A 228,312-nucleotide genomic window follows, 5' to 3' on the forward strand; every position below is an offset into this window, starting at 1 on the left:
GCATCGCACTCATAATGCGGGGGTCACAGGTTCGAATCCCGTCATAGCCACCATTACTCCTGCGGAAGTGGCGAAATTGGTAGACGCACCAGATTTAGGTTCTGGCGCCCTAGGCGTGAGAGTTCGAGTCTCTCCTTCCGCACCATCAAAAGCAGTACCAAACAGACCAGCTCAGGCTGGTTTTTTTGTATCCGGCGTTTACCGCTCTCCCTCCCCTATCCATGCCATCGTACGCCGGCAATCCCTCCCATGTATCAACGGCTGGGCCTTGTGCTCGCCTCTACGACGGCGCTGATACCCGGCCTTTCGCTTCACACCACCCTTTGCATGTCACAGAGCACAGCGGGCAATAAAAAGGCGACCCGCCGGCCGCCATGTCGTTTGCTGTCGTCAGAACGGGAAGAACCAGGGAATGGCGATAACGCTCACCACCATCACCAGCAGGGTGAAGGGCACGCCGATGCGCACGAAATCCACGAACCGGTAGTTGCCGGGCCCCAGCACCAGGGTGTTGACCGGCGAGGAGACCGGCGTCATGAAGGCCGCCGAGGCGGCGATGGCGATGGTCATGGCGAACGGATAAGGGGAGATCCCCATCTGCTGCGCCGTACCCAGCGCAATCGGTGCCATCAGCACCGCCGTCGCGGTGTTGGAGATGAACAGCCCTATGATGGCGCACAGGGCGAACAGACTGGCCAGCATCACCCGTGGCCCCATCTCCCCTACCGCCGAGATCAGCGCGCCGACGATGAGGTCCACCCCGCCGGTCTTTTGCAGCGCCAGTGCGAAGGGCAGCATGCCGACGATGAGGATCAGGGTCGGCCAGTGGATGGACTTGTAGGCGCTCTCCATGTCGATGCAGCGGAATTTGCCCATCAGCAGGCAGGCGATCAGCGCCGCGATCACGTTGGGCACCGGATCGGTCACCATCAGGGCGATCATCACCCCGAGGCAGATGAGGGCGTGAATGGCCTGGCTGCGGGCCGGCGCCATCTCGTCCACCTCGGCCGGCAACCCCAGCAGCAGGAAGTCGCGGCTGTGGGTCTGCAGCAGGCGGATCAGGCTCCAGTTGCCCACCACCAGCAGGGTGTCCCCCAACTGCAGCGCCTCGTCCACCAGCTTGCCGCCAAGCGCCTCACCGGCGCGGCGGATCCCCACCACGTTGAGGCCATAGTGGGAGCGAAACGCCACCTCGCGGAGGCTCTTGCCGAGCAGGCGGGATTCGGGGATGAGCGAGACCTCCGCCATGCCCACCTCCCGCGCCTGATCGGAGAAGTATTCGCCGCGCAGGATCATGGGCTCGAGCCGCGCCTCGCTGCAGAACTCGCGCACGTCCACCTCGGGGTCGGACATGTCGATGAGCAGCACATCCTTGGCCTGGAACTCGGTCACCCCGGAAACGGTGACCATCACCCGCCGGAACTTGCGCCAGCGCTCCACCCCGATGACGTTGGCACCGTAGCGGGCACGCAGTTGCAGCTCGTCCAGGGTCTGGCCGATCAGCGGTGAATCGGGCCGGATCGCCAGCCGGCGCGCCCGGCCGGCCAGCCGGTAGTCGCGAATGAGATCGCGCATGGTGCTGCGCCCGATCTGCTTGCTCTTGCCCTCCTCCCCTTCACGCACCAGGGAGGTGCGCATCAGCAGCATGTAGAGGATCCCCATCCCCAGGATGATGACCCCCATGGGGGTGAAGCCGAAGAAGCCGAAGCCATGGATGTTGTGGCGCATCAGCTCGCTGTTGACCACCATGTTGGGCGGCGTCGCCACCAGCGTCATCATGCCGCTGATGAGGCCGGCAAAGCCGAGCGGCATCATCAGCCGGCCAGCCGGGATCCCCATCCGGTTCGCCACGCTCAGCACCACCGGGATGAAGATGGCCACCACCCCGGTGCTGCTCATCACGGCCCCGAGCAGGGCGACCGCCACCATCAGCAGCACCAGCAGGCGAGTCTCGCTGCTGCCGGCCACCTTCACCAGCGCATCCCCCACCTGATAGGCGATGCCGGTGCGCACCAGCCCCTCTCCCACCACGAACAGGGCGGCAATCAGGATGACGTTGGGATCGCTGAACCCCGCCAGCGCCTCCTGCAGGGTCAGGGTGCCGCTCAGCACGAACAATATGATGATCAGCAAGGCAACCACGTCCATACGGACCTTGTTGCTCACAAACAGATAAATGGCGCCCACCAGCATGCAGAGGACCCAGACCAACTCGGAATTCACACTTGCTCCTTTTGTTCAGCTCCACCCCGGCCGGAGCGGATTCCATCAGACCACAGCTCATTTCTCCCCGATTTGTTACATATCAATAAAGGGGCAGGGCATCATCGCATATCAGGGCGCCATCGGGGCCTAAAGTTGCCCCTGCTGTTTCTCCATTCTTTGAGGTGGCTCGGCCCGGGTCGGACAAAAGTCCTGCCAGCCTCCCCCCGTCGCCCCTAGAATAGGCCCGGTTCACGCCCCCAATTTTCAAAGGAAACGAAAATGAGCATATTCGAGTGGTTCAGCATCAATCACACCCTGGTGACCATACCGCTGGGCGGTGGTTACGCCATGTCGTGGATTGAAGCCGTCGGCACCCTGTTCGGGCTGGCCTGCATCTGGTGCGCCAGCCAGGAGAAGACCATCAACTACCTGTTCGGGCTCATCAACGTCAGCCTGTTCGCCATCATCTTCTTCCAGATCCAGCTCTACGGCCTGTTGCTGCTGCAGCTGTTCTTCTTCTGCGCCAACCTCTATGGCTGGTACGCCTGGACCCGGCCGGCCAACGCCCAGGGGGATACCCTGCAGATCCGCTGGCTCAGCAAGTCCAAACTCATCGCCACCGCCGCCGTGAGCGCGCTGGCCATCGCCCTGCTGACCCTCTACATCGACCCGGTGTTCGCCACCCTGGCGCGCACCTCGGTCGCCCTGCTCAACCTGTTTGGCGCCAATCTCGCCACCCCTGAGCCCTCCCCCGATGCCTTCCCCTTCTGGGATGCCAGCATGACGGTGCTCTCCGTGGTGGCCCAGATCCTGATGACCCGCAAGTACGTGGAGAACTGGATCCTCTGGGTGGTCATCAACATCATCAGCATCGGCGTCTATGCCGCCCAGGGGGTCTATGCCATGTCCCTTGAGTACCTGATCCTGCTGTTTATCGCCGCCAACGGCACTCGCCTGTGGATGGTCAGCGCCAAGCGCCCGCAACAGGAAGCGATCGCATGAGCCTGCTGCCCCATCTGCAATGCCGCCCGGACCAGATCGCCGAACGGGTGGTGCTGTGCGGCGACCCGGCCCGGGTCGACCGCATCGCCGGCCAGCTCGACGAGTGTGACGTGCTGGGCCAGCACCGGGAGTTTCGCCTGATCAACGGCCGCTACCGGGGGCTGCCCGTCACTGTGTGCAGCACCGGCATCGGCGGCGCCTCCGCCGTCATCGCGCTGGAAGAGCTGGTGCAGGCGGGTGCCAGCTCGCTCATCCGGGTCGGCTCCGCCGGCGCCCTGCAGCATGAGATAGCGCTGGGGGATCTCATCGTGGTGGAGGGAGCGGTGCGCAGCGAAGGCGCCTCGCAGGCCTACCTGCCCCCCGAGTACCCCGCCTGCGCCGATATCCGCCTGCAGGCCGCCCTGCTCGCCCATCTCGGCGCCAGCGGCCAGCCTCACTGGCACGGGCTGGTGCGCTCCCACGACAGCTTCTACCGGGATGACGAGCAGGACGTCTGTCGCTACTGGCACCAGCGCGGGGTGCTCGGGGCGGACATGGAGACCGCCTCCCTGCTCGCCGTGGGGCGCCTGCGCAAGGTGCGGGTGGCCGCCGTGCTCTGCAACGTGGTGGCCTTCGAGCAGGACGTGCAAGCGGGGGTGAGCGACTACGCAGCCAGCGAAGCCGCCATGATGACCGGCGAGCGGCTGGCCATCGCCGCCGCCCTCCACGCCCTGACGCAATAGACCGGGTCTGCCGGAGCCGCAGCGGCCCCGGCAAAACGTTAAGCCCGGCACATTCAGAGGCGCCGGGGCTGGCATCCCGCCTGCGCTCTTGCTAGCCTCATGGCCCTCGTCAAGCCGGGCCTTCACCATGCAGCAACAACCCTATCCGCTCGGTCGCTTTCACGCCGAGCTTGCCGCACTCGAACCGCGCTTTGCCGTGGCGCTGGCTGACTGCACCCTGTTTTCGCGCCGTTACCTGCCCGGTGAACCCATCATGCGCCAAGGGGAGCGGTGCGAGCAGCTCTATCTGGTGGCCCAGGGCCGGATTTCCCTCAACAGCGCGGTGCACTCAGGGCGGTTGTTTCAACTCGGTGAGATTGAGTGCCATAGCCAGATCTTCGGCGAGATGGAGTTCTTCAGCGCCACCCCGGTGCAGTGGAGTGTGGTGGCCGAGACCGAGCTGGACGCCGCCGTCATCTGCGCCGACAAGCTGGCCAAACGGCTGCTGGCCGAGCCCGAGCTGACCCTCTTCTTCGCCGCGGCGCTCGCCAGCGACTATCTGGATACCCTGGACATCACCACCAGCCGGTTGCTGCACCCCATCGCCTACAACATCGCCTTCGAGCTGTGGCGCGAGCGCCAGCGCACCCCCATGCTCGGCTCGCGCAAGCGGGCCCACGAGGCGGCGCGCTTCGGTACCACCGAGCGGGTCTATCGGCGCGCCCTCAAGGAGCTGATCGAACAGGGCATCGTCGCCGATGGCAGCGACGGCCCCGTCATCGCCGATCTGGCCAGGCTGCGCGCCTACCTCGACCTTTGATTTCCATTCACCCCATTTCGATTCACCCTGTCAGGAGAGTGCCATGTCTACCTATCCCGAGTTCACCTTCTTCAGCCGCTTCGTCGCCGACATCCAGGCCGGCCGCAAGACCATCACCATCCGCGACGAGAGCGAGGCCAACTGGCAACCCGGCCAGCGGCTGGCCCTGTTCACCAACCCGGAGCACCAGCCCTTTGGCACCATAGAGGTGCTCTCGGTCAAGGCGGTCGCCTTCGATGAGCTCAATGACGAGCACGCCCACCAGGAGAACATGACCCTCCCCGAGCTCAAACAGGTGATCCGCGACATCTACCCCGCCCTGCCGCCGCTCTATGTCATTGAATTCAAACTGCTTGATTGAGCCGGATTTGGTCTTTGCCGAGCGATGTGTTAATAGTGTCCTCTTTTGAATCAGGGAGGTGACCCGAGTGTTTGAGATAGCGAGCCTGCGAGAGGGCATGATGCACGGGGTCGAGCTGTTCCAGCTGCTGCTGGAGATCATCTCCATTGCCTGCGTGGTGATAGGGCTGGGCAAGACCCTCTGGCTGGCGGCGCGGGTGCGGGATCACGAGCCCGGCTTTCCCCATATCCGGCTCTGTTTCGGCAGCTGGCTCATTCTGGCGCTGGAGTTCCAGCTCGCCGCCGACATCCTGGCCACCACGGTGGCACCGAGCAAGGAGGAGCTGATCCGCCTCGCCATCATCGCGGTGATCCGCACCTTCCTGAACTACTTCCTCGGCAAGGAGCTGGAAGCCCAAGCGGAACGCCAGCAAGACAAGGCAGAGCGCCAGCAGGAACAGCGCAGCGAGCAGGCCAAGGCGGCTCAATAGCCCGTTTCCTTGCAGCAGCATCATCGCTGAGTGCCGTGCCATCCCGACCACAGCCGTGGCTCGGGATGGCCCAGTTGTGACCCTCCCCTCACTTTTGGCAATCAGCCAACTATGGAACCCTTTTCAAACCTTCCCCCGCCCTGTCGAGGGCCCGAGCATCTGCGTAAGATAAACCATCGCTTCCCCCAACCGGCCCAGCTGATGAACCCGCGACCTCTCCACACACCCGACATCGACCTCGATAGTTGCGTTATCTACCAGATCTATCCCATGAGCTTTCAGGACAGCGATGGCGACGGCATGGGCGACATCAACGGCATTCGTCAACGCCTCGGTTATCTGGCCACCCTGGGGGTCGACATGCTGTGGTTCACCCCTCTCTATCGCTCCCCCAAGCGGGACAACGGTTATGACGTGGCGGACTACCGCGCCATCGACCCCGCCTTCGGCACCCTGGCCGAGATGGAGCAGCTGATAGCCGAGGCGGCGGCTCACAGCATCGGCATCATGATGGATATCGTCGCCAACCACACCTCCACCGAGCATGAGTGGTTTGTGCAGGCGCTGGCCGGCGATCCCCGCTATCAGGGCTATTACGTATTCCGGGATCAAGCCTTCGTCGATGCCCACCCGGTCACCTCCATCTTTGGCGGCAGTGGCTGGCAGTACGTGCCGGCGCTTGATCGCTACTACCTGCACAACTTCGATGCGAGTCAGGTCGATCTGGACTGGGACAACCCGGCGGTGCGCGCCGAAATGGTAGAGGTGATCAACTTCTGGCTGGGCAAGGGAATCAAGGGGTTTCGCTTCGATGTGATCGACATGGTGAGCAAGGATTGGGGAAGACTTGCCATGAGCAACGGCCCGCGCCTGCACGACTATATCCGCGAGCTCAATGTCGAGAGCTTCGGCGGCCAGGGGATCATCACGGTGGGGGAAACCTGGGGAGCGGATCTCGCCCATATGCAGAACTATTCGAGCCCCGATGGCAGCGAGTTCAGCATGGTGTTCAACTTCGAGCATCTGGGGCTCGGCAGTGACAAGTGGACCTCCCGCTTCGACCCCCTCTCCTTCAAACGGGCCATGGCCCGCCACCAGCAGGGGCTGCACGGGCGAGGCTGGAACAGCCTGTTTCTCGGCAACCACGACCTGCCCCGCGCCGTCTCCCGCTTTGGCGACGACAGACCCGAGTGGCGTGAAACCAGCGCCAAACTGTGGGCCATGGTGCTGCACCTGATGCAGGGCACCCCCTTCATCTATCAGGGGGAGGAGCTCGCCATGACCAACCGCCACTGGCAGCCGGACGAGCTGCGCGACGTGGAGGCGATCAACTACAGTACCAGCCAGGCGGGACTGGAGCCTGCCGAGCTGAGTCGGCGGCTCGATGCCATCGGCCGCGACAACGCCCGCACCCCGATGCAGTGGGATGCCGGCCCCCACGCCGGTTTCAGCACCACCACGCCCTGGATTGCCCTCAACGCCAATCACGTCGAGATAAATGCCGCCGAGCAGCTGGCCCGCCCCGACTCGCCGTTTCACTGCTATCGCCAGCTCATCGCCCTGCGCAAGGCCCATCCCGTCATTCGCCACGGCGATTTCGAACTGCTGGATGGGGACGACCCGGATCGCATCGGCTATCGCCGCCGCTGGCAAGATCCGGCAAGCGCAGAGCGGCACACCCTGCTGCTGCTCGCCAACCTTACAGCGCGCCCTTTGGTCATGCCGCACTTTGACCAGGCGAAGGCCGGTGCCACCCTGCTGATGAGCAACTACCCGGGGCAGCCCACCGCCACCTTTGCCCCCTATCAGGCGGCCGCCTGGCTGCTGCCAGCAAGGGAGTAACGGGCAGCTCTATCCCCGTGCCATCCTCCGCCATGGAGGGTGGCCCCTGCCCACTGATGATTTCCCTCCCCTCGGCGGTCGATACGCCCCGGCGATTTACCCACTTAAAAACTTCGCATTTTCAGGCCCGCACCGCCTTGCCAGGCAATATCCAACCACAGCTCGCTATCGACAATTGAAATAGTTCAACACCCTGTTTTTATTGGCAATAATCGCCATCAAAAACGATGTTTTTATCATCAAGCGGCGATATTGAACGCTGTTTAGTCAGGGTTAAAAGTCAATTCAGATTTGTGCCCTTGTGGTTCTTCGCCGGCTCCTTATGGTTTCCATCCGAAGCGTGCGGCACGGCGCCGCACGCCGAGGTTCAGGCTCGCGGGCACTCTCCCGCCATAACAACAGGAAATCATCATGCGCAAAACCGGCGTGGCACTCGCCCTCTCCACCCTCTTCTGGTTCCACTCGGCCATGGCGGCCCCTCTGATCTTCCCGGATGACCCCACCCTCACCGACGGCCAGCACTCCCCTGCCCTCGATCGCAGTTTCCAGCTGGCCCAGGACGATCTGGGCAACCGGATCCACCAGCTTCACCTGCCCCTCCAGACCGAATCGGAACTGGTGGCGGAGCTGGAGCAGATCGGCAGGGAGCAGGGCTTTTCGGTCAGCACCCACGCTGACATGTACACCTGGACCGAGGACAACATGTGGCTGTCGCGCGATGGCGCCCTCATCTTCCGCCCCCAGGCGCCGCTGGCCGACAAGGATAGCTACCACGCCTTCGTCACCGCCCTGACCGAACAGAGCCCGGAGGCCGAGCAGGAGGGGCACCACAGCCTCGGCAGCCAGGATTCCCAGGGGCTGGATGATTACATGCTCTCCCAGGCCAACACCTTCGCCGAGGCGCAGGGGCGCGAGCTCATCCCCACCTTCTCCATCATCGATGGCGGCAACATGCTGACCGGCCAGCGAGCCGACGGTACGCCCTATGCCCTGATCGGCCGCGATGCCCTGCTGCAGACCACCCTGCACCACAGCCGGCTGGACAGTGAGCGTATTGCCGCTCTGCAGGAGAAGATGGAGCGCGACGGCGAGTTTCGGCTGCAACTCAGCGAAGAGGAGTGGCTGGGCAGACCCAATACCTTCCAAAAGGGCCATGACACCGAGGTGGACCTCATCCTGCTGGAGGCGGCCAACCTGCTGCCGCAAGGGCTGGATGAGCCGCAGCGCCACGCCTTTGCCAAGACCGCGCGCGCCAAGGCCGAGCTCGCCAAATTCGAAGTGGACGGGTCAACCCGGGAAGCGGCGGAGCAGCGGATGTTTCTGAGCCCGCAGCAAGGGGAGCGGATTGCCGAGCGCTATCGCGCCATCCATGGCCAACCGCTGCCGGCCTCCTTCGATCTGCTGACCCGCCTCAAGCAGGAGTACGCCAGCCTGGTGGTAACCGCCGAGCTTAACTCCGAGTTCAATGATGAGCAGATAGCCCAGGCACTGCCGACTCTGGCGGCCGATGCCGCCACCCTGGCCCGGCTGGGCCGCATGTTGCAGGCCGGTGGCTACCAGCGAACCGGGCTGACTGGCGCCGAGCAAGATCATCAGACCCGCCGCTTCCTCGCCATGATGGCCATCAGCCAGCGCCTGATGGCGCAGGAGCTCAAGGTGGCCGAGCGGGATCTGGTGATCCTGGCCCAGCCCGGTTTCCACCTCGACATGGCCATGCGCCCGCTGACCGACGATCGCATTTTGCTGAACGATCATGCAGCCAGCGCAGCGCTGATCGAGCAGGTGCTGGCTAGCAATGCCACCCTGAGCGACAGCGAGCGGCAGGAACTTGGCCAGAGCGTGACCAACCTGCGCCAGCAGAGCGAGCGCTGGCACAAGATCCACACTCTCATCCGCCAGCAGTTGAGCGATGCCGGCCTGATCCCCATCGCCACCCCGGGCGCGTTCACCGTGGGCAAGCGGCCGGTGAACTGGATGAACGGCATCATGGGCACCCGCCAGCAGCCCTTCTACATCACCAATGCCGCCAGCATCGCCCCCCTCAATCAGGCATTCGCCGCCTGGCTGCAACGCGAGGTGGCCGGGCTCACCCCCTATTTCGTGGGTCAGGCTGCCAGCAACAATCGGGAGGAGTTCAACCAGGCGGAAGCCCTGCTGCGCGGCAGCGGTGGGCTGGATTGCATCACCCTGCACCATGAGTAGCACCCCTCTCACGGGCTGGCATCGCATCAGACGGGTCCATTCCCCGACGCCAGGTGCAAGGGAAATGATGGTGGCAGAGAGCCGCCAAGATAATTAAAAAGGGCTCCTTAAGGAGCCCTTTTTATGACTGATGTGAAAGGCCCTCCCGCACCATGACCCTGTCATCTCGGCCATGAAACACTCTCGCGTCGCCCGACAGCGCAAATTTATTTGCTGCTTGATTATTTATTGACGGGGCCGGATCGACCCATTTTGCGCCCGATTCAGTTAATCGAATTACCCTCAACAACCATCCCGCCCGACCCTCTGCCGACTTGCCCCCATCACCGGCGATAGGCCGCCATCGCGCGCCGCCGCTGCCTTCGGCCTGATTATTTATCCCGTTTGTTCCGCGTTAATTTCCACTCTTACTATGGCGACGACCTATCCATGGCCGGCTGATCGCAGCCGCCATTCAAACTGGCATAGCAAGTGGGCAATTCATGATCACCACAGACGGAAACAACGCGGTCGCCTCGGTGGCCTACCGCACCAGCGAAGTCATCGCCATCTATCCCATCACCCCCAGCTCCAGCATGGCGGAACAGGCGTCAGCCTGGTCGAGCGATCGAGGCCTGAACCTGTGGGGCGACGTGCCGCGCGTGATGGAGATGCAGTCGGAGGGGGGCGCCATCGCCGCCGTCCACGGCGCCCTGCAGACCGGCGCACTGGCGACTTCGTTTACCTCGTCCCAAGGCCTGCTGCTGATGATCCCCAACCTCTACAAGTTGGCGGGCCAGCTCATCCCCTTCGTGCTGCACGTGGCGGCGCGCACCGTGGCGACCCATGCCCTGTCGATTTTCGGCGATCACTCGGACGTGATGGCGGTACGCCAGACCGGTTGCGCCCTGCTCTGCGCCAGCAATGTGCAGGAGGCCCAGGACTTCGCCCTGATCGCTCAGGTAGCCAGCCTCAACAGCCGACTGCCCTTCATCCACTTCTTCGACGGCTTTCGCACCTCCCATGAGATCACCAAGATAGTGCCGCTCGATGACGACACCCTGCGCGCCCTGCTGCCCGCCGAGGCGATCCGTGCCCATCGGGAGCGGGCGCTGACCCCCGACAAGCCGGTCATTCGCGGCACCGCCGCCAACCCGGACACCTATTTCCAGTGCCGGGAGGCCACCAACCCCTGGTATGACGATGGCTACCGCCATGTGAGCGAAGCGATGAACGCCTTCGGTGAGCGTACCGGGCGCCACTACCGGCCGTTCGAATATCTGGGTCACCCACAGGCCGAGCGGGTGCTGGTGCTGATGGGGTCCGCCATCGGCACCTGCGAGGAGGTGATCGCGCGGCTGATTGAACAGGGCGAGAAGGTGGGGCTGGTGAAGGTACGGCTCTACCGCCCCTTCTCGGCCGCACACCTGCTGGCGGTCATTCCAGAGAGCGCCCGCAAGATAGCGGTGCTGGATCGCACCAAGGAGCCGGGCGCCCTGGCCGAGCCCCTCTATCTGGACGTGATGAGTGCGCTGGCCGAGGCGGTCAGCCGGGGAGAAAGAACCAGCCTGCCGCGGGTCATCGGCGGGCGCTACGGCCTCTCCTCCAAGGAGTTCAACCCGGCCTGCGTGCAGGCCATCTTCGATGAGCTGGCGCTGGATAACCCACGGCCGCGCTTCACCGTCGGCATCTTCGACGACGTCACCGGCCTCTCCCTGCCGCTGCCGGCCCTCGATTATTCGAGCCCCAGCCTTGGCAACCAGCACAAGCTGGAGGCACTGTTCTACGGCCTTGGCAGCGACGGTACAGTATCGGCGGCCAAGAACAGCATCAAGATCCTCGGCAACCACACCGACCTCTACCCCCAGGGCTACTTCGTCTACGACTCCAAGAAGGCGGGCGGCCTCACCGTCTCCCACCTGCGGGTCGGCGAGCGGCCGCTGCAGTCGGCCTACCTGGTGGACGAGGCGGACTTCATCGGCTGCCACCAGTGGCAGTTCATCGACATGTACCAGATGGCGGAGCGGCTGAGGCCCGACGGCATCTTCCTGCTCAACAGTCCCTACGACGCCGAGCAAATCTGGCAGCGGCTGCCCCAGGAGGTGCAACAGGCCCTGCTCCAGAAGCGTGCGCGCCTCCATACCATCAACGCCGCCAAGATTGCCCGCGAGTGCCAGCTCGGCAACCGCATCAATACCGTGATGCAGATGGCCTTCTTCCAGCTCACCGCCATCATACCGCCGGCAGAAGCGACCGAGCTGCTGCGCCAGACCATCGCATCGAGCTATGGCAGCAAGGGGCAGGCGCTGGTGGAGCGCAACTGGCAGGCCCTGGCCGCCACCTGCGAGGCGCTGACTCAGGTGCCGCTGCAGGCGCTTGACCCCACCAGCCACCAGCGCCCGCCCGTGGTATCGGCCAAGGCGCCAGACTTCGTTCAGACCGTCACCGCCGCCATGCTGGCGGGGCTGGGTGACAGCCTGCCGGTCTCCGCCTTCCCGCCGGACGGCACCTGGCCGGTGGGCACCACCCGCTGGGAGAAGCGCAACATCGCCAAAGAGGTGCCCATCTGGCAGGCAGACCTCTGCACCCAGTGCAACTACTGCGTGGCGGCCTGCCCCCACTCCGCCATCCGCGCCAAGGTGGTGGACAAAGCGTCGCTGGCTGGTGCACCCGCTACCCTGGATGCACTGGATGTGAAGGCCCGCGACATGCGCGGCCAGCAATACGTGCTGCAGGTGGCACCGGAGGATTGCACCGGCTGCAACCTCTGCGTCGAGGTGTGCCCGGCCAAGGATCGCACCGAACCTAGCCGCAAGGCGATCAACATGGAGTCCAGGCTGGATCATCTCGAGGCCCAGAAGGCCAACTACGACTTCTTCCTGGACTTGCCCGAGCGCACCGCCGAGCAGCTGGAGCGCATCGACATCCGCACCTCCCAGCTCATCTCGCCGCTGTTTGAATACTCGGGTGCCTGCTCTGGCTGCGGCGAGACCCCCTACATCAAGCTGCTGACCCAGCTCTACGGGGACAGATTGCTCATCGCCAACGCCACCGGTTGCTCCTCCATCTATGGCGGCAACCTGCCCAGCACCCCCTACACCACCAACGCCGACGGGCGCGGGCCGGCCTGGGCCAACTCCTTGTTCGAGGACAACGCCGAATTTGGCTTGGGCTTCCGGCTCACCGTGGATCAGCATCGCGAGCGGGTACGCCGCCTGCTGGCAAGCCTGGGGGACGCCGTCCCGGCCGAACTGCAACAGGGGCTGCAAGACACCAGCCAGCCGATCTCCGAGCAACGGGCCCACATCGCGCAGCTGCGCGCACTGCTGCAGGGGCGCACCGACGCCCCGGCCCAGGAGCTGGCCCGAGATGCGGACTACCTGGTGGAGAAATCGGTCTGGCTCATCGGCGGCGACGGCTGGGCCTACGACATCGGCTACGGCGGGCTGGATCACGTGCTGAGCCTGGGGGAGAACATCAACGTGCTGGTGCTCGACACCCAGTGCTACTCCAACACCGGCGGCCAGCAGTCCAAGGCTACCCCGCTCGGCGCCATCACCAAGTTTGGCGAGCAGGGCAAGCGCAAGGGGCGCAAGGATCTTGGCGCCAACGTGATGATGTACGGTCACGTCTACGTGGCGCAGATCTCCCTCGGCGCCCAGATGAACCAGACGGTGAAGGCCATTCAGGAGGCCGAAGCCTACCCGGGTCCGTCGCTCATCATCGCCTACAGCCCCTGCGAGGAGCACGGCTACGATCTGGCCCAGAGCCACGAGCAGATGAAGCAGCTGACCGCCACCGGCTTCTGGCCGCTCTACCGCTACGATCCACGTCGCAAGGAGGAGGGCAAGGCGCCGCTGGCACTGGACTCCCGGGCCCCCAGCGCATCGCTGGCCGAGACCCTGCAGCAGGAGCCCCGCTTCAAGCGGCTGGAACGCCAGTTGCCGGAAATCGCCAGCCAGCTCTATCGGGAAGCGGAGCTGGACGCCAACCGCCGCTTCGCCTGGCTGAGCCAGCTGGCCGGCAAGGAGGCGCCAGCCCAGGAGTAGAAACGCAGACCCACCAACAAACAGGGCTCCCCATGGGGAGCCCTGTTGCCATGTCGCGGTGACGCCATCAGGCGTGGATGCTGGCCAGCTCGTGGCGTTTCAACGCCAGCAGGGTGATGAGCAGCGCGGCGGTGGCGATCAGCGCCATACCGATATAGGTGGCGCTGAAACCGGGTGCCAGCTCGGCCGGGCTCAGGCTGGCCAGGTTGTGGCTGCTGCCCGCCGGCAGAGCGGAGTGAAACAGCACGGAGCAGATGGCCACCCCGACCGCGCCCCCCAGCTCGCGGCCGAAGTTGAACAGCGACATGCCGATGCCGCGATCTTCACGTGGCAGGGCGTTTTGCACCACCACCGACAGCGCCGGCAGCACCAGGCCCAGCCCCAATCCGGCAAACCCCAGTCCCAGTCTGGCCCAGACGTCGAAATGAATTTGCCACAGCGCCAGCGCCGACAGGGCGAACCCCAACACCACGAAGCGCCGGTAGTAACCGGTGCGGCCGATCAGCTTGCCGCCGACGAAGGCCCCCGCCGTGATGCAGACCATGAAGATCACCATGTAGAGCCCGCTCTCGCTGGCCCCCATTCCCTTCTGCCACTGCATCTGCAGCGGCAGATAGACCAGCACCGCGAACATCAACAGCTGCGAGGCCAGCGCCAGCAGCACGCTCACCAGATAACCGGGCAGCCGGGCCAGATGGGCCGGCAGTATGGGATCGTGAGCCCGCCGCTCCACCAGGATCAGCAGCAGCAGGGCCAGCGCCAGTCCCGCCGCCAGCCAGATGGCGGGCAGGGCGGTCTCCGGCGAGAGCAGCAGCAGGCTCAGGGTGGTGACGGTGATCAGCAGCGCCGCCCCCTTCCAGTCGAAGCGACTGTGACGGCGCACATTGAGGTGACCCAGGTTGCGGTTCACCAGCCAGAGCGCGAGCGCCCCGAGCGGCAGGTTGATCCAGAAGATCCAGCGCCAGCTGAGCTGCTCGGTGAAGTAACCGCCGAGCAGGGGGCCGGCGATGCTGGAAACCGCATAGACCGCCGAGATGTAGCCCTGATACTTGCCCACCTCCCGCGGCGGTATGCTGTCGGCGATGACGGTGAAGGCGAGCGCGATCAGGCCGCCTCCCCCCAGCCCCTGCAGCACGCGGGCAGCCAGCAGGGTCGGCAGATCCTGGGCCAGGCCGCAGGCCACGGAGCCGGCCAGAAACAGGCCGATGCCGATGTTGAGCATGCGCACCCGGCCGAACATGTCGCTCAGCTTGCCGTAGATGGGCAGGGCGGCAGTGGCCGCCAGCAGGTAGGCGGTGACCACCCAGGTGAGGGCGGCGCCGGCGTTCAGCTCGGCCCCTATGATGGGCAAGGGGGTGGTGACTATGCTCTTTTCCAGTGAACCCAGGGCGATCACCAGGGCCACGCTCGAGAAGATGGTTTTTGGGGACATATGACGGGCTCGCTCATTTGAAAATGCCGGGATCTGCAACGCAGAACTTATTATTGTCTCATAAATCATCAGCCGATGGCCAAAACCGCTCCTGAGCGGCAAGCATGACCCCGCTCGCGGCATTGCCTCCTGCATTCTGGTAGGCTGGCTGTTCACCCCCCAAGAGGAAGCAGCCCCATGTCCGAGCAGTTCCGGTTTGAGCAATACGATGCCCTGATTTTCGATATGGACGGCACCCTGGTCGACTCCATGCCCCTGCATCTGGATGCCTGGGAGGAGACCAGCGCCGAGTTCGGTCTGCCCTTCGATCGCGCCCAGCTCAATGAATTCGGCGGCATTCCCACCCGCAAGATAGTCGCCATCCTGGCCGAGCAGCATGGGCTGGATATCGATGTGGACGCCTTCACCCGGCGCAAGGTGGCGCTCTATCTTGAGCATATCGACAAGGTCAGCGTGTTTCCCGCCATGTGGGAACTGGTCAAGCGCTGCCACGGCAAGGTTCCGATGGGCATAGGCACGGGTTCATCGCGCGAGCACGCCCTGCACATCCTGAAAAACACCGGTCTGGATGCCTATATACCCGTGCTGGTCAGTGCCGATGACATCGACAACCACAAGCCTCACCCCGACACCTTCCTGAAAGTGGCCGAGCTGCTCGGCGCCAACCCCGCCAACTGCCTGGTGTTCGAAGATACCCAGATCGGCCTGCAGGCGGGCCGCGCCGCCGGGATGGAGACGGTGCTGGCACTGGAAGGAGAGCTCTACCAGCGCTAGGCCACACTGCCCCTGCCACCAATGAAAACGCCTCCGCAAGGGAGGCGTTTTGCATGCAGCAGTGGCGGGATGACCCGGCCCCGCTTTACATGGCGTTGGTGGATTCGAAGATCTTGTCGGCCGAGGCTTCGACGAAACCCGGGTAGAGCACACCGTCGGCCTGCGGGTAACGCAGGGCGAATTCGTAGAAACAACTCGGGATGGTGCGCACGCCGTCGGTGAAGGCCACGTCCGCCTTGTCGGCCATGGTGGACGACTGCTCCAGCATCACCTGAGGATCCCCTTTCACCTCGCCACCCACGCCATTGAGCACGAAGCCCGCGGCCTTGAGGGCGGCGTTGACCTGCTGGATGGTGTCGAAGTCCTTCAGGCGGTTGATGTTGACGGTGAAGTGGTTGGCACGATAACCCCAGGCCGCCATCCAGGCCGCATACTCGCTCTCCGCCAGCAGGGTCTGGTAATCGGCCCAGGAGACCTGCCAGGGGGCGCCGGCATAGAGGAAGGCCTGGGTGTCGGTCAGGTGATCGGGCACCTGAGCCGCCAGCTTGTGGATGATGGCCTGGGCCGCGTCGGAGAGCTCTTCCACCTTCAGCTCGCTGATGAACACCTTGGGCGCGTCCGGGTCTTTATGCTCGAAGTGCTTGGCGTAGAGCTTCTTGGCCTTGAACACATACTCACCCTTCTGCTCGTAGCCGAGCGCCAGGAAGTGGGCGGCCAGCTTCTCCAGCCCCAGCTTGGGCAGGTTGTAGGTGCGAAACGCCACGTGGTCGTTGACGATGGGCTCGCCGCCGCCCAGCAGTTGATGAACCTTGTGGGCACTCGGGGTGACTTGAATGTAGTTATCCCACAAATGACCGAACAGGGTGTCGATATCCTTTTGCATCTCTCTTTCCTTTGATTGCGGGTACAGACAAGGGCACCAGTTCAGTGCCCCTTTTATTGTCGTGGTCAGGCGCTGGCGCCAACACAGAGAGCGCCCGCCTTTGCCTTGCTTAGAATGTCAGGCCGGGAGACAGCTGATCCGGCATGGCGGCCTTGCTGTCTTCGACGGAAGCCACCGGATACGCACAGTAATCGGCGGCGTAGTAGGCGCTCGCCCTGTGGTTGCCGGAGGCGCCGATGCCACCGAACGGTGCGGCACTGGAGGCGCCGGTGATGGGCTTGTTCCAGTTGACGATGCCGGCGCGAATGCGCTTGAAGAAGTGCTGCCAGTCCGCCTCGCTGTCGCCGAGCAGGCCGGCCGAGAGGCCGAAGCTGGTGGCATTCGCCTTCTCGATAGCGGCATCGAAGTCGTCGTAGCGAATGAGCTGCAGCAGCGGGCCGAAGTACTCTTCGTCCGGCAGCGCGCTGACCGCGGTCACGTCAATGATGCCCGGGGAGACGAAGCCGGTGCCCGCTTCCAGGTGCGTGAGGGTGAGCAGGCTCTCGCCACCGAGGCGCTGCAGGTTGGCTTGCGCCTCGACCATGCCGAGCGCTGCTCGCTCACTTATCATGGCGCCCATGAACGGCTGCTCGGCGGCGTCATAAAGGCCGACCTTGATCTGGCCAACCACCTCTACCAGGCGCTTGACCAGGGCATCGCCCCGCTCGCCGCGCTCGACAAACAGGCGGCGCGAGCAGGTGCAGCGCTGGCCCGAGGTGATGAAGGCGGACTGCACGATGGCATGGACGGCGCCGTCGATGTCGCTCACGTCTTTCACGATCAGCGGGTTGTTGCCACCCATCTCCAGGGCCAGGATCTTGCCCGGCTGGCCGGCAAACTGCTGGTGCAGGAAGTGGCCGGTACGGGACGAACCGGTGAAGAAGAGGCCGTCGATGTCCGGATTGCCGGCCAGCGCCTTGCCGGTGTCGACCTCGCCCTGCACCAGGTTGAGCACGCCCTTGGGCAGCCCCGCCTCCTGCCAGATCTTCAGCATGGCCTCGGCCACCATGGGGGTCAGCTCGGAAGGCTTGAACACCACGGTATTGCCGGCGATCAGCGCCGGCACGATATGGCCGTTGGGCAGGTGGCCCGGGAAGTTGTAGGGGCCGAACACGGCCACGACGCCGTGGGGCTTGTGGCGCACGAACGCCTTGGCGCCGGGCATGGGGTTCTCCACGGTGCCGGTGCGCTCGTCATGGGCGCGGATGGAGATGGCGATCTTGCCCTGCATGGCGGCCACTTCGGTGCGGGTCTCCCACAGCGGTTTGCCGGTTTCGCGGGCGATGGTCAGCGCCAGCGCCTCCTTGTGCTCGCCAAGCAGGTCGGCATAGCGGCGCACGATGGCCAGACGATCGTCGAGGGCCAGATCGGACCAATGATAGAAGGCATGGCGGGCAGCCTTGACGGCGGCCTCCACCTGGGCGGCGCTGGCGGCCTCCCCTTGCCAGATCACCTGATTCTTGGCCGGGTCCTTTGACTCGAACGGCTTGCCTGCACCGGCCAGCCACTGACCGTCAATAAACTGAACTAACTGGCTCATCCTTCACTCCCTGTGGTTCGCAGGCAGCCTTGGCTGCCTGTTTCATATGCGGTTTTACTGCTGATATGACTCAATCGAGATCGACGGCGCGCACCATGTCGCCATCCTGCACCTTGAGTGCGGCCGCCATCTTGGGCGGGATGATGGCTTCGTGCTTGTCCAGATCGACCCGGATGTTGCCGTAGCAGGCGCGGTAGTGCTCGTAGCGGGTATTGCAGACCAGATGGGTCTTGCCGCCGATGGGCTCACCCACCAGCACCCGCAGCTTCTGGCTGCGGCGCACGCTGCGAATGTTCTTCACGTCGCACTCGACGGTGGGGCCGGCATCGAAGATGTCGACATAGCCGCGATTCACGAATCCTTCGTCCTGCAGCATCTTGATGGCCGGGCGGGTCTTCTCGTGGGTCTGACCGATGACGGCGCGCGCCTCGTTGCTCAGCAGATTGACGTAGATGGGGTACTTGGGCATCAGCTCGGCGATGAAGCGCTTCTTGCCGATGCCGGTGAGATAGTCGACGGTGGGAAAATCCATCGAGAAGAAATGCTTTTGCAGCCACTCGTAGAAGGGGCTGTGACCATCGGCATCGGAGACGCCACGCATCTCGGCGAAGACGGTCTCGTCAAACAGCTCGGGGTGTTCGGCCATGAACAGAAAGCGGTGCTTGGAGAGCAGACGGCCGTTGAGCCCCTCGCGGGCGCATTCGCGCAGAAACAGGGTGCAGAGCTCGGAATTGCCGGTGTAGTCGTTGGAGAGGGTGAGGGTTTCCACGACGTTGTAGATGCCGAGCTTGGGGGAAGAGTGCACCACCTTGCCGATGTGATAGTTGTAGAACGGCTGGGACAGGCCCACGGCCGCATCGATGGCACAGGTACCGACCATTTCGCCGGTCTCCAGATCCTCGGCGACGAAGAAATAGAGGCAGTCACCCTTGCCCGCAGGCTTGTCCGAAAAGGTCTGGGTGGAAGCGTCTATCTTGCGCTGCAGCAGTTCATCGTTGACGGGCAACGAAGTCATGCCGGTGCCGGATTCGATGGCACAGGTCTTGAGACCGGCAAAATCTTTTTGCTCGATGGGACGGATAACCAACATAAATGACAACTCCCTTTCATTGACGACAGGTGGGGTCCCGGCTCCTGCCGGGAGGGTTCCCCACCTCAATTTGGATCAGGCGTTAACCACCTGGGCAACCGCTTTCTCGAACCGTACCAGCCCTTCCTTGATGTCCGCTTCCGGAATAACCAGGGACGGCGCGAAACGCACCACGTTGGTGCCGGCTACCAGCGCCATCAGACCCTGATCGATGGAGGCCAGCAGGAAGTCGCGGGAGCGGCCCTTGTAGTCGTCGTTCAGCACGGCGCCCAGCAGCAGCCCCTTGCCGCGCACTTCGCTGAAGCAGTGGTACTTGGCGTTGATGGCCTCGATCCCTTCGCGGAACAGCTGTTCACGCTGCTTGATGCCGCTGAGCACTTCCGGGGTGTTGACCACGTCGATCACCGCTTCGGCCACCGCGCAGGCCAGCGGGTTGCCACCGTAGGTGGAACCGTGAGTGCCCACTTTCAGGTGGGAGGCGATCTCGGTGGTGGTCAGCATGGCGCCGATGGGGAAGCCGCCGCCCAGTGCCTTGGCGCTGGTGAGAATGTCCGGCGTGACACCCAGACCCATGTAGGCAAACAGATCGCCGGTACGACCGACGCCGGATTGCACTTCGTCATAGATCAGCAGGGCGTTGTGCTTGTCGCACAGCTCGCGCACCCCTTTGGCAAACTCGTCGGTGGGACGAATGATGCCGCCCTCGCCCTGCAGCGGCTCCATCACCACGGCGCAGGTATTGTCGGAGATGACGGCAGCCAGCTCCGCCAGATCGTTGTAGGCCACGTGGGTGATGTCCGCGGGCTTGGGACCGAAACCATCGGAGTAGGCAGCCTGGCCACCGACACTGACGGTAAAGAAGGTACGACCATGGAAACCCTGGTGGAAGGCGATGATCTGGGTCTTGTGGGCACCGAATTTCTCGATGGCGTAGCGACGGGCCAGCTTGAGAGCGGCTTCGTTGGCTTCGGCACCGGAGTTGCAGAAATAGACCTTGTCGGCAAAGGTAGCGGCGACCAGCTTCTTGGCCAGGCGCAGGGCCGGCTCGTTGGTCATCACGTTGGAGAGGTGCCACAGCTTCTCGCCCTGGGTTTTCAGGGCCTCGACCAGCTTGGGATGGCAATGGCCCAGGCCATTGACGGCGATCCCGCCGGCGAAATCCACATACTCACGGCCTTCCTGATCCCAGACACGTGACCCTTCACCACGCACCGGGATGATCTTGGCGGGCGCATAGTTGGGAACCATCACTTCATCAAACACTTCACGTGTCACTGCCAACAACTCTGACATATTGCTCTCCTTCGATCTGGCGACAGAATAATCCACCGCCCAAAAGTTAAATCCATGTAAACACATCGGCATTGTCACAGAAAAAAAGCTAAAAGTCTGCAACAAAGCGCGTTACAGGGAACAATGTTCGACTGCCCGTGAGATTTTAGGCAACCGCATTGCATAACGGCTCAGGGGGTGTTGGCAAGAGATAATTTGGACAGGGAGGGAGGTGAATAAAGTGTCAGGGAAAATATTTTTGGCCTCCTTTCAATTCTGGGAGGCCGATCACAACTATTCAGGGATTGGCCAAAAAATTGGCCAGCAACTGATGACCCTGCTCGCTCAGAATGCTCTCCGGATGGAACTGAACACCCTCTATATTCAACTGCTTATGGCGCAGCCCCATGATCTCGTCCGGGCTGCCATCGGCATGTTCGCTCCAGGCGGTGATCTCGAGACAATCGGGCAAGGTGTCGCGCTCCACGATGAGCGAATGGTAACGAGTGACCCGCAGCGGATCGTTGAGCCCCTTGAATACTCCCTCACCACGGTGGCGAATGAGCGAGGTCTTGCCGTGCATCATCTGGCGCGCACGTACAACCTGAGCGCCGAAGGCCTGCGCCAGCGACTGGTGGCCGAGACAGACGCCGAGAATGGGGAGCTGGCCGGCAAAACGGGAGATGGCCGCCAGCGAGATACCCGCCTCATTGGGGGTGCAGGGACCGGGAGAGATCACCAGATAACGGGGAGAGAGCCGGGCAATGGCGTCCAGCGTCAGCTCGTCATTGCGCTTCACCACTACCTCCTGTCCCAGGGCGCCAAAATATTGCACCAGATTCCAGGTAAAGGAGTCGTAGTTATCGATCAACAACAGCATGGGTCAACCAGGGCAGAGAATTAACGATCCAGATAGCGACCCTGTTCCATTTCACGCTCGCGCTGGCACTCGGCCAGGTAGATGGCGGCGGCGATGGCAGGGGTTTTGTGGTGCTTGTCGATGGCATTGGAGACCATCAGTTGCAGGGTATTGAGGTTTTTGGCCTTGCGAAACTTGCGCAGCCAGTGACCCTTGTCACCCAACTCTTCAATCGTGGTATTTGATTCGACAGACATGCTAACTCTTGGGGCAGACGCCCGCGTTTGAAATTGGAAGATGAAATAACGAATAGCAGGTCGGGTAAAACAAAGAAAGCCAGGCAAATACCCAGCTCTCTTCTACTACACCTTCCCAGTATGTCAGGCTCGAGGAACGAAGCCGACTACATCATATACGCTGGCCAGGGTTTTTTCAGCCCTTTCCCGCGCCTTTTGTGCACCGGCCGCCAAAATGGCCTGCAGATGAGCCTCATCCTGACGCAGCTCGTGGAAGCGGGCCTGAATCGGCTCCAGCAGGGCGACCACGGCCTCGGCAGTTTCGGTCTTGAGATGACCGTACATCTTGCCTTCGAAATGCTGCTCCAGCTCGGGGATGGAACGGCCGGTCACCCCGGACATCAGGGTCAGCAGGTTGGAGACCCCCGGCTTGTTTTCCGGATCGAAACGCACCACCGCCGGCTCGTCGGAGTCGGTCACCGCGCGCTTGATCTTCTTGACGATCTGCTTGGGATCTTCCAGCAGGCCGATGAAGTTGGCCTCGTTGTCGTCCGACTTGGACATCTTCTTGGTCGGATCCTGCAGGCTCATCACCCGGGCGCCTTCGGTCGGAATGAAAGGCTCCGGCAGGGTGAACACCTCGCCGTAGAGGTTGTTGAAGCGGGTGCAGATGTCGCGGGTCAGCTCCAGGTGCTGCTTCTGATCGTTGCCCACCGGCACCTGATTGGCCTGATAGAGCAGGATGTCGGCCGCCATCAGCACCGGATAACCGAACAGGCCGACGTTGACGTTGTTCTCGAAACGGGCGGACTTGTCCTTGAACTGGGTCATGCGCGACAGCTCGCCCATCTGGGTGTAGCAGTTCAGGATCCAGCCAAGCTCGGCATGCTGCGGCACGTGGGACTGGATGAACACGGTGCTCTTGGCCGGGTCGATGCCGACCGCCAGATAGAGGGCGGCGGCGTCCAGGCAGGCCTTGCGCAGGGCGGCCGGATCCTGGCGGGTGGTGATGGCGTGCAGATCGACGATGCAGTAGAGGCAGTCGAAGTCATCCTGCATGTTGACCCACTGACGCAGGGCCCCCATGTAGTTGCCGATGGTCAGCTGGCCCGACGGTTGGGCCCCGCTCAATACGATAGGTTTAGTCATCAGAGTGTTGATCCTTGTTATTCGGCCTGCCTGGCCAGCTTATTCGGCCAGCAGCGCGTCGAGCTGGGCAAACTGTTCACATACCCAGTCCGGGCGGGAATCTGCGATGGGACGGCCGTAGTTGTAGCCATAGGTCAGTCCCACCACCTTCATGCCGGCAGCCTGGGCGGCCAGCACGTCATTTTCGGAGTCGCCCACCATCAGGGTGCGCGACGGCCTGACGCCCAGCTCGTGGCAGGCCAGCAGCAGCGGCTCCGGACTCGGTTTCTTGACGGGCACGCAGTTGCCCCCCAGCCAGAGTGCGAAACAGTCGCCGATGCCGAGGGCATCGAGGATCGGCTGCACGAAGTGGCTCGGCTTGTTGGTCACGATCGCCTGCTGGTAACCCAGCGCCTGCAGGCGGCGCAGGCTCTGCTCGACCCCGTCATACATGGCCAACCCTTCCAGCAGGCAGGCCTGATAGTGGCGGTCAAACAGCGGACGGGCGCTGGCAAACAGCTCGGGCACCGCGCGATAGTCCAGCGCGCGCTGGATCAGCTTGTCGGCACCGTTGCCGACCCAGGTCCGCACTACGGCCTCGTCGGCCTCGGCCAGCCCGAGTTCGGTCAGCGTACGGTTGACCGCCAGCGCCAGTTGCGGGGCGCTGTCGATCAGTGTGCCGTCCAGATCGAACAGCACCAGGTCAAAATCACGTTCAGCGTTTGACATGAGAGAGCTCCGCCCGCATCTCGTCGATCACCGCCTTGTAGTCCGGACGACTGAAGATGGCCGAGCCGGCCACGAACATGTCGGCACCAGCCTGGGCAATCTCACGAATGTTGTCGACCTTGACCCCGCCGTCGATCTCGAGGCGAATGTCGCGGCCGCTCTCGTCGATGAGGCGACGCACCTGGCGCAGCTTGTCGAGGGTGCCGGGGATGAAGCTCTGGCCACCAAAGCCCGGGTTGACCGACATCAGCAGGATCACGTCCAGCTTGTCCATCACGTACTCCAGGCAGGTGAGCGGCGTGGCCGGGTTCAGCACCAGACCGGCCTGGCAGCCCTGCTCCTTGATGAGGCCCAGGGAGCGGTCGACGTGGTCGGACGCTTCCGGATGGAAGGTGATGAGGGAAGCACCCGCCTTGGCAAAGTCGGGAATGATGCGATCCACCGGCTTGACCATCAGGTGCACGTCGATGGGGGCTTCGATACCGTAGTCACGCAGGGCCTGACAGACCATGGGGCCTATGGTCAGGTTGGGCACATAATGGTTGTCCATCACGTCGAAATGGACCACATCGGCACCGGCGGCCAGCACCTTGGCGACATCGTCCCCCAGACGGGCAAAGTCGGCGGAGAGGATCGAGGGGGCAATCAGAAAGTCTTTCATCAGCGTCATCCATTGGCAGCGTGGCAGAAAAAACGGCGCAATTTTACCGCAAATGGACGCCGAAAACGACCCGCACACGGTACGGAAAAAGCGAACGCCATCATCACCGCAAACGGACACTGAAAACGACCCACACGCAGTACGGAAAAAGCGGACGCCATCATCACCGCAAGCGGACGCTGAAAAAGGGCCTCAATGCTATCAATAAACCGTGTTTACCCAGCCCCACCATCATCGACTGCGGCAGACATAAAAAAACGGCACCCCCAGGTGCCGTCTGTGTCAGCCGAGTGGCGCCAGTTCGGCGTCGCTCGGGTAGTAGCCCTGCTCCGGCTCGATGCCGGGCGGATAGAGCGCCAGCAACTCGGCCACCTTGTTGCGGGTGCCGCCGTTGCGGCTGATGGTGCGCTTGACCAGGATTTCGTCGAGGCGGGCGCCGCGATAAAGCTCGCGGGTCAGCTCGATATCGTGGTTGCTGATGAGCACGGGCACCCCTTTGCGCGCCGCGGTGTGGCGAGCCAGTCTGGCCAGCACGGCCTGATCGTCCAGGGTGAAACCGCCGGCCGAATAAGTGGTGAAGCTCGCGGTAGTGGAGAGCGGCGCATAAGGGGGATCGCAATAGATCACCCAATCCTCTTCGGCGCGCTGGATGGCATCGGCATAGCTTTCACAGATGAAGGTCGCCTTCTGCGCCTTCTCGGCGAAGGCCCACAGCTCTTTTTCCGGGAAATAGGGTTTCTTGTAGGAACCGAACGGGACGTTGAAGCCCCCCTTCTTGTTGTATCGGCACAGGCCGTTGAAACCGTGTCGATTAAGAAACAGGAACAGCAGGGCGCGCTCGAAGCTGGTGTCGGTCTGATTGAACTGGGTGCGCAGCCGGTAGTAGGCCGCCTTGTGGTTGTGCTCGGTCACGAACAGCTTGCGCGACTCAGCGATGAACCGATCCGGCGTCAACTTGAGATGATTGTAAAGACCGATCAGATCCGGATTGATGTCGTTGAGCACATAGGCGTCGTAGTCGGTGTTGAGAAACACGGACCCGGCCCCGACGAAGGGCTCCAGCAACACACGCCCGGCCGGCAAACGCTCGGCAATCTCTTCAACCAGGGAGTATTTTCCCCCGGCCCATTTTAAAAAAGCGCGTGTTTTTTTCATGGAAATCCGGTGTTAAGAAGGCATCGACCAAAAAAGGGGGACGATTCTACCCCCTTCCCGGCCAAAATGGCTATTGCTTCAACTCTTTTTGTACCTGCGCAAACGACTTGGGCCAGGGTTGACCCTTCAGCAAGGCGGGCGACAGCTTGCGAATGGCGGCCTTGGCCTGGTTGCTGCTGGCGTAGTCCCCCTGCAGCACCACGTACCAGGGGCTGCCGCGGAACTTGGTCTGATAGACCCAGATCTTGCCGGCCAGACCATTTTCGGCCACGAACTTGTCGACCGCCTTGGTGTTGCTCGCCCCCATCAGCTGGATGCTGTAGTGGTTTCTGGGCTTCTTGTTCAGAGTGGCAGCGGGGGTCAGCGCCACCTTGGGAGCAGGTGCCGCCACCGGTTCAACCGCAACTGGCTTGGCCACCGGCTTGCTGGCCGCTGGCGTGGGTTGGGCCTTGGCGGTGTTTGCCGGCTGGGCAATCTGAGCAGTGGCATTGGGTGTAACAGCCTGCTCGGCAGGAGCAACCTGAGTGGCCGCCGCTTGCGAATCGGCGCCGGTCAGCTCATCCACCACCGCAGTGGGCAGGGCGCCGCTGACGTTGGGCTGCTTCATCAGCTTCTCGACCACCTCGTCGGAGATCACCACCCGGCGTCCTTCGTAGTTGGTCGATTCGGTCGTCACGGTGTCGCTCTCCACCGCCTTGGGCAATACCTTGGCATCCGGCTGCCAGTCGCGGACCACACCGCCGGGATTGCTGGCGGCACCATCACTGGCCGTACTCTGGCTACCGTTCTGGCTGGTATTGCTGCCGCCGATGGTCAGCGGATCGCCACCCGAAACGGGGATGGGCAACGCCGTGGTTTGGGTGGGCTCGGGGGCAGAACTCTTGCTGTCGCCGCCAAACAGGGCCGGCAGCAGATAACTCAGCGCCAGCAGACCGCCGGCCAACAGGGCCAGCAGGGTCGCAATCTTCTTGACGGGCAACTCGGCCTGACGTTTCTTGGGCCTTCTGTCGGTCATGATATCCTCCAGTAACTGCATGATGGTGGACGGATGTCCATTTGCCACTTTCAGGATCTCTTCCACTTTCGGCTTGGGCAAGAGGGCTGTCGGGATCTTGAGCTCTTTGGCCTTCTCATACAAGAAGATGCGTTGTTCGGGCGCGCCAAGCGGCGCGACTTCCAGCTCCAGCGCGGGCATCGCCCGCCCTTTCAGCGGCGCCTTCTGATTGCGACACCAGACGTCACTGCCGGATAGCACGATGGCCAACTGATGGGGGATCTTCAGGGTATCGTTGTGACGACACAGGCTCCACAACTCGCCGACCAGCTCGGCAGGCAGCTCGTCGGCCCGCTCAATGAGCAGCAACAGGGTGGCGGGTTTGCCTTCCAGCATGCGGAAAAAGCTGTCTGCCAGCGCATCCTGCGGGTTGAACAACGGCCGGGCTACCACCTGGGGCAGCAACAGCTGGCGCACGTCCACCATCTTCATGGCGGGACTGCCGATCAGGCTGACCACCCGCACTTTTTCCGGCAACGCTCCCAGCAGGGATTCGCACAAAGTGCCGCGGCCACTGCCGGGTTTGCCGGAGAGAAAGATAAAAGGGTGATTGAATTCAATCAGATGCAGCAGCCGGTCAACCAGCTGCCGCTGGGAAGGAAATTTCAGCAGTTTATTCGTCACGACCAGACTCGATCACCGCCAGCAGTTCAGCATCGGAGACATCGGCCACCACCTGGGCATGACCTATGCCGACCGGCAGCACCAGACGCAGTTTGCCTTCCAGCACCTTCTTGTCGCGGCGCATGTGACGAATGAAGGCAGCAAAATCCATCTCTGGCGGCGCCTGCACCGGCAGATTGGCTGCCAGCAGCAAGGCTCGGATACGGTCTACCTGTTGCTCGGTCACGTCACCACGGGCCAAGGCGGTATTGGCGGCCAGCATGGTGCCTGCCGCCACGGCTTCGCCGTGCAGCCAGTTGCCATAGCCCTTCTCGGCTTCAATGGCATGGCCAAAGGTGTGACCCAGATTAAGCAGGGCACGTACACCGTGTTCGGTCTCGTCCTGGCCAACCACATCGGCCTTGATTTCGCAGCAGCGGCGGATGGCATAGGCCAGCGCGGCCGGCTCCTGCGCCTGCAGACGGGACATGTTGGCTTCGAGCCAGCAGAAGAATTCGACATCCCAGATGATGCCGTATTTGATCACCTCGGCCATGCCGGCGGCAAATTCGCGGGCAGGCAGGGTCTGGAGGCATTCGGTATCGATCACGACGTGTCTGGGCTGATAGAAGGCCCCGATCATGTTCTTGCCGAGGGGATGGTTGACGGCAGTCTTGCCACCAACGGAGGAATCAACCTGGGAGAGCAGTGTGGTAGGCACTTGAATGAACGGAATGCCACGTTGATAGCTTGCAGCAGCGAAGCCGACAACGTCCCCTATCACACCGCCACCCAAGGCAATCAGAGTGGTATCACGACCATGGTTGGTTTCCAGCAGAGCGGACATGATCCGCTCAAAGGTCGCCAGGGTTTTGTAGGCCTCGCCATCCGGCAGGATCAGGTGTTCAACCTGATAGCCCGACAGCAACTGGACAATCCGCTCAAGATACAAGGGCGCAACCACTGTGTTGGTCACAATCATGACCCGCTTGCCCTTGATGGTTTGCGTCAGCACCTCTGCGTGCTGCAACAGACCTGCGGCTATCTCGATGGGATAGCTGCGTTCACCCAGTTCGACCTTCAACCTTTCCATGGACGTCCTCTATATTACATGCCGATCAACTTAACAATTTGATTGGCAACAACTTTAGCGCTCTGGTCATCAGTCTGGATGACAAAGTCAGCCACTTCTTCATACAGGGCGTTGCGTTCTTGTGCCAGACGCTCGAGTACTTCGCGCGGCGGCTCTTCGGTTTGCAGCAAGGGGCGACGCTTGTCTCTTTGCGTACGTGCCAGTTGCTTCTCAATGGTGGTTTCGAGGTACACCACGATGCCGCGAGCAGAGAGCTTGTTGCGTGTTTCACGGCTCTTGATGGCACCGCCACCCGTCGCCAGCACGATACCCTGCTGTTCGGAAAGGTCACCGATGACCTTCTCTTCGCGGATCCGGAAACCCTCTTCGCCTTCAACATCGAACACCCAGCCGATATCGGCACCACTGCGGCGCTCAATCTCATGATCTGAGTCGAAAAACTCCATATGCAGTTGTTCTGCCAGATGTCTACCTATGGTGCTCTTGCCCGCACCCATGGGACCTATCAGGAAAATATTGCGTTTCTCAGCCATGTCTTTTCGTTAGTAATTACAAACTGTACGACCCCGACAAACTCTCGATCGGGGTACCTATGAACCTTATCTTGCGATGGATCAGGAGGGGGATTATCTCAATAGAAATCAGGACTGGCAACCGCAGCCCTTACGCCCCAGCCTCATTGGGGCGTAAGGTTATATGTGTTTTACCTTCACATGTAAAGTCTTCAGAAGGCGTCGGTGACTATCTTCGGCGTCACGAAAATCAGCAGCTCGCGCTTTTTGTTCTCGCTGGTTGTCTTGCGAAACAACACCCCCAGACCCGGGATGTCACCCAGCAGGGGCACCTTGCTGACGTCGCTCTTGATGGTCTGTTGATAGATGCCACCAAGCACCAGCGTCTCGCCATTGTTGACCAGCACCTGGGTGGTGATGGACTGGGCGTTGATGGAGACGGCATCACCGGTACCGGTCGGCACGGTTTCACCCTTGGTATCCTGGGTCACGGTCAAGTCCAGGATCACCCTGTTGTCGGGGGTGATCTGCGGCGTCACCTTGAGGCTCAGCACCGCCTTCTTGAAGGTGACCGAAGTTGCCCCGCTGGACGAGGACTCCACATAGGGGATCTCGGTACCCTGCTCGATCAGCGCCGGTTTCTGGTTGGCCGTGGTGACCCGGGGACTGGCGATGATCTCGGCTTTGCTCTCTTTCTCCAATGCCGACAGCTCGAGATCCAGCAAGGTACCATCCGCCAGCCGCGCCACCTGGAAGGCCAGGGTGCCGGCCGCATTGGTTACCGGCAGATTGACGTTCAGCCGATCGTCCACCCCCGGTCGGGTGATGGTCGAGCCGCCATTGTTGTTGCCGGAACCGTCATTGCCCTCGATGGTGCCCGAGGTACTGTTGCCGTGACCGTCGTTCTTGGTTACCCCCCAACGCACCCCTAGCGCCTCGTCAAAGCCGTCATCAATGGTCACCATGCGCGCCTCGATCACCACCTGCTTGACCGGAATATCCAAGATATCCAGCATGCGCTTGATGTTGCTGATGACGTCGGCAGTGTCCTTGACCACCAGCACGTTGGTTCGCTCATCGACGCTCACCGCCCCCTTGGAAGAGAGCAGCTTGGTGCTCTCGGACGAGAGCAGCGCCGCCACTTCGGATGCCTTGGCATAGTTGATCTGCAGATACTCGGTATAAAGCGGGGCCAGATCGGCGACCTGGTTGCGGCTCTCCAGCTGCTGTTTCTCGCGAGCGGCAATCTCTTCGGCCGGTGCGACCAGCAGGATGTTGTTGTCCAGCCGCTTGTCTAGTCCCCGCACCTTCAAGATGATGTCGAGTGCCTGCTCCCAGGGCACCCCGTCCAGCCGCAGGGTGATGTTGCCCGACACCGAATCCGTGGTCACCAGATTGAGGTTGTTGAAATCCGCGATGAGCTGCAGCACGGTTCTCACCGGAATATCCTGGAAATTGAGAGAGATGGGTTTGCCCTGATACTGCTTGCCGGCAGTCGCCGCGGTGCGCTTTTTCACCTCGACGATGAACATCTTGTCCGCCTGATCGTAACGGTAGTCAAACTGACCGTTGACCGAGAGTTCAAACAGGGTGTCGTTACCCTGGCGGAACACCTCAACCTGAGAGACAGGGGTAGCAAAATCCTGCACGTTGATCAGGTTCAGCAAATCGTCCGGTACCCGGGTGCCGTGAAACTTGGCAAGCACCGTCTGACCACGGCTGCTGACGTCAACGGCGGCGGAGCTGTTATCCAGCGTCACCAGAAATTCCCCCTGCCCGTCCTTGCCACGCCTGAAATCGACCCCCTTCACGGAATTGAAGTAGGCACCACTGGCCGCAGTCTGTGGTGATGGCAAAACCGGCTTGCTGGCCACGGGCGCTGCCACTGGAGCGCTCTGGCGAGCAAGCTGCTGACTGTTGATCAGGGCGGACGAGGCTGCCGGCTGGGTATTGATAAGTGCAGACGAGGTCGGCTGGGGGGCCACCAGCCCGGAGGATGCAGTGGTGGTTGGCAGCGGCATGGCTGCTTTTTCTCCCAGTGCCACCAACAACTTGTTGCCCTGCTGATGCACCTGATAGGGGGTCAGTTGATCGAGAGCGATCTTGATATCGAGACCTGCCCCCTTGCCCTCTACCTTGAGGTTATCCACCCCTTGCTGCTTGATGGGCAAGGGGTTCACGTTGAGCGCTCCCACCGCCCCCGGCACATGCAGCAGCAGCTGATTGGGTTCATAGGAGAGACGATCGGTAAATCCGCTGACCGGTTCACTGAAACTCAGCTCCAGCAACAGCTGGTCCGCCATCAGCGGATTGACCTTGACCTCCTGCAGGGTTGCCACGGCCCAGGCCTGGCTCCATGCTCCGGCGCAAAACAGCAGGGCAACTCGGGCTACCATACCTATTGTTGTTTTCATCGCATCATCCCTGATTATCGTTTTGCTTCAAGATTGGCCATGCCCAGCTGAGTTTCTCGGGTCACCCAGCATCCTTTGCCATCCGGTATAGTCTCAATCAAATCCACATAAGTGTCAGTGATCCTGATCACCCGTCCCTGATCCAGTCCCATATGTTGATTGAGACCCACCCGGATGGATTGACCATCAGGAGTCCTGATCAAGGCCCACAACTGTCCCTGCTTGCCAAGTGAGCCCTGCATGCTCAGGCTGGCCAATGAATAGCGCTCCAGTACTTCTTTCTCTCTGTTGGCTACGATCTGGGCGCAATCCAGCTTCACCTTGGCATCCACCTTGGCACTGCTGGTTTCAGGCTGGGGGGCGATGAAGGGGCTGCGCTGATCGCTGAGGTGATAAGCCATGGGGGAAAAGGGTTTGATTTCGGGAAGAGGCTCGATGGGTACTGGTTTTCTGGCCTTGGTTGCGGCCACATAGTTGTCCATGTCGTCCTGCCCACCGCAGGCGGTCAACAACAGGGCAGGCAACAGTACGCAGAGTAGCTTCATTTGGTCTGCCCCACGGTTTTGCCATTATATTTGTAGGTTTTGGCCAGCATCGACATGGCAATCATGTCACCCTGCTCCTTGCCCTGTCCCAGCGTGAACGATTCCAGGATGACGATACGCGGCAGGGCCGCCATGTCGGCCGTGAACTTGCCTATCTCATGATAAGTACCCACCACTTCGATTCGCATGGGCAGCTCGGTGGAGAACTCGTGTTTGATCTCGGGTTCCCAATTGATGCGATTCAATTTGAGCCCATTGTCGGTGGCAATGAAACTGATGTCATCCAGCAATCCGGCCACTTCGTGAGTATTCGGCAACTGCTTGAGCTGGGTATCCACCAGCTGTTCGAGCTGCACCATCTGCGTCTTGTAGGCACCGAGGTTGGCAGCCAGCATCGCCTTGCTCTCGAACTGCGCCTTGAGTTCGGCCTCCTTGTTGGTCTCCTGGGTCAACAGGGTCAGTGAGTTGGCAATCACGTAGTAATAGATGGCTCCCCCCAACAAGGCACAGAAGAACAGGATGAAAATCCCCTTGGCCAGCTTGGGCCAACTGGCAATGTTGTTGAGATCCAGTTCGTTGAGCTGTTGTAGATTCATTGCTGCCCCTTAGCCACATCGACCGTGGTACCTGCCACACCCGCGACCTGGAACATCATGGAGAACTGGCTGAGCGAAACGGGCGCCACATCGGCCGCAAAAATCGTGCTGATCTGCGACTGCCCCAGCCAGCCGGAGCCATCGATACGACGCATCATGCTGGCTACCCTGCCATAGGCCTCGGTCTTGCCATTCACATCTATTTGGTTGTTCTGCAAGGCAAGCGTATTGAGGTAAACCCCGTTGGGAACCAGCGAAGGCAACTGGTTGAACAGGCGAACCGGCAGATTGCGGCGCATCTGCAGGTGCTCGATCAATTGCATGCGATCGATCAACTCCTTGCGCCGCTCCTTGAGCAGGCGGATCTCGCCAAGCTGGGCATCGAGGATGGTCATCTCCTGCTGCAAACGCTGGTTGCGTTGCTGCTGATGGCCTATCTGCTGCTCCACCAGCCAGTCGGCGGCAAAGCCGAGGGAAGCCGTGATGGCCATGAAGATGCCCAGCATGACCCCGAATTGCTTCTTCTGCCGCTGGGCCCTGGCCTCACGCCAGGGCAGGAGGTTTATATTTGACATGGCGTGAAGCTCCTCAATGCCAGACCCAGCGCCGTCATGAACTTGGCACCGTGGACCGCCCCCTCCCCTTTCGGCTTGCCGAACAGGGCAAAGGGATCAGGATGCAATACCTCACAGTTCAGCTCGCTGCCAACCTGGGCCGCCAGCCCGGGCAGCAGACTGCCACCGCCGGTGAGCACCAGTCTGGAAAGCTCCCTGTGTCCGGAAGAGCTGCAAAACAGCTGCACGTTCCGCCTGACTTGCTGCAGCAGAGCATTCATATGGGGCAGCAACACATCCAGTTCGTGATCAACTGGCAGCTTGCCTTGCAACTTGGCCTGCTCGGCATCATCCAGCGACAGGTTGTAAAAAGAGGCCAGCGCCTGACTATATTGATCGCCACCGAAGTTTTGCAGGCGTGAATAGATAACTTCTCCCTTTACCAGTGCGGCAAAGGTCATGGCGCTCGCTCCGATATCGATCACACCAACCGGTTTCTCCCACTCCTGCAGCTCCGGCAGGCAGGCAAGCACGGCGCGGCCCAGTGCGTGGGCGCCCACATCCACCACCTTGGTGGTCATGTCGGCTTCCGCCAGCGCGGTCACCCGCCCGCTCACGCTCTCGGTGCGGGCCGCACTCAGCAACACTTCGCGGCGGTCCTGATCATTGACCTTGCCCAGAATCTCAAAATCCAGGCTCACTTCATCTAGGGGAAAAGGGATGAGTTGCTCAGCCTCGAGCTGAACCTGATTCTCCAGCTCCTTCTCACCCAAAGCGGCATCCACCTGAATGACTTTGGTGATCACGTTGGAACCGGTGACGGCAGTCGCAACGTACTGGCTGCTGCCCGAGATGAGGCGCTTGAGGGCCTTGAGAGACTGGCTGACCCGTTCGATATCCTGCAGCTGATAATCGACCAGAGTGCCTTTGGGAGTGGCAACTTCGGCCACCGATTCGAGATGCAGCTTGCCGGGACGACCGGTAATGGTCACGGCCTTGATGGTCTGGCTGCCAAAATCAATACCCGCCAGAGGAAGCAGAGAACCTTTGTTGAATAGCCCAAACATATACACATCCATGCGTTATTGGGTTTTAGGATTGATTGTAGGACAGCTAATCAGAAGATGATGACTTAACTCATCCTAAATGCTCTATCTATCAATGTCATAAAGTTTATGCCGAAAAGTGATACAACTCGCTTTCCGGCCGCCCCTCGCCTCCCCTTGGTTATTGAGCCGCAGAATGCTAACCTCCCGCCTCTTCTCGAGGAGCCGGGCTGCCGTCAGGAAAACCTCGAATTTCCGGAGGCAAAAGGGCTATACTCTGCGCCCGTTGGCTAATTTTAAGACGATTGGTAGTTCTTCCATGCTGAAATGGCTCGTACGCCTGTTTATTGTCATGATGCTGGGTGCTGTGCTGGGTGTTGCCAGCCTCATCGGTATCTACTTCTACATCAAGCCCCAGTTGCCGGATGTGACCGCGCTGCGCGACGTCAAGCTGGCCACCCCGATGAAGGTGTACAGCCGGGATGGGGAATTGATCTCCCAATTTGGCGAAATTCGTCGCATCCCGCTGCATCTGGATGAAATCCCCCAGTCCATGATCGATGCGGTACTGGCGACCGAAGATGCCCGTTTCTATGAGCACCCGGGGATCGACCCCATCGGCATCATTCGCGCAGCCACCGTCTGGGCCGTCTCCGGTCAGGCCCGCCAGGGCGCCAGCACCATCACCCAGCAGGTTGCCCGCAACTTCTTCCTGAGCAATGAAAAGACGCTGGTGCGCAAGATAAAAGAGGTCTTCCTGGCCTGGCGCATCGAGCAGAATCTCTCCAAGGATGAGATCCTGCAGCTCTATCTCAACAAGATCCCGCTCGGCTACCGGGCATTCGGGGTCGGTGCCGCCGCCCAGGTTTACTTTGGCAAGGAGGTCAAGGACCTGACACTGGACGAGATCGCCATCATTGCCGGTCTGCCCAAGGCGCCGTCCATGCTGAACCCGATCCGCTCGCCGGAACGTGCCTTTGCCCGTCGCAATGTGGTACTTGGCCGCATGCTGGAAACCGGCAAGATCACCCAGGCCCAGTTCGACGAAGCGTCCAAGATGCCGGTCAAGGCCCGCTATCACGGTGCCGAGATCACCTTGAATGCCCCTTACCTGGGGGAGATGGTGCGCCAGAAGATGGTGGAGCAGTTTGGTGAAGATGCCTACACCATGGGTCTGCACGTCTACACCACCGTCACAGCCAAGCGCCAGCGCGCCGCCCGTCTGGCATTGCTCGACGGCGTATTCGACTATGACACCCGCCATGGCTACAAGGGCGTGACCGCCCAGCTGTGGAAAGCGGGCGAAGCCGATTGGGATTATGACAAGATCATGGCCCATCTGGCCAAGCAGCCCACCTATGAGCCGCTGATGGCCGCCGTCGTCACCAAACTGGCTGACAAGAGTGCGACCATAGTGCTGAAGAACGGCAAGCAGGCTGAGCTCGGCTGGAACGGCATCAAGTGGGCGCGCGCCTTCATCACCGACGATCGTCAGGGCTTTGCGCCCCGCTCGGCCCGCGACATGCTGAAAGTGGGCGCCCAGATCTGGGTACGGGAAAAGGGTGAAGAGCTGCTGCTCTCCCAGATCCCCGAGGTCAACGCCGCCCTGGTGGCCATGAACCCGCAGGATGGTGCCATCGAGGCGCTGGTAGGCGGCTTCAGCTTCGAGCTCTCCAAGTTCAACCGGGTCGATCAGGCACGCCGCCAGATAGGCTCCAACATCAAGCCGTTCCTCTATGCCACCGCGCTGGAACAGGGCTACACCCTGGCCTCCCTCATCAACGATGCGCCGATCAACCAGTGGGATCCCTCCAAGGGCCCCATGTGGCAGCCCAAAAACTCCCCGGCCATCTATGAAGGCCCCACCTCCCTGCGCCTCGGCCTCGCCAAGTCGAAGAACGTGATGTCGGTGCGCCTGATGCGCGCCATCGGGCTGGATACCTACATCGACGGCCTGACCCGCTTCGGCTTTGCGCGCGATACCATCTCGCCCAACGAATCGCTGGCCCTGGGTGCCGCCGAGTTCACCCCGCTGGAAGTGGTGCGCGGCTACTCGGTCATGGCCAACGGCGGCTTCCAGGTCACCCCCTACTTCATCACCGAAGTCACCGACAGCTTCGGCGCGCCTCTCTATCAGGCCAACCCGGCAGCCGCCTGCCGTGACTGTGGCGTGCTGGCCGCTGCCGGTCTCGACAGTGCGGATGCCTATGCCAATACGGCGCCGGACTGGAAAGCCCAGTGCCCCATCGATCCGGTCGTTCCCGGCAACATGGCACCGCAGACCATCAGTGCCCAGAGCACCTTCCTGGTGACCGACACCCTGACCACCGCCATCTGGGGTGGCAATGGCTGGCGCGGTACCGGCTGGCGGGCGGCACGTGACCTCAAGCGCCACGATATCTCCGGCAAGACCGGGACCACCAACGAATCCCGTGATGCCTGGTTCTCCGGCTATACCCCGAATCTGGTCGCCACCTCCTGGATCGGTTTTGACAACCACCAGCGTGGTCTGGGCCGGGCCGAATTTGGCGGCGGTGCCGCGCAGCCCATCTGGATCGACTTCATGAAGACGGCGCTCAAGCAGGTGCCTGAGCGCAAGATGCCGGTACCGGAAGGGATCATCACGGTGCGGATCGATCGTGAGACCGGCCTGCTGACCAATCGGACCGACGGCAGCAGCACGGAAGAGTTCTTCAAGGAAGGCACCGAGCCGACCCGCTACGCGACACAGAGCTCGGATGGCAATCAGGTGTACGGCGGTGAGGGTTCGCCCACCGATGGTCCCGTCTCCACCGACGATATCTTCTAAACCACCGCAGAAGATAAAAAAACCGGCGCAATGCGCCGGTTTTCTTTTTTGTGGCCCTGAATTGAAGATGCGCAGTTAGCCAAGCAGGCTCTGCATCAAGCGCGAGATACGAGCGGCCAACTCGTTGAAGCAGGGCCGGCGCACCGAGTAGTGGCGATAGAGCAGCGCTATGGTACGCCCAGGCACGGGGTCTATCACTGGTCGATAGCTGACGCCGCCCTCTTCGGCATTGGCGGGCACGGCGAGCCTGGGTACCAGCGTCATGCCGCTGCCGGCGGCCACCATGTTGCGCAGCGTCTCCAAACTGGTGCCCTTGAAGCGCTGATCCTCGCCGATACCGGCGGCGAAGCAGAATCCCATCGCCTGATCCCGCAGACAGTGACCATCGGCCAGCATCAGCAACTTCTTGCCCTTGAGATTGCTGAGCGGCACCGCCTTGGCCTTGGCCTCCGGGTGCTGCTGGGGCACCGCCAGCCACATGGGCTCCTGATAGAGCGGGATCGAACCAAACCCGTCCATGCCCTCCAGTTCGGCCAGGATCAGGCAATCCAGCTCTCCCTCTTCCAACCGCTTGAGCAACACCTGGGTCTGCTCTTCATAGAGGTAGAACTCCAGCTTGGGAAAGTGCTCGCGCAGATCCTGAATGATGTGAGGCAGCAGATAGGGGCCGACGGTAGGAATGAAGCCGATGTGGATTTCACCGGACATGGGCTCGGCAAAATGCTGGCCGATGCTCTTGAGCTCGCGCACCTCTTTGAGCACCTTGCGGGCCTGCTGGGCCATGGCATCGCCAGCCGGGGTAAACAGCACCTTGCGCGAGGTACGCTCGATCAGGATCACCCCGAGTTCATCCTCCAGCTTGCGCAGCTGGCCGCTCAGGGTGGGCTGACTGACGAAGCAGCGCTCCGCCGCTTTGCGAAAGTGCTTCTCCTCTTCCAGCGCCACCAAATACTCGAGATCGCGAAGGTTCATACATCCAGAATCCTGCCAACCAATGGGGCCATTAGCATGCCCAAGAACGGCGGAGCGAACAAGGGATGGTGCAAGAGGGAAAGTCGACAGGCCGATAAAACAAGGCGGGCCCGGATCCAGGATCCGGGCCCGCAGCAGCGAGCATCCAACCCGCCTTACACCCGGAAGCGGCGTACCATCTCCTGCAACTGGGTCGCTAGGTGATTGAGGTCGTTACAGGCCTGTGCCATCTGGGTTGCACCGGCAGCCACTTCCTCGGAGGCATGGCTGATATTGACCACGTTGCGGTTGAGCTCTTCACTCACCGCCCCTTGCTCTTCGGTGGCGGTCGCGATCTGGATATTCATGTGGGAGATGCTCTCCACCGAGCCGCTGATCTCGGAGATGGATGCCCCCGCCTCCCGCGCCGTGCTCACGGTGGAATTCATCATGTCCTGGCTTTGCTGCATGGTGGTGCCGGCCTGCTCGGCCCGCTGCTGCAGTTCGGCGATGATGGTGTTGATCTGGGAGGTGGAATCCTGAGTCCGCTTCGCCAGGGTGCGCACCTCGTCGGCCACCACCGCAAAGCCGCGGCCCTGCTCGCCGGCCCGGGCAGCTTCAATAGCGGCGTTGAGCGCCAGCAGGTTGGTCTGCTCGGCGATCCCGCGGATCACTTCCAGCACCATGCCGATGTTGCGGCTGTCGTCGCCAAGCTGGCGGATCACCACGGCGGTGCTCTCGATGGCGCCGGCAACCTGCTCAATACGCTTGATGGAGTCGTTGACGGTGCGAGCCCCCAGTTCGGCGGTGCTGCTGGCGGCACTGGCTGCGCTGGCGGCGTCGCTGGTGTTGCGGGACACTTCCTGCACCGTGGCTTGCATCTCGTTCATCGCGGTGGCCAGCTGATTCAGCTCGTGCTGCTGGCTGTTCATGTTGTTGGCGGACTGGCGCGCCACCGCACTGATCTCTTCGGCTGCCGAGCTCAGTTGCACCACGGAGCCGGAGACTTCGCTGACCAGGGTACGCAGGTTCTTTTGCATCTCGCCAAAGCCCTTGGCCAACTGTCCCAGCTCGTCGTTGTTGAATTGGCTGGCGTCAAGGTGGGCCGCCAGATCGCCTGCCGCTACTTTGCGAGTCTGCTCCAGCATCGCCATGACCGGATTACGGATCTGGCCGGTCAGCAGCCAGGCCACCACCACCACGAACAAGACGGTGATGAGGCTGACGATGATGCTCATGTTCCGCGAGTTGCTGTAAAGGTCGGCCACCGACTTCACCATGCTATCGGCCAGCTCGTTGTTGATCTCGCGCAGACGGTAGGATTTGGCCCCCGCCTCTTCCAGTGCGGCGCGAGTCTCGTTCTTGCGCAGGCTCTTCACTTTTTCCAGATCGCCGCTGGCAAAAGCCGCAATCAGCTGCTCGTGTACCGAGAAGTACTTGGCACCAGCGGCCAACAACGCCTCGTAAGTCTGCTTCTCCTCATCGGTGCTGAAGGGCAAGGAGCCATACTTCTGCGCCGCCGCGTCAAACTCCTGTTTGGCCTTGTTGAAGGTGACGGTGCGTTCGCTCACCTCCTGGGCATCCTTGTTGAGGCCACCAATCACCTGCGCCAGCTCGGAACGACGGGCATCGAGAATGGCCACATGCATCTGGCTGGCATAACGGGTCGATGGCAACAGGTTGCCCGAGATGGTGGCTGTATCGGCATAAAGACGGGACAGCTGAGTGATGGAGAACCACGCCAGCCCCACCACTAGCAGGGCCAATACGGCAAAACCGGCGCTCAACTTCTGACCTATAGACATATTTTTGAACATGATTGGTATCCTTGGCGGCTAGACGCAAGCCCATGGCCTCAAACGCCCGGGCTATCCCCATAGAGCATAGCGCGATGATCGCAAGCGGATGATTTTCAAACTGTCCGCTACTGAATATATCGTCTCGCAAGGGGATAGCATGAGTGCCGAACAGGTAGGAAAAATCTGCAACGAGCACATCGGACGCTGTACATCCGCCACCGGATACAACCTGCTGTTCGCTCAACGATTCATCATGAGCTGGATCTGGCGAGCAAACGCCTCTGGCTCACCCAGGAAGGAGGAGGCGGACAAGGGGGTGACTTTGTCGCCCTGCACCAATCCCAGAGTCGGGTAGCCCTGCCCGCCGAGGCGGCGCATCCAGCGCTGGCTGTCGGCCAGATGACTCGCCAGGTCGGCCTGCTGATAGGCCTTCACAAAATCATCCGCGCCAATGTTCTGCTCCGCCACCAGGCTGGTCAGATGCTCGAGCGAACCGATCCAGATGCCATCGCGATAGTGAGATTGCTGGATGCGGTACAGCAGGCTCAGACCGTTACCACCCAGAGCCGTCACCGCCAGGATGGCGCGGATGGGCTGCTCCGAATCGAGCAGCAGACCATCGCGCAGCAGCAGCTCGTTGAAATAGCGCTCGCCAAAAGGCTGGCCGGTCAGCGCCTGGATCCGCTCGTCATGGGGACGGACGTAATCGCGCAGGGCCTCGCCCATCGCCTGCCTGCGCCCGCCAAGCCAGAGACCACCGGCGTGCAGCTCGATGCGCAGTTCCGGGATGGCAGCCGCAGCCTTCAACAGCGGAGCGGCGCCGTAGCACCAGCCGCAGAGGGGGTCGTATACATAATGCAGAGTCGTTTCGTTCATGTGATTCACTCGTTCATTCGGCTAAAAAAACCGGGCCCTCGGGCCCGGTAAAAAAACACAGGGATGTAGGCGTCAGGCAATTACCACTTCATCTCGCCGGTGTTGACCTTGGCACCGATGGCCAGACCGTCGTCGACCGGCAGGGACGGGTAAGCCTTCTTCAGTGCTTCAATCAGCTGGCCGGAGTTCTTGGCGTTGGCCAGCTCCTGCTCAAAGCGCTCTACGTAGTCACGGGTGAAGGTCACGGCTTCGGTACCCTTGGGCGCAGTCCCCAGGAAGTGACCCGGCACTACGCGCTCGGGCTTCAGCGCCAGCAAATTGTTCAGCGCCTTGACCCAGTTGCTGCGAGCGGCTCTGGTCTGGCTGTCAGCCATCCATACGTGCACGCCGCTATAGACCGGTACGCCACCAAACGCCGTCTTGATGGACGGTGCCCACAGGTAGGCATTCGGGGTGTTCATCTCTTTGATCTCGATCTTCTCGCCATCCAGTGTCAGATGGCTGGCCGTCATCACTTGCGGCACGGTCAGGCTTTTCGGTGCACCCTTACCGAGGATGGGGCTCCAGTAGCTCAGCTTGGCGTCCTTGGTCTGGTTGATATGGTCGACCACATGCTGGTCTGCCAGTACCTTGACGTCCGGGAAAGCTGCCTTGATGGGCTCCAGACCGAAGTAGAAGTCGGGGTCACCGGCACTGATATAGACGGTGGTCAGCTTCTTGCCGCTCTTCTTGATCATGTCCACCAGTGCCTGGCCGTTTTGCACGTCGAACTGGGCATCGATCAGGATCGCTTCTTTGTCACCGGTCACCAGGGAAGAGGAGACCGGGAAGATTGCCTTCTCGCCCGGGTTGTAGACGGTCACGGTGAGCGGGGCGGCCATGGCGGCACCGCTCAGCAGGGTGGTGGCCAGGGTCAGGTTGCGGATCAGGGTATTGTTCATCGGGTATTCCTCATCAAGTCATCAGGGGTTCATCAGATGGACACAGTTTATTGGATCAATTCCGGTACAAATACAGCATAATAAGCGCATCACTGTTGCATTAATCGAGCATATAGAGAGCCTGAGATGGATCGACTGACCGCATTGCGGGTCTTTGTCAGCGTAGTCGAACAGGGCAGCCTGAGCGGCGCCGGGGAGAAACTGGAGATGTCGCGCGCCATGGTGACGCGCTACCTGGCGGAGCTGGAGCAGTGGATGGGGGCACGGCTGCTGCACCGCACCACTCGCCGGCTGAGCCTGACCGGCCCTGGGGAAGAGGCGCTGAACCGGGCCCGCGCCATGCTGGCACTGGGGGAAGAGATGGAGCAGATCGCCGTGCGCGGCGACGAGGCCCCCAAGGGGCAACTGCGCATCACCAGCAGCTATTCACTCTCGGAAGCCCTGCTGGTGGGCGCCGCCAATGACTACCTGGCACGCTATGCGGGCACCGCCATCGATATCCTGCTGCTGGACCGCACCGTCAATCTGGTGGAGGAGCGGATCGATCTCGCCGTGCGCATCACCAATGACCTCGACCCCAACCTGGTGGCCCGCCGGCTCGGCACCTGCCACTCCGTGGTCTGCGCCAGTCCCGCCTATCTGGCCAGACACCCGACCCCGCACAAGGTGCAGGATCTCGCCCTGCACAACTGCCTCACCTACACCTATTTCGGCAAGAGCCTGTGGGAGTTTCAGGGACCGGACGGGCCCGAATCGGTACCGGTGAGCGGCAACCTCAGCGCCAACATCTCCAACCTGCTGCTGGAGGCGACCCTGGAGGGGGCCGGCATCAGCCTGCAGCCCCGCTACTCGGTCCAACCCCATATCGACACCGGCACCCTGGTGCCGCTGCTGGAGCTGTGGCAACCCAAGCGACTCGGCGTCTACGCCGTCTACGGCACCCGCAAGCAGATGTCACCGCTGCTGCGCAGCTTCCTCGACTTTCTGGTGGAACGCATGGCCGTCGACCCCATGTGGCGAGAGTAGTGGCGGAAACAAGAGACAACGCAAACATGCGAAAGGGGCCAACAGGCCCCTTTCGCGCATATGTCACACCAATCCGTTGGCGTCAGGCTTCGAAGCCGGTCAGCGGGGCTTCGGCAGGCGTCTCCTGCGTCACGTCCAGATAGATATCCCGGTAGGCCACATAGATGGAGTAGTTGAGCGCCGGGATCACCACCAGCAGACCCACCAGCATCAGCGCCGCGCCAAACAGCATCAGGATGGCGGCGATCAACCCCCACCAGAGGAAGGGCCACATGTTGGTCAGGCAGCCTTTGAAACTCAGTTTGGCGGCCTGCAGGATCCCCACATCGTGGAAAAAGATGAGGGCGGGGGCGAAGGTGATGGCCATCAGCACCGGGATCAGCAGTGCCAGCCCCAGCAGCAGACAGAGCAGCAGGCCCTGGGCCTGGGCCGCCGTCACCACCAGAGATTCGGGGTCCTGGGTCAGCAGGGAGGTGAGCCCCCACATGGAGAGCAGGCCCAGGCAGATGAGGCCGATCAGGCTGAACAGGGCCAGCACCAGCAGGCCCCCCAGCATCAGCGGAGTCAGCTTGTGGCGAAAACCGGAGAAGAAATCGGCGAAGCGCAGCGGATTGCCTTCATAACCGTGACGGGCCACCGCCACCCAGCCGGCACCCCAGACCATGTAAAGCAGCTGGGAGATGAGGCTGCCCGCCGGCAGACGCTCCAGCAGCAGACCGACCGCAAACCAGATGAGGACCATGGCAACACTGACCCCCATCCCCTTGTTGAAGACATCGAAACCGGATCGCACCCAGACCCAGCCACGCCCGATGGGGTGACGAGCAGGTTCTGCGCGCAGGGGGGACAATCCATTCATAACATTTCCTCGGTTCAAAACGGCTGGTTGCCGATTCTAGAGCCATGGGCCGACCGACTCAATGGCGGGTCACCGCCGAGGCCGGTTTTGCACGTCATGGCTGCTTGTATCAGACGTTACGGTTATCATAAGAGACCCCTTTGCAAGGGGCATTCACTTATTCAAGAGAATCCAAGATGCGTACATCTCACCTGGCGCCAATTCTGCTGGCCTCCCTGTTGTTCAACCTCTGGCAGTGGCAGGCCGACCCTGTCAAACCTCAGTCGGGATCCGACACCGCCAGCCCCGCCAACAGCCCGTCGCAATGCGATTCGGCCACCAGCCAGAACAGCGGCCAGAGCACCGGGCAGAGCCTGCTGGCCAAGCTGCCCGGCAAGGGCAGCCAGAGCGAGCCCGCCCCCGCCCAGGAGGTGCTGCCTCCCAATCCCGAGCTGGAGGCCGCCATCAGCCAGTGGAGCCAGTCGAGCGAAGGATCCGTGCTGATCGAGCGGCTCTATGACGCCGAACAGGGCAGCCAGCTCACCACCGTCTTCGACCGGCTCGACATAGTGGAAGACGTGCGCGGCCAGGTTCAGGAGCAACTGCGCGAGCTCTATCGCCTCGGCTTCGACCATCCCGATGCCTACGAGCAGGAGAGCCAGCGCATCTGGGGCAACCTCAGCAACCTGCTGGGGGAGGATACCCGCACCCGGCTCGAACAGGAGATCTACTCGGGCGATACCAACCGCCTGCTGGAGATCCAGGGTCGCCTGGCGGAGCACGGCGAGCTGCTGGCACCGGCCCAGCGCCAATCCCTGACGCGTCTGCTGAGCGAGGCGAACCAGCAGCTGGCCCAGCAGGAGAGCGGCGATGCCGGCACCTATCTGGAGAACCAGCGCGCCTATACCCAGCGGGTGCTGGAGAGCAGCCGCAGCTTCCTCAATCCGGATCAGCTCAAGGTGGTACAAGACATGCTGGAGCTGGACCTGGTGCGCCAGGAGGTGTCGGTCCAGATGGAGGCCATCTACCAGCGCTTCCAGCCAGCGTCCTGATTTCGTTACCGTTTCGTTTTAGTCAACCCAGCCTGGAATCATCATGAGAGTCGTTTGTTGTCTATTGTTGCTGCTGGCCAGCCAGTCCGCCCTCGCCGAGGGCTTCATCAGTCGTCTGCTCGACCACCCGGTGCCGGGGGGCATCGCCGTGGTGGCGCTGGGCAGCGAGGCGCAGGCCCCGACCGCCCGCTATCAGGGCAAGCCGGTGCTGGTGGTGCGTGAAGAGGGCAAGCGCTGGATTGCCATCGTTGGCATTCCCCTCAAGAGCCAGCCCGGCCCCCACCAGTTGCAGGTGAGCGATGGCCGCACCCTCGGTTTCACGGTCGGCACCAAGCACTACCGGGAGCAGCACATCAAGCTCAAGAACAGCCGCCAGGTCAATCCGCTGGCCGAAGACATGACCCGCATCAACCGCGAACTGGCGGAACAGACCCGCGCCTACCAGACCTTCAGCCCGACCCAGCCGAGCAACCTGCTGTTCGACAAACCGGTGGAGGGCCCGCTCTCCAGCCCGTTCGGGCTGCGCCGCTTCTTCAACGGCGAGGAGCGCAACCCCCACTCCGGCCTCGACTTCGCGGTCGGTGCCGGCACCCCCATCAAGTCGCCGGCGGCGGGCAAGGTGCTCCTGATCGGCAACTACTTCTTCAACGGCAATACGGTGTTCGTCGATCACGGTCAGGGCCTCATCAGCATGTTCTGCCACATGTCGAAGGTCGACGTGAAGCTGGGCCAGAGCCTGCCCCGCGGCGGCATCGTCGGCCGGGTCGGCGCTACCGGCCGTGCTACCGGTCCCCACATGCACTGGAATGTCAGTCTCAACGACGCCCGTGTCGACCCCGCCATCTTCATCGGCGCCTTCAAGCCATGAGCTGGTGACCTGTCAGGGGCGCTCAAAACGAAAAAGGCAGCCTAGGCTGCCTTTTTGATGGCCGACTGACCACATGTCAGGCGGCGTGCAGGCCGGCCTCCTTGCCCATGGCCCGCCACATCACCAGCACCAGCAGGGTGCTGCAGGTGGGCAATGCCAACCAGACGCCGGATACCCCCCACAGGGAGGAGAAGCCCCACAGGAAACCACCGATCAGCACCAGCTTGCCGCCGGTGAGCAGTGAGGCGATGCGAGCCCGGTTGATCGCCTGGAAGTAGGTGGCCCCCACCAGCAGCAGCCCTTCCATCGGCAAGCCCCAGAAGTAGAGCCAGATGCCGAGGCTGGCCACCGGCAAGAGGGCCGCGTTGTCCCCGGCAAACAGGTAGACCACCCCCTCCGGCCACAGATAGAGCGGCAGCATGCCGCACAGGGCCACCAGCAGGGTCACCCCCAGCGCCAGGTTGCGTACCCGCAGCACCCGCGCCCAGTTGCCCGCCCCGGCGTTGAAGCTGGCGATGGGCTGGATGCCCATGGCGATCCCCTCGAAGATGAGATAGAAGAAGGCCTCGCTGTAGCTGATGACGCCGTAGGCCGCCACGTGCAGCGAGGTCCCCACCGCCAGCAGCGCCTTGTTGTGCAGCGCCAGCACCACCGACAGGTAGAGGTACATCAGAAAGCTCGACACCCCGAGTCGCAGCGTCTCCCCCATCAACCGCCAGTCGGGTCGCAGGGTGTCCCAGCCAATGCGCAGCTGACTGCGCGGGGTGAAGAAGTGCCACAGACAGAGGCCACCGGTCACCGCCTGGGAGAGCATGGTCGCAATGGCGGCACCCGCCAGTCCCCAGGGGATCACCGCCATCAGCAGGTAATCGAGCAGCACGTTGAGCACGCCGCCCCCCACCAGGATCCAGGTGGTGAGGCCGGGTCGCCCGTCGTTGCGCAGCAGGGCGGTAAACGCCATGGAGAGCACCGCAAACACTCCGAGCCAGGCATACCACTGCAGATAGGCGAAGCCGGCGTCAAAGATGACCCCCTCCGCCCCCATCCAGATCAGCATGGCCTCGCCGTAACGAATGCCGATGAAGGCGAGCAGCCCAGAGGCGATGAGCACCATCACCAGCGCGTTGCCGACGATGTGGCGTGCCCTCGCCTGCTCCCCCTTGCCCAGATAAAACGAGGCGAGCGCCGAGGAGCCCATGCCGATCAGCGCCCCCACCGCATAGAGCACGGCGCAGATGGGGTACGCCAGCATCATGCCGGCCAACCCGTCCTGACCCAGAATATGGCCGACGAAGATGCCGTCTATGGTGACATAGATGCCGGTGACCAGCATGGCGGCCACGGTCGGGGTGACGTAGCGCCAGAACAGGCGGGAAAGAGGGGCCGTGCCCAGATCGACTGCGGACATAAAACGCTCAACGGAGGGAAAAACGGCCAGAATGATAGCCAAAGCGGGCCGGGAACGCCCGTTATTTATGTTACAAATCATTAATATGGAAAACTTTACCCGCCCCGGCCCCTGCTTTAGGCTAGGGCGACCTCACCTGAACGGAAACGTGCGCCATGTTGCAACGCCTGCTCTGCCTGCTGCTCTCTCTCACTCTCCTCACTCCCCTTGCCCAGGCCGATGACGCCATCACCCAGGTGGAAGAGCTGCTGCAGAGCGTGCCCAAGACGGACACCCCGGAAAACCAGAAGTTGCGGGAAAGTTACCAGCAGGCGCTGCAATTTGCCCGGGAGGCCCAGCGTTATCGCGAGCAGGGCAAGGCCTATCAGCAGATCCTCATCGACTATCCCAAGGAGTCGGCCCGCCTCAAGGAGAGCCTGCACAACTACCAGCCCCAGCCTCGCCCGGCCCTCTCCTCCCTGAAAGAGGAGGCGCTGCGCCAGGCCATCGGCCTGAGCAGCAACCGCCAGCTCAACCTGCGCAAGGAGCGCCAGGGGGTGATGGACAGCCTCAACCAGCTGGAGAGCACCGGCCAGGAGTATCACCTGCGGGTCGACGAGCTGCGCAAGCAGTTGCAGCAGACCCGCGCCCTGCTCGACCGGCTCAGCTTCAGCAGCGAATCGGATCGCCAGCAGGATGCCCAGCAGCTGGTCACCCGCCTCAAGGAACAGAGCCTCTCCGACCGGATCCAGATGCTGGAGCTGGAGCAACTCTCCGCCCAGCAGCGCAACGATCTCGGCAAACTCAGACTGCAGGAGCTCAACCTCGCCATCACCGACGAGGATGAGTGGCAGACCAGCCTGCTCAACCAGCAGAACCAGCTGCGCCGCGACAAGACCGAGCAGGCGCTGGCAGAGAGCGAGCGGCTGCGCAAACAGCTCACCTCCGACATGCCGCTGCTGCTGGAGCAGCAACAGCAGAACCAGGCGCTCTCCATCCAGCTCGGCGCGCTGGAGGATCAGATAGAGCGGGTACAGGATGAGCAGCGGGTGATCGACAAGAACCTGTCGAGCCTGAACGATCTGGTCAACTCGGTGCGCGAGCAACTGGAGTGGCTGCAGATCAGCAACGCCTACGGCGAGAACCTGCGCAGCAAACTCTCGGATCTGCCCGCCTACTTCCCTCTCGACAAGCTGGAGTCGGCCATCGTCAACGCCCGCATGGCCAAGTACCAGTACGAGACCGAGCAGGACGCACTCAAGGACCCGCGCCAGATGCGCGATCAGCTGCTGGCCGCCGACGAAGTCGCCCTCGATCGCGCCCAGCAGGCGGTGCTCGACAATCTGCTCAAGGCCCGTCGCCAGCTGCTGACCCGGCTCAACGACGCCTCCGACAGCCTCATTCAGGAGCAGACCCGGCTCAAGCTGCTCTACAGCCGCCAGAACAGCAAGATCGACGAGATCCGCGAGCTCAGCGCCAGCCACCTGTTCTGGATGCCGGACGTGCGCCCGCTCACCCCGGCCGTGCTGCTCGGGGTGCCGGCGGCTCTCGGCCTCGCCCTCAACCCGGTCAACTGGCTGCAACTGCCCCAGGCCATCGCCGAGAACAACCCTATCACCCTCACCTTCGCCGGCATCGGCATCCTGGTGCTGGCCTGGTGCTGGTTCAAACTGGCTCGCCACCTGACCCACTACAGCCAGCACATAGCGCCCCGCATCGGCAAGGTGACCCAGGACAAGTTCAGCCTCACCAGCCGGCTGCTGATGCGCTCCCTGCTGGCCTCCCTGCCGCTACCCGCCATGGTGCTGATGGTGCGCGGCCTGCTCGACGGCGCCTGGCAATATCCGTTTGCGGTGGCGGTGGCCCGCGGCCTCGGCGAGATCTGGTTCCTGCTGTTGGCGCTCTTGATGGCCCGTCACCTGACGCTGGAGAAGGGGATCCTGATCCTCCATTTCCGCTGGCAGAAGGAGCGGGTGCAGAAGGTGTGGAGCCAGTTTCGCACCCTCTTGCTGGTGATCATCCCGAGCTTCTTCGTGCAGGGCATGGCCAACAGCTATCAAGAGCACGCCTTCTACGACTCCCTCGGCCGGCTGGCCTTCATCGTCGGCGCCCTCTGGCTGCTGCTGTTCTTCGCCCGCCTCAACCGGGAGCGGCTGCCGCTCACCTGGGGCCAGGCCGACATGACCAAGCCGCACCTGCTGCACCACTTCATCTGGAACAGCCTGATGCTGGCCCCCTTGCTGGCGGTGATCGGCTCCCTGCTCGGCTACTTCTATACCTCCCGCATCCTGCTGCGCCAGCTGGAGCTGAGCCTGCTGATGGGGCTGGGCTGCCTGCTCGTCTATTACCTGGCGCACCGCTGGATGCTGATCCAGCGCCGCCGCCTCGCCTTCGAGCGGGCCAAGAGCAAACGGGCCGAGATCCTGGCCCAGCGCGGCCGGGAAGAGGGGCATGACGAACTCAGCTCCGAGATCCCGGACGTGGTGGAAGACACCGAGCTGGATCTGGATACCATCAGCGCCCAGTCGCTCGGGCTGGTGCGCACCCTGCTGATGCTGGGCTTCACCATGCTGGTGGTGGTGCAGTGGTCCGAACTCAACTCGGCGTTCAGCTTCCTGCGCAGCATCGAGGTGTGGCAGGTGAGCAGCAAGATTGGCGGCATTGAACAGCTCTCCGCCATCACCTTGCAGGATCTGATGCTGACGGTGTTTACCTTCATCCTGACCGTGGTCACCGCCCGCAACCTGCCGGGCCTGATGGAGCTGACCCTGCTCCAGCACCTGAGCCTCTCCCCCGGCACCGGCTTTGCCATCACCACGGTGACCAAGTACATAGTGCTGGTAGTGGGGGCGCTGACCGGCTTCTCCATCCTCGGCATCGACTGGTCCAAGGCGCAGTGGATGGTGGCGGCCCTTTCCCTGGGCCTGGGTTTCGGGCTGCAGGAGATCTTCGCCAACTTCGTGTCCGGTCTCATCATCCTGTTCGAGAAACCGATCCGGCTCGGCGACACCGTCACCATTCGCGAGCTGACCGGCACCGTCACCAAGATCAAGACCCGCGCCACCACCATAGTGGACTGGGACAGGAAGGAGATCATCGTCCCCAACAAGGCCTTCATCACCGAACAGTTCATCAACTGGTCGCTGTCAGACGCCATCACTCGGGTGCGCCTGCGCATCCGCATCGGCCTGACCCAGGAGCCCAGAAAGATACAGACCATTCTGGAAGAGTCGATCCGAGCCTCCACCCTGGTGCTGGAGACCCCCTCCCCCGAGGTGTTCCTGATCGAATTCACCGACTCGGCGCTGATCTACGAGATCCGGCTCTATGTGAACAGCATGGATCACCGCATGCCCATCACCCACGAGGTCCACTCGCTGGTGCTGGAGAAATTGCAGCAACAGGGGCTGGGGCTGCCGCACCAGCAGATCGACATTCGTCTGAGCCGGGCCTGAGCAGGCACCACAGGAGTACATCATGCAGATCATTGCCCATCGCGGCGCCAGCGGGCTGGCACCGGAAAATACCCTCAAGGCCATCCGGCTGGCTCTGGCGCTGGGCGCCGGGGCCATCGAGATCGATGTGCAGCTGGCCGACGGCGAGCTGTGGGTGTTCCACGACCGGCGGCTGGAGCGCTGCACCGACGGCAGCGGCGTGTTGACGGCCCAGTCGCACGCCTATCTGGCGAGCCTGGATGCCGGTGAGGGAGAAGGGATCCCGACCCTGTGGCAGGTGATGGAGGCGATTGCCGGCCAGGCCGAGCTGCATATCGAGCTGAAGGGAGCACAAACAGCCGACGAGGTGGCCCGACTGACCCGGCTTGCCGAGGCCGAGCTTGGTTTCGGGCCCACGCAGTGGGTCGTCTCCTCCTTCCATCACCCGGAGCTAGCACGCTTTGCCGCCCTGCGCCCCGACATCCGGCTGGGGGCACTGACGTCCACCATTCCCCTCACCCTCGCCAAGTTTGCAGCCGAGCTGGGGGCCTGGTCGCTCAACTGCGACGTGGATTTTGTCGATCAGGCTCTGGTGCAGGATGCCCATAAGCGCGGGCTCAAGGTGCTGGTCTATACGGTCGATGAACCCGCAGATCAGGCGATGCTGGCTGCCATCGGCGTCGATGGCATCTTTACCAACCGGCCGGACCGCTTCCTGCCGTCGACCAAAAACGGACTCATTGTGCCAGGTGGAGTTCGATAACCGCTGATTTAAGCTATAAATTTAAAGGCGCACCGGGATACAAAAAGTTCTACTTTGGCCGATACAGTGTTGGCCCATAACAATAAAACCACACATCGCAGACTGACGCTCACAAGGATGTAAACATGAACTTATCCATCAAGAACAAGCTTGTCCTCGCCATCGGGGTCATTATCCTGGTCATCACCGGCCTGCAGGTCTGGTACAACACCACCCAGCTGAGAAGCGAAACCCAGCGCCTGATCTGGAGCTTCATCGACGACAGCTCGGCTGCCAATGTGAAAGGCATCTCCCGCTGGCTGGACGCCCGCATCAGCATGGTTACTTCCACCAAGGAGGCCTTCGCCAAGGAAGACGAACCCATCAGCCATCTGGCCCAATCCATGAATGCCGGCAACTTTGACCTGGTCTACGTGGGTACCAAGGATGGCAAGATGATCCAGAGCAAGCCGACCGATCTGCCGGCCGGCTATGACCCTCGTCAGCGCCCCTGGTACAAGGACGCCATGGCCGCCGGCAAGCTGGCCATCACGGCCCCCTACGCCGACATCACCACCGGCCAGCTGATCATCACCATCGCCGAGCCCTTCACCCGGGGCAATACCCAAGGGGTCATCGCCGGTGACGTCTCCATCGACGCCCTGGTACGCGATGTACTGGCCATCAACTCGGAAGGGACCTACGCCATCCTGGTGGACAGCAACGGCACCATCATTGCCCACCCGGACAAAGATCTGACCCTCAAGCAGGCCACCGCCATCTCCCCCGAGCTGACCGCCGCCAAGGTCAACGAGCTGGCCCATGACAACACCATCTCCGAGATGGATATCAGCGGCAAACCCAGCGTGTTCGACCTGACCGAGATCCCCAACACCAACTGGTATTTCGGCATAGTGGTGGATGAAGCGGTCGCCTATCAGTCCGTCTCCCGCATGGTGACCTCCGCCCTGCTGCAAGGTCTGCTCACCATCCTCATCGTCGCCGGCTTCTCCTATGTCGCCATCAACGGCTCGCTGGCCCCGCTGAAAACCCTGGGCGAAGCGATTGCCGATCTCTCCCGCGGCAACGGCGATCTGACCCGCCGCGTCAAGATCGAGCGTGAAGACGAAGTGGGTATCGTCGCCAAGCACGTCAACACCTTCATCGACCGGATCCACGTGATGGTGCAGGACATCTCCAACTCCTCCGGACAGCTGAACCAGCAAGCCAAGTCGTCCCACAACATGGCGGAAAAATCGAGCCAGGGTCTGGCTCGCCAGCAAAACGAGATCTCCCAGATCGCCACCGCAGTACACGAGATGTCAGCCACTGCAGTGGAAGTGGCCAGCAACGCCGAGCAGACCGCCGATGCGGCCCGCAGCTCTTCCAGCAGCTGCGAACACGGCAAGCAGGTGATCGCCCGCAACCAGCGCTCCATCACGGATCTGGCTACCCAGGTCAAGCAGGCCTCTGGCATCATTCAGGAACTGGAAAAGAATGCCCAGGAGATCAACACCATCCTCTCCACCATTCAGGGCATCGCCGAGCAAACCAACCTGCTGGCGCTGAACGCCGCCATCGAAGCGGCCCGGGCCGGTGAACAGGGTCGCGGCTTTGCGGTGGTGGCCGACGAGGTGCGGGTGCTGTCCCAGCGTACCCACAGCTCCACCGTCGAGATCCGCAGCATGATCGAAACCCTGCAGCGCAACACCCAGGGCGCCGTCAGCACCATGCACGAGGGTCAGTTGCTGGCCCAGAACAGCGTGGAAGATGCCAACGATGCCACCCAGGCACTGGAGCAGATCACCGCCTCCATCAACCAGATCTCCGACATGGCCACCCAGATCTCCAGCGCAGCCGAAGAGCAACGGGCGGTAACCGACGAGGTCAGCCGCAACATCCAGGCGGTCAAGGATGTCTCGGACGAGCTGGCGGTCGATGCCGACAGTTCGCGCCATCTGTCTGAACAACTTAAAAATATTTCAGGTGAACTGAGCAATCAGGTCGGCATGTTCCGGATCTGATCAACCGAAATCAAAGGGGCCACACAGGCCCCTTTTTTTATGAAAAAATGCTTTTGTTTCAATAGTTATTACCACATCAACCATCGGGACTATGGGGATGGAAATCCCCATACGAAGCGGTATCTCGTCATAAAGCAACGCATCAAGGCCGACATTCGGATTAGTTTTTTGAACCCAAGCACAGTATTGTTCTATCCGTGAATAATTCTTATTAAATATTTTTGATAAAAAACTTAAAAACTTTATGGGTAATACCTAAAAAGAGAGGTATTTCTCATTTTTTTGAAAGAAAACTACGTATAATCCTGAGCTTAAAATAACCATAGCAATGACAGCGGCTGATACCGATAACTGAAGGATGGCGATAATTACGGCGTTTTCATCCAAGGAATGGGGTGATTTTGATAAAAGTCACCATTGCCAAGCACTAAAACAAACCAGTTTGACTTGCATCAAGCCTGAATTTTTTTCATAGAGCAAAATCGTGCCCAGCAAATCTATCCCTAAGGAGGCAGATGTGGATATTATCAAGACCGATGTCGCCATCATCGGTGCTGGTGGCGGTGGCCTGCGTGCCGCAATCGCCATAGCAGAAGCCCACCCGGAGCTGGAGATCGCCCTGATCTCCAAGGTCTACCCGATGCGCAGCCACACCGTGGCCGCAGAAGGCGGTGCCGCCGGTGTCGTCCGTGATGATGACTCCCTCGAAAACCACTTCAACGACACCGTATCCGGTGGCGACTGGTTGTGTGAGCAGGACGTGGTCGATTACTTCGTCAACAATGCCACCAACGAGATGATCCAGCTGGAGCACTGGGGTTGCCCCTGGAGCCGCAAGCCGGACGGCAAGGCCAACGTGCGTCGTTTCGGCGGCATGAAGATCCCCCGCACCTGGTTCGCGGCAGACAAATCCGGTTTCCACATTCTGCACACCCTGTTCCAGACCTCCATCAAGTACCCGACCATCAAGCGCTTTGACGAGCACTTCTGCATGGATCTCATCGTGGAAGATGGCCGCGTCCAGGGCGTATTGACCTTCGACATCCAGAACGGCATCACCCGCTTCATCCAGGCCAAATCCGTCATTCTGGCCACCGGTGGCGCCGGCCGTGTCTACCGCTACAACACCAACGGCGGCATCGTCACCGGTGACGGCATGGCGCTGGCCTACCGCCACGGCGTGCCGCTGCGCGACATGGAATTCGTGCAGTACCACCCGACCGGTCTGCCGGGCACCGGCATCCTGATGACCGAAGGTTGCCGTGGTGAAGGCGGCATCCTGCTCAACAAGGATGGCTACCGCTACCTGCAAGACTACGGTCTGGGCCCGGAAACTCCGGTCGGCCAGCCGAAGAACAAGCACATGGAGCTGGGCCCGCGCGACCGTCTCTCCCAGGCCTTCTGGCAGGAACAGCAAAAAGGCCGCGTGATCCAGGGCCCGATGGGCGATGTGGTTCACCTCGACCTGCGCCACCTCGGCGAGAAGTACCTCAAAGAGCGTCTGCCCTTCATCTGCGAACTGGCCAAGGCCTACGTGGGTGTGGATCCGGTGAAAGAGCCGATCCCGGTCCGTCCGACTGCCCACTACACCATGGGCGGCATCGAGACCAACGGTCAGTGCGCAACCCGCATGCCGGGTCTGTACGCCCTGGGCGAGTGTGCCTCCGTCGGTCTGCACGGCGCCAACCGTCTGGGTTCCAACTCCCTGTCCGAGATCGTGGTATTCGGCAAGGTCGCCGGTGAGCACGCCGGTGAGTTTGCCAAGACCCAGCAACACGGCAACACCCAGGCGCTGGCCGCCAAGGCCGAGGCGCTGATCAAGCAGCACCTCTCCCTGCTCGATATCGACGGTACCGAAAACCCGGCCGATATCCGCAACGAGTTGGGCATGTCCATGGAAGCCGGGGTCGGTATCTACCGTACCGAAGAGCTGATGCAGGGCACCATCGACAAGATCAACGAGCTGAAAGCCCGTTACAAGAAGATCAAGATCAACGACAAGTCCTCGGTCTTCAACACCGACCTGCTGTACGCCATCGAACTGGGCTACATGCTGGACGTGGCCGAAGCCATGGCACACTCCGCCCTCAACCGGAAAGAGTCCCGCGGTTCCCACCAGCGTCTGGACGGTTACGAAGAGCGTGATGACGTGAACTTCCTCAAGCACACTCTCTCCTTCTACAACGGCGAAGGGGCCCCGACCATCGATTACTCCGATGTGAAGATCACTAAATCCCAACCGGCGAAACGCGTATACGGTTCCGAGGGTGAGAAACAAGACGAGGCTAAGAAGAATGGCTGAGATGATCGAAATTGAAATCCTGCGCTACCGTCCCGAGCAGGATAACGAGCCCTGGATGCAGACCTTCCAGGTGCCCTACCTCAAAGAGATGTCCCTGCTGGATGCGCTGCAATACATCAAGGATCATCTGGACTCTACCCTGAGCTTCCGCTGGTCCTGCCGGATGGCGATCTGTGGCTCCTGCGGCATGATGGTCAACGGTATTCCCAAGCTGGGTTGCAAGACCTTCCTGCGCGACTACCTGCCGGGCAAGATGACCATAGAGCCGCTCAACAACTTCCCGATCGAGCGCGATCTGGTGGTCGACATGTCCGACTTCATCGAGAAGCTGGAGAGCATCAAGCCGTACATCATCCCGGCCGAGCCGCGCAGCCTGTGCGACGGCGAGTACACCCAGACCCCGGCTGACATGGCGAAATATCACCAGTTCTCCATGTGCATCAACTGCGGTCTGTGCTATGCGGCCTGCCCGCAATATGGCATCAACAAGAAGTTCACCGGTCCGGCAGCACTGGCGCTGGCCTATCGCTACAACGCCGACAACCGCGACAGCGCGTCCAGAGAGCGGATGAAGATCATCAGCCAGGACGAGGGCGTCTGGGGTTGTACCTTCGTGGGCTACTGCTCCGAAGTGTGCCCGAAAGGCGTGGATCCGGCGGCGGCCATCCAGCTTGGCAAGGTCGAGAGCGCCAAGGACTACATGATCGCCATGTTCAAGCCAGATTGAGATCAGGAATGAGACCATGAACAACACCAATAGCAAACGTAAGCCTTACGTCCGCGAAATGAAGAAAGACTGGTGGCTGAAGAATGCCTTCTACACCGGTTACATGATCCGCGAAGGCACCAGCATCTTCGTCTCCATCTACGCCGTCGTGCTGATGTGGGGTCTGTTGCGGCTGGTACAGGGTCAGGAGGCGTTCAACGGCTGGCTGGAATCCCTGCAAAGCCCGATCGCCATCCTGTTCCATGTCATCGCCCTGGCAGCCTGCCTGTTCCACGCCAAGACCTGGTTCGCACTGGCCCCGAAAGCCATGCGCATCTTCCGTGGCGAAGACCTGGTACCGGAGAAGCCGATCGTCATCGCCCAGTATGTGGCGCTGGCGGTGGTATCCCTGCTGATCCTGATCATCGTGGCTTGAGGAGATTAATGATGAGACGTTCTGACGAACCCATTTACTGGGGACTGTTTGGTGCCGGTGGCATGGTGGTTGCTATGCTGCTGCCAGTGATTGTCCTCATTACCGGTCTGCTGGTGCCCATGGGCATCATGGACGTGGAGACCATGAGCTACGAACGCGCACTCGAGTTCGCCAGCTCTTGGTGGGGTGCCTGCATCCTGCTGGTGATCATCGCCCTGCCCATCTGGCACGGCATGCACCGCATCTACCACGGCCTGCATGATCTGGGGATCCACACCACCAAGCTGCACCACTATGTGTTCTATGGCTTCGCCTTCCTGGTGTCCGCCATCACTCTGGGTCTGCTGATGGTACTGGTATTCCAGTAAGCGCATCCTGACGCAACGACAAACCGGGCCAAGTGCCCGGTTTTTTTATAGCGTCTCTCGGCAACTCACACTGCAGTCAGATAGCGGGCCTGATCCCTTTATGGGACAAGGCACTCAGCAACTTTCCGCGTCCCGTCACCAGAGCTTCGGCGCCGGTTCACGGCCATTTTCTGCGTAGTAGAGCGACGGCAGAAACTGCGCCAGATAGCTGAACTCGCTGTAGCAGTGGCGCATCAGATTGAAGCCGATCTCGTCCGGCACCTCATCAAGTGGATTGGCGCAGGCCTTGCCCAGCAGGAAGCGGCTGCGCAGCACGCAGCCATAAGGGGTATCGCGCGCCAGGTGCAGCATCTCGCCATCCAGCGGTGCGCCCTGCTCATCCAGCGCCACCTCATCGCCAAAGCCGATGCGGGCGCAGATGGCGGCGGACAATGCCTGCGTCTCCCGGGCCTCGTGCAGCGGCTGCGGGGCGAACACCTCTTCGGCGGCGTGAAACCTGAGGCGGGCCGCCACTGGCGGCAGCTCGGCAAGCCACTCCACCGCATCTATGCTGGCCCCCACGTAGCGCTCTCCTCTTTTCCAGTGATGGTCCCAGCCCCGGTGCTCGACGTGGTCGTGCGGGTGCCACCACCTGATGTGCTGGGTCGTCTCGAAGAAGGTGAACCACCAATCCAGCATGCGCCCCTTGCAGCCGTGCAGATCGGTGCGGATGGCGACCGTCAGCAGGCCGTCGGTGCTGCGGGTCAGGCCCATTTCCAGGCACAGCGGCTGCGGCCTGAGCAACTCGTTGATGTCACTGACGCCCCAGGGGGCAAACAATGGGGAAGTATCCATGATGAGACTCCAAAAAATTAGGAAACGATGTTCGTTTCCCAATTTACGCTATGCCTGTATGCTGTGTCTGTCAATGCTTGTCAGGAGCCAATCATGTCGAACCAAACCGATGACGCAGTACCTTCACGCGGCCGGCCGGCCACCCCGGAATCCGACCTGCGTGCCGCCCTGACCGAGGCGACGCTGACCTTGTTGCTGAAGGGTGGGTACGGCGCCGCGACCGTGGATGCGGTGGCCAAACAGGCGGGGGTTGCCAAGAAGACCCTCTACCGCTTTGCCGCCAACCGCGACGAGCTGGTGGCGCAGGCGGTGCGCAGCTGGACCGATGCCTTTCAACCGGCCTTCGAGCAGGATGCCGCTCACCCAGGTGCGCTGGAGGAGATGCTGGAGCAGGGTCTGCAAGCCATTGCCAGTCAGGTGTTGAGCGCGCAGGCGGTCGGTATGTTCCGGCTGCTGCAGCATGAGTTCGCGGGGCGCGATGCCCTGCTGGCGGCCTATCAGGAGAACGGCATTGCACGCGGCAGAGCGACCCTGGCGGTGTGGTTGCAGCGCCAGCAACAACTGGGCTGGCTGCGCGAGCTGGACACCGCCCAGACCAGCGATCTGCTGCTGGCAATGACCATGGCGGAGCCGCTGCGCCAAATGGCGCTCGGCTTGCTGGCACCGGGCAGCGACATTCGCACGCGTATCGCCGCCGCCGTTGCCCTAGTTCTGCCCGGCCTGGTACGAGAATAAAGCACCCTCGGCAAGGAAGCTGCGCCAGGGCAACGGGGGAGATGACATCCGAGCACGGAACCTGCCCAAAAGCCGCCAGCCCCCCCCCATCACCGCCATAAAAAAACCGGGCGCCAGGCCCGGTTGTTGATGGTCGTCACTCTGTCGGCGGCAAAAAGCGGCGCATCACCTCGTCGCTGTAACCGCTGTCCTGAAACTCGATGAACACCTGATTGAGGCGGGTCACCAGCTCATAGGCCCGTGGCGACCCCTTGCTCACCAGCAGATAGAAGCCCTTGCGGCTGGGCAGGGCCAGGTTGAGCAGGCCGCTCTCGCTCTGGTAGATGCCAAGGCCGATGCCGCTCATCAGCGGCTCAATCTCGCTGGGCAGGAAGTCGCAGCGATCGCGCCCCAGCATGTCGAGCGCCTGCTGCAGCTGCTTGACCCGGCGCGGCTCCAGCGCCAGTCCGTAAGGGGCATAGTTGTAGCCGATCACCCCGCACACCCGCGAGCGATTGACCGTCTGCAGATCGGGCGCCTCGGGAAAGCGCCGCTTGAGGTAGAAAAATCCGAGGTGGGTGTAGTAGAGCGGCACGCTGTAGAAGGCATATTCCGCCCGCTCCGGCTTGTAGCTGGCATCCCAGGTCAGCTCGCACAAGCGGTTCTGGCGATAATCGGCCAGCTCCTGCTGCACCCGCGCCCAGGGCAGATAACGGATTTTGTAGGGCAACCCGAGCTTTTTCAGGGCCTCGAGCACCTGGGTCGTGGCGGAGCCGGTGAGACGGCGGGTGTCGGGCACACCATCCTTGCGCTCCCAGTAGGTGAAGGGAGCCCACTCGTTGCCCTCCCCCAGACAGATCTGCACCTCGGGCTGGGCCGCCTCCACCAGCCCGGCCAAGCCCCATCCCAGCAGCAACAACATGGATCGCGTCATCGTCTCCCTCCTTCGCTTCCCTTGCAGCTTAGTTCAGGTGGGGGTAACGCTCCCCGTCAGGGTGCCCTCTCCTGCCACAGGGCCAGCAGGGGGGCGGGGATGGCGCCGTAGCGCAAGGTCGGGGTCTGGTGCCAGTCGGCCAGCCGCTGCAGCGCTTTGGCCAGATCCTGCGCCAGGGTCCGGGTCACCCTGGCCCCCGCCTCCAGATAGAGGCTCTTTATCTCGAAGATCCCCTGCTGGCGATGGGCCTTGGCATCCATCCTGCCCACCAGCTTGCCGCGATGCAGCAGCGGCAGCACGAAGTAGCCGTACTGGCGCTTGGGCGCCGGGGTGTAGCACTCGATGCGATAGTCGAACTGGAACAGCTCGCTGGCCCGTTTGCGATCCCAAACGAGCGGGTCAAACGGCGACAGCACCGTGGTGTGGCTGGCCTTGAGGGTGCCGGACTGGGCCTGGGCCAGCTCGTCTGCCAGCGAGGCGTGCACGAAGGCGCCATGCTGCCACCCCTCCACCCGCACCGGCAGCAACTCTCCCTCGTCCGCCAGCTGGTGGAGCAGGGCGTCATATTTGCCGCGCCGCAGCCGATAGTAGTCGGCCACCCAGCCGGTCTTGACCAGTCCCAGCGCCCGGCAGCTGGCCCGCACCATGTCCCTTTGCGCCTGTTCCTGGCTCGGCAGATCCCGCTCGTCGCGCCACTCGGGCATCACCCGCTCGGCCAGATCGTAAACCCGCTGAAAATTGCGCCGCTCGCGCACCATCAGCTGGCCTGCAGTAAACAGCACCTCCAGGTGGCGCTTCTCCGGCTTCCAGTCCCACCAGCCGTTGCCCTTCCCCTCCTTGCGTTCAAAATCCGCCGCCCGCACCGGGCCGTGCTGGCGAATGCGCTCGATGATCTCGCCAATCTCCTGCTGATGGGTGGTGAGCCAGTTGGCCGAAAACTTCCAGCCCATGGCGGCGGGATCCAGCATGCGGTGGCGCAGCAGGCGGTAATCCTCCCGCGGCACGAAGCAGGCCTCGTGCGCCCAGTATTCGAAGATCTCGCCATCGGCCAGCATCTGCTCCAGCCAGCGCGGATCGTACTGTCCCAGCCGGCTGAACAGCACCAGATAGGGGCTGCGGGCCACCACCGAGATGGTGTCTATCTGCAGCAGCGCCATGCGGCGAATGGTGGCCAGCAGGTCGGCCGCTCGCGCCTTGCCACGCCGCGGCGTCAGCAGGCCCTGGGCCGCCAGTTGCAGATGACGGGCATCCTGCAGTGAAAGATGGGGAATCGACATGAAGAACCACTCCTTGGTATCGGGGGACGGGCGGCTGGCGGCGCCTGGGGCTCAATGCAGGGGAAACAGGCAAGCGGGCCACGCCAATCAGGCCATCAGCATGCCCAAGCCGCCGCCAAATGAAAATGCCTCGTTCAGGGTTTGGTGATGACCGCCACATCCGCGTGGGGAAACTCGACCTGCGCCTGCCAGCGGGCTGCCAGGGCGCGAAAGGAGGCTTCGGCGAAGAAGACGATGTGGGTCGGATCGTGGCGGTAGCGCCACTGCCGGAAGCGCTCATCCCCCAGCACCCGCTGGGTCTGCAGCACCAGCAGGCCGCCGGGCTTGAGGCAACCCCACAGCCCGTCCAGCACGGCGCGCGGGGTGGCGATGTGCTCAATCACCTCGGTACTGGTGATGAAGTCATACTGCTGCGCCAGCAGCTCGGGCTCATCGGCATAGAACTTGTCGTAACCCACCATCTGGTAGCCCGCCTCGCGCCCCATGGCGATGAGCGCCGGGCCCGGGCCGCAGCCAAAATCGAGGCCGCTGGCTGGCGGGGGCAGGCGGCTCAGCACCTCGCCGAAGGCCCGCTGTAGAAACTGGCGATAGCGAGGGTCATCAACCTGGTTGTCGTGGCCGTCATAGACCGCCTTCTCGCGCGCGGGATCCAGGTGCTCGGCCGCATCCAGCCAGACCAGCTCGCAGGCCCGGCAGCGATGGTACAGCTTGCCGGCCACCGGCAGCTCATAGGCATCGGCGGCGCAGCAGAGCGGGCAGGATAAGGGGGTCATGGCATCTCCTCTCGAAAGCGGGGCGGGCAGAAGTGGCCGCAGCTTGCCTGCCCGTCTGGCGGCTGACAAGGTTTTTGTCCGGCTGCCCCGTGTTCGGATCGCAGCTTTACCTCTCTTTTCAACCAGTTGCCTCTGTGTGAAACAGATTTTTTACCTCTTAAGGGTTTCTTAAGTTTGCCCCTTTAGTCTGATGACAATCGACAAGAAGGAGCCATCCATGACCACCGACATTCAAGCCCCCTATCGGCTGACGCTGGCCGATACCCCGCAACAGGTCATGGCACTGCAGGGCTACATCCAGGCCGCCTACAGCCAGGAGTTCAACGCCCGTATTCCCCATTTTCTGCCCTGCCTGCTCGGCCTCTACCGGGCTGACGGCCTGCTGGTCGGCGCCTGCGGTCTCAAGCTGGCCGGCAGCGAGCGCCTCTATCTGGAGCAGTATCTGGAGCAGCCCATCGAGGCCGCCATCGAAACCCGGCTCGGCACCCCCGCCCGGCGTGATCGCATCGTCGAGGTGGGCAACCTCGCCTGCAGCGAGCCCGGCAACGCCCGCCTGATGTTTGCGGCGCTCTGCCGCCTGCTGTGCGACAACGACCTCGACTACGTGGTGTTCACCGGCACCGCCAAGCTACGCAACAGCTTTCACCGCCTCCACCTCACCCCGGTCGAGCTGGCCCCCGCCCAGGCCGACAAGGTGGGGGACGACGCCAGCGCCTGGGGCGCCTATTACCACTGCCAGCCCAAGGTGATGGTCGGCGATCTCGGCCTCGGACGGCAGGCGCTGGCCCAGGGCAGCCTGCTGCTCTCCCTGCTGGCGCCCATGCCGTCCCTGTTCAACTGCCCGCACCGGAGCGCCTTATGATGCTGTTTGACCAAATCGCCTACTTCGCCCGCCAGACGCCCCACAGCCCGGCTCTTGCCAGCAGCCAGCACAGCCTCAGCTACGAGGCGCTGTGGCAGCAGCTGCCGCCGCTGGCCGACCGCCTGCAGATGGCCGGGATCAGCCGGCTGGCGCTGCAGCTCGACAACGGCCTGCCCTGGGCGCTAATCGATCTCGCCTGCACCATGGCCGGCATCGTGGTGATCCCGATCCCCCACTTCTTCAGCCTGGAGCAGCAGGAGTGGCTGCTGGAGAGCAGCGGCGCCGACGCCCTGATCGGTCCCTACCATCCTGGTTGGCAGGCCAGCGATCCGTTGCAACTGGCGGTCGGCGAGCTGCCGTTATGGCGCCGCACTCCTGCCCGGTTGCCGCCTCTGCCGGCCGGCACCGCCAAGATCACCTATACCTCCGGCACCACGGGTCAGCCCAAAGGCGTCTGCCTGTCGCTGGCCCAGATGATGGCGGTCTGCGCCTCGCTGGCCGAACGGGTCGCCCCGGCCAACGTCGAGAAGCACCTGACCCTGCTGCCGCTCACCACCCTGCTGGAAAACCTGACCGGCCTCTACGTGCCGCTGCTCACCGGCGCCTGCAGCCGCATCCCTTCGCTGGCGGAGCTCGGCTTTGCCGGCTCCAGCAAGCTGGACCCGGCCACCCTGGCCCAGGCCCTGCTGCGCTGGCCCACCCACAGTCTGGTGCTGGTGCCCGAGCTGCTGCGCCTGCTGCTGGCCCTGTGCAGCGCCAACCCGGCGCTGGCCGAGCAACTGGCCGGCCTGCGCTTCGTCGCGGTGGGCGGCGGCAAGGTCTCGCCCGAGCTCATCAGCCGGGCCCGCAAGCTGGGGCTGCCGGTCTACGAGGGATACGGCCTATCGGAATGCGGCTCCGTCGTGGCCCTCAACGGCCCCGACGGCCACAGCCTGGGCAGCGTCGGCCAGCCACTGCCCCACTGCCGGGTATCGATCGCCGCCGACGGCGAGATCCTGGTGGAAGGGGCCGCCATGCTCGGCTATCTGGGCAGCGACGAACCGACGCCAGCACGGGTCGCAACCGGCGATCTGGGCCATCTGGATGATGAGGGCTATCTGCACATCACCGGGCGCAAGAAGAACGTTCAGATCACCGCCTTTGGCCGCAACTTCTCCCCCGAGTGGATCGAGGCGGAAGCCCAGCTCTGTCCGGCCATCGCCCGCATCGTGATCTTCGGCGACGGCCAGCCGGCCAACGTCGCCCTGATCCAGCCACTGCCCGGCGCCGACGCCCAGCTGGCCCAGCAGATCGAGCAGCTCAATCACCGCCTGCCCGACTATGCCCGCATCCATCACTGGCTGCCGGTGGCGCTGGATCAGCATCCGGAGCTGCTGACCGCCAACGGTCGCCCCTGTCGCGAACGGATTTATCACCACTTTTCCCGGCAGATCAGCCAATGCCTTACAGGAGAGACCTCATGAGCTTCTATCAAGTGCTGCAACAAGCCACCGCCCCGGCCCGGGAGCATCTGTTCAACGCCCCCATCATAGAGGCGTGCCGCAAGGGGGAGATCTCCCGCGACATCTACCTGCGCTTCCTCTCCCAGGCTTTCTATCACGTGCGCCACACGGTGCCGCTCTTGATGGCCACCGGCGGCAAGCTGGGTCAGGAGTATGAGTGGGTGCGCGGCGCCATCGCCGAGTACATCGACGAGGAGTACGGCCATCAGGAGTGGATCCTGAGCGACATCCGCGCCTGTGGCGGCGATGCCGAGGCGGTGCGCCACGGCCAGCCCGAGCTGCCCATCGAGCTGATGGTGGCCTTTCTCTACGACCAGGTACAGCGCGGCAACCCCATGGGCTTCTTCGGCATGGTCCAGGTGCTGGAAGGTACCAGCGTCGCCATCGCCCTGACCGTGGCCGATCAGCTCAAGGCGGGTCTCGGCCTGCCGCCCCAGGCCATGAGCTACCTGAGCTCCCACGGCGCGCTGGATCAGGAGCACCTCAAGTTCTTCGAGTCCCTGATGAACCGGGTGGAAGCCCCGGCCGATCAGGCAGCCATCATTCACTCGGCCAAGGTGGTCTACCGCCTCTACGCCGACATGCTCTATCAACTGACGGAAAACCAGACATCATGAAGCTTGAAGGAAAACTCGTGCTGCTCACGGGCGCCAGCGGCGGGATCGGCGAAGCGCTGGCCCAGGAGCTGGCAGCCCAGGGGGCGCGCCTGTTGCTGCACGGACGCAGGGCCAGTGCACTGGAGCGGCTTCGCAAGGAGCTGCCGCACCCGGAGCGTCACCAGACGGTGATCGCCGATCTGGGCTCGCCCCAGGAGCGGGCCAAACTGCTGCAGCACCCGGCGCTGGACGAGGGGCTGGACGTGCTGATCAACAACGCCGGCTGCAACCAGTTTGCCTGGCTGGAGGATCAGAGCAGCGAGCAGGTGGAGCGCCAGCTGCTGCTCAACGTCGAGGCGCCGATCCAGCTCACCCGCATGCTGCTGCCCCGCCTGCGCAAGCCGGCGGTGATCATGAACGTCGGCTCCAGCTTCGGCGCCATCGGCTACGCCGGCTACAGCGTCTATTGCGCCAGCAAGTTCGCCCTGCGCGGCTTCAGCGAGGCGCTCGGCCGCGAGCTGGAGGGCACCGGCATCCAGGTGCTGCACTTTGCTCCCCGCGCTACCCGTACCCGCCTCAACTCGGAGGCGGCCTACGAGATGAATGCCGAGCTCGGCACCCACACCGACAGCCCGCAGGACGTGGCCGAGGAGGCCGTCATCGCCCTGTGCAACGAAACCCGCCGCAGCTGGCTCGGCTGGCCGGAGAAGCTGTTCGTGCGGCTCAACGGCCTGCTGCCCGGCCTGGTCGACCGGGCGCTGGCCAAGCAAAAACCCATCATAGAGCGCTATGCCCGCCACGCGGCGCCCGCAGCCAGCAATGCGGGACACACCACTTCCGTCATGACAGAGAAGGAACGTTAAGATGAAGCACGCCACTTTCCGCCCCCGTTTCACCCACGGCGCCCTCCTGCTGCTCATGCTGGGCTCGGGGATGGCCCAGGCCGCCGACGCCCTGCCCGTCATTCAGCAGCAGTGGGCCGTCTGTCAGTATCAGCAAACCGGCAAGGCCAAGGAGAGCTGCCTCGAACAATTGAGCAGCCAGGCCGATCAGGCCAGCGCCAAGGAGGCCTTTCGCACCGACCTGCTGATCTGGTCGGCCATCGTCAAGAGCACCTGGGCCGGTGCCAAGGGCGGGCTGGGGGCGCTCGGTCTGGTCAAGGAGGCCAAGGCCAAGCTGGAGATCGCCCTCAAGCAGGATCCCAAGGCACTGGACGGCTCCGCCTACACCAGCCTGGGCTCGCTCTACTATCAGGTGCCGGGCTGGCCGGTGGGTTTTGGCGATGACGAGAAGGCCGAGCAGCTGCTCAAGCAGGCGCTGGCCATCAACCCGACCGGCATCGATCCCAACTTCTTCTACGGCGACTTCCTGCTGGATCAGGGCCGCAAGGCCGAGGCCAAGGGCTATCTGGAGAAGGCGCTGAGCGCCCCGCCCCGGCCGGGCCGCGAGCTGGCGGATCAGGGTCGACGCATCGAGATCCGCGATCGCCTCGACAAGCTATAAACCCAAGTCGGCTCAGAGCGCTATTTAAACTCTGCCCACCAGCTTGCATACTGGTGGGCAGCGTCTTTTGAGGGGAATAACAATGCGGATCCTGTTGGTGGAAGATGATGTGATGCTGGGTGACGGCATGGTGGATGCCCTGCGCAGCAGCGGCTACACGGTGGACTGGCTGCAGCAGGGGCTGCCCGCCCTGTCGGTGCTCAAGAGCGAGGAGTTTGCCGCGCTCATTCTGGATCTCAACCTGCCGGACATCGACGGCATCAGCCTGCTGCGCAAACTGCGCCGGGAAGGCCAGACGCTGCCGGTGCTGATCCTCACCGCCCGCGACGCCCTGGACGACCGGGTGCTGGGGCTGGATGCGGGCTCCGACGACTACATGGTCAAGCCGTTCGCCCTGCAGGAGCTCAACGCCCGCCTGCGCGCCCTGGTGCGGCGCAGCAAGGGCCAGGCCCAGGCGGTACTGGAATACGGCGAGCTGCAGCTCTATCCCGAGTCCCAGCAGGTCACCTATCGCGGCGAGCCGGTCAAGCTCACCCCCCACGAATACAAGCTGCTGCAGGAGCTCATCACCCAGAGCGGCCGGGTGCTGAGCAAGGATCAGCTGCAGCAGAGCCTCTACGGCTGGGACGAGGGGGCCGAGAGCAACGCGGTGGAGGTGCACATTCACCACCTGCGCAAGAAGTTCTACAACGACCTCATCCGCAATATCCGCGGGGTCGGCTATATCATTCCCCAGCTTGAACAGGCCCAGCGCCGGGACCACCGGGCATGACGCGTCCCCGCTCCATCCGCCGCTTCCTGCTCTCCGGCATCCTGGCGCTGGTCAGCGCCAGCCTGGCCATCAGCGCCCTCATCGGTTATCTGGAGGCCAACCACGAGATGGAGGAGCTGTTCGATGCCCGTCTCGCCCAGTCCTCCCGCATCACCAACCAGCTGCTCAGCCGCTATCTGGAGCAAAATGGCGAACTGCCCGCCAACGGCACCGTCTATCAGGACTGGGAGCAGCACAACCCGGATCAGTGGCAGAAGGACACCAGCTTCAACCTGCGGGGGGAGGACAGGGAGCTCACCCCCTTCGGCCACGAATTCGAGCGCAACCTCTACTTCCAGCTGCTGAGCGAGCAGGGCCACATACTGCTGCGCTCCCCCAGCGCCCCCAGCCAACCCCTCGGCGCCCTGGCCCCCGGCTTCAACAACGTCACCAAGGACAACCACGAGTGGCGCACTTTCACCCTCTACAACCAGGACGAGCACACCTGGCTCATCGTGGCGGAGCGGGATGACGAGCGCAGCGAGCTGGCCAGCAAGATGGCCACCCTGGCCATGCTGCCGCTGCTCATCACCCTGCCCTTCCTGCTCGGCCTGCTGTGGTGGCTCATCTCCCGCGGGCTGGCGCCGTTGCGGCTGCTGGCCCAGGCCATCGGTGAACGCCACCCGGCCAACCTGAGCCCGCTCACCCTGAAGATCCGGGCCCAGGAGCTGACCCCGCTCACCAACGAGATCAACCGCTTGATGCACGCGCTGGCCGACACCATAGAGCGGGAGAAGCAGTTCACCAACGAGGCGGCCCACGAACTGCGTACCCCGCTGGCGGTGCTGCGCATCCACAGCGAGAACGCGCTGGCCGCCGAGGATGCCGAGAGCCGTCAGCACTCCCTGCAAAAGATGCTGCTGGCGCTCGATCGCAGCGATCGGCTGCTGCGCCAGCTGCTGACCCAGGCCCGCATCGATAACCAGCAGGGGCTGGAGCTGACCGAGCTCAACCTGAACCAGCTGCTGCAGGGCACCCTGGCCACCCTGGCCCCCATCGCCCTGAAAAAGGATCAGCAGCTGTCGCTGGAAGGCACCGAACAGCTGACGGTAATGGGGCAGGCCACCCTGCTGGAGCTGATGTTCAGTAACCTCATCGACAACGCGCTGCGCTACACCCAGGCGCAGGGCGAGATCGCGGTCGAGGCGCGCCAGGAGGGGCACAGGGTCAGGGTCGACATTCGCGACAACGGCCCCGGCATCCCCACCGCCGCCCTGTCGCGCCTGTGCGAGCGCTTCTTTCGGGTCAATCCCCAGCAGGGGGACGGGGTCGGCCTCGGCATGGCCATCGTCTCGCGCATTGCCCAGTTGCACGGAGCCGATCTCGACATCCACAACCGGCCGGAAGGGGGACTGGAGGTGAGCGTGCTGCTGCCCGCCCCCTCCCGCCCTGCCTGATCATCACCATAAAAAACGGGGGCCTGGCCCCCGTTTTTTTATATCGTTCGCTTCCCTCAGCGACAGCTCGGCTGCACCGTGAAGGTGCGGCTCGAATCCACTGCGCCGAGATCCGCCAGCAGGCGGCGCCCCAGCAGCACCGGATAGATCATCTTGCTGCGATCGCGCAGGGTGAACCACTCCTCATACACCTTGTCGCCCAGGCAGATGGACATGGTGACCGTGGGGCGCTGCTCCATGCCGCCGGCGCCACGCACCGTCACCATGTGCTCCACCGGTCGCTCCAGGGTCTGGCTCACCTGCCGGTCGGTGTTGGCATCGGTCACCTGCAGGGTAAAGCGCACCCAGGACTTGCCGTCACGCTTGAAGTGGCGCAGATCCCGCGCATCGAGCGAGGAGGTGAGCGCCCCGGTATCGAGCTTCATCTTCACCGCCACCCCGCTCGGCATGATGAGCCCCTTCTCAATCCAGCCGTAGACGGCGGGATCGGCAGCAGCCCGCGCCGCTCCCGGCAGGGCGAGACTGACCAGCAACAGCAGCGGCATCATTCGCAATCCGAACATCTTCACTCCTTGTCAGGGCAGGGCCGACGCTGGCCCGAGCAGCCCAGAGTGGGGATGGAAAAGGCGGCTGTCAACTGGTGAACGTGGCCGCCTCGCCGCCACCAGCGCGGCCATGGCGCGTAACGTCAGGATCACGCAGCAGCTTGCCAAACAGGATTCAATCAGGATCTTTCAAGTAGACGAACGGGGAGACATGAGCGGGGCTGGATGAAACCCAAGGCTGCGCTCAGGTTGTGACGCCAAAGGCTACCACAAGGCTTCGTGAATTATCAGTCTTGTTCCGACGGGATTTTTGCCTACACTGTTGTAAACCGGAGGGCCTGAAAACCACCGGTTTTTTTGCGCCTGCCGAAAAGTTGCCACTGCAAAGTGACCTATCAAACAAGGCTCAATAAGGAATTCGTAATGCGTATCGAAGAAGACTTGAAGCTCGGTTTCAAGGATGTCCTGTTCCGCCCCAAGCGCTCTACTCTCAAGAGCCGTTCCCAAGTCAGCCTGACCCGTCAGTTCACCTTCAAGCACACCCAGACCCAATGGCAAGGGGTGCCCGTCATCGCCGCCAACATGGATACCGTCGGCAGCTTCGCCATGGCGCGTACCCTGGCCAGCTTCGAGATGATGACCGCAGTTCACAAGCACTACAGCCTTGCGCAGTGGCAAGCCTTCGTCAATGAGACCGACCCGGCGCTGCTGGGTCACGTGATGGTCTCTACCGGCACCTCTGAGGATGACTTCACCAAGACCCGCCAGATCCTGGCCATGTCCAGCGCCCTGCGCTTCATCTGCGTCGACGTGGCCAACGGCTACTCCCAGCACTTCGTCGAGTTTCTGCGCAAGATCCGCGAGGCCTGCCCGAACCACGTCATCCTGGCGGGCAACGTGGTCACCGGCGAGATGGTGGAGGAGCTGATCCTCTCCGGCGCCGACATCGTCAAAGTGGGCATAGGCCCGGGCTCGGTCTGCACCACCCGGGTCAAGACCGGGGTCGGCTACCCGCAGCTCTCCGCCATCATCGAGTGTGCCGATGCGGCCCATGGTCTGGGCGGTCAGATCGTCGGTGACGGCGGCTGCACCTGCCCGGGGGATGTGGCCAAGGCGTTTGGCGGCGGCGCCGACTTCGTGATGCTGGGCGGCATGCTTGCGGCCCACGAGGAGTGCGGCGGCGAAATCGTCGACGTGGATGGCGAACCCTTCATGAAGTTCTACGGCATGAGCTCCTCAAGTGCCATGGACAAGCACGCTGGCGGCGTCGCCGAGTACCGCGCCTCCGAGGGCAAAACCGTGCTGTTGCCCTATCGCGGCCCGGTCGAAAACACGGTGCGTGACATTCTGGGCGGGGTGCGCTCCACCTGCACCTACGTCGGTGCCAGCCAGCTGAAAGAACTCACCAAGCGCACCACCTTTATCCGGGTGCGCGAGCAAGAGAACAACGTCTACGGCAAGGAGTAAACCCGGTCCATCTGCTTTTACCGCCTGCTAAAAGAACTGCACAAAGCACACACCACCTTTATCCGGGTGCGTGAGCAAGAGAACAACGTCTACGGCAAGGAGTAACCTGCCGCAGCCGCCGTCACGCGCTGACGGTTAGAAGCCAGTCAACCGGTGTGCTACCCTGCGCACCGGTTTTTTTGTATCTGGATGCCCTGACATGACCAGCCCCCTCCCCCAATTTGACTGGGATATCTTCTGCTGCGTAGTGGACAACTTCGGCGACATCGGCGTCACCTGGCGACTGGCCCGCCAGCTGAAACAGGAAGGTGCTCTCCCGACCCACGGCGATGAGGTCCAGGTGCGGCTCTGGGTGGACGATCTGGCAAGCTTCGCCCGTATCTGTCCGGGGCTCGACCCCGCGCAGGATAGCCAGTGGGTCGATGGCATCCATATCCAGCACTGGCACGACACCCTGCCGGCCGACACCCTCCCGGCCAAAGTGGTGATCGAGGCCTTTGCCTGCCAGCTGCCCGCCCCCTTCATTGAACGAATGGCCGAGCAGATGGCGAGCCAGCCCAAGCCCCCTTGCTGGATCAACCTCGAATACCTCTCGGCCGAATCCTGGGTCGAGGATTGCCATGCCCTTGCCTCGCCCCAGCGGGTCGGCAACCAGAGCCTCAACAAATACTTCTTCTTCCCGGGCTTCACGGCCAGAACCGGAGGCCTCCTGTGCGAGCGCGGCCTCATCGCCGAGCGTGAGCGCTGGCAACAGGATGAAGCCGGGCTTGCCGCCTACTGGGCCAGCCTCGGCCTGCCGCCCAAGCAAGAGCACGAGCTGCGGGTCAGTCTCTTCACCTACGAGAGCCCCGCCCTGACCAGCCTGGTCGAGAGCTGGTGCCAGAGCGCCACGCCCGTCACCCTGCTGCTGCCGCTCGGGCGCTCCCTCAACGACGTGCTCACCGGCGCCGGGCTGGCAGCGGCCATTCCGACGGCCAAGGCAGGCGCGCTGCTGCAGGCGGGCAACCTCACCATCAAGCTGCTGCCGATGACCGATCAGGCCGGTTACGATCGGCTGCTGTGGAGCTGCGATCTCAATCTGGTGCGCGGGGAGGACTCCTTCGTGCGGGCCCAGTGGGCCGCCCGCCCCTTCCTGTGGCACATCTATCCGCAGGAAGAGCAGGCTCACATGGTCAAGCTGGACGGCTTTCTCGACCACTATCTGGCAAAGCTGCCCACCGCCACCGGCCAGTGGCTGCGCGGTTTCAGCCACGCCCTCAATCAGGGGGAAAACTGTCGCGATTGGTGGGCGCAATGGCCGGAACACGCCGCGATATGGCGGCAACATGGGCGACCTTGGTCACAGAAGCAGCTCAGGGATGGGGATCTCGTCACTCGGCTGGTGAAATTTTTAGAAAGCCGTATATAATCTGGCAGTTTTTATCTGCCCGTATACGAACAGGAATTTTTACATGAAAACCGCACAGGAAATCCGCGCTGGTAACGTCGTCATGATCGGTACCGAGCCGATGGTGGTCCAGAAAGCCGAATTCAACAAATCCGGCCGTAACTCCGCCGTGGTCAAGATGAAGCTGAAAGGCCTGCTGAACGGCAGCGCCACCGAGACCGTATTCAAGGCCGACGACAAGCTGGAAGTTGTTCAGCTGGAACGTAAAGAGTGCACCTACTCCTACTTCTCCGACCCCCTGTATGTCTTCATGGACACCGAGTACAACCAGTACGACGTCGAGAAAGACAACCTGGGTGATGCCCTGAACTACATGGTTGACGGCATGGAAGACATCTGCGAAGTGACTTTCTACAACGAGAAAGCCATCTCCGTAGAACTGCCGACCACCATCGTTCGCGAAGTCGAGTACACCGAGCCGGCCGCCCGTGGCGACACCTCCGGTAAAGTGACCAAGCCGGCCCGTCTGAAGGGCACTACCTACGAGCTGGCCGTTGCCGCCTTCGTAGAGATCGGCGACAAGATCGAAATCGATACCCGCACCGGTGAGTTCAAGCGTCGCGTCAACTAAGTTGACCCCTTGAATCCATGGTGAAAAAGCGAGCCTTCGGCTCGCTTTTTTTATGGGTGCACGACGCCACCCGGCTGTATTCGAAGCGCAAACATGGCTAAATGGGCAAGCTGGTTTGTGCCATCCCCCGGAGCGCCCCATGACATCTCTGCATAAAGGTCTGTTGCTGCTGTTGACCCTAGTACTGCTGATCCTCTCCGGCTGGCAACCCTATGACCGGGCGACCTGGCTGATGGAGGTCGCCCCCGTACTCATCGCCATGCCGCTGCTTGCCCTGACACACCGCCATTTTCCGCTCACCAGCCTGCTCTATCTGTGCATCACCCTGCACGCCATGGTGCTGATGCTGGGCGGCGCCTATACCTACGCCCGCGTCCCGCTGGGATTCGAGCTGCAGCAGTGGCTCGAGCTCGGCCGCAACCCCTATGACAAGATTGGCCACTTCTTTCAGGGCTTCGTGCCCGCCCTGGTGTGCCGGGAGATCCTGCTGCGCGGAGGCTATGTGCAGGGCCGGCGCATGCTGGCGTTTCTGGTGGTCTGTGTGGTGCTCGCCATCAGCGCCACCTACGAGTTCATCGAGTGGGGGGCCGCCCTCGCGCTCGGTCAGGGGGCGGATGAGTTTCTCGGCACCCAGGGCGACCCCTGGGATACCCAGTCCGACATGTTCTTCGCCCTGATTGGCGCCGTCACTGCTCTGCTGCTGCTCTCGCCCCTGCACGACCGCCAGCTGGCCAGGCTCGCCAGCACCGAGCGGCCGTGACTCTAGCACTGCCACTTCCCCCTTCAGAAAACCGGCCTGGTGCCGCTAACCCGAATAACCGGGGGAGCGCACTATGGCCAGATTGTTCTTATCACTGCTGTTACTGACCCTGCTGGCAAGCAACCCCTTGCAGGCCAGCGAGGGCACACCGCTGACGCCGCTCGATTACTGGCAGAACAACGACTGGCAGGGGCTGCCCAACAGCACCCAGATCGACAAGCAGACAGTGCTGTTCGCCAAGCACGATAGCGACAGCTATGTGGGGCTGGCCATCCTCTTGCCCGACTGGCAGCGCAGCGGCCAGCTGTGGCAGCTGACCCGGGCCCTCGGTCGACTCGGCTTCGATACCCTGCTGCTGCTCCCCTCGCCCCAGCAGACCGAACTGGACCCCGCCGCCGAGAAAAAGCAGCAGGCCATCGACGACTTTCGCAAGCAGTTTGCCACCCGCATCAGCAAGCTGGGGGATGCCAAGCTGCAGGAGGGGGGCTTCAAGCTGATACTGGCGCAAGGCACCGGCGCCGCCTGGGCCACCAACCTCATCGCCAGCGAACAGTTGCCCGCCCCCGACGCGCTGGTGCTGCTCGACGGTTTCTTCCCCGACCAGCAGAGCAACCAGATCTTCGCCAAGGAGATCGCCCAGGCCACCATGCCGACCCTCGACCTCTATCAGGAGGATGGCGGACACTGGCCGCTGCTGGCCGCCGAGGCGCGCAGAAGCGAAAGCCGCCGCAGCCACAAGCTCAACTACCGCCCCTACGCCCTGCTGGAACTGGATGAAACGCCGACCCGGATCCAGGGCTGGCTCACCCACCTCGGCTGGCTCTGACCCGAAAAATGCCACCTGCCTCACATCCGGCGCGATTGCCAAGCCGTTGAGGCGCAGCAAACTGGCCCTCGGTCGCCGATGTTTGGCATCATGAACGCCTCAACGGCAGGAGGCTCCATGCAGCAAATTGTGTTTCTCGACAGCGATACCCTGGATACCGGCATCACCCTGCGCCACCCCGACTTTCCCCATCACTGGCAGAGCTACCCGAGCACAGCCCCCGAGCAGGTGGTGGAGCGGCTCAAAGACGCCAGCATCGCCATCATTAACAAGGTACGCATCGGTGCCGCCGAGCTGGCCCGGCTGCCGGACCTGAAACTCATCGCGCTGGCCGCCACCGGCAGCGACAACGTGGATCTGGAGGCGTGCCGCGCCGCCAATGTCGGTGTCTGCAACATCCGCAACTACTCGGGCCCCTCGGTGCCGGAACACGCCATGGCGCTGATGCTGGCCCTGGCGCGCAACCTCTTCTGCTGGCGCCAGTCGCTGCTGGAGGGACGCTGGCAGCAGAGCGGCCAGTTCTGCTTCTTCGATCACCACATCACGGATCTGCACGGCAAGCGGCTCGGCATCATCGGCAAGGGGACACTCGGTCAGGCCCTCGGCGAGCGGGCCAGGGGGATCGGCATGGAGGTGCGCTACGCCCAGAGCCAGGTCGGCGCCAGCCACGACGAGGATCGGCTGCCGCTGGACGAGCTGCTGCAAAGCGCCGACGTCATCAGCCTGCACTGTCCGCTCACCCCCTATACCCGCAACCTGATTGGCGAGCGGGAGCTCGAGCTGATGAAGCCGGGCGCCCTGCTGATCAACGTCGGCCGCGGCGGTCTGGTGGACGAGGAGGCCCTGCTGCGGGCACTGGCCAACGGCCGCCTCGGCGGCGCCGGTTTCGACGTGGCGAGCGTCGAGCCGCCGCCTCCCGACCATCCGCTGATGCAGGCACTGCAGTACCCCCACTTTATCCTCACCCCCCACGTGGCCTGGGCCAGCGAGGAGTCGATGCAGCGCCTCGCCGATCAGCTGATCGACAACATCAACGCCTTCGCCGAGGGGCGCCGCCAACACCGGCTGGTGTGAGCGGCAAGCCAAGCCAAACAAAAGAGAGGGGCCTGTCGGCCCCTCTCTCATTGCTGGCTGCGATCAATCATCGTCGTGCCATCTGTGTTTCTTGTGCTTTTTGTGTTTCTTGTGGTGCCTGTGCTCATCGACGTAGTAACGGTCGTTGTTGCTCTTGTGGCCATCGCCAGTCTTGGCACCGATGGCGGAGCCACTGGCCCCGCCCACACCGGCCCCGATCAGCTGACCCGTGCTGCCACCCACGCTCTTGCCGATGGCCGCGCCACCAAGGGCCCCGACGGCGCCACCGAGCGCCGCTTCATTCTTGTTGCCCTTGTTGGCAGTGGCGGCGCCACCGGCCGCACCGCCCAGTGCCGCCCCCACCAGGGCGCCGGTATCACCGCCCAGCTCCTTGCCGATCATGGTGCCGGCCACGCCACCCGCACCGCCACCGAGGATGGTATTGAGTGTCTCCGAGGCCTGCGCTGCGCCGCTGACCAGCAGCAGTGAGCCCAGCAGGGCCAGGGCGCTCATGCCACGCTTGTTCATCTCCATGGGGTACTCCTGTCAAACCTGATTAATTTCCCCGAACTATACGATTCCCGCCAAAGGGCGCCACTGTCGCAGGAGAGCGACACCGCCTCCCGCGCCGCCTGTGATATCGATCAATTGGCTCATAAGATATTGAATCTAAATACGTAAATGAGATCGCATGGAAATTGGGCAGCGAACGGTGCCGGGGCCCACCGAGCGGCAGCGGTCGCTTAGCCGTTATCCATATGACAGGATCTGTCAGCACCCTGCTCCTGCCGGGTCCGCTCCGTCAAAGACCAGCCATCGCGCCCCAGCCGCTTGCTCCGATAGAGACACTCGTCGGCCCGCTCGAACAACAGCACACCGTCATCCGGGCTGTGAGCGCCGCCCACGCTCAGGGTCACCGCCTCGCGAAACTCTCGCCACTGCTGATTACGCACCCGCGCCAGCAGCCGGGTCAGCACGGACTCCAGCTCGCTGCGCGGCCAGGGCAGCAGGGCGGCGAACTCGTCTCCCCCGATCCGGTAGACGCAGCCACTGCCCAGCTCCGCCACCAGCAGCTCGGCCACCCGGCAGAGCACGCAGTCCCCCACCGTGTGCCCCCAGTTGTCATTGATGCGCTTGAAGTTGTCGACATCGAACAGCAGCAGCCAGTGAGGAGTGGCGCTCTCCTCCAGTTCGCTGCGACGCTGGGTGAAGGCCCGCCGGTTCATGATACCGGTGAGGGGGTCATGCAGCAGGGCATCCTGCCCCTGCAGAAAGCTGGCCCGTACCTGATCTATCTCGCTCAGGCTGCTGTGCACGAACCAGGTCTTCAGCTGGCAGGGTGTCTGGGTCGGATCCCGCACTATGCCGGTCAGCGAGCCGGCCACCAGCGCCTGCTCCTGATTGAACACCCGCACCAGAAAGTTGATGCTGCAAAACCAGATGGCAAACAGCGAGAGAAGCGGCAACACCACCATCAGCAGGGCCTCCTCGAGGCCGTCGTGAAACAGCTCTGGCGGCAGATAGATGTTGAGATCCCAGTCGATCCCCTCCAGCTCCCGGCGCAGATGGCGGCCATGCCAGATCACCTCCAGAGCGCTGCCCACCACACCCGTCGTGGTCGCCGGCGGCTGATAGAGCGCCATGTTGCAGCCCACCACCAGTTCATCTCCCCCCCGCGAGCTGATGTAGATGGCCGCCTGATTGCGCCCCATGGCCCGCTGCAGTGCCTGCTGGATGGCGTTGAACGACATGTCGACCATCAGCAGGCCAAGCAGCTGACCATCCAGCCCCTTTACCCGCTTGATCAGGGTCAGGATCTGCTTGTCCGAGCCGTACTCCTGATAGGGACCCAACCAGATGAGCTCATCCCCCGGCATCGACAGTGCCCGATACCAGGGCCGGCTGGCGGCACGATACTCGGCAGGCTGCTGCCAGGCCGGGTAGCTGCTGATACGGTCCGTTTGCGGGTGGTAGAAGTAGATGTAGTGGCTGTCGCGCTTGATCTGGTGGGCAATGGCCCAGAGCGGGTTGTCGGCCGGCTCGCCGCGGGCGATGGCGGCCTTGTCCAGCGACGCTTCCAGCACCGCCAGCTGACGCTGGTTGGCCAGCACCAGCTCGTGGATCAGGGCCGCATCGAGGGAGGAGAGCATGTGGCCGTAGCCGGCCACCGTCTTGTCGATGCTGCGCAGATAGCTGGCCGTCGCCAAGGCCAGGGTCACCACCAGCACCAGGGTGCCCAGCAGCAGGGTCAACGAGGTCAACAGGTAGTAACGCCGACTAATCAACCATTGGATCATCAACACCCCGCAAAAAATTCTGTAATGCGAGGATTCTATGGCGGCCAAACAAAATCATTCATTGATTAAAATCAGCCGCCCTCCGGCTAACTGACAAAAAACATATAAACGTGATACCGCTCATCCATGCCGTGGATATGTATATCAACAAAAAGTAAAAACAGTGACCACTGTGCGTTGACGGCTAACCAGGAAGGGGGTGTTATAGTCTATAGCTTGAACAATCGGAGCCGGATGGCCTTGCCGAGGACCACCGAAGACGATTCCCTGTCAAACAAAGGAGATGTTATGAGCAGTCCGTTTATCGAACAGATCAAAGTACGTCGTACCATCTATGCCCTGGGTGACCAGGTTTCCCATACGCCGGAGCAGCTGACCACTCTCATCCAGGATGCCATCAAGCACAGCCCCTCCTCGTTCAACTCCCAGAGCTCCCGCGCCGTCATCCTGTTTGGCGCCCAGCACCACAAGCTGTGGGACATCGTCAAGGCGGAGCTGAAGAAGATAGTGCCGCCGGAAGCCTATCCCCAGAGCGAAGCCAAGGTGGATGGCAGCTTCCGCGCAGGTTTCGGCACCGTGCTCTTCTTCGAGGACACCGACGTCATCAAGGATCTGCAGCAAAAATTCGCCCTCTACGCCGACAACTTCCCCATCTGGTCGGAACATGCCACCGGCATCGCCCAGTTTGCGGTCTGGACCACCCTGGCCCAGGAGAAGATCGGCGCGTCCCTGCAGCACTACAACCCGCTCATCGACCAGGCGGTACACAAGGAGTGGAACCTGCCCGCCAGCTGGCTGCTGCGCGCCCAGATGCCCTTTGGCAGCATCAAGCAACCGGCCGGTGACAAGACCTTCATGGACGACGCCGCGCGTTTTCGCGTGTTCAAATAAGCGCGTCGCCCACCACCCAAGCCCCCGCTCGACGGGGGCTTTTTGTTGTCAGGCCAGCAGCGTCAGCTGCAGACACGCCGCCTCCTCCACCACACTCACCTGGCGCCAGTCCTGGATCAGGGCACTGATGTTCGGATCCAGCCGCTGCCTGCCTCCCACCTGCACCACACGGCAACCCGCCCGCAGGGCACTGGTGATGCCGGCCGGCGCATCCTCGAACACCAGGCAATCGGCCGCCGCCAGCCCCAGACGCTCGGCCGCCAGCAGATAGGGCTCGGGATCCGGCTTGCCATGCACCACATCCTCGGCCCCCACCAGCAGGGCGGGCAACGGCAGAGCGGCGCTGCGCAATCGATGACGGGCCACCCGCTGGCTGGCGGAGGTCACCAGCGCCCAACGCTCGCTCGGCAAACCCGCCAGCAGAGCCCGGGCACCGGCGATGGCCTCCGCCTGGCCGGTGTGGTTGATCTCCAGCTCATCGAGCAGGGCCACCTCCTGCGCCATGTCCAGTTGCGGGGCCAGGGCTCGGAGCACCTCCCGCGAGCGCACCCCGTGGCACATGGCCAGCACCGGCTCGGGCGCCAGCCGATGGCGGCGGCACCAGAGCCGCCATACCGTCTCCACTTCGCCGGTGGAGTGCACCAGGGTGCCATCCATGTCCAGCAGCAGGGCGCTGGCCCGCAGCACAAGCCGGCTCATGCGCCGACCCCTGCCAGACCGGGTTCACTCCCCGCCAGAATGTCGCCGAAGGCCCGCCGCTGGGCCGCCTGTTCATAACAGGCCAGCGCCTGTTCGGCATTGCTCGCCCAGACTTGCAAGGGGCCGACCGCAAAGCCCTGCTGCAACAGGCTGGTAAGCAGCTCTCCCGTTTCCGGCGCAGCCAGCGGCTGGGCCAGCACCAGGGTTCCCTTGATCAAAAACAGATAGCGTTCGGCAGGCATGAGATGACTCCTTGTGACTGATCGGATGGGGCCAATGGGACCCGCTACCAGACCATTAGAACAAGGCGGTTAGATAATTTATAATCACAAAATGGCCACTTTAGATAACCATATGGAATGAAATTCGATCTGAAGCAACTGCAGGCATTCGTCACCCTGGCCGACACAGCCAACTACCGGGAGGCCGCCAACCGGCTGTTCATCACCCAGCCGGCGCTCACCAAGCAGATCCAGGGGCTGGAGCAGACCCTCGGCAGCACCCTGTTCAACCGGGGTCGCCACGGCGCCGAGCTGACCGCCATCGGCGCCCAGCTGCTCACCCAGGCGAGCGCCCTGGTCGAACACGGCAAGGGCTTTGAACGCCATGCCATGGCGTTGGCCAGCGGCATCGCCGGGCGCCTCAAGATTGGTTTCGGCCTGTCGAGCTTCGCGCTGGCACCGGCACTGGTGGCCAGCTTCAAGCAGCAGGTGCCCGAGGTGATGGTGCATCTGCAGGACATGACCTCCGCCATCCAGCAGGAGCGGCTGCTGTCGGGCCAGCTGCAGCTCGGCTTCATGCGCCGGCCCCAGGCGCCGCAGTTGCAGGAGCACAGACTGCTGACCGATCGGCTGGTGCTGGCGGTGCCGACCCTGATGACCCGGCCGGATCCGGCCGCCTTCGATGTGGAGCAGGCGCTGGCCAGCCAGCCCTTGCTGCAGATGGTCGGTCACCGCTGCCCCGGCCTCAGCCAGCAGATCGCAGGCTTTCTCGGCGCCAACCGGCTGACCGGCATGATCCAGGAGGCGGAGGATATTCAGACCCTGGTGGCACTGGTGGCCGCCGGCATCGGCAACGCCATCCTGCCGCGCAGCGTCAGCTTCATCGCCGGCCCGGACGTCACCCTCTACCCCTTGTCCGGCCCCTGCTCCGAGTGGGAGATAAGCCTGGTGTGGAACCCGGAATTTGCCGATCCCATCCGCGATCGCTTCGTGCAGCTGGTCATCGATGCCCACCCGGCGCCGCAGCCAGCCCTGCCGGGTCGCTGATGCGGCCGGTTCAGGGAGTCGATATCAGGGGGCAGGCGAGGTATCGCCACGGAGGGCGAGGCAATCGAGTATCAGGCGGCCGGCAGCGCGCTGCAGCTGACGCAGTGGCAGCGATTCTTGCCCCCCTGCTTGGCCAGATAGAGCGCCATGTCAGCGGCGGTCAGCAGATCCTCTTCCGAGACGCGGGCCTGCTGCGGCAACAAGGTGGCGATGCCGACGCTGGCGCTGAGTCGAAGCCCATCCGCCCCCGGGATCAGCAGCTCGCCGATGCCGACGCGAATGGCCTCCCCCATGCGGGAGGCGGCCTCGTCCCCGGTATTGCCGAGGATCAGGGCAAATTCGTCGCCGCCGAAACGGCACGGCAGATCGGTGGCCCGCTGGCAGAAGGTGTTCAGCAGCTGACCCACCTGCTGCAAGAAACCGTCCCCGACCTGATGGCCGAAGTGGTCATTGCACAGCTTGAAGTTGTCCAGATCCAGCATGATGAAGGAGATGGGGGTCTGTTCGCGCATGCTGCGCCGCCACTCGTTGTGCAGAAAGCTGTTGAACAGCCGCCGGTTCGCCAGCCCGGTCAGCGGGTCGTGCAGGGAGAGGTAGGCCATGTCCATCTCCTGCAGCTTGCGCTCGGTGACGTTGATGTGGCTGATGGTGTAGAACTCCACCTCGATGCCGGGGATGGCGGAGACCCGCATCATGAACCAACGCTGGGTATCCGGGCTGTGACAGGGGTACTCCAGATGAAAGTGCTGCTGCTCGTGGCGCAGTACCCGCCGGATCCCCTCGGCCGCCATCTGGGCCAGCGGCTCCACCGAGTTGTCGCACACCCTCAGATAGTTGACGCCAAGCCAGTCGTACCCCTCCGGCATGCCGTTCTGTTCGGCGAAACTATTCCAGGCGAGGTTGGTGTAGTGGATGACGCCATCCCGATCGATCACCGAGATCTGCTCCTCCAGCGAATTGAGCAGTGCAGACAGGTATTGCGCCCGATCGGAGAAGTGAAACAGTGATCCCTGAAAATAGTCCGCCATGACCCTGCTCCTCACCCAACAACGACGTACCGCACCTGCCGCAACCACCAGCGTAATGCCAGCATGCCGTCCATGACGAAGGGGCATCGGCGGCCATGGTCCGCTCCCGGCCTGCAAGATAAAGATAGATGATCAACCACTTGCACCATCCCCGCTAGTGGCCGCACCACTGGCTTTCACAAGGAATCCCGTTCCCTCTTCCTCTGCCGTCCATCTTGGTATTGGGGCAGTTTTGCAAAAACCAGGTCGCCTCCTCGCAGGAGGTCATCTGGGAGCAGTACTGACGACCGTCGCACTGACGGACGAAGGTGGGCGTCGCCTGCGGGCTGTCTGTGCTGTCCGCTGCCTGCTGACTGAAAGAAGAGCTTGGCGAAGGCGAGACCGACTCGGCCGAGAAGCGGGAGTAAATGGAGAAGATCCCGGCCAGCACCAGCAGCGGGATCAGCTTGCCGCGCCAGTTGCTGCGGCGCCGATAGACGGGGCGCGGGCGTGCCCTGGCTGGCGTCGGCCGCTCCCCGGTCACAGCCTGTCTGCCCACAGAAGGCGCTGGTTGGGCGCCTGCCAGCGACAGCGGCCGATCCACAAAGAACACCTGCTCGGCCCTGGGTTTGCCATCCTGGCCGCTGCCAAGCAGATAGGAGACCCGCTCGCCAATCTTGGGCAGCGAGCCATCTGACTGCAGCGCCGAGATATGCACGAACAGCTCGGCTCCTTTTGGCTCGCCATCCCCCTGCTCGGGGGCGATAAAACCAAAGCCGCGCGCCTCGTTCCAGCGCACGATCCGTCCCTGATAACGCATGCCCTCATCCTTGTGGCCATCGATGCTCGCTTCATGTTGCCCAAAATGGCTGCGGCCCGACAGGGGGCCGCAGACAAAATGTCAAAACAGTGAGCAAGCTCCGCCTGCGGACGGGATCAGGCCAGCTGGGCCACCTTGCAGACCTCGGCGATGCGGCCAAGCATCCGCAGCGAGGCATGGTGCTCATTGGCATCCGCCGCCGCGCAGGCATCCTCCAGAATGGTGATGGCGTAATCCCGATCATGCCCCTCCCGCGCCGCCGCCTGAATGGCCCAGCTGGTGCTCACCCCGCACAGATAGAGGTGCTCGATACGATTGGCCCGCAGCGCCGGCTCCAGCGCGGTGCCGTAGAAGGGGCTGACCCTGGGCTTGGTCAGCACCAGATCGCCGGGCTGCACGTCGAGGTCGGCGTGAAAGTCGGTGCCGCCATCGCCAAGCGACAGCGCCCCGAACTGGTGAGCCCGGCCAAACATGGGCGAGCCCTTGGGCTGCAGCAGATAGTGCGGGTCAAAACCCACCTTGATCAGCACCACCAGCCAGCCGTGGGCGCGGGCATGGGCCAGCGCCTGATTGGCGTGCGCGATGGCGTCCTGTTCCAGCACATGGGCCGCCGAGGCGGCGATGCGCCCGTCCGGGTGGGCGATGTCGTTGATGAAATCGATCACCAGCAATGCCTTGTTCATGCTGTCTGCTCCCTCATGATGGCGCCGCGCGCCTTAAACCAGCCCCAGCGCATAGCGTAGCGCCATCTCCTTGAGCGGGCCCGCCTTGTCCGCCAGATTGAGGGCCAGGTTGCGAGCCAGCTTGAGCGGGCCTATCTCGTTGCTGAACACCCCGTAGAAGAGATCCATCCCCGACTGCATCAACAGGTTGTCGGGGCGGCGGCGCCGCTCATAGCGCCCGGCCAGCGCCAGCTGATGCCAGTCGGCGCCAGCCCCCTGCAGCAGATCGCTCCAGCAGGCCACGTCCTTGAAGCCGAGGTTGACCCCCTGCCCCGCCAGCGGGTTGATGGTGTGGGCAGCATCGCCCAGCAGCACCACCCGACCGGCGTGGTAGTCGTTGGCGTGGCGGCGCACCAGCGGGAAGCTCCCCTTGGCCGTCACAGCAAACCCGCCGAGCCGGCTCGGGAAGTGGCGGCGCACCTCGGCGGCCAGCCCCTCGTTGCTCATGGCGGCCAGCGCCCGGATGCGGGCCGGGCTGTCATACCACACCAGGGAGCCGTGCCGGCCCGGCAGCGGCAGGAAGGCGCGCGGGCCGCTCGGGGTAAACTGCTGCCAGGTGATGTCTTCCTGTTCGAAGTCGGTGTCGATGTTGATCAACATGCAGTGCTGGCGGTACTCAAAGCGCGACACCCCGATGCCAGCCAGCTTGCGGGTGTGGGATTCGGCGCCGTCGCACGCCAGCACCCAGCGGGCTGCCAGCTCGCTGCCATCATCCAGGGTCAGCACCGCCTCGTCCGCACTCTGGCGCAGGCTCGTCACCGCCGCCGGGGTGTGGGTCTGGATGTTGGGGAAATCTTCCATGCGTCTGAGCAACGCCAGCTGCACCAGCCGGTTCTCGATGATGTAGCCAAGCTGGGGCAGACCGAGGTCGGCGGCATTGAAGCGGGTGGCGAAGCCGTCCAGCTCCCAGGTTTCCAGCCGGCGATAGGGGCACAGCCGCATCTGCTGCAGATGCTGCCAGGCGCCGGCCTGCTCCAACAGCGCCACCGAAGCCTGACTGATGGCGGAGACCCGCAGATCCAGCGGCTGCTCGGGGGCGTATTGCTCCGGCAGCCGGGTCTCGATGACCCGCACCGACAGACCCTGCGCCGCCAGCAGACAGGCGGTGGCGGCGCCGACCATGCCGGCCCCGACAATGGCGATATCACACTGTTCCATAACTTGATTCCTGCAAGGGGTGAGCCCGGGCAAGGGGAAAGAGCAGCCGGACCGAATGACCACATGATACCGCAAGGGGCGCCGGGAAACAGTCAAGGGTGTGGAGAATTAGTGCGCCAAATCAAGGAGAAAGCCGATGGCGACCGGAAGCCCGTCGGCGGCGCTCCGGCCGTGGCCGGCTGGATATTCGCTAGGCAGTCTCCGGATTGCGGAGTAAAATGCCCGGTCCTTTGACCATGCCGCATTCAAAACAAGTCAAGAGAAGCAATGAGCAAAAAACTTCACATCAAAACCTGGGGTTGCCAGATGAACGAGTACGACTCGTCCAAGATGGCCGACCTGTTGGATGCCAGCAATGGCTACACGCTTACCGAAGAGCCCGAAGAGGCAGACGTTTTGCTGCTCAACACCTGCTCCATCCGCGAAAAAGCGCAGGAGAAGGTGTTTCACCAGCTGGGACGCTGGAAGAAGCTCAAGGCAAACAAACCCGGTCTGGTGATCGGCGTGGGCGGCTGCGTCGCCTCCCAGGAGGGGGACAACATCCGCACTCGCGCCCCCTATGTGGACATCGTCTTCGGCCCGCAGACCCTGCATCGCCTGCCCACCATGATCAAGCAGGTGCAGGAGGGGCGCGGCGCCCAGGTAGACGTCGCCTTCCCGGAAATCGAGAAGTTCGACAGCCTGCCCGAGCCGCGCGCCGAAGGGGCGACCGCCTTCGTCTCCATCATGGAAGGCTGTTCCAAATACTGCTCCTTCTGCGTGGTGCCCTACACCCGCGGCGAGGAGGTGAGCCGCCCGCTCGACGACGTGCTCTATGAAATCGCCCAGCTCGCCCAGCAGGGCGTGCGCGAAGTGAACCTGCTCGGCCAGAACGTCAACGCCTATCGGGGCCCGACCTTCGACGGCGGCATCTGCACCTTCGCCGAGCTGCTGCGGCTGGTGGCCGCCATCGACGGTATCGATCGCATTCGCTATACCACCAGCCACCCCATCGAGTTCACCGACGACATCATCGAGGTCTACAAGGACACCCCGGAAGTGGTCAGCTTCCTGCACCTGCCGGTGCAGAGCGGCTCCGACCGCATCCTGACCATGATGAAGCGCCCGCACACCGTGCTGGAGTACAAGTCCAAGATCCGTCGCCTGCGCGCCGCCCGTCCCGACATCACCATCAGCTCCGACTTCATCGTCGGCTTCCCGAACGAGACGGACGAGGATTTCGAGGCCACCATGAAACTCATCGAAGAGATCAACTTCGACATGAGCTTCAGCTTCATCTACAGCCCGCGCCCCGGTACCCCGGCCGCCGATCTGCCCGATGACGTCGACATGGAGGTGAAGAAAGCCCGCCTGACCCGCCTGCAGCATGTCATCAACAACCAGTCGATGCAGATTGGCCGCGCCATGCTGGGCTCCACCCAGCGCATCCTGGTGGAAGGGCCCTCCAAGCTCGACCCCATGCAGCTGTGCGGTCGCACCGAGAACAACCGGGTGGTCAACTTCGAAGGCCCGCATACCCTGATCGGCGGCTTTGCTGACGTGGAGATCACCGAGGTGCGTCCCAACTCCCTGCGCGGCAAATTCCTGCGCGGCGAGAACGAGATGAACCTGCGCATCGCCACCGCCCCGAGCGAGATCCTCGCCCGCCGCCCGGACAACGTACCGGACCCGCTGGGCGTGGCCGCCTTCACTCCCCACTAATCTGTTCACCCCATCCGGCCCCGGCCGGATGGGATCGCGTCAAGACGAGGACACTTTGAGCCGACACATCTCGACCCTGAATCTGCATCTGGAACCCGCCGACAACCAGCGTCTCGCCAGTCTGTGCGGTCCGTTCGATGACAACGTCAAACAGCTGGAACGCCGCCTCGGCGTCGAGATCAGCTACCGCGACAACCACTTCCAGCTGCTGGGCAAGCAGGCCCAGGTGGAGGCGGCCGCCGTCATCATCAAGCACCTTTATGTGGAAACCCAGCCGCTCAAGGGTGGCAAGGTGACCGACATCACCCCCGACATGGTCCATCTGGCCATTCAGGAATCGCGGGTGCTGGAGCAGGATGACGAGCCGGCGCCGAGCATTCCTTATGGCAAGGAGGTGACGGTCAAGACCAAGCGCGGCCTCATCAAGCCGCGCAGCCCCAACCAGGCCCAGTACATCGCCAATATCGTGCGCCACGACATCTGCTTTGGCATCGGCCCTGCCGGGACCGGCAAGACCTATCTTGCGGTGGCGGCGGCGGTGGACGCGCTGGAGCGTCAGGAAATTCGCCGCATTCTGCTGACCCGTCCGGCGGTGGAAGCGGGCGAGAAGCTCGGCTTCCTGCCCGGCGATCTCTCCCAGAAGGTGGACCCTTACCTGCGCCCGCTCTACGACGCCCTGTTCGAGATGCTGGGCTTTGAGCGGGTGGAGAAGCTGATGGAGCGCAACATCATCGAGGTGGCGCCGCTCGCCTATATGCGCGGCCGCACCTTGAACGATGCCTTCATCATTCTCGATGAGGCCCAGAACACCACTACCGAGCAGATGAAGATGTTCCTGACCCGCATCGGCTTCAACTCCAAGGCGGTGGTCACCGGCGACATCACCCAGGTAGACCTGCCCCGCAACCAGAAGTCGGGCCTGCGCCACGCGCTGGAAGTGCTGCAGGATGTCGACGGCCTGTCGTTCAACTTCTTCGAATCCAAGGACGTGGTACGCCACCCGGTGGTGGCCCGCATCGTGCAAGCCTACGAGGCGTTCGATGCCAAACAGGCGGCCGACAAAGTCGCCCCCCACACCAGCAAAGAGAGTGCCCAATGAGCGTGACCCTGGATCTGCAACTGGCCAGTGCCAGCACCGACGGCCTGCCGAGTGAGGCCCAGCTGCAGGGCTGGCTCGACGGCACCATTCTTGGCTTCCAGCAGGAGGCCGAAGTGACGGTGCGCATCGTCGACGAGGCGGAGAGCAACGAGCTCAACCTCACCTATCGCGGCAAGGACAAGCCCACCAACGTGCTCTCCTTCCCGTTCGAGGCCCCACCCGGCCTGGAGCTGCCGCTACTCGGCGATCTGGTGATCTGCCGCCAGGTGGTGGAGCACGAAGCCGTCGAACAGGACAAGCCGCTGATGGCCCACTGGGCCCACATGGTTGTGCACGGCAGTCTGCATCTGCTAGGTTATGACCATATCGAGGATGACGAGGCCGAAGAGATGGAAGCGCTCGAGCGCGACATCATGCAGGAGCTCGGTTTCGCCGATCCTTATCTGAACGACGAAGAGTAAAGAACCGGATGGTCATCGTCTTGAAACAGCCGATGCCCATCCTCATATAGCCACAACGATTTCAAGTGTGTTCATACGAGTAACCAAGAGAGAAAATGACCGACGATCACCCTAGTACCGGCTCGCCGAAGAAAACCTGGCTCGACAAACTCAGCCAACTCTTCCAGGGCGAGCCAAAAGACCGCAACGATTTGGTGGAAGTGATAGCCGACGCCGAAGAGCGCGATCTCATCGATCAGGACACCAAGGACATGATCGAGGGCGTGCTCGAAATTGCCGAGCTGCGCGTACGCGACATCATGATCCCCCGCTCCCAGATGGTGACCATCGAGAAATCCCAGCCAGTGGACGAGATCCTGCCGGTGATCATCGAGTCGGGTCACTCCCGCTTCCCGGTGATCAACGAAGACAAGGATCACGTGGAGGGCATCTTGCTCGCCAAGGATCTGCTGCCATTCGGGTTTGGCGGCCACCACGCCAGCGAACCGCTGCAGCTGGAGAAGATCCTGCGTCCCACGGTGATCGTCCCCGAGAGCAAGCGGGTCGACCGTCTGCTCAAAGAGTTTCGTGAAGAGCGCTACCACATGGCCATCGTGGTGGACGAGTTCGGCGGCGTCTCAGGTCTGGTGACCATCGAGGACATCCTCGAGCTCATCGTCGGCGAGATCGACGACGAATTCGACGACATCGAGGATGAGCCGGACGAGATCCGCCGTATCAGCAAGCGGGTGTTCGCCGTCAGCGCCCTCACCGAGATCGAAGATTTCAACGACTTCTTCGGCACCCAGTTCAGCGATGAAGAGGTGGATACGGTGGGCGGTCTGGTGATGCACGCCTTCAGCCACCTGCCCAAGAAGGGTGAGGAGATCGAGCTGGAAGGCTACCTGTTCAAGGTGATGCACGCCGACAAGCGCCGCCTGCAGCAGCTGCAGGTGAAGATCCCCGACAACCATGTCGCGGCCCAGTCCGAGGCCCAATAAGCCTTGATCCTTGCCAACAGCGCCCCGCCCGTCGGGGCGCTGTTCGTTTGAGCGCACACCACCTCTGCTTCCCACGAGTCACAGGGCCCGTCATCGCCCTTTTATTCCCTCGCTTCGGGCCGTCGGCCGGGAGGCTCGCCGTTGACCGCCTTTACGGGTTAAGATACCGGCCACTCAACCCATTGCAGTTCAATCCGAGCCTTATCGCCCGTGAAATTACAGCCCGTGAAATCAAAACTCCTGACCAGCCTGTTTGCCATGGCCTCTGGCGCCATCGCCGTGCTCGCCTTCTCGCCCTTCAACTACTGGCCGCTGGTGATCCCCTCCCTGCTCGGTCTCTACGCCCTGCTGGACAAGGCCAACCCCAAGCAGGCGGCCTGGCGCGGCTTTGGCTACGCCATGGGGCTGTTTTTGCCGGGGCTCTGGTGGATCCACGTCAGCATGACCATGTTCGGCGGCATTCCGCTGCCGGTGGCCTTCGTGCTGCTGGCCGGGCTGTCGGCCTATCTGGCGCTCTACCCGACGCTGGCCTGCTGGGCCTTCGCCCGCTTCTTCAGCGGTCGCCACTGGAGCCGCTGGCTGCTCGCCTTCCCGGCGCTCTGGCTGATGGCCGACTGGCTGCGCGGCTGGGTGATGACCGGCTTCCCCTGGCTCTGGTTCGGCTACAGCCAGATTGACGGGCCGCTCAAGGGCTTTGCCCCCATCCTCGGCGTGCAGGGCATCACCCTGGCGCTGCTGTTGACCGCCTCCGCCCTCTGGCTGCTCTGGCAGAGCCGCAAGCCGGCCTGGCTGCTGGTACCGGTGGCCCTGGTGGGCGCCGCCCAGGGGCTGATGCAGCTGAACTGGGTAACCCGCGGTGAACCGGTCAAGGTGGCGCTGGTGCAGGGCAACATCGAACAGTCCCTCAAGTGGGATCCGGAGGCGCTGGTGCCGACGGTGCGCAAGTATCAGGATCTCAGCCGCGAGAACCAGGACGCCGACATCATCGTCTGGCCGGAATCGGCCATTCCGGCCATCGAGAAGGAGATGGGCAACTACCTGGAGAGCCTGGACAAGGCGATGAAGGTGAACGATACCGGCCTGCTGGCGGGGATCATCCACTACGATCTCGAGCAGCAGCGCTTCTTCAATACCGTGCTCGGCATGGGGGTGCAGGATGCGGAAGGCAAGGAGTCCTACTACTACCAGCACAAGAACCGTTACTACAAATACCACCTGTTGCCCATCGGCGAGTTCGTGCCCCTTGAAGATTTGCTGCGTCCCATCGCTCCCTTCTTCAACCTGCCCATGTCCTCCTTCAGCCGCGGTGACGAGGTGCAGCCGAACCTGATCGCCAAGGGGCTCAAATTTGCTGCCGCCATCTGCTACGAGATCATCTTCCCGGACGAGGTGCGCCGCAACGTGCAGCCGGATACCGACTTCCTGCTGACCGTCTCCAACGACGCCTGGTTCGGCACCAGCATCGGCCCTTGGCAGCACATGGAGATCGCCCGCATGCGCGCCCTCGAGCTGGCCCGCCCGCTGCTGCGCGACACCAACACCGGCATCACCATCGTCACCGAGATCGACGGCAGCATCATCGCCCAGATCCCGCAGTTCGAGGCTGGCGTGCTGCGCACCGAGGTGCGTCCCGCCCACGGCGAGACCCCCTACCTGCGCCTTGGCAGCTGGCCCATGTATGGCATCGCCGCTCTGCTGCTGGCGCTGGGACTGGGGCTGCGCCCCCGCGCCCACCCCTGGGCGCGCAAAGGCTGACCCAGTCGTACAACCCGATAAATGAGAGAGGCGCCCTTAGGCGCCTCTTTTTATGACTTGGCTCCGTCTGGCCACTCAAGGAGACAGTGGCTCACGGTGATACTCATCGGCTCCGCACTCAGGACAAGTGCCGAGCTGCTCGGGGTGCAGCACGGTATGGCGCCACTCGCAGTGATCGCACACCAAGACCCCGAGCCCCACCCAGTCGCCGGCCCGGTAGACGCCCTTGTGCTCCAGCTCGTCCGCCAGCTCCTGCCACTCTACCTGAGTGCGGTCGGTCACATCCGCCAGCCAGGACCAGGCGGTGTCTTTGAGCGCCAGCATGAAGGCGGACTCCTCCACCTGCTCATCCTTGCGCCCCTCGTCATAGTTGCCCAGATCCCGCTTCACATACTCGGCGATCAGCGCCAGCTCGTCCTGGGTCAGATCCCCGGCCGCCTCCAGATAGGCCTGCACCTTGGCGATCATCCGGTTGAGGCGCTCCCCCTGGAACTGTTCTGTCTCTTGCCACTGCTTTTGCAGCTCGGCAATGAAGGCTTCGTACCCTTTTTGACGTTTGTCCATGGCCGTTACTCCTCTACTGAACCCTGATCAGGCCCGGCTTAAGGCCCGAGGGACGCTGGCGGTTGTTGCCGCCGCAGGATATGGGTATTCTATTGCGATTTCCCAGCTGATTTATCTATCCATTTCACAGATCCGGATGTCACCAATGCAAGAGCAATACGTTCCCCAATCCATAGAACCAGCAGTGCAAAAGCACTGGGATGCCAAGAAAACCTTCAAGGCGGTGGAGAAAGTAGACAAGGAAAAGTTCTACTGCCTCTCCATGTTCCCCTATCCGTCTGGTCGTCTACACATGGGGCACGTTCGCAACTACACCATAGGTGATGTGATCTCCCGTTATCAACGCCTCAATGGCAAGAACGTGCTGCAACCCATCGGTTGGGACGCATTCGGCCTGCCGGCGGAAAACGCCGCCATCAAGAACAACACGGCACCGGCGCCCTGGACCTACGAAAACATCGAATACATGAAGAACCAGCTGAAGATGCTGGGTCTGGGTTATGACTGGGATCGCGAGCTGGCCACCTGCAAGCCGGACTACTACCGCTGGGAACAGTGGTTCTTCACCAAGCTCTACGAGAAGGGTCTGGTCTACAAGAAGACCTCCTCCGTCAACTGGTGCCCGAACGACATGACCGTGCTGGCCAACGAGCAGGTGGTGGACAACTGCTGCTGGCGCTGCGACACCCCGGTGGAGCAGAAAGAGATCCCCCAGTGGTTCATCAAGATCACCGATTACGCCGAAGAGCTGCTCAGCGACATCGACAACCTCGAAGGCTGGCCGGAGATGGTCAAGACCATGCAGCGCAACTGGATTGGCCGCTCCGAAGGGGTCAACATCAGCTTCGCCATCGAGGGTCAGGCTGAGCATCTGGAGGTCTACACCACCCGTCCGGACACCTTTATGGGCGTGACCTATGTGGGCATCGCCGCCGGCCACCCGCTGGCGCTGCAGGCAGCCCAGCACAATCCGGAACTGGCCGCTTTTATCGAAGAGTGCAAGAACACCAAGGTGGCCGAAGCCGAGCTCGCCACCATGGAGAAGAAGGGCATGGCCACCGGCCTCTACGCCATTCACCCGCTGGATGGCCGCAAGGTGCCGGTCTGGGTCGCCAACTTCGTGCTGATGAACTACGGCACCGGTGCCGTGATGGCGGTACCGGGCCACGACCTGCGCGACCATGAGTTCGCCACCAAGTACGGCCTCGAGATCAAGCCGGTCATCAAGCCGGTCGATGGCGAGCTGCCAAACGTGATCGAGGCCGCCTACACCGACAAGGGCGTGCTGTTCAACTCAGGCGAGTTCGACGGCCTCGAGTTCCAGCCGGCATTCGATGCCATCGCCAGCAAGCTGGAGAGCCTTGGCTGCGGCAAGCGTACCGTCAACTTCCGTCTGCGCGACTGGGGTGTCTCCCGTCAGCGCTACTGGGGTGCCCCCATCCCGATGCTGACCCTGGCCGACGGCACCGTCGTGCCGACCCCGGAAGACCAACTGCCGGTACTGCTGCCGGAAGACGTGGTGATGGACGGTATCCAGAGCCCGATCAAGGCCGACGCCGAGTGGGCCAAGACCACTTACAACGGCCAGGAAGCGTTCCGCGAGACCGATACCTTCGACACCTTCATGGAGTCCTCCTGGTACTACGCCCGCTACTGCTCCCCGGACTACGACAAGGGCATGCTGGATCCGGCTGCTGCCAACCACTGGCTGCCGGTGGATCAGTACATCGGCGGTATCGAGCACGCCTGTATGCACCTGCTCTACGCCCGCTTCTTCCACAAGCTGCTGCGTGACGCTGGCCTCGTGAACAGCGACGAGCCGTTCAAGCGCCTGCTCTGCCAGGGCATGGTGCTGGCCGACGCCTTCTACTACAAAGACGAGAAGGGCGGCAACGTCTGGGTCAGCCCGACCGACGTCAAGGTGGAGCGTGACGAGAAAGGCCGCATCACCAAGGCCGTCGACAATGAAGGCCGTGAAGTGATCCACTCCGGCATGACCAAGATGTCCAAGTCCAAGAACAACGGCATCGACCCGCAGCTGATGGTGGAGCGTTACGGCGCCGATACCGTGCGTCTGTTCATGATGTTCGCCTCGCCGGCCGAGATGACCCTGGAGTGGTCCGACTCCGGTGTCGAGGGTGCCCAGCGCTTCCTGCGCCGTCTGTGGCGCATCACCTTCGAGCATGTCAGTGCCGGTGTAGCTCCCGCACTGAATGTGGCTGCACTCAGCGCCGAGCAGAAGGCCGTGCGCCGCGAGCTGCACAAGACCATCGCCAAGGTGAGCGACGACGTGGGTCGCCGTCAGACCTTCAACACCGCCATCGCTGCCATCATGGAGCTGATGAACAACTTGGCCAAGCTGGGCAGCGACGAGCAGGATCGCGCCCTGATGCAGGAAGCGCTGGAAGCGGTCGTGGTCATGCTCTACCCCATCACCCCGCACATCGGCTTCGAGCTGTGGAAGATGTTGGGCAAGGGCGACGACGTGGATCACGCCGTCTGGCCGGTGGCCGACGAAGCGGCCATGGTCGAGACCGAGAAGCTGGTGGTGGTGCAGATCAACGGCAAGATGCGCGGCAAGCTGACCGTGCCGGCCGAGATCAGCCAGGCCGATGTCGAGAAACTGGCCATGGCCGATGCCTCGGTGCAGAAGTTCACCGACGGCCTGACCGTGCGCAAGGTGATCTACGTGCCGGGCAAACTGCTCAACATCGTGGCCAACTGATGCCATACCGCCTGGCCATGCAGACTGACCGTCTGATTGCCAGGCGGTAACAGCAAACGGATGATAACGGCGGGCCCTGCGCCCGCCGCTCTTCACTTCATGCAAAGAGGATTTTCTATGGGCACCACCCTCACTCGCTGGCTGACCATACTGCTGACCGGTCTGCTGCTGCAGGCCTGCGGTTTTCAGATGCGCGGCACCGCCATCCCGCCCGAGTTGATGACCATGAAAGTGGTCGGTGACAACAAGAGCGATTTCTATCGACTGGTCACCACCCGCCTCAAGGCGGCCGGTGTGCAGCTTGCCGACAAGGAGGGCATCCCGGTGCTGACCCTGTCCGGCGTCGGCAGCACCAGTCAGGTCGCCTCCGTCGACTCCATCGGCCAGGCCCGTGAATACGTGCTGGGCTACAACACCCAGTTCACCGTCTCCATGCCGGGCAAACCGACTCAGGTCTTCCCCATCGCCTTCAACCGCAGTTTCCTGAACAAGCCGGATGCGGCGCTCGCCTCCTCCCGCGAGCAGGAGCAGCTTGGCAAGGAGATGCAGGAGCAGGCCGCCAACCTGGTCATCCGCCAACTCAGCCAGGTCAAGTTCTGATGCGAGTATCTTGATGAGAGTCTATCCCGAGCAGTTTGCGGATCACCTCAAAGCAGGGCTCAAGCCCTGCTATCTCATTTTTGGGGACGATCCCCTGTTCAAGAATGAGCAAGCCATCGACCGTGCATCCTTCCCCCTCAACCAGGCCAGGCTCTGATGCGGATTTACCCTGAACAACTCGCGGACCATCTCAAAGCAGGGCTCAAGCCCTGTTATCTCATTTTTGGGGACGAGCCCCTGCTCAAGCTGGAAGCCATCGACGCCGTGCGCCAGGTGGCGCGCAAACAGGGCTTCGATGAGCGCCACAGCTTCGTGGTGGAACAGGGACTGGACTGGAATCAGGTCTACGATGCCTGCCAGGCCATGAGCCTGTTCTCGGCCCGCCAGATCATCGAGCTGGAGCTGCCAGCCAAGGTCGACAAGGAGTTGGCCGCCCGCATCAGCGAGATCGGCAAACAACTGCACCCCGACCTGCTGCTGGTGCTGAGTGGTAATCGCCTCAACCAGACCCAGATGAAGGCAGCCTGGTTCGACAAGCTGAGCCAGAGCGGCACCTATGTGCCGGTCAACCACCCCGAGCCCCGCTTCTTTCCGCGCTGGATGAGCGCCCGCTTCCAGCGCTTCGGCCTCAAGGCGCTACCGGATGCGGTCAACTTCATGTGCCACTCCTACGAGGGCAACCTGTTGGCCGCCAGCCAGGAGATAGAGAAGCTGACCCTGCTGGCACCGCCCCAGCCCATCAGCGTCGCCTATCTGCAGGAGACCATCATCCGCCACGCCCACTTCACCCCGTTCCAGCTCATCGACACCCTGCTGGAAGGGAAGGTGAACCGGGCCCAGCGCATCCTGCTGGCCCTGCGGGCCGAGGGCACCGAGCCCGGCATGCTGGCCTGGGCCCTCTGCCGCGAGCTGGAGCAGCTCACCGAACTGGCGCTGGCGGCCAGGGCCGGTCAGCCGCTGGTGGAGCACTTCTCCCGCCTGCGCATCTGGCAGAGCCGCCAGCAGCTCATTCAACAGGCGCTGACCAGGCTGCCCTTCGCCAAGCTGCAGCAGTTGTGGCAACTGATGGCCCGGCTCGACGACGCCCAGCGTCGCTTCGATACCGAACAGGCCTGGCTGATGCTGCAGACCCTTGCCCTCGGTTTTCGCGATGGCACCCCCTTGCCGCTGGCGGGATCTGACGCATGAGCCAGCCCGTCGACATCCCAGCCGTCACCGGAGGGAGCCCATGTTGAAACCGCCCATCGGCATTCTGGGGGGGACGTTCGATCCCATCCACATCGGTCACCTGCGCCCGGCCATCGAGGCCCGCGACGCCCTGGGCCTGGCCGAAGTGCGCCTGCTGCCGAACCATATTCCGCCCCATCGCGCCAGCCCCTTCTGCTCGAGCGAACAGCGCCTGGCCATGGTCGCCCTGGCAGCGGCGGAAAACCCGGGCTTCGTGGTGGATGAGCGGGAGCTCAAGCGGGACACCCCCTCCTGGACCATCGATACCCTCATCGAGCTGCGTCATGAACTGCCGGATACCCCACTCTGCTTTTTGATGGGGATGGACTCCCTGCTCGCCCTGCCGAGCTGGCACCGCTGGCAGGAGCTGCTCGATTACGCCCACCTGGTGGTGAGTACCCGCCCCGGCTGGCAGCCGGACTACCCGGCCGAGGTGGCCGAGCTGCTGGCCCGCCACCAGAGCCGGCAGGTGGCAGATCTGCATCGGCTGCGTCACGGCCGCATCTGGCTGGCGGACAATCTGCCGGTCGAACTGTCGGCCACCCGCCTGCGGGCGCTGCTGGCAACGGGCGCGGATCCCCGTTATCTGCTGCCGCCGTCGGTGGCGCAATACATCCGTCAGCAGGGACTGTACCAGCCGGCATGAACCCGATCGCGGCCGGCGGTTGTCCGGCACGGATCGCGCACTATAGTGATCAACAGGGGGCGAGTTTGCCAAGCGGGCACGGCCCCTGTTCCACTCCCCTTCGCCGCACTGGGAAACGGGAGTGACCATGATATAATCCGCCGCCCTCACGCCGTGAAAGCGCGCCGGAATACAGGAGAGACTCATTGCAAGGTCAAGAATTGCATGCCTTTATCGTCGACAAGATCGATGACATGAAAGGCCGCGACATCATCACCCTCGATGTACGCGGCAAATCCAGCATCACCGACACCATGATCGTCTGTTCCGGCAACTCCAGCCGTCACGTCAGCGCCATCGCCCACCATCTGGCCAGCGAGGCCCGCCATGCCGGGCTCGATCTGCTGAGCGTGGAAGGCCAGCTCACCGGCGAATGGGTACTGGTGGATCTGGGGTCGGTGATCGTGCACGTGATGCAGGATGAGCATCGCGACTTCTACCAGCTGGAAAAACTCTGGAGCGGCACCGCTCAAGTGAACGCGCAATAACCGAGTACAAGTGTAATAAACGATGAAGATCCAGTTGATTGCGGTGGGCACCAAGATGCCCGCCTGGGTAGAGCATGGCTTCGAAGAGTATCGTCGTCGTTTCCCCAAAGACATGCCGTTCGAGCTGGTCGAGATCGGCGCCGGCAAACGTGGCAAAAATGCCGACATCCCCCGCATTCTGCAAAAAGAGGGGGAAGCCATGCTGGCGGCGGCCGGTCGTTCGCGTATCGTGACCCTGGATATTCCCGGCAAACCCTGGACCACCGAGCAGCTCGCCGTGCAGCTGGAAGCCTGGAAGCTGGATGGCCGCGATGTGGCCCTGCTGGTGGGCGGCCCTGAAGGGCTGTCGCCCGAGTGCAAGGCTGCCGCCGAACAGAGCTGGTCGCTGTCGCCGCTGACCCTGCCCCACCCGCTGGTGCGGGTGCTGGTAGCCGAGAGCCTCTATCGCGCCTGGAGCATCACAACCAATCATCCGTATCACAGAGAGTGAGCCATGCACTATTCCAGCATCCCCCTCTCAAACCAGAATCACAGAGCGTGAGCATGCATATCTGCACCCCGTTTCTCACCTGCTCGACAGTCATAAGGTAGCGGCATGCTGAAGAATCGCATCGAGATGCGCGACCACAGCGCCGAGGGTCGCCTCTTCTTCCGACGTACCCTGGTCGCCTACATCGGCATGATAGTGCTGATGCTGGTGTTGCTGGGCAACCTCTATTACCTGCAGGTCGAGTCTTACGACACCTACCAGACCCGCTCCAACGACAACCGCATCCGGGTGGTGCCGGTGGCGCCGCCGCGCGGCCTCATCTATGACGCCAACGGCGTGCTGCTGGCGGAGAACCGCCCGGTCTACAGCCTGGAAATAGTGCCGGAAGAGACCAAGGATCTGGAGAGGACCGCCGACGAGCTGATCGCCCTGCTGAAGCTGCCGGAGGGCACCAAGGAGAAGTTCCTGGCCGAGGTCAAGCGCCAGCGCCGCTTCAAACCGGTGGCCCTGTTCGAGAAGCTGACTGAGTATCAGGTCGCCCTCTTCTCGGTCAACCAGCACAACTACCCCGGGGTCAGCATCGAGGCCTATCTCAAGCGCTACTATCCGTTTGGTGACACCCTCACCCACGCACTGGGTTATGTGGCCAAGATCAACACCCGCGACGTGGAGCGCCTCGACAAGGAGGACAAGCTCGCCAACTATGCCGCCACCAAGGACATCGGCAAGCAGGGGGTGGAGAAGTACTACGAGGATCAGCTGCACGGCGTGGCAGGCTACCAGGAGGTCGAGGTCAACAACCGCGGCCGGGTGGTGCGTACCCTCAAGTTCCAGCCGCCCGAGCCCGGCAAGGACATCTACCTCAACATCGACATCCGGCTGCAGCTCAAGGCACAAGAATTGCTGGCCGGTCGCCGCGGCGCCATCGTGATGATGGATCCCAATACCGGCGCCATTCTGGCCATGGAGTCGAGCCCGAGCTACGACCCCAACCTGTTCGTGACCGGCATCTCCAGCGCCAACTACTCGGCGCTGCTCAACGATCCGGCAAGGCCGCTGGTGAACCGCACCACCCAGGGCATCTATGCCCCCGCCTCCACCGTCAAGCCCATGATGGCGGTGATGGGGCTCAACGAGGGGGCAATCACCCCCAACTACCGCTACTTCGGCGGTCCCAGCTTCTCCATCCCCGGCACCACCAAGAAGTTTCGCGACTGGCGCCGCTGGGGTCACGGCTGGCTCGACGTCTACCGCGCCATCGAAGTGTCGGCGGATACCTACTTCTACGATCTCGCCTACCGGGTCGGCATCGACAAGATCAACAGCTACATGACCAAGTTCGGCTTCGGTCAGTACAGCGGCGTCGATCTGTACGAGGAGACCAAGGGGGTGATGCCGTCGCGCGACTGGAAGATGGCCCGCTGGCGCCAGCCCTGGTATCAGGGTGACACCATCTCCATCGGCATCGGCCAGGGCTACTGGAGCGCCACCCCGATCCAGCTGGCCAAGGCCATCAGCATCCTGACCCAGAACGGCCACGACGTGACGCCGCACCTGCTCAAGAGCACCGCCTCCATCGATGGCGTGGTCAATGCCCCCATCAACCCGAACATGGCCATCCAGACCAAGAGCGACAGCTACTGGCAGGTGGCCAAGGACGGCATGTGGCGGGTCATCAACGGTCACGAGGGAACCGGTCGGCGCGCCTTTGCCAACACCCCCTACAAGGCGGCAGGCAAGTCCGGTACCGCCCAGGTGGTGGGGCTGAAGGAGAACCAGGTCTACAACGCGGCCACCACCAAGGTGGAGCACCGCGACAACGCCTTGTTCGTCTCGTTCGCCCCGTTCGAAGCACCCAAGGCGGTCGTCGCCCTGGTACTGGAAAACGCCGGTGGCGGCAGCAGCATGGCCGCTCCGGTGGCCCGCCAGATGCTGGACGCCTACCTGCTGCCACCGGAGCCGCAACTACCGCCGGCGCCGGCCAAGAAGCCCCAATCTGAAGAGGTCGCTCCTCATGAGTAATTCCGCTCGCCAGCAGAGCATCTGGTACAAGCTGCACATCGACTTGCCGCTGCTGCTCGGCCTGCTGACCCTGATGTCCCTCTCCATGGTGGTGCTCTACTCCGCCTCCGGCCAGGACGTCGACTCCATCGTGCGCCAGCTGGTGCGCGGCGGGCTGGCGTTCGCCCTGATGATCGGCATGGCCCAGCTGCCCCCCTCCCTCTATGCCCGCTGGTCGGTGCCGCTGTTCGTGGTGGTGGTGCTGCTGCTGGTCGCGGTGGACGTGTTCGGTCATATCGGCAAGGGGGCCCAGCGCTGGCTGGACCTCGGCTTCATGAAGTTTCAGCCCTCCGAGGTGATGAAGCTCTCCATGCCCATCATGGTGGCCGCCTGGCTCAGCCGCCACTCGCTGCCACCCAAGTTCAGCCACCTGGTGCTGAGTCTCATCATGGTGCTGCTGCCCACCCTGCTGATCGCGGCCCAGCCCGATCTCGGCACCTCCATCCTGGTGGCCGCCTCCGGCTTCTTCGTGATCTTCCTGGCGGGGATCAGCTGGTGGCTGATCGGGCTGGCGGTGCTGCTGATCTGTGCCTTCATGCCGGTGCTCTGGTTCTTCCTGATGCACGACTACCAGCGCCAGCGGGTGCTGATGCTGCTGGATCCTGAGAAGGACCCGCTCGGTCGCGGCTATCACATCATCCAGTCCAAGATAGCGATCGGCTCCGGCGGCGTGTTCGGCAAGGGCTGGCTGCAGGGCACCCAGTCCCAGCTCGAATTCCTGCCCGAGCGCCACACCGACTTCATCTTCGCGGTGTTCAGCGAGGAGTTCGGTCTGGTAGGAGTCGCCCTCTTGCTGGTGATCTACCTCTACATCATCAGCCGCTGCCTGTTCATCTCCATGCAGGCCCAGAACAGCTTCGAACGCCTGCTGGGCGGTGCCCTGACCCTCACCTTCTTCGTCTACGTGTTCGTCAACATGGGTATGGTGAGCGGCATACTACCCGTGGTGGGGGTCCCCCTGCCGCTGGTGAGCTACGGCGGCACCTCCATGGTGACCCTGATGGCCGGCTTCGGCATCCTGATGTCCATCCAGACCCACAGAAGGCTGCTCGCCTGATGCGACTGGCCGGTTTGCTGCTCTCTCTCGTTGCCCTGACCGCAACGGCGGCCGTCGAGCCTCCGGGGCTCGCCCGGCTCGCCGAGCAGCAACAGGTGCCGCTGGCCGAGCTGCAGGCCGCCGCGGCCCAGGCCAGCTTGCGCCAAGAGGTGCTCGACACCATCAGCCACCCCTGGGAGGCCAAACCCTGGCACCGTTACCGGCCGCTGTTCATCACCCCGGAGCGGATCCGGGACGGCGTCGACTTCTGGCAACGCCACGCCGCCACCCTGGCGCGGGCCGAACAGACTTACCAGGTGCCGGCCTCGCTCATCGTCGCCATCATCGGCATCGAAACCTTCTACGGCCGCCAGATGGGCCGCCATCCGGTGCTCGACAGCCTCTATACCCTAGGCTTCCACTACCCCGAACGGGCAGATTTCTTTGCCAAGGAGTTTGCCCAGCTGGTGCTGCTTGCCCGGGAAGAGAAGTGGCCGCTCACCCGCCTGAAGGGCTCCTATGCCGGCGCCATGGGCATGGGTCAGTTCATGCCCTCCAGCTATCGCCACTACGCGGTCGACTTCGACGGCGACGGCAAGCGCGATCTGTTCGCCAATCCGGTGGATGCCATCGGCAGCGTTGCCCACTATTTTGCCGAGCACCAGTGGCGCTGGGGGGAGTCGCCGGTCGAACCCGCCTTGATCGGGTTGGCGCCAGTGGGTACCCTGCTGGGGCCTGCCCCCGAGCTGACCCAGACCTGGGCCGAGCTGGCCACCGCAGGCATTGAACTCGCCACCCCGCTGGCACCCGACACGCCGGTGAAACTGCTGGCATTGGAACAGGCCGATGGACCGGAATACTGGGTCGCGCGCCACAATTTTTATGTGATCACCCGCTATAACCGCAGCCCGCTCTATGCGATGGCGGTGTATCAACTCAGTCAAGCAATCCAGGACGCGTATGCATTACAGCCACAAACTTCTCCCGCTCAGCCTGACCCTGTTGCTGGCCGCCTGTAGCAGCCAGCCAGAGCAGCTTCCCCCGCCTCCCGAACCGATCCAGCCGGAAAAACCCCAGGTCATCGAAATCCCGCAGGCCACCGGCGCCATCCCGCGCCCCGAACCCCTGAGCGCCAGCGGCAACCGGGATTACTGGATAGGCAAGCAGAAGAACGAGGTGTGGCGCGACATCAAGCACTACAGCGAAGAGGGGACCGCCAGCTGGCTGGCGCAGGATCTGGACGGCCAGAAGACCGCCAACGGCGACGTGCAGGACAGCAAACTGTTCAGCGCCGCCCACCGCAACCTGCCGCTGCCAAGCTATGTGCGGGTCACCAACCTGGACAACGGGCTGGAGACCATAGTGCGCGTCAACGATCGCGGCCCCTTCGGCAGCGACCGGCTGATCGATCTCTCCCATGCGGCCGCCAAGCAGCTGGAGATGGTGGAAGGGGGCGAGGCACGGGTGCGGGTCGAGCTCATCAACGACACCCCGGACCAGATGGTGATCATGGCCCCCATGAAGCCCATCGAGATGACACCGACCACACCGGCTGCCGCTGCCCCTGCAGCTCAGGACGGCTTCGTCGGCCAGCCCACCGAGCTGGCCATGGCCACACCGGCTGCCGCCAAACCGGCCCCCGTCAAGGCTCCGGTTACCAAACCTGCCAAACCGGCAGCGGCCAAGGCGGCCGCGCCCGCCAGCAGCGGCGAGGGCAAGATGATCCAGGTGCTGGCCAGCGGCTCGCAGGCGCGGGCCGAGGCGATGGGCAAGGTGATGACCCAGCGCCATGGGGTGCCCTACCAGGTGGCGGCCCACGGTGCCATCTTCCGGGTCCTGCTGGGACCGGTCCCCGCCGCTCAGCAGAGCGCCCTGCTCGAACAGATCCGTCAGGGGGGGCTGGAGCAAGCCTTCATCGTCCCCTGATCGCGGAGTGGCTCACCCAGCATGAACCACCGCCAACCGCCCGCCATCACGTCGTTTCCCGGCGTGATGGCGGCAATGGATGGATAAAAAACCAGGCCAGATGGCACGTCGGGCTTTGACCGACGGTCGCTTCTGGTATAGTGAAGCCCGCATTTTTAACTTGGGTTACCCCAACCAGGCTCCAGGAATTTCAAGATGTCCAAATTTGCCCGTTCAGTTATTCTGGCCTCCCTGATAAGCGCCACCGCTCAGGCCAACACGCCTGTACCGACCCCGAACGCCAACCCCGTGGTCGTTCCCGCCGCGCCGGAGATCTCCGCCAAGGCCCATATTCTGATCGACTACTACTCGGGTCAGGTGCTGGCCGAGCAGAACGCCGAAGAGCGTCTGCCGCCCGCCAGTCTGACCAAGATGATGACCTCCTACATCATCGGCCAGGAGCTGCTGAAGGGGAACATCAAGCGCACCGACATGGTGACCATCAGCCAGAACGCCTGGTCCAAGAACTACTCCGACTCCTCCAAGATGTTCATCGAGGTGGGCAAGCAGGTCTCGGTCGATGATCTCAACAAGGGCATCATCATCCAGTCCGGCAACGACGCCTGCGTCGCCATGGCCGAATTCCTGGCCGGCAGCACCGACTCCTTCGCCAGCCTGATGAACAGCTGGGCCGCCAAGCTCGGCATGAACGACAGCCACTTCATGAACCCGCACGGACTGGATGCGGAAGGTCACTACAGTACCGCCCACGACATGGCGCGCCTGGGCCAGGCCCTGATCCGCGACCTGCCGGACGAGTACAAGATCTACGCCCAGAAGTCCTTCGTGTTCAACGGCATCACCCAGCACAACCGCAACCGTCTGCTGTGGGATCAATCCCTGCAAGTTGACGGCATCAAGACCGGCCACGTCAGCCAGGTCGGCTACAACCTGGTCTCCTCCGCCACCAACAACGAAGGCATGCGCCTGATCGCCGTGGTGCTGGGTGCCAGCAGCGAAGCCTCCCGCGCCGCCGAGAGCAAGAAACTGCTCACCTACGGTTTCCGTTTCTTCCAGAGCCTGACCCCGTACAAGGCCGGCACCGAGCTGGTGACCCAGAAGATCTGGATGGGCGACAAGTCTGAAGTGAAACTGGGCGTCGACAAGGACGTCTCCGTGCTGGTCACCCGTGGCCAGGGCAACAACCTCAAGGCTGACTTCCAGCTCGAAAGCGAGCTGAAGGCACCGCTGGCCAAGGGCCAACGGGTCGGTACCGTGTTCCTCAAGCAAGGTGACAAGGAGATCAAGCAGGTTCCGCTGGTCGCCCTGGAAGAGGTGCAGGAAGGTGGCCTGATGAGCCGTCTGTGGGATTACCTGGTGATGCTGGTCTCCAGCTGGTTCAAGTAACCCGCGCACAAACCTGACCAAACAGCGGCGCCAACAGGCGCCGCTGCTGTCTTTTGCGGTCGGGCCAGTCAATAACCCTGCAATCTGCAGGTTCCGCCGACTGACGATTTGTGGTAAAAAGCAGCACCTCCATGCCTCGTCTGCCAGACCGGACCTTGATCCCGGCCTGGGCAATGCCCATATACACTTGAGCAGTGCCCGCCACAGACGTAGATGGCGGCCCTGATGGGCCATCGGCCACTAGCCACAAGCGATGAAGTCGTCCCATGACGACACCAAAAGGTGAGTAAATGAATACCAAGTTTGATGAACTGCTGGAGTTCCCCTGCAAGTTCCCGTTCAAGGTGCTCGGCGTTGCCGACCCGGCGCTGCCGGACATGGTGGTGGAAGTGCTGCAGCAGCACGCCCCCGGTACCTACAGCCCGACCGTGCAGCCCAGCTCCAAGGGCAACTACCACTCGGTCCGGGTCACTGTGACCGCCCAGAGCAAGGAACATATCGAAGCCATGTATACCGCACTCGGTAACATAGAGCTGGTTCGCTACGTCCTGTAAGTCGCCTCTCTCGCCCCGCCACCGGGGCGACTGATTATTTGCCAGCCGGCTGTCGTGGCCGCGCTGGCCGACCCCAGCGCCTGTCAGTGAGGAAAGATGTCACTCCAAACCCCCGCCGAATCACCATCGTCAGCCCCCCGGCTGCTGGTCAGACAGCTGGGCCGCCGTCCCTACCAGCCGGTATGGGATGCCATGAAGGCCTTCACCGACAGCCGTACCCCCGACACCCCGGACGAGTTCTGGGTGGTGGAGCACGACCCCGTCTACACCCAGGGTCAGGCCGGCAAGGCCGAACATCTGCTCGCCCCCGGCGACATCCCGGTGGTGCAGAGCGATCGCGGTGGCCAGGTGACCTATCACGGCCCTGGCCAGCTGGTGCTCTACGTGCTGGTGGATGTGCGCCGCAGCAAGCTGACGGTGCGCGAGCTGGTGACCTGCCTCGAGACCGCCATCATCAACACCCTGGCCAAGAGCGGGATTGAGGCTTATGCCAAACCCGACGCCCCCGGCGTCTATGTGAAGAACCAGCTCGGCGCCTCGCTGCAGACAGAAGCCAAACTGGCGTCCCTGGGTCTGCGCATCCGCAAGGGCTGCTCGTTCCACGGCCTAGCCCTCAACGTCAACATGGACATGACCCCCTTCCTGCGCATCAATCCGTGCGGCTATGCGGGCATGGCCATGACCCAGACCAGCACCCTGGGCGGCCCGCAGAGCGTGGCCGAGGCGCAAGCGATGCTGGTGGCCGAACTGGCCAGCCTGATTGGCTATGAGACAATCACGAATACCGAAGAGGCGGCATGAGCGAGCCCATGCTGCGTGGCCATGAGGGCACCGAGATGACCCTGGTGGCTATCAACCAGACAATAACAAACACCGAGAGTGAATCATGAGCAAACCCGTTCGTATGGAGCCGGGCGTCAAGCTGCGCGATGGCGACAAGATGGCCCTGATCCCGGTGAAATTCATGCCGGATCCCAACGAGGAAGTGCTGCGCAAGCCGGACTGGATGCGGATCAAGCTGCCGCCGTCGAGCCAGAAGATCGAGCACATCAAGAGCACCCTGCGCAAGAACAAGCTGCACTCAGTGTGTGAGGAGGCCTCCTGCCCCAACCTGGCGGAGTGCTTCAACCACGGCACCGCCACCTTCATGATCATGGGCGCCATCTGCACCCGTCGCTGCCCCTTCTGCGACGTGGCCCACGGCCGCCCGCTGGCGCTTGATCCGGACGAGCCGAAGAAGCTGGCGCTGACCATCAAGGAGATGGGGCTGAAATACGTGGTGATCACCTCGGTGGACCGCGACGATCTGCGTGACGGCGGTGCCCAGCACTTCGCCGACTGCATCAAACAGATCCGCGAGCACAGCCCGCAGACCCGCATCGAGATCCTGACCCCGGACTTCCGCGGCCGGATGGAGCAGGCACTGGAAGTGTTCCGCGAGACCCCGCCGGACGTGTTCAACCACAACCTGGAAACCGCCCCGCGCATGTACCGGGTCGCCCGTCCGGGTGCCGACTACAAGTGGTCGCTGGAGCTCTTGCGCCGGATCAAGGAGATGCACCCCCATGTGCCGACCAAGTCCGGCGTCATGATGGGTCTGGGCGAAACCAACGAAGAGATCGTGCAGGTACTCAAGGACTTGCGCGAGCACGGCGTCAACATGCTGACCCTGGGCCAGTATCTGCAACCGAGCCGCCACCACCTGCCGGTGAAGCGCTACGTGCCGCCCGCAGAGTTCGACGAGCTCAAAGACGTGGCCATGGGGCTGGGCTTCTCCCACGCCGCCTGCGGTCCCTTCGTCCGCTCCTCCTACCATGCGGACCTGCAAGCCAAGGGCGAAGAGGTGAAATAACCTCGCTCCCCCTGGTCAAAAAAGAGCGCCCTTGGGCGCTCTTTTTTTATGGGCCGGCCACGGGCTGACGCCGTTTTGGCTGCCGACCACGGCCAGCGCCGTTTGCACTCACTTCGCCGCCGGGTTAACGTGAGCCTCCCTTCTCCCCTTGAGTGATCTGCAGGATGCCAACACCGCTTATCCGCTTGCTGCCCATGAGCGAGCAGCACTACCCCGCCTATTGCGCCTGCTTCATCGAGGAGTACGCGCAGGATCTCGCCAGCAACCAGGGCCACGATCTCGCCACCGCCCGCCACAAGGCCGAGGCCTCTCTGCAGCGCTATCTGCCGCAAGGGGTGGCCAGCGCCGGTCACCACCTGCTCTGCATCCTGCCCGCCGATACAAAGGGAGCAGTTACCCCCGTCGAGGAGGAGCCACTGGGTTATCTCTGGCACGCCATCGACAGCGACGGCGCCGCCACCTTTATCTATGACTTCTATGTCGCACCGGCTCACCGCAGCCGGGGGATCGGCAAGGCCGCCATGGCGCTGCTGGAAGCCGAGCTCAAACGCAGCGGCATCCGCCAGATCACCCTGCGGGTCGCCCACGACAACCCGCGCGCCCTCGCCCTTTACCAGGAGGCGGGCTTCGCCATCACCGGCTACAACATGGCCAAACGGCTGGGTTGAACGGTTTATCCCGCCCTTGTACCACCCGGACAGGGGCGTGCCACCACCCGGCTGGCGCTGGTATGATGAGGCCGCCCCGGCCTGCGTCGCTGCGCACGCCCTGTTTGTTCCCTGTCGCCCCGTTTCAGGATCCTGCTTATGTCACACACCCGCGTCTTCATCGTGCACGGCTATACCGCCTCCCCCCACTCCCACTGGTTTCCCTGGCTCAAGGCACGGCTCGAAGCCCGCGATATCCGGGTCGAGGTGCTGGCCATGCCTGATCCCCACCATCCACAACCCGCCGCCTGGGACGCAGCCATGGACAGCCTGGTGCAGGATCACGATGAGCGGACCTTTCTGCTGGGCCACAGCCTCGGCTGCATCACCATCTTGCGCCAGCTGAGCCGCCTGCCCGCCTCCCGCCGGGTGGGCGGGATCCTGCTGGTATCCGGCTTCGATCAGCCGCTGCACACCCTGCCGGAGCTGGCTCCCTTCATGACCCAGGGTTATGACCCGGCCCACATCATGGCGCTGGCACCCCGGCGGGTCGTGGTCGCCTCCCGCGACGATACCATCGTGCCCTATCGCTACTGCCAGCACCTGAGCGAACAGCTGGCCGCGCCGCTCTACAGCCTGGAGCATGGCGGTCACTTCCTCGATCGGGACGGTTTTCTGGAGCTGCCGCTGGTACACGACCGCCTGCTGGGGATGATCGAGGACCGATAGATGGCAAAACGGCCACTTGCGTGGCCGTTGCAACACTCAGCCGGCTAGAGCGAGATGCCGGAAAAAGACATGAAGCCCAGCGACATCAGTCCGGCCACGATGAAGGTGATGCCGATGCCGCGCAGCCCCTCTGGCACATCCGAATACTTCATCTTCTGACGCAGACCGGCGATGGCGACAATGGCCAGCAGCCAGCCCAGTCCTGAGCCCGCCCCGTACACCACGGATTCGATGAAATCGTAATCCCGCTGGGCCATGAACATCACTCCGCCGAAGATGGCGCAATGCACCGTCAGCAGCGGCAGATAGATGCCGAGCGCGTGATAGAGCGCCGGGAAATGTTTGTCCAGCACCATCTCCATCACCTGCACCAGCGCCGCCAGCACCCCGATATAGACGATGAAATCGAGAAAGCTCAGATCAAACTCGCCGAGGAAGGTACTCTCGGGACGCAGGATATGGCGGTAGATCAGGTTGTTGAGGGGAATAGCGATCACCATGACCACCAGCACCGTCATGCCAAGGCCGAAGGCGGTGTTGATGTTCTTGGAAACAGCCAGGAAGGTGCACATGCCAAGGAAGAAGGCCAGCGCCAGGTTTTCGACAAAAATCGAGTGAATAAACAGGTTTACATAATAATCCATCGGGTCGGCTCACAACGTGTACGGGGCGGGAGCCGCCTTCGTGCTCGCCGGCGGGCAGGCATGAAGACGGTGCAAGGAGGGCACCGGACCGCACGGGCATGCCTTCGCGGCTGACATCGATCAGCGAGGGAGCAAGCCTTGGGCGGACGGGCGCTCAGCAAGCAGCCGGGCGCGAGTCGCTGTGGCGGAAACGAAATTGCAGGTGATGGCAGCTCAAGCGCCACCGGTGCAGATAACCGAAGTAGTCGCTCAGTTGTCTGAGGTAGATGAGGGGCAGGAAGAACAGCAGGCCGCAGAGCAGGCCGAGGATATCGTGCTGGAACCAGGCCAGCAGCACCTGATAGAGCTCGGCTTGAGCGGCCCCTTCCAGCCGTCGACCCTGCTCGAAGCTGAGCCGCCACTGGCCGCCCGGCGGCAGGCTGACGCTGTTGACCAGCCCGGGATCGGCCGGCTCATGCAACTGCATCGAGGCGCCCTGGCCGACCGCTGCCTGACGTACGGCTGCACCGACCTCTGCCGCGGCGAAGGCGGCAAGCCACAGAAGGCAGGCGATGGCGAGCGCCATCGGCCAGGTCGAGCGTCGGCCAGCGGGTGACAAGCGGGGAGTCCCTTCTTTAAAAGAGGATTCAGCGAGGCCGAATATATCACAATTCATCTTTTTATTGAATTTGAAACCCTGCAAATACCCACGAATTGATACTAAAAACCCTCGTTATCAATAAAGCCGGCAATTAAAAACCACAATGAGCGCAAGGAGCACCCTCTTTGCCCGCCCCTCACGCCTGCACAAAGGCCGGGTGGTAGCACACTTCGCCACGGGGCATGGCGGCGCCGAACGAGCGAGCCATGAAGTACTCCGCCGGCACACCGGGCAGCGTCAACCCCGGCTCGGACACGAAGCCGAAACGGCCGTAGAAGCCGGGATCCCCCAGCACCACGCAGCCGGCCGCCCCCATCCCCTTGAGCTGTGCCAGACCCGCATCCATCAGCCGTGAACCCAGCCCCTTGCCGTGCAGCGCAGGAGAGACCGAAATGGGGCCAAGACCATACCAGTGCGGGCTGCCATCACTGATGGTCACCGGCGAGAAACAGAGATGGCCGACCACTTGCCCCGCCTGCTCCGCCACCAGCGACAGGCTGAGCGCCCCGGCCTGGCGCAGGTCGCGCACGATCCGCTGCTCGTTGTGATCGGTATGGGGGGCATTGAGGAATGCGGCCACGGTCACCGCTTCAATGGCGTCGTGATCGGCGCCTGTTTCGGGCCGAATGATGATGTTCATAGGTTTTCTCCGTTTGTTATCTTGCAATGGATGGCCTGATCAGACTGCCTGCAGGCAGCAGATCACATAGCCATAGCTGCCCAGGTGTTGGCGGTGGATGGCCACTTCCCGGCTCAGATCCTGCCAGGCGGGGCTATCCCCCAGCTCGGCACTGTGGCGCGCCAGATTGCGCTCGATGGGGTCCAGATAGTTGTGCCAGGCCCTTTGCGGCAACGGGGTGTGCCACAGGCAGCGATAACCCGCCTCCTGCACCGTTTTGAGCAGGCCCACCAGGGTCTGCATGGCGGGATAATCCCGCTGCCAGAACGCCAGCGCCTCCTCTGGCGGCGTGTCAGTCAGCCACACCAGGTCGCTCAGCACCAGGCTGGCAGCAGGACCGGCAAGGTACGGCCGCCATGCCTGCAAGGCGTTGGCCACCCCTATGGTGTAGGCGCTCCCCTCGGCCCAGATGAGATCGGCGGGGGCAAGGTCTGCCGGCAGCGCCGCCATGTTGGCGCACAGAGTAGTGACATGACTCAGCCCAGCCGCATTGGCGCTGCGGGCCACGGCGGCCAGCGCTTCCTCGTCCAGATCGATGGCCACTATGGTGGCGTCCGTCACCTGTGCCAGCGCCATTGTGGCGGCGCCGCGCCCGCAGCCCATGTCGAGGATCCGGCGAGGCTGGCTGGGCAGCGCGGCAAACTGCTGCTGGGTGAAGAGGCTATCGCCCGGCCCCCAATAGCTCATGCCGTCCAGCAGCAGCTTGAAATCCCGGATGTAGCGCTCATGTTCGTTCATGTCTTTGCTCAGCCACTGCAGGTGGTAACGCTCTTTTTCACTGAATCCCTGCTTCATCACCCAGGCAAAGTAGGCCTGTGGGGCTTGATGCTGCAGTTGCCGCTGCCAGGCCTTGAACTCGTCGCCGGAGTGCGCACGCAAACCGGCGAGATCCGCAAGCAGATCCCGGGCGCGTTGCATCCGCGCCAGCTCTTCATCCAGCTCCCTGACCCGGGCTGCCAGTGTCGCCTGATCCAGCTCTCCCGCCAGGCAGGCGAGGCACTGCTTGAGGCTGAGGCCGCCGGCCTGCAGGGCCTGCACCATCAGCAACCGCTGCAGATCTTCATCGTCGTAGTGGCGATAGCCGTTGGCGGCTCTCGTGCCCGCAATCACCCCCAGCTTCTCGTAATAGAGCAGGGTGGAGCGGGCCAGGCCGCAGCGCCGGGCCAGTTCGGATATTTTCATGACAACCACTCGCTGAAGGGTCTGTGACCCGATGCAGGGAAGCTTAAACTGTGAAGCAATAGACGGGTCAACGGCAAAATCCGGGTTCACACCATAAAAAAACGGCCACCCTGAGGTGGCCGTCATCGGCAGCAAGAGAGACTCGCGGGATCAGAGGCCGGCGGCCTCCAGATGCTCCACCAGCAGCTGCACGCTGCGGTTGCCGCGCCACTCGTTGACATCGAGCCGGTAGACCAGCCGCACCCGTTTCACCGAGGCATCGGGCCAGCGCTGCAAGTCGACGCCAAAGGCGATGGCATCCACCGCGTGGCCGGAATCCGTGGTCAGCATCATCTTGAGGTGCTTCTCCCCCACCAGCCGCTGCTGCACCAGCACGAATTCGCCGTCGAACAGCGGCTCGGGGAAGGCCTGACCCCAGGGGCCGGAGGTGCGGATCAGCTCCGCCAGCTCCAGACTCAGCTCATCGGGCAGCAGCTCGCCATCGGTGAGCAGCACTCCGGTCAACAGCTCAGGGGTCACCAGCTCGCCGATGACCGCCTCAAAGGCCCGGCCGAAGGCCTCGATATTGGCCTTGGGCAGGGTCAGCCCGGCCGCCATGGCGTGGCCGCCAAACTTGCCCATCAAGCCGGGGTGGCGGGTATCGAGCAGTTCCAGCGCATCGCGCAGGTGCACCCCCGGGATGGAGCGCCCGGAGCCCTTGAGCTCGGTTTCGCTGCTCTCGGCAAACGCGATGACCGGGCGGTAGTACTTCTCCTTCACCTTGGAGGCCACCAGCCCCACCACCCCCTGATGCCACTCGTCCCGGTGCAGCACTATGCCCGACGGCACCTCGCCGTCACGAAAACGGATCTGCTCCAGAGTGGCGAGCGCCTCCTGCTGCATCCCCTGCTCGATCTCCTTGCGCTCCTGGTTGAGGCTGTCCATTTCGGAAGCGAGCTGGCGCGCCAGGTTGATGTCGTCGCTCAGCAGGCAGGCTACCCCGAGCGACATGTCGTCGAGCCGGCCCACCGCGTTGAGGCGCGGCCCCAGCGCAAAGCCGAGATCGGCGGCGCACAGGCGACGACCGTCGCGGCCCGACACGTCCACCAGCGCCTGGATGCCGGGGCGGCAACGCCCGGCCCGGATCCGCTGCAAACCCTGATGAACCAGGATGCGGTTGTTGCCATCCAGTGCTACCACGTCGGCCACGGTGCCAAGCGCCACCAGATCCAGGTAATCCGCCACGTTGGGTGCGCGCAGCCCCTGGCGCTCATACCAGCCGCTCTGGCGCAGATGGGTGTTGAGGGCCGCCATCAGATAGAAGGCGACCCCGACCCCGGCCAGCGACTTGGAGGGGAAGTCGCAGCCATGCTGGTTGGGGTTCACTATCGCGTCGGCGTCAGGCAGCTCCTGGCCCGGCAAATGGTGATCGGTAACCAGTACCTGCATGCCGGCCGCCTTGGCCGCCGCCACCCCGGCGATGCTGGAGATGCCGTTGTCCACCGTGATCAGGAACTCGGCGCCGCGGGCTACCGCCAGCTCGACGATCTCCGGGGTGAGGCCATAACCGAACTCGAAGCGGTTGGGCACCAGAAAATCGATGTGACGACCGCCCATGGCGCGCAGGGCCAGCACGCACAGCGCCGAGCTGGTGGCGCCGTCGCAGTCAAAGTCACCGACGATGAGAATGCGTTTTTGCGCCGTCAGCGCCTCGGCCAGCAGTGGCACCGCCTGCGCCATGCCGAACAGACGCTGAGGCGGCAGCAGCTGGCTGGCGCTGCGCTCGAGCAGAGCGGGATCTTCAACCCCGCGGCTGGCGAAGATTTGACGAAGCAGCGGGTGCAGGGTGGCGGGCAGATGGGAATCATCAACTCGCGGACGACGACGGATTTGCAGGGGCATTGATGTGATCCAGTATCTTGAGCAGTTGTTCAGGGCTCTGATAACCGCGCACCAGGTCGCCATTTGGCAGGACCCAGCTCGGCAGCGCCTTGATCCCGAGCCACTGGCTCAGGCCGATATGATGGGCAAGGATCTCATTACAGCCGGTCTCAGGCAAACGATCACTGAGATCCAGTGCGCCGAACTGCCGGGGATCGCACCAGCGCGCCTGCGCCTCGGCCAGATCGGCAAAGGTGCCGAGCACCGGCAGCAGCTGCACGCTGACCCCCCTCGCCTGCAGGACCGGCAACTCTGCCAGGGTGGTGCGACAGCTGCTGCAGGCGAGATCGGTGAACAGGGTGACGCGATGGCGCTCCTGCTCGGCCCGCAGCTGTACCCGCCGCTCGCCGATCTGGGCCAGGGCCAGTTGCCGCTGCTGACGCAGCCCCAGCATGGTGAGGTTTTTCATGTCGTGGGCCAGATCCAGCATGGTGCCCTGCAGCACATAGTCGCCCCTGGCATCGGTATAGAGCAGCCCCTGGGCGGTGCCCAGCATGTAGAGACCGGGCATGGGGGTCTCGTCCACCAGATAGACCTGTACCCCGAGCCGTTGCTCTATGGTCTGCTTCAACAGTTGGGGATCCATCCCCGCGCTGGCGGCAAAAGAGCCCAGCAGCATCATTCCCAGCAGTAAATATTTCACTCTTTTACTCACTTGGCATGAACGAATGGACTCACAAGGTAACTCAGTGAATATTCTCTCCTCAACCGCTTAATTACCGATTGATTAATAGCGAGGGCCGCAAAAAAATCCCGATCTGACAGGTTGCCAATCGGGCAAAGGCCCAGCAAGCTAACCGGGACGACAGGAAACACGACGGTCATCCTCTGTTTTCCTGAAGCTTTAATTATTCAAATACCGGTGCGGCGCTGGCCGTACCCTGCCCATTTTTGGAGGGGAAAATGAGTCTGATTCAAGAGTTCAAGGCCTTTGCGTCCAGAGGCAACGTGATCGACATGGCGGTCGGTATCATCATTGGTGCCGCCTTCGGCAAGATAGTCTCCTCCTTCGTTGGAGACGTGATCATGCCGCCCATCGGCCTGATCCTGGGGGGCGTGGACTTCAGCGACCTCGCCGTGACCCTGAAGGCCGCCGAGGGAAGCACCCCGGCCGTGGTCATCGCCTACGGCAAGTTCATCCAGACCATCATCGACTTCCTGATCATCTCCTTCGCCATCTTCATGGGGCTGAAGGCCATCAACACCCTCAAGCGCAAGCAGGAAGAGGAAGCGGCCCCGGCCGGCCCGACCAAGGATCAGGAGCTGCTGACCGAGATCCGCGATCTGCTCAAATCCCAGCAGGGAAAATAAGCGCCAGCTCCTGTCGTGTATTCGAAAAAAACCGCCTTCTGGCGGTTTTTTGTTGCCGGTCAGGCGCGCGGATGGTGCTGGCCGTGCAGCGCCTTGAGCCGCTCGTTGGCCACGTGGGTGTAGATCTGGGTGGTGGAGAGATCCGCGTGACCCAGCAGCATCTGCACTACCCGCAGATCGGCGCCGTGGTTGAGCAGATGGGTGGCGAAGGCGTGACGCAGGGTGTGGGGGGAGAGCTCGCCCTGGATGCCGGCGCGCTGGGCATAGAGCTTGATGCGGTGCCAGAAGGTCTGACGGGTCATCATGCGCGCCTGCTTGGAAGGGAACACCACGTCCGAGCTGGTGCCGCCGAGCAGCAGGGTACGCGCCTCCCGGTAGTAGCGCTCCAGCCAGTGCACCGCCTCCTCCCCCATGGGCACCAGTCGCTCCTTGTTGCCCTTGCCGACCACCCGCACCAACCCCTGGCGCAGGCTGACATGCTCGGCGGTCAGCCCCACCAGCTCGGAGACCCGCAGCCCGGTGGCGTAGAGCAGCTCGAGCATCGCCTTGTCCCGCAGCTCCAGCGGCTCGTCCACCAGCGGCGCTTGCAGCAGCGCTTCCACCTCGGCTTCGCTGAGATCCGATGGCAACTTCTTGGGCAGCTTGGGCCCCTCCAGCAGCACGGTGGGGTCGTCGCTGCGCAGCTTCTCCCGGTTGAGATACTGGTAGAAACGGCGCAGGGCCGACAGGAAGCGGGCCGTGCTGCTGGCCGCAAACTGCTGGTCCACCCGCCAGGCGAGATAGTGCTGGATGTCGTCCAGCCCCGCCAGCAGCAGGGAGCCGCCCTGCTCGTCGAGCCAAAGGGAGAACTTTTCCAGATCGGTGCGATAGGAGCTGACCGTGTTGTCGGAGAGGCCCCGCTCCAGCCAGAGGGCGTCCAGAAACGGCTCGATCAGGGGATGGGATTCAGACTTGCTCATGGTACGCCGCGCTCAGGGGAAACATGGCCCATTGTAACGTGCCGACCCACCGCGGCCGCAAGTTGCCGTTGTCCATCGCCCGCCAGGCGGTGAAGCGCGCCGGGCAATCTGCTAGACTGACGCCCTCCCCCGGGCGCCACCCTGCGGTTGCCCGCTCCCATTGCCGACTGCGATCAAGAGAAGAGCGATGAAGATAGGTTTGTTTTACGGCTCTACCACCTGCTACACCGAGATGGCCGCCGAGAAGATCCGCGCCCTCATTGGCCCCGAGCTGGTCGATCTCCACAACATCAAGGATGTGCCCCTCACCCTCATGCAGGAGTACGATATCCTGATCCTGGGCATCTCCACCTGGGACTTCGGCGAGCTGCAGGAAGACTGGGAATCCCGCTGGGAAGACATTCAGGATGTCGAGCTGGAAGGTCGCATCATCGCCCTGTTCGGCCTTGGCGATCAGCTGGGTTACGGCGAATGGTATCAGGATGCCCTCGGCCTGCTGCACGATCAGCTGGTCCCCAAGGGAGTCAAGCTGGTGGGCTACTGGCCCAACGAGGGGTACGAGTTCGATGCCTCCAAGGCGCTGATCGACGATGGCCGTCACTTCGTCGGGCTGGCGCTCGACGACGCCAATCAGTACGACCAGACCGAATCCCGCATCGAGCAATGGGTCGACCAGATCCTGAGCGAGATCCACGAGCTGCTCTGATCTTGCCGGTTTGACGATGGCCGCCATCTTGCGTCGGCTAGGTTCTCGACGACGCCAGCCAATAGGACCAGACCGACCCCGCATTGAGCAATGGGTCGACCAGATCCTGAGCGAGATCCACGAGCTGCTCTGACGCAGGGTTGCCTGACACCAGTGGCGATGGCCCCCAGCCATCGCCCTCTCCCCGCATGGCATGACGAAAAAGACCTGGAAAGGCCCCCTTGAACAAACGTCAACGGCGACGCCTCCCTGACTACCGGCGGCCGGGTTTCGGGCTGCCGGGCGCATAAATCGCTCCGATTTTCTCAATCGGTATCATCGCATGACGCTATAGCGACTTTTTTGTGCTGGTCTGCAACAATGGAAACGGTACCCCATAACAATCACAGCCGGGTATCGGAAGCAAACGGACAGACCAGAATAAGGAAATTCTATGACCCCATTCTCCCTGTTGGCCCCCGCCATCGCCCGCGACGTGCTCGATCACGCGCTGGCGCTGGGTGCCGACTTCGCCGAGCTGTTTGTGGAGCGCAAGCGCCGCAGCCAGCTCAGCCTGCTCTCCAGCCAGATAGAAAACATCAGCGGTGGCCTCGATTTCGGCATCGGCGTGCGCCTGTGCTACGGCCACAAGGTGCTCTATGGCTACACCAACCTGGCCAGCCGCGATGAGCTCTTGCGCATCGTCAGCCTGCTGGCGGCCAAGGACCGGCGTGACCCCGTGGTGACCGCCACCGCCTTCGATTTCAGTCGCCTGAGCGATCGCAACCCGGTGGCCTTGCCGCTGTCGGCCGACAAGCTGCTGGAACAGAAGATCGCCTACCTGCACGCCATGGATGCCGCGGCCCGCGCCGAGAGCACCAAGGTGAGCCAGTTTGCCGGCAACGTGCTGGGCTGGGAGCAGGAGGTGGAGATCTTCAACAGCGAAGGGGTGCAGGTGAGCGATCGCCGCCACTACAACCGCATCATGGCCCAGACCATCGCCGCCCTTGGCAGCGAACAGAGCGTAGGTTACGAAGCCCCCGGCGCCATGATGGGCTGGGAACACGCCGCCAGTGTCGATCCCCGCGAGCTGGCCCTCACCGCCACCCGCCAGGCGCTGGTGAAACTGGGCGCAGCCCCCTGCCCGAGCGGCAAGCTGCCGGTCATCATGGAGAGCGGCTTTGGCGGCGTCATCTTCCACGAGGCATGCGGCCACCTGCTGGAGACCACCTCGGTGGCCAAGAAGGCCTCGGTGTTCCACGACAAGATGGGCCAGCTCATCGCCAATCCGGCGGTCAGCGCGGTGGACGAGGGGCTGCAAGGCAACGCCTGGGGCTCCATCAACGTCGATGACGAGGGGATGGCAACCCAGCACACCCAGCTCATCAAGGATGGCGTGCTCACCGGCTTCCTGGTGGACCGGATGGGGGCCCTGCGTACCGGCTACGCCCGTACCGGCTCCGGGCGCCGCGAATCCTACAAGTTCGCGCCAGCCTCGCGCATGCGCAACACCTACATAGAGCCGGGCCATCACAGCCTGGACGAGATGCTGGCAACCGTGGAGCACGGCATCTATGCCAAGCGGATGGGGGGTGGCTCGGTGCAGCCCGGCACCGGCGAGTTCAACTTCAACGTGCAGGAGGCCTACCTCATCGAGGGGGGCAAGATCACCCGGCCGCTCAAGTCGGCCACCCTGATCGGCACCGGCCCGCAGGTATTGAAGGAGATCTCCATGGTGGGGCGCGATCTGGCTCTCTCCGCCGGCATGTGCGGCTCAGTCTCAGGCTCCATTCCCGCCTCGGTCGGCCAGCCACCACTCAAGGTTGACAATATCCTGGTCGGAGGGAACGCCTGATGAGCCAACTCGACATGAACCAACTGCTTGCCCGCCTGCTGGACCAGGTCGCCGATCTCGGTGCCGAGGCCGACATCATCGCCAACCAGGACAAGGCCTTCTCCCTCAAGGCCGACAAGGGCGAGCTCAGCGAATACAAGGTCACCAGCAGCCAGCAGATCGGCATTCGGCTGATAAAAGAGGGCCGGGTCGGCATCGCCTATTCGGAGTCCCTCGACGAGTCGGCGCTGGCCGCCATGCTGCAGGATGCGCTGGATGCCAGCCGCTTCGCCAAGGTGGACCCGGATCAGACCATCGCCGTGCAGCAGAGCCGGCTCACCACCGACTGCGCCGAGATCAATCAGCCCGACACCACCCCCGTGGAGGAGAAGATTGCCCTGGCCCTGCGCCTCGAGTCGGACATGCTGGCGCTGCCGGACGTGACCGGCGCCCCCTACAACAGTTTCTTCGAGGGAGAGGGCCGGCTGTGGCTTGCCAACAGCCAGGGCAGCCTCTGCCAGCATCAGGCGTTCAGCGTCGGCTGCTACAGCTCCGCCCTCATCGAGCGCGACGGCCGTCAGTCCATGTTCTCCCAGGGGCAGTATGAGCGCCGCTTCGATGCGCTGGACAGCCAGACCCTGATCCGCCAGATCCACGCCGTGGCCGACGGCCTGCTGGCGGGAGACGCGGTGCCGAGCGGCCACTACAGCGCCATCTTCGACACCAATGCTCTGGCCAGCCTGTTCGGCTGCTTCCAGGCCGCGCTGTCAGGCAAGTGGGCCCAGCAGGGGATCAACCCCTGGCGCGACAAGCTGGGCCAGTCGGTGGCCTCCCGCTGGCTCACCCTGGAGAGCCGGGCCTATATGCCGGGCGGCATGCACATCAAGGCCTTCGATGGCGAGGGTGCCCCCACCCGGGATCTGCTGCTGATCGGCGAAGGGGAGCTCAAGACCCTGCTGCACAACAGCGCCACCGGCCACCACTTCGGCCTGGCCAGCAACGGCTCGGCGGCGCGCAGCGCCCGCAGTGCGCTGGATGTCAGCCCGCGCCACCTGGTGTTCGGGCTCGGCCCCCACAGCGAGGCCGAGGCGCAAGGCGGCGAGTACCTGGAGCTGGTCAAGCTGGACGGCCTGCACTCCGGCGCCGATGCGGTGAGCGGCGACTTCTCGTTCGGTGCCTCCGGCTTCCTGTGCCGGGATGGCGTGCGGGTGGCGCCGGTGCGCGGCATCACGGTGGCGGGCAACTTCTATCGCCTGCTGGGTGAGCTGGAAGCGGTCGCCAACGTGTTGCACCACGACGATGGCAAGAGCGTCTATGCGCCTCTTATCCGCTTCGGCGGGCTGAGCATTGCAGGCAAGTAGCCGCCGATGGATGACCAGAAGCATCATGCTCCTCCATTCGTCCGCTTCGGCGGGCTGAGCATTGCAGGCAAGTAGCCACCGATAGATGACCAGGGGCATCATGCTCCTCCATTCGTCCGCTTCGGCGGCTGAGCATTGCAGGCAAGTAGCCGCCGATGGATGACCAGGAGCATCATGCTCCTCCATTCATCCGCTTCGGCGGGCTGAGCATTGCAGGCAAGTAACTGTATATCGAGGGGAAAAAACCTCCAGCCCCCCACCCGAAAGCGGCGCCATCCGGCGCCGCTTTTTAGCTCTGGCGCCCCTCATGGGCTGCTCCTAACCTCTAGGAAGCTGCCTGCGAGCTGCCGCGAGAGGCCGTCAGCAAGGAACAGCGCCGCCGGTCGCATCGGCCGGAACATGCTGGAGATAACCAAGATGGACAATACCCTGGTCTGGGCCGACATTCCGACACGGGATCTGGATCGCGCCATGGCCTTCTACTCGGCCCTGCTCGACGTGCCGGTCACGCCGATACAGGAGGAGATCCGCTTCGCCATGCTGCGCCACGATGGCAACAACGCGGCGGCCTGTCTCGGCCCCATGGACAAGTACCACCAGCCGGGGCACACGGGCCCCCTCATCTACCTCGCCCTTGGCCAGCGCCTGCAGGAGGCTGAACAGCTGGTGCCCAAGATCGGCGGACGGGTGCTCGAACCCTTGCACAGCATCGGCAGCGGCCATGGCTCCCGGGTCATCATCGAAGATACCGAGGGCAACTGGCTGGCCCTCTATGCCCCTCCCACCAGCTGATAACCGATGGCTGTGCCAGAAACAACAACGGCGACCTCATGGTCGCCGTTGTGCATTAGCCAGTCTCCCCGGTCATCAGACCTGCGGGTTGAGACGGGTCGGCATGCCGGTACGCTGTTCCAGCACCTGCTTGACCACATTGGAGTCGCTGTCCATGTGGGCGATGAAGCGGGTGGTGGCCTGGGTCATGGGCAGCGGCACGGAGGCGGTGGAGTTGAACTCCTCCTCGTTGCGTGACAGCGGCTCGTGCACTTCCATGTAGCGACCGCCATCCGGCTCGACCGTGGTCTTGACCGGCTGGTTGACGAACTGGACGCGAGTACCGACCGGCACGTTGTCGAACAGATACTTGATGTCGTCGGCGCGCAGACGCACGCAACCGCTGCTCACCCGCAGACCGATGCCGAAGGTGGCGTTGGTGCCGTGAATGGCGTACAGGTTGCCAATGTAGAGCGCGTGCAGACCCATGGGGTTGTCCGGGCCGGCCGGCCAGACCGCTGGCAGGGTCTTGCCCTGGGCGGCGTAGCGGCGACGGATGTTTTCAGTCGGGGTCCAGGTCGGGTTGGCGCGCTTGCGCTCCACCTTGGTGATCCAGTTCTCCGGGGTGTTGACCCCCAGCTGGCCGATGCCGATGGGCAGCACCTGCACCACGTTCTTGCCTTTCGGGTAGTAGTAGAGACGCATCTCCGCCACGTTGATGACGATCCCTTCGCGGGGAGCGTTGGGCAGGATCAGCTGATGGGGGATGACCAGTTTGCTGCCCGCCTTGGGCAGGTAGGGGTCGACACCCGGGTTGGCTTCCATGATGTTGGTCAGACCCAACTGGAAGTCGGAGGCGATCTGCTCCAGCGGACGATTGTCCGCGGGTACCACGTACTCCTGGTTCTCACCGATCAGACGGCTGTTGGCTGCAGGCAGCTGGTATTCAACGGCGGCGGCCTGCTGGCTGACCAGCGCCAGAGTACATAAAAGAGCCGAAGCGGCAGTGCGAAGGGGATTCATAAAATTCCTGTGTGGTTTCCTGTACCAAGTTGGCCGACGGCCATTTCATCCTCGGTCTGACCCGTGACGAGTCACCTTGCGTCCGAGGTCGATTACCGAGCGCGCATTCTTTCCTGAGTCGGCCAAAAATTCAACGTCGGGATCGCTCTTTTTGCATGAAAAAGCGCATCCGGCGCCGCTGACGCCGCCTCTTGTCACCCTGGCAACCCTAGCAGCCACAAACTGAGCGCAAGCTGAACAACAGGGAGGCCATCGAGCCCCCCTGTTTCATCACGGGATCACCCTTGCCCGCCGAGCAGAGCCGCCACCGTCCCCGCGATGGCGGCGCGGGCATCGAGCGTGGCCATCTCGTCGGCCAGCAGCCGGGCCCTGGCCCGATAGCGCGGCTCGTGCACCAGCTTGCGCACCGCCGCGGCCACCGCGTCCGCCGTCGGCTCGTTGCTGTGCAGATTGATGCCGGCACCGCTCCACGCCACCCGGGTGGCCACCTCAGCCTTGTCCTCCCCGGTGCCCGCCACCACCAGCGGCACCCCGTGCGCCAGCGCGGCCTGTACCGAGCCATAACCACCGTTGGTCACCAGCACGGCGGCGCGGGGCAGCGCCAGCTCGAACGGCACGTGTTCGGTGACGATGGCGTTGGCCGGGACGGCGGTGCCGAGCCGCGCCGGATCCCGCCCGCCGGTGGTCAGCAGCAGTTGCAGCTCGTCGCCAGCCAGCCCCTGCATGGCCGGCAGCAGCAACTGCCCCAGATCCACGTTGGCCAGGGTGCCCTGGCTGACGATGACCAGCGGCCGCTCATCGAGCCGCTCCCACCAGGGCGGCGGCGTCAGCGCAATCCGGGGTGGCAGCAGCGGGCCGACATAACGGATCACCCCCTCCAGCTCCGGCCGCTCGTATTCAAAGCCGGCGCAGGAGAGCTGCAAAAAGGCATCGGGGGCCGTCACCATGACATCAGTGAAGGGAGCCGTCAGCGGCGGCGCCCCCGCCTCGGCCAGTGCGGCATCGAAGCTCTGCTGAACCTCCCTTTGCAGTTGCCGGGTAGGCTCATCGAGCCAGGGCTGCTCGCCAAGGGAGCGGCGCAGCTCGGGGGGGATGCGCGGGCCGTAGAAGATGGCGTCCGGACTCGAGAAGGAGACCGGGTTCACCCCCAGCATCAGGATGGGAAGGCGCCGCCCGTCCCCCTGTTGCAACAGCGGCAGCACGCCGTAGAAGCCGTTCTCCACCAGCAGCAGATCCACCCCCTCCGCCGCGATCAGCGCCCGCAGATGACTGTCGTGCTGCGCCATGGGGGCGGCAAAAAAGCGCCTGAGCGCCAGCGCCATCTGAGCGGTGCCGCTCAGGCTGGCCCGCTCGGGAAAATGCCGCTCCAGCGCCCGGTAGTCAAAGTCCAGCTCGAGGGCGAAGGGCACGAATTCGGCGCCGGCTTCGCGGATGCGCTGCTCGAACAGGGCGCCGCACAGCATCAGCACTCGATGCCCCTCCTCCACCAGCAGACGGGCCGCCGCCAGCATGGGATTGACGTGGCCCGGGGTGGCGGTGGCCGCCAGCAAAATGGTCGCCATCACGCCGCCCCTTGCGGCGCCAGCGCCGGGTTGAGACAGACCGGACTGGCCTGGATGTGAACCCGCTGGATGTGGCGGGCCGAGCGGGCGGTGAACCCCTCACGACCGTGCAGCAGACCGAGGTTGTCGGCGATCACCACGTCTCCCCCTTGCCACTGGTGGGCATAGAAGTAGCGCGGATCGTAGAGCCGCTGGTGCAGATCCTGCAGGAAGGCGGCCTGCTCGGCCGGTGCCACCCCCTCGATCTCGAGGGCATGCTGGTTGAGAAAACGCCCCCCCTCGCGCGGCGGCTCGTTGTAGCGCAGCACCGTCTCGCCGCTCACCGGGTGGGGCACCAGCAGTGGCGAGCGCACCTGGCCGCCGTAGTGCACCACCTGCTTGATGCGATAGGTGATGTGCACCCGCTCCCAGCGGGCCAGCCGCTCGCCGTCGAGCTCGGTGAGCAATTGGCGGGTATTGATGAAGGTGGTGCGCCCCCCTTCGTCCACCGCCGGCGCGTGCACGCAGTGAAACAGCTGGAACTCGGGCAGGGTCGGCTTGTACATGCCGTCCCAGTGCAGCGGCACATAGCTGGAGTCGAAGATGTGGTCGGTGGCGTTCTCGTGCTCTTTCACATCCAGCACGGCGCCGAACGGCCACATCATGATCTCGCCCCACGCCTCGCCGTAGCGGGTCAGCCGCTCGGGATCGGTGAAGCCGGTCTCGAACCCGCGCAGGATCAGCACACCGTGGCGGCGGGCCAGTTCGCGCAGCGCCTCGATAGCCAGGCTCTGCACCGGCTGGGCGTTGCGGACCGGTTCAATCAGCAGGCCGAACGGGGCCTGTGGCAGGATGCGGCAGCGCTCGCCGCCGAGGGTAACGATGGATGCAGTCATGGGAAACTCCTCAGGCAGCGGCCTGCTTGCCGTTGATCAGGTAGTGGCTCGGACGGCCGTGGATATGAACCAGCTCATGCTCCATCGCCAGCACGTCGCGCCGCTTCATCAGCACGAACTGGCCATCCAGGTTGGCCGCCACCCCGTGCCAGGGGGTGAGCCAGTCATCCCGGGTCGGCAGCATGTGGATGCCCATCTTCAGGCTGTGGCTCGCCTGGGGGTGGATGGAGAGGCGGATCGCCTCGGGGAAGCGCTCCGCCAGCAGGTTGCCCCAGGCACGGCTGCGCTGGATCACCGCATGGGTGCGCGCCTTGGCATCCCGCTGCAGCGCCGTGTTGGAGAGCGGGGTATCCGGCAGCTGGCTGTCTTCATAGAGGAAGCGGGTCATGGCGCGATAGAGGCGAATTCCCTCCTCGGTGCTTCTCACCTCTTCCGTGATCTGTGCCAGCGGCTCCGCATAGCGTTCGACCAGCTGTTCGCGCAGGGTGTCGAAGTCGCGGCTGGCGCAAAACTCGGCCATGCCCGCCACCATCCCTAGGTGGAAGACCCCGAGGTGAGTCGCCCCCAGCTCCAGGATCAACTGCTCGATATGGGCCTGATAGGCGTCGATGGCCGGGTCCGCCACCCGGATGAGGTCACCGAACACGTGGCCGTCCGAGCAGATGAGGATCCGCATGCCGGGCGCATAGTGCAGCTGGATGCGCTGGCAGAGGTGGTTGAGAAAGCTGAGGGAGAGCCGCTCAGCCATGTCCGGCAGGGTGCCCAGCACCTTGTTCGGATTGGGCGACTTGGTGGGGAAGGCAGGCAGCACGCAGGTGATGGTCTCGCCCCGCTCGATGAAGGCCTGCAGACGGGGGATCTGGATGGCGGCCACCTCTGCTTCCTCCTGCTGCCGATCCAGAATGGGATCGGGGAAGCGGCGGCGATAAGGCAACAGCTCGGCAAATATATTTTGGGCAATATGATGGGAAGATAAACCACTCATTATTCCGGCTCCTTTGGCAGGATTAAAATCAATAAAGATGACTATTTATCAATGCGTCCAGTCTCTGTCGTTATTATTTTTGTATCCGTTTGCTACCCAAACGAATCGAGAGGGGACAGTAGCCGAGATGAAGTCAGGCTATCAATTCGCCATTGATGTAAACAGATTCAACCCGCAGCGAATAATCTATTTCGCATAAGCTAAGTTGAACTATACATATGAATAAAAACAGATTTTATTTAAATTGATGCGTATCAAATATCACCAATCAGAAAAGTTCCCCAACCGCTTTATTATTCAGTCACAAATTGACTCGTGGATTATTTAGCACAACTTAATAGTGATATTTTTTCATGGCGGCAATCCTGACCATTTCGCTGTAAATATCGCAAATAATTATCCAGCTACATATTAAGCAGACGAACGGAGTGCAGCCACCGCCGCGCAAGAGGGGGAATGACCGGGCGAAATGACGCGTCGCAGATCTGCTGCGCCATCGCCATACGCTTTCATGGTGGCGGCCCCGACCGGGGCCGCAATGGTGTGCAAAGAGCGCCTAAGCGCTCCCTAGGTAGTCGAGGGCCGCCTGCCAGCCCATCTGGTAACCCTGCTCCAGCCGCCCCCGGTCGGTGGTCATGCGGCCGACCCGAAAACCCGCCGGCGGCACTATGACCCGGATGCGGCAATCGGCCGGCGGCTGGCGGATGAAGTCGATGGCATCGTTGTAGCTTTGATGACGCGACAGGCTGGCGCGAGCCAGGGCCGGCGTCTCGCGCAGCAGGTAGCGATGCAGGGCGGGCAGACGCGGCGCCCGCTTGCGATAGCCCAGCGGCCGGGAGAGCACCACAGTGATGTCGCGCGCCCCCTGTTCATAGGCGTGGCGCACCGGAATGGAGTCGGCCACCCCGCCATCCGTCATGGCCTCCCCGTCGATGCGCACGAAATCCCGGTAGACCAGCGGCACCGAGCAGGAGGCCTTGATCTGCTGCTCCAGCTCGGCGGCATTGGCCTTGAGGTAGGCGGCCTGGCCGTCCGCGACCCGGGTGGTCACCACGGTCAGCGGCACCGGGTTGGCGGCAAAGCGCGCCAGATCGAGCCGGCACTCGCGGATGGTGATCGCCCACAGCCAGTCGAGATCGAGCCAGTGGCCGCCGCGCAAGAACTTGGCCAGGTTGATGAACTCGGGGCGGCAGGAGTAGTCGGTGATGACGTTGTGGTTGCGCCCCTGCTGACCGGCCAGAAAGGCCGCCAGATTGACCGCCCCGGCCGATACCCCGATGCAGTGATCAAACGCCGTGCGGCCCTTGGCCAGAAACGCATCCAGCACCCCGGCGGCGAAAATGCCGCGCATGGCGCCCCCCTCGACCACCAGGGCCGTCTGTCGCCGACTCATCTCGCCTCCCCGTTTTGCTCTGTGAATGGTCTCACACTTTGGCCCATTCAGAGCCCGACTGTCGGCCGGGATCCCTATAATGGGCACGCCTTCGCTCCCCATGAGCAAGGTATAACTTATTGATGCTACGGAATATTACAATGAAAAATATCAGCAAATCCCTACTGGCCGCTGCCATTTCCCTCGGATTGATGGCAGGCTGTAACAGCCAAAATGACTCCGAGACCCCGACTCCCATGGTTCGCTTCGCTACCTTCAACCTCTCCTTCGATCGCACCGCCGCCGGCATGCTGGCCGGTGAACTGGCCCTCAGTCGCACCGAGCAGGATGCCCTGCTGGCGCGCCTCGCCGACGGCACCTTGAGCGGCGCCGAGAAGACCAAGGCCCTCGACGTGCAGCAGATCCGCAACATCGCCGAAATCATCCAGCGCACCCGGCCGGATGTGTTCCTGCTCAACGAATTCGACAATGACGGCAAGGGCAGCGACACCACGGACCTCAAAGCCTTCAACGACAACTACCTGGCCCACGCCCAGCACGACGAGGTAAAGGCCATCAGCTACCCGGTGCTGCAGAACTTCGCCACCAACACCGGCCTGATGAGCGGCCATGACCTCAACCTGGACGGCAAGGTCAACAACGGGCCGGACGACGCCTGGGGCTTTGGCAACTACCACGGCCAGTACGCCTTCGCCGTGATGTCCCAGTACCCCATCGATACCAAGCAGATCCGTACCTTCCAGAAATTCAAGTGGAAGGACATGCCGGGCGAAGTGAACCCCGTCATCGACGACTGCAACAATGCCAAGGCGCCGATCCCGGCCGGCCGCCAGTGCGGCGATGCCTGGTATGACGACGCAGCCTGGCAGGCCTTCCCGCTCTCGTCCAAGAACCACGCCGACGTGCCGGTGCGCATCAAGCGCGGCAACAAGGAGGAGGTGATCCACTTCCTCATCTCCCACCCGACTCCGCCCATCTTCGGCAACGCGGCGCGCCACAACGTCAAGCACAACCGGGCCGAAATCGCCTTCTGGCAGGATTACGTGGAGACCGCCAGCTACATGGTGGATGACGCCGGCAAGGCCGGTGGCCTGCCCGCGGGCGCCAAGTTCGTCATCGCCGGTGATCTCAACGCCGATCCCCAGATTGGCGATGGGGATCTCACCGCCATTCAGGATCTGCACAACCATGCGCTGGTCAATCAGGCCGTCACCAACGGCGCCCTGATCCCGGTCAGCCAGGGCGGCCCCGAGTGCCTCGCCAGCCAGCCGGATCAGTGCAAGCGCAACAACAACCGCCCCACCCCGGAGCGCATCACCAGCAGCAGCGGCCTGCAGCTTGACCACGTGCTGCCCTCCGCCAACCTGAACGCGGTTGCCTCCGGCGTGTTCTGGCCAGCCAGCTTCGAGCCGGGCTACCACCTGGTGTATGACGCCAAGCTCGGCATCGCCAAGGGAGTCAGCTCGGATCACCGCCTAGTGTGGGTCGACTTCAAACTGTGACAGTGACGCAGAGCAGATAAGCAACGGGGCCCGCAGGCCCCGTTTTCATTGGATCGTCATACCAGCTTCTCCACCCGGGCCGGCAGCCCCTGGCGCGCCGACGAGCCGATGGCCCAGTCCACCAGGGGGTAGCGGCCATGGCGGCTGGGATCCAGCACCGCTAGATCGTTGAGGTTGACCCCGGCTCCGCGCAGCGGATTGGCAACCACTTTCTGGCCGTCTATCCAGTGTTCCCGCGCCCCCAGCTCCTTGTGGCCGAAGCCGTGCTCGATGGCGATGGCATCGGCCTGCACCCCGGCCACGCACTCGGCCACCCCGATCACGCTGCCATCCGGGGTGCTGACCCGCACCCTGTCCCCGCTCTCGATGCCCAGCTGCGCCGCCGTCTGCGCATTGAGCCGCACCCGGTTGCTGGGGTTCACCTGGCGCAGGCGATCCGAGCCGATGCTCATGGAGCTCATGGTGTGGGACTTGTAGCTGGTGAGCAGCAGCGGCCACTGGGCCGGCTTGAACGCCTCATTGAGCGGCGTGCCGTCCGCCAGCTGGGGGCGGAAGAAGCGCGGTGTGCCACTCAGGAACTGCCCGCTCTGGCTGTGACGGCGGCTGCCCACCTCGGGGTTCCACAACATCAGCGGCTTGGGCCAGCGCTTGCTCGGCTGACCGGCTGCATCGCGCCCCTTGGCCGCCGGCTCGAAGCGCCCGCCACGGGCGAAGAGGTAGGCGGCGCGACCCGCCTCCTCCGCGCTCAGGGTGGCATTCAACACCGGCAGGATGCGCTCTACTCCGGACCAGGCGAGATCCTCGAGACCTATGGCGGGCACCGGCTCGCCGAGATAGGCAACGTTGGCCGCCCCGTAGAGGGAGAAGTCCGCCGCCCGGTTCAAGCCGTGCAACTTGCCGTCCGCCCCTTTGAGCGCCCCCTCGCCAAAGCCCGGCAACCCCAGCCGTTTGGCCACCGCGATAAAGAAGGACTCCATGCAGACCGGATCTCCCTCGGCGGTCTTGGCGACACGGGGCTCCACGATGGGCCAGCGACCGGTGGAGACCTTGGTCATCACCCCGTGCCAGGCGGTGGCCCAGCCCCAGGATTCGTAGGTGAGGGTATCCGGCACTAGGTAGTCCGACAGCGCCGACGACTCGTTGATGAAGCTGTCGATGCTGACCACAAGGGGCAGCACGGCAGGATCCTTGAGCTCTTCGCCGATGGCCTTGCTGAGCCCGGCCTGGCCGTAGAGGGGGTTGCCCATGTGGTTGATCCAGGCCTTGAGCCGGTAGGGGTAGCCGTTCACCGCCGCAGTCAGGTGTTCGCCGAGCAATGGGCCGGAGATGGGGAACCAGGGCTCCTGCGCCGGATAGGGATTCTGGCCCGCCTCGCGCTTGCGCCGATATTCGGAAGTTTTCTCGTAGGGGAACTTGGAGCGCGACAGGAAAACCCCGGCGGGCTTGACCATGCCGGGGAAGCTCGCCAGATCGTAGCGCGGCCCCGCCCCGAAGGGATCGAACTTGCCGCCGCTCGCCACGGCGCCGCCCCGGGCGTTGAGGTTCCCAATCATGACGTTGAGCATCATGATGGCCCAGGCCGAGTAGAAGCCGTTGGCGCTCATGGTGCCACCGTGGGAGACCACTGCTGCCCGGGTGCCGTGGCTGGTGAACTCCCGCGCCAGCGCCTCGATGTCGGCCACCGGCACGGCGCACTCGGCGCTGTATTGCGCGAGGGAGTGCTCCCGGCACGCCTCGGCCAGCAGCTGGAAGCTGCTCTTGACCGTGAACTCCCCCTTGGGGCCCTGAATGGTGCGATCCACCCAGAGGTTGGCCCGCTCACACTGGTCGGCGGGTCTCGGCTCGCCGCTGCTCGCCTCCTCTACCAGCATGGCGTCCCCCTCTCCATAGGCTTCCCCTTCAAAGGGCAAGCCAAGATCGCTGGCCCGCAGCATCTGACCAAAACGCGGGTGGGACTCGTCGCAGAGCACCAGGTGGCTGGCGTTGCAAAAACCGCGATAGCCGGCTCGCTCGGCGGCAGCGGCATTGGGTGCCGTCAGGAAAGACTCGGCGTAGCGTTGGTTGTCGATGATCCAGCGCAGCATGGCCAGGGCCAGCGCCGAGTCGGTGGCAGGGCGGATGGGCAGCCAGCGGTTGGCGGGGGCGGACGGCATGTTCACCGTGTTGGGCAGGCTGGGGGCCACCACCACGTAGGAGAACGGCTTGCCCGGTCGCGCCCGGTTCGCCGCCAGCTGGCGGGACTGGCGCTTGAAGGGGTTGCCCGATTGCTGGGGCGAGGTGCCCATGAACAGCAGGAAGTCACTCTCGTCCCAGTCCGGTTTGAGGTGGGCGTTCTTCTCCAGATCGTCCAGCAGGGCGCCGGCCCCGACCCGGAACGACAGGCCGCAGTAAGCGCCGTGGTTGGCGAAGTTGCGGGTGCCGAAGCTGTTGAAGGTGAAGCGCTTGATGAAGTGATCTCGCCCCTCGTCCGAGGCGTTGCTCACCAGCAGCTGGTTGGCCTTGGGGCCGTACTCCGGGTTGGCCGGGTCGAGCGGCTCGGCGAGGTTGCGAATGGCCCGCAGCCCCTCAACCTGGCCCTCACCAAACAGATCGCCCCCCTCCACCACCTCGGCCACCAGCTGCTCGAAGGGGATACTCTGCCAGCGGCCGCTGCCACGGGGCCCCACCCGCTTGAGACAACGGGTGACCCGCTGCGGGCTGTCGAGCTGCTCCAGCATGGCGTTGCCCCGCGCGCAGGCGGTGGAGCGCCCGTCCAGCCCCCCTTCCTGGTAGCCACTGGTGGCGAGCAGCGCCTGTTTGAGCGGGGTCTTGAAGTCGATGTGATGGCGGGCGGAGAGGGGGTGATAGGGGTTGCCCAGGATCCGCACTATCTGGTCGCGTTCGTTGTCGATGCGAGCCCGTACTCCGCACAGGGTCCAGCAGCCGAGGCACATGGTGTTGGCAACCCGCTGGGCCGGGTTGGGGTGCAGCTCCCCTCGCTCGTCAACCCGGTACTCCACGGCCAGCGAGTTGCCATGGATGGGATCCCGGGTCGGCTGGCCCGAGCTGCCGGTGGCGAGACCAGTCGCCACCTGCTTGAGGGTGTCGCTGTAACCGGCGACGAACAATCCGGTGCCACCGGCGATGGCAGCGCCCTTGAGAAACTTGCGTTTGCTGTGATCCATCAGAGTGCCTCGCGTGCAAAAGTTGTGGATGCCTTGATGGCGGGGGAAGCAGAGGGGCGCACCAGCTCCGAGAGGGCCACCAGCAGGGCCAGCAGCAGACCGAAGGTACCGAGAATGCCGAGCACACCGGCCGGGCCCCAGGCGATTTCATAGAGGTAGACGCCAGCCCCGTACTTGGGGGCGAGCTGCCCCTGGATCAGCACCAGCCAGCGCAGGCCCCACACCAGGTGTAGCCCCAGCAGCGCCAGCCCCCAGAGTGCCAGGCGGGCAGAGATCCTTGGCCGCAGCAGCATCAGCAGGCTGGCCAGCCCCAGGGTCAGCAACAGCCAGTGGGCCGCCAGCCGCCAGCTCGGATCGAGCCGATAGAGGGCCGCGGCCTCTGCTGCCGAGGCGCCGCCCAACAGGGCCCAGCCCAGCAGGGAGAGCGCCAGCAGGCCTAACGTCCAGCCGCTCTGGCGCAGCAGGGTCGACTCGGTCTGGGCACGCCAGCCCGCCAGCAAGCGGTTGAGCAGCAGCAGGGCACTCTGGGCCCCCAGCACGGCGCTCAGGGTCAGCAGCCAGGGCAACCAGGGGGTATGCCAGAGCGGGCGCGCCGCCACCGCCATGGTCTCAAGCCCGGTGTAGAGGGCGATGCTGAGCCCGCTCAGGGCGGCCAGCAAAGAGAGGGGCCGCAGCCAAACGTGCCCCGACCAGCTTCCCAGGCAGAGCAGCCTGGCAAGGCGGGCTATCTTGTCCCCTTCTGTACCGCGCCGGGCCAGGGCAGGCCTTAGCAGCAGCCAGCCGAGCAGCATGGAGAGCAGGCTGAACAGCGGCAGCAGATAGGCGCCATACCACATGACGGAGCCAAAGCGCGTCTGGGCGTAGAAGTGCCAGGCCCGGGCCGGCTGGTGCAGATCCGCGGTCAGGGCGATGGGAGCTACCAGACCGGCCGCCACCATCAGCACCGCCGCCAGGGTCTGCAGCCGCGGGTCCGGCGCCTTGCGCCACAGCTCAAACGCGCCGAGCCAGAGTGCCCCGTAGGCGAGGCCGATCAGAAAGAAATATTGCACCGCCCAGGGCAGCCAGGTGATGGGCTGAGCCGGGGCCAGCAGTTCGTTAATGACCATGGGCTATCTCCTTGCCATCGTCGGTGAGCAGGGTGCGCAGGGCCGGGTTGCCGTCGACCTTGCTGACGAAGGCCTCGTCCATGCCGAGATAAAAGACCCGCGGCTGGGTATGGGCCTCCGGCTTGAGCACCTTGAGCGCCGGCTCGTGTTCGCGCAGCAAGCGGCTGATCCGGCTCTTGGGATCGTTCAAGTCGCCTATGATGCGCGCCTCGCCGACACAGCTCTCCACGCAGGCGGGCAAGAGCCCAGCCTCCAGCCGATGGGCGCAGAAGGTGCACTTGTCGGCGGTGTTGGTCTCGTGGTTGATGAAGCGGGCATCGTAGGGGCAGGCCTGCACGCAGTAGCCGCAGCCGACGCACCAGTCGTTGTTGACCACGACGATGCCGTCATCGCGCTGGAAGGTGGCGCCGGTGGGGCAGACATCGAGGCAGGCGGGCTCGGCGCAGTGGTTGCACAGCCTCGGCAGCATCAAGAGGGAGGCGGGAGCCTCGAGGGCGGCCATGTCGCTCACCTCGTACTGGCTCACCGTGGTGCGAAACTGGCCGAGGGGAGGCTGGTTTTCGATGGTGCAGGCCACGGTGCAGGCCTGACAGCCGACGCAGCGGCGCAGGTCGATCAGCATGCCGTAACGCTTGCGCCCGTCCCCCCGGCTGATGGCCGCCCGCCCGTTGCGGGGAGCGGGAATGGACTGCGCCTGAACCTGGGTGACGGGGATCAGGGCCGCCCCTGCGGTGAGGGCGGCGATCCCGGATAACAATCGGCGCTTGCTGGGCTCCATGGCGTTTTTCCTTCTGCTGAGCTGGCTTGAAAGGGGTTGGGCCGATTGTCCTCAACGCAGGAAGTCGCCTCTATTGTGGTTTTCCACATACCGGGAGCCGGGTTGATCCAGCGCAATAAAAAATGTCCCAGCCCTGCTGAACTGTGACCGGGGCGGCGTTTGCCGCCCCTCCCGGCCCCCGTTCGAATGCAAGCGCGCGCCCCGGTGATAGACTGCCCCCTTTGCACCGAGAGGAGAGCCCCCTGCACGCCCCAGTCCCCTTGCCCCTGCTCAGCCTGCTGCTCTGGCTCGCGCTGTCAGCCCTGCCGCTGCGGGTGCAGGCCACCCCGACCCCCTCTTCGCCAGCGCTGGTCCGACAGGAATCCGCACCATCCCAGGCCACGCCGGTGCAGACCTTGGCCGAGCCGATACGCATCGGCGTGCTGGCGACCCGCGGCCCGGCACTGGCAAGAGCCCAGTGGCAACCGCTGCTGCGCTGGCTGGCACAGCGCGTGCCCGACCATCGCTTCGTGCTGCATCCGCTGGGGCTCGATGAACTGGCCGAGGCCGTCGCCCGCGAGCACCTCGATTTCGTCATCACCAACCCGGGCCAGTCGGTGAGTCTGGCGCGCCAGTACCCGCTGGCCTGGCTCGCCACCCTCAAGAGCCCGGCCGGGGGGGACAATCTCGCCATCGGCGCCGCGCTGGTGGTGCCCGCCCAGGCCCCCTACCAACACTGGCGCGACCTCGAGGGGCAAGCGGTCGCCGCCGTCTCGGAGAACGCCTTCGGCGGCTACCTCGCCTATCGCTTCGAGGCGGGCGAACAGGGGGTCAGGCTGGAGCACTTCTTCTCCACCGTGCAGTTCACCGGCTTTCCACTGGACCGGCTCATCGAGCGGCTGGCCGTAGGCGAGGTGGCCGCCGCCATCGTGCCGGTGTGCCAGCTGGAGCGCATGGAGCGGGAAGGCAAGGTCGCCAGGGGGGCGTTTCGGGTACTGGACGATCAGGCGCCGGCCGGCTTTGGCTGCCAGAGCTCGACCCGGCTCTACCCCAACTGGTCCTTCGCCAAGACAGAACGGGCCTCCCCCGCGTTGGCGCTGGCGGTGACCCGCGCGTTGTTCGACCTACCCGCTGATAGCGAGGCGGCCATCGCCGTCGATTCGGCGGGCTGGACCGTACCCACCAGCGAGCTCGCCATCGACCGCCTGCTCAAGGCGCTGGATCGCCACCCGCTGCAGGGCCCCTGGTGGCAAGCGGCCTGGCACTGGCTGCGCCAGCATCAACAGTGGGGATGGGGCGCCCTGGCGCTGGTACTGCTGCTGGGAGGCCACCACCTGCTGCTGCAATACCTGTTCAACCGCAGCCAGCGCCGGCTGCTCAAAGCCCGCCACCAGCTCGAGCAGAAGGGACGCCAGCTGGCACAGGCCAGACGGCTCGCCGAACTCGGCGAGCTGGGCGCCAACGTGGCCCACGAGATCAATCAGCCTCTCAGCGCCATCGCCAACTACAGCCAGGGGGCCTTGTTGCGACTGGACAGATTGGCACAGGATCCTGCCCAGACCGCCGCCCAGGCCTCCCTGCGTCAGGCCCTGGAACAGATAGGGCTCCAGGTCCAGCGCATCACCCAGACCGTCAACCGGCTCAGGGCCCGGCTGCAAAAGCGCCCTCCCCGCTTCGAGCCTTGCGACCTGCCCACCCTGGTGGCGGAGTTGCGCCCCCTGCTGGAGCAGATGCTGGCGCCACTCGACGTCGCCTTCACCCTGCACTGGCGGGGCCAGCCGCGCCGGCAGCCTCTGGACGGCACCGGGATAGAGCAGTTGCTGGTCAACCTCATCAAGAATGGCGCCGAGAGTGCGGCGCAGAGGGCGGCGCAGAGTGCGGCGAAGAAGGCGCGCGCTGCGGTTCACTCTCCTGCTCCCCCCCCTGCGCAAGCAGCGGCACAGGCGCCTGCCCGGGTCGAGCTGCTGATCACCTTCGAGGCGCAGAGCCTGCTGCTGGAGATCCGCGACAACGGCGCCGGCCTGAGGGTCCCCGCCACCGAACTGCAGCAGGCGTTTTACAGCGACAAGCCCGATGGCATGGGGCTGGGGCTGGCCATCTGCCGGGAGGTGGTCGAGAGCCATCGCGGCCAGTTCAGTCTGGAGAACCTGAGCCCCCACGGCTGTCTGGCCCGGGTCACCCTGCCCGTGCCGCCACCCGAAACCCTCCCTTCATCCACCGACATGCCGAGGAACTGAGATGCCGCCCCCTGCCCGCCCCCCGCTCTATCTGGTTGACGATGACGAGGCCGTGCTCGACTCCCTGCGCTTCATGCTGGAGAGCTGCGACGAGCGGCAGCTGCTCAGCTTTGCCGATGGCGAGCGCTTTCTGGCCGAGGTCGACCTGTACCAGCCCGCCTGCCTCATCCTCGACTGCCGCATGCCGGGGCTGTCGGGCCCCGAGGTGCAGCAGCGGCTGAAGGCGGCCCAGAGCCCCATCGCCATCCTGTTTCTCACCGGCCACGGCGAGGTGCCGCTGGCGGTGGAGTCCCTCAAGCTGGGGGCGGTGGATTTCTTGCAAAAGCCGGTGCAGCTGGCCCCCCTGCTTGCCGCCATCGAACGGGCCGAGCAGGCGACCCTGAGTGCGGCCACCCGTTTCGCCCAGCTGGCCGCCTACCGGCGGCTCACCCCGCGCGAGCACCAGCTGCTGCAACTCATCGCCCGGGGCCACAAGAACCAGCAGATAGCGCAGGACCTCTGCATCTCGGTGCGCACCGTCGAGGTGTGCCGCGCCAGCCTGATGCGGCGGCTCGAGGTCGATTCCCTGGCCGAGCTGATGCTGCTCTATGCAAACGTCCATTCAGTCCCTTGAACCAGGCCCCTGAGCCAGGCCCCTAATCCAGGCCGGGAGAGTGACCCACTTGCCGGGCCTATGCCCATCCCCCATCGGTCAGCACAGGGGATGCCTTTGGCTCAGGGTGCCGGCAAATCTGTGCGCAGGCGCGCTATTCCGGCGCCCGCGGCTTGCAGCGCAAATCGGGGTTTGCTAATACTCCGCGTCCATTGGATGAGCATCCCCTTTCGAGATAGTGTGCCGTGGCTTTCGAACAATTCGCGCTCGTGATATCTCTCTTCCAGCAGCTCTGCGTCTATCTGGTGATCGCCTGGCTGCTCTCCAAGACGCCGCTGTTCATGCCGCTGACCCAGGTGACCCTGAGCTGGCCCCACAAGATCCTCTGCTACCTCATCTTCTCCGGCTTCTGCGTCATGGGCACCTACTTTGGCCTGAGAGTCGAGGACTCCATCGCCAACACCCGCGCCATCGGCGCCGTGCTCGGCGGCATCGTCGGCGGCCCTGTGGTGGGGCTGCTGGTGGGGCTGACCGGCGGCATCCATCGCTACTCGCTGGGGGGCTTTACCGCCCTCGCCTGCACCTTCTCCACCATCGCCGAGGGGCTGCTCGGCGGGCTGGTGCACCGCCACTTCGTCGCCCGCCACCGGCTCGACCTGCTGTTCAGCCCCTGGGTGGTGGGATCTGTAGCCCTCATCGCCGAACTGATGCAGATGGGGATCATCTTGCTGGTGGCCCGCCCGTTTGACGACGCCGTCCACCTCATCGAGAACATCATCGCCCCCATGCTGGTGGCCAATACCCTGGGGGCCGCCATGTTCATGCGGATGATCCTCGATCACCGCGCCATGCTGGAAAAATACTCGGTAGCCTTCTCCGCCCGCGCCCTCAAGATCGCCGAGCGGGCGATGCGGGTGCTGGACAAGGGCTTCACCCAGCAGGCGTGTCAGCAGATGGCGCGCATCCTCTACGAGGAGACCGGAGTGGGCGCAGTGGCCATCACCGATCGGGAGAAGCTGCTCGCCTTCATCGGCATCGGCGAGGATCACCACCTGCCGGGTACCGCCATCAACTCGGCCCACACCTTCAAGGCGATCCAGCACAACGAGGTGGTCTATGCGGATGGCAACCTCATTCCCTACAGCTGCAACCAGCATCCCCAGTGCCGGCTAGGCTCCTCGCTGGTCATACCGCTGCGGGGGGAAGAGGGATCCGTGGTGGGCACCATCAAGCTCTACGAGCCCAAGCGCAAGTTCTTCTCCTCCATCAATCGCACCCTGGGGGAAGGGATCGCCCGGCTGCTCTCCGGCCAGATCCTCGCCAGCAAGTACAACGAGCAGAAGCGGCTGCTGGCCCAGTCGGAGATCAAGCTGCTGCAGGCCCAGATCAACCCTCACTTCCTGTTCAACGCCCTCAACACCCTGGCGGCGGTGATCCGGCGCGACCCCGAGGATGCCCGCACCCTGGTGCACCACCTCTCCACCTTCTTTCGCAAGAACCTCAAGCGCCAGGGGGACGAGGTGACCCTGGCCGACGAGCTGGAGCACGTGAACGCCTACCTGCACATCGAGCAGGCCCGCTTCGCCGAGCACCTGAGCGTGCAGATCCAGATTCCCGAGCCGCTGCTGGAGTACCGGCTGCCCACCTTCTCCCTGCAACCCATCGTCGAAAACGCCATCAAGCACGGCATCTCCCAGATGTTCGAGCCGGGCAAACTGACCCTGACTGCGCGACAGGAGGGCGAACAGCTGGTGCTGGAGGTAGAGGACAACGCCGGCCTCTATCAGGCCAAACGGGAGGAGAGCGGCCTTGGCATGAACATAGTGGACCGGCGCATCAAGGCCCGTTACGGCGCCGAGTACGGGGTCACCATTCACTGCGAGCCCCATCAATCCACCCGGGTGAGGATCACCCTTCCCCTGCAGGAGAGCCCATGCTGACCGCCCTTATCGTCGACGATGAACCCCTCGCCCGCGAGGAGCTGCGGCTGCTGCTGGAACAGGCGGGCAACATCCACCTGCTGGGTGAGTGTGCCCACGCCATGGAGGCGCTGCCCGCCATCCATCGCCTCAAGCCCGATCTGCTGTTTCTCGACATCCAGATGCCGCGCATCAACGGGCTGGAGCTGGTGAGCATGCTGGACCCGGACTTGCGCCCCCACATCGTCTTCATCACCGCCTACGACGAGTTTGCCCTGCGCGCGTTCGAGGAGAACGCCCTCGACTACCTGCTCAAGCCGGTCACCAGCGAACGGATGAACAAGGCGCTGGAGCGCATCCAGCGGCTGCTTTCGCCAAAGGGTGAGCTGGCGGGCCAGCTGCTGCCGGACCCGACCCGCATCGCCCAGCCCCTGCGCAGCATTCCCTGCAGCGGCCACAACCGGATTCTGCTGCTGCCCCTTGGCGAGGTGGAGTTCGTCCACAGCGATCTGGCCGGCAACAAGGTGGTGAGCGCCCAGCAGCAGGGCACCACCGAGCTGACCCTGCGCACCCTGGAGGAGAAGACCGGCTTCGTACGCTGTCACCGCCAGTACCTGCTCAACCCCGGCCAGATCCGCGAGATCCTGCTGCTCGACGGCGGGCTGGCGGAGGTGGTGACCCAGGGCGGTCACAAGGTGCCGGTGAGCCGCCGCTACCTCAAGCCACTCAAGGAGCTGCTGGAGATCCCCTGAGGAGCGGGCCACTCTCCCCGCTCCTGCTCTGCCCGTTACCACGCTTGCCGCGCACGCCGGCTCATCCCTCAAACCGCTCGGGGCCGCTTTTCTGCCGCTCGCTGGCGGCCCTCTGCCACTGACCTTTTCTGCGCTCCCCTTTCCCTGCCGCATCGGTAGAGTGCAGCCTGAGCCCGGCCAGATTGGCCGCAGGAAAAGGAAACTCCGTCATGCAACACGCAATCACCTTCGTCATTGCGGCCCTCTGCATCCTCGCCATCGCCTATCGCCTCTACGGCGTGTTCTTTGTGCGCAAGGTGCTGATGGCCGACGACAAGCTGGTCACCCCCTCCCACCAGCTGGAAGATGGCAAAAACTATGTGCCGACCAACAAGTGGGTCAACTTCGGCCAGCACTTCGCGGCCATCGCCGCCGCCGGCCCGCTGGTGGGCCCGGTCCTGGCCGCCCAGTACGGCTACCTGCCGAGCTTTCTCTGGCTGCTGATCGGCTGCGTCATCGGCGGCGCGGTGCACGACACCGTCGTGCTGTTCGCCTCCATGAAGCATCAGGGCAAGTCCCTCTCCGAGGTGGCCAAGGCCGAACTCGGCCCCATCGCCGGCTGGTGTACCGGCCTTGCCATGCTGTTCATCATCACCATCACCATGGCGGGTCTCTCCATGGTGGTGGTACACGCGCTGGAGCGTAACGCCTGGGGCGTGTTCGCAGTGTTCATGACCATCCCCATCTCCATGGTGGTGGGGATCTGGCACAAGCTGACTGGCAACCTGCAAGCCGCCTCCTGGGTGGGCTTCATCGCCGTGCTGGCCTGCGTCTTCTTCGGCCCCTACGTGCAGGAGAGCGCCTTCGGTGCCTGGCTGACCCTGCGCGCCGAGACCATCAGTCTGGCGCTGCCGGTCTACGCCTTCTTCGCCACCGCGCTGCCGGTCTGGCTGCTGCTCACCCCGCGCGGCTACATCTCCAGCTTCATGAAGATCGGTGTATTCGGCGCCCTGGTCATCGGCGTCATCTGCATCAACCCCGAGATCCAGTTCCCCGCCATGACCCAGTTCGTCCACGGCGGCGGCCCGGTACTGGGCGGCCCGGTCTGGCCCTTTATCTCCATCACCATCGCCTGTGGCGCCATCTCCGGCTTCCATGCCTTCATCGGCTCAGGCACCACCCCGAAACTGGTGGACAAGTGGAGCGACATTCTGCCGGTCGCCTTCGGTGCCATGCTGGCCGAGTGCGTGGTGGGCGTGATGGCGCTGATCGCCGCCACCGCCCTGCACCCTGCCGACTACTTCGCCATCAACGCCACCCCGGAGGCCTTCGCCAAGCTGGGGATGCAGGTGGTGGACTTGCCGTTCCTCTCCCAGGAGATCGGCATGGATCTGAACGGCCGCACCGGCGGCGCCGTCACCCTGGCGGTGGGCATGTCCTACATCTTCACCAAGGTGCCCTGGTTCAGTAACCTCGCCTCCTACTTCTTCCAGTTCGTGGTGATGTTTGAAGCGGTGTTCATCCTGACCGCCGTCGACTCCGGTACCCGGGTCTCCCGCTACCTCATTCAGGACTTCTTCGGCGAATTCTACCCGCCCCTCAAGCGCATCGACTGGATGCCGGGCGCCATCGGGGCCAGCGTGCTCGCCTGCGTGATGTGGGGTTACCTGCTGATGTCCGGCGATATCGGATCTGTGTGGGCGCTGTTCGGGGTCTCGAACCAGCTGATGGCCTCGGTGGGCCTCATCATAGGTGCCACCATCATCCTGCGACTGGCCAGCAAGCGCCGCTACATGCTGACCTGCCTGATCCCGCTGGCCTACCTGTTCGTCACCGTCAACTACGCCGGTTACTGGATGGTCAGCCACGTCTACTTCAACCCCGAAGCCAAGGGCTACAACCTGCTCAACGGCGGCATCTCGCTGCTGATGCTGGGGCTCGGCGCCGTCATCCTGGTGTCGGCCATCCGCAAGTGGATTGAGCTGTGGAAGCTGCGCCAGCAACCCGAGTTCCGGATTGCCCCGGCCAGCGCCAGCTGACCCGCCCGCTGCAACAACAAACCCCGGCATGCCGGGGTTTGTTGCATCTGGCGCTCAAAAAACGGTCTCATCAGGGTACATGGCGCCATCGATCACAGAACCCGAGCAGCGATCGGGCTAGAATGGGGGCTTCCGTCACCCGGCCTGGGGCCGGTGACCTCTTCGCGCTTTCACTTATCGAGGACACGCTTCATGGAACTGCTTCTTCTCAGCAACGGCAAAGCCACCGAATGCCCGGGCCTGCTCGGCTGGGCCCGGGATCGGGTGCAGACCCTGCTCGCCCGCAAACAGGTCAAGCGCATCCTGCTCATCCCCTACGCGGTGATCCGCAGCGACTGGGATGCCCGCGCCCTGGAGCTCAGCGAGAGCCTGGGGGTGGAGGCCATCAGCATCCATCAGTTCGATGACCCGGTGGACGCGATCAACCATGCCGACGCCATCTTCATCAGCGGCGGCAACTCCTGGCGCCTCAACCAGCTGCTGCACGAGAACGGCCTGGTGGTGCCCATCCAGCGCGCCGTGCGCGAGCGGGGCGTGCCCTATGTGGGCTGGAGCGCCGGTTGCAACGTGGCGACCCCGAGCATCCGCACCACCAACGACATGCCGGTCTGCAGCGCCGCCGTGCTGCCTGCGCTGGGGCTGTTCCCGCTGCAGATCAACCCCCACTATCTGGACGCCAGCATCAGCGGCCACATGGGGGAGACCCGCGACGAGCGCCTGGCCGAGTTCTGCGCCATCAACCCGAGCGAACACGTGGTGGCCCTGCGCGAGGCAAGTCTGCTCCAGGTCAGTGGCGAGCACATCGAATACTGGAGCGCCCGCGGCGAAGGCTTCAAAATCTTCAAACACGCCGAGACCACCCAGGAGTTCAGCACGGCCGCGCCGCTGGCCGAGCTGACGCCGTTTCGCCCGCGCGGCTGAATGGCGCTGACCGGTTGAAAACCCACAGGGGCGCAGGATGTCGCCCCTTTTTTGCAATGAAGGGAGGATGAGATGAAGAGCAGGACTGAACACGACAGCTTCGGCGCGATCGCCGTGCCGGCCGATCGGCTGTGGGGGGCCCAGACCCAGCGCTCCCTGCAACACTTCGACATCTCCGGCGAGCACCAGCCGATGGCGCTGATCCACGCCCTGGCGCGTATCAAGTCGGCCTGTGCCCGGGTCAACCACGCCAACGGACTGCTGCCCGCCCGCACGGCGCAGGCCATCATGAGCGCCGCCGACGAGATCCTGTGCGGCCAGCATGATGAGGAGTTCCCGCTGCGGGTATGGCAGACCGGCTCCGGCACCCAGACCAACATGAACCTCAACGAGGTGCTGGCCAACCGGGCCAGCGAGCTGCTCGGCGGCCCCCGTGGCGAGGGGCGGCTGGTGCACCCCAACGACGAGGTGAACAAGAGCCAGTCGAGCAACGACGTCTTCCCGAGCGCCATGAACCTGGCGGCCGTCACGGCCATCACCGGGCACCTGCTGCCCGCCCTGGCGACCCTGCGCACTACCCTGGCCGGCAAGGCGGCGGCCTTCGACGACATCGTCAAGATAGGCCGCACCCATCTGCAGGATGCCACCCCGCTCACCCTGGGGCAGGAGTTCTCCGGCTGGGTCGCCCAGCTCGAGCAGGGGGAGCGCCATATCCGGGCCGCCCTGCCCCATCTGTGCGAGCTGGCGCTGGGGGGCACTGCCGTCGGCACCGGCCTCAATACCCCGCCCGGCTTCGCCGAGGCGGTGGCCGCCACCCTGGCCGAGCAAACCGGCCTGCCGCTGGTAAGCGCTCCCAACAAGTTCGAGGCGCTGGCGGCGAGCGATGCCCTAGTGCATGGCCACGGCGCCCTCAAGACGCTGGCCGCCTCTCTCATGAAGATCGCCAACGACGTGCGCTGGCTGGCGAGCGGCCCCCGCAGCGGGCTGGGAGAGCTGCTCATCCCGGAAAACGAGCCAGGCTCCTCCATCATGCCCGGCAAGGTCAACCCGACCCAGTGCGAGGCGCTCACCATGCTGTGCGCCCAGGTGATGGGCAACGACGTCGCCATCAACATCGGCGGCGCCAGCGGCAACTTCGAGCTCAACGTGTTCAGGCCGATGATCGCCCACAACTTCCTGCAGAGCGTGCGGCTGCTGGCGGACGGCATGCAGAGCTTCCACGATCACTGCGCCGTCGGCATCACCCCGAACCAGCCCCGTATCGACGAGCTGCTGGCCCGCTCCCTGATGCTGGTGACGGCGCTCAACCCCCATATCGGCTATGACAAGGCGGCAGAGATCGCCAAGCGGGCCCACCATGAGGGGCTCAGCCTGCGGGAGGCGGCCATCGCCTCCGGCCATCTGACGGCGCAGCAGTTCGATGCCTGGGTGGTGCCGGCCGACATGGTGGGTCGGCACGGCGGCTGAACCAGCCCGGAGGGAAACTCGAGACAAAAAAGAAGCCGGACTGCGCCGGCTTCTTTTTTCATCGATGAGTCAGGGTTTGACAAGCTTGCTCAGGGCATCCAGCTCGCGCTGGGCGGCCAGCAGCTTGGTCTGGGCCTCTTCCAGCTTGGCCTGCTTCTTGGCGATCTTGTCGGGTTTGCCCGTCACCCTGGCGTTTTGCAGCTCGACTAACCGTTCGTTGACCTGCTCCTTGAGCTCGGCCACCCGCTGCTGCTGCTCCTTGAACAGGCCGGCGTCGGTGCAGTGAGTCTCGATATTGCGCAGGGCCCGCTCCAGCCCCGCGATCTGATCCGCATTGTCGTGCGCCTTGGCAAACACCAGCTGATCCTTGACGGCCTGCTGGCGCGCCTTGCAGCCAACGGCCTCACTGCCATAGGCCTGGCCGGCCAACAGCAGCATGCTCATTCCGATAACCTTCCACATAACGACCTCGTTCCCCTGTCATGTTTGATGGCCGCCTATCAGACCGTACTCGGCCGGCCGGGTCAAGGCGCGGGCAAACCGCTACGACAGAGTTTGTGCGACATCACGCCAACCGGGTGCCGATGGGCCTACAATGGCTACTTTCATGAAGGAGTCTGTTATGAATCAAGAGATTGTCATCATCGCCAACGGCGCCCCCTATGGCAGCGAATCCCTGTTCAATGCCCTGCGCCTGGCCATCGCCCTGCGCGAACAGGGCGGTGCCAACCTGAAACTGTTTCTGATGTCCGATGCGGTCAGCGCCGCACTGGCGGGCCAGGCCCCGGCCGAGGGCTACAACCTGCGCCAGATGCTGGAGATCCTGCTGGCTCAGGGGATCAGCATCCGCCTTTGCAAGACCTGTACCGATGCCCGTGGCATCACGACGCTGCCGCTCATCGAGGGGATCGAGATCGGCACCCTGCCGCTGCTGGCCCAGTGGACACTGGCGGCCGACAAGGTGTTGACCTTCTAGCGGTGCGAGAACCGGGCGCAGGCATTGATCTGCAACAATCCTGCGCCATTTGAAAACCTGTTCACAGCTGTTAATGTCTACACTGTCAGTTAGATAACAACGTGCGCGCTTTCATTTTCGTTCAGGGAACTGCCATGAATCCAACCGAACAGACTCTGCTGGAACAAATGCGGATCACCGAGTTCGAAATCGCTCATCGCAAGGAGCTGTTGCTGCTGGATGAACGGGATTTCGCCCTGCTCGCCAGCTACCGTCCCAAAATCGAGCCCCACATCGACGCCCTGGTCGACAAGTTTTACACCCTGCAGACCGGGATCACCGAAATTGCCCTGCTGATCGGCGACGCCGACACCCTCACCCGGCTGCGGGCCGCTCAGCGCCGCTACATTCTCGACCTGTTCAGCGGCCTGTACGACCTGGAATACGTCAACAACCGGCTGCGGATCGGGCTGGTGCACAAGCGGATCGGGGTGGAACCCAAGCTCTATCTGGCCGCCATCAACACCCTCAAGGGGCTGCTCATCGAGGATATCTTCACCCAGATAGACCATGAGCCGGACCGCATCACCATGCTGACCGCCCTCGACAAGCTGTTCCTGTTCGACATCACCCTGGTGTTCGAGACCTATATTCGCAGCCTGGTGTCGGAGATCGAGTCCTCCAAGGAGAAATCGGAGATCTACGCCAAGTCGCTGGAGGAGAAGGTACGCGAGCGCACCCAGCAGCTGGAGGAGATGAGCCGGACTGATGCCCTCACCGGCCTGCTCAGCGTACGCCACCTGCAGGAGAACCTGACCCGCACCCTGCGTACCTGCCAGCGCCGCTCAGAGCCGGTGGTCATCGCCTATCTCGACATCGATGACTTCAAGCAGATCAACGACAGCCAGGGCCATCAGCGCGGGGACGAGATCCTGCGCATCGTCGGCGACTGCATTCGCAAGGTCTCACGGGCGGAGGATTGCTGTTTCCGTTACGGCGGGGACGAGTTCTGTCTGATCCTGCCCAACTGCAACGAGGAGCAGGCCAGAGACGTCTACCTGCAGCGGCTGACCAACGCGCTGGCCGAGCAGATCAGTGACGTCACCCTCAGCATCGGTCTGGTGCAGACCGGGCCGGTCCAGTTCGACGAGGGCAACAGCCTGATCCGGCTGGCCGACGAGCGCATGTATGCCGCCAAGAAGGCGATGAAGCAGGTCAACCAGAACAGTACCCACTGAGGTTCAATCCTGCCTGACCCGAATCCGTTCCGGGCGCGCAATGCGGGCGCCCCACTCATAGAGCAGGAAGGTAAACAGGCAGAGCACCGCCATCAGCACGTAGAGTGCCTGACCGCCCCACACGGCAAGGATCCAGCCCCCCAGCAAGGCACCGATGGCACCACCCAGCCCGGCCAGCGCACCGGCGCCGAAGTAGCTCCCCTTCAGGTGCGGGGGCGACATCTGATCGATCAGCACGTTGAGCAGCGGAAACAGTATGGTCTCCCCCACGCTCAGCATCAGTACCGCCCCGACCCAGTGCGACCACTGCTGCGGATCCCCCAGTGCAAACAGCACCTGAGCCCCCAGAAACAGGGTGATGCCGACCTGCAGGCGCACCTTACCGGGCCAGCAGGCGAGGAGGTGCAGCAAGGGAAACTGCAGCAAGACCACGGTCAGGGCGTTGGTGGCCACCAGAAGGGCGATGAGGCTCGCTACCTCTGGCGTCCCGGCCCTAGTCAGATACTGCACCAGCGGTGAGTGGAACTGGGAATAGACCAGGTTCATCAGCAGGTTGGCCAGTACCAGCAGCAAGAAGCCACGATCCAGCCACAATACCTTGATGGCCGCACGCAAGCCCAGCTCGCTGCCGTGGGTCGCCACGACCCTGCTTTGCGCAAATCCCCAGAGGAAGGCAGCCCCCAGCAGCAGGTAGCTGCTACTCAGCAGCAGGAAGGTCTGCTGCTGGGCACTGATGCCGAGGGTCACCCCCAGCAGGGGGCCGAGAGCCGCCCCCAGGTTGAGCAGGAAGTAACGCAGGTGCAGCGCCAGCTCGCGGGCCTTGGCCGAGGCCAGGCTGTCAGCCATCAGCGCCTTGCCGGGCGCATCGATGAGCCCGGAGGAGAGGCCGCTGCCGAGTACCCCGAGTCCGAGCCAGAGCACCGAATGGGAGAAGCCGAGCAGGCCGTAGCAGAGCACGGAGACCAGACAACCCGCCAGCAGGATGTTGCGCCGCCCCAGCTTGTCGGACAGCCAGCCGCCATAGAAGCTGACCAGGGTGGAGATGGCCGCAGTCGCCCCCAGCATGGCGCCGATGGCGGTCGCCGAGAGGCCATACTCCCGATAGAGCAAGATGGAGAGAAACGGCCAGACCATGTAATAGCTGGTGCGCACCATGAAGGTGCCCAGGATCACGGTCCAGACCAGGGGAGGAAACTGCCTGAGGAGGGCCCACGACATCACACTGCTCCTTGTTGCCCGTCGCACGGGAAGCCTTTCGTTATAACAAGAGGTCTCAAAGGAGACAACATCAAGTCACAAATATAAAAAAAGCCGACCCTGAGGTCGGCTTTTTCAAGGCTCGGCGGCTTATTCGGCGGCCGGCTCTTCGACGGCGGCAACAGCCGGCTCGGCTGCGGCTTCGGTCGGGGCGTTCGCTTCCTTGATGGAGAGACGCACGCGGCCCTGACGGTCCACTTCCAGTACCTTCACCTTCACCACGTCACCGATCTTCAGATAGTCGGCCACGTTCTGCACGCGTGCATCGGTGATCTGGGAGATGTGCACCAGACCGTCCTTGCCCGGCAGGATGTTGACGAAGGCACCGAAGTCAGCCAGACGTACAACCTTGCCTTCGTAGATGCGGTTCACTTCGATCTCGGCGGTGATGGCCTCGATACGGCGGATCGCTTCCTTGGCGGCATCACCGTCAACGGCGGCGATGCGGACAGTACCGTCATCATCCAGCTCGATGTTGGTGCCGGTCTCTTCGGTCAGGGCACGGATCACGGAGCCACCTTTACCGATGACGTCCTTGATCTTCTCCGGGTTGATCTTGATGGTGTGGATGCGCGGGGCGAAATCGGAGATCTCGGCACGCGGTGCCTGGATGGCTTCGTCCATCACTTTCAGGATGTGCAGGCGAGCACCACGAGCTTGCTTCAGGGCAATCTCCATGATCTCTTTGGTGATGCCTTCGATCTTGATGTCCATCTGCAGTGCGGTCACACCTTCGGTGGTACCGGCAACCTTGAAGTCCATGTCGCCCAGATGATCTTCGTCACCCAGGATGTCGGACAGCACGACGAAACCTTCTTCTTCCTTCACCAGACCCATGGCGATACCGGCAACGGAGGCCTTGATCGGCACACCGGCGTCCATCAGCGCCAGGGAGGAACCACAGACGGAGGCCATGGAGGAGGAACCGTTGGATTCGGTGATTTCAGACACCACGCGTACCACGTACGGGAACTCGTCGGCGCTCGGCATCACGGCAGCAACGCCGCGCTTGGCCAGACGACCGTGACCGATTTCACGACGTTTCGGGCTACCCATCATGCCGGTTTCACCGACGCAGTATGGCGGGAAGTTGTAGTGCAGCATGAAGCGATCGGCGCGGTTGCCGGTCAGCTCGTCGATGTTCTGGGCGTCACGCTCGGTACCCAGGGTGGCAACGACCATGGCCTGAGTCTCACCACGGGTGAACAGGGCAGAGCCGTGGGCACGCGGCAGTACGCCGGTGGCGACGGACAGGGCGCGGATCATCTCCGGATCGCGACCATCGATGCGCGGCTCGCCACGGACGACGCGACCACGGACGATGCGGCTTTCCAGGCTGTGGAACTCTTCGCCGATCTTCTTGGCATCTTCTTCCACGCCGGAAGCGATCACTTGCTCAACCACGCGAGCCTTGATGGCACCGATGGTTTCGTAACGCACGGCTTTCTCGGTGATGCGGTAGGCTTCACCCAGCTCGGCTGTCGCCAGCTCGGCAACCTTGGCTTTCAGCGCTTCGTTGACGGCAGGAGCAGTCCAGTTCCACGGCTTGGTGCCGACGTCGGCAGCGAATTCGTTGATGGCGTTGATAACGGCCTGCATCTGCTCGTGACCGAACACCACGGCACCCAGCATCACCTCTTCGGAGAGGATGGCCGCTTCGGATTCAACCATCAGCACGGCGTTGGCGGTACCGGCCACTACCAGGTCCAGATCGCTCTGCGGCAATTCGGTAGTGGTCGGGTTCAGCACGTACTGACCGTTCATGTAACCCACGCGGGCTGCACCGATCGGGCCGCCGAACGGGATACCGGAGATGGCCAGCGCCGCGGAGGCACCGATCATGGCAACGATGTCGGGAGAAACGGCCGGGTTCACGGACATGACGGTGGCAACCACCTGAACCTCATTGAGGAAGCCTTCCGGGAACAGCGGACGAATAGGACGGTCGATCAGACGGGAGATCAGCGTCTCGCCTTCGCTCGGACGGCCTTCACGACGGAAGAAACCACCCGGGATACGACCAGCAGCATAGGTACGCTCCTGGTAGTTGACGGTCAGCGGGAAGAAATCACGGCCGTGATCGGCCTCTTTCTTGCCAACTACGGTCACAAATACGCAGGTATCGTCCATGCTGACCATGACGGCCGCAGTGGCTTGACGGGCCATCACTCCGGTTTCCAGAGTGACGGTGTGTTGACCGTACTGGAATGACTTTACAATAGGATTCACGTGAATTTCCTTTTTACAATTTGGCGCTTTAAATTCGCGTGCAAGTATACTTGATTCGATGCAAAAGGTAAGCAGCGACACAAATTCTGTGAGGGCGGCAACAGCCTGACGCGCAATAAAAAAGGGGAACCCGGAGGTTCCCCTTTTTCGCGAAATCTGATGGTCGATTAACGACGCAGACCCAGCTTGGCGATCAGAGCAGCGTAACGCTGAACGTCTTTACGCTTCAGGTAGTCCAGCAGCTTACGACGCTGGGAAACCATGCGCAGCAGACCGCGACGACCGTGGTGATCCTTGGAGTGCTCCTTGAAGTGACCTTGCAGATGGTTGATCTGGGCAGTCAGCAGGGCAACTTGCACTTCGGGGGAGCCAGTGTCGTTGGCGCAACGAGCGTTGTCAGCAACGATTTGAGCTTTGATCTCAGCATTTAGAGACATGGTATTACTCCAGTAGAGTGTTTAAAGGTTCACAGCCAATCTCTAATTCAGCCGTGAAATGAGGGCGGTATCATAATCGTCCCCGTCACTTTACGCAACGGGAAAGAGCCACAACGGCCAACACGCGTCGATACCGCCTGAGGATCACTCCTCGTCGTGTTCGTCGTGATAACGCACCAGACGCTTGGGCGCCACGCGCCCCTCGTCGTCGATCTCGCCCACGCCGATGAACTCGCGATCCGGACCGACCGTCATGCGCACCTGACCGCTCTGCGGCGCTCCGGCGACCTGCACGGCCTGGCCCTGGTTCACATAGGCAGCCACGGCAGCCAGCATATTCACCTCGGGCAGGCTTGCCACGGCGGTATCCATCGGCAGCAGCAGCGGATCCAGCTGCTCGCGCGGCGGGATGCTTTCGGCCTTGGCCTGCTCGAAGATGCACTCGAGCTGTTCCAGGGTCAGCATCCGCTCATAGGGATAGCTGGCCACCTGGGTACGGCGCAACTGGGTGACGTGCGCGCCGCAGCCCAGCACCTCCCCCAGATCGTCCACCAGGGAGCGGATGTAGGTGCCCTTGCTGCAGTGCACCTCCAGCTTGACCTCGTCCCCTTCAAAGCTGATGAGCTTGAGCTCGAACACCGTGATGGGGCGGGCTTCCCGCTCGATCTCGATGCCTTCACGGGCGTACTCGTAGAGCGGGCGACCGTTGTGCTTGAGGGCTGAGTACATGGACGGCACCTGCATGATGGGGCCGCGGAACTGGTCCAGCGACTCGATCAGGGTACCCACGGCCACGTTCACCGGCCGGGTGGAGACCACCTCGCCATCGGAGTCGCTGGTATTGGTGCGCTCGCCCAGCTTGGCGGTCACCTCGTAGCGCTTGTCCGCTTCCAGCAGATACTGGGAGAACTTGGTGGCTTCGCCGAGGCAGATCGGCAGCATGCCGGTTGCCAGCGGGTCCAGGGCGCCGGTGTGGCCGGCCTTGGCGGCGTTGTAGATCCGCTTGACCTTCTGCAACACATCGTTGGAGGTCAGCCCGGTCGGCTTGTCCAGCAGCAGGATACCGTGCACGTCACGGCCCTTGAAACGACGTCTACGAGACATCTCAGGCGTTATCCTCAGTAGTTTCATCCGGCGCGGCATCGTCTTCTTCACGACCGGATTCGGCCATGCGACGCTTGTCTTCACGGATGGTGTTGGTCACCAGGTTGGAGAGACGCATCCCCTCGACCAGGGTCTGGTCGTAGAAGAAACGCAGCTCGGGCACCACGCGCAGACGCATGGCGCTGCCCAGCAGGCTGCGGATGTAGCCAGCGGCTTCCGTCAGCGCCTTGAGCCCTTCCTTGATGCGCTCGGCATCATTTTCCAGCTGCAAGAAGGTGACATACACCTTGGCGTAATTGAGGTCACGGGACACTTCCACATCGGAAACGGTCACCATGCCGATGCGCGGGTCCTTGACCTCGCGCTGCAGAATGAGCGCGATTTCACGCTGGATCTGCTGTCCGACCCGACGGGTCCGGCTAAATTCTCTGGCCATATTCTATCCTGCGATAAAAGGGGGCCGCGGCCCCCTATTTAATCTGACTCCAGCCTTACAGAGTCCGTTGAATTTCAACGGTCTCGTAAACTTCGATCTGGTCGCCTTCGCGCACGTCGTTGTAGTTCTTGACCGCGATACCACACTCGTAGCCGTTCTTGACTTCGTTGACGTCATCCTTGAAGCGACGCAGGGATTCCAGCTCGCCTTCATAGATAACCACGTTGTCGCGCAGAACGCGAATGCGGTTGGAACGCTTGACCACACCCTCGGTGACCATACAGCCGGCCACGGCACCAAACTTCGGTGACTTGAACACGCTGCGCACTTCGGCCAGACCGATGATTTCCTGACGGTACTCGGGGGCCAGCATGCCGCTCATGGCCTGCTTCACTTCGTCGATCAGGTCATAGATGACGGAGTAGTAACGCAGATCCAGGCTCTCGGCCTCGATGACCTTGCGTGCAGAGGCATCGGCACGGACGTTGAAGCCCACCAGGATGGCGCTGGACGCGGCAGCCAGAGTAGCGTCGGTCTCGGTGATACCACCCACGCCGGAACCCACGATCTTCACCTTCACTTCGTCGGTGGAGAGCTTGACCAGAGCATCGCAGATCGCTTCCACGGAACCCTGTACGTCGGCCTTGATCACCACGTTCACTTCGGACACTTCGCCCTCGGTCATGTTGGCGAACATGTTTTCCAGCTTGGCCTTCTGCTGGCGAGCCAGCTTGACTTCGCGGAACTTGCCTTGACGGTAGAGCGCCACTTCACGGGCTTTCTTCTCGTCACGCACGACAGTGGCTTCGTCACCGGCAGAGGGAACGCCGGACAGGCCGAGGATTTCCACCGGCAGGGACGGACCCGCTTCCTTGATCTCGCGACCCAGCTCGTCACGCATGGCACGGACACGACCATATTCCAGGCCGCACAGCACGATGTCGCCCTGACGCAGGGTACCTTCTTGTACCAGCACGGTAGCAACCGGACCACGACCCTTGTCCAGGAAGGACTCGATCACGACGCCGTTGGCCATGCCGTCAACTACAGCTTTCAGCTCCAGTACTTCGGACTGGATCAGGATGGCTTCCAGCAGGTCATCGATGCCCTGGCCGGATTTGGCGGAGACATGGACGAACTGGCAATCGCCACCCCAGTCTTCTGACATGACGTTGTAACGGGCCAGCTCGGTCTTGACGCGATCCGGATCCGCTTCCGGCTTGTCGATCTTGTTGACCGCCACCACCAAGGGCACTTCAGCGGCCTTGGCGTGCTGGATGGCTTCGATGGTTTGCGGCATCACGCCATCATCGGCAGCAACGACCAGCACCACGATATCGGTGGCCTTGGCACCACGAGCACGCATGGAGGTAAACGCCGCGTGACCCGGGGTATCCAGGAAGGTGATCATGCCACTGTCGGTTTCGACGTGGTAAGCACCGATATGCTGGGTAATACCACCGGCTTCGCCCGCGGCAACCTTGGCTTTACGGATGTAGTCCAGCAGCGAGGTCTTGCCGTGGTCAACGTGACCCATGATGGTCACGACCGGCGCGCGCGGCTTGGCTTCGGAGGTCTCGTCACGATCGGACAGTACCGCCTCTTCCAGCTCGTTCTCGCGGCGCAGCACCACCTTGTGACCCATCTCCTCGGCGACCAGCTGAGCGGTCTCCTGGTCGATCACCTGGTTGATGGTGGCCATGGCACCCATCTTCATCATCACCTTGATGACTTCAACGCCCTTGACGGCCATCTTGTTGGCCAGGTCGGCCACAGTGATGGTCTCGCCGATCACCACGTCGCGGTTCACCGCGGCCGCCGGCTTGTTGAAGCCGTGCTTCATGGCGTTCGGAGTGGCAACCTTGCCACGCTTGCCCTTGCGAGCACGCGGGTTGCGCGCATCGCGATCGTCTTCACGACGACCGGCCTTTTTCGGGCCCTTGGCAGCAGCGGCAGTGCGGCGGCTGGTCTCTTCCTTACGATCCAACTCATCTTCAGCCGCCTGAGCGTGCTTGTTGGTGGTCAGATGGTAATCGCTGCTCTCTTTGGCGCGAGCGGCTTCTTCTTCAGCCCAGCGGGCTGCGTTCTGTTCCGCCATGACACGAGCCTCTTCGGCTTTCTTCGCGGCGAGTTCTTCAGCCTTGGTCAAGGCTGCTTGTTCTTGTTGGCGCTTCAGTTCTTCTGCTTCGCGCTTGGCCATCTTTTCTGCCTCTTGCTGAGCTGTGCTACCGGCTGCTTTGGCGGGCTGTTGAGCCTGTCGAGCCTTTTGTTGTGCCTCGATCCGCGCCTTTTCCTCAGCTTCACGACGAGCCTGCTCAGCCTCACGGCGAGCCTTCTCTTCAGCGTCGAGACGGGCCTTATCTTCGGCCTCGCGACGAGCTTTTTCTTCTGCTTCCAAACGCGCTGTTTCCTCGGCTTCCGCCTGGCGCTGTTCATCTTCCAGCGCCGAACGTCTTACATAGGTGCGAGACTTGCGCACTTCTACCTGCACTTCCTTGTTCTTGCCGCCAGTCCCCTGAACACTGATGGTGCTCTTGGTCTTGCGCTGCAAGGTCATGCGGGCAGGTGCGGCGACCTCGTCACCTCCATGCTGTTTCTTCAGATGGGCCAGCAGTGTCTGTTTCTCAGACTCGCTGACCATGTCGTCGGCCTTGCTCTTGCTGATACCGGCATCGACAAACTGCTGGAGAAGACGATCAACCGGTGTGTCGATGTCAGTGGCAAGTTGTTTGACTGATACTTCTGCCATTCATTTTCCTCCGTTTGATCTTACTCAGACTGCTCTTCTCCGAACCAACAGATATTACGAGCAGCCATAATCAGCTCACCGGCTTTCTCTGCCGTCAGCCCTTCAATATCAGCAAGGTCATCGATGCCTTGCTCTGCCAAATCTTCCAGGGTACCGATGCCGCGAGCGGCCAGTGCGTACGCCATTTCACGGCCAAGGCCGTTCAGATTGAGCAGTTCTTCGGAAGGCTCTACACCTTCAAAGGATTCTTCTTTGGCCAAAGCCTTGGTGGTCAGAGCATCCTTGGCGCGTTTGCGCAGCTCTTCCACCATGTCTTCGTCCAGGCCATCGATGGCCAGCAGCTCGTTGACCGGCACGAAGGCGATCTCTTCCAGAGTGGAGAAACCCTCTTCCATCAACAGGCTGGCGAAATCGTCATCGATGTCCAGAGTGCTGGTGAACAGCGTCAGGATGCGGTCGTTCTCGGCCTGGTGCTTGGCACGCATGTCCTCGACGGTCATCACGTTCAGCTCCCAACCAGTCAGCTGGGAAGCCAGACGCACGTTCTGACCGTTGCGGCCGATGGCCTGGGCCAGGTTGGCGGCTTCCACGGCGATGTCCATGGTGTGGTTGTCTTCATCAACGATGATGGAGGCCACATCGGCAGGCGCCATGGCATTGATCACGTACTGGGCCGGGTTGTCATCGTACAGCACGATGTCGGCGCGCTCGCCGCTCAGCTCGGCGGAGACCGCCTGAACGCGGGCACCACGCATGCCGATACAGGCACCGATCGGGTCGATACGACGATCGTTGGTCTTCACCGCGATCTTGGCGCGGGAACCCGGATCACGGGCTGCGCCCATGATTTCGATCATCTCTTCACCGATTTCCGGTACTTCGATGCGGAACAGCTCTTTCAGGAAGTCCGGGCTGGAACGGCTGACGAACAGCTGGGAACCACGGGCTTCCGGACGCACGGCGTAGAGCAGACCACGGATGCGGTCACCCGGGCGGAAGGTCTCGCGCGGCAGCATGTCGTCGCGGAAGATCACGGCTTCGGCGTTGCTGCCCAGATCCAGGATCACGTTGTCGCGGTTGCTCTTCTTGACCACGCCGCTGATGATGGTGCCTTCCTTGTCCTTGAACTGGTCAACGACCTGGGAACGCTCGGCTTCGCGCACTTTCTGCACGATGACCTGCTTGGCAGTCTGGGTGGTGATGCGGTCGAAGGTGACAGAGTCGATCTGATCTTCAACGTATTCACCGATCTGGATTTCTGGCTGCTCGATCTGGGCAGCTTCCAGGGTAATCTCGGCGTAGGGGTTTTCCATCGCAGCTTGATCTGCAATGACGACCCAGCGGCGATAAGTGTCGTAGTCACCGGTCTTGCGATCGATCTCGACCCGAACTTCAATCTCGCCTTCGTATTTTTTCTTGGTCGCTGTCGCCAACGCGGTTTCCAGAGCCTGGAAAATCTTCTCGCGGGGTACCGCCTTCTCGTTGGAAACTGCGTCAACGACCAGCAAAATCTCTTTATTCATATCCGATAGCCTCGTTAACCAAAGTTCGGCACTATGTTCGCTTTTTGGATATTGGTGAAAGCCAACACTTCGTCCTTACCATCTACCGTCAGGGTGATCATGTCGCCCTGCACGGCTTTGATTACGCCTTTGAACTTGCGGCGGTTGTTTGTTGCCATCCGAAGCGTTACCGCCGCCTCTTGGCCAACGTATTTTTCGAACTGGGCAACCTTGAACAGGGGACGATCCAGACCCGGGGAAGACACCTCGAGGTAATACTCCTCGGTGATGGGATCTTCGACATCCATGATGGCGCCAACCTGATGGCTGACCTCAGCACAGTTCTCGACGCTCACGCCATGCTCGCCGTCGATATAGACGCGCAAGGTGGAGTGTTTACCCGCACGGATAAACTCAATACCCCACAGTTCAAAGCCCAAGGCAACGACAGGAGCCTCGAGCAGATCGGTCAAACGTTGTTCCAACGTAGCCAAAGTCACCCTCCGAAAAAACAAAAAAAGGGCATAAAGCCCAGATAGAAATTGGTTCAGAGTAAATTGCACATAACAAAAAGCCCCGATGTCAAATCGGGGCTTGGCGCTTTACCCTGATTGTCGCCTCGCAGCGACCGCCTTCCTGAGCGTAGGAAATGCGTGAAATTTGGTTGCGGGGGCCGGATTTGAACCGACGACCTTCGGGTTATGAGCCCGACGAGCTACCATGCTGCTCCACCCCGCGTCCGAAATCGTGCGAGATTATAGCCACTTCACCCTCGTCACACAAGACTGACTGGCTATAATACACCCGGTTACCCGGGCTCACTGCTTAATTGGTGCCGTGGGCGGGACTCGAACCCGCACACCCTAGAGCACTACCCCCTCAAGATAGCGTGTCTACCAATTCCACCACCACGGCAAAACTCTTACTCGGGAACGTCAGTGTCTTTCTTGACTGGCGCTTTGCTCTGCTCAACCTGTTGGGTTTGTTGCAGATTTTCCCATTCACTACCCTGTTTGACCTTGTTGCTGGACATAGAGCCAAGCACCAAGCTAATCAAGAAGAACAGAGTAGCCAAAATCGCTGTTGTGCGGGTCAGGAAGCTGCCTGAACCACCGGAGCCGAATACGGTATTCGATGCCCCTGCGCCGAAGGAGGCGCCCATGTCAGCCCCTTTACCTTGCTGAATCATCACCAGACCAATCAGAGCCAGTGACACCAGCAGATAAACGACCAAAAGAATCTCGTACATTTAACTTGCACCCTTTGCCGCTTCAACAATTCCTAAAAACGTCTGGTCATCGAGACTTGCTCCCCCAATCAGGCCGCCGTCAACGTCGGGCTGGGCAAACAACTCTCTCGCATTGGCCGGCGTCACGCTCCCACCATAGATGATTCTGACTTTCTCACCTATGACCGGAGTATCCTCCGCCAAGCGACCACGTATAAAGGAATGAACCTCTTGTGCCTGCTCGGGTGTGGCGCATTTACCTGTACCTACAGCCCAAATCGGCTCGTAGGCGATGATAGCATTATCGAAAGCCATCGCGCCATTTTTCTCTATGACGATGTCCAGCTCTTCGGCGATCACCTCGAAGGTTCTTCTCGCCTGCCTCGCTGCCCCTGATTCACCCAAACAGAGGATGGGAATCAGACCTGCCGCTCTGGCTGCCGCAAACTTCTCTGCGACGATAAAACTGGTCTCACCAAAGAGACGCCTGCGCTCGGAGTGCCCTACCAGTACGTATCGACACCCTGCCTCGACCAGCATCTGACACGAGATTTCCCCCGTGTAAGCGCCCTGTCTGTGCTGGCTCACATTCTGAGCCCCCAACTTCATTGTCCGCTGCTCACCGAGCAATGCGGCCGTAAAGTCGAGATGCACATGGGATGGACACAAGACCACGTCTACTCGTTCATCAACGCCCTTCAGACATTGACCAGTAAACTGCTCTAACTGCGACCTACTACCGTGTAACTTCCAGTTGGCGGCTACAAACGGCTTGCGATGTCCCATCGGCAACTCCCTTGCGAAAGCGGGGCTGATAATATCCAGAGGATTGTCAGCTGACAAGCGCTATTTTCAAATTTTCGAATCGTTTGAACAAGATACAACCAGGGCGGCTTAAAAGCCGCCCTTTTTGTTCATTAAAACGCCGATTCGACCTGTTGTGCGATGCGTTGGGCCATATCACGCACCTGCTGTTCATGTTCCCCTTCCACCATCACGCGGATCAGAGGTTCAGTGCCGGATTTGCGCAGCAGCACACGGCCACGACCGGCCAGCTCCTGTTCCACCTTGGCCACTTCCTGCTGCACGGCGTCGGCCGCCAGCGGATCCTTGCCTTCGGCAAAACGTACATTGACCAGCACCTGCGGGAACTTGTTCATGCCGGAGCGCAGCTTGGCCAGCGGCATCTCGGCGGTGCAGATGGCGGTCAGTACCTGCAGAGCGGCGACGATGCCATCCCCGGTAGTGGTCTGATCCAGGCAAATGATGTGACCGGAGTTCTCGCCGCCGATGCGCCAGCCCTTCTCGTTCATCATCTCCAGCACGTAGCGGTCACCCACCTTGGCGCGGGCGAACGGGATGCCGAGAGTCTGCAGCGCCAGCTCCAGACCCATGTTGGCCATCAGGGTGCCCACCACGCCGCCCTTGAGGCGACCGTTGCGCAGTGCATCGCGGGCAATGATGTAGAGGATTTCGTCGCCGTCGATGATATAGCCGGTGTTGTCCACCATCACCAGACGGTCGCCATCACCATCGAAGGCCACCCCCAGATCTGCCTTGCACTCCAGCACCTTGGCCGCCAGAGCTTCGGGGGCGGTCGAACCGACACCGTCGTTGATGTTGAGACCATCCGGGCTGCAGCCGATGGCGATCACTTCTGCTCCCAGCTCGCGGAACACGGAAGGCGCAATGTGGTAGGTCGCACCATGACCGCAGTCCACCACCATCTTCAACCCTTCCAGGCTCAGATTGGAGGGGAAAGTGCTCTTGCAGAATTCGATGTAACGACCAGCGGCATCGTCGATGCGCAGTGCCTTGCCCAGCTCGGCAGACTCCACACACTTGAGTTCGTGGTCCAGCTCGGCTTCGATGGCCATCTCGACTTCGTCAGGCAGCTTGGTACCGTCGGCGGAGAAGAACTTGATGCCGTTGTCGTAATAGGGGTTGTGGGAAGCGCTGATGACGATGCCGGCTTCGGCCCGGAAGGTGCGGGTCAGGTAGGCGACGGCCGGGGTGGGCATGGGGCCCATCAGAATGGCCTTGAGACCCGCGGCGGACAGGCCCGCCTCCAGTGCGGACTCCAGCATGTAGCCGGAGATGCGGGTATCCTTGCCGATCAGCACCTTGCGAGTACCCTTCTTGGAGAGCACCTTGCCCGCGGCCCAGCCCAGTTTCATCACGAAATCCGGGGTGATCGGGTATTCACCCACCTTGCCGCGTACACCGTCGGTGCCAAAATACTTTCTTGCCATTGTCTGTTCTCGTTTTTTTATTTGGATATGAAATCTTGTCCCGTCATGACCATCCAGCCGGTACGCAAGGCATCCATGGTCGCTCGCACATCGTGCACCCGAATGATCCGGGCACCGCGCTGCATCCCGATGAGCGCACAGGCCAGACTGCCGGCCAGCCGTTCATCAACCGGGCGGCCAAGCAGGTTGCCTATCATAGACTTTCGCGACATACCGACCAAGAGCGGAAGCTGGTAATCGAGCAACTTCTCCTGCTGCGCAAGCAGCTGATAGTTGTGTGCGAGCGTCTTGCCAAAACCGTAACCGGGGTCCAGCAACAACTGCTCCCTCCGTATTCCCGCTGCCAGGCAGGCGGCGATCCGCTCGTCGAAGAAAGCCCTCACCTCCCCCAGCAGATCATCATAATGCGGCTCTGCCTGCATGGTTCTCGGCTGTCCTTGCATGTGCATCAGGCACACCGGAACGTCGGCAACGGCGGCCGCGGCCAGGGCCCCCGGCTCGAGCAGGGCTCGTACGTCGTTGATAAGATGGGCACCCACCGCGCAGCCTTCCCGCATCACCGCCGCCTTGGAGGTATCCAGGGAGATCATCACCTCCAGTTCGGCGACCATGCGCTCCACCACGGGAATGACTCGGTCCAGTTCCTCCTGCTCGCTCACATCGGGAGCACCGGGACGGGTCGACTCGCCACCGATGTCGATGAGGGTCGCCCCCTCCGCCACCATCTGGCGCGCATGGGTCATCGCCCGCTCCAGCTGATTGAAATGACCGCCGTCGGAGAAGGAGTCCGGTGTCACATTGAGGATCCCCATGACGTGGGGACGTTCGAGGGAGAGGCTGAGCCCCTTGCTGGTTAGCTGCATCGTTACTTCCGTTGACATAAAGAAAAACCCCGGGGCCAGCCCGGGGTTTGTATCATCACGATTTATTTGGCCGGCAGATCGTTGGCCTTGTCGATATCGACATCAGCCACCTGCTCGGTCTCGGCTACCGCCGGCTTGGCCTCTGCAGCAACCGTGGCACCGCCTTGCGGGGTATCACCGTGCTCATCATGCCAGTTGCTGGGGGCACGCACTTCGCGGCGAGCCATCAGATCGTCGATCTGCTTGGCATCGATGGTCTCGTACTTCATCAGCGCATCTTTCATGCTGTGCAGCACGTCCATGTTGTCCAGCAGGATCTGCTTGGAGCGGGCGTAGTTGCGATCGATGACCTGCTTGACCTCGGCATCGATGACACGTGCAGTATCATCGGACATGTGCTTGGCCTTGGCCATGCTGCGACCGAGGAACACCTCGCCATCTTCTTCCGCATAGAGCATGGGGCCGAGGCGCTCGGACATGCCCCACTGGGTCACCATCTTGCGGGCGATGTCGGTGGCACGCTCGATGTCGTTGGACGCACCGGTCGATACCTTCTCAGCACCGTAGATCAACTCTTCCGCCAGACGACCGCCGTACAGGCTGGAGATCATGGACTCCAGATGCTGCTTGGAGTGGCTCCAGCGATCCTGCTCCGGCAGGTACATGGTCACACCCAGCGCACGACCGCGCGGAATGATGGAGACCTTGTAGACGGGGTCATGATCCGGCACCAGACGACCAATGATGGCGTGACCGGCTTCGTGATAGGCTGTCATCTCTTTCTCGGACTCTTTCATCACCATGGAGCGACGTTCCGCACCCATCATGATCTTGTCCTTGGCCTTTTCAAACTCGGCCATGGAAACCACACGACGGCTCTCGCGGGCCGAGAACAGAGCAGCTTCGTTGACCAGGTTGGCCAGGTCAGCACCGGAGAAACCGGGGGTGCCACGGGCAATCAGCGCCGGATTGACATCATCCGCCAACGGCACCTTGCGCATATGCACTTTCAGGATCTGTTCGCGACCACGGACATCCGGCAGACCGACCACGACCTGGCGGTCGAAACGACCCGGACGCAGCAAGGCCGGGTCCAGTACGTCAGGACGGTTGGTGGCGGCGATGACGATGATGCCTTCATTGCCTTCAAAGCCATCCATTTCGACCAGCATCTGGTTCAGGGTCTGCTCACGCTCGTCATGACCACCGCCCAGACCGGCACCACGCTGGCGACCGACTGCGTCAATCTCATCGATGAAGATGATGCAGGGAGAAGACTTCTTGGCCTGCTCGAACATGTCGCGTACCCGGGAGGCACCGACACCCACGAACATTTCGACGAAATCTGAACCCGAAATGGTAAAGAAGGGGACCTTGGCCTCGCCTGCAATGGCCTTGGCCAGCAGGGTCTTACCGGTACCGGGAGGACCAACCAGCAGCACACCGGTCGGAATCTTGCCGCCCAGTTTCTGGAACTTGCTCGGATCGCGCAGATAGTCGACCAGCTCCTTCACCTCTTCCTTGGCTTCGTCACAGCCGGCCACGTCGGCAAAGGTGGTCTTGATCTGATCTTCACTCATCAGGCGAGCCTTGCTCTTGCCGAACGACATGGCACCCTTGCCACCACCGCCCTGCATTTGACGCATGAAGAAGACCCAGACACCGATCAGCAACAGCATCGGGAACCAGGAGATGAAGATGGACGTCAGCAGAGACGGCTCTTCCGGCTTCTCGCCCATCACTTTGACATTGTGATTGAGCATGTCGTTGAGCAGCTGGGGATCCGGCGCCGGGATGATGGTGGTGAAGCGTTCACCGGTGCGCTTGACGCCATTAATGACCTTGCCATCCATCCGCACTTCACGGATCTGCTCTTGGGTCACTTCTTTAACGAAGCTGGAATAGTCCAGCTGGCGACTGGTGGTATCGCTGGGGCTGAAGCTATTGAACACCGACATCAACACGACGGCGATGACCAGCCACAGGATTAGGTTTTTCGCCATGTCACTCAAATCAGTAACCTCGCAGACTGACAGTTAACGATGAAGGTTAGGGTACTACAGTTTAAAACCGGTAGCCACAATGTAGACTTCTCGTGAACGGGCACGAGACGAGTCTGGTTTACGAATCTTGACGGCAGTGAAAAGTTTACGGATTTCATTGAGATAGATATCAAACCCCTCCCCCTGGAATACCTTGACCACGAAGCTGCCGTTGGCCCGCAGGACCTGATTGCACATGTCCAGCGCCAGTTCGACCAGATACATGGAACGGGCCTGATCCACCTGCTGAGTACCGCTCATGTTGGGCGCCATGTCGGACATGACGACGTCAACCTTGTCCGGACCTACCCGTTCAAGCAGGGCGCCCAGTACAGTTTCCTCCCGAAAGTCGCCCTGAAGGAAATCGACACCGGCGATGGAATCCATCGGCAGAATATCGCAGGCGATCACCCGGCCCTTGTCACCGACCTGGTCGATGGCAAACTGGGACCAGCCACCGGGGGCCGCCCCCAGATCCACCACCGTCATGCCCGGCTTGAGCAGTTTGTCCTTGCCCTGGATCTCGTCGATCTTGAACACGGCACGGGATCTCAGTCCCAACTTCTGGGCTTTTTTGACGTATTGATCGTCAAAATGCTCTTTTAACCAGCGGGTTGAACTGGGGGAATGTTTTTTCTGGGTCATGATCGTCGACTTTAAAAAACCACAAGGGTTATTAGTATTAAGGGCTAAGTGGGGGTAGAATACGCCCCTTTCAACCCTGACTTATGAAGAAATTGCCATGATTCTCAACAATAAACAGAAACAGTACCTCAAGGGCCTTGCCCACAGTCTGAAGCCGGTCGTCCTGCTGGGACAACACGGTCTGACCGAAGGTGTGCTGGCCGAGATCGATCTGGCGCTCAACCACCACGAGCTGATCAAGGTTAAGGTTGCGTCTGAAGATCGTGAGATGAAACAGCTGGTTATGGATGCCATCGTCCGTGAAACCGGCGCGGTGAAAGTACAGAGCATCGGCCACGTGCTGACCATCTATCGTCAGGCCAACGAGCCGAAAATCCAACTGCCCCGCAAGTAACAGGAAAGAGCATCGCTCTTTCCTTCATTTCCCCTCTTCCCAAGTCGCTTGCCAAAGTAGTCGCCAGGCCCTTAACCTGCGATGAATACTCGTGGATACCCGCTATGGATCACCATCAGATTCTCACCGAAGATGAACTGGCCATGCTACGGGACTTGGGAAGCGATCAGGAGACGGCCGCCGGTCAATCCCTGAGCGGTTATCTCGCCACTCCCCTGCTAGGCCTGCTGCAACGCGCCGACCAGCTGGTGCTGGAAGCCCGTTTTGCCGGGCATCAGCTCCGTTTTCCGCTGCGCTTCACTCAAGGGGATGATGGCTTCGTCGAGCCACGCATCGCCGCCCCCGTCATCAAGGAGCTGGGTTATCCCCATCCGCGCACTTGGCGGCTGGACGAGCAGGCCAGCTTCAGGATGGGTGAGCATGACTATCTAGTGCACAGCCTGTCGCTCGATGGTCTGGTCGTCGAGGGCCTGCCGCCCGGACTGGCCGTCGGCGCAACCTTGACAGGCAGCCTGCTCATTGAGGATCTCGCCCCCCTGCCGCTCAGCGCTGAGCTGGTCAGACACATTCATCGTCGCAACGGCATCCAGGGCTGGGCACTGCATTTCCAGATGGCCAAAGCGGACCTTGAACTGCTGCGCAACTGGATGTTCCAGCGTCATCAGGACGCCTTCACCCAGGCTTACCAGCCCCGCTAAATACAAACAGGGGAGCCGGGGCTCCCCTGTTCTGGCATCAAGCTACCTCAGAGGTAGGCAACTTCCAGGATCTCGTACTCCACATCGCCTGCCGGCGTTTTGACGATGGCCACATCGTCCACTTCCTTGCCGATCAGAGCACGGGCGATGGGGGAATTCACGGAGATCATGTTCTGTTTGATGTCCGCCTCGTCGTCGCCCACGATACGGTAGACCACCTCTTCTTCCGTCTCGCTCTTGAGCAGAGTCACGGTTGCCCCGAAGATGACGCGACCATTGTTGGTCATCTTGGTGATGTCGATCACCTGGGCGTTGGAGAGCTTGCTCTCGATTTCCTGGATACGGCCTTCACAGAAGCCTTGCTGCTCGCGGGCAGCATGGTATTCGGCGTTTTCTTTCAGATCACCATGTTCACGGGCATCTGCAATCGCTTCGATAATCTGCGGACGCAGCTCGGTCTTGAGATATTCGAGCTCTTCACGCAGCTTTTCAGCGCCGCGAACAGTCATCGGAGTATGATTCATAGTCGAAACCTGGGTTGCTTGAAAAGAGAAGCTGCGGCTATCAGAGAGAGCCGCAGCTGTCGGTTCGGATGAGGCATCTTAATATGAAGCCGGCACAAAATCCATGTCAGTCCCTGCGAGCGGGATCGCGCTTTCTCATCAGAATTTACCGGAACTATTTCTGCTCCTGCGCGCTGATCGGGGCTGACACCGTCGGTTTGCCCTGCATGATGGAGATCTCCACCCGCCGGTTCATGCGCCGGTTTTCCGGGCTGGTATTGGGCACCAGCGGCTGGGAATCGGCCATGCCCTGTACCACCAGCCGGCCGCCATCGAAGCCCGGTACCTTGATCATCTGGTGGGCTACCGCCACCGCCCGCTGGGAGGAGAGCTCCCAGTTGGACTGGAACAGCTCATCCTCGGTGGCGGCATCATCGGTATGGCCCGAGACGGTGATCTCGCCGGGCACATCCTTGAGCAGGGCTGCCACCTTGCGTACCACCGGCCAGAACTGGGGCTGCAGGAAGGCGGATCCCGCCGGGAAGGCCGCTTTTTCCCGGATCCGGATGATGATCTGCTGGCCCAGCGCCTCCACTTCGATTGCGCCATCCTGGATCTGCGCCTTCATCTGATCCGCCAGCGCCTTGGCCAGCGCGTTGGACTGCTCCTGCTGCTGTTGTTTCTGCGCCTCCTGTTGGGTATCGCCCCCCACCAGCTTCTCTTCACTCTTGTCATGACCGCCAGCCTGATCGGCATCACCGGGCTGGAAATCCAGCTCGGTCTGGGTCATGTCCATGGTCTGCTGCATGATGGTATCGATGGGGGTAGGCTCCGGGCGACCCGGCCTGAACTCCTGGGCGATGACGGAGGTTCCCTTGGGAATGTCCTTCACCTCGAGAATATTCTGTACCCCGAACGCCTTCTCCATGGAGCCGGCAATCTGCTTGAACTTCTGCACGTCCATCTCGGCAAACGAGAGCAGCAGCACGAAGAAGCACATCAGCAGCGACATCAGGTCGGCGAAGGTTCCCATATAGCCGGGCAGACCGGGAGGTGGGCATTTGCACTTTGCCATGCGCGCTCCTATTCGGTCCCGTTGCTGCGTTTGGACTGGTTCAGGTAGTTCTGCAGCATGGCCTGGATCACTCTCGGGTTCTGGCCATCCTGAATGCCCATGATGGCGTCGAGGATCAGGGTACGGCTCAGCTGCTCCTCACCGCTGCGCAGCTCCAGCTTGTCGGCGATGGGGATGGCGATCATGTTGGCCTCGATCGCCCCGTACAGGGTGGTGAGCAAGGCCACCGCCATGGCCGGGCCGATGGATTTAGGGTCACTCATGTTCGCCAGCATGGCCACCAGGCCCACCAGGGTACCTATCATCCCCATGGCAGGGCCGAGATCCCCCAGGGAGCGGAACACCTTGACGGCGATGACGTGGCGCTCCGAGGTCAGCTCGATGTCCTTCTCCATCACCGCCCGCACCACGTCGGCGTCATGGCCGTCCACCAGCATGTCGATGCCCTTCTTCATGAAGGTATTGGGGATCTCCGCCGCCTCCAGGGCCAGGAAGCCCCCCTTGCGGGCCGCGTCCGCCAGCTCCACCGCCTTGGCAATCAGGTCATCGAGCTTGTCCCCCTTGTACATGAATGCCTTGCCGGCCACCTTGAACGCCATCAGAAACTGGCCGAGGTTGAACTTCATCATGCAGATGAACAGAGAACCCAAAATGGTGATATAGACCGAGGGCATATCCACATACATGCTCATGGGGCCACCCAGCAGCATGCCGTACACCACCACCCCGAACCCCAGCACTATGCCTATCAGACTGCCTAAATCCACATCCCTACTCCTGTCAGCTGAAATTTGTTGTATCTGCAGTTTGTTGAATTTTCTGCTATTGGCTCATCAGCGGCAAGGGTTGCCACAATTTTCCCCATTCGGAAGATGGCTTATTATCGGCCACTTTTCCGAGAGTTTAAGCCGACGGCATTTTTCTGCCTCCCCCCTGCCCGTCGTCGATGTTAAGATAAGCCGTTTTTTTCAATCCCCGAGGATGGACATGGCCAGTAAAAAAATCGACCGCCTGAGTTTTGATGCCACTCTGGAAGAGCTGGAAACCATAGTTCATCAACTGGAACAGGGCTCCCTACCGCTGGAAGAGGCCCTCAAGCAGTTTGAGCAGGGCATTCATCTGGTGCGGGCCGGCCAGCAGAAGCTGGAGCAGGCCGAGCAGAAGATCCAGATCCTGCTGACTCAGGCCGATGGCAGCGAGCAAGCCGTCCCCTTCCAGCCAGAGCAAGGAGAGGAGTGAGTGACGCTGGACGATTTTTCCCGCCTGCACCGGCAACGTATTGACGACTGTCTGTCTGCACAACTTGAATCCTTGCCCGCCATGGCCCCTCGCCTGCGCGATGCCATGCGCTATGGCCTGCTGCTGGGCGGCAAACGGGTGCGCCCCTTCCTGGTCTACGCCGTCGGCGAGATGCTGGGCGTAAAGAACGAGCTGCTGGACGGCCCTGCCGCCGCGGTGGAGTGCATCCACGCCTACTCCCTGCTACACGACGATCTGCCCGCCATGGACAACGACGATCTGCGTCGCGGTCAGCCGACGGTGCACAAGGCATTTGATGAAGGCACCGCCATTTTGGCCGGCGACGCCCTGCAGACCCTGGCCTTCACCATTCTGGCCGATCACCCGATGCCGGATTCGCTGCTGGCCAACCGGGTACGGATGCTGAGCCGACTGGCCCGCGCCTCGGGTTATCTCGGCATGTGCGGCGGTCAGGCGCTGGATCTGCTGGCGGAAGGGCGCCAGATTTCCCTCGCCGAGCTGGAACAGGTACACCGCCACAAGACCGGGGCTCTCATCGAGTGCGCCGTGGCGCTTGGCGCCCTGTGCAAGGCGGACGTGGATGAAACCACCCTGAGCGCGCTGCAAACCTATGCCGCCGCCATCGGTCTCGCCTTCCAGGTGCAGGATGACATCCTCGACATCACGGGCGATACCGCCACCCTCGGCAAGCGGCAAGGTTCCGATCTGGCGCTGGAAAAGAGTACCTATCCGGCGCTGCTGGGGCTCGACAATGCCCGTGAGCTGGCTCGCGAACTGCATGGTAAAGCCTTAACAGCCTTGCAATCTTTGCCCTACAATACCGACATTCTGGAAGCGTTTGCCGATTACATCATCGAGCGAACCCACTAAACGCTGGATAACAGTAACAATATGAGCGTTGATATAAGTAATTTCCCCAACCTGGCCCTCGCGGATACGCCGGTCGAGTTGCGATCCCTGCCCTTCGAGCGACTGCCCGTACTGTGCAACGAACTGCGTGAATATCTGCTGCGTTCGGTGAGTCGCTCCAGTGGCCATCTTGCCTCCGGGCTCGGTACCGTCGAACTGACGGTGGCGCTGCACTACGTCTACAACACCCCGTTCGATCGGCTGGTGTGGGACGTGGGCCACCAGGCTTATCCCCACAAGATCCTCACCGGTCGCCGCGATCGGATGCAAAGCATCCGCCAGAAAGACGGTCTGCACCCCTTCCCCTGGCGCGGCGAGAGCGAATATGACGTGCTCTCAGTCGGCCACTCCAGCACCTCCATCGGTGCGGCGCTCGGCATGGCCGTTGCGGCCGAAAGCGAAGGGCTGGGGCGCAAGGTGGTAGCGGTGATCGGCGATGGCGCCATCACTGCCGGCATGGCGTTCGAGGCACTCAATCACGCCGGCGATGTCCACAAGGACATGCTGGTGGTGCTCAACGACAACGAGATGTCCATCTCAGAAAATGTCGGGGCACTGAACAACCACCTGGCCCGCATCATGTCTGGCAAGCTCTACACCACCATCCGCGAGGGTGGCAAGAAGGTGCTGGCCGGCCTGCCGCCGGTCAAGGAGCTGGCCAAGCGGGCCGAGGAACACCTCAAGGGAATGGTGGTGCCCGGCACCCTGTTCGAGGAGTTCGGCTTCAACTACATCGGCCCCATCGACGGCCACGACATCAACGCCCTGGTCGAGACCCTGCGTAACATGCGCAACCTCAAGGGGCCGCAGCTGCTGCACGTCAAGACCAAGAAGGGCAAGGGCTACGAGCCCGCCGAGAAGGACCCCATCGGTTATCACGGCGTGCCCAAGTTCAATCCGGACGAGTGCACCCTGCCCAAGGCGAGCGGCGGCAAGCCGAGCTTCTCCGCCATCTTCGGCCAGTGGCTGTGCGACATGGCGGCCAAGGATGAGCGGCTGGTCGGCATCACCCCGGCCATGCGCGAAGGCTCCGGCCTGGTGAAGTTCAGCCAGCAGTATCCGGATCGCTACTTCGACGTGGCCATCGCCGAGCAGCACGCGGTCACCTTCGCCGCCGGTCTCGCCATCGCCGACCAGAAGCCGGTGGTCGCCATCTACTCGAGCTTCCTGCAGCGGGCCTACGACCAGTTGATCCACGATGTGGCGCTGCAAGAGCTGCCGGTACTGTTCGCCATCGACCGGGCCGGTCTGGTGGGGGCCGACGGCCCCACCCATCAGGGGGCGTTCGACATCAGCTTCCTGCGCACCGTGCCCAACATGGTGATCATGACCCCGTCCGACGAGAACGAATGCCGTCAGATGCTCTACACCGGCTACCAGTGCAACGGGCCGGCGGCGGTGCGCTACCCCCGCGGCAGCGGCACCGGCATCCAGGTCGAGAGCGAGATGCAGGCGCTGGCGCTCGGCAAGGGGCGCATCGTGCGTCAAGGCAAGGGCACCGCCATCCTGGCGTTCGGCACCCTGCTGCAACAGGCCAAAGCGGCAGCCGAGGCGCTCGATGCCACCCTGGTGGACATGCGCTTCGTCAAACCGATGGACGAGGCGCTGGTGCTCTCTCTGGCCGCGACCCACGATCAGTTCGTCACCCTCGAGGACAACGCCATCATGGGCGGCGCGGGCTCTGCGGTGAACGAGCTGCTGATGCACAGCAAACAGTGCAAGCCGGTGCTCAATCTCGGCCTGCCGGATCGCTTCGTCGAACAGGGTACCCAGGAAGAGATCTACGCTCTATTGGGGCTCGATGGCGCCGGCATCCAGCGCAGCATAGAGCAGTGGCTGCAGGCTTGACCCCCTCAGCACACACAGCAAAAGGGCGCCGTTACGGCGCCCTTTTTGTTTGTCTGTCTCGTTGGTTTATCTGTGACCATCAGCCCTTGTAGAGCTTGGGATTGAACACATCCCGCAGCCAGTCACCCAGCAGGTTGATGACCAGCACCAGCACCACCAGGCAGATGCCCGGGAAGGCGGTGATCCACCAGGAACCGGAGAAGATGTAGTTGAAGCCCACGCTGATGAGCGAGCCCAGCGACGGCTGATCCACCGGCATCCCCAGACCGAGGAAGGAGAGCGCCGCCTCACTCATGATGGCGTTGGCCACCTGCACCGTGGAGATGACCAGGATCGGCGACAGGCAGTTGGGCAGAATGTGGCGGAACATGATGCGTGGGGCGCGAAAGCCCATCACCTTGGCCGCTTCCACATACTCCTTCTTCTTCTCCGCCAGCACCGAGGCACGCACGGTTCTGGCGTACTGCGGCCACTCCGCGATACCGATGATCACCACCAGCATCAGGATGGCGAACTTCGAGTAGAACTCGGAACCAAACGTAGCCTGAAAGATGGCGGAGATGATGATCGCCACCATCATGGTGGAGAACGACAGCTGCACGTCGGCAAAGCGCATCAGCAGGCTGTCGATGCGGCCACCGAAGTAACCGGCGATCAACCCGATGACAATGCCGAGCACCAGCTGCAGCGCCACCGCGAACAGACCTATGGTCAGCGAGATGCGGGCGCCATAGAGGATGGTGCTCCAGATGTCGCGACCCTGGTTGTCGGTACCGAGCCAGAAGCGCTCTTCGCCCCCTTCCAGCCAGGAGGGCGGCAATTCGGCATCCATCAGATCGAAGCTGGTCTGGTCGTAGACGTTGTACGGGGCCAGCCAGGGTGCCAGCAGCGCCGCCAGTACGAACACCACGAACACCGCAAAGCTGAACATGGCTACCTTGTCCCGCAGGAAGTAGTAGACGATGTCGGAATTTTTAATACGTGCCCAACGGCTTGGGCTTGCAGTTACAGCATTAGTCATCTGTTACCCCTTGGCGGTCAGGTTGACGGTCGGGTTGATCAACCCGTAAAGCAGGTCGACCAGGGTATTGGTCACCACGAAAATGAGCCCGACGAAGATGACGTAGGCGGTGATGAGGGGCGTATCGACCCGGTGGATCGCCTCGAGGAACAGGAAGCCGGTCCCCGGCCACTGGAACACGCTCTCGGTCAGGATGGTGTAGGCCACCATGGTGCCGATCTGCACACCACCGACGGTAATGACCGGCAGCATGGTGTTCTTGAGGGCGTGGCTGTAGTAGACCTTGTTGTTGTCCAGCCCCTTGGCACGGGCGAACTTGACGTACTCGGAGGAGAGCTGCTCCAGCATCTCGGAGCGCACCAGCCGGATGAACAGCGGCAGCATGATGGAGGAGAGTGCCACGCAGGGCAGGATCAAATGCTTGATGCCGTCCCAGGTGAAGAAGCCCGACTCCCAGCCCAGCAGGTTGTAGGTCTCGCCGCGGCCATAGGCCGGCAGCCAGCCCAGCTGGATGGAGAAGAGGTACATCAGCATGATGGCGGTCAGGAACACCGGGATCGAGATACCGATGCTGCTCCCCGCCATGATGATCTTGGTCGGTATGCTGTGCGGGCGGATCGCCGAGTAGACCCCAAGCGGAATGGAGACCACCACGATGATCAGCGCAGCGCCAAACACCAGCTCAAGAGTAGCCACCAGCTTGTCGAGGATAACCTCGAGGGCTGGTCGCTTGAAGAAGTAGGAAGTACCCAGATCCCCGTGTACCGCGTTCTTCAAGAAGCGGCTGTATTTGACGAGGAAAGGATCGTTGAGGCCCATCTTCTCGCGCAATTCGTGGCGCTGGGCTTCGGAGACCGATTGTCCCACCAGCTCGCGCAACGGATCCCCCAGGTTGTCCTGGATGGAGAAGGCGACCAGGCTGATGACGAACATCACTATCACGGCCTGATAGAACCGTTTCAGCAGGAATGTAAACATGCTTGTCCTTCTACGTGGCCTGTGTCATGGCACAGGCTTCTGTTAGCAGGCGGGGTGGCCGGCTGACCACCCCGCCCCGTCCTTCCTTGCAACCTTCGCTTACTTGCCGACCACCAGGTCGCCGAAGTAAGGGAAGTTCATCACGTTGACCACCGGCTTGATATCGGCGTTCTTCTTGGCGCCGTAGGCCAAATCTTCCCAGTGCAGCGGCACATAGGCAGCGTCGTCGATCAGCATGGCTTCGACCTTCTTCAGCATCTCGGCACGCTTGGCCGGATCGGTCTCGGCGTTGGCCTGCTCGACCAGCTTGTCAGCCTCGGCGTTGGCATAACCGGCGCAGTTGTACTGGCCCATGCCGGTCTTGGCATCCTTGGTGAAGGTCAGGAACTCGAAGAAGTTCGCACTGTCTTCGGTGTCGGAGTGCCAGCCGATCAGCTGCATGTCCGCGGCGCACTTGTCAAACTCAGGCCAGTACTGGGCCACCGGCATGGTCTTCAGATCCACCTTGATGTTGATCTTGGCCAGCATGGCGGAGACGGCCTGGGCAATCTTGACGTCGTTGACGTAACGGGCAGCCGGGGAGATGAAGCTCATCTTGAAGCCCTGCTCATAGCCGGCTTCCTTCATCAGCTGCTTGGCCTTGGCCAGATCATACTGGGGCTTGAGCGCCTCGTTGTGACCGGCATAGCCTTTCGGGCTCAGCTGGCCGGCAGGGGTACCGAAGCCTTTGTTGATCTTCTCGACGATGCCCACCTGGTTGATGGCGTAGTTGATCGCCTGACGCACGCGCTTGTCTTTCAGCGCCGGGTTGGTGTTCTGGTTCAGCTCGATGATGATGGCGCGGGTACCGGACAGGGTCACCAGCTGGGTGTCCTTGCCGTTCTTCACGCGCTCCAGATCGTTCGGCGCAACCGGGTAGATCACGTCCACGTCACCACCCAGCAGGGCCGCCACGCGGGTGGCGTCCTCCTTGATGGGCACCACGGTCAGGTTGTCGACGTTGCCCTTGGAGGCCTTGTCCCAGTAGTTGGCGTTGCGGGTGTACTCCAGCTTGACGCCCTGCTCGCGGAACTTGACGCTGAACGGGCCGGTACCGGAGACATGGGTGGAGGCGTAGGAGTCGCCGTTCTTGACGATCTCGGCCTTGTCTTTGCCCGCCTCGGTCTTGCCGGTATAGAACTTGGAGTCCATCGGGAAGATATAGGTGACGGTCTGCAGCACCAGCGGGAACGGCTTGGCGGTGATCAGATCAACGGTGTACTCATCGACCTTCTTCACTTCGGCGATGGGGTCGAAGATGGCCTTGAAGTCGACGGAGGACTTCAGACGGTTGACGGTCCACACCACGTCATCGGCGGTGAAGTCGTTGCCGGAGTGGAACTTGACGCCCTTGCGCAGGAAGAAGCGCACGGTCTTGTCGTCGATGCGCTCATACTTCTCGGCCAGACGCGGCTCGAATTTCAGGTCCTGGGTGTAACGCATCAGCGGATCGAACACCAGGTGGGACATCTCCAGGGTCTGACCGGAGAGCTGCTCCTGCGGGTCCAGCGAGGTAGCGTCGGAGGCGACGGCGACCTTGATGTCGACGGCGGAAACGTTAAAAGCGAAACCGGCGGCAAACAGCGCCAGGGCAATCTTGGATAATCCTTTCTTCATGTCTTTCTCCATGCTTTTGGCTTTTTATTGACACTTTTTTTGACAAGCAGAGCGGCGGGCCGCCCCTTTCCTAGCTTGCGATTTCCAGCCCCTCGCGGGACATTCCCTTGAACTCCGGCATGAGGGAGATCAGCTTGCGGCTGTACTCATGCTCGGCATTGGTAAAGAGTTTCTCGGTCTCCGCCACTTCCACCAGATGACCGTGCTGCATCACCCCGATGCGATCGCACATCTGGCGGATCACCGGCAGATCGTGACTGATGAACAGCATGGTGAGGCCTAGCTCCTGCTGCAAATCCTTGAGCAGGTTGAGGATCTGGGCCTGCACCGACACATCCAGCGCCGAGGTGGGCTCGTCGCAGATGAGGAAACGTGGCCGGGTCGCCAGGGCGCGGGCAATGGAGATACGCTGACGCTGGCCGCCGGAGAATTCGTGGGGATACTTGACCCCGGCACCGCGGCCAAGGCCGACGTGATCCAGCAGATCCCCCACGATCCCCTCGATCTGGCTCTCGCTGCCAGCCAGCTTATGAAAGCGGATCGGCTCTGCGATGATGTCACGCACCTTCATGCGCGGGTTCATCGAGGAGTAGGGATTCTGGAACACCATCTGCATCTGGCGACGCAGCGGGCGGCGCTCATGCTCGCCCTTGAGCGCGGTCAGATCGATCCCCTCGAAGAAGATCTTGCCGGTATCGGGCGGATAGAGGCCGGTGATGGCACGGGCGATGGTCGACTTGCCGGAGCCAGACTCCCCCACCAGACCGAAGGTTTCACCCTCGAAGATCTCGAAGCTGATGTTGTTGCAAGCCCGCACGTACTGGCGGCGGCTCGGGAACAGGGAATCCTTGGTGACGAACTTCAGATCCACGTTCTCCACCCGCAGCAGCGCCCCTTCATAGGCGCGCTCGTCCTGACTCTGGCCGAGCCAGTGGGTCTTGAGATCGATGCTGGTATCCGCCGCACCGGCGTCCTCGATATAGGAAACCAGCGGGAAGCGCACCAGCTTCACATCCGAGCGGGGCACCGCCGAGATGAGGCTGCGGGTATAGGGGTGGTTGGGGCGGCCCAGCACCTGTTCGGTGGTACCGAACTCCACCAGATCGCCGCGATACATGACCGCCACCTTGTCGGTGACGTTGGACACCACGCCCATGTCGTGAGTCACCAGCATGCAGCCCACCTGCCGCTCTTTACAGAGGTTGCGGATGAGCTGGAGGATCTGATCCTGAATGGAGACGTCCAGCGCCGTGGTCGGTTCGTCGGCGATGATGAGCTCGGGATCGCCGGAGAGGGCGATGGCAATGACCACCCGTTGGCGCATGCCACCGGAGAACTGATGGGGGTACTGCTTGATGCGCAGCTCAGGCTGCGGGATCCCCACCGCCGCCATCAGGGAAAGCGCCTTGGCAAAGGCCGCCTCACGGGTGAGGTCGGTATTGGCCAGAATGGTTTCAACCAGCTGCCGTTCGACGGTGAACAGCGGGTTGAGGGAGGTCATGGGGTCCTGGAAGATGAAGCCGATGCGCGACCCTCGAATGGCCCGCATCTCGTTCTGGCTCTTGCCGGAGATGAGTTCGCCATTGAGATAGATGTCGCCACGGGCGATACGGCCAGGGGGGCTCAGCAGGTCGATGACGGCGTTGCCTATGGTGGACTTGCCGGCACCGGACTCGCCTACCACACCGACTATCTCTCCCTTTTCCACGGAAAAAGAGAGATCCTTCACTGCGGCCAGCACCCCGTAGCGGGAGGGGTACTCGATCCGCAAGTTTTTCACTTCGAGCAAGGACATGTTTACCTCTGCGGGGGACATCCGTCCCAAATAATTCGTCCGTAAATCGGCCGCAGATGCCGGTCGTGCCTTGGGGTGATCTTGAGTGCTTGATATGACTGCAAAACGCTCAATCCATGAGACAACGAAACCAGCGATCCGGGCGGGTTTTTTGCATTTTTTTGGAATAACCCGCGAGTAACTTAGACGGTTTGGCGGCGAGTGTAAATGATCGGGTTATACAATTTCGCAATACTTTGCTCAGTTAGCAGCCAAGTCAGCAGTCATAAATCATGACTACTATCACATATACAGACTATATGACCAATAAAATGCATGACTAGTGCTTTTACTTTCAACAATGGCGTAACAGGCGGGAATATTCACTATTGACTTAATAGTCTTAAGCTTCGAATGAGTAGTGAATATTTATGTGAAATGATTTTTTAACGGCAGCATATGCCGATGAATGAAAACTAAACAGAGATATATAGGGGGATGCCAGCATGGCGCTCCCCCTTGCTGTCACCCTCAACCCAGCCAGTATGCCAGCGATTGCATACAAAACAGGGCGAACAGGCCAGCGATGAGATCGTCCAGCATGATGCCAAGGCCGCCATGAATGCGGCGATCAAACCAGGAGATGGGCCAGGGCTTGAGGATGTCGAACAACCGGAACAGCACGAAACCGGCCAGCACCCATTCCCAGCCAGCCGGCGCCGCTATCATGGTGACCCCAAAACCGATCACCTCGTCCCAGACGATGGCGCCGTGATCCGGCATGCCGATGGCATCGGTGGCGCTCTGGCAGATCCGGATGCCCACCACGAAGCCCAACACCAGCAGCCCAATGAACCAGGGCGTCGACAGACCGCTCACCAGCAGGTAAAGGGGGATGGCGGCGAGCGTCCCCATGGTACCCGGCGCCTTGGGCGAAAGGCCGGAGCCAAAACCCACCGCCAGAAAGTGCAGCGGATGCTTCAGGTTCAGCCGCTTCAGCTCGGGCTTTATCGCGAACAGGCTCATGCGAAGTGGTCCCACCCTTTCAGCTCCAGCGCCACCATTTGTTCACCCCGCAGATAGTCGATGCCCGGCTCGCCGGCAACGATGCGGCCGATGCGGGTAAATTTGACGCCGCAGTTGGCCAGCGCCGTGTCCAGCGCGCCGCGATGCTCCTCCGGCACGGTGAAGCAGAGCTCATAGTCATCGCCACCCGCCAGTGCCAGCTGCCAGGCATCCTGTTCGCTCACCGCATCCTGCAGCACCGGCGAGAGCGGCAGCAGATCGAGATCGATCTGGGCCCGCACGCCGGAGGCCTTGAGGATATGGCCGAGATCCGAGGAAAGCCCGTCGGAGAGATCCAGCGCGCTGCCGGCCAGCCCGCGCAGGGCCTGTCCGGCCAGAATGCGGGGATGGGGATGGTCGAGGCGCGGCAGCACGGCCGCCAGCTGGTTCTCGTTGAGGGTTCGCTTGGCCAGCAGATGGGAGAGCGCCAGGGCGGCATCGCCCAGGGTGCCGGTCACGTAGACCCCGTCCCCGGCCTTGGCACCGCTGCGCAGCAGGGCACGGCCAGCCGGCACCGACCCTTTCACCGATACCGTGATGGAGAGCGGGCCGCGGGTCATGTCGCCGCCCACCAGCGCCACGTTGTAGTATTCGGCAAGCTCCAGGAACCCTTCGGCAAAACCGGCTACCCAGGCCTCGTTGATGGTGGGCAGGGTCAGCGCCAGCGAGACCCAGCGCGGCTCGGCGCCCATGGCAGCCAGATCGGAGAGATTGACCGCCAGCGCCTTGTAGCCCAGATCCACCGGATCCATGTCGGGAAAGAAGTGGACGCCGCTCACCAGGGTATCTGTGCTCACCGCCAGCTGGGTGTCGGGGGGCAGGGTCAGCAGGGCACAATCATCTCCAGGGCCCATCACCACGTCCTTGCGGGCGTGAGGGACCTTGAAGTACTTATCAATCAGCTCGAATTCACCCATACAGTAAAAAGCCAGCAATAAGCTGGCTCCTCTCTTAGATGCTGTTGACGGACAGCAGGATCAACGCTTGTTCAGCGACTTGATCACCTTGTCCAGTACACCGTTGACAAACTTGTGGCTGTCATCGGCAGCAAAGGATTTGGCCAGCTCGATCGCTTCGTTGATGGCCACGCGCGGCGGCACATCATCACGACGGGTCAGCTCATAGGTCGCCAGACGCAGGATCGCCTTGTCCACCATGTCCACTTCTTCCAGCGGACGGGAGAGGAAAGGTGCGAAGACCTTGTCCAGCTCGTTGCAGTGGAGGGCTACTCCGAACAGCAGATCGCGGAAGTAGTTCAGGTCCACACCCTTGGTGTCCTGATCGATCTTGAACTGCTCTTCGATGTCGCCCACGTTGGCCTTGGTCATCTGCCACTGGTAGATGGCCTGGGTGGCACAATGGCGGGCCTTGCGGCGCTCGGACGGTTTCAATGCATTTCTCCTCGTTACACGTCCAGCTGTTTCAGGACGTTGATCATTTCGAGCGCGCTCAATGCTGCCTCTGCACCCTTGTTACCCGCCTTGGTACCGGCACGCTCGATGGCTTGTTCAATGTTTTCAGTGGTCAGTACGCCGAAGGCAACCGGAATTTCATATTCCATCATTACCTGGGCCATGCCCTTGCTGTTCTCGTTTGCCACCAGATCGAAGTGATAGGTGCCGCCACGGATGACGGTGCCCAGCGCCACGATGGCGTCATATTGACCACTCTTGGCCAGCTTCTTGATGGCCAGGGGGATTTCGACTGCGCCCGGCACTCGCACCAGGGTCAGGTTGCTGTCCTGGACTTGACCTTGACGCTTCAGTACGTCTACCGCACCGTCCACCAGGCTTTCGTTGATGAAGCTGTTGAAACGGGCAACGACAATAGCAACGCGCGCCTCAGGAGCGGCGATATTTCCTTCGATAACCTTCATGGGAAATCCTGTCTCTGTGCAATCAAAAGGGGCCGGAGTCAAAAGTGCGCACATTCTAGCACAAAGGGGAATCGGACAAAAACATGCATCACAATTCTGGCAACGACAGTGCAATTGACTTTTTGCTTAACTGATCCGACCTGATAATAATACGTCACCCTACTACGGGTTAAAATAATAACACCAAGGAGTTCAGTATGTTGGATTTCAAACGCAGCGGCGTCGCACTCGCCTGCCTGCTGCCGCTGGCTGCTCAGGCCGATGCTGGCAGCCCGCGCATCATCGGCGGCAGCGCCGTCACAGCCCCCAGCTGGATGGTGGCCGTCGGCGAAGTCGTCAACGGCAATTGGAGCAATTTCTGCGGCGGCACCCTCATCGACAAGCAGTGGGTACTCACCGCTGCGCACTGCGTCGCAGAGGCCCAGTCCGGCCCCATGGAAGTGGCCATCGGGGTGAGTGATCTCAGCCGCCCTCACCTTCGCAGCAAGGTAGACCAGGTGCTGATGCACCCGGAGTATTACGTCAACCTGCTGATCAATCTCGGTTATCGCGACACCCCGAACGCCTCGGATGTGGCCCTGCTGCACCTTGCCACCCCCGTTACCCAGACACCGATCGCCATCGCCGACCCCGTCATCAAGGATACCTGGCAGCAGAACACGACCATGCTGCATGCCCTGGGGTACGGTGGCATCGACCCCAGCGCGACCAAAGCCAGCCCGCAGCTGCTGGCGGTGGATCTCGCCTATCGGGGAGACAGGGACTTCTGGTACGGTGACCCGACCACGACCCATATCTTCGCCGGCAAGCTGGCCGGTCAGGACACCTGCAAAGGCGACAGCGGTGGCCCGCTCACTTATGGTGGACAACTGGTCGGCGTGACCAGCTACGGGGCCTTCCCCTGCGCCACCGGCAGCGCCGGTGGCTATGTCTACGCCCCCGCCTTCAGTGACTGGATCGCCGAGCAGCAGCAAGGCGTCACCCTGACCACGGTCCGCGGCCTGATCCTGCCTTCAGGCACCAGTGGCTGGGCCGACTACCTGCTGGCCAACCGCAGCAACCAGGCGGTCACCCTGAGCGGCATCTACAGCGATGCCTCCGCCATGAGCAACGGCTGCGCCGGCCGTCTGGAAGCGGGTCAAACCTGCACCCTGCGGCTTCGCGCCGATGGCAACAATACAGTCGGTACCCTTCGCGTGCAGGGCGTTGAACTCACCGCCACCAATGAACAGGGGGCGAGCCAGCGCCTTGAAGGGGCCTTGATCAGTCTCACCAGTGAGCCCACCAAGACTCCGGATACCACCACGACCACCACAACGACGACCACTTCAAGCAGTGGCGGTGGTGGCGCCACCGGTTTCGCAGCCCTGTTGCTGCTGCCGCTGGCCTGGTTGCGCCGGCGCCGCTAAGGCAAAACAACAAGGGATGACCGAGGTCATCCCTTGCTTCATATTCATTTCATCACATCAGGCTTATTCGCCGATGTACTCCACCACTTCCAGGCCGAAACCGCCGAGGGCATGGTACTTCTTCGGCGAGCTCAACAGGCGCATCTTGCCCACGCCCAGCGCCTTGAGGATCTGGGAACCGACGCCGACCCGGCGCGAGGTGCCCTGCCACTTGGCCCCTTCCGGTGCCAACCCCTTGTCCGCCGCCTCGAACCCCTTGACCCGGGCCAGCAGCTCGGCGCCATGGGCTTCCGCCCCCAGGATCACCAGCACCCCGCCTTCGTCGGCGATGCGGGCCATGGATTTGGGCAGCGGCCAGCTGCGGGCGCTGTGGCGATCGGTCAACAGCAGATCGCTCAGCACGTCGTGCAGATGGACCCGCACCAGGGTCGGCTGCTCGGCCTGTACCTCACCCTTTTTCAGGGCGAAGTGCACCTGGTTGTCGATGGTGTCGCGGAAGGTGATGAGGTCGAACTCGCCAAACTCGGTGGGCAGCTTGCACTCGGCCACCTTCTCCACCGTGGTCTCGTGCTGGTTGCGGTATTCGATGAGGTCGGCGATGGTGCCGAGCTTGATGCCGTGCTGCTCGGCGAACAGCTCCAGATCAGGGCGGCGCGCCATGGTGCCGTCTTCGTTGAGGATCTCGACGATGACGGACGCCGGCTCGTAACCCGCCAGCCGGGCCAGATCGCAACCGGCCTCGGTGTGACCGGCGCGGGTCAGCACGCCACCATCCTGCGCCATCAGCGGGAAGATGTGGCCGGGCTGCACCAGATCGGCGGCCTTGGCGTTCGGTGCGACAGCAGCCTGCACGGTGACGGCGCGGTCGGCGGCGGAGATGCCGGTGGTCACCCCTTCGGCCGCTTCGATGGTCACGGTGAAGGCGGTGGAGAACTGGGCATTGTTGCGATCGACCATCAGCGGCAGCGCCAGCTGCTTGCAGCGATCCCGGGTCAGGGTCAGACAGATGAGCCCCCGGCCATAGCGGGCCATGAAGTTGATATCTTCCGGGCGGACACAGGAGGCGGCCATGATGAGGTCCCCTTCGTTCTCCCTGTCTTCGTCATCCATCAGGATCACCATCTTGCCAGCCTTGATATCGGCAATGATTTCCTGGGTCGTGCTTAGCGCCATGGGCTACTCCATCAACATGCTGCGGGGATTGAGCCAGTCGGCTCGGCTTGATACTGCCTATTGTGCTCTAGATGGGGCACAGGAGGCCCCATTTCAATCAGCGCGGGATCACAGAAAAGCGTTTTTCCCGCCGAGGGTCCATCACAGGAAGCCGGACTGGGCCAGCTTTTCCAGGGTCAGGGTGGAGGCGCTGCTCTCCTCACGCTTGCCCGTCATCAGCCGCTCCAGATAGCGGGCAATCTGATCCACCTCGAGATTGACCCTGTAGCCAGGTTTCCACTGGGCGATGGTGGTCTCCTGGGCGGTGTGGGGCACTATGGTCAGCCGGAACAGATCCCCCTGCACGGCATTGACGGTGAGGCTGATGCCGTCCACCGCGATCGAGCCTTTCTCGGCGATGTAGCGGGAGAGTTCGCCCGGTGCCTTGATCCAGTACTCGATGGCGCGGCCGCTGGCGGACTTGCTCTTCACCTCGCCGATGCCGTCCACATGGCCGGAGACCAGGTGGCCGCCGAGGCGGGAAGTGGGCATCAACGCCTTCTCGAGGTTGACCCTATCCCCCACCCTGGCAGTGGCGAAACCGGTGCGGGAGAGGGTTTCCAGCGACACGTCGGCGGTATAGCTCTTGTCGCCGAGCGCGATCACGGTGAGGCAGACGCCGTTGGTGGCGATGGAGTCGCCCAGCTTGACGTCGCCAAAATCCAGAGTCGGTGCGTGCACGGTGAGGGCCATGTCCTCACCCTGGCGGCGCAGCTCGGCCAGGGTTCCCACCGCTTCGATAATTCCGGTAAACATGCAGATCACCTTGCTGATGACGGGGGCGGCACGGCCCCTTTAACATTGATAAATCAGGCCAGTCTGGCCGTAATGCGGATATCCGGCCCCACCATGCGCACATCCTTGATGTTGAGCTTGGGGGCCTGGAACAGTCGGGTCAGCCCCGGCAGGTGGAACAGGCCGCGCCCCTCATCCCCCATCAGTTTGGGCGCCTGATAGAGCACCAGCTCATCCACCAGCCCCTTGTCCAGCAGGGCGCCGCACAGCCGCGGCCCCGCCTCCACCAGCACAGAGTTGACGTTCTGCTTGGCCAGCAGCATGAACAGGCTGACCAGATCCAGCTTGCCGTCCAGCAGCGGTACTTCCAGCTGCTGGACCCAGGCGGGCCACTCACCGGATGCCTTGTGGCGAGCCAGCAGTACCGGGCCCTCGCTCTGGAACAGCGGCAGATCCGGGGTGAGCCGGTTTTGCGAATCGACGATGACCCGCAGCGGCTGGCGCAGGGTCTCTTTGGGATAGACGGCCTTGACCGAGGCAGGCAGCTCGTCCCAGCGCACGGTGAGGGAGGCGTTATCCGCCAGCACCGTCTCGGCGCTGGAGAGCACCACATCGTGGCGGGCCCGCAGCCGCTGCACGTCGCGACGCGCCTCCGGGGAGGTGATCCACTGGCTCTCGCCGCTCGCCATGGCGGTACGGCCATCCAGGCTGGCGCCAAGCTTGACCGTCACCTGCGGAAACGCGGTGCGCATCCGCTTGAAAAAGCCCGGGTTGAGCGCCTCGGCTTCGCTTGCCAGCAGGCCGAAATCGGTTTTGATGCCAGCCTCGGAGAGCATGCGCAGGCCGCGCCCGCCCACCTGAGGGTTGGGATCCACCATGGCGGCGACCACACGGGTCACCCCGGCCTTGATCAGTGCCTCGGCGCAGGGCGGGGTGCGGCCGTGATGGGAGCAGGGCTCCAGGGTCACGTAGGCGGTGGCGCCGCGGGCGTTGTCACCGGCGGCATGCAGGGCGTACACCTCGGCATGGGGCTCGCCCGCGCGCTGGTGCCAGCCCTCTCCCACCACCACGCCGGCCTTCACCAGCACGGCGCCGACGCAGGGGTTGGGGGCCGTGGTGTAACGGCCGCGGCGGGCCAGTTCGAGGGCCCGGCTCATCCATTGGTAATCGTCTTGACTAAACATCTGGGCTCCTCTGACAGCACATCCAAGCTTACGCAATATCGTAGGTTCGATTAGCGCAGCGTAATCGAACGCGGCAATCTGGTTTGGAAGAAAGACTTACTTCTCCAGCTTGGCGATCTCTTCACCAAACTCGCGAATATCTTCAAAACTGCGATAGACGGAGGCAAAGCGGATATAGGCCACCTTGTCCAGGCTCTTGAGCTCGTCCATCACCAGGTTGCCCACCAGCTGGGAGGCGACTTCGCGCTCGCCGGTGGCGCGCAGACGGGACTTGATGTGGTTGACCGCCTTTTCGATGGCCTCCATGCTCACCGGCCGCTTCTCCAGCGCCCGCAAGATGCCGGCCCGCAGCTTGTCTTCGTTGAACGGCTCGCGCGAGCCATTGGATTTGATGACGCGGGGCATCACCAGCTCGGCCATCTCGAAGGTGGTGAAGCGCTCGTGGCAGAGCAGGCATTCGCGACGGCGGCGCACCTGATGGCCTTCGGCCACCAGACGGGAATCGATCACCTTGGTATCTACCGCACTACAGAAAGGGCAATGCATCGGACCTCCGGCGTTGACGGAAAAGGGCGCCGGCCCCGGGGGCTGGCTCTAGGCCGGCCAGTGTAGCACGGCCATCCGGAACCGGTAAAAGCCCGTGGAAACAAGGAATGGCATACACCCAGGCGGCCCCTGGCTCAGTCGTCATAAGGCAGGGTATCGGGGTCGCAGCCCTGATAATCGGGGGCGGGATCGACGGCAAAGCGACGCGCCTCGATATGGCTGTGGCCCAGCAGCAACGCCTTGCCTACCCGGTGCATGCCATCCATCACCCGGCCGGCGCTGTCCAGCAGGATGGGATAGGCGAGATCGGCCGCCATCATCAGCTGGCAGTGCTCCACCACGCTGCGCACCGTGGGGCGGGCGGCGTCATGGCCGTACCAGTGCACCTGATCGAGCTCGGCAATCTCGCCGAGCGCCACCGCCTGCACCGGCAGATCACGGCTCAGTCGCACCAGCCGGCGCACGTCCCAGGCCAGCAGCCCCTTTTCGCTGGCGCGAAAGTGGTACTGGGCGCGGATCGCCTGCCTGAGCGCAGCCTCCAGCGCCCCGTCTTGCTGTTCACTGGCCATGGTCAGATTGCCTTGCCCGCTATGCTCTTCGTCGTTCAGCGTCATCAGGCCCTCCTGTGTTGCCAAACGCCACAAAAAACAATGCCACCCGTGGGTGGCATTGGTCTCAAACCGGGTGAGGGCCGTTATCAGGCATACACCGGGAAACGACGGCAGATGTCCAGCACCTGTTCACGTACGGTGGCCAGCACGGCATCGTTGTCGTGGTTGTCCAGCACGTCACAGATCCAGTTGGTCAGCTGGATGGACTCGGCTTCCTTGAAACCACGGCGGGTGATGGCCGGGGTACCGATCCGCACGCCGGAGGTGACGAACGGGGAGCGCGGGTCGTTGGGCACGGAGTTCTTGTTGACGGTGATGTTGGCTTTGCCAAGGGCCGCATCGGCCTCTTTGCCGGTCAGCTCACGGCCGATCAGGTCAACCAGCATCAGGTGGTTGTCGGTACCGCCGGAGACGATCTTGTAGCCGCGCTCGATGAAGGTCGCAGCCATCGCCTTGGCGTTTTTCACGACCTGAGCCTGATAGGTCTTGAACTCCGGCTCCAGTGCCTCTTTGAAGGCCACCGCTTTACCGGCGATGACGTGCATCAGCGGGCCACCCTGACCACCCGGGAAGACGGCGGAGTTGAGCTTCTTGTAGAGCTCCTCGTCATCGGCGGCGGAGAGGATCAGACCACCACGCGGACCAGCCAGGGTCTTGTGGGTGGTGGAGGTGACCACGTGGGCGTGGGGAACCGGGTTCGGGTAGACGCCAGCGGCGATGAGGCCTGCCACGTGGGCCATGTCGACAAACAGCCAGGCTCCGACCTTGTCGGCGATTTCGCGCATGCGAGCCCAGTCGACGATGCCGGAGTAGGCGGAGAAACCACCGATCATCATCTTCGGCTTGTGCTCGACAGCCTGACGTTCCATGTCGTCGTAGTCGATCTTGCCGGACTCATCGATGCCGTAGGGGATGATGTTGTACAGCTTGCCGGAGAAGTTGACCGGGGAGCCGTGGGTCAGGTGACCGCCGTGGGCCAGGTTCATGCCCAGCACGGTGTCGCCCGGCTGCAACAGGGCCATGTAGACGGCGCTGTTGGCCTGGGAGCCGGAGTGCGGCTGCACGTTGGCGTAGGTGGCACCGAACAGCTCTTTGGCGCGCTCGATAGCCAGGGTTTCAACCACATCCACATACTCGCAACCACCGTAGTAACGCTTGGAGGGGTAACCCTCGGCGTACTTGTTGGTCAGCTGGGAGCCCTGGGCTTCCATGACACGGGGGCTGGTGTAGTTCTCGGACGCAATCAGCTCGATATGCTCTTCCTGACGACGGGTCTCGTCTGTGATGGCCTGCCACAGCTCTGGATCATAGCCGGCAATGGTCATGTCACGTTTCAACATCCGTTTCTCTCCTGAAAATCGTTTGCGCGATAGGTGAAGTGGGCAGGCGCATTGTAACGTGAGCTGGATCAAAGAGACAGTCCAACCACCCAAAAATTTGTTTAAAAAATGTAAAATGTGTCGCGAAATTCACAATACCCATGCTCCCCAATCGGCTGGACCGTCATCGCCCGACACCCACGCCAGCCGTGCGATCCCCTGTCACCGCCCGGGCAACATGACCGGGCCCGGACTGGCCGAACAGCCAAAACCAGAGCCAGATCATGGATATAGCATTTACTAACAGATAACATCTTTAGCTGGCACAGCGGTTGCCCGGCATGCGCAGCAACGACGCGACCGGCAACAGAAGGGCCCTCTCATCGCATCCGGTCAACTGCTGCTCACGTCACCCCCTTGCCTCTTTGCACCGCAGACCTCACGGGAGTAAGCCATGCTGGATAACCTGATGCTGTTTCTGATTATTTCGGTATTCGCGCTGTTCTATTGGATCTACTATACCGGCACTCGCAAGAGTCCCTTTGTCACGCAGTGGGATCAACTGCCCACCCGCGAGCAGTATCTGGCAGCGCACCCGGAAGCCATCGATGGCGACATCATCTTCTGTATTCACTGCGGCCACCATCAGCAACTGGATGTGGGCCTGGTGCACCAGACCGATTTCCGGCGCCAGCATATCTGCACCCGCTGCAAGAAGACGCTCTATCGCGAGGAGCTCTGACCCATCAGCCAAGGATCCGCAAGATGACATCATTGACCGCCAGCTGCCTGTGCGGCGCCGTCGCCCTGAGCCTGCCCGACCGCTTCGACTATCTGGGCAACTGCCACTGTTCCGAGTGCCGCAAATTTTCCGGCGCAGATTACGCCCCGGTGGGCGGCCTGGATGGTGCGCTCGTCACCATCACTCGAGGAGAGGAGGCCATCAGCCGCTTCCAGAAATCCCCCGAGACCACCCTCGCCTTCTGCCGTCAGTGCGGCTCCAGCCTGTTCAGCGAGAAGCGCAGCAGCGGCAAGCTGAACCTGCGCCTCGGCATTCTCGACACGGCGCCGAGCCAGCGACCCGGCTTTCACATCTTCGTCGGCTCCAAGGCCCCCTGGCACGAGATCACCGATGAGCTGCCACAGTTCGAGGCCCGCCCCACCGCCTGACACCGTCACCGACATGCCCTGAAAAGGCCGCCTCTGGCGGCGTTTTTCCCGACTTGTTCGGCGGATTGTCACCTATGGGTTAACTTTTCTGCCAAAGCCGTTAGAATCGGGCTCAGTCTGCTTCCCGCTTGCCATCCACGGAGGAAAAATGCAGGAATTTCTGGCCACTAGCGAACGTCGGGCCGAACTTTACTGGTGGTTTGCGACCCTGTTTACCGCCCAGCTCAGCGACGAACAGATCGCCGAATACGACAGCTATGATGTGCGAAGCTTCCTGAAGAGCCTCTCCACGCTCGATCCGATGCGCCCGGCCGTGGCCGAGCTCAATGACGCCATCGCCCGCCTGCTGGTACGCCCCGAACGGGCCAACGCGCTGGCCGGCGACTTCCATGAGCTGTTCCTGGCCAACGACGCCGTCTCTCCCCATGAATCCGCCCACCAGGACGCCGCTGCGCTAGAGCGCATGCAGGCGCGGCTGAGCCGGATCAATATCGATGTCAGCGCCAAATACCAACAACCGGTCGATCATCTGGGGGTTGAACTGGATCTGATGGGCAGTCTCATCATTCGCGCCGCCGAAGCCGCCAGCGCCGATCTGCGCGAACAGTGGCTCGGCGAGCAGGAGGCCTTGCTGCACGGCCATCTGCTGGCCTGGTTCCCGCATTTCGAGCGCGCCTGCCGCGCCGCCGATCCGTTTGGCTTCTACGGCGCCAGCGCCCGCCTGCTGGGGGTCTTCCTCACCATGGATGCCAACTACCTCAGCCTGGTCAAACCGGCGCCAGCCGCCGACTGAGTTCGACATGAAGACGGCCCTGCTGCTGATTGCCTGCTGGCTGCTGGCCCTGATCCCGCTGGATCAGGGCCTTACCCCCCTCGTGACCCTGCTGTTCAACCCGGACCGCGTCCTCTACGGCACCGCCCAGCTCACCGGTTTCGCCGGCATCCTGCTGACCCTCTATCTCGCCAATCTCGGGGTGGAGGTGGTGCTGCGCCGCCGCTTCCAGATAGCGGGCATGCTGGCCCTGCTGGCCGCCTGGGTCGACTTCATCAACAGCAGCGGCAGCGAGGCCCACTGGCTGCTGCTGCTCGCCCTGGCGCTGCCGTTTCACGGGCTCGGCCTGCTGGTGCTGGTGCGCGGCATCCAGGCCTTCGGCCGCCAGAAAGGCTGATAAACCGCCAAAACTATTACAAATCATGACAGCCCGATCCGCCCATCCGCCCTTGTCACAAGGGCAGACCCTCAATTGCTGGTAACATTCGCTTACATTCAGCTCCCGTTCAGTTTCGCCGCAACCGTTATAGTGCCGCTCCTTTTCCAACCAATGCAGGAGCATCAGCATGCCTCCACAGGATGCACGCATCACGGGTCTCGACCTGTTGCGAGGGCTCGTCATCTTCATGGCCGTCTTCGAGCACTACACCGGCTACCTCAACTACTGGTACATCGACTTCTTCAACCGGGAACACGCCCTGTGGGACAGCTTCTATCTGTCGCACAAGGCGATGGCCGGCCAGCTGCTGCCCATGGATCACACCACGGCCCAGGTCTCGGCCTGGCTCATTCCCTGGGTCAGCCAGATCTACCTGGCGCTGGCCGCCTTCAACCTCAGCCGCCGCGATCAGGCCAGTTTCAGACCGCAGCTGGGCGGCAAGCTGGTGCTGTTCGCCAGCATCATTCTGGTGCTCTATGTGGAAGGGCTGGTGATCGCCCCCAACTTCGGCGAGGCCATCTCGTTCTACCCGGTGATGCTGTGGATGTGCCTGCTGGCGCTCTTCTCGCTGGTCTACGCCTGGTTCGGCATTCGCGGCATGCTGCTGCTGACCCTGCTCAGCCTGCTGCTGGATCAGCTCGGCGTGCAGGATCTGCTCGGTCACATCGACGGCTGGATGAAGTTGCACGTGCACCCCGACTACGAGCTGGATGCCCGCCTCGACCTCTTCATGGCCAGCGGCTGCTTCGGCTTCCTCTATGGCTGGTGCTGGCATCAGCGGCCCCAATGGCGGGATCGCCTCAACGCCCTGGTACTGACGCTCTCGCTGGTGGCGCTGGCCGTCTATCTCATGTTCGGCGAGACCAGCACGGTCGAGCTCAGCGACATCTACGCCAACGAGCACGAACTGGCGATGGACATGGTCGGCCGCGCCGGCATCTGGGGCATGGAGTTTCTGGTGATCGGGGCCATGCTCTGGCTGCATCAGCGCAACATCCGGCTGTGCTGGCGCCCGCTCAACTGGATCGGCATGTACTCGCTGACCGTCTTCATCTTCCACAAGAGCATCTTCGTGCACCTGTGGGGCCCGCTTTTGCTGTGGTGGACCGCCCGTCAGGGCACCATCTTGCCCAACAACTTCGGCCTCATCATGGCGCTCAGCGCCACCAGCGTGCTGCTCATCTACGCCTTCCAGCGCTCCGGCATCATCTGCCACCTGATGGGCATGCACCAGGACCGTGACTGGGCGCGGCTCTATGGCAAATAAGTGCTGGCTGCCGCTGCTGTTCCTGACCCTGCCCCTGTCGGCCAAAGAGCCGGACAACCAGTGGCAGCTGGGCGGTCAGTGGCAGCTCGGCAGCAATCAGGCAGGGGTCAGCGCCGATGCCAGCATGCAGTTCTGGCTCGCCTATGAGCGAGAAACCCAGGTCGGCCTGCTCTTCGCCGATGGCCAGAGCGCCGGGCTGGCCTTGCCGCTCTACAAAAAGAGCTTCTTCGCGGTCGGCGTCGCGCCCATGCAGGTGGTCGATCGCAACCGCTTCAGCGCCTTCTGGCGCCTCGGCTGGCAACTGGACGACGATCACCAGCTCACTCTGGGCCAGCTCTATGACGTCAGCGGCCGTTATGGCCAGCTCTGGTACATGGAGCACAGCCTGCCGCTGCCGGCCGAGATCTCCCTCAACCTCTGGCTGACCCGGGGCAGTCAGGCCCACATGGCCGCCTACGGAGCTGACGAGGGCCTGCGGGACTGGGGAGTCACGCTGGAACGCAGCTGGCGCTGGCAGCAGTGGCGCCTTGGCACCGAGTTCGGCGCCAAGCAGTGGCTCATCAAGGAGCACGACTGGCAACCGATGATCAACCTGACCCTGAGTTATCACTTCAGCTGGTAACACCGCTAAAAGGGGGCGAATGACGCCCCCTCTCTTCCCTCCAGAATGCTTCATGCCATACTGACAGCAGCTTAAGTGACAAAAAAGTCAATTCAGGAGCGCGCGATGGGCGAAGAGACTTTCAATGCCATGCCGGATCCACCGCTGGCGGGGCAATTGAACATGAACGAGCTGCAGCAGCTGTTCGAACTGGCCCCGTTTGGCATAGGCGTGTTTGACCGCCACTTTCGCTGCCGCAGCGTCAACCAGACCCTGGCCGATCTCAACGGCCTCTCCCGAGAAGAGCACTACGGCAGATATCTGCGCGAAATCGTCCCCACGCTGGCTCCGGTGCTGGAACCCCTGTTCCAGCAGATCATCAGCAGCGGCGTCCCCCGGGTCGAGCTGAACCTGAGCGGCCATACCGCGGCCCATCAGGGTCGGCAGCGCCACTGGCAAGCAATTTACAGCCCCATGCTGGACGAACAGGGGGTGCCCGACCGCATCCTCACCATAGTGCGGGACGTCACCGAGCAGGTCGAAGCACAGCAGCGGCTGCAACTGGCCATGAGTGCCGGCCAGATCGGGGTGTGGGAGTGGCATGTGACGGAGGACAGGCTGCAGTTTGACGGCCAGGTCGAGCGCCTGCTCGGCACCACGGCCAGTCAGTTTCAAGGGGGGATTGAGCAGTTCATCAAGCGCTTCGATCCGCTCTCTGGCGAGCAGTTCAGGGCGGCGATCAACGGCACGGCCCCCATTCACCTCACCCTCGGCTATCTCGGGCCGGATCAGTTGCGAGGCTGGGTCGACATTCACGCCGATCACGTGGCGGCCACCGACCATCAGGGGCGGCGCATCACCGGGGTGATCCACGATGCCACCAGTCGCTGCAACCAGGAGGACAAGCTGCGCCAGGCCAACGTGGTGTTCGAGACCGCCGCCGAAGGCATCATCATCATGGATGGCCAGCGCCAGATCATCTCGGTCAATCCGGCCTTTTCCAGCATGACTCAATATGAAGAGGCGGAGATCGTGGGCAAGTCGCCGGAGGCCATCATGCATCCACGCCGCCACACCGACATCGATTATCCCTGGCATACCCTGCTGCCCGGCAGTCACGCCTGGCATGGCGAGATGATGTGCCTGCGCAAGGATGGCGGCTACTTCACCTCCTGGCAGCATGTCAGTGCCGTGCACGACAGCCGCCACAACACCACCAACTACGTCATCGCCTTCTCCGACATCAGCGCCATTCGCAAGGCTGAAGCGCAGCTCAACCACCTCGCCTATCACGATCCCCTGACCGAGCTCGGCAACCGCAACCTGCTGCAGGAGCGGCTGGAGCTGGAACTCAAGACCGCCCAGCTCAACCACCAGCAACTGGCCCTGCTGTTCATCGATCTGGATGGCTTCAAACTAATTAATGACACCCTGGGCCATCGCGCCGGCGATGAGCTGCTCAAGCTGCTGGCCGAGCGGATCCGCCGCGTCCTGCGCCACAACGACGTGGCCGCCCGGCTCGGTGGCGATGAGTTCCTGGTGCTGATCCCCTTCTTTGAACGGCCACAGGAGCTGGAGCGACTCGCCGAGCAACTGCTGGCCTGCCTGCGCGAGCCGGTCGAACTCGGCAACGAACGGGTGGCCGTCTCCGCCAGCATCGGCATAGCTCTCTATCCGGAACACGCCACCAGCCCGGATACCCTGGTCAGCGCCGCCGACAGCGCCATGTACGAGGCCAAGAACCGGGGCCGCAACGGCTATCTGTTCTATACCCCGGACATGACCGAGCAGACCCGGGAGCGAATGAGCATGGAGCAGGGACTGTTCAAGGCCATCGAGCAGCATCAGCTCTGCGTCCTCTATCAGCCCATGACGGAGCTCGCCAGCAACCGCATGAGCGGGCTGGAGGCCCTGCTGCGCTGGCAGCACCCCAGCGAGGGGATGATAGGACCCACCCGCTTCATCCCGGTGGCCGAGGAGTGCGGGCTTATCGAGCAGATCGGTGAGTGGGTGATGCGCACCGCCTGCCGGCAGGGACAGGCGTGGCTGACCGCCGGACTGGCGGTACCCAGACTGTCGATCAATGTGTCGGTGCGGGAGATGCGCTCGGCAGGTTACGTGGAGCGGGTCGCCGCCATCCTGGCCGAGACCGGCTTTCCGCCAGAGAAGCTGGAGATAGAGGTCACCGAGAGCATCATCCAGCGAGTCGATCAGAGCCTGCAGCTGTTCAGACGCCTGAAGGCACTGGGGGTACAGATCGCCATCGACGACTTCGGCACCGGCTTCTCCTCCCTGAGCCTGCTCAAGAGCCTGCCCATCGATCGCATCAAGATTGACCGCACCTTCGTGCAGGCACTGCCCGATGACAAGCACAGCCGGGAGCTGTGCCGCACCATCATCAACCTGGCCGACAGCCTGGGCATGGTGGTCACCGCCGAAGGGATTGAGACCCAGGCCCAGCGCCAGTTTCTGCAATCACTGCACTGCCAGGAGGGGCAGGGTTATCTGTTCAGCCACCCGCTGGCCGAGCCCCATCTGGCCGAGCAGCTGGGCTCGCGCAAGGGCGCCTGGTGCTAGCGGTGCGCCGGGATCCGCGCCGCACCAGCGGCGCAGGTGACGCTCATCAGTTGAAGGTCAGCCTGGCATCCCACCCTTCGTCCTGCTGCCGGCGTGACTCTTCCAGCAACGAGTCCTGCGGATAGGAGGATTTTTTCTCTTCGAGGGTGACGGACACCGACGGCTTGCGCGCCAGCCAGGCCTCGCTCAACTGACCGCTGATGTGGTCCCGCAGGGATGGCAAATCAGGCTGTGCCGGTGTCAGCGCAAGGTCGTTGGCATGGGGGGCGGCCAATGCGGCCTCATCGGTGGCCTGCGGGGCCTCGAACTGCCAGAGGGAGGTGCAAAGGAGCAAGGACAGCATGGCTATCTCCATCGATAAAACCGATGTTTTTACTCAATCACCGATGAATTGTCACTCATGGCGCTGTAAGCGGATGTTTCCATCTATCCAAAAGTCTAATTGCCCTCCCTCGCCAAAGGTATAAGTTGTTACCTAATCATTACGGGAATGTATTCAAAGGAGTGACAGATGAGCGAGAGCAAGGTCTACCCGGTCAAGGCCCACATCAGCAAGGGTGCCCTGTTGGACAAGGCAGGCTATGAGGCCATGTACCAGGCCTCGGTGCAGGATCCGGATGCCTTCTGGGGTGAGCAGGGAAAAATCCTCGACTGGATCAAGCCCTATACTAGGGTCAAGAACACCTCCTACGACCCGGGCCACGTCTCCATCAAGTGGTATGAAGATGGCCTGCTCAACGTCTCGGTCAACTGCCTGGATCGCCATCTGGCACAGCGCGGTGACAAGGTCGCCATCATCTGGGAAGGGGACAACCCGGCCGAGGATCGCAAGCTGACCTACCGCGAACTGCACGCCGAGGTGTGCAAGTTTGCCAACGTATTGAAAGCACAAGGCGTGCATCGGGGTGACGTGGTCTGCCTCTACATGCCCATGGTGCCGGAAGCGGCCATCGCCATGCTGGCCTGTACCCGCATCGGCGCCGTGCACAGCATAGTCTTCGGCGGCTTCTCGCCGGAGGCCCTGGCCGGTCGCATCATCGACTCCGGCTCCTCCATCGTCATCACCGCCGATGAAGGGCTGCGCGGCGGCCGCCCGGTACCGCTCAAGAAGAACGTGGATGAAGCACTCACCAACCCGGAGACCAAGGTCAACAAGGTGATCGTGCTCAAGCGCACCGGCGGCAACATCGCCTGGCACAACCACAGGGACATCTGGTGGCACGACGCCGTCGCCACCGTCAGCGCCGACTGCCCGCCCGAGGCGATGGGGGCCGAAGATCCGCTCTTCATCCTCTACACCTCCGGCTCCACCGGCAAACCCAAGGGGGTGCTGCACACCACCGGCGGCTATCTGGTCTATGCCACGCTCACCTTCAAGTACATCTTCGACTACCACGAAGAGGACATCTACTGGTGTACCGCCGACGTGGGTTGGGTCACCGGCCACTCCTATCTGGTCTACGGGCCGCTTGCCAACGGCGCCACCACCATCATGTTCGAAGGGGTGCCCAACTACCCGGCCACCAACCGCATGAGCCAGGTGGTGGACAAGCACCAGGTCAGCATCCTCTACACCGCCCCCACCGCCATCCGCGCGCTGATGGCCAAGGGCAACGAGGCAGTAGCCGGCACTTCCCGTTCGAGCCTGCGCATCATGGGCTCGGTGGGCGAGCCCATCAACCCGGAAGCCTGGGAGTGGTACTACCGCACCATAGGCGAGGAACGCTGCCCCATCGTCGATACCTGGTGGCAGACCGAGACCGGCGGCATCCTGATCAGCCCGCTGCCCGGCGTCACCGCTCTCAAGCCTGGCTCGGCTACCCGTCCCTTCTTCGGCGTGCAACCGGCGCTGGTGGACAACATGGGCGAGCCGCTGGAGGGGGCCACCGAGGGCAACCTGGTGATCACCGACTCCTGGCCGGGCCAGATGCGCACCGTGTTCGGCGATCACGAGCGGTTCGAGCAGACCTACTTCTCCACCTTCCCCGGCCGCTACTTCACCGGCGACGGTGCCCGTCGCGACGAGGATGGCTACTACTGGATCACCGGGCGGGTGGATGATGTACTGAACGTCTCCGGTCACCGCATGGGCACCGCCGAGATCGAATCCGCGCTGGTTTCCCATCCCAAGATCGCCGAAGCGGCGGTGGTGGGCGTGCCGCACGAGATCAAGGGTCAGGGCATCTACGCCTATGTCACCCTGATCGCCGGCGAGGAGCCGAGCCGGGAGCTGCATAAAGAGGTGAAGGAGTGGGTCCGCAAGGAGATCGGCGCCATCGCCACCCCGGACGTGATCCACTGGGCCGAGGGGCTGCCCAAGACCCGCTCCGGCAAGATCATGCGGCGAATTCTGCGCAAGATCGCCACCGGCGAGACCGACAGCCTGGGGGATATCTCCACCCTGGCGGATCCGGGCGTGGTGGACAAGCTGATCCGCGAGAAGTCGGAAGCAGCCTGATCCTGACTGCGTTCCTGCCTCCAAAGCCGGCCTCGAGCCGGCTTTGTCGTCTTTGCTACTGAGCGTTTCAACAACGCACCGGTTAGCGCGAAAAATAGACAGATGTAGAGATTAGACCAGTAAAATGCTGCTAATTTTCACGAAATCAATATAATTGCGAAATCTGTGTGCCAGTGCACACCGATTTGCGCAGAAAATGACTAGATTTCTGATAGTCCACAAGATGGCTGACAGATAGCAGCATTATCATCGAGGATGTACTCAATATGTCGCAAAAACACCGAATTCTCCTGCTCAACGGGCCGAACCTGAACCTGCTGGGCAAACGGGAACCGGGCATCTACGGCAGCAAGACGCTCGATGAGATCGTCGCCGATCTGACGCACAACGCCGGCGAACTCGGGGTCACACTGGAACACCTGCAATCCAATGCCGAACATGAGTTGGTCGGCCGCATCCACCAGGCCATGGGTCAGGTGGATTTCATCATCATCAACCCGGCCGCCTTCACCCACACCAGCGTCGCCATCCGCGATGCGCTGCTGGGTGTGGCCATCCCCTTTATCGAGGTTCACCTGTCCAACGTCCATGCCAGGGAACCCTTCCGTCATCACTCCTATCTGTCTGATGTCGCCAAGGGGGTCATTTGTGGGCTGGGGGCCGATGGCTACCAATTCGCTTTAACCGCGGCCGTGCACCAGTTGCGCGCGGCTTGATAATCACTGATCAGATAAAGAAGAAAGAGAATGCTAATGGATATCCGCAAAATCAAGAAGCTGATTGAACTGGTTGAAGAGTCCGGCATCGCCGAACTGGAGATCTCCGAAGGTGAAGAGTCCGTTCGCATCAGCCGCAACTTCTCCGGTCAGGTGACCGCTGCTCCGCAGATGATCATGCAACAAGCTGCCGCCCCGGTTGCCGCTCCTGCCGCCGCACCGGCTGCTGCTGCCCCGGCTGCCGACGCCATCCCGAGCGGTCACCTGATGCGCTCCCCGATGGTTGGCTCCTTCTACCGCTCCTCCAGCCCGGAAGCCAAGCCGTTCGTGGAAGTCGGTCAGCACGTCAATGTCGGCGATACCCTGTGCATCGTCGAAGCCATGAAAATGATGAACCAAATCGAGTCTGACAAGGCCGGTGTGATCAAAGCGATCCTGGTTGAAAATGGTCAGGCCGTCGAATTCGACGAGCCGCTGTTCATCATCGAATAAGGGAAGTCGCCACCCATGTTGGACAAAGTAGTCATCGCCAACCGCGGTGAAATTGCCCTGCGGATCCTGCGCGCCTGCAAAGAGCTCGGGATCAAGACAGTGGCCGTTCACTCCACCGCCGACCGGGAGCTCAAGCATGTGCTGCTGGCCGACGAAACCATCTGTATCGGCAAGCCGGCCAGTACCGACTCCTACCTCAATGTGCCGGCCATCATCGCCGCCGCCGAGGTGACCGGTGCCGTCGCCATCCACCCGGGTTACGGTTTCCTCTCCGAGAACGCCGACTTCGCCGAAGTGGTCGAGAAATCCGGTTTCATCTTCATCGGCCCGCGCGCCGAGACCATTCGCCTGATGGGTGACAAGGTCTCCGCCATCGAGGCGATGAAGAAAGCGGGCGTGCCCTGCGTACCGGGCTCCGACGGTCCGGTCGACAGCGATGCCAAGCACAACGCCGCCATCGCCAAGCGCATTGGCTACCCGGTGATCATCAAGGCCGCCGGCGGAGGTGGTGGTCGCGGCATGCGCGTGGTGCGCAGTGAAGCCGAGCTGTCTGCCGCCATCGCGCTGACCAAATCCGAAGCAGGCCAGTTCTTCAAGAACGACATGGTCTACATGGAGAAGTACCTGGAGAACCCGCGCCACATCGAGATTCAGGTGTTGGCAGACGGCCAGGGCAACGCCCTCTATCTGGGTGAGCGCGACTGCTCCATGCAGCGTCGTCACCAGAAGGTGGTCGAAGAGGCGCCGGCACCCGGCATCACCGAAGAGATGCGCAAGTTCATCGGTGAGCGCTGCGTACGCGCCTGTATCGAAATCGGCTACCGCGGTGCGGGCACCTTCGAGTTCCTGTACGAGAACGGCGAGTTCTATTTCATCGAGATGAACACCCGTATCCAGGTTGAGCACCCGGTCACCGAGCTGGTCACCAGCGTGGATCTGATCAAGGAGCAGCTGCGCATTGCCGCCGGTCAGCCCCTGTCGATCACCCAGCAGGACATCCGCATCCGTGGCCATGCCATCGAATGCCGGATCAACGCCGAAGACCCGGCCACCTTCATGCCGTCTCCTGGCCTGATCCAGCGCTTCCACGCGCCGGGCGGTCTGGGCGTACGCTGGGATTCCCACATCTACGCCGGCTACAAGGTACCGCCCTACTACGACTCCATGATCGGCAAGCTGATCTGTTACGGTGAAAACCGCGACGTCGCCATCGCCCGCATGCGTCAGGCGCTGGACGAGCTGGTGGTGGAAGGGATCAAGACCAACGTCTCCCTGCAAAAAGAGATCATGAAGGACGAAAACTTCCAGCACGGTGGCACCAACATCCACTACCTGCACAAGAAGCTCGGTCTGTAAGGATCCTTGACCAAGACCGCCATGTTGGTGGACGTCGGCTCCGCAAGGAGCCTCTGTTGAAAAAGGGCCATGGCGACATGGCCCTTTTTTGTTATCCTTGCGCCCCTCAAAATTGTCGGAGGCCAAGGTGAATCGTTTCGCGCTCGCTCGCCGGGAAGCAGCCCTCTGCCTGCTGCTGACCCTGCTCTACTTCCTTGCCTGGTATGGCACGGCCTATTTCATCCCCGCAGAGATCGAATGCTGGGACATGCCGCTCTGGTTCCTGCTCAGCTGCATCCTGATGCCGCTGCTGTTCATCGTGCTGTGCGGCCTGATGGTGGATCGTCTGTTCGTGGACATCCCCCTCGACTCCCCTCCCCTCGATGCCAAGGAGCCTTCCCATGAATCTTGAGTTGATGCTGCCGCTGGTCATCTACCTGGTACTGGTGCTGGGGGTCGGTTTCTGGGCCAGCCGCCATCGCAGCAACGGGGACTTCGTGCAGGAGTACTTCATCGGCAACCGCAGCATGGGTGGCCTGGTGCTGGCCATGACGCTGGTGGCCACCTACACCTCTGCATCGTCCTTTATCGGTGGGCCCGGCGCCGCCTACAAGATCGGCCTCGGCTGGGTGCTGCTGGCGATGATCCAGCTGCCCACCGTCTGGCTCACCCTGGGGGTGCTCGGCAAGAAGTTCGCCATCATCGCCCGCCGGGTCAATGCGGTGACCATCAACGACATGCTGTGGGCCCGCTATCGCAGCAAGTGGGTGGTGGTGCTGGGCTCGATGACCATCATCCTGGCCTTCATCGCGACCATGGTGGTGCAGTTCATCGGCGGTGCCCGGCTGCTGGAGACCGCCACCGGCCTCAGCTATCAGCAGGGGCTGCTGCTGTTCGCCAGCTGCGTGCTGCTCTACACGGTGATCGGCGGCTTTCGCGCCGTGGTGATGACGGATGCGCTGCAGGGGATCATCATGCTGATCGGCACCGGCGCCCTGCTGGCGGGGATCCTGGTGGCCGGTAACGGCCTGCCCAACCTCATCCACCAGCTCAAGGTGATCGATCCCAAGCTGGTGAGCCCGCAGGGGGCCGGCGACCTGCTGACCCAGCCCTTCATGCTGAGCTTCTGGGTGCTGGTCTGCATCGGGGTGGTGGGGCTGCCCCACTCGGCGCTGCGCTGCTTCGGCTACCGCGACAGCAAGGCGCTGCACCGCGGCATCCTCATCGGTACCATCGTCAGCGCCTTGCTGATGTTCGGCATGCACCTGGCCGGCGCCCTGGGCCGCGCCATCCTGCCCGGCATGGACAGCCCGGACAAGATCATGCCCTCCCTGATGATGGAGGTACTGCCACCCTGGCTGGCCGGGGTCTTCCTGGCGGCGCCCATGGCGGCCATCATGTCCACCATCGACTCCCAGCTGATCCAGGCCTCCGCCACCCTGGTGAAGGATCTCTACCTCAACTACCTGAGCCCGGAGAAGGCCGGCCAGGAGAAGCTGGAAGTGCGGGTGCCGCGCCTCTCCCTGCTCTGCACCCTGATCCTGGGCACCCTGGTACTGCTGGCGGCGCTGCAGCCCCCCGAGATGATCATCTGGCTCAACCTGCTCGCCTTCGGCGGCCTGCAGGCGGTGTTCCTGTGGCCACTGGTGCTCGGCCTCTACTGGTCGCGGGCCAACGGCCCGGGGGCCCTGGCCAGCATGGTGTGCGGCATCCTCTGCTACGCCATCCTGAGCCAGTGGGAGATCAAGCCGGCCGGCCTGCACGCCATCGTGCCGAGCCTGGCGCTGGGGCTGATAGCCTTCGTGCTGGTCAGCCTGCTGACCCCGGCCCCGAGCCAGCATGTGCGGCGCTTGTTTGAGCCGCAATCATAAATGGATTAATAAAGGGTTCCGAAACTATCCCAAAATGGGTGTTTTACGGGTAAACTGTGCGCCATGTCACAAAATACCGCACCCTTATGCCCGTACAGAACGCCAGACAGATCCTGACCCAAGCCCTGCAGCGACTCGGTTACGCCCTGTTGCTGCCGGTCTCCATCCTGCCGCTGGCCGCGCTGCTCTATCGGCTCGGCCAGCCGGACGTGCTGGATCTGGCGGTGCTCTCCCTCACCGGCCGCGCCCTGTTCAGCCAGATGCCGCTCATCTATGCGGTGGCCATCGCCTTCGGGCTGAGCCGCCAGGGTGAAGGCACCCAGGCGCTGGCCGGCGCGGTCAACTTTCTGCTGCTGAGCTCGGCGCTCGGCACCCTGGCCCCCGGCCTGCACAGCGACATGATCTGCGGCCTGCTGGCGGGATTGACCACCGCCATCGTCTACCCCTGGCTCAAGCGCCACCCCATGCCCCACTGGCTGCGGCTGGTCAACGGCGATTTCACCAGCCTGCTCGCCTCGGCGCTCACCTGCCTGCTGCTGGCCTTCCCGCTCGCACTGCTCTGGCCGCTGCTGGAACAGGGCATCACCCTGCTCGCCTCCGAACTGCTCACCACCCCGTTCGGCGCCTTCTGCTACGGCGTACTGAACCGGCTGCTGATCCCGCTCGGCCTGCATCAGGTGCTGGGCAGCCTCATCGGGCTGGGGGAGAGCAACCTGCAGGCACTGGCCAGCGCCCAGCCGCTGCACGAAGGCTATGTGGCCGGGCTCTACCCCATCATCATGTTTGGCCTGCCGGGCGCCTGCTTCGCCATCTGGCTGCACCGCCAGCGCATGCAACGGTTGCCGCAGGGGGGATTGCTGCTCACCCTGGCGCTCACCTCGGCGCTGGTGGGCATCACCGAACCCATCGAGTTCCTGTTCGCCTTCACCGCCCCCTGGCTGTTTCTGGCCCACGCCCTGCTGACCGGCCTGTCGCTCGCCACCTGCAGCGCGCTCGGCATCAAGGTGGGCAGCTACTTCTCCGCCGGCCTGCTGGATCTGGTGCTGAGCTACCACGCCGGCGAGCACAGCTTCTGGCTCATTCCGGTCGGCATCCTGTTCTTCGTCGCCTACACCTTGCTGTTCTATCAGCTGCTGGAGCGCACGCCCCTCAGCCTGCCGAGCAAGCCCATCGCGCCGGAGCACCCGCGCCTCGCCAGCGTCGCCCCCTCCGACCCCCAGATGCTGGCGATCCAGTACCTCAAGGTGCTGGGCGGCATGGACAACCTGCAGGCCATGAGCGTCTGCCTCACCCGCCTCAGCCTGCGGGTGCGCGACATCTCGCTGGTGGATCAATCCCGCCTGCTGGGGCTGGGCTGTCTCTCCTGGATCCAGCTCAACGACCATCAGCTGGTGCTGGTGCTGGGCCCCAACGCCAGCCTGATCGAGGGGCAGATCCGTATGCTGGCAGAGCGCCAGTCGGTGCCGCTCGGCCTCAAACCCAATCAGGAGTCCGCCGGCCAGAGCGGCTGGTAGCCTCAGGCAAACGGCAAGCGCTCGGCCACGAAGTCCATCAGGCTACGCAGGGCGGGGGCCAGGTGCTCCCGGCTCGGGTAGATGAGATAGAAGGGATTGGGCGGCACGGCGAGCTCGGGCAACACTTTCTGCAAGCGGCCACTCGCCAGATCTCCTTCGCAGACGTGATGGGGCAGCAGAGCGATTCCCCCCTCATTGATGGCCAGCTCCCGCAGCGCCAGCAGGCTGTTGCTCAGACAAGCCCCCTGCGGCCGCCAACCTCCCTCCTGCAAGGGCCACACCGGCAGCGACGTGTGCACCAGGCAGGCGTATCGCCCCAGCACGCTCAGCTGTTGCGGCGTGCCGTGGGCCGCCAGATAGGCGGGCGCCGCCACCAGATGGCGCGGCACCTGACCGATACGCCGGCAGATCAGGCTGGAATCTTTCAGCGGCGCCGCCCGCAGCGCCAGATCATAACCCTCCCCCACCAGATCAAGCTGCTCATCGCAGAGGGTCAGCTCCAGCACCACCTCGGGGTAGAGGGCCCGAAACTCGGCCAGGATCCGGCCGAGCAGCAGGGTGCCAGTCGCCTCCGGCGCGGTGATCCGCACCCGGCCGGCCGGGGCCGCGCGCAGCCGCGCCATCGCCAGATTGGCGCTGCGGGCCAGCGCCAGCAGCGCCCGGCACTGCTCCACATAGACCTCCCCCTGCGGGGTCAGGCTCAGCCGGCGGGTGGTGCGCTGCAACAGGCGCACCCCGAGCTGGGATTCGAGCCGCGAGATCTTCTGGCTGACCGAGGATTTGGGCATGCCGAGCAACTCGGCCGCGCCGGTAAAACTGCCCTGCTCCACCACGGTGGCGAACAGCCCCATCAGCTCCAGTTCGACATTGTTCATATATTCAAACAGTCTTTACCAATTACCCATCTTAATCTGAATAATCAACCAGACTAGAGTGGCTGGCAATCCCCATCCAACCGATTTGAAAGGAACTGCCATGAAAGCCATCGCCCTGACCCACTATCTGCCGAGCGATCACCCCCACTGCTTCATCGAAGCCAATCTGGCCGACCCGACACCAGGCCCGCGCGACCTGCTGGTGCGGGTCAAGGCCACCTCCATCAACCCGGTGGACACCAAGGTGCGTGCCCCCAAGGCCAAGGTCGAGAGCAGCCCGCGAGTGCTGGGCTGGGACGCCGTGGGCGAAGTGATCGCCGTCGGCCGCGAGGTAACCCTGTTCAAGGCGGGCGACCGGGTCTGGTATGCCGGCGACATCAGCCGCCCCGGCAGCAACAGCGCCCTGCAACTGGTGGATGAGCGCATCGCAGCCCTCGCCCCCACCAGCCTGAGCGACCTGGAAGCAGCTGCCCTGCCGCTCACCGCCATCACCGCCTGGGAAACCCTGTTCGAGCGCATGAGCCTCACCCGCGAGAGCAGCGGCAAGCTGCTGATCATCGGCGGCGCCGGTGGCGTGGGCTCCATCGCCATCCAGCTGGCCCGCCAGCTCACCGGCATGGAGGTGATCGCCACCGCCTCGCGCCCCGAGACCCGGGCCTGGTGCCTGCAGATGGGGGCCCACCAGGTGGTGAGCCATCACCGGTTGCAGGAGGAGCTCACCGCCCTCGGCATCACTCAGGTAGATGCCATCTTCTGCACCAATGCCACCGAGCAGCACTGGGATGCCATGGCCAGCCTCATCAGCCCGTTCGGCCATATCTGCACCATCGCCGAATCGAGCGTGCCCTGGGACCTCTCCCTGCTCAAGAGCAAGAGCGTCACCTTCAGCCAGGAGTTCATGTTTACCCGCTCCCTGTTCCAGACCCCGGACATGATCGAGCAGCACAACCTGCTGGGGCTGGTCGCCGCCCTGGTGGATCAGGGAGTGGTCAAGACCACCCTCAGCAAGGTGGTGGCCGAGCTGACCCCGACCACCCTGGCTCAGGCCCATGCCGAGGTGGAAGCCGGCCGCATGGTGGGCAAGCTGGTGATCGACATGAGCCAGTTCGGCAACTAATCCCTTATGGGTAAAAACTGCACCATCATGGGGTGAACTCACCAGTGACAAGCCCCATCACAGCACAGCTCACCTCAGGCAACAGACAGTCACCACGCAGCATCACCATAAAAAGAGCCAAAAAAAGGGGCCATCCCGCCGGGATGGCCCTAAATACCTGAACGTTGGGGTAACAATCACACACATATCCTTATGCAGGACCTCTGTATCTTTGCAGCTAGTGTGCCAATCCCGCCCGCCTCCCCGCTTGCTTGCCACATTGCCCCCTGCCACCGGGGTATGCAGCCCCCGGCCACTCTGCGGGCAAAAAAAAAGCCACCCGAAGGTGGCTGAAAAAGATGACGGAACTTTCCTAGAGCAAAGCATTCAGCGGGAACAGGTTGCTTCCCGTCACCCAATGAGGAATACATTAACCGTGCCAACTCGGCAAAGTCCGCATCCTCCACCACACTGCATGTGCAAACCACGACAGCACACGCCCATGATGATAGAATCCCGCGGTTTCACATTTATGAAGAGTCGATGCCATGCCCTGGATACAAATTCGAATCAACGCCACTGCCAAGACCGCAGACAAGGTGAGCAACATGCTGCTGGGGCGTGGTGCCCAGGCGGTGACCTTTATGGATGCCAAGGATGTGCCCGTCTATGAACCCATGCCGGGCGAAACCCCGCTGTGGGGCGAGACCGAAGTAATGGGGCTGTTCGACGCCGAAACCGATCCGGCGCCCACCATCGCCTTCTTCCAGCAGATCTTCGGTGAGGACGTGGGCTACAAGGTGGAGCAGCTGGAAGACAAGGACTGGGTGCGCGAGTGGATGGATCACTTCCACCCCATGCAGTTCGGCGAGCGGCTCTGGATCTGCCCGAGCTGGCGCGACGTGCCGAACCCCGATGCGGTCAACGTCATGCTGGACCCAGGTCTGGCCTTCGGTACCGGTACCCACCCCACCACGGCGCTCTGCCTGCAGTGGCTGGACGGTCTGGATCTGGCCGGTAAAACCGTGGTCGACTTTGGTTGCGGCTCCGGCATCCTCGGCATTGCCGCCCTGAAACTGGGTGCCGCCCGGGTCATCGGCATCGACATCGATCCGCAGGCCATCCAGGCCAGCCGTGACAACGCCGAGCGCAATGGCGTCGCCGATCAGATAGAGCTCTATCTGCCGGCGGATCAGCCGCAAGATGTCGAAGCGGACGTGGTGGTCGCCAACATCCTGGCCGGCCCGCTGCGCGAACTGGCGCCGCTGATCGCCGGCCACGGCAAGGCGGGCAGCCTGATGGCCCTCTCCGGCGTGCTGGAAAGCCAGGCGCCGGAGCTGGAGACCATCTATGGCCAGTGGTTCGAGATGGATCCGACTGCGGTGAAGGAAGAGTGGTGCCGCCTCTCCGGCCGCAAACTCGGCTGATAAACAACAAGCCACAGCGGCTGCCAACCCATCGGCCGCAAACTCGGCTAAGTCATCGACACAAAGCTGCCAACGGGGCTCCCACATGGGAGCCCCGTCTGTTTTCAACTCGCCGGCAGCAGCCACCTCTCTGATGCTGCCCGTAGCGGGCCGCTGATCACGGTTATCCGGCGGCCGGGCTGCTAACATGTGAACCCCACGCGCCACCAAGGCAAGCCACAGGAGCCGCCATGACCGAGTACGACAAGATGATCGCCAGCCAGCCTTACAACTGCATGGCGCCGGAACTGGATCTGTTGCGCCGGGAGACGGCCCGCCTGTACCGCCGCTTCAATCGCAGCGACGAGGAGAATGAACAGCTGGCGCTGCTGCAGCAGATCGTCGGCGAGCTGGCCCAGGGGGCCTTCATCTGCCCGCCCCTCTACTGCACCTATGGCCGCCACATCCACCTTGGCGAGCGCAGCTACATCAACATGGGGGCCACCCTGCTGGACAATGCCCCCATTCGCATCGGCGCCGAGGTGATGATTGGGCCGAACGTGCAGATCTACACCGCCGCCCACGCGCTGGATGCCGATGAACGGATCCTGGGGGTCGAGACGGCGCTGCCGGTCACCATCGAGGACAGGGTCTGGATTGGCGGCGGCGCCATCCTGCTGCCCGGCGTCACCATAGGGCGGGAGGCCATCGTGGGCGCCGGAGCCGTGGTCACCAAAGATGTGCCGGCCGGCGGCCGGGTGGTGGGCAACCCGGCCCGCGTGCTGCCCGCCAAAGGCAAGACGCCGGTGAGCTAGCAACACGTACCGAGAACCCCCCGTAAAAGGTGGGTTTGCCGATCCTAAAGAGTTGAGGGTACCAGCGCCTGCAAAGTGCCCATAAAAATGAAATCCAATGCCATCAAGACCATGATGGCCTGTAAAAAGGCGGGTTTGCCGGTATCAGGGAGTTAAGGGTACCGGCGCCTGAACAGTGCCCATAAAAATGAAGCCCAATGTCATCAAGACGTTGGGCTGTAAAAAGGTGCTACGGAATTGCGACTCTCATCGCAGAAAATTAGAAGGGGTCACCTTCTAAACTGGCACAGGGATATTAACGAGGCGCAAACGTTTTACATAGCGTAATAAACCAGGATTGAGAACGGCATCTCACTATTTAAAAAATTCCCTGCCAGCCACGGCCTCCCTCTTGGCAATCTTCCAAATATCAGTACAGCCCGCCACCATAAACAAAAAAGCCCTGACGAGTCAGGGCCTTGCCGATAATGAAGCAGACTAGAAGCGGCGCACGAACTCGCTCACCGGCAGCTCGCGCAGCTTGCGAGCCTCCAGCATGGGGGTACCGAGGTAGAGGAAGCCCACCAGCTGATCCTCCGGTGTCAGTCCCAACCCTTCATTGATCTGCTCGTCGAAAATGAACCAGCCGGAGCGCCAGATGCCGTTGAAGCCCTGGGCCTGGGCCGCCATCTGCATCGCCATCAGGGCGCAGCCGGCGGAGAGTTCCTGCTCCAGCCGCGGCACCTTGGGATGCTCCTGATAGCGAGTTGCCACCGCGATCAGCAGCGGTGCGCGCAGCGGGGCTTCCTGACACTTCTTGATGCTCTCCTCATCCTCACCGCGGCTGCGAGCAGCCTGTGCCAGCAAGGTGCCGAGCCGTTCGCGACCCTCCCCTTCGAACAGGATGAACTGCCAGGGGGTCAGGGTGCCGTGATCCGGCGCCCGCAACCCGGCCTTGAGGATATTGTCGAGTACCTCGCCGCTCGGGGCGGGCTCGGCCAGACGACCACAGGAGTGACGATTCAGTAACAGGTGGAGGGCATCCATGGGCAGTTCCTTGTCAGGGGCTATGATGGCGCTACCTTAGCACAGCACCAGATGAAGAAAACCCCTGAGCATCAGGGGTTTGTCGCAATACGTGGCGGCCCGTCGACTAGATGACCGCAGCCAGTTCGGCCCCCTGGCGGATGGCGCGCTTGGCGTCCAGCTCGGCGGCCACGTCGGCGCCGCCAATGATGTGGACCGGCTTGCCCGCCGCCTGCAGACCGGCCTGCAGCTCCTTGAGCGGCTCCTGACCGGCGCAGATGATCACCTGATCCACCGGCAGACACTGCTGCTGTTCGCCCACCTGAATGTGAAGCCCCTCGTCGTCGATGCGCAGGTACTGCACGCCGGAGAGCATCTCCACCTTGCGGTTCTTGAGCACGGTGCGGTGGATCCAGCCGGTGGTCTTGCCAAGGCCGTCACCCACCTTGCTCTCCTTGCGCTGCAGCAGCCAGACCTGGCGCTCGGGAGCGTCGATCACCGGGGCCATCAGGCCGCCGCGCTCGCCGAGCTGCTTGTCGATACCCCACTCCTTGAGCCAGTGATCGCGACTGCGATCCCCCTTGCCCTCTACCAGGTATTCGGCCACGTCAAAGCCGATGCCGCCGGCGCCGATCACCGCCACCTTCTCGCCCACCGGCTTGTGATCCCGCAAGACATCGAGGTAGCTCATCACCTTGGCATGCTCGATGCCCGGAATGTTGGGAGTGCGCGGGCGGATGCCGGTGGCGAGGATCACCTCGTCAAAACCGCCGCCCAAGAGGCTCTCGGCACTCTGGCGCTGGCCCAGATAGAGCTCGACGCCGCACTTCTCCAGCCGCTTGGCAAAGTAGCGCAAGGTTTCGTGAAACTCCTCCTTGCCTGGGATCTGCTTGGCGAAGTTGAACTGGCCGCCAATCTCGCTGGCCTGATCGAACAGGCTCACCTGATGGCCGCGCTCGGCGGCGTAGCAGGCAAACGCCAGCCCGGCGGGACCTGCGCCCACCACCGCCAGCTTCTTGGGCTGGGGCACCCGGCCAAAGGTGAGTTCGGTCTCGAAGCAGGCGCGCGGGTTGACCAGGCAGGAGGCACGCTTCTGTTTGAAGACATGGTCAAGACAGGCCTGGTTGCAGGCGATGCAGGTGTTGATCTCGTCCGCTCTGTCTTCAGCAGCCTTGATGACAAATTCCGGATCCGCCAGGAAGGGGCGCGCCATGGAGACCATGTCCGCCTCACCGCCCGCCAGAATGCGCTCGGCCACCTCGGGGGTGTTGATGCGGTTGGTGGTGATAAGCGGCACCTTGAGGTGTTTTTTCAGCTCAGCGGTCACCCAGCTGAAGGCACCGCGCGGCACGCTGGTGGCGATGGTGGGAATGCGCGCCTCATGCCAGCCGATGCCGGTATTGATGAGGGTGACCCCTACCTGCTCCAGCGCCTTGCCAAGGGCGATCACTTCCTCAAGGGAGGAGCCCTGCTCCACCAGATCCAGCATGGAGAGGCGGAAGATGATGATGAAATCCGGCCCGACCCGCTCGCGGATAGCACGGACAATCTCCACCGGGAAGCGCATGCGGTTTTCGCTGCTGCCACCCCAGCCATCGGTGCGCTTGTTGGTGCGCTCGCAGATGAACTGGTTGATGAGATAACCTTCCGAGCCCATCACCTCGACCCCGTCGTAGCCCGCACTCCTGGCCAGTTGTGCGGTGGCGGCGAAGTCGCGGATGGTGCCGCGGATCTGCCGCTCGCTCATGGCGCGCGGCTTGAACGGAGAGATGGGGGCCTTGAGGGCACTCGGCGCCAGGCTGAACGGATGATAGGCGTAGCGGCCGGCATGGAGGATCTGCAGCGCTATCTTGCCCCCCTCCTGATGCACCGCACTGGTCACCTTCTTGTGCTTGGCCACCTGCCAGGGAAAGCTCAGCTGGGAGCCGTGGGGCACCAGCCGGCCACGCAGGTTGGGGGCGATGCCGCCGGTCACGATGAGGCCGACCCCGCCCCGGGCCCGCTCGCCATAGAAGGCGGCCAGCTTGTCAAAGCCCCCCTTCTCCTCTTCGAGGCCGGTGTGCATGGATCCCATCAACACGCGGTTGCGCAGCTGGGTAAAGCCGAGATCGAGGGGGGTCAGCAGGGTCGGGTAACGGCTCATCATGAACTCCTTGTCGGGGCCGGGCTGGATGGCACCACGCCCATTCTCCGCCGTCCGGACTCAAGCCCAAGACACGACGGCAGGATGGGTGGGCGGCTCACAGGGCCTCCAGTTAATTTTTTGTTATCAAACCGAGGCTAGAGTAAAGAATCGAAAATGCTTTTTCAAACAAATGTTTGGACAATTTTTCGGCGAACAGACGTGTTCCGAACAACCGGGCTCCGATCCTGTCCAAGCGGAAATGGCATTTCACCGGCCAACTGGTTAATAATGGCGCTTCCCTCCCCATTAACAGGGCGATAACGCGACTATGTCTATTTTCAAAGGTCTGGGTTGGCTGTTTCGCAGCCTGTGGCGCCTGCTCAATTTCACCCGGCTGATGCTGGTCAATCTGCTGTTTCTCGTCGTGGTCTTGATCATCGTCTTCAGCGTCAGCCAGAAAGAGGCGCCCAGCACCCCCATCGAAGGGGCCCTCACCCTCAATCTCTCCGGCGTGCTGGTGGAGCAGCGCTCGCAGACCGATCCCACGGTGCAGCTGCTGCGCCAGGTGGACAACAGCGACGAGCTGCCCAGCGAGATCGTCCTCTCCGATCTGCTGTGGGCCATCAAAAGCGCCAAGGATGACGATCGCATCAAGGCGCTGGTGATCAAGCCCCAGGGGCTGCAGGGCACCAGCTTCTCCAAACTGCAGGAGGTGGCGAGCGCCATCGATGCATTCAAGGAGAGCGGCAAGCCGGTCATCGCCATGGCCGACTTCTACACCCAGGGCCAATATCTGCTGGCCGCCCACGCCGATCACGTGCTGCTCAACCAGAGCGGCGCCGTGGTGATCGAGGGGCTCGGCGTCTACCAGACCTACTACAAGTCGGCGCTGGAGAAACTCAACATCACCCCCCACGTGTTCAAGGTCGGCACCTACAAGTCTTTCGTCGAGCCCTATACCCGTGACGAGATGTCCCCCGAGAGCAAGGAGGCGAACCAGCGCTGGCTGGATCAGCTGTGGCAATCCTATGTGGCCGACGTGGCCGAGCAGCGGGAGATCGAACCGGACGCCGTGGCACCGGGCAAGGATCGCTTCCTTGAGCTGCTGCGCAAGGCCGGCGGCAATGCCGCCAACTACGCCCTCGACAACGGTCTGGTGGACCAGCTGGCGACCCGCGACGAGATGACCCAGGCGGTGATCAAGGAAGTGGGCGAGAGCGATGACCACGGCTGGAAGGGGGTGGGCCTCAAGGAGTACCTGGCCGCCATTCCAAGCCAGTATCCCCAGAGCGGCAAGGATGAGGTGGGTCTCATCGTCGCCAGCGGCGCCATCATGGATGGCGTTCAGCCTGCCGGCACCATCGGCGGCGACAGCCTCGCCGACCTGCTGGCCGATGCCCGCCGCGACGACAAGGTGAAAGCCCTGGTGCTGCGGGTCGACAGCCCGGGCGGCAGCGCCTTCGCCGCCGAGCAGATCCGCGCCGAGCTGCTGGCCCTCAAGCAGGCCGGCAAGCCGGTGGTGATCTCCATGGGCAGCTACGCCGCCTCAGGTGGCTACTGGATCTCCGCCGATGCGGACAAGATCTTCGCCTCCCCCACCACCCTCACCGGCTCCATCGGGGTGTTCGGCATGTTCGCCACCATCGACAAGGCGCTCTCCCAGTACGGGGTGCACACCGACGGCGTTGGCACCACCGACTATGTCGGTGTCGGCCTGACCCGAGCCCTGCCGGAACACGTCGGCCAGGCGATCCAGCTGAGCGTGGAAGATACCTATCAGCGTTTCGTCGGCCTGGTGAGCAAGGGCCGTGGCCTGAGCCCGGAAGAGACCGAGAAAGCGGCCGAGGGCCGGGTCTGGACCGGTCAGGATGCCAAGGCGCTGGGACTGGTGGACGAGTTTGGCGATCAGGAGGCGGCCATCAAGGCGGCGGCCGAGCTGGCCAACCTCAAGGAGTGGCAGGTCACCCCCATCGAGCAGGAGGAGTCGGCCAAAGACAAGTTCCTGCGCCAGCTGTTCGACAGCAGCGCCCAAGTGCTGGCTTCCCACCTGCAGAGCTGGTTGCCGGCCGGGCTTGGCAAGGCGCTGGTGGAGGTAAACCGCAGCCTGGACCCGCTGACCCGCTTCAACGATCCGCAGGGCACCTACGCCCTCTGCCCGGTCTGTACGCCCTGATCGGCAGCAAACGCAAAAAAACCGCCTTGGGGCGGTTTTTTTATGGCGTGCGGGCGGCGTTCAGCCCAGCAGGCCGGCGCCGTACCAGTGGTGCAGTTCAGCCAGCACCCGGGTCTCCCGCACCGTCCACTGGGGGCAGGGGCCCGCCAGCTGGGTCTTGTTGGTCTGCAGCGCCTCGGCCAGTTCGAACCAGCCGGGGGTGAAACCGAGCCTTATCTCGTAGGGCTGGGGTTGCGGGTCGCACCACGCCTCCCCCACCTGACAGAGGTAGTAGAAGGAGCGGATGCAGTAGGCGTCGTAGTCGGCCTCGCGGGCCGGCCGATACTCCCGCGTCTCGCCGAGCAGGGCACCGACGGCCACCAGCTCGGCGCCGCACTCTTCGCGCAGCTCGCGCGCGAGGGCCGTGCGGTGGCACTCCCCGTGCTCGATGCCGCCACCGGGAAACATCAGATCGCCGTTGACCCGGGAGTGCACCAGCAGCAGCTGGTCGCCGCGCAGCACGACGGCCCTGACGGTGACCCGCTCCAGCTGGCGGCCATCGGTGTTGACCCGGCCGTGGGTGAGCCGGATGTCGAAGGGGTGTGGCCAGTCGCTGGCCAGAGATTCAATGTGGTTCATCAGGGTTCAGGGACGATAGGTCCCGCTTTTCAGTTGTTCGACCAGGGTGGCAGCCTGGCTGTCCAGGCTCTCCTGCTCTTGCTTGCTCAGGGAGTGATAGAGGCTGAAACGGGTGGCCGACACCTCGGCGGCATTCTGGAACGACTCGCTCACCTTGCCCCACAGATAGGCCTGCCCGTACTGCTTCTGGCCCATGTAGAGGGTGCTGAGGGAGGTGAGGATCCGGCCGTTGACCGGCTCCCCTTCCCGGTAGAGGGAGAGGGCGTGCTGCATCAGCGCGATGGCCTTTTGTGGCTCGCTCTTGGCATAGATGCCGCCGAGCGCCAGTTGCAGCTCGGGCTCCTCCAGCACGGGTTGCCCCTCCAGCGCCAGAAACTGCTGGCGAGCCAGCTCGTTGGTGTTGTTGGTCCAGTGCCAGAGCAGCAGGTAGGGATCGTTGGCGTTGCGGGTGGCGGCATCGAGCTGGGCCAGCTGTTCACCGGCCGCCAGCATCCCCTCCACCCGCGGGCTCTTCTGCTCGCGGGCCCGCTTGTACTCTATGTTGGTGGAACGTTCGGCGCATTTGAGGTAACGCTCCAGGCTGCGCATCAACTCGTACTGGCGCCGCTGTGTCCCCTCCGCCTGCAGGTAGTAGCGGGCCCGGATGATGTCGCTGCGTTCGTAACGACACCAGCCATCGTCCACCAGATCCTGACAGAGGGCCGGGTAATTGGCACAGATGCTGTGGATCCTGTCATCGTCACAGGCGGTGAGCAGCAGGCCGCAACAGGGAACGAGCTGGAAAAGGGGTCATGGTTCATATCTTGTTGGTAACAATTGCAGCCTGCCATGGCCACCCTTGGCTAGCAAACAGATTACATATCCATTACAATGCGCGCGCCGTATAAGGCCGCGACTGCAGAATAATATAACGAAATATACACCCCTACACTGATCTGCATTCGACGAATTTCTATTTGCCCCAACAACGTGAAATAAAGGATCTGGTTAATGACCCACGAGCACTATCTGCAGGCGTGGCAGGAGAGCCAGGAGCTCGCCGAAGCCATGCAACCCTTGATCGGTCGCCTCTACCGCCAGCAGGGGATCGAGATCACCCTCTACGGCCGCCCGCTGCAAAACGCCTCCACCATCGATATCCTCAAGGCCCACCGGGTCGTTCGCCGCCACCAGGGAGCCCCCCTCCCGATCCAACAGAGCTTTCCCCTGCTGCAAGCCATCCTGGCCCTGAACCCGACCGCCGCCGAGATCGATCTGGGCAAGCTGGCCGTGGGTTACTGGCAGGATCACCAGGATGAAGCCGGCATCGACGACTACCTGCGTGCCAAGCTGGCACCGGCCCTGGGCCGCGGTGTGCCGGCCCCCACCGACGTGGTGCTGTACGGCTTTGGCCGCATCGGCCGCCTGCTGGCCCGGCTGCTGATCGAGCGCACCGGCGCCGCCAACTCCCTGCGGCTGCGCGCCATCGTGGTGCGCGGTGGTCGTGACGGGGATCTGGAGAAGCGTGCCAGCCTGCTGCGCCGCGACTCGGTGCACGGCCCCTTCAACGGCTCCATCGAAGTGGATGTGGAGCGCAGCGCCATCATCGCCAATGGCACCTTCATCCAGGTGATCTACGCAAACAGCCCGGCCGACATCGACTACACCGCCTACGGTATTCACGATGCGCTGATCGTCGACAACACCGGGGTCTGGCGCGACGAGGCGGGGCTGTCTGAACACCTCAAGGCGCGCGGCGCCGCCCGGGTGCTGCTGACCGCTCCCGGCAAGGGGGAGATGAAGAACGTGGTGTTCGGGGTCAACCACGAGGTGATAGGGCCCGATGACAAGATCATCTCTGCCGCCTCCTGCACCACCAACGCCATCACCCCGGTGCTCAAGGTGATGCAGGACAAGTACGGCATCCGCCACGGTCACGTGGAGACGGTCCACTCCTACACCAACGACCAGAACCTCATCGACAACTATCACAAGGGCGAGCGCCGCGGTCGCAGCGCGGCCCTCAACATGGTGATGACCAGCACCGGCGCCGCCAAGGCGGTGGCCAAGGCGCTGCCCGAGCTCAAGGGCAAGCTGACCGGCAACGCCATCCGGGTGCCCACCCCCAACGTATCGCTGGCCATCATCAACCTGTCGCTGGAACAGACCACCGATCGGGAGAGCCTCAACGCCTATCTGCAGCAGATGGCGCTGAGCTCGGCCCTGCATCGCCAGATCGACTTCAGCGCCAGCACCGAGCTGGTCTCCTCCGACATGGTAGGCTCCCGTTTTGCGGGCATCGTCGACTCCCAGGCCACCATCGCCGAGGGGGATCACTGCGTGCTCTACGTATGGTATGACAACGAGTTCGGGTACAGTTGTCAGGTAGTGCGGGTGATGGAGCAGATGGCTGGCGCAGTCCGCCAGGATCTGCCGGTCTGATCCCGATTCGTCATGGCTCAATGTGCAAGGAGAAGGCCGGATGTCATTTCAACAAGGTGAGTTTTTGCAAGCAATCAGGCAGATGCCCGCAGAGGTGTACGAACGCCTCAAGACGGCGGTCGAGCTCGGCAAGTGGCCGGACGGCAAGCCGCTCACCGACGAGCAGAAGGCCACCTCCCTGCAGGCGGTGATGGCCTGGCAGGCGATGCACCTCGACAACCCCGAGCACATGAACATCGGTCGTGACGGCGAGATCGTGATGAAGAGCAAGAGCGAGCTCAAGCGTCAGTATCGCGACGAGGAAGAGATAGTCCGGGTCGACCTCAACCACTGAGTCTGACCCACCAGGCCGCCCACCGCGGCCACAGCAGAGAGGGGAGCCATGATGGCTCCCTTCTTTTTTCCTATCTATGCAGGATGACTCATCCCCCTCATCCCCCTCATCCCCCTCATCCCCGGCCCTTCTCCCGCCAGGGGAGAAGGGAGCAGGCTCGCACCTGTGAACAGTAAGCGGGCCACCTGCCGGCGATCTTCATGGCAAACCTCGCCACCTCGATCTATCCCCTCTCCCGCTGGGAGAGGGTTAGGGTGAGGGGGAAACCAGTCAGGGGGTCAGCTCACCGCGCAGGGACTGCTGCATCAGCTCGCGGATGCGCGGCGCCGGCAGATCCTGGCTCAGCAGGAAATGCAGCTTGGTCAGCGCCGCCTCGGCAGTCATGTCGAAGCCCGAGATGACTCCGGCCCGCGACAGCGCATTGCCGGTGGCATAGCCGCCCATGTTGACCTTGCCGTGCAGGCACTGGCTCAGGTTGACGATGATGACGCCGCGGGCCGACGCCTCGGAGAGCAGCGCCAGCATGGCCGGATTCTGCGGCGCATTGCCCACCCCGAACGAGAGCAGGATCAGCGCCCGCACCGGCTGCTGCAGGATGTTGGCGATCACCTCGGCCGAGATGCCGGGGTAGAGGGTCACCACACCGATGGGCTGGGGGGTGATGTCGTGCAGTACCAGCGGCCGCTCGGACGGCACGCCCAACTCGCCCGCTTCCAGCGAGATGGCGATGCCGGCATTGAGCAGCGGCGGGTAGTTGGGCGAATCGAAGGCGTGGAAGCCGTCAGCGTGCACCTTCTTGCTGCGGTTGCCACGATAGAGCTGGTTGTTGAAGAACAGCGTCACCTCGTGGATCGGGTAGTTGGCCGCGATGTAGAGGGCGTTGAGCAGGTTCTGCTGACCGTCGGAGCGCAGCTCGGCGAGCGGGATCTGTGAGCCGGTGATGATCACCGGCTTGTGCAGATCTTCGAGCATGAAGGAGAGCGCCGAGGCGGTAAACGACATGGTGTCGGTGCCGTGCAGAATGACGAAACCGTCGTACTTGTCGTAGTTGTCACGAATATCCTCGGCGATGCGCTGCCAGTCCGCCGGCGTCATGTCGGAAGAGTCGATGAGGGGCGCATATTCGTGAATATGGTAATCCGGCATCTCGGGGCGATGGAACTCGGGCATCCGCGCCAGACAGTCTTCCATGAAGCCCGCCATCGGCACATAACCGTGGTCGGAACGCTGCATCCCTATGGTGCCGCCTGTGTAGGCGATGTAGATGGACTTCTTCACACCCTCTCCTCTTTGATGGGCACAACACCCGCGAATCGTGGCTCACCCGGGGCGAAACGGCGGCATCGACAGCCTGCCGCGTTCGCCATGGGCCGAAAGCCCGCCCATGATAGCGCGCCGGGCCGCCGGCTCACATCCCACCAGTGCCGTCCGGCGGGCCTAAAACCGCCGGATTATAGGGACTGGCGCCCCAAATGACAGCCGGGAAATGGCCTGCGGCCGGTATTAAACGGCGACTAACCCAATAGTGTTAAATGTCACAAGATACACCAAGAGCGACCATTTATCTGACAAATGTGGATATAAGTGGTGCTTTTTGCTACTATCCGCTCGATTTTTCATAAATCTCATCTGGAAGCCTGATCCGTTCAGGCCCGCACTGGTCCCATTTTTACGTGGGGCGGGGGCATGTCGCCCCTTCTTTGTTGGCACCTGAGCCACACTGTTTTTATCCCGGCTGAATCTGTGAGTCTGCATCAACGAAAGACACAGCCAATCAACATGGGAGTACTGAATGCTACAACTTGATTCCTACGCCACCCTGGTCGCAGCCACCCTGGTGTTGCTGCTCGGTCGTTTGCTGGTGACCCGAGTCGGGCTGCTGCGAACCTTCAACATCCCCAAGCCGGTTGCCGGCGGCCTGGTGGTCGCCCTGGTGCTGCTGCTGCTGCGCTCCACCCTGCAGATGGAGCTGCAGTTCGATACCAGCCTGCAAACCCCGCTGATGCTGGCGTTCTTCGCCTCCATCGGTCTCTCCGCCGATCTCGCCAGCCTCAAGCGCGGCGGCAAGGCGGTGCTCACCTTCCTGCTGGTGGTCACCGGTCTGCTGCTGGTGCAAAACAGCCTGGGCGTGGGTCTGGCAACCCTGCTCGGTCTGGATCCCCACATGGGGCTGCTGGCCGGCTCCATCACCCTCTCCGGCGGCCACGGCACCGGGGCGGCCTGGGGAGCCACCTTCACCGAGAAGTACGGGGTGCAATCCGCCGCCGAACTGGCCATCGCCTGTGCCACCTTCGGCCTGGTGCTGGGTGGCCTCATCGGCGGCCCGGTCGCCCGCTATCTGGTGAAAAAGGTGAAGGTACCCGGCGAGGAGCACAACCGGGATAACGCACCGCAAGGCTTCGAGATGCCGGACATGGAGCGCCCGCTCACCACCTTCAGCCTGATCGAGACCCTGGCGCTGATCGCCATCAGCCTGAAAGGGGGCGAGATGCTCTCTGCCTACCTCAAGGGTGGCGCCTTCGAGCTGCCGGTGTTCGTCTGCGTGCTGTTCGTCGGCGTGCTGCTGCGCAACGTGCTGACCCTGCTGAACTGGCACGAGGTGAGCGACCGCGAAGTCTCCCTGCTCGGCAACGTCAGCCTGTCGCTGTTCCTGGCGATGGCGCTGATGAGCCTGCGACTGTGGGATCTGGCCAACCTGGCGCTGCCCATCTTCGTGCTGCTGGCGGCCCAGACCGTGGCCATGGCGCTCTACGCCATCTTCGTCACCTTCCGGGTGATGGGCAGCAACTACGATGCGGCCGTGCTGGCGGCGGGCCACTGCGGTTTTGGTCTGGGGGCCACCCCCACCGCCATTGCCAACATGCAGGCCATCACCCAGCGCTTCGGCCCCTCCCACCTGGCGTTTCTGGTGGTGCCCATGGTGGGCGCCTTCTTCATCGACATCATCAACGCCATGGTGATCAAGCTGTTCCTGGCACTGCCCTTCCTGTAATTCCTTTCCCGTCAGACGTCTATGAACAGAGCCCACCTCTTGGTGGGCTCTGCCATTGCTGCTCGCCAGCGGCGCCCCCACCCTTCATGGCAGCCCGCTGCGAGACGCATAAACAAAAAGCCCCGCACTCGGCAGAGGGCGGGGCTTTGTCACTGCGGCCGTGCTCGCCGCGTTCAAACACTTACAGGATAAAGGTCGAGACCTGCTGGTTCAGGTCAGTGGCCCGGCCCTTGAGGCTCTCGGCCTGATCCAGATCGCGCATGGCGGCGGCGGTGATCTCGTCACTCACATCCTTGATGGCGGTGGTGTTCTGGGTGATCTCGCCGGTCACCTGGGTCTGCTCCTCGGCGGCCGTGGCGATCTGACCCGCCATGTCGGAGATGAGCGACACCGCCTGGGTGATCTCTTCGAGCGCAGCGGCGGCGGCATCGGCGTCTTTCACGCTGTTGTCCGCCAGCCCCTGGCTGGTCTGCATCAGGCTCACCGCACGGGCCGTGGTCTGCTGCAGGGTCTCGATGGTGGACTGGATCTCCTGGGTGGAGTCCTGGGTCCGGCGCGACAGCACCCGCACCTCGTCCGCCACCACCGCGAAACCGCGACCCTGTTCACCGGCGCGAGCCGCTTCGATGGCCGCGTTCAGCGCCAGCAGGTTGGTCTGCTCGGCGATGCCCTGAATGGTGGAGAGGATGCCGGAGATAGCCTGAGCGTGGCGGCTCAGCTCGCCGATCACCTCGGTCGCCTGCCCCACTTCCTCGGCCAGACCGTTGATGGACTGACGGGTCTGGTTCACCAGCATCTTGCCCTGCTCACTGCTCTGGGCGGATTGCTGGGCCGCGGCGGCGGTGTTCTCGGCGTTGCCGGCGATCTCCATGGTGGCGCTCGCCATCTCGGTGACGGCGGTGGCGACCATGGTCACCTCCTGCTGCTGGCGCTGCAGCTCGTCCACGGCGGCCTGGTTGGTCACCAGACTGCGCTCGGCATCGGCGTTCAACTCGTTGGCCAGCTTGCGGATATTACCGATCAGCTGGTGCTGGCTGCCGACGAAGCGGTTGAAGCTGTTGGCCAGCTGACCCACTTCGTCGTTGGTGTCGATCTTGATGCGCTGGGTCAGATCGCCGTTACCGTCGGCGATGCGCGCCAGAGCCTGAGAGACCTTGCTGAGCGGGCCGAGCAGCATGCTGACCAGCCAGGAGATGGCGAGGATGCTGCCCACCAGTACCAGCAGGGCCAGGCCGAGCTGGGTCATCAGCAGGGAAGAGAGCGGCGCCTCCAGAGTCTCTTTGTCCAGCACCAGCACCAGTTCCCAGTCGGTATTGGGGATGTCCACCGCCCACAGCAGCTTGTCGCGCCCTTCGTTGTCGAAGTAGGCCGGCACCAGGCTGTTGCTGGTCTTGCTCTGCTCGATCAGGGCATTGGTCAGATCGTTGTCGATCTCGGTGGCCGGTTTCATCGCCTTGGCGGCGTCCTTGTAGGCGATGACGGTGCCGTCTTTGTGCATCATGATGGCGAAACCGTCGGCCGGCAGCTTCATCTTGGTGACGTCTTCCACCAGCGAGGCGATGGAGAGGTCGCCGCCGACCACGCCGCCCTGAGCCGGCTGGGCCAAGGTCACCACCATGATGTTGTAGGCCACATCCAGATAGGGTTTGGTCACGATCAGGCCGCCCTTGCTCATCGCTTCCTGATACCAGCCACGAGAGCGGGGATCGTAACCGTCACGGTTGATGGAAGGATCGGAGTCGTTCATCTTGCCGCCGCTCTCGCCAAAATAGGTGAGCTGGAAGCGACCGGAAACTTGCGCCTGTTGCAGGGCATTGAGGGGTTCGGCACCGGCCTTGTTGCCGAGCGCCTGAATGACGTCGCGACGGGCCGCGAGCCAGTCACTGACACTGGCGGCCTGCTGGCTGCCGAGGCGTTGTACCTGTTCCTGACTGCCTTGCAGCAACAGGGACTTCTGGCTGGTATAGCTCTGCCAGGAGAGCAGCAGGATCACCAGCGACAGGGCGATCACCACCGACAACAGTATCTTCTGCTTGAGTGATAGGTTTTTCATCATGCGTTCTTCTTATGAGGTCAGGAACAGGATTTCCCAAAAAGTGCACAGCACTGCGTAGTTATTAACGACCCGTCGGCGCAAAACTAAACCGGAAAATGGGCCGGCGGGCGATATTTTCCACCGAGTTGGGGAAAACTGCACCAGAAATTGACTACGAGGCACGCACAAGGACAGCCGACCCTGTTTATTCCTTCCACAATTGGCTAGAATATCCCGTTTTTAAATCACATCGACCCCGAGAGTTTTCACGATGTTTGAAGTCAATCCTGTATTAAACAAGCTTAAGGAGCTGTCTGAGAGGACCGAGCTGCTTAGGGGGTACCTTTGACTATGACGCCAAGAAAGAGCGTCTAGAAGAGGTCAACGCCGAGCTGGAACAGCCGGACGTCTGGAATGAACCCGAGCGCGCACAGGCGCTGGGCAAGGAGCGCGTGGCGCTGGAAAACGTGGTCGGCACCATCGACACCCTGACCCAGGGCGCCGACGACGTGGCCATGCTGGTCGAGCTGGCCGTGGAAGGTGAAGACGAAGACACCTTCAACGAAGCCGTGGCCGAAGCCGACGTGCTGGAAACCAAGCTGGTGGATCTCGAGTTCCGCCGCATGTTCTCCGGTCAGCACGACCCCTCCGACTGCTACATAGACATCCAGTCCGGCTCCGGTGGTACCGAAGCGCAGGATTGGGCCAACATGGTCCTGCGCATGTACCTGCGCTGGGGTGATGCCCACGGCTACAAGCCCGAGCTCATCGAATGCTCCGAAGGCGACGTGGCCGGCATCAAGTCCGCCACCATCAAGTTCACCGGTGAGTATGCGTTCGGCTGGCTGCGTACCGAGACCGGCGTCCACCGCCTGGTGCGCAAATCCCCGTTCGATTCCGGTGGCCGTCGCCACACCTCGTTCTGCTCAGTGTTCGTCTACCCCGAGATCGACGATGACATCGACATCGAGATCAACCCGGCCGACCTGCGCATCGACGTCTACCGTGCCTCCGGCGCCGGTGGTCAGCACGTCAACCGGACCGAATCCGCGGTACGTATTACCCACATTCCTACTGGGGTCGTGGTACAGTGCCAGAACGATCGTTCCCAGCACAAAAACAAAGATCAGTGTATGAAGCAGCTGAAGGCCAAGCTCTACGAGCTGGAAATTCAGAAGCAGAATGCCGAGAAGCAAGCCCTCGAAGAGACCAAGTCCGATATCGGCTGGGGCAGCCAGATCCGTTCCTATGTGCTGGATGATGCGCGCATCAAGGATCTACGTACCGGCGTCGAAACCCGCAACACCCAGGCGGTACTCGACGGCGACTTGGACAAGTTTATCGAAGCTAGCCTGAAATCAGGCCTGTAAAAAAACAGAACAGCAGGAATCACCATGTCTGAACAAACCACTACTCCGGAAGTCGACCAAACTCTCGATCTGAACAACGAGATGCAGGAGCGTCGTTCCAAGCTGGCCGCCTTGCGCGCCCAGGGCAACCCCTTCCCCAACGACTTCCGTCGTGACAGCCTCTCCGGCGATCTGCACGCCGAGTTTGGTGACAAGAGCGCCGACGAACTGGCCGCACTGGGTAAACGGGTGAAGATTGCCGGTCGCATCATGACCCGCCGGATCATGGGCAAGGCATCTTTCGCCACCCTGCAGGACATGGCTGGCAAGATCCAGGTCTACGTCACCCGTGACGACCTGCCGGAAGGCTTCTACAACGAGCAGTTCAAGAAGTGGGATCTGGGCGACATCGTGGGTGTCGAAGGTACCCTGTTCCGCACCAACACAGGCGAACTCTCCGTTCATGTCTCCGACATTCGCCTGCTGACCAAGGCCCTGCGCCCGCTGCCCGAGAAGCACAAAGGTCTGACCGACCAGGAAGCCCGCTGCCGTCAGCGTTACCTGGATCTGATCGCCAACGAAGAGTCCCGCAAGACTTTCGTGACCCGTACCAAGGTCGTGGCCGGTATCCGCAAGTTCCTGAACGACAAGCGCTTCATGGAAGTGGAAACCCCCATGATGCAAGTCATCCCGGGTGGCGCCTCTGCCCGTCCGTTCATCACCCACCACAATGCGCTGGACATCGACATGTACCTGCGTATCGCTCCGGAACTCTATCTGAAGCGCCTGGTGGTTGGTGGTTTCGAGCGTGTGTACGAGATCAACCGCAACTTCCGTAACGAAGGTATCTCCGTTCGCCATAACCCCGAGTTCACCATGCTCGAGTTCTATATGGCCTACGCCGACTACATCGATCTGATGGATCTCACCGAAGAGATGCTGCGCACCCTGGCACAGGACATCCTGGGCGACACCAAGATCCGTTACGCCAAAGAGGGCGAAGAGGGTCTGACCATCGATTTCGGTCAGCCGTTCCAGCGTCTCTCCATGGTTGACTCCATCCTGAAGTACAACCCGGATGTGACCCGTGACGATCTGGCGACCCTGGAGAAGGCCACCGCCGTCGCCAAGCGCCTGCACATCGAGCTGATGAAGAGCTGGGAACTGGGCCACGTGATCACCGCGATCTTCGAAGAGACCGTGGAGCACATGCTGCTGCAACCGACCTTCATCACCGAGTACCCGGCCGCCGTTTCTCCGCTGGCCCGTCGCAACGACCAGAACCCGGACGTCACCGACCGCTTCGAATTCTTCATCGGCGGCCGCGAGCTGGCCAACGGCTTCTCCGAGCTGAACGATGCGGAAGATCAGGCCGAGCGCTTCCAGGCTCAGGTTGACCAGAAAGCCGCAGGCGATGACGAAGCCATGTTCTACGACGCCGACTTCGTGACTGCGCTGGAACACGGTCTGCCGCCGACTGCCGGTCAGGGTATCGGTATCGACCGTCTGGTGATGCTGTTCACCAACAGCCACACCATCCGCGACGTCATCCTGTTCCCGGCTCTGCGTCCACAAAAGTAAAAGCCGAAGAAACAGGGCCGCAGCAGCGCAGCTGCCGTCCATGACAATCAAAACGCCCCGCAACCGCGGGGCGTTTTTTATGGCGGACACAAACCGGTGACGAATCTTCAATGCCACCAGCTTGCCGCTTATGAGGCCGGCAGCAGCCACTCCCCCTGCCACAAGGTGACGGCCTGACCGGCCATCAACACCCGATTCTCCTGCAGTGCTAGCCGCAGCTCCCCGCCCCTTGCCGAGATCTGGCGGGCCCGCAGCTGCCGTTTGCCGAGCCGCTCGGCCCAGAAGGGCACCAGGGCGCAGTGGTTGGAGCCGGTCACCGGATCCTCATCTACCCCGACCCAGGGGGCGAAGTAGCGGGAGACGAAGTCATGGTCCGGGTCGCTCGAGGGCGCCGTCACCATCAGGCCTCGGCCTGGCAGGGCACGCAGGGCCTGAAAATCTGGGGTAAGCGCATGAACCTCCTCCTCGCTGGCCAGCGCCAGCAAGAACTTGGCGCCAGCCGCCAGGGTTTGCAGCGGCCGGCAACCGACCGCGGCCGCATAGGCCGGATCCAGAACGAGCGGCGCCGTGGCAATGCGCGGAAAATCGAGCCAGATCCACGCCCCTTCACGCCGGGCCAGCAGCTCGCCGCTGCGGGTCTCGAAGTGGATGACCTCATCCCCGGCCACCGCCCCCGTCTGCCACAACACGTGGGCCGCCGCCAGGGTGCCGTGACCACAGAGATCCACTTCCAGCGCGGGGGTAAACCAGCGCAGCTGATAGCGGGCATGGTCAAGGGGCACCAGAAAGGCGGTCTCCGACAGGTTGAACTCGGCCGCCATGGCCAGCAGGGTGGCATCCGGCTGACTCGGCCCCAACGCCACCACCGCCGGGTTGCCACCAAAGGGCTGCCGGCTGAAGGCATTGACATGAAACAAGCTGATGGTCGACATTCACGCTTCCTGTGTGGGTAATACGGGTTCATTCATCGCCCTTTATACCATGAGAGCCCTGTCGACCTGAGTCGCCTTGCGACCCTCTCCATCGCCTTTTTAATGCAGTAATAGAATAAAAAAGACATTTTTATTCTTTGTTGTTATCCATCACACCCCTTAACCTGACCAAAAATCAGACCATGGAAGACGTGTGTGATGCAATTGAAGGACTCCCTGACCAACCTGACTCCCCTCTCCGACGAGCAGCAGCGACAGCTGAGCCAGGCGCTATCGACCCTCAACACCCAGCAACTGGCCTGGGTCAGCGGTTATCTCTACGGTCTCTCCCAGGCGGGCAGCCAGCCGGCCGTGACCGGCGCAGCCGCCACTGCCCCCAGCGGCAATCTGACCATTCTCTACGGCTCCCAGACCGGCAACGCCAAAGGCGTGGCCAGTGCCATCAAGGCACAGGCCGAGGCCCGTGGCCTGCCGGTAACCCTCACCTCCATGGCGGACTACAAACCCAAGCAGCTCAAGAAAGAGACCCACCTGCTGGTGGTAGTGAGCACTTACGGGGAGGGTGAACCGCCGGAGAGCGCGGTCGATCTGTTCGAGCAGCTCAAGAAAGGCAAGGTCGGCAAGCTGGAAGGGCTCAAGTTCGCCGTGCTGGGGCTGGGTGACAGCTCCTATGAATTCTTCTGCCAGACCGGCAAGGACTTTGACAGCCTGCTGACCAAGGCCGGCGCCGATCGGGTGCATGAACTCGCCAGCCTGGACGTGGATTATCAGGATGCCGCCAAGGCGTGGGGTGAACAGGCGCTCAATGCCATCGCCGCCACCCTCTCCGCCGGTCCCGCCGGCAGCAGCGTGGCCAGCGCGGTACAGCAGGCGGTCGGCCACAGCCAGTACAGCAAGGAGAACCCCTTCCCGGCCAGGCTCTCGGTCAACCAGAAGATCACCGGCCGCGACTCGACCAAGGATATCCGCCACATCGAGATCAGCCTTGAAGAGTCCGGCCTCCGCTACCAGCCGGGCGATGCCCTCGGCATCTGGTTTGACAACGACCCCGCACTGGTGAACGAGGTGCTGGCGCTGGCCGGTCTCTCCGGCGACGAGGCCACCGCCCGCGGCAGCCTGCGCGAAGTGCTCAGCCGCGAGCTGGAGCTGACCCGCTTGCACGGCGGCTTCATCACAGGACTCGCTGATATATCGGGCAACGCGGCGCTCAAAGATCTGGCCGGCGACAAGGCCCAGGTCAACGCGCTGGTGGCCTCTGCCCAGGTGGTGGATGTACTGAAACGCTTCCCGACCGCGCTCACCGCCGAACAGCTGCTGGGCCTGCTGCGCCCGCTCACCCCGCGCCTCTACTCCATCGCCTCCAGCCAGAGCGAGGTGGAGGAGGAGGTGCACCTGACCGTCGGCGTGGTGCGCTACCCGCAGGAAGACGGCACGGTACGCAGCGGCGCCGCCTCCTCCTACCTGGCGGATCGGCTGGCCGAAGATGGCGAGGTGCGGGTGTTCGTCGAGCACAACGACAACTTCCGCCTGCCGCCAAACCCCGATACCCCCGTCATCATGGTGGGGCCGGGTACCGGCATAGCACCGTTTCGCGCCTTCCTGCAGGAGCGTGAGGCCCAGGGGGGCGAGGGCAACAACTGGCTGTTCTTCGGCAACCCGCACTTCACCCAGGATTTCCTCTATCAGGTGGAGTGGCAGCGCTATGTGAAGAGCGGGCTGCTCAGCAAGATCTCGCTGGCCTTCAGCCGGGATCAGGCCGAGAAGGTCTATGTACAGCACCGCCTGCGGGAAGCGGGCCAGGAGCTCTACCAGTGGCTGGAAGCAGGCGCTCACTTCTATGTGTGCGGCGATGCCAACCAGATGGCGAAAGATGTGCAGGAAGCCCTGCTGGATGTGATTGCCGAACATGGCCACAAGAGCCGTGAGGAAGCAGAAGAGTATTTGAGCGAATTGCGTCGTGCCAAACGTTATCAAAGGGATGTCTATTGATGAGCAAGCAACTGATTCCAGGGCCGGTGGAAGGACCGCTGGCCGACAACGAACGCCTGAAACGCGAGAGCGATCACCTGCGCGGCACCATAGCGCAGGATCTCACTGACCCGCTCACCGGCGGCTTCAACGGCGACAACTTCCAGCTGATCCGCTTTCACGGCATGTACCAGCAGGATGACCGCGACATCCGCCCGGAGCGCACCGCCCAGAAGCTGGAGCCGCTGCACAATGTCATGCTGCGCGCCCGCCTGCCCGGCGGCATCATCACCCCGGCCCAGTGGCAGGTGATCGACAAGTTCGCCGAGGATCACAGCCTGTACGGCAGCATCCGCCTGACTACCCGCCAGACCTTCCAGTTCCACGGGGTGCTCAAGCGCGACATCAAGATGATGCACCAGACCCTCAACAGCACCGGCATCGACAGCATAGCCACCGCCGGCGACGTGAACCGCAACGTGCTCTGCACCAGCAACCCGGTGGAATCCGAGCTGCACCAGGAGGCCTACGAGTGGGCCAAGAAGATCTCCGAGCACCTTCTGCCCAAGACCCGCGCCTACGTGGAGATCTGGCTGGACGGCGAAAAGCTGGGGGGTGACGAGGAGCCGATCCTGGGTTCCAACTACCTGCCGCGCAAATTCAAGACCACCGTGGTGATCCCGCCCCACAACGACGTGGACATCCACGCCAACGATCTCAACTTCGTGGCCATCAGTGATCACGGCAAGCTGGTGGGCTTCAACGTGCTGGTGGGCGGGGGTCTGGCCATGACCCACGGCGATACCAGCACCTACCCGCGCAAGGCGAGCGATTTCGGCTTCGTGCCGCTCTCTCACGTGCTGGAAGTGGCGGCCGCCGTGGTCAGCACCCAGCGCGACTGGGGTAACCGGGTCAACCGCAAGAACGCCAAGACCAAGTACACCCTCGAGCGCGTCGGCGTCGAGGCCTTCAAGGCCGAGGTGGAGAGCCGCGCCGGCATCCAGTTCGGACCGGTACGTCCCTATGAGTTCACCAGCCGTGGCGATCGCTTCGGTTGGGTAGAGGGGATCGACGGCAAGCACCACCTGACCCTGTTTATCGAGAACGGCCGCCTGCTGGACTTCCCGGGCAAGCCCCTCAAGACCGGCATGCTGGAAATCGCCAAGGTGCATCAGGGGGATTTTCGCCTCACTGCCAACCAGAACCTCATCATCGCGGGCGTGCCTGCCGGCGAGAAGGCCCGCATCGAAGCGCTGGCGCGTCAGTACGGCCTGCTGGATGACGGCGTGAGCGAGCAGCGCAAGCAGTCCATGGCCTGTGTGGCCCTGCCCACCTGCCCGCTGGCGATGGCCGAGGCCGAACGCATGCTGCCGGCCTTCGTCACCGACATCGAAGGGCTGCTGGCCAAGCACGGCCTGGCCGATGACGCCATCATCTTCCGGGTCACCGGCTGCCCCAACGGCTGCGGCCGTGCCATGCTGGCGGAGGTGGGTCTGGTGGGCAAGGCGCCGGGACGCTACAACCTGCACCTGGGTGGCAACCTCGAGGGGACCCGCATCCCGCGCCTGCACCTGGAGAACATCACCGAGCCGCAGATCCTGGCCGAGCTGGATGCCCTGATCGGCCGCTGGGCCAAGGATCGCAACGCGGGCGAGTGCTTCGGCGACTTCGTCATCCGCGCCGGCATCATAGCCCCGGTCATCGACTCCGCGAGGGACTTCTATGCAGCCTGATCAGACCGATACAGAGCGGCTGGCGCGCACCGCCGACGGCCGGCTCGACCTCGACGCCCTGCTGGCCTTGAGTCGCGAGGAGCAGGTCGAGGCGCTGGCCCCCCTCAACCGGCAGCTGGATGCCATCAGCGCCCCCGAGCGGGTGCGCTGGGCTCTGGCCAACCTGCCGGGGGAGCACGTGCTGTCATCGAGCTTCGGCATCCAGGCGGCGCTGATGCTGCACCTGGTGAGCCGCGAGCGAGCCGACGTGCCGGTAGTGCTGACCGATACCGGTTATCTCTTCCCGGAGACCTACCGCTTTATCGACGAGCTGACCGAGCGGCTCGCACTCAACCTCAAAATCTACCGGGCCGAGCTCACTCCGGCCTGGCAGGAGGCCCGCTTCGGCCTTCTGTGGGAACAGGGAGTAGAGGGGATCACCCGCTACAACCAGCTCAACAAGGTGGAGCCGATGGACCGCGCCCTGAACGAGCTCGGCGCTCGCACCTGGTTCTCGGGCCTGCGCCGGGAGCAGTCAGGCAGCCGGGGCAAGTTGCCGGTGCTGGCCATCCAGCGCGGCCGCTTCAAGTTCCTGCCGGTGATCGACTGGAGCAACAAGGACGTCTTCTACTACTTCAAGGAGTTCGACCTGCCCTACCACCCGCTGTGGGAGCAGGGCTACCTGTCGGTGGGCGACGTGCACACCACCACCAAGTGGGAGCCCGGCATGAGCGAGGAGCAGACCCGCTTCTTCGGCCTCAAGCGCGAGTGCGGCCTGCACGAGGAGAACGGCGAGAACGACGGCTCCGGCATCTAAACCCGAGGGCCCGCCCGCACGGCGCCCATAAAAAACGCCCGGCAACTGCCGGGCGTTTTTCTTTGCGCAAAGAGCGAGCTACCGCCCCTCATTACTTGGCGGCGGCGCGCGCCTGGGTCAGCCAGTCGTTCACCAGCGCCTCGTGGCCCTTGAGCCAGGCGTCGGCGTGACGCTCCACGTCCGCCGGCTTGTTCTGCCCCTTGTTCATCAGGCCGTTCTGGACGTTGATGTCATTGAGCGGCAGCTTGACGATGGAGAACAGCCTGGCGGCTGCCGGGTTGGCCTCGGCGAACTGCTTGTTGGCGACGATGTGCATGGTGTTGACCGGGAAACCGTAGTTCTTGCCGTTTGGCAGCCGGGTCTTGGCCGCATCAGGGCCGTCGGCGGGCACCTCCAGCCACACCACGTCCTTGCCCGGCACCAGCTCGCTGCTGAGCCAGTAGGGGGTCCAGGTGTAGTAGAGCACCGGCTTGCCGGCCTGGTAACGGGCACGGGTATCGGCGATCAGCGCCGCGTAGTTGCCCTGCTTGTGGGTGACGGTCGGGGTCAGGCCAAACCCGGCCAGATGACGGTTGATCGCCTCTTCGCAGCCCCAGCCCGGGTTGCAGCCCACCAGATCGGCCTTGCCGTCGCCATCGCCGTCAAACAGTGCCGCCAGCTTGGGATCCTTGAGCTGACCCAGGTTGGTGATGCCGTAGCGGGTCGCGGTCTGCTTGTCGATGAGATAGCCCTGGGCGGCCCCGGCCACATAGGTGCCCTCACGGAAGAACACCTTGTCGCCCCCCGCCTGCTCATACTTGTTGTTCTGCAGCGGTATCCAGTTGAAGGCGAGGAAGGTGCCATCCCCCTGCGCCACCGAGGCGTAGGCCACGTTGTAATCCACCTCCTGAGCCGGCTGGACGTCGTAGCCGAGGCGCGCCATCAGCTTGCTCACCAGCAGGGTCTGAAAACTCTCCTCCGGCAACGAGCTCTGCAGGGGCTGAACGCGCACGCCCTCCCCCGGCAACTCGGTGCTGGCCATGGCGAGCGGGCCGAGCAGTTGGGAGCTCAACAGCAGGGAACCCAGGGTCAGCGTCTTGGTGATGAGTCTCATGCATTTACTCCTTTGTAATCGATAGACTTGTCGCGGCCGAGCAGGCGCAGCAGCAGGGCGGCGGGGCCACGCTGATACCAGCGGCCGGTACGGCTGCGATCCGGCTGCCCCATCGCCTGGGTCAGGCGGTCGAGCACGATGGCCAGCAGCACGATGCCGAGGCCGCCGATGGAGGCGAGCCCCATGTCGAGCCGGCCGATGCCGCGCAGCACCATCTGACCGAGGCCCCCCACCGCGATCATGGAGGCGATCACCACCATGGAGAGTGCCAGCATCAGGGTCTGGTTGACCCCGGCCATGATGGTGGGCATGGCGAGCGGCAGTTGTACCTTGAACAGCAGCTGGGAGGGGCTGGCGCCGAACGAGTGGGCCGCTTCCACCAGATCGGCGGGCACCTGGCGAATGCCCAGCATGGTCAGCCGGATCATCGGCGGCAGCGCGAAGATGACGGTCACCACCACCCCGGGCACGTTGCCGATGCCAAACAGCATGACGATGGGGATGAGGTAGACGAAGGCCGGCGTGGTCTGCATCGCATCCAGCAGCGGCCGGGTCCAGCGCGACAGTCGCTCGCTCCTCGCCAGCAAAATGCCGACCGGCAGCCCGATCAGCACGCAGAAGAACAGCGAGGTCAGCACCAGCGACAGGGTCACCATGGCATCGGACCAGGCGCCGATCAGCCCCACCACCACCAGTGAGAACAGGGTACCCAGCGCCATGCGACCGTTCACCAGTTGCCAGGCGATCAGGGTCAGCAGGCCGATCATCAGGGTGGAGGGCACCGTCTGCAGCAGGTGGGTCATGCCGCCCAGCGCCAGCTCCACCGGCGCACGGATCAGCTGAAACACGGGACGCAGGTTGTCCACCAGCCAGCCGATGCCGCCCTCGACCCAGCTATCCAGCGGCACCAGCGCCTGCTGGAAGGGATCCAGCCAGTCGACGGCGGCAGCGGTATCGACCGCCTCGATCTGGTTCTGCCAGTCGGTCGCCTCAGTGTCGGTACTGCCCCAGGGATCTGCAACCTCGGTGGCAGCCGCACTGGCCCCCCAGGGGTCGACTGCCGCCTCATCGGCACGCAGGGAGGGACTCGTCAGCAGCACCAGGGCCAGCAGCCCGCTCAGTAAAAAATGGGGATTCATCCGCTTCATGCCGGGGTACTCCTGTCCAGGGTGTTCAGCAGGTTGGCCTTGGAGATGAGGCCCAGGTAAGTGCCATCCTCCTCGACCACGGGCACCTGACAGGGGGCGGCCGCCACCTGGCTGATCAGTTCGTTGAGGGCGGTGTCCGCCAGAATGGGCTGGATGTCCGCCAGCAGCGCCTGTTCCAGGCTGCCTTTGGCCCTGACCGCCTGACCGAGCGACTCCACCGAGACGACCCCGATGAAGCGACGCCGGCGATCCACCACGTAACCGAACTCCCGCTCCTGCTCCTTGAGCTGGCGCAGGGCGTTGCCCGGCCCGTCGGTGGTGTGCTTCTTGATGAGCGGCATCTGCTTGCGGCTGGCCACGTCGCGGGCGCTGAACACGTTGGCCAGATCCACCCCGCGAAAGAAGGCGCGTACATAGTCGTTGGCGGGCTGGTTGAGGATCTCGTCCGGGGTACCGACCTGCACCAGCTGGCCGTCCTGCATGATGGCGATGCGATCGCCGATGCGCATTGCCTCGTCCAGATCGTGGGAGATGAAGACGATGGTGCGCTGCTGGCTGGCCTGCAGCTTGAGCAGCTCGTCCTGCATCTCGGTACGGATCAGCGGATCCAGCGCCGAAAAAGCCTCGTCCATCAGCAGGATGTCGGGGTCGTTGGCGAGTGCGCGGGCCAGGCCGACCCGCTGCTTCATGCCGCCGGAGAGGGCATCGGGGAAGGCATCAGTCCACTGACCCAAGCCCACCTGATGGAGCGCCTGGCGGGCGCTCTGCTGGCGCTCCGCCAGCGGCACACCGGCCAGCTCCAGCCCGAAGGCGGTGTTTTCCAGCACGCTCAGGTGCGGCATCAGGGCGAAGGACTGGAATACCATGCTGATCTTCTTGCGCCGCACCTGACGCAGCTCGCTGTCGGAGATGGTGGCGATGTCCTCGCCATCGATCAGTACCTGGCCGCGGGTCGGCTCGATCAGCCGGTTGAAGAGACGCACCAGGGTGGATTTGCCCGAGCCGGAGAGGCCCATCACCACGAAGATTTCCCCTTCGTCGATGGCCAGATTGACATCCTGGACCCCCAGGGTCTGCCCGGTTTTTTGCAGGATGCTGGCGCGGTCATGCCCTTTCGCCAGCAATTTGAACGCTTTTTCCGGCTGATCGCCGAAGATTTTGTAGAGTGATTTAACCTCGAGTTTGACTGTCATATTGTCCTTTTTTCTTGGCCGACGACTTGCCTGGCAAACCATCGAACGTGAGCCAATTACTTTTAACACTAAGCAATTTACAGCCAAAACAAAAGAACCAAAAGAGTCCAAACAAAAAGACAAACTCATAATCCATTGATTTTTAAAGATTATTTAACACCATAAAAATTCATCGGAAGGTGGTACAAGACCCTGTATCAAGCCATTAAATGCAAACAAATTCAATCACAATGCCGGATTGATTGAGGAAGAAAGCCGGGAAAAGGTCAAAAAAACGCGCCAGACAAGGAAGGAATCGCGCGTATCTGCCAAGGGTAATAAAATGATTAGACAGCTAATTACTTTAAAGTCCGCTTTAGGGAGAAAAACAGACAGGGCGCAGCTCCATTCATCCCTCGCGCGGCAGCTACGGACAACAAAAAGGCCCCTTGTGCAGCACAAGGGGCCTTTTATCTGCCAGAGCGGTAACGTCGCCCGTCAGCGCCGCTGCCAGGTCTCGAAACAATAGGGGTGGGGGTTCTTCTCGTCGGACTGATGTGACTCGCGCTCGATGCAGGACCAGTCGTTCTCGTCGAAGGCCGGGAAGCGGGTATCCCCCTCCACCGCCAGATCGATGCGGGTCAGATAGAGCCTGTCGGCCCGTGGCAGCAGCTGACCGTAGAGATGACCGCCCCCGATCACCATCAGCTCGGCCACGTCGCTGCCGGCCAGCAGCGCCAGCGCCGCGTCCACCGAGTCGATGACCTCCACGCCGTCGGCCCGGTAGTCGGGGTTGCGGCTGATCACCAGATTGCGGCGGCCAGGCAGCGGCCGGCCGATGGATTCAAAAGTCTTGCGCCCCATCAGCACCGGCTTGCCCAGGGTTACCCGCTTGAAGTGGGCCAGATCCGCCGGCAAGTGCCAGGGCATCTGGTTGTCCAGCCCTATCACCCGATCGTGGGCCATGGCGGCAATCATGGAAATCATCATGGGGTCAACCTCTCGAACCGTCGGTCAGATAATGGGGCGGTTACGGTACACGACCAGAGAGGGGATCGCCAAACCGAAACTCAGGGCCCCCACGATAAACAGCGCCTTGAGCCCGTTTTCCACCGCGCTCTGGATAAGCTCCATGGTCACTCCGGAGATATTGAGCTCCACCACCGCGATCATCGCCTTGAACGCGTAGCTACCCGGGATCATCGGGATGATGGAGGCAACGCTGAACACCGGGCGCGGCGCCAGCAGCCGGCGCGACCAGTAGACACAGACAAAGCCGACCGTGGTCGCCGCCGCCAGGGTGGCCCACTCGATGGGCATGCCCTGATGGATCAGCAGGGTGCGCAGGCTGTGAGCCAGCGCGCCGCCCATGGCGCAGTACTTCAACATCCGTGGCGGCACGTTGAACAGCATGGCAAACCCCACCGCCGGAATGGCCGACCAGAAGGCATCCTTGGCCAGCAGCCAGATAAAATCCATCATACCTTCCACCCCCAGATACCGGTCACCGACATGGCGAGAATGATCCCGATATGGTTCCGCGCGCTGATGGATAGGCGGTTTGCCCCGATCAACAGAGTCGATACAACGTCAAAGCTTTTCATACCTTCCACCCCCAGATGCCGGTCACCGACATGGCGAGAATAATCCCGATATGGTTCCGCACGCTGATGGATAGCCGGTTTGCCCCGATCAACAGAGTCGATACAACGTCAAAGCTCTTCATACCTTCCACCCCCAGATACCCGTCACCGACATGGCGAGAATAATCCCTATCGCCGCGCTGATGGTCAGCAGGGTCGCCGTGCCCCAGCGGGCCAGCCCCATGTTGAAGTAACCCTTCACCATGTCGGAGACCGCGTTGATGAGCGGAAAGCCCGGCACCAGCAGCAATACGCTGGCCGCCATGGCGAGATAGGGCTGCGCCCCCCAGTTGAAGAAGGTTGCGCTGGAGGCGAGCAGGGTGGCGATGAAACCGGTGGCGGCAAAGTTGATAAGCGGGCTGTGGTGGTGGCGGGCAATCAGCTGGCGCACCCGCA

At 62.7% G+C, this 228,312-nt stretch carries 206 protein-coding genes, 3 tRNA genes and 1 pseudogene (1 of these 210 only partly in view); 106 read left to right on the forward strand and 104 right to left on the reverse strand.

Translation table 11 applies throughout. The features are described 5' to 3' along the window. The first annotated feature begins 61 nt into the window (after positions 1–61). A tRNA-Leu gene (locus QLG02_RS02330) sits at positions 62–145 on the forward strand. Between the two features lie 245 nt (positions 146–390). Here the strand turns inward: QLG02_RS02330 and QLG02_RS02335 are convergent. After that, a complete protein-coding gene (locus tag QLG02_RS02335; RefSeq protein ID WP_282464412.1) occupies positions 391–2,223 on the reverse strand; it encodes an SLC13 family permease in 1,833 nt (610 codons plus the stop codon). Between the two features lie 261 nt (positions 2,224–2,484). Between QLG02_RS02335 and pnuC the strand changes: the two genes are divergently transcribed. The 8 genes from pnuC (at position 2,485) to nifJ (ending at position 13,630) form a co-directional block, all read left to right on the forward strand. Beyond that, a complete protein-coding gene (gene pnuC, locus QLG02_RS02340) occupies positions 2,485–3,207 on the forward strand; it encodes a nicotinamide riboside transporter PnuC (protein ID WP_139750390.1) in 723 nt (240 codons plus the stop codon). Continuing rightward, positions 3,204–3,929 carry a nucleoside phosphorylase gene (locus tag QLG02_RS02345; protein WP_282464413.1) on the forward strand — a complete coding sequence of 242 codons (726 nt, stop codon included), beginning with the start codon at positions 3,204–3,206 and terminating at the stop codon, positions 3,927–3,929. Before pnuC ends, QLG02_RS02345 begins: the two co-directional genes overlap by 4 nt. 127 nt (positions 3,930–4,056) lie before the next feature. Further along, positions 4,057–4,728 carry a Crp/Fnr family transcriptional regulator gene (locus tag QLG02_RS02350; protein ID WP_282464414.1) on the forward strand — a complete coding sequence of 224 codons (672 nt, stop codon included), beginning with the start codon at positions 4,057–4,059 and terminating at the stop codon, positions 4,726–4,728. A 43-nt stretch (positions 4,729–4,771) separates the two neighbouring features. Beyond that, the gene (gene yqfB, locus QLG02_RS02355; protein WP_282464415.1) at positions 4,772–5,089 is read left to right on the forward strand and encodes a N(4)-acetylcytidine aminohydrolase; all 318 of its coding nucleotides are present in this window, start codon (positions 4,772–4,774) and stop codon (positions 5,087–5,089) included. A gap of 67 nt (positions 5,090–5,156) precedes the next feature. Then, positions 5,157–5,558 carry a DUF1622 domain-containing protein gene (locus QLG02_RS02360; protein ID WP_016351614.1) on the forward strand — a complete coding sequence of 134 codons (402 nt, stop codon included), beginning with the start codon at positions 5,157–5,159 and terminating at the stop codon, positions 5,556–5,558. A gap of 201 nt (positions 5,559–5,759) precedes the next feature. Further along, positions 5,760–7,400: an alpha-glucosidase gene (locus tag QLG02_RS02365; RefSeq protein ID WP_282464416.1), complete on the forward strand. Its 1,641-nt coding sequence runs from the start codon at positions 5,760–5,762 to the stop codon at positions 7,398–7,400. A gap of 411 nt (positions 7,401–7,811) precedes the next feature. Beyond that, positions 7,812–9,602 (forward strand): hypothetical protein, encoded by a 1,791-nt coding sequence (locus tag QLG02_RS02370; RefSeq protein WP_282464417.1) that lies wholly within the window; start codon positions 7,812–7,814, stop codon positions 9,600–9,602. 482 nt (positions 9,603–10,084) lie between these two features. Then, entirely contained in the window at positions 10,085–13,630 is a 3,546-nt protein-coding gene (gene nifJ / locus QLG02_RS02375) for a pyruvate:ferredoxin (flavodoxin) oxidoreductase (protein WP_282464418.1), read from the forward strand. Between the two features lie 67 nt (positions 13,631–13,697). On the opposite strand, the gene QLG02_RS02380 is transcribed toward nifJ, so the two are convergent. Continuing rightward, entirely contained in the window at positions 13,698–15,062 is a 1,365-nt protein-coding gene (locus tag QLG02_RS02380; RefSeq protein ID WP_282464419.1) for an MDR family MFS transporter, read from the reverse strand. Between the two features lie 177 nt (positions 15,063–15,239). Here QLG02_RS02380 and QLG02_RS02385 point away from each other — a divergent pair, with 177 nt between their 5' ends. Further along, on the forward strand, positions 15,240–15,836 hold the full coding sequence (locus tag QLG02_RS02385) for a beta-phosphoglucomutase family hydrolase (RefSeq protein ID WP_011706953.1): 597 nt from the start codon (positions 15,240–15,242) through the stop codon (positions 15,834–15,836). Between the two features lie 85 nt (positions 15,837–15,921). Here QLG02_RS02385 and QLG02_RS02390 read toward each other — a convergent pair whose 3' ends face one another. From QLG02_RS02390 to tapM, 18 genes are all read right to left on the reverse strand, one after another. Beyond that, positions 15,922–16,719, reverse strand: a complete 798-nt coding sequence (locus QLG02_RS02390) for a DUF1338 domain-containing protein (protein WP_011706954.1) — start codon at positions 16,717–16,719, stop codon at positions 15,922–15,924. A gap of 109 nt (positions 16,720–16,828) precedes the next feature. Next, positions 16,829–18,298 (reverse strand): succinylglutamate-semialdehyde dehydrogenase, encoded by a 1,470-nt coding sequence (gene astD, locus QLG02_RS02395; RefSeq protein ID WP_282464420.1) that lies wholly within the window; start codon positions 18,296–18,298, stop codon positions 16,829–16,831. A gap of 70 nt (positions 18,299–18,368) precedes the next feature. After that, positions 18,369–19,388, reverse strand: coding sequence for an arginine N-succinyltransferase (gene astA, locus QLG02_RS02400; protein WP_011706956.1), 1,020 nt, complete (start codon positions 19,386–19,388; stop codon positions 18,369–18,371). A 75-nt stretch (positions 19,389–19,463) separates the two neighbouring features. Beyond that, positions 19,464–20,681: an aspartate aminotransferase family protein gene (locus tag QLG02_RS02405; RefSeq protein WP_016351622.1), complete on the reverse strand. Its 1,218-nt coding sequence runs from the start codon at positions 20,679–20,681 to the stop codon at positions 19,464–19,466. Positions 20,682–20,958: 277 nt separating this feature from the next. Then, positions 20,959–21,540 carry an aminodeoxychorismate synthase component II gene (locus QLG02_RS02410; protein WP_016351623.1) on the reverse strand — a complete coding sequence of 194 codons (582 nt, stop codon included), beginning with the start codon at positions 21,538–21,540 and terminating at the stop codon, positions 20,959–20,961. A gap of 20 nt (positions 21,541–21,560) precedes the next feature. Continuing rightward, on the reverse strand, positions 21,561–21,776 hold the full coding sequence (locus QLG02_RS02415; RefSeq protein ID WP_011706959.1) for a hypothetical protein: 216 nt from the start codon (positions 21,774–21,776) through the stop codon (positions 21,561–21,563). A gap of 123 nt (positions 21,777–21,899) precedes the next feature. Next, positions 21,900–22,904, reverse strand: coding sequence for a tryptophan--tRNA ligase (gene trpS / locus QLG02_RS02420; protein WP_005298400.1), 1,005 nt, complete (start codon positions 22,902–22,904; stop codon positions 21,900–21,902). Between the two features lie 39 nt (positions 22,905–22,943). Next, complete coding sequence (locus QLG02_RS02425; protein WP_282464421.1) at positions 22,944–23,612, reverse strand: phosphoglycolate phosphatase; 669 nt, start codon at positions 23,610–23,612, stop codon at positions 22,944–22,946. Then, positions 23,599–24,273 carry a ribulose-phosphate 3-epimerase gene (rpe, locus tag QLG02_RS02430; protein WP_016351625.1) on the reverse strand — a complete coding sequence of 225 codons (675 nt, stop codon included), beginning with the start codon at positions 24,271–24,273 and terminating at the stop codon, positions 23,599–23,601. Before rpe ends, QLG02_RS02425 begins: the two co-directional genes overlap by 14 nt. Positions 24,274–24,555: 282 nt before the next feature. Beyond that, positions 24,556–25,428 carry a Dam family site-specific DNA-(adenine-N6)-methyltransferase gene (locus QLG02_RS02435; RefSeq protein WP_011706963.1) on the reverse strand — a complete coding sequence of 291 codons (873 nt, stop codon included), beginning with the start codon at positions 25,426–25,428 and terminating at the stop codon, positions 24,556–24,558. Positions 25,429–25,498: 70 nt separating this feature from the next. Then, positions 25,499–27,106, reverse strand: coding sequence for an SPOR domain-containing protein (locus QLG02_RS02440; RefSeq protein ID WP_282464422.1), 1,608 nt, complete (start codon positions 27,104–27,106; stop codon positions 25,499–25,501). Next, the gene (gene aroB, locus QLG02_RS02445) at positions 27,096–28,178 is read right to left on the reverse strand and encodes a 3-dehydroquinate synthase (protein WP_016351628.1); all 1,083 of its coding nucleotides are present in this window, start codon (positions 28,176–28,178) and stop codon (positions 27,096–27,098) included. The genes QLG02_RS02440 and aroB overlap by 11 nt, the downstream gene beginning before the upstream one ends. 14 nt (positions 28,179–28,192) lie before the next feature. Next, entirely contained in the window at positions 28,193–28,711 is a 519-nt protein-coding gene (gene aroK, locus QLG02_RS02450; protein ID WP_005298388.1) for a shikimate kinase AroK, read from the reverse strand. A gap of 191 nt (positions 28,712–28,902) precedes the next feature. Beyond that, on the reverse strand, positions 28,903–31,104 hold the full coding sequence (gene pilQ, locus QLG02_RS02455; RefSeq protein ID WP_282464423.1) for a type IV pilus secretin PilQ: 2,202 nt from the start codon (positions 31,102–31,104) through the stop codon (positions 28,903–28,905). Positions 31,105–31,118: 14 nt separating this feature from the next. Next, positions 31,119–31,649 (reverse strand): pilus assembly protein PilP, encoded by a 531-nt coding sequence (locus tag QLG02_RS02460; protein WP_282464424.1) that lies wholly within the window; start codon positions 31,647–31,649, stop codon positions 31,119–31,121. After that, entirely contained in the window at positions 31,646–32,245 is a 600-nt protein-coding gene (gene tapO / locus QLG02_RS02465) for a PilO family type IV pilus biogenesis protein TapO (protein ID WP_011706968.1), read from the reverse strand. Before tapO ends, QLG02_RS02460 begins: the two co-directional genes overlap by 4 nt. Further along, positions 32,242–32,820 carry a PilN family type IV pilus biogenesis protein TapN gene (tapN, locus tag QLG02_RS02470; protein ID WP_282464425.1) on the reverse strand — a complete coding sequence of 193 codons (579 nt, stop codon included), beginning with the start codon at positions 32,818–32,820 and terminating at the stop codon, positions 32,242–32,244. Before tapN ends, tapO begins: the two co-directional genes overlap by 4 nt. Next, a complete protein-coding gene (gene tapM / locus QLG02_RS02475; RefSeq protein ID WP_282464426.1) occupies positions 32,808–33,878 on the reverse strand; it encodes a PilM family type IVa pilus assembly protein TapM in 1,071 nt (356 codons plus the stop codon). The genes tapN and tapM overlap by 13 nt, the downstream gene beginning before the upstream one ends. A 286-nt stretch (positions 33,879–34,164) precedes the next feature. On the opposite strand from tapM, the gene QLG02_RS02480 reads away from it, so the two are divergent. Further along, the gene (locus tag QLG02_RS02480) at positions 34,165–36,654 is read left to right on the forward strand and encodes a PBP1A family penicillin-binding protein (RefSeq protein WP_011706971.1); all 2,490 of its coding nucleotides are present in this window, start codon (positions 34,165–34,167) and stop codon (positions 36,652–36,654) included. Positions 36,655–36,729: 75 nt separating this feature from the next. Here QLG02_RS02480 and oxyR read toward each other — a convergent pair whose 3' ends face one another. From oxyR to QLG02_RS02500, 4 genes are all read right to left on the reverse strand, one after another. Continuing rightward, the gene (gene oxyR, locus QLG02_RS02485; RefSeq protein WP_017409206.1) at positions 36,730–37,626 is read right to left on the reverse strand and encodes a DNA-binding transcriptional regulator OxyR; all 897 of its coding nucleotides are present in this window, start codon (positions 37,624–37,626) and stop codon (positions 36,730–36,732) included. Between the two features lie 155 nt (positions 37,627–37,781). Further along, positions 37,782–39,422 carry a methyl-accepting chemotaxis protein gene (locus QLG02_RS02490; RefSeq protein WP_282464427.1) on the reverse strand — a complete coding sequence of 547 codons (1,641 nt, stop codon included), beginning with the start codon at positions 39,420–39,422 and terminating at the stop codon, positions 37,782–37,784. Positions 39,423–39,644: 222 nt separating this feature from the next. Further along, on the reverse strand, positions 39,645–40,280 hold the full coding sequence (locus QLG02_RS02495; RefSeq protein ID WP_282464428.1) for a DsbA family protein: 636 nt from the start codon (positions 40,278–40,280) through the stop codon (positions 39,645–39,647). A gap of 80 nt (positions 40,281–40,360) precedes the next feature. Beyond that, a complete protein-coding gene (locus tag QLG02_RS02500; RefSeq protein WP_252475746.1) occupies positions 40,361–41,221 on the reverse strand; it encodes a Vmh family MBL fold metallo-hydrolase in 861 nt (286 codons plus the stop codon). Positions 41,222–41,347: 126 nt separating this feature from the next. Between QLG02_RS02500 and QLG02_RS02505 the strand changes: the two genes are divergently transcribed. Next, positions 41,348–42,247 carry a LysR family transcriptional regulator gene (locus tag QLG02_RS02505; protein WP_158196869.1) on the forward strand — a complete coding sequence of 300 codons (900 nt, stop codon included), beginning with the start codon at positions 41,348–41,350 and terminating at the stop codon, positions 42,245–42,247. Between the two features lie 82 nt (positions 42,248–42,329). Here the strand turns inward: QLG02_RS02505 and QLG02_RS02510 are convergent, their stop codons facing one another. Continuing rightward, a complete protein-coding gene (locus QLG02_RS02510; RefSeq protein ID WP_016351640.1) occupies positions 42,330–43,106 on the reverse strand; it encodes a BPSS1780 family membrane protein in 777 nt (258 codons plus the stop codon). Positions 43,107–43,282: 176 nt separating this feature from the next. On the opposite strand from QLG02_RS02510, the gene QLG02_RS02515 reads away from it, so the two are divergent. Beyond that, the gene (locus QLG02_RS02515) at positions 43,283–44,137 is read left to right on the forward strand and encodes a hypothetical protein (RefSeq protein ID WP_257686212.1); all 855 of its coding nucleotides are present in this window, start codon (positions 43,283–43,285) and stop codon (positions 44,135–44,137) included. 43 nt (positions 44,138–44,180) lie between these two features. After that, positions 44,181–45,005 (forward strand): M23 family metallopeptidase, encoded by an 825-nt coding sequence (locus QLG02_RS02520; RefSeq protein ID WP_282464429.1) that lies wholly within the window; start codon positions 44,181–44,183, stop codon positions 45,003–45,005. Positions 45,006–45,081: 76 nt separating this feature from the next. Here QLG02_RS02520 and QLG02_RS02525 read toward each other — a convergent pair whose 3' ends face one another. Then, positions 45,082–46,413: an MATE family efflux transporter gene (locus tag QLG02_RS02525; protein ID WP_282464430.1), complete on the reverse strand. Its 1,332-nt coding sequence runs from the start codon at positions 46,411–46,413 to the stop codon at positions 45,082–45,084. Between the two features lie 155 nt (positions 46,414–46,568). On the opposite strand from QLG02_RS02525, the gene mscM reads away from it, so the two are divergent. From mscM to frdD, 7 genes are all read left to right on the forward strand, one after another. Further along, positions 46,569–49,847: a miniconductance mechanosensitive channel MscM gene (gene mscM, locus QLG02_RS02530; RefSeq protein ID WP_282464431.1), complete on the forward strand. Its 3,279-nt coding sequence runs from the start codon at positions 46,569–46,571 to the stop codon at positions 49,845–49,847. Positions 49,848–49,869: 22 nt separating this feature from the next. Continuing rightward, positions 49,870–50,589 carry a glycerophosphodiester phosphodiesterase gene (locus QLG02_RS02535; RefSeq protein WP_282464432.1) on the forward strand — a complete coding sequence of 240 codons (720 nt, stop codon included), beginning with the start codon at positions 49,870–49,872 and terminating at the stop codon, positions 50,587–50,589. Positions 50,590–50,714: 125 nt separating this feature from the next. Next, on the forward strand, positions 50,715–52,592 hold the full coding sequence (locus QLG02_RS02540; protein WP_259230536.1) for a methyl-accepting chemotaxis protein: 1,878 nt from the start codon (positions 50,715–50,717) through the stop codon (positions 52,590–52,592). Between the two features lie 517 nt (positions 52,593–53,109). After that, positions 53,110–54,894: a fumarate reductase (quinol) flavoprotein subunit gene (gene frdA, locus QLG02_RS02545; RefSeq protein ID WP_011706984.1), complete on the forward strand. Its 1,785-nt coding sequence runs from the start codon at positions 53,110–53,112 to the stop codon at positions 54,892–54,894. Further along, positions 54,887–55,621, forward strand: coding sequence for a succinate dehydrogenase/fumarate reductase iron-sulfur subunit (locus tag QLG02_RS02550; protein ID WP_011706985.1), 735 nt, complete (start codon positions 54,887–54,889; stop codon positions 55,619–55,621). The genes frdA and QLG02_RS02550 overlap by 8 nt, the downstream gene beginning before the upstream one ends. 16 nt (positions 55,622–55,637) lie before the next feature. Next, complete coding sequence (locus QLG02_RS02555; protein ID WP_021138209.1) at positions 55,638–56,036, forward strand: fumarate reductase subunit C; 399 nt, start codon at positions 55,638–55,640, stop codon at positions 56,034–56,036. An 11-nt stretch (positions 56,037–56,047) separates the two neighbouring features. Continuing rightward, entirely contained in the window at positions 56,048–56,404 is a 357-nt protein-coding gene (frdD, locus tag QLG02_RS02560; protein ID WP_011706986.1) for a fumarate reductase subunit FrdD, read from the forward strand. A gap of 135 nt (positions 56,405–56,539) precedes the next feature. Here frdD and QLG02_RS02565 read toward each other — a convergent pair whose 3' ends face one another. Further along, on the reverse strand, positions 56,540–57,238 hold the full coding sequence (locus tag QLG02_RS02565) for a hydrolase (protein WP_282464433.1): 699 nt from the start codon (positions 57,236–57,238) through the stop codon (positions 56,540–56,542). Positions 57,239–57,331: 93 nt separating this feature from the next. Between QLG02_RS02565 and QLG02_RS02570 the strand changes: the two genes are divergently transcribed. Then, complete coding sequence (locus QLG02_RS02570; protein ID WP_282464434.1) at positions 57,332–57,973, forward strand: TetR/AcrR family transcriptional regulator; 642 nt, start codon at positions 57,332–57,334, stop codon at positions 57,971–57,973. A gap of 136 nt (positions 57,974–58,109) precedes the next feature. Here the strand turns inward: QLG02_RS02570 and QLG02_RS02575 are convergent, their stop codons facing one another. The 3 genes from QLG02_RS02575 to QLG02_RS02585 form a co-directional block, all read right to left on the reverse strand. Then, positions 58,110–58,886, reverse strand: coding sequence for a hypothetical protein (locus tag QLG02_RS02575; protein ID WP_017409219.1), 777 nt, complete (start codon positions 58,884–58,886; stop codon positions 58,110–58,112). Between the two features lie 56 nt (positions 58,887–58,942). Beyond that, positions 58,943–60,163 (reverse strand): winged helix-turn-helix domain-containing protein, encoded by a 1,221-nt coding sequence (locus QLG02_RS02580; RefSeq protein ID WP_282464435.1) that lies wholly within the window; start codon positions 60,161–60,163, stop codon positions 58,943–58,945. Positions 60,164–60,297: 134 nt separating this feature from the next. Next, the gene (locus QLG02_RS02585) at positions 60,298–60,936 is read right to left on the reverse strand and encodes a class I SAM-dependent methyltransferase (RefSeq protein WP_039215598.1); all 639 of its coding nucleotides are present in this window, start codon (positions 60,934–60,936) and stop codon (positions 60,298–60,300) included. Between the two features lie 217 nt (positions 60,937–61,153). Between QLG02_RS02585 and QLG02_RS02590 the strand changes: the two genes are divergently transcribed. The 7 genes from QLG02_RS02590 (at position 61,154) to QLG02_RS02620 (ending at position 67,607) form a co-directional block, all read left to right on the forward strand. After that, positions 61,154–61,798: a thermostable hemolysin gene (locus QLG02_RS02590; protein ID WP_282464436.1), complete on the forward strand. Its 645-nt coding sequence runs from the start codon at positions 61,154–61,156 to the stop codon at positions 61,796–61,798. After that, positions 61,795–63,261: an AMP-dependent synthetase/ligase gene (locus QLG02_RS02595; RefSeq protein WP_282464437.1), complete on the forward strand. Its 1,467-nt coding sequence runs from the start codon at positions 61,795–61,797 to the stop codon at positions 63,259–63,261. Before QLG02_RS02590 ends, QLG02_RS02595 begins: the two co-directional genes overlap by 4 nt. Continuing rightward, the gene (locus QLG02_RS02600; protein WP_017409224.1) at positions 63,258–63,917 is read left to right on the forward strand and encodes an iron-containing redox enzyme family protein; all 660 of its coding nucleotides are present in this window, start codon (positions 63,258–63,260) and stop codon (positions 63,915–63,917) included. Before QLG02_RS02595 ends, QLG02_RS02600 begins: the two co-directional genes overlap by 4 nt. Continuing rightward, complete coding sequence (locus QLG02_RS02605; RefSeq protein ID WP_282464438.1) at positions 63,914–64,759, forward strand: SDR family oxidoreductase; 846 nt, start codon at positions 63,914–63,916, stop codon at positions 64,757–64,759. The genes QLG02_RS02600 and QLG02_RS02605 overlap by 4 nt, the downstream gene beginning before the upstream one ends. A gap of 1 nt (position 64,760) precedes the next feature. Continuing rightward, a complete protein-coding gene (locus QLG02_RS02610) occupies positions 64,761–65,399 on the forward strand; it encodes a tetratricopeptide repeat protein (protein WP_103826950.1) in 639 nt (212 codons plus the stop codon). An 82-nt stretch (positions 65,400–65,481) separates the two neighbouring features. Next, complete coding sequence (locus tag QLG02_RS02615; RefSeq protein ID WP_282464439.1) at positions 65,482–66,171, forward strand: response regulator; 690 nt, start codon at positions 65,482–65,484, stop codon at positions 66,169–66,171. Continuing rightward, positions 66,168–67,607 (forward strand): ATP-binding protein, encoded by a 1,440-nt coding sequence (locus tag QLG02_RS02620; RefSeq protein WP_041217535.1) that lies wholly within the window; start codon positions 66,168–66,170, stop codon positions 67,605–67,607. The genes QLG02_RS02615 and QLG02_RS02620 overlap by 4 nt, the downstream gene beginning before the upstream one ends. Before the next feature lie 56 nt (positions 67,608–67,663). Here the strand turns inward: QLG02_RS02620 and QLG02_RS02625 are convergent, their stop codons facing one another. Next, positions 67,664–68,170, reverse strand: a complete 507-nt coding sequence (locus QLG02_RS02625; RefSeq protein ID WP_106553156.1) for an ATP-dependent zinc protease — start codon at positions 68,168–68,170, stop codon at positions 67,664–67,666. Between the two features lie 405 nt (positions 68,171–68,575). Between QLG02_RS02625 and QLG02_RS02630 the strand changes: the two genes are divergently transcribed. The 6 genes from QLG02_RS02630 to QLG02_RS02655 all read left to right on the forward strand — a co-directional run bounded on the left by QLG02_RS02630 (position 68,576) and on the right by QLG02_RS02655 (position 74,297). Further along, the gene (locus QLG02_RS02630) at positions 68,576–69,619 is read left to right on the forward strand and encodes a GMP reductase (protein ID WP_106553157.1); all 1,044 of its coding nucleotides are present in this window, start codon (positions 68,576–68,578) and stop codon (positions 69,617–69,619) included. A 199-nt stretch (positions 69,620–69,818) separates the two neighbouring features. After that, positions 69,819–71,027, forward strand: a complete 1,209-nt coding sequence (gene earP, locus QLG02_RS02635; RefSeq protein WP_282464440.1) for an elongation factor P maturation arginine rhamnosyltransferase EarP — start codon at positions 69,819–69,821, stop codon at positions 71,025–71,027. A 43-nt stretch (positions 71,028–71,070) separates the two neighbouring features. Further along, positions 71,071–71,637 carry an elongation factor P gene (gene efp / locus QLG02_RS02640; protein WP_011707002.1) on the forward strand — a complete coding sequence of 189 codons (567 nt, stop codon included), beginning with the start codon at positions 71,071–71,073 and terminating at the stop codon, positions 71,635–71,637. A gap of 139 nt (positions 71,638–71,776) precedes the next feature. Beyond that, entirely contained in the window at positions 71,777–72,397 is a 621-nt protein-coding gene (locus QLG02_RS02645) for a DUF2238 domain-containing protein (RefSeq protein WP_282464441.1), read from the forward strand. 73 nt (positions 72,398–72,470) lie between these two features. Continuing rightward, positions 72,471–73,223: a DUF3530 family protein gene (locus QLG02_RS02650; protein WP_282464442.1), complete on the forward strand. Its 753-nt coding sequence runs from the start codon at positions 72,471–72,473 to the stop codon at positions 73,221–73,223. Positions 73,224–73,340: 117 nt separating this feature from the next. After that, the gene (locus QLG02_RS02655) at positions 73,341–74,297 is read left to right on the forward strand and encodes a D-2-hydroxyacid dehydrogenase (protein ID WP_011707005.1); all 957 of its coding nucleotides are present in this window, start codon (positions 73,341–73,343) and stop codon (positions 74,295–74,297) included. Positions 74,298–74,360: 63 nt separating this feature from the next. Here the strand turns inward: QLG02_RS02655 and QLG02_RS02660 are convergent, their stop codons facing one another. Both QLG02_RS02660 and QLG02_RS02665 read right to left on the reverse strand, forming a co-directional pair. Further along, positions 74,361–74,831 (reverse strand): YMGG-like glycine zipper-containing protein, encoded by a 471-nt coding sequence (locus QLG02_RS02660; RefSeq protein ID WP_282464443.1) that lies wholly within the window; start codon positions 74,829–74,831, stop codon positions 74,361–74,363. Between the two features lie 209 nt (positions 74,832–75,040). Further along, entirely contained in the window at positions 75,041–76,594 is a 1,554-nt protein-coding gene (locus QLG02_RS02665; protein ID WP_282464444.1) for a GGDEF domain-containing protein, read from the reverse strand. 288 nt (positions 76,595–76,882) lie between these two features. Here QLG02_RS02665 and QLG02_RS02670 point away from each other — a divergent pair, with 288 nt between their 5' ends. Further along, positions 76,883–77,485: a nitroreductase family protein gene (locus tag QLG02_RS02670; RefSeq protein WP_016351664.1), complete on the forward strand. Its 603-nt coding sequence runs from the start codon at positions 76,883–76,885 to the stop codon at positions 77,483–77,485. 48 nt (positions 77,486–77,533) lie between these two features. On the opposite strand, the gene QLG02_RS02675 is transcribed toward QLG02_RS02670, so the two are convergent. Together QLG02_RS02675 and QLG02_RS02680 are read right to left on the reverse strand one after the other, a co-directional pair. Further along, positions 77,534–78,184, reverse strand: coding sequence for an HAD-IA family hydrolase (locus tag QLG02_RS02675; protein ID WP_282464445.1), 651 nt, complete (start codon positions 78,182–78,184; stop codon positions 77,534–77,536). Continuing rightward, entirely contained in the window at positions 78,181–78,426 is a 246-nt protein-coding gene (locus QLG02_RS02680; RefSeq protein WP_011707010.1) for a hypothetical protein, read from the reverse strand. Before QLG02_RS02680 ends, QLG02_RS02675 begins: the two co-directional genes overlap by 4 nt. 117 nt (positions 78,427–78,543) lie before the next feature. On the opposite strand from QLG02_RS02680, the gene QLG02_RS02685 reads away from it, so the two are divergent. After that, entirely contained in the window at positions 78,544–79,452 is a 909-nt protein-coding gene (locus QLG02_RS02685; RefSeq protein ID WP_060389957.1) for a LysR family transcriptional regulator, read from the forward strand. A gap of 71 nt (positions 79,453–79,523) precedes the next feature. On the opposite strand, the gene QLG02_RS02690 is transcribed toward QLG02_RS02685, so the two are convergent. From QLG02_RS02690 to QLG02_RS02705, 4 genes are all read right to left on the reverse strand, one after another. Then, positions 79,524–80,480, reverse strand: coding sequence for a diguanylate cyclase (locus QLG02_RS02690; protein WP_282464446.1), 957 nt, complete (start codon positions 80,478–80,480; stop codon positions 79,524–79,526). A 154-nt stretch (positions 80,481–80,634) separates the two neighbouring features. Then, complete coding sequence (locus QLG02_RS02695; RefSeq protein ID WP_282464447.1) at positions 80,635–81,279, reverse strand: cold shock domain-containing protein; 645 nt, start codon at positions 81,277–81,279, stop codon at positions 80,635–80,637. A gap of 116 nt (positions 81,280–81,395) precedes the next feature. Continuing rightward, the gene (locus QLG02_RS02700) at positions 81,396–81,962 is read right to left on the reverse strand and encodes an isochorismatase family cysteine hydrolase (protein ID WP_201885538.1); all 567 of its coding nucleotides are present in this window, start codon (positions 81,960–81,962) and stop codon (positions 81,396–81,398) included. Between the two features lie 33 nt (positions 81,963–81,995). Further along, on the reverse strand, positions 81,996–83,159 hold the full coding sequence (locus QLG02_RS02705; protein WP_282464448.1) for an FAD-dependent oxidoreductase: 1,164 nt from the start codon (positions 83,157–83,159) through the stop codon (positions 81,996–81,998). A 267-nt stretch (positions 83,160–83,426) separates the two neighbouring features. On the opposite strand from QLG02_RS02705, the gene miaB reads away from it, so the two are divergent. The 5 genes from miaB to lnt all read left to right on the forward strand — a co-directional run bounded on the left by miaB (position 83,427) and on the right by lnt (position 89,155). Next, entirely contained in the window at positions 83,427–84,860 is a 1,434-nt protein-coding gene (gene miaB, locus QLG02_RS02710; protein ID WP_011707016.1) for a tRNA (N6-isopentenyl adenosine(37)-C2)-methylthiotransferase MiaB, read from the forward strand. A gap of 55 nt (positions 84,861–84,915) precedes the next feature. Further along, complete coding sequence (locus QLG02_RS02715) at positions 84,916–85,959, forward strand: PhoH family protein (protein WP_029299326.1); 1,044 nt, start codon at positions 84,916–84,918, stop codon at positions 85,957–85,959. Then, on the forward strand, positions 85,956–86,420 hold the full coding sequence (ybeY, locus tag QLG02_RS02720) for an rRNA maturation RNase YbeY (protein WP_269383267.1): 465 nt from the start codon (positions 85,956–85,958) through the stop codon (positions 86,418–86,420). Before QLG02_RS02715 ends, ybeY begins: the two co-directional genes overlap by 4 nt. A gap of 95 nt (positions 86,421–86,515) precedes the next feature. After that, positions 86,516–87,400: a CNNM family magnesium/cobalt transport protein CorC gene (gene corC, locus QLG02_RS02725; protein ID WP_011707019.1), complete on the forward strand. Its 885-nt coding sequence runs from the start codon at positions 86,516–86,518 to the stop codon at positions 87,398–87,400. A gap of 210 nt (positions 87,401–87,610) precedes the next feature. Continuing rightward, positions 87,611–89,155: an apolipoprotein N-acyltransferase gene (gene lnt / locus QLG02_RS02730; RefSeq protein ID WP_202001858.1), complete on the forward strand. Its 1,545-nt coding sequence runs from the start codon at positions 87,611–87,613 to the stop codon at positions 89,153–89,155. Positions 89,156–89,230: 75 nt separating this feature from the next. On the opposite strand, the gene QLG02_RS02735 is transcribed toward lnt, so the two are convergent. Continuing rightward, positions 89,231–89,719 (reverse strand): zinc ribbon-containing protein, encoded by a 489-nt coding sequence (locus QLG02_RS02735; RefSeq protein ID WP_005298255.1) that lies wholly within the window; start codon positions 89,717–89,719, stop codon positions 89,231–89,233. Between the two features lie 145 nt (positions 89,720–89,864). Here QLG02_RS02735 and leuS point away from each other — a divergent pair, with 145 nt between their 5' ends. The 17 genes and pseudogenes from leuS (at position 89,865) to QLG02_RS02820 (ending at position 106,125) form a co-directional block, all read left to right on the forward strand. Continuing rightward, positions 89,865–92,444, forward strand: a complete 2,580-nt coding sequence (gene leuS / locus QLG02_RS02740) for a leucine--tRNA ligase (RefSeq protein ID WP_282464449.1) — start codon at positions 89,865–89,867, stop codon at positions 92,442–92,444. A gap of 117 nt (positions 92,445–92,561) precedes the next feature. Further along, a complete protein-coding gene (gene lptE, locus QLG02_RS02745; RefSeq protein ID WP_016351676.1) occupies positions 92,562–93,044 on the forward strand; it encodes an LPS assembly lipoprotein LptE in 483 nt (160 codons plus the stop codon). Between the two features lie 13 nt (positions 93,045–93,057). Beyond that, positions 93,058–93,165 (forward strand): annotated as a pseudogene (locus QLG02_RS02750) (DNA polymerase III subunit delta); the annotation flags it as partial. Positions 93,166–93,200: 35 nt separating this feature from the next. Beyond that, the gene (gene holA, locus QLG02_RS02755) at positions 93,201–94,232 is read left to right on the forward strand and encodes a DNA polymerase III subunit delta (RefSeq protein ID WP_282464450.1); all 1,032 of its coding nucleotides are present in this window, start codon (positions 93,201–93,203) and stop codon (positions 94,230–94,232) included. A 40-nt stretch (positions 94,233–94,272) separates the two neighbouring features. Then, positions 94,273–94,917 carry a nicotinate-nucleotide adenylyltransferase gene (gene nadD / locus QLG02_RS02760; RefSeq protein WP_282464451.1) on the forward strand — a complete coding sequence of 215 codons (645 nt, stop codon included), beginning with the start codon at positions 94,273–94,275 and terminating at the stop codon, positions 94,915–94,917. Between the two features lie 185 nt (positions 94,918–95,102). Beyond that, on the forward strand, positions 95,103–95,444 hold the full coding sequence (gene rsfS, locus QLG02_RS02765) for a ribosome silencing factor (RefSeq protein WP_011707026.1): 342 nt from the start codon (positions 95,103–95,105) through the stop codon (positions 95,442–95,444). Positions 95,445–95,466: 22 nt separating this feature from the next. Next, on the forward strand, positions 95,467–95,934 hold the full coding sequence (gene rlmH / locus QLG02_RS02770) for a 23S rRNA (pseudouridine(1915)-N(3))-methyltransferase RlmH (RefSeq protein ID WP_005298242.1): 468 nt from the start codon (positions 95,467–95,469) through the stop codon (positions 95,932–95,934). 105 nt (positions 95,935–96,039) lie between these two features. Next, positions 96,040–97,956 carry a penicillin-binding protein 2 gene (gene mrdA / locus QLG02_RS02775; RefSeq protein ID WP_011707027.1) on the forward strand — a complete coding sequence of 639 codons (1,917 nt, stop codon included), beginning with the start codon at positions 96,040–96,042 and terminating at the stop codon, positions 97,954–97,956. Beyond that, complete coding sequence (gene rodA / locus QLG02_RS02780; RefSeq protein WP_016351680.1) at positions 97,949–99,052, forward strand: rod shape-determining protein RodA; 1,104 nt, start codon at positions 97,949–97,951, stop codon at positions 99,050–99,052. Before mrdA ends, rodA begins: the two co-directional genes overlap by 8 nt. Further along, positions 99,052–100,050, forward strand: a complete 999-nt coding sequence (gene mltB, locus QLG02_RS02785; protein ID WP_282464452.1) for a lytic murein transglycosylase B — start codon at positions 99,052–99,054, stop codon at positions 100,048–100,050. Before rodA ends, mltB begins: the two co-directional genes overlap by 1 nt. Further along, a complete protein-coding gene (locus tag QLG02_RS02790; protein ID WP_282464453.1) occupies positions 99,992–100,957 on the forward strand; it encodes a septal ring lytic transglycosylase RlpA family protein in 966 nt (321 codons plus the stop codon). Before mltB ends, QLG02_RS02790 begins: the two co-directional genes overlap by 59 nt. 195 nt (positions 100,958–101,152) lie before the next feature. Beyond that, positions 101,153–102,343 carry a D-alanyl-D-alanine carboxypeptidase family protein gene (locus QLG02_RS02795; RefSeq protein WP_011707032.1) on the forward strand — a complete coding sequence of 397 codons (1,191 nt, stop codon included), beginning with the start codon at positions 101,153–101,155 and terminating at the stop codon, positions 102,341–102,343. A gap of 290 nt (positions 102,344–102,633) precedes the next feature. Beyond that, positions 102,634–102,897, forward strand: a complete 264-nt coding sequence (gene ybeD, locus QLG02_RS02800) for a DUF493 family protein YbeD (protein WP_005298227.1) — start codon at positions 102,634–102,636, stop codon at positions 102,895–102,897. Between the two features lie 96 nt (positions 102,898–102,993). Further along, positions 102,994–103,698, forward strand: coding sequence for a lipoyl(octanoyl) transferase LipB (lipB, locus tag QLG02_RS02805; protein WP_282464454.1), 705 nt, complete (start codon positions 102,994–102,996; stop codon positions 103,696–103,698). 85 nt (positions 103,699–103,783) lie between these two features. Further along, positions 103,784–104,749: a lipoyl synthase gene (gene lipA / locus QLG02_RS02810; RefSeq protein ID WP_011707035.1), complete on the forward strand. Its 966-nt coding sequence runs from the start codon at positions 103,784–103,786 to the stop codon at positions 104,747–104,749. A 164-nt stretch (positions 104,750–104,913) separates the two neighbouring features. Further along, positions 104,914–105,417: a GNAT family N-acetyltransferase gene (locus QLG02_RS02815; RefSeq protein ID WP_282464455.1), complete on the forward strand. Its 504-nt coding sequence runs from the start codon at positions 104,914–104,916 to the stop codon at positions 105,415–105,417. Between the two features lie 138 nt (positions 105,418–105,555). Next, positions 105,556–106,125 (forward strand): alpha/beta fold hydrolase, encoded by a 570-nt coding sequence (locus QLG02_RS02820; protein ID WP_282464456.1) that lies wholly within the window; start codon positions 105,556–105,558, stop codon positions 106,123–106,125. Positions 106,126–106,169: 44 nt separating this feature from the next. Here QLG02_RS02820 and nqrE read toward each other — a convergent pair whose 3' ends face one another. The 6 genes from nqrE to QLG02_RS02850 form a co-directional block, all read right to left on the reverse strand. Next, entirely contained in the window at positions 106,170–106,769 is a 600-nt protein-coding gene (gene nqrE, locus QLG02_RS02825) for an NADH:ubiquinone reductase (Na(+)-transporting) subunit E (protein ID WP_011707038.1), read from the reverse strand. A gap of 154 nt (positions 106,770–106,923) precedes the next feature. Continuing rightward, positions 106,924–107,367, reverse strand: a complete 444-nt coding sequence (locus tag QLG02_RS02830) for a hypothetical protein (protein ID WP_282464457.1) — start codon at positions 107,365–107,367, stop codon at positions 106,924–106,926. A 178-nt stretch (positions 107,368–107,545) separates the two neighbouring features. Continuing rightward, positions 107,546–108,049: an N-acetyltransferase gene (locus QLG02_RS02835; RefSeq protein WP_282464458.1), complete on the reverse strand. Its 504-nt coding sequence runs from the start codon at positions 108,047–108,049 to the stop codon at positions 107,546–107,548. A 39-nt stretch (positions 108,050–108,088) separates the two neighbouring features. Beyond that, on the reverse strand, positions 108,089–109,270 hold the full coding sequence (locus tag QLG02_RS02840; RefSeq protein WP_282464459.1) for a MerR family transcriptional regulator: 1,182 nt from the start codon (positions 109,268–109,270) through the stop codon (positions 108,089–108,091). Between the two features lie 150 nt (positions 109,271–109,420). Beyond that, the gene (recJ, locus tag QLG02_RS02845) at positions 109,421–111,151 is read right to left on the reverse strand and encodes a single-stranded-DNA-specific exonuclease RecJ (RefSeq protein ID WP_282464460.1); all 1,731 of its coding nucleotides are present in this window, start codon (positions 111,149–111,151) and stop codon (positions 109,421–109,423) included. Next, a complete protein-coding gene (locus QLG02_RS02850) occupies positions 111,117–111,833 on the reverse strand; it encodes a disulfide isomerase DsbC N-terminal domain-containing protein (RefSeq protein ID WP_017409263.1) in 717 nt (238 codons plus the stop codon). The genes recJ and QLG02_RS02850 overlap by 35 nt, the downstream gene beginning before the upstream one ends. Before the next feature lie 260 nt (positions 111,834–112,093). On the opposite strand from QLG02_RS02850, the gene mscL reads away from it, so the two are divergent. Continuing rightward, positions 112,094–112,501 (forward strand): large-conductance mechanosensitive channel protein MscL, encoded by a 408-nt coding sequence (gene mscL / locus QLG02_RS02855; RefSeq protein ID WP_017409264.1) that lies wholly within the window; start codon positions 112,094–112,096, stop codon positions 112,499–112,501. A 59-nt stretch (positions 112,502–112,560) separates the two neighbouring features. Here mscL and xerD read toward each other — a convergent pair whose 3' ends face one another. Then, positions 112,561–113,460 (reverse strand): site-specific tyrosine recombinase XerD, encoded by a 900-nt coding sequence (xerD, locus tag QLG02_RS02860; RefSeq protein WP_039215876.1) that lies wholly within the window; start codon positions 113,458–113,460, stop codon positions 112,561–112,563. A 187-nt stretch (positions 113,461–113,647) separates the two neighbouring features. On the opposite strand from xerD, the gene fldB reads away from it, so the two are divergent. The 4 genes from fldB to QLG02_RS02880 all read left to right on the forward strand — a co-directional run bounded on the left by fldB (position 113,648) and on the right by QLG02_RS02880 (position 118,132). After that, the gene (gene fldB, locus QLG02_RS02865; protein WP_146062926.1) at positions 113,648–114,166 is read left to right on the forward strand and encodes a flavodoxin FldB; all 519 of its coding nucleotides are present in this window, start codon (positions 113,648–113,650) and stop codon (positions 114,164–114,166) included. 433 nt (positions 114,167–114,599) lie between these two features. Further along, positions 114,600–116,000, forward strand: coding sequence for a TldD/PmbA family protein (locus QLG02_RS02870; protein WP_139388779.1), 1,401 nt, complete (start codon positions 114,600–114,602; stop codon positions 115,998–116,000). Next, entirely contained in the window at positions 116,000–117,340 is a 1,341-nt protein-coding gene (locus QLG02_RS02875) for a TldD/PmbA family protein (protein WP_282464461.1), read from the forward strand. Before QLG02_RS02870 ends, QLG02_RS02875 begins: the two co-directional genes overlap by 1 nt. A gap of 399 nt (positions 117,341–117,739) precedes the next feature. Beyond that, positions 117,740–118,132: a VOC family protein gene (locus QLG02_RS02880; protein ID WP_282464462.1), complete on the forward strand. Its 393-nt coding sequence runs from the start codon at positions 117,740–117,742 to the stop codon at positions 118,130–118,132. A gap of 75 nt (positions 118,133–118,207) precedes the next feature. On the opposite strand, the gene QLG02_RS02885 is transcribed toward QLG02_RS02880, so the two are convergent. The 5 genes from QLG02_RS02885 to QLG02_RS02905 form a co-directional block, all read right to left on the reverse strand. Beyond that, positions 118,208–119,134, reverse strand: coding sequence for a L,D-transpeptidase family protein (locus QLG02_RS02885; protein ID WP_011707051.1), 927 nt, complete (start codon positions 119,132–119,134; stop codon positions 118,208–118,210). A 278-nt stretch (positions 119,135–119,412) separates the two neighbouring features. Continuing rightward, positions 119,413–120,696 (reverse strand): nucleotide disphospho-sugar-binding domain-containing protein, encoded by a 1,284-nt coding sequence (locus QLG02_RS02890; protein WP_282464463.1) that lies wholly within the window; start codon positions 120,694–120,696, stop codon positions 119,413–119,415. Then, positions 120,696–121,571 carry a TauD/TfdA family dioxygenase gene (locus QLG02_RS02895; protein WP_282464464.1) on the reverse strand — a complete coding sequence of 292 codons (876 nt, stop codon included), beginning with the start codon at positions 121,569–121,571 and terminating at the stop codon, positions 120,696–120,698. Before QLG02_RS02895 ends, QLG02_RS02890 begins: the two co-directional genes overlap by 1 nt. A gap of 10 nt (positions 121,572–121,581) precedes the next feature. Beyond that, positions 121,582–122,556, reverse strand: a complete 975-nt coding sequence (locus tag QLG02_RS02900; RefSeq protein ID WP_011707054.1) for an isocyanide synthase family protein — start codon at positions 122,554–122,556, stop codon at positions 121,582–121,584. Positions 122,557–123,112: 556 nt separating this feature from the next. Next, on the reverse strand, positions 123,113–123,949 hold the full coding sequence (locus tag QLG02_RS02905; protein WP_029304266.1) for a patatin family protein: 837 nt from the start codon (positions 123,947–123,949) through the stop codon (positions 123,113–123,115). Between the two features lie 140 nt (positions 123,950–124,089). On the opposite strand from QLG02_RS02905, the gene QLG02_RS02910 reads away from it, so the two are divergent. Then, a complete protein-coding gene (locus QLG02_RS02910) occupies positions 124,090–125,451 on the forward strand; it encodes an endonuclease/exonuclease/phosphatase family protein (protein ID WP_282464465.1) in 1,362 nt (453 codons plus the stop codon). A 56-nt stretch (positions 125,452–125,507) separates the two neighbouring features. Here QLG02_RS02910 and QLG02_RS02915 read toward each other — a convergent pair whose 3' ends face one another. Genes QLG02_RS02915 through dsrO form a run of 3 tightly spaced genes read right to left on the reverse strand, consistent with a single transcriptional unit; the run spans position 125,508 to position 130,499 of the window. After that, positions 125,508–128,615: a tetrathionate reductase subunit A gene (locus tag QLG02_RS02915; RefSeq protein WP_282464466.1), complete on the reverse strand. Its 3,108-nt coding sequence runs from the start codon at positions 128,613–128,615 to the stop codon at positions 125,508–125,510. Then, a complete protein-coding gene (gene nrfD / locus QLG02_RS02920) occupies positions 128,615–129,721 on the reverse strand; it encodes an NrfD/PsrC family molybdoenzyme membrane anchor subunit (RefSeq protein WP_282464467.1) in 1,107 nt (368 codons plus the stop codon). Before nrfD ends, QLG02_RS02915 begins: the two co-directional genes overlap by 1 nt. After that, entirely contained in the window at positions 129,711–130,499 is a 789-nt protein-coding gene (dsrO, locus tag QLG02_RS02925; protein ID WP_282464468.1) for a sulfate reduction electron transfer complex DsrMKJOP subunit DsrO, read from the reverse strand. Before dsrO ends, nrfD begins: the two co-directional genes overlap by 11 nt. Before the next feature lie 260 nt (positions 130,500–130,759). On the opposite strand from dsrO, the gene QLG02_RS02930 reads away from it, so the two are divergent. From QLG02_RS02930 to fumC, 7 genes are all read left to right on the forward strand, one after another. Next, positions 130,760–132,715 (forward strand): sensor histidine kinase, encoded by a 1,956-nt coding sequence (locus QLG02_RS02930; RefSeq protein WP_282464534.1) that lies wholly within the window; start codon positions 130,760–130,762, stop codon positions 132,713–132,715. Position 132,716: 1 nt separating this feature from the next. Further along, entirely contained in the window at positions 132,717–133,328 is a 612-nt protein-coding gene (locus QLG02_RS02935) for a response regulator (protein WP_282464469.1), read from the forward strand. 224 nt (positions 133,329–133,552) lie between these two features. Beyond that, entirely contained in the window at positions 133,553–135,247 is a 1,695-nt protein-coding gene (locus QLG02_RS02940) for a sensor histidine kinase (protein WP_282464470.1), read from the forward strand. Further along, positions 135,241–135,978 carry a two-component system response regulator BtsR gene (gene btsR / locus QLG02_RS02945; protein WP_282464471.1) on the forward strand — a complete coding sequence of 246 codons (738 nt, stop codon included), beginning with the start codon at positions 135,241–135,243 and terminating at the stop codon, positions 135,976–135,978. Before QLG02_RS02940 ends, btsR begins: the two co-directional genes overlap by 7 nt. Positions 135,979–136,187: 209 nt before the next feature. Continuing rightward, a complete protein-coding gene (locus QLG02_RS02950; RefSeq protein ID WP_024944260.1) occupies positions 136,188–137,996 on the forward strand; it encodes a carbon starvation protein A in 1,809 nt (602 codons plus the stop codon). A 192-nt stretch (positions 137,997–138,188) separates the two neighbouring features. Further along, complete coding sequence (gene pepE, locus QLG02_RS02955; RefSeq protein WP_282464472.1) at positions 138,189–138,917, forward strand: dipeptidase PepE; 729 nt, start codon at positions 138,189–138,191, stop codon at positions 138,915–138,917. A 72-nt stretch (positions 138,918–138,989) separates the two neighbouring features. After that, positions 138,990–140,384: a class II fumarate hydratase gene (fumC, locus tag QLG02_RS02960; protein ID WP_282464473.1), complete on the forward strand. Its 1,395-nt coding sequence runs from the start codon at positions 138,990–138,992 to the stop codon at positions 140,382–140,384. Positions 140,385–140,453: 69 nt separating this feature from the next. Here fumC and QLG02_RS02965 read toward each other — a convergent pair whose 3' ends face one another. Continuing rightward, positions 140,454–140,828, reverse strand: coding sequence for a DUF1090 domain-containing protein (locus QLG02_RS02965; protein ID WP_042066988.1), 375 nt, complete (start codon positions 140,826–140,828; stop codon positions 140,454–140,456). Between the two features lie 178 nt (positions 140,829–141,006). On the opposite strand from QLG02_RS02965, the gene QLG02_RS02970 reads away from it, so the two are divergent. Then, complete coding sequence (locus QLG02_RS02970; RefSeq protein WP_029304279.1) at positions 141,007–141,360, forward strand: DsrE/DsrF/TusD sulfur relay family protein; 354 nt, start codon at positions 141,007–141,009, stop codon at positions 141,358–141,360. A 134-nt stretch (positions 141,361–141,494) separates the two neighbouring features. Next, a complete protein-coding gene (locus QLG02_RS02975) occupies positions 141,495–142,577 on the forward strand; it encodes a protoglobin domain-containing protein (protein ID WP_016351715.1) in 1,083 nt (360 codons plus the stop codon). 3 nt (positions 142,578–142,580) lie between these two features. Here QLG02_RS02975 and QLG02_RS02980 read toward each other — a convergent pair whose 3' ends face one another. From QLG02_RS02980 to rlmE, 16 genes are all read right to left on the reverse strand, one after another. After that, on the reverse strand, positions 142,581–143,795 hold the full coding sequence (locus QLG02_RS02980) for an MFS transporter (protein ID WP_282464474.1): 1,215 nt from the start codon (positions 143,793–143,795) through the stop codon (positions 142,581–142,583). A 129-nt stretch (positions 143,796–143,924) separates the two neighbouring features. Then, positions 143,925–146,063 (reverse strand): polyribonucleotide nucleotidyltransferase, encoded by a 2,139-nt coding sequence (gene pnp / locus QLG02_RS02985; protein WP_011707071.1) that lies wholly within the window; start codon positions 146,061–146,063, stop codon positions 143,925–143,927. A gap of 167 nt (positions 146,064–146,230) precedes the next feature. After that, entirely contained in the window at positions 146,231–146,500 is a 270-nt protein-coding gene (gene rpsO, locus QLG02_RS02990) for a 30S ribosomal protein S15 (RefSeq protein WP_005298162.1), read from the reverse strand. A 144-nt stretch (positions 146,501–146,644) separates the two neighbouring features. Beyond that, positions 146,645–147,604, reverse strand: coding sequence for a tRNA pseudouridine(55) synthase TruB (gene truB / locus QLG02_RS02995; RefSeq protein ID WP_039214774.1), 960 nt, complete (start codon positions 147,602–147,604; stop codon positions 146,645–146,647). Position 147,605: 1 nt separating this feature from the next. Further along, entirely contained in the window at positions 147,606–148,040 is a 435-nt protein-coding gene (gene rbfA / locus QLG02_RS03000; protein WP_011707073.1) for a 30S ribosome-binding factor RbfA, read from the reverse strand. A 55-nt stretch (positions 148,041–148,095) separates the two neighbouring features. Further along, entirely contained in the window at positions 148,096–150,789 is a 2,694-nt protein-coding gene (infB, locus tag QLG02_RS03005) for a translation initiation factor IF-2 (protein ID WP_282464475.1), read from the reverse strand. A gap of 20 nt (positions 150,790–150,809) precedes the next feature. Beyond that, a complete protein-coding gene (gene nusA / locus QLG02_RS03010; protein ID WP_011707075.1) occupies positions 150,810–152,312 on the reverse strand; it encodes a transcription termination factor NusA in 1,503 nt (500 codons plus the stop codon). Between the two features lie 14 nt (positions 152,313–152,326). After that, positions 152,327–152,785, reverse strand: coding sequence for a ribosome maturation factor RimP (gene rimP / locus QLG02_RS03015; protein ID WP_016351719.1), 459 nt, complete (start codon positions 152,783–152,785; stop codon positions 152,327–152,329). A gap of 167 nt (positions 152,786–152,952) precedes the next feature. After that, positions 152,953–153,029, reverse strand: a tRNA-Met gene (locus tag QLG02_RS03020). 92 nt (positions 153,030–153,121) lie between these two features. After that, positions 153,122–153,206: transfer RNA gene (locus QLG02_RS03025), tRNA-Leu, on the reverse strand. 7 nt (positions 153,207–153,213) lie between these two features. Next, positions 153,214–153,540 carry a preprotein translocase subunit SecG gene (gene secG / locus QLG02_RS03030; RefSeq protein WP_010633113.1) on the reverse strand — a complete coding sequence of 109 codons (327 nt, stop codon included), beginning with the start codon at positions 153,538–153,540 and terminating at the stop codon, positions 153,214–153,216. Then, a complete protein-coding gene (tpiA, locus tag QLG02_RS03035) occupies positions 153,541–154,305 on the reverse strand; it encodes a triose-phosphate isomerase (protein ID WP_011707077.1) in 765 nt (254 codons plus the stop codon). A 131-nt stretch (positions 154,306–154,436) separates the two neighbouring features. Continuing rightward, the gene (gene glmM, locus QLG02_RS03040; RefSeq protein WP_016351721.1) at positions 154,437–155,771 is read right to left on the reverse strand and encodes a phosphoglucosamine mutase; all 1,335 of its coding nucleotides are present in this window, start codon (positions 155,769–155,771) and stop codon (positions 154,437–154,439) included. 17 nt (positions 155,772–155,788) lie between these two features. Beyond that, complete coding sequence (gene folP, locus QLG02_RS03045; protein WP_282464476.1) at positions 155,789–156,634, reverse strand: dihydropteroate synthase; 846 nt, start codon at positions 156,632–156,634, stop codon at positions 155,789–155,791. A 62-nt stretch (positions 156,635–156,696) separates the two neighbouring features. Beyond that, positions 156,697–158,646, reverse strand: a complete 1,950-nt coding sequence (gene ftsH / locus QLG02_RS03050) for an ATP-dependent zinc metalloprotease FtsH (protein ID WP_011707080.1) — start codon at positions 158,644–158,646, stop codon at positions 156,697–156,699. 45 nt (positions 158,647–158,691) lie between these two features. Next, positions 158,692–159,321: a 23S rRNA (uridine(2552)-2'-O)-methyltransferase RlmE gene (gene rlmE / locus QLG02_RS03055; RefSeq protein WP_011707081.1), complete on the reverse strand. Its 630-nt coding sequence runs from the start codon at positions 159,319–159,321 to the stop codon at positions 158,692–158,694. A gap of 97 nt (positions 159,322–159,418) precedes the next feature. Here rlmE and yhbY point away from each other — a divergent pair, with 97 nt between their 5' ends. Continuing rightward, positions 159,419–159,715, forward strand: a complete 297-nt coding sequence (yhbY, locus tag QLG02_RS03060) for a ribosome assembly RNA-binding protein YhbY (protein WP_005298134.1) — start codon at positions 159,419–159,421, stop codon at positions 159,713–159,715. Positions 159,716–159,819: 104 nt separating this feature from the next. Further along, positions 159,820–160,413: a PilZ domain-containing protein gene (locus QLG02_RS03065; RefSeq protein WP_282464477.1), complete on the forward strand. Its 594-nt coding sequence runs from the start codon at positions 159,820–159,822 to the stop codon at positions 160,411–160,413. Positions 160,414–160,460: 47 nt separating this feature from the next. Here the strand turns inward: QLG02_RS03065 and greA are convergent, their stop codons facing one another. From greA to pomA, 3 genes are all read right to left on the reverse strand, one after another. After that, complete coding sequence (greA, locus tag QLG02_RS03070) at positions 160,461–160,937, reverse strand: transcription elongation factor GreA (protein ID WP_011707083.1); 477 nt, start codon at positions 160,935–160,937, stop codon at positions 160,461–160,463. A gap of 154 nt (positions 160,938–161,091) precedes the next feature. Then, positions 161,092–161,991: a flagellar motor protein MotB gene (locus QLG02_RS03075; RefSeq protein WP_017409291.1), complete on the reverse strand. Its 900-nt coding sequence runs from the start codon at positions 161,989–161,991 to the stop codon at positions 161,092–161,094. A gap of 8 nt (positions 161,992–161,999) precedes the next feature. Further along, the gene (gene pomA / locus QLG02_RS03080; RefSeq protein WP_135319129.1) at positions 162,000–162,758 is read right to left on the reverse strand and encodes a flagellar motor protein PomA; all 759 of its coding nucleotides are present in this window, start codon (positions 162,756–162,758) and stop codon (positions 162,000–162,002) included. Positions 162,759–162,978: 220 nt separating this feature from the next. Here pomA and xseB point away from each other — a divergent pair, with 220 nt between their 5' ends. Genes xseB through dxs form a run of 3 tightly spaced genes read left to right on the forward strand, consistent with a single transcriptional unit; the run spans position 162,979 to position 166,008 of the window. Further along, entirely contained in the window at positions 162,979–163,230 is a 252-nt protein-coding gene (gene xseB, locus QLG02_RS03085) for an exodeoxyribonuclease VII small subunit (RefSeq protein ID WP_016351725.1), read from the forward strand. Then, entirely contained in the window at positions 163,231–164,121 is an 891-nt protein-coding gene (gene ispA / locus QLG02_RS03090; protein WP_103828439.1) for a (2E,6E)-farnesyl diphosphate synthase, read from the forward strand. It begins immediately after the preceding gene. Positions 164,122–164,142: 21 nt separating this feature from the next. Further along, the gene (gene dxs, locus QLG02_RS03095; RefSeq protein WP_282464478.1) at positions 164,143–166,008 is read left to right on the forward strand and encodes a 1-deoxy-D-xylulose-5-phosphate synthase; all 1,866 of its coding nucleotides are present in this window, start codon (positions 164,143–164,145) and stop codon (positions 166,006–166,008) included. A 79-nt stretch (positions 166,009–166,087) separates the two neighbouring features. Here dxs and QLG02_RS03100 read toward each other — a convergent pair whose 3' ends face one another. The 8 genes from QLG02_RS03100 to ribE form a co-directional block, all read right to left on the reverse strand. Then, positions 166,088–167,029: an ABC transporter permease gene (locus tag QLG02_RS03100; RefSeq protein ID WP_282464479.1), complete on the reverse strand. Its 942-nt coding sequence runs from the start codon at positions 167,027–167,029 to the stop codon at positions 166,088–166,090. Positions 167,030–167,032: 3 nt separating this feature from the next. Next, complete coding sequence (locus QLG02_RS03105; protein ID WP_011707090.1) at positions 167,033–168,007, reverse strand: ABC transporter permease; 975 nt, start codon at positions 168,005–168,007, stop codon at positions 167,033–167,035. Positions 168,008–168,106: 99 nt separating this feature from the next. After that, complete coding sequence (locus QLG02_RS03110) at positions 168,107–169,663, reverse strand: ABC transporter substrate-binding protein (RefSeq protein WP_044800621.1); 1,557 nt, start codon at positions 169,661–169,663, stop codon at positions 168,107–168,109. Positions 169,664–169,733: 70 nt separating this feature from the next. Continuing rightward, positions 169,734–171,458, reverse strand: coding sequence for an ABC transporter ATP-binding protein (locus QLG02_RS03115; protein ID WP_011707092.1), 1,725 nt, complete (start codon positions 171,456–171,458; stop codon positions 169,734–169,736). A 510-nt stretch (positions 171,459–171,968) separates the two neighbouring features. Continuing rightward, positions 171,969–172,463 (reverse strand): phosphatidylglycerophosphatase A, encoded by a 495-nt coding sequence (locus QLG02_RS03120; protein ID WP_282464480.1) that lies wholly within the window; start codon positions 172,461–172,463, stop codon positions 171,969–171,971. Beyond that, positions 172,460–173,419 (reverse strand): thiamine-phosphate kinase, encoded by a 960-nt coding sequence (gene thiL, locus QLG02_RS03125; RefSeq protein ID WP_282464481.1) that lies wholly within the window; start codon positions 173,417–173,419, stop codon positions 172,460–172,462. The genes QLG02_RS03120 and thiL overlap by 4 nt, the downstream gene beginning before the upstream one ends. Before the next feature lie 60 nt (positions 173,420–173,479). Next, positions 173,480–173,893, reverse strand: coding sequence for a transcription antitermination factor NusB (gene nusB / locus QLG02_RS03130; protein ID WP_011707095.1), 414 nt, complete (start codon positions 173,891–173,893; stop codon positions 173,480–173,482). Positions 173,894–173,907: 14 nt separating this feature from the next. Next, a complete protein-coding gene (ribE, locus tag QLG02_RS03135; protein WP_016351731.1) occupies positions 173,908–174,378 on the reverse strand; it encodes a 6,7-dimethyl-8-ribityllumazine synthase in 471 nt (156 codons plus the stop codon). Between the two features lie 197 nt (positions 174,379–174,575). On the opposite strand from ribE, the gene QLG02_RS03140 reads away from it, so the two are divergent. Beyond that, positions 174,576–175,787 (forward strand): serine protease, encoded by a 1,212-nt coding sequence (locus tag QLG02_RS03140; protein ID WP_282464482.1) that lies wholly within the window; start codon positions 174,576–174,578, stop codon positions 175,785–175,787. A 63-nt stretch (positions 175,788–175,850) separates the two neighbouring features. Here QLG02_RS03140 and ribBA read toward each other — a convergent pair whose 3' ends face one another. From ribBA to glyA, 6 genes are all read right to left on the reverse strand, one after another. After that, positions 175,851–176,960 carry a bifunctional 3,4-dihydroxy-2-butanone-4-phosphate synthase/GTP cyclohydrolase II gene (ribBA, locus tag QLG02_RS03145; protein ID WP_065479063.1) on the reverse strand — a complete coding sequence of 370 codons (1,110 nt, stop codon included), beginning with the start codon at positions 176,958–176,960 and terminating at the stop codon, positions 175,851–175,853. 141 nt (positions 176,961–177,101) lie between these two features. Next, positions 177,102–177,755, reverse strand: coding sequence for a riboflavin synthase (locus tag QLG02_RS03150; protein WP_106553201.1), 654 nt, complete (start codon positions 177,753–177,755; stop codon positions 177,102–177,104). 53 nt (positions 177,756–177,808) lie between these two features. Then, on the reverse strand, positions 177,809–178,918 hold the full coding sequence (ribD, locus tag QLG02_RS03155; RefSeq protein ID WP_282464483.1) for a bifunctional diaminohydroxyphosphoribosylaminopyrimidine deaminase/5-amino-6-(5-phosphoribosylamino)uracil reductase RibD: 1,110 nt from the start codon (positions 178,916–178,918) through the stop codon (positions 177,809–177,811). A 96-nt stretch (positions 178,919–179,014) separates the two neighbouring features. Beyond that, complete coding sequence (gene nrdR, locus QLG02_RS03160) at positions 179,015–179,464, reverse strand: transcriptional regulator NrdR (RefSeq protein WP_010675395.1); 450 nt, start codon at positions 179,462–179,464, stop codon at positions 179,015–179,017. Positions 179,465–179,598: 134 nt separating this feature from the next. Continuing rightward, positions 179,599–180,033, reverse strand: a complete 435-nt coding sequence (locus QLG02_RS03165; RefSeq protein WP_282464535.1) for a hypothetical protein — start codon at positions 180,031–180,033, stop codon at positions 179,599–179,601. 128 nt (positions 180,034–180,161) lie between these two features. Further along, positions 180,162–181,415 carry a serine hydroxymethyltransferase gene (gene glyA / locus QLG02_RS03170; protein ID WP_011707102.1) on the reverse strand — a complete coding sequence of 418 codons (1,254 nt, stop codon included), beginning with the start codon at positions 181,413–181,415 and terminating at the stop codon, positions 180,162–180,164. Positions 181,416–181,848: 433 nt separating this feature from the next. On the opposite strand from glyA, the gene QLG02_RS03175 reads away from it, so the two are divergent. The 7 genes from QLG02_RS03175 (at position 181,849) to QLG02_RS03205 (ending at position 188,220) form a co-directional block, all read left to right on the forward strand. Next, positions 181,849–182,136: a hypothetical protein gene (locus tag QLG02_RS03175; RefSeq protein ID WP_017409302.1), complete on the forward strand. Its 288-nt coding sequence runs from the start codon at positions 181,849–181,851 to the stop codon at positions 182,134–182,136. A gap of 23 nt (positions 182,137–182,159) precedes the next feature. Further along, positions 182,160–182,564, forward strand: coding sequence for a GFA family protein (locus QLG02_RS03180; protein ID WP_199269000.1), 405 nt, complete (start codon positions 182,160–182,162; stop codon positions 182,562–182,564). A gap of 148 nt (positions 182,565–182,712) precedes the next feature. Continuing rightward, positions 182,713–183,357 carry a molecular chaperone TorD gene (torD, locus tag QLG02_RS03185; RefSeq protein WP_282464484.1) on the forward strand — a complete coding sequence of 215 codons (645 nt, stop codon included), beginning with the start codon at positions 182,713–182,715 and terminating at the stop codon, positions 183,355–183,357. Between the two features lie 7 nt (positions 183,358–183,364). Beyond that, entirely contained in the window at positions 183,365–183,733 is a 369-nt protein-coding gene (locus tag QLG02_RS03190; RefSeq protein WP_016351742.1) for a hypothetical protein, read from the forward strand. A 169-nt stretch (positions 183,734–183,902) separates the two neighbouring features. Continuing rightward, positions 183,903–185,042: a hypothetical protein gene (locus tag QLG02_RS03195; RefSeq protein ID WP_282464485.1), complete on the forward strand. Its 1,140-nt coding sequence runs from the start codon at positions 183,903–183,905 to the stop codon at positions 185,040–185,042. Then, complete coding sequence (locus tag QLG02_RS03200) at positions 185,032–185,664, forward strand: hypothetical protein (RefSeq protein WP_029299278.1); 633 nt, start codon at positions 185,032–185,034, stop codon at positions 185,662–185,664. Before QLG02_RS03195 ends, QLG02_RS03200 begins: the two co-directional genes overlap by 11 nt. Positions 185,665–185,769: 105 nt before the next feature. After that, positions 185,770–188,220 carry an EAL domain-containing protein gene (locus QLG02_RS03205; RefSeq protein ID WP_282464486.1) on the forward strand — a complete coding sequence of 817 codons (2,451 nt, stop codon included), beginning with the start codon at positions 185,770–185,772 and terminating at the stop codon, positions 188,218–188,220. A gap of 46 nt (positions 188,221–188,266) precedes the next feature. Here QLG02_RS03205 and QLG02_RS03210 read toward each other — a convergent pair whose 3' ends face one another. Next, the gene (locus QLG02_RS03210; RefSeq protein WP_282464487.1) at positions 188,267–188,563 is read right to left on the reverse strand and encodes a hypothetical protein; all 297 of its coding nucleotides are present in this window, start codon (positions 188,561–188,563) and stop codon (positions 188,267–188,269) included. A gap of 168 nt (positions 188,564–188,731) precedes the next feature. Here QLG02_RS03210 and acs point away from each other — a divergent pair, with 168 nt between their 5' ends. The 7 genes from acs (at position 188,732) to QLG02_RS03245 (ending at position 196,606) form a co-directional block, all read left to right on the forward strand. Next, on the forward strand, positions 188,732–190,678 hold the full coding sequence (acs, locus tag QLG02_RS03215; RefSeq protein ID WP_282464488.1) for an acetate--CoA ligase: 1,947 nt from the start codon (positions 188,732–188,734) through the stop codon (positions 190,676–190,678). Between the two features lie 266 nt (positions 190,679–190,944). Then, positions 190,945–191,394, forward strand: a complete 450-nt coding sequence (gene aroQ, locus QLG02_RS03220; protein ID WP_016351748.1) for a type II 3-dehydroquinate dehydratase — start codon at positions 190,945–190,947, stop codon at positions 191,392–191,394. A 36-nt stretch (positions 191,395–191,430) separates the two neighbouring features. Beyond that, positions 191,431–191,886, forward strand: a complete 456-nt coding sequence (gene accB, locus QLG02_RS03225; RefSeq protein WP_011707112.1) for an acetyl-CoA carboxylase biotin carboxyl carrier protein — start codon at positions 191,431–191,433, stop codon at positions 191,884–191,886. Positions 191,887–191,901: 15 nt separating this feature from the next. Next, positions 191,902–193,242, forward strand: a complete 1,341-nt coding sequence (gene accC, locus QLG02_RS03230) for an acetyl-CoA carboxylase biotin carboxylase subunit (RefSeq protein WP_011707113.1) — start codon at positions 191,902–191,904, stop codon at positions 193,240–193,242. Between the two features lie 112 nt (positions 193,243–193,354). Next, positions 193,355–193,633, forward strand: a complete 279-nt coding sequence (locus tag QLG02_RS03235) for a YhdT family protein (protein WP_016351749.1) — start codon at positions 193,355–193,357, stop codon at positions 193,631–193,633. Further along, a complete protein-coding gene (gene panF, locus QLG02_RS03240) occupies positions 193,623–195,092 on the forward strand; it encodes a sodium/pantothenate symporter (RefSeq protein WP_282464489.1) in 1,470 nt (489 codons plus the stop codon). Before QLG02_RS03235 ends, panF begins: the two co-directional genes overlap by 11 nt. Before the next feature lie 86 nt (positions 195,093–195,178). Beyond that, positions 195,179–196,606 (forward strand): PTS transporter subunit EIIC, encoded by a 1,428-nt coding sequence (locus QLG02_RS03245; RefSeq protein WP_024944285.1) that lies wholly within the window; start codon positions 195,179–195,181, stop codon positions 196,604–196,606. Positions 196,607–196,608: 2 nt separating this feature from the next. On the opposite strand, the gene QLG02_RS03250 is transcribed toward QLG02_RS03245, so the two are convergent. Next, the gene (locus QLG02_RS03250; protein WP_282464490.1) at positions 196,609–197,481 is read right to left on the reverse strand and encodes a LysR family transcriptional regulator; all 873 of its coding nucleotides are present in this window, start codon (positions 197,479–197,481) and stop codon (positions 196,609–196,611) included. 100 nt (positions 197,482–197,581) lie between these two features. On the opposite strand from QLG02_RS03250, the gene QLG02_RS03255 reads away from it, so the two are divergent. The 3 genes from QLG02_RS03255 (at position 197,582) to QLG02_RS03265 (ending at position 200,798) form a co-directional block, all read left to right on the forward strand. Then, on the forward strand, positions 197,582–198,598 hold the full coding sequence (locus QLG02_RS03255; RefSeq protein WP_282464491.1) for a zinc-binding alcohol dehydrogenase family protein: 1,017 nt from the start codon (positions 197,582–197,584) through the stop codon (positions 198,596–198,598). A gap of 527 nt (positions 198,599–199,125) precedes the next feature. Then, positions 199,126–200,004 carry a 50S ribosomal protein L11 methyltransferase gene (gene prmA, locus QLG02_RS03260; protein ID WP_010675412.1) on the forward strand — a complete coding sequence of 293 codons (879 nt, stop codon included), beginning with the start codon at positions 199,126–199,128 and terminating at the stop codon, positions 200,002–200,004. A 230-nt stretch (positions 200,005–200,234) separates the two neighbouring features. Continuing rightward, positions 200,235–200,798 carry a sugar O-acetyltransferase gene (locus QLG02_RS03265; RefSeq protein WP_282464492.1) on the forward strand — a complete coding sequence of 188 codons (564 nt, stop codon included), beginning with the start codon at positions 200,235–200,237 and terminating at the stop codon, positions 200,796–200,798. A gap of 477 nt (positions 200,799–201,275) precedes the next feature. On the opposite strand, the gene QLG02_RS03270 is transcribed toward QLG02_RS03265, so the two are convergent. Both QLG02_RS03270 and QLG02_RS03275 read right to left on the reverse strand, forming a co-directional pair. Then, complete coding sequence (locus QLG02_RS03270; protein WP_011707121.1) at positions 201,276–201,824, reverse strand: NAD(P)H nitroreductase; 549 nt, start codon at positions 201,822–201,824, stop codon at positions 201,276–201,278. A gap of 106 nt (positions 201,825–201,930) precedes the next feature. Continuing rightward, positions 201,931–203,946 (reverse strand): NADPH-dependent 2,4-dienoyl-CoA reductase, encoded by a 2,016-nt coding sequence (locus QLG02_RS03275; protein WP_252411271.1) that lies wholly within the window; start codon positions 203,944–203,946, stop codon positions 201,931–201,933. Positions 203,947–204,256: 310 nt separating this feature from the next. Here QLG02_RS03275 and sppA point away from each other — a divergent pair, with 310 nt between their 5' ends. Beyond that, complete coding sequence (sppA, locus tag QLG02_RS03280) at positions 204,257–206,101, forward strand: signal peptide peptidase SppA (protein WP_282464493.1); 1,845 nt, start codon at positions 204,257–204,259, stop codon at positions 206,099–206,101. 60 nt (positions 206,102–206,161) lie between these two features. Here sppA and QLG02_RS03285 read toward each other — a convergent pair whose 3' ends face one another. Continuing rightward, entirely contained in the window at positions 206,162–206,719 is a 558-nt protein-coding gene (locus QLG02_RS03285; RefSeq protein WP_282464494.1) for an NUDIX domain-containing protein, read from the reverse strand. A 6-nt stretch (positions 206,720–206,725) separates the two neighbouring features. Then, positions 206,726–207,478 carry a DUF2989 domain-containing protein gene (locus QLG02_RS03290; protein ID WP_282464536.1) on the reverse strand — a complete coding sequence of 251 codons (753 nt, stop codon included), beginning with the start codon at positions 207,476–207,478 and terminating at the stop codon, positions 206,726–206,728. 231 nt (positions 207,479–207,709) lie between these two features. Between QLG02_RS03290 and QLG02_RS03295 the strand changes: the two genes are divergently transcribed. Both QLG02_RS03295 and QLG02_RS03300 read left to right on the forward strand, forming a co-directional pair. After that, entirely contained in the window at positions 207,710–209,140 is a 1,431-nt protein-coding gene (locus tag QLG02_RS03295; RefSeq protein ID WP_045528354.1) for a glyceraldehyde-3-phosphate dehydrogenase, read from the forward strand. A gap of 40 nt (positions 209,141–209,180) precedes the next feature. Then, positions 209,181–209,474, forward strand: a complete 294-nt coding sequence (locus tag QLG02_RS03300) for a DUF1315 family protein (protein WP_011707127.1) — start codon at positions 209,181–209,183, stop codon at positions 209,472–209,474. Between the two features lie 270 nt (positions 209,475–209,744). Here QLG02_RS03300 and ansA read toward each other — a convergent pair whose 3' ends face one another. Then, complete coding sequence (gene ansA / locus QLG02_RS03305) at positions 209,745–210,752, reverse strand: asparaginase (RefSeq protein ID WP_024944297.1); 1,008 nt, start codon at positions 210,750–210,752, stop codon at positions 209,745–209,747. 514 nt (positions 210,753–211,266) lie between these two features. Between ansA and gltS the strand changes: the two genes are divergently transcribed. Then, on the forward strand, positions 211,267–212,466 hold the full coding sequence (gene gltS, locus QLG02_RS03310; protein ID WP_282464495.1) for a sodium/glutamate symporter: 1,200 nt from the start codon (positions 211,267–211,269) through the stop codon (positions 212,464–212,466). Positions 212,467–212,647: 181 nt separating this feature from the next. Here the strand turns inward: gltS and QLG02_RS03315 are convergent, their stop codons facing one another. Then, entirely contained in the window at positions 212,648–214,519 is a 1,872-nt protein-coding gene (locus tag QLG02_RS03315; protein ID WP_017409325.1) for a methyl-accepting chemotaxis protein, read from the reverse strand. A gap of 253 nt (positions 214,520–214,772) precedes the next feature. Between QLG02_RS03315 and prfB the strand changes: the two genes are divergently transcribed. Beyond that, positions 214,773–215,871 (forward strand): peptide chain release factor 2 gene (gene prfB / locus QLG02_RS03320; RefSeq protein WP_011707133.1). Its coding sequence is split into 2 segments (ribosomal slippage): positions 214,773–214,847 and positions 214,849–215,871, totalling 1,098 coding nucleotides; the frame shifts between segments, so codons are not numbered across the junction. A 24-nt stretch (positions 215,872–215,895) separates the two neighbouring features. Further along, complete coding sequence (gene lysS / locus QLG02_RS03325; protein ID WP_011707134.1) at positions 215,896–217,431, forward strand: lysine--tRNA ligase; 1,536 nt, start codon at positions 215,896–215,898, stop codon at positions 217,429–217,431. Between the two features lie 128 nt (positions 217,432–217,559). Here the strand turns inward: lysS and QLG02_RS03330 are convergent, their stop codons facing one another. Next, the gene (locus tag QLG02_RS03330) at positions 217,560–218,363 is read right to left on the reverse strand and encodes a PhzF family phenazine biosynthesis protein (RefSeq protein WP_282464496.1); all 804 of its coding nucleotides are present in this window, start codon (positions 218,361–218,363) and stop codon (positions 217,560–217,562) included. A gap of 198 nt (positions 218,364–218,561) precedes the next feature. Here QLG02_RS03330 and QLG02_RS03335 point away from each other — a divergent pair, with 198 nt between their 5' ends. The 3 genes from QLG02_RS03335 to QLG02_RS03345 are packed head-to-tail and all read left to right on the forward strand — an operon-like array spanning position 218,562 to position 222,860. Further along, positions 218,562–220,352, forward strand: coding sequence for an assimilatory sulfite reductase (NADPH) flavoprotein subunit (locus QLG02_RS03335; RefSeq protein WP_282464537.1), 1,791 nt, complete (start codon positions 218,562–218,564; stop codon positions 220,350–220,352). Then, a complete protein-coding gene (gene cysI / locus QLG02_RS03340; protein WP_043120945.1) occupies positions 220,352–222,064 on the forward strand; it encodes an assimilatory sulfite reductase (NADPH) hemoprotein subunit in 1,713 nt (570 codons plus the stop codon). Before QLG02_RS03335 ends, cysI begins: the two co-directional genes overlap by 1 nt. Continuing rightward, positions 222,054–222,860, forward strand: a complete 807-nt coding sequence (locus tag QLG02_RS03345; RefSeq protein WP_039214742.1) for a phosphoadenylyl-sulfate reductase — start codon at positions 222,054–222,056, stop codon at positions 222,858–222,860. The genes cysI and QLG02_RS03345 overlap by 11 nt, the downstream gene beginning before the upstream one ends. A 91-nt stretch (positions 222,861–222,951) precedes the next feature. Here the strand turns inward: QLG02_RS03345 and proX are convergent, their stop codons facing one another. From proX to QLG02_RS03375, 6 genes are all read right to left on the reverse strand, one after another. Then, the gene (gene proX / locus QLG02_RS03350; protein ID WP_011707139.1) at positions 222,952–223,953 is read right to left on the reverse strand and encodes a glycine betaine/L-proline ABC transporter substrate-binding protein ProX; all 1,002 of its coding nucleotides are present in this window, start codon (positions 223,951–223,953) and stop codon (positions 222,952–222,954) included. Continuing rightward, the gene (gene proW / locus QLG02_RS03355; protein ID WP_282464497.1) at positions 223,950–225,101 is read right to left on the reverse strand and encodes a glycine betaine/L-proline ABC transporter permease ProW; all 1,152 of its coding nucleotides are present in this window, start codon (positions 225,099–225,101) and stop codon (positions 223,950–223,952) included. The genes proX and proW overlap by 4 nt, the downstream gene beginning before the upstream one ends. Then, on the reverse strand, positions 225,098–226,294 hold the full coding sequence (proV, locus tag QLG02_RS03360) for a glycine betaine/L-proline ABC transporter ATP-binding protein ProV (protein WP_282464498.1): 1,197 nt from the start codon (positions 226,292–226,294) through the stop codon (positions 225,098–225,100). Before proV ends, proW begins: the two co-directional genes overlap by 4 nt. A 477-nt stretch (positions 226,295–226,771) precedes the next feature. Beyond that, positions 226,772–227,263, reverse strand: a complete 492-nt coding sequence (gene folA / locus QLG02_RS03365) for a type 3 dihydrofolate reductase (RefSeq protein ID WP_282464499.1) — start codon at positions 227,261–227,263, stop codon at positions 226,772–226,774. Positions 227,264–227,287: 24 nt separating this feature from the next. Beyond that, complete coding sequence (locus tag QLG02_RS03370; protein WP_011707143.1) at positions 227,288–227,755, reverse strand: threonine/serine exporter family protein; 468 nt, start codon at positions 227,753–227,755, stop codon at positions 227,288–227,290. Between the two features lie 240 nt (positions 227,756–227,995). Beyond that, positions 227,996–228,312, reverse strand: the end of a protein-coding gene (locus QLG02_RS03375; protein WP_011707144.1) for a threonine/serine exporter family protein. Its footprint extends 481 nt past the window's final position; the window shows 317 of its 798 coding nt (coding positions 482–798); its start codon lies beyond the right edge, outside the window — the gene reads right to left on this strand; the stop codon is at positions 227,996–227,998.

Origin of the sequence: Aeromonas sp. V90_14, assembly GCF_029967615.1 — a bacterium.
Classification (GTDB): Bacteria; Pseudomonadota; Gammaproteobacteria; order Enterobacterales; family Aeromonadaceae; genus Aeromonas; species Aeromonas hydrophila.

What these genes read in the sequence shown, in the direction of transcription:
- pnuC (WP_139750390.1), top strand. Translation starts at nt 2,485, where the DNA reads ATGAGCATATTCGAGTGGTTCAGCATCAATCACACCCTGGTGACCATA.
- QLG02_RS02345 (WP_282464413.1), top strand. Translation starts at nt 3,204, where the DNA reads ATGAGCCTGCTGCCCCATCTGCAATGCCGCCCGGACCAGATCGCCGAA.
- QLG02_RS02350 (WP_282464414.1), top strand. Translation starts at nt 4,057, where the DNA reads ATGCAGCAACAACCCTATCCGCTCGGTCGCTTTCACGCCGAGCTTGCC.
- yqfB (WP_282464415.1), top strand. Translation starts at nt 4,772, where the DNA reads ATGTCTACCTATCCCGAGTTCACCTTCTTCAGCCGCTTCGTCGCCGAC.
- QLG02_RS02365 (WP_282464416.1), top strand. Translation starts at nt 5,760, where the DNA reads ATGAACCCGCGACCTCTCCACACACCCGACATCGACCTCGATAGTTGC.
- QLG02_RS02370 (WP_282464417.1), top strand. Translation starts at nt 7,812, where the DNA reads ATGCGCAAAACCGGCGTGGCACTCGCCCTCTCCACCCTCTTCTGGTTC.
- nifJ (WP_282464418.1), top strand. Translation starts at nt 10,085, where the DNA reads ATGATCACCACAGACGGAAACAACGCGGTCGCCTCGGTGGCCTACCGC.
- QLG02_RS02380 (WP_282464419.1), bottom strand. Translation starts at nt 15,062, where the DNA reads ATGTCCCCAAAAACCATCTTCTCGAGCGTGGCCCTGGTGATCGCCCTG.
- QLG02_RS02385 (WP_011706953.1), top strand. Translation starts at nt 15,240, where the DNA reads ATGTCCGAGCAGTTCCGGTTTGAGCAATACGATGCCCTGATTTTCGAT.
- QLG02_RS02390 (WP_011706954.1), bottom strand. Translation starts at nt 16,719, where the DNA reads ATGCAAAAGGATATCGACACCCTGTTCGGTCATTTGTGGGATAACTAC.
- astD (WP_282464420.1), bottom strand. Translation starts at nt 18,298, where the DNA reads ATGAGCCAGTTAGTTCAGTTTATTGACGGTCAGTGGCTGGCCGGTGCA.
- astA (WP_011706956.1), bottom strand. Translation starts at nt 19,388, where the DNA reads ATGTTGGTTATCCGTCCCATCGAGCAAAAAGATTTTGCCGGTCTCAAG.
- QLG02_RS02405 (WP_016351622.1), bottom strand. Translation starts at nt 20,681, where the DNA reads ATGTCAGAGTTGTTGGCAGTGACACGTGAAGTGTTTGATGAAGTGATG.
- QLG02_RS02410 (WP_016351623.1), bottom strand. Translation starts at nt 21,540, where the DNA reads ATGCTGTTGTTGATCGATAACTACGACTCCTTTACCTGGAATCTGGTG.
- QLG02_RS02415 (WP_011706959.1), bottom strand. Translation starts at nt 21,776, where the DNA reads ATGTCTGTCGAATCAAATACCACGATTGAAGAGTTGGGTGACAAGGGT.
- trpS (WP_005298400.1), bottom strand. Translation starts at nt 22,904, where the DNA reads ATGACTAAACCTATCGTATTGAGCGGGGCCCAACCGTCGGGCCAGCTG.
- QLG02_RS02425 (WP_282464421.1), bottom strand. Translation starts at nt 23,612, where the DNA reads ATGTCAAACGCTGAACGTGATTTTGACCTGGTGCTGTTCGATCTGGAC.
- rpe (WP_016351625.1), bottom strand. Translation starts at nt 24,273, where the DNA reads ATGAAAGACTTTCTGATTGCCCCCTCGATCCTCTCCGCCGACTTTGCC.
- QLG02_RS02435 (WP_011706963.1), bottom strand. Translation starts at nt 25,428, where the DNA reads ATGAAAAAAACACGCGCTTTTTTAAAATGGGCCGGGGGAAAATACTCC.
- aroB (WP_016351628.1), bottom strand. Translation starts at nt 28,178, where the DNA reads ATGGAAAGGTTGAAGGTCGAACTGGGTGAACGCAGCTATCCCATCGAG.
- aroK (WP_005298388.1), bottom strand. Translation starts at nt 28,711, where the DNA reads ATGGCTGAGAAACGCAATATTTTCCTGATAGGTCCCATGGGTGCGGGC.
- pilQ (WP_282464423.1), bottom strand. Translation starts at nt 31,104, where the DNA reads ATGAAAACAACAATAGGTATGGTAGCCCGAGTTGCCCTGCTGTTTTGC.
- QLG02_RS02460 (WP_282464424.1), bottom strand. Translation starts at nt 31,649, where the DNA reads ATGAAGCTACTCTGCGTACTGTTGCCTGCCCTGTTGTTGACCGCCTGC.
- tapO (WP_011706968.1), bottom strand. Translation starts at nt 32,245, where the DNA reads ATGAATCTACAACAGCTCAACGAACTGGATCTCAACAACATTGCCAGT.
- tapN (WP_282464425.1), bottom strand. Translation starts at nt 32,820, where the DNA reads ATGTCAAATATAAACCTCCTGCCCTGGCGTGAGGCCAGGGCCCAGCGG.
- tapM (WP_282464426.1), bottom strand. Translation starts at nt 33,878, where the DNA reads ATGGATGTGTATATGTTTGGGCTATTCAACAAAGGTTCTCTGCTTCCT.
- QLG02_RS02480 (WP_011706971.1), top strand. Translation starts at nt 34,165, where the DNA reads ATGCTGAAATGGCTCGTACGCCTGTTTATTGTCATGATGCTGGGTGCT.
- oxyR (WP_017409206.1), bottom strand. Translation starts at nt 37,626, where the DNA reads ATGAACCTTCGCGATCTCGAGTATTTGGTGGCGCTGGAAGAGGAGAAG.
- QLG02_RS02490 (WP_282464427.1), bottom strand. Translation starts at nt 39,422, where the DNA reads ATGTTCAAAAATATGTCTATAGGTCAGAAGTTGAGCGCCGGTTTTGCC.
- QLG02_RS02495 (WP_282464428.1), bottom strand. Translation starts at nt 40,280, where the DNA reads ATGAACGAAACGACTCTGCATTATGTATACGACCCCCTCTGCGGCTGG.
- QLG02_RS02500 (WP_252475746.1), bottom strand. Translation starts at nt 41,221, where the DNA reads ATGAACAATACCCTGATCCGCAACCTGACCCTGGCCACCACCCTGCTG.
- QLG02_RS02505 (WP_158196869.1), top strand. Translation starts at nt 41,348, where the DNA reads ATGGATCGACTGACCGCATTGCGGGTCTTTGTCAGCGTAGTCGAACAG.
- QLG02_RS02510 (WP_016351640.1), bottom strand. Translation starts at nt 43,106, where the DNA reads ATGAATGGATTGTCCCCCCTGCGCGCAGAACCTGCTCGTCACCCCATC.
- QLG02_RS02515 (WP_257686212.1), top strand. Translation starts at nt 43,283, where the DNA reads ATGCGTACATCTCACCTGGCGCCAATTCTGCTGGCCTCCCTGTTGTTC.
- QLG02_RS02520 (WP_282464429.1), top strand. Translation starts at nt 44,181, where the DNA reads ATGAGAGTCGTTTGTTGTCTATTGTTGCTGCTGGCCAGCCAGTCCGCC.
- QLG02_RS02525 (WP_282464430.1), bottom strand. Translation starts at nt 46,413, where the DNA reads ATGTCCGCAGTCGATCTGGGCACGGCCCCTCTTTCCCGCCTGTTCTGG.
- mscM (WP_282464431.1), top strand. Translation starts at nt 46,569, where the DNA reads ATGTTGCAACGCCTGCTCTGCCTGCTGCTCTCTCTCACTCTCCTCACT.
- QLG02_RS02535 (WP_282464432.1), top strand. Translation starts at nt 49,870, where the DNA reads ATGCAGATCATTGCCCATCGCGGCGCCAGCGGGCTGGCACCGGAAAAT.
- QLG02_RS02540 (WP_259230536.1), top strand. Translation starts at nt 50,715, where the DNA reads ATGAACTTATCCATCAAGAACAAGCTTGTCCTCGCCATCGGGGTCATT.
- QLG02_RS02550 (WP_011706985.1), top strand. Translation starts at nt 54,887, where the DNA reads ATGGCTGAGATGATCGAAATTGAAATCCTGCGCTACCGTCCCGAGCAG.
- QLG02_RS02555 (WP_021138209.1), top strand. Translation starts at nt 55,638, where the DNA reads ATGAACAACACCAATAGCAAACGTAAGCCTTACGTCCGCGAAATGAAG.
- frdD (WP_011706986.1), top strand. Translation starts at nt 56,048, where the DNA reads ATGAGACGTTCTGACGAACCCATTTACTGGGGACTGTTTGGTGCCGGT.
- QLG02_RS02565 (WP_282464433.1), bottom strand. Translation starts at nt 57,238, where the DNA reads ATGGATACTTCCCCATTGTTTGCCCCCTGGGGCGTCAGTGACATCAAC.
- QLG02_RS02570 (WP_282464434.1), top strand. Translation starts at nt 57,332, where the DNA reads ATGTCGAACCAAACCGATGACGCAGTACCTTCACGCGGCCGGCCGGCC.
- QLG02_RS02575 (WP_017409219.1), bottom strand. Translation starts at nt 58,886, where the DNA reads ATGACGCGATCCATGTTGTTGCTGCTGGGATGGGGCTTGGCCGGGCTG.
- QLG02_RS02580 (WP_282464435.1), bottom strand. Translation starts at nt 60,163, where the DNA reads ATGTCGATTCCCCATCTTTCACTGCAGGATGCCCGTCATCTGCAACTG.
- QLG02_RS02585 (WP_039215598.1), bottom strand. Translation starts at nt 60,936, where the DNA reads ATGACCCCCTTATCCTGCCCGCTCTGCTGCGCCGCCGATGCCTATGAG.
- QLG02_RS02590 (WP_282464436.1), top strand. Translation starts at nt 61,154, where the DNA reads ATGACCACCGACATTCAAGCCCCCTATCGGCTGACGCTGGCCGATACC.
- QLG02_RS02595 (WP_282464437.1), top strand. Translation starts at nt 61,795, where the DNA reads ATGATGCTGTTTGACCAAATCGCCTACTTCGCCCGCCAGACGCCCCAC.
- QLG02_RS02600 (WP_017409224.1), top strand. Translation starts at nt 63,258, where the DNA reads ATGAGCTTCTATCAAGTGCTGCAACAAGCCACCGCCCCGGCCCGGGAG.
- QLG02_RS02605 (WP_282464438.1), top strand. Translation starts at nt 63,914, where the DNA reads ATGAAGCTTGAAGGAAAACTCGTGCTGCTCACGGGCGCCAGCGGCGGG.
- QLG02_RS02610 (WP_103826950.1), top strand. Translation starts at nt 64,761, where the DNA reads ATGAAGCACGCCACTTTCCGCCCCCGTTTCACCCACGGCGCCCTCCTG.
- QLG02_RS02615 (WP_282464439.1), top strand. Translation starts at nt 65,482, where the DNA reads ATGCGGATCCTGTTGGTGGAAGATGATGTGATGCTGGGTGACGGCATG.
- QLG02_RS02620 (WP_041217535.1), top strand. Translation starts at nt 66,168, where the DNA reads ATGACGCGTCCCCGCTCCATCCGCCGCTTCCTGCTCTCCGGCATCCTG.
- QLG02_RS02625 (WP_106553156.1), bottom strand. Translation starts at nt 68,170, where the DNA reads ATGTTCGGATTGCGAATGATGCCGCTGCTGTTGCTGGTCAGTCTCGCC.
- QLG02_RS02630 (WP_106553157.1), top strand. Translation starts at nt 68,576, where the DNA reads ATGCGTATCGAAGAAGACTTGAAGCTCGGTTTCAAGGATGTCCTGTTC.
- earP (WP_282464440.1), top strand. Translation starts at nt 69,819, where the DNA reads ATGACCAGCCCCCTCCCCCAATTTGACTGGGATATCTTCTGCTGCGTA.
- efp (WP_011707002.1), top strand. Translation starts at nt 71,071, where the DNA reads ATGAAAACCGCACAGGAAATCCGCGCTGGTAACGTCGTCATGATCGGT.
- QLG02_RS02645 (WP_282464441.1), top strand. Translation starts at nt 71,777, where the DNA reads ATGACATCTCTGCATAAAGGTCTGTTGCTGCTGTTGACCCTAGTACTG.
- QLG02_RS02650 (WP_282464442.1), top strand. Translation starts at nt 72,471, where the DNA reads ATGGCCAGATTGTTCTTATCACTGCTGTTACTGACCCTGCTGGCAAGC.
- QLG02_RS02655 (WP_011707005.1), top strand. Translation starts at nt 73,341, where the DNA reads ATGCAGCAAATTGTGTTTCTCGACAGCGATACCCTGGATACCGGCATC.
- QLG02_RS02660 (WP_282464443.1), bottom strand. Translation starts at nt 74,831, where the DNA reads ATGGAGATGAACAAGCGTGGCATGAGCGCCCTGGCCCTGCTGGGCTCA.
- QLG02_RS02665 (WP_282464444.1), bottom strand. Translation starts at nt 76,594, where the DNA reads ATGATCCAATGGTTGATTAGTCGGCGTTACTACCTGTTGACCTCGTTG.
- QLG02_RS02670 (WP_016351664.1), top strand. Translation starts at nt 76,883, where the DNA reads ATGAGCAGTCCGTTTATCGAACAGATCAAAGTACGTCGTACCATCTAT.
- QLG02_RS02675 (WP_282464445.1), bottom strand. Translation starts at nt 78,184, where the DNA reads ATGAGCCGGCTTGTGCTGCGGGCCAGCGCCCTGCTGCTGGACATGGAT.
- QLG02_RS02680 (WP_011707010.1), bottom strand. Translation starts at nt 78,426, where the DNA reads ATGCCTGCCGAACGCTATCTGTTTTTGATCAAGGGAACCCTGGTGCTG.
- QLG02_RS02685 (WP_060389957.1), top strand. Translation starts at nt 78,544, where the DNA reads ATGAAATTCGATCTGAAGCAACTGCAGGCATTCGTCACCCTGGCCGAC.
- QLG02_RS02690 (WP_282464446.1), bottom strand. Translation starts at nt 80,480, where the DNA reads ATGGCGGACTATTTTCAGGGATCACTGTTTCACTTCTCCGATCGGGCG.
- QLG02_RS02695 (WP_282464447.1), bottom strand. Translation starts at nt 81,279, where the DNA reads ATGCGTTATCAGGGACGGATCGTGCGCTGGAACGAGGCGCGCGGCTTT.
- QLG02_RS02700 (WP_201885538.1), bottom strand. Translation starts at nt 81,962, where the DNA reads ATGAACAAGGCATTGCTGGTGATCGATTTCATCAACGACATCGCCCAC.
- QLG02_RS02705 (WP_282464448.1), bottom strand. Translation starts at nt 83,159, where the DNA reads ATGGAACAGTGTGATATCGCCATTGTCGGGGCCGGCATGGTCGGCGCC.
- miaB (WP_011707016.1), top strand. Translation starts at nt 83,427, where the DNA reads ATGAGCAAAAAACTTCACATCAAAACCTGGGGTTGCCAGATGAACGAG.
- ybeY (WP_269383267.1), top strand. Translation starts at nt 85,956, where the DNA reads ATGAGCGTGACCCTGGATCTGCAACTGGCCAGTGCCAGCACCGACGGC.
- corC (WP_011707019.1), top strand. Translation starts at nt 86,516, where the DNA reads ATGACCGACGATCACCCTAGTACCGGCTCGCCGAAGAAAACCTGGCTC.
- QLG02_RS02735 (WP_005298255.1), bottom strand. Translation starts at nt 89,719, where the DNA reads ATGGACAAACGTCAAAAAGGGTACGAAGCCTTCATTGCCGAGCTGCAA.
- leuS (WP_282464449.1), top strand. Translation starts at nt 89,865, where the DNA reads ATGCAAGAGCAATACGTTCCCCAATCCATAGAACCAGCAGTGCAAAAG.
- lptE (WP_016351676.1), top strand. Translation starts at nt 92,562, where the DNA reads ATGGGCACCACCCTCACTCGCTGGCTGACCATACTGCTGACCGGTCTG.
- holA (WP_282464450.1), top strand. Translation starts at nt 93,201, where the DNA reads ATGCGGATTTACCCTGAACAACTCGCGGACCATCTCAAAGCAGGGCTC.
- nadD (WP_282464451.1), top strand. Translation starts at nt 94,273, where the DNA reads ATGTTGAAACCGCCCATCGGCATTCTGGGGGGGACGTTCGATCCCATC.
- rlmH (WP_005298242.1), top strand. Translation starts at nt 95,467, where the DNA reads ATGAAGATCCAGTTGATTGCGGTGGGCACCAAGATGCCCGCCTGGGTA.
- mrdA (WP_011707027.1), top strand. Translation starts at nt 96,040, where the DNA reads ATGCTGAAGAATCGCATCGAGATGCGCGACCACAGCGCCGAGGGTCGC.
- rodA (WP_016351680.1), top strand. Translation starts at nt 97,949, where the DNA reads ATGAGTAATTCCGCTCGCCAGCAGAGCATCTGGTACAAGCTGCACATC.
- mltB (WP_282464452.1), top strand. Translation starts at nt 99,052, where the DNA reads ATGCGACTGGCCGGTTTGCTGCTCTCTCTCGTTGCCCTGACCGCAACG.
- QLG02_RS02790 (WP_282464453.1), top strand. Translation starts at nt 99,992, where the DNA reads ATGCATTACAGCCACAAACTTCTCCCGCTCAGCCTGACCCTGTTGCTG.
- QLG02_RS02795 (WP_011707032.1), top strand. Translation starts at nt 101,153, where the DNA reads ATGTCCAAATTTGCCCGTTCAGTTATTCTGGCCTCCCTGATAAGCGCC.
- ybeD (WP_005298227.1), top strand. Translation starts at nt 102,634, where the DNA reads ATGAATACCAAGTTTGATGAACTGCTGGAGTTCCCCTGCAAGTTCCCG.
- lipB (WP_282464454.1), top strand. Translation starts at nt 102,994, where the DNA reads ATGTCACTCCAAACCCCCGCCGAATCACCATCGTCAGCCCCCCGGCTG.
- lipA (WP_011707035.1), top strand. Translation starts at nt 103,784, where the DNA reads ATGAGCAAACCCGTTCGTATGGAGCCGGGCGTCAAGCTGCGCGATGGC.
- QLG02_RS02815 (WP_282464455.1), top strand. Translation starts at nt 104,914, where the DNA reads ATGCCAACACCGCTTATCCGCTTGCTGCCCATGAGCGAGCAGCACTAC.
- QLG02_RS02820 (WP_282464456.1), top strand. Translation starts at nt 105,556, where the DNA reads ATGTCACACACCCGCGTCTTCATCGTGCACGGCTATACCGCCTCCCCC.
- nqrE (WP_011707038.1), bottom strand. Translation starts at nt 106,769, where the DNA reads ATGGATTATTATGTAAACCTGTTTATTCACTCGATTTTTGTCGAAAAC.
- QLG02_RS02835 (WP_282464458.1), bottom strand. Translation starts at nt 108,049, where the DNA reads ATGAACATCATCATTCGGCCCGAAACAGGCGCCGATCACGACGCCATT.
- QLG02_RS02840 (WP_282464459.1), bottom strand. Translation starts at nt 109,270, where the DNA reads ATGAAAATATCCGAACTGGCCCGGCGCTGCGGCCTGGCCCGCTCCACC.
- recJ (WP_282464460.1), bottom strand. Translation starts at nt 111,151, where the DNA reads ATGCCCCTGCAAATCCGTCGTCGTCCGCGAGTTGATGATTCCCATCTG.
- mscL (WP_017409264.1), top strand. Translation starts at nt 112,094, where the DNA reads ATGAGTCTGATTCAAGAGTTCAAGGCCTTTGCGTCCAGAGGCAACGTG.
- xerD (WP_039215876.1), bottom strand. Translation starts at nt 113,460, where the DNA reads ATGAGCAAGTCTGAATCCCATCCCCTGATCGAGCCGTTTCTGGACGCC.
- fldB (WP_146062926.1), top strand. Translation starts at nt 113,648, where the DNA reads ATGAAGATAGGTTTGTTTTACGGCTCTACCACCTGCTACACCGAGATG.
- QLG02_RS02870 (WP_139388779.1), top strand. Translation starts at nt 114,600, where the DNA reads ATGACCCCATTCTCCCTGTTGGCCCCCGCCATCGCCCGCGACGTGCTC.
- QLG02_RS02875 (WP_282464461.1), top strand. Translation starts at nt 116,000, where the DNA reads ATGAGCCAACTCGACATGAACCAACTGCTTGCCCGCCTGCTGGACCAG.
- QLG02_RS02880 (WP_282464462.1), top strand. Translation starts at nt 117,740, where the DNA reads ATGCTGGAGATAACCAAGATGGACAATACCCTGGTCTGGGCCGACATT.
- QLG02_RS02885 (WP_011707051.1), bottom strand. Translation starts at nt 119,134, where the DNA reads ATGAATCCCCTTCGCACTGCCGCTTCGGCTCTTTTATGTACTCTGGCG.
- QLG02_RS02890 (WP_282464463.1), bottom strand. Translation starts at nt 120,696, where the DNA reads ATGGCGACCATTTTGCTGGCGGCCACCGCCACCCCGGGCCACGTCAAT.
- QLG02_RS02895 (WP_282464464.1), bottom strand. Translation starts at nt 121,571, where the DNA reads ATGACTGCATCCATCGTTACCCTCGGCGGCGAGCGCTGCCGCATCCTG.
- QLG02_RS02900 (WP_011707054.1), bottom strand. Translation starts at nt 122,556, where the DNA reads ATGAGTGGTTTATCTTCCCATCATATTGCCCAAAATATATTTGCCGAG.
- QLG02_RS02905 (WP_029304266.1), bottom strand. Translation starts at nt 123,949, where the DNA reads ATGAGTCGGCGACAGACGGCCCTGGTGGTCGAGGGGGGCGCCATGCGC.
- QLG02_RS02910 (WP_282464465.1), top strand. Translation starts at nt 124,090, where the DNA reads ATGAAAAATATCAGCAAATCCCTACTGGCCGCTGCCATTTCCCTCGGA.
- QLG02_RS02915 (WP_282464466.1), bottom strand. Translation starts at nt 128,615, where the DNA reads ATGGATCACAGCAAACGCAAGTTTCTCAAGGGCGCTGCCATCGCCGGT.
- nrfD (WP_282464467.1), bottom strand. Translation starts at nt 129,721, where the DNA reads ATGGTCATTAACGAACTGCTGGCCCCGGCTCAGCCCATCACCTGGCTG.
- dsrO (WP_282464468.1), bottom strand. Translation starts at nt 130,499, where the DNA reads ATGGAGCCCAGCAAGCGCCGATTGTTATCCGGGATCGCCGCCCTCACC.
- QLG02_RS02935 (WP_282464469.1), top strand. Translation starts at nt 132,717, where the DNA reads ATGCCGCCCCCTGCCCGCCCCCCGCTCTATCTGGTTGACGATGACGAG.
- btsR (WP_282464471.1), top strand. Translation starts at nt 135,241, where the DNA reads ATGCTGACCGCCCTTATCGTCGACGATGAACCCCTCGCCCGCGAGGAG.
- QLG02_RS02950 (WP_024944260.1), top strand. Translation starts at nt 136,188, where the DNA reads ATGCAACACGCAATCACCTTCGTCATTGCGGCCCTCTGCATCCTCGCC.
- pepE (WP_282464472.1), top strand. Translation starts at nt 138,189, where the DNA reads ATGGAACTGCTTCTTCTCAGCAACGGCAAAGCCACCGAATGCCCGGGC.
- fumC (WP_282464473.1), top strand. Translation starts at nt 138,990, where the DNA reads ATGAAGAGCAGGACTGAACACGACAGCTTCGGCGCGATCGCCGTGCCG.
- QLG02_RS02965 (WP_042066988.1), bottom strand. Translation starts at nt 140,828, where the DNA reads ATGAGCATGCTGCTGTTGGCCGGCCAGGCCTATGGCAGTGAGGCCGTT.
- QLG02_RS02970 (WP_029304279.1), top strand. Translation starts at nt 141,007, where the DNA reads ATGAATCAAGAGATTGTCATCATCGCCAACGGCGCCCCCTATGGCAGC.
- QLG02_RS02975 (WP_016351715.1), top strand. Translation starts at nt 141,495, where the DNA reads ATGAATCCAACCGAACAGACTCTGCTGGAACAAATGCGGATCACCGAG.
- QLG02_RS02980 (WP_282464474.1), bottom strand. Translation starts at nt 143,795, where the DNA reads ATGTCGTGGGCCCTCCTCAGGCAGTTTCCTCCCCTGGTCTGGACCGTG.
- rpsO (WP_005298162.1), bottom strand. Translation starts at nt 146,500, where the DNA reads ATGTCTCTAAATGCTGAGATCAAAGCTCAAATCGTTGCTGACAACGCT.
- truB (WP_039214774.1), bottom strand. Translation starts at nt 147,604, where the DNA reads ATGTCTCGTAGACGTCGTTTCAAGGGCCGTGACGTGCACGGTATCCTG.
- rbfA (WP_011707073.1), bottom strand. Translation starts at nt 148,040, where the DNA reads ATGGCCAGAGAATTTAGCCGGACCCGTCGGGTCGGACAGCAGATCCAG.
- infB (WP_282464475.1), bottom strand. Translation starts at nt 150,789, where the DNA reads ATGGCAGAAGTATCAGTCAAACAACTTGCCACTGACATCGACACACCG.
- nusA (WP_011707075.1), bottom strand. Translation starts at nt 152,312, where the DNA reads ATGAATAAAGAGATTTTGCTGGTCGTTGACGCAGTTTCCAACGAGAAG.
- secG (WP_010633113.1), bottom strand. Translation starts at nt 153,540, where the DNA reads ATGTACGAGATTCTTTTGGTCGTTTATCTGCTGGTGTCACTGGCTCTG.
- tpiA (WP_011707077.1), bottom strand. Translation starts at nt 154,305, where the DNA reads ATGGGACATCGCAAGCCGTTTGTAGCCGCCAACTGGAAGTTACACGGT.
- glmM (WP_016351721.1), bottom strand. Translation starts at nt 155,771, where the DNA reads ATGGCAAGAAAGTATTTTGGCACCGACGGTGTACGCGGCAAGGTGGGT.
- folP (WP_282464476.1), bottom strand. Translation starts at nt 156,634, where the DNA reads ATGCAGCTAACCAGCAAGGGGCTCAGCCTCTCCCTCGAACGTCCCCAC.
- rlmE (WP_011707081.1), bottom strand. Translation starts at nt 159,321, where the DNA reads ATGACCCAGAAAAAACATTCCCCCAGTTCAACCCGCTGGTTAAAAGAG.
- yhbY (WP_005298134.1), top strand. Translation starts at nt 159,419, where the DNA reads ATGATTCTCAACAATAAACAGAAACAGTACCTCAAGGGCCTTGCCCAC.
- QLG02_RS03065 (WP_282464477.1), top strand. Translation starts at nt 159,820, where the DNA reads ATGGATCACCATCAGATTCTCACCGAAGATGAACTGGCCATGCTACGG.
- greA (WP_011707083.1), bottom strand. Translation starts at nt 160,937, where the DNA reads ATGAATCATACTCCGATGACTGTTCGCGGCGCTGAAAAGCTGCGTGAA.
- QLG02_RS03075 (WP_017409291.1), bottom strand. Translation starts at nt 161,991, where the DNA reads ATGGCAAAGTGCAAATGCCCACCTCCCGGTCTGCCCGGCTATATGGGA.
- xseB (WP_016351725.1), top strand. Translation starts at nt 162,979, where the DNA reads ATGGCCAGTAAAAAAATCGACCGCCTGAGTTTTGATGCCACTCTGGAA.
- dxs (WP_282464478.1), top strand. Translation starts at nt 164,143, where the DNA reads ATGAGCGTTGATATAAGTAATTTCCCCAACCTGGCCCTCGCGGATACG.
- QLG02_RS03100 (WP_282464479.1), bottom strand. Translation starts at nt 167,029, where the DNA reads ATGACTAATGCTGTAACTGCAAGCCCAAGCCGTTGGGCACGTATTAAA.
- QLG02_RS03105 (WP_011707090.1), bottom strand. Translation starts at nt 168,007, where the DNA reads ATGTTTACATTCCTGCTGAAACGGTTCTATCAGGCCGTGATAGTGATG.
- QLG02_RS03110 (WP_044800621.1), bottom strand. Translation starts at nt 169,663, where the DNA reads ATGAAGAAAGGATTATCCAAGATTGCCCTGGCGCTGTTTGCCGCCGGT.
- QLG02_RS03115 (WP_011707092.1), bottom strand. Translation starts at nt 171,458, where the DNA reads ATGTCCTTGCTCGAAGTGAAAAACTTGCGGATCGAGTACCCCTCCCGC.
- QLG02_RS03120 (WP_282464480.1), bottom strand. Translation starts at nt 172,463, where the DNA reads ATGAGCCTGTTCGCGATAAAGCCCGAGCTGAAGCGGCTGAACCTGAAG.
- thiL (WP_282464481.1), bottom strand. Translation starts at nt 173,419, where the DNA reads ATGGGTGAATTCGAGCTGATTGATAAGTACTTCAAGGTCCCTCACGCC.
- ribE (WP_016351731.1), bottom strand. Translation starts at nt 174,378, where the DNA reads ATGAAGGTTATCGAAGGAAATATCGCCGCTCCTGAGGCGCGCGTTGCT.
- QLG02_RS03140 (WP_282464482.1), top strand. Translation starts at nt 174,576, where the DNA reads ATGTTGGATTTCAAACGCAGCGGCGTCGCACTCGCCTGCCTGCTGCCG.
- ribBA (WP_065479063.1), bottom strand. Translation starts at nt 176,960, where the DNA reads ATGGCGCTAAGCACGACCCAGGAAATCATTGCCGATATCAAGGCTGGC.
- QLG02_RS03150 (WP_106553201.1), bottom strand. Translation starts at nt 177,755, where the DNA reads ATGTTTACCGGAATTATCGAAGCGGTGGGAACCCTGGCCGAGCTGCGC.
- ribD (WP_282464483.1), bottom strand. Translation starts at nt 178,918, where the DNA reads ATGTTTAGTCAAGACGATTACCAATGGATGAGCCGGGCCCTCGAACTG.
- nrdR (WP_010675395.1), bottom strand. Translation starts at nt 179,464, where the DNA reads ATGCATTGCCCTTTCTGTAGTGCGGTAGATACCAAGGTGATCGATTCC.
- QLG02_RS03165 (WP_282464535.1), bottom strand. Translation starts at nt 180,033, where the DNA reads ATGGCCAGTGAACAGCAAGACGGGGCGCTGGAGGCTGCGCTCAGGCAG.
- glyA (WP_011707102.1), bottom strand. Translation starts at nt 181,415, where the DNA reads ATGTTGAAACGTGACATGACCATTGCCGGCTATGATCCAGAGCTGTGG.
- QLG02_RS03175 (WP_017409302.1), top strand. Translation starts at nt 181,849, where the DNA reads ATGCTGGATAACCTGATGCTGTTTCTGATTATTTCGGTATTCGCGCTG.
- QLG02_RS03180 (WP_199269000.1), top strand. Translation starts at nt 182,160, where the DNA reads ATGACATCATTGACCGCCAGCTGCCTGTGCGGCGCCGTCGCCCTGAGC.
- torD (WP_282464484.1), top strand. Translation starts at nt 182,713, where the DNA reads ATGCAGGAATTTCTGGCCACTAGCGAACGTCGGGCCGAACTTTACTGG.
- QLG02_RS03190 (WP_016351742.1), top strand. Translation starts at nt 183,365, where the DNA reads ATGAAGACGGCCCTGCTGCTGATTGCCTGCTGGCTGCTGGCCCTGATC.
- QLG02_RS03195 (WP_282464485.1), top strand. Translation starts at nt 183,903, where the DNA reads ATGCCTCCACAGGATGCACGCATCACGGGTCTCGACCTGTTGCGAGGG.
- QLG02_RS03200 (WP_029299278.1), top strand. Translation starts at nt 185,032, where the DNA reads ATGGCAAATAAGTGCTGGCTGCCGCTGCTGTTCCTGACCCTGCCCCTG.
- QLG02_RS03205 (WP_282464486.1), top strand. Translation starts at nt 185,770, where the DNA reads ATGGGCGAAGAGACTTTCAATGCCATGCCGGATCCACCGCTGGCGGGG.
- QLG02_RS03210 (WP_282464487.1), bottom strand. Translation starts at nt 188,563, where the DNA reads ATGCTGTCCTTGCTCCTTTGCACCTCCCTCTGGCAGTTCGAGGCCCCG.
- acs (WP_282464488.1), top strand. Translation starts at nt 188,732, where the DNA reads ATGAGCGAGAGCAAGGTCTACCCGGTCAAGGCCCACATCAGCAAGGGT.
- aroQ (WP_016351748.1), top strand. Translation starts at nt 190,945, where the DNA reads ATGTCGCAAAAACACCGAATTCTCCTGCTCAACGGGCCGAACCTGAAC.
- accB (WP_011707112.1), top strand. Translation starts at nt 191,431, where the DNA reads ATGGATATCCGCAAAATCAAGAAGCTGATTGAACTGGTTGAAGAGTCC.
- accC (WP_011707113.1), top strand. Translation starts at nt 191,902, where the DNA reads ATGTTGGACAAAGTAGTCATCGCCAACCGCGGTGAAATTGCCCTGCGG.
- panF (WP_282464489.1), top strand. Translation starts at nt 193,623, where the DNA reads ATGAATCTTGAGTTGATGCTGCCGCTGGTCATCTACCTGGTACTGGTG.
- QLG02_RS03245 (WP_024944285.1), top strand. Translation starts at nt 195,179, where the DNA reads ATGCCCGTACAGAACGCCAGACAGATCCTGACCCAAGCCCTGCAGCGA.
- QLG02_RS03250 (WP_282464490.1), bottom strand. Translation starts at nt 197,481, where the DNA reads ATGAACAATGTCGAACTGGAGCTGATGGGGCTGTTCGCCACCGTGGTG.
- QLG02_RS03255 (WP_282464491.1), top strand. Translation starts at nt 197,582, where the DNA reads ATGAAAGCCATCGCCCTGACCCACTATCTGCCGAGCGATCACCCCCAC.
- prmA (WP_010675412.1), top strand. Translation starts at nt 199,126, where the DNA reads ATGCCCTGGATACAAATTCGAATCAACGCCACTGCCAAGACCGCAGAC.
- QLG02_RS03265 (WP_282464492.1), top strand. Translation starts at nt 200,235, where the DNA reads ATGACCGAGTACGACAAGATGATCGCCAGCCAGCCTTACAACTGCATG.
- QLG02_RS03270 (WP_011707121.1), bottom strand. Translation starts at nt 201,824, where the DNA reads ATGGATGCCCTCCACCTGTTACTGAATCGTCACTCCTGTGGTCGTCTG.
- QLG02_RS03275 (WP_252411271.1), bottom strand. Translation starts at nt 203,946, where the DNA reads ATGAGCCGTTACCCGACCCTGCTGACCCCCCTCGATCTCGGCTTTACC.
- sppA (WP_282464493.1), top strand. Translation starts at nt 204,257, where the DNA reads ATGTCTATTTTCAAAGGTCTGGGTTGGCTGTTTCGCAGCCTGTGGCGC.
- QLG02_RS03285 (WP_282464494.1), bottom strand. Translation starts at nt 206,719, where the DNA reads ATGAACCACATTGAATCTCTGGCCAGCGACTGGCCACACCCCTTCGAC.
- QLG02_RS03295 (WP_045528354.1), top strand. Translation starts at nt 207,710, where the DNA reads ATGACCCACGAGCACTATCTGCAGGCGTGGCAGGAGAGCCAGGAGCTC.
- QLG02_RS03300 (WP_011707127.1), top strand. Translation starts at nt 209,181, where the DNA reads ATGTCATTTCAACAAGGTGAGTTTTTGCAAGCAATCAGGCAGATGCCC.
- gltS (WP_282464495.1), top strand. Translation starts at nt 211,267, where the DNA reads ATGCTACAACTTGATTCCTACGCCACCCTGGTCGCAGCCACCCTGGTG.
- QLG02_RS03315 (WP_017409325.1), bottom strand. Translation starts at nt 214,519, where the DNA reads ATGAAAAACCTATCACTCAAGCAGAAGATACTGTTGTCGGTGGTGATC.
- lysS (WP_011707134.1), top strand. Translation starts at nt 215,896, where the DNA reads ATGTCTGAACAAACCACTACTCCGGAAGTCGACCAAACTCTCGATCTG.
- QLG02_RS03330 (WP_282464496.1), bottom strand. Translation starts at nt 218,363, where the DNA reads ATGTCGACCATCAGCTTGTTTCATGTCAATGCCTTCAGCCGGCAGCCC.
- QLG02_RS03335 (WP_282464537.1), top strand. Translation starts at nt 218,562, where the DNA reads ATGCAATTGAAGGACTCCCTGACCAACCTGACTCCCCTCTCCGACGAG.
- cysI (WP_043120945.1), top strand. Translation starts at nt 220,352, where the DNA reads ATGAGCAAGCAACTGATTCCAGGGCCGGTGGAAGGACCGCTGGCCGAC.
- QLG02_RS03345 (WP_039214742.1), top strand. Translation starts at nt 222,054, where the DNA reads ATGCAGCCTGATCAGACCGATACAGAGCGGCTGGCGCGCACCGCCGAC.
- proX (WP_011707139.1), bottom strand. Translation starts at nt 223,953, where the DNA reads ATGAGACTCATCACCAAGACGCTGACCCTGGGTTCCCTGCTGTTGAGC.
- proW (WP_282464497.1), bottom strand. Translation starts at nt 225,101, where the DNA reads ATGAAGCGGATGAATCCCCATTTTTTACTGAGCGGGCTGCTGGCCCTG.
- proV (WP_282464498.1), bottom strand. Translation starts at nt 226,294, where the DNA reads ATGACAGTCAAACTCGAGGTTAAATCACTCTACAAAATCTTCGGCGAT.
- folA (WP_282464499.1), bottom strand. Translation starts at nt 227,263, where the DNA reads ATGATGATTTCCATGATTGCCGCCATGGCCCACGATCGGGTGATAGGG.
- QLG02_RS03370 (WP_011707143.1), bottom strand. Translation starts at nt 227,755, where the DNA reads ATGATGGATTTTATCTGGCTGCTGGCCAAGGATGCCTTCTGGTCGGCC.